166 protein-coding genes, 7 tRNA genes and 1 pseudogene are annotated in these 165169 nt (G+C 66.4%); 111 read left to right on the forward strand and 63 right to left on the reverse strand.

The features are described from left to right. The 3 genes from TX76_RS17015 to TX76_RS06900 all read right to left on the reverse strand — a co-directional run. Window positions 1–430 (reverse strand): AAA family ATPase (locus tag TX76_RS17015; RefSeq protein WP_154019028.1); only part of this gene is annotated, 430 nt, incomplete at its 3' end. Further along, entirely contained in the window at window positions 414–1028 is a 615-nt protein-coding gene (locus tag TX76_RS17545; protein ID WP_154019029.1) for an AAA family ATPase, read from the reverse strand. The genes TX76_RS17545 and TX76_RS17015, both read right to left, overlap by 17 nt. A 23-nt stretch (window positions 1029–1051) precedes the next feature. After that, a tRNA-Gly gene (locus TX76_RS06900) sits at window positions 1052–1122 on the reverse strand. 190 nt (window positions 1123–1312) lie between these two features. Between TX76_RS06900 and TX76_RS06905 the strand changes: the two genes are divergently transcribed. The 30 genes from TX76_RS06905 (at window position 1313) to TX76_RS07050 (ending at window position 23509) form a co-directional block, all read left to right on the forward strand. Further along, the gene (locus TX76_RS06905; protein WP_049900859.1) at window positions 1313–2155 is read left to right on the forward strand and encodes a putative RNA uridine N3 methyltransferase; all 843 of its coding nucleotides are present in this window, start codon (window positions 1313–1315) and stop codon (window positions 2153–2155) included. Between the two features lie 16 nt (window positions 2156–2171). Then, a complete protein-coding gene (locus tag TX76_RS06910; RefSeq protein WP_049900862.1) occupies window positions 2172–3185 on the forward strand; it encodes a 50S ribosomal protein L3 in 1014 nt (337 codons plus the stop codon). Beyond that, entirely contained in the window at window positions 3186–3926 is a 741-nt protein-coding gene (rpl4p, locus tag TX76_RS06915) for a 50S ribosomal protein L4 (RefSeq protein ID WP_049900867.1), read from the forward strand. Further along, window positions 3923–4174, forward strand: coding sequence for a 50S ribosomal protein L23 (locus tag TX76_RS06920; protein WP_049900870.1), 252 nt, complete (start codon window positions 3923–3925; stop codon window positions 4172–4174). The genes rpl4p and TX76_RS06920 overlap by 4 nt, the downstream gene beginning before the upstream one ends. Before the next feature lie 2 nt (window positions 4175–4176). Continuing rightward, window positions 4177–4890, forward strand: coding sequence for a 50S ribosomal protein L2 (locus TX76_RS06925; RefSeq protein ID WP_049900874.1), 714 nt, complete (start codon window positions 4177–4179; stop codon window positions 4888–4890). 3 nt (window positions 4891–4893) lie between these two features. Further along, on the forward strand, window positions 4894–5316 hold the full coding sequence (locus tag TX76_RS06930) for a 30S ribosomal protein S19 (RefSeq protein ID WP_005045615.1): 423 nt from the start codon (window positions 4894–4896) through the stop codon (window positions 5314–5316). Window positions 5317–5339: 23 nt separating this feature from the next. Beyond that, on the forward strand, window positions 5340–5816 hold the full coding sequence (locus TX76_RS06935) for a 50S ribosomal protein L22 (RefSeq protein ID WP_049900879.1): 477 nt from the start codon (window positions 5340–5342) through the stop codon (window positions 5814–5816). Next, the gene (locus TX76_RS06940) at window positions 5816–6940 is read left to right on the forward strand and encodes a 30S ribosomal protein S3 (RefSeq protein ID WP_049900883.1); all 1125 of its coding nucleotides are present in this window, start codon (window positions 5816–5818) and stop codon (window positions 6938–6940) included. The genes TX76_RS06935 and TX76_RS06940 overlap by 1 nt, the downstream gene beginning before the upstream one ends. Next, window positions 6940–7164, forward strand: a complete 225-nt coding sequence (gene rpmC / locus TX76_RS06945; RefSeq protein ID WP_049900886.1) for a 50S ribosomal protein L29 — start codon at window positions 6940–6942, stop codon at window positions 7162–7164. The genes TX76_RS06940 and rpmC overlap by 1 nt, the downstream gene beginning before the upstream one ends. Next, complete coding sequence (locus tag TX76_RS06950; protein ID WP_049900888.1) at window positions 7164–7526, forward strand: ribonuclease P protein component 1; 363 nt, start codon at window positions 7164–7166, stop codon at window positions 7524–7526. The genes rpmC and TX76_RS06950 overlap by 1 nt, the downstream gene beginning before the upstream one ends. After that, complete coding sequence (locus TX76_RS06955; protein ID WP_049900891.1) at window positions 7517–7945, forward strand: 30S ribosomal protein S17; 429 nt, start codon at window positions 7517–7519, stop codon at window positions 7943–7945. The genes TX76_RS06950 and TX76_RS06955 overlap by 10 nt, the downstream gene beginning before the upstream one ends. Beyond that, window positions 7945–8343 (forward strand): 50S ribosomal protein L14, encoded by a 399-nt coding sequence (locus TX76_RS06960; RefSeq protein ID WP_006078138.1) that lies wholly within the window; start codon window positions 7945–7947, stop codon window positions 8341–8343. The genes TX76_RS06955 and TX76_RS06960 overlap by 1 nt, the downstream gene beginning before the upstream one ends. A 14-nt stretch (window positions 8344–8357) precedes the next feature. Continuing rightward, on the forward strand, window positions 8358–8714 hold the full coding sequence (rplX, locus tag TX76_RS06965; RefSeq protein ID WP_049900895.1) for a 50S ribosomal protein L24: 357 nt from the start codon (window positions 8358–8360) through the stop codon (window positions 8712–8714). Next, window positions 8707–9504 (forward strand): 30S ribosomal protein S4e, encoded by a 798-nt coding sequence (locus TX76_RS06970; RefSeq protein WP_049900899.1) that lies wholly within the window; start codon window positions 8707–8709, stop codon window positions 9502–9504. Before rplX ends, TX76_RS06970 begins: the two co-directional genes overlap by 8 nt. Further along, window positions 9501–10019, forward strand: coding sequence for a 50S ribosomal protein L5 (locus TX76_RS06975; RefSeq protein WP_049900902.1), 519 nt, complete (start codon window positions 9501–9503; stop codon window positions 10017–10019). Before TX76_RS06970 ends, TX76_RS06975 begins: the two co-directional genes overlap by 4 nt. Further along, a complete protein-coding gene (locus TX76_RS06980) occupies window positions 10016–10189 on the forward strand; it encodes a 30S ribosomal protein S14 (protein ID WP_006078142.1) in 174 nt (57 codons plus the stop codon). Before TX76_RS06975 ends, TX76_RS06980 begins: the two co-directional genes overlap by 4 nt. Next, window positions 10186–10578, forward strand: coding sequence for a 30S ribosomal protein S8 (locus TX76_RS06985; protein WP_049900905.1), 393 nt, complete (start codon window positions 10186–10188; stop codon window positions 10576–10578). Before TX76_RS06980 ends, TX76_RS06985 begins: the two co-directional genes overlap by 4 nt. A gap of 2 nt (window positions 10579–10580) precedes the next feature. Further along, window positions 10581–11129 carry a 50S ribosomal protein L6 gene (locus TX76_RS06990; RefSeq protein WP_049900908.1) on the forward strand — a complete coding sequence of 183 codons (549 nt, stop codon included), beginning with the start codon at window positions 10581–10583 and terminating at the stop codon, window positions 11127–11129. Further along, window positions 11122–12084 carry a 50S ribosomal protein L32e gene (locus TX76_RS06995; RefSeq protein ID WP_049901232.1) on the forward strand — a complete coding sequence of 321 codons (963 nt, stop codon included), beginning with the start codon at window positions 11122–11124 and terminating at the stop codon, window positions 12082–12084. Before TX76_RS06990 ends, TX76_RS06995 begins: the two co-directional genes overlap by 8 nt. Then, window positions 12077–12538, forward strand: a complete 462-nt coding sequence (locus TX76_RS07000; RefSeq protein WP_049900912.1) for a 50S ribosomal protein L19e — start codon at window positions 12077–12079, stop codon at window positions 12536–12538. Before TX76_RS06995 ends, TX76_RS07000 begins: the two co-directional genes overlap by 8 nt. A gap of 2 nt (window positions 12539–12540) precedes the next feature. Beyond that, on the forward strand, window positions 12541–13122 hold the full coding sequence (locus TX76_RS07005) for a 50S ribosomal protein L18 (RefSeq protein WP_049900915.1): 582 nt from the start codon (window positions 12541–12543) through the stop codon (window positions 13120–13122). Further along, on the forward strand, window positions 13115–13750 hold the full coding sequence (locus tag TX76_RS07010; protein ID WP_049900918.1) for a 30S ribosomal protein S5: 636 nt from the start codon (window positions 13115–13117) through the stop codon (window positions 13748–13750). The genes TX76_RS07005 and TX76_RS07010 overlap by 8 nt, the downstream gene beginning before the upstream one ends. Further along, window positions 13750–14214, forward strand: a complete 465-nt coding sequence (gene rpmD, locus TX76_RS07015; protein WP_049900923.1) for a 50S ribosomal protein L30 — start codon at window positions 13750–13752, stop codon at window positions 14212–14214. The genes TX76_RS07010 and rpmD overlap by 1 nt, the downstream gene beginning before the upstream one ends. 25 nt (window positions 14215–14239) lie before the next feature. Further along, window positions 14240–14758 carry an uL15m family ribosomal protein gene (locus TX76_RS07020; protein ID WP_049900925.1) on the forward strand — a complete coding sequence of 173 codons (519 nt, stop codon included), beginning with the start codon at window positions 14240–14242 and terminating at the stop codon, window positions 14756–14758. Window positions 14759–14768: 10 nt separating this feature from the next. After that, complete coding sequence (secY, locus tag TX76_RS07025) at window positions 14769–16202, forward strand: preprotein translocase subunit SecY (RefSeq protein WP_049900928.1); 1434 nt, start codon at window positions 14769–14771, stop codon at window positions 16200–16202. A 349-nt stretch (window positions 16203–16551) separates the two neighbouring features. Then, the gene (locus tag TX76_RS07030) at window positions 16552–18303 is read left to right on the forward strand and encodes an alkaline phosphatase D family protein (protein ID WP_049900931.1); all 1752 of its coding nucleotides are present in this window, start codon (window positions 16552–16554) and stop codon (window positions 18301–18303) included. 135 nt (window positions 18304–18438) lie between these two features. After that, window positions 18439–19773 (forward strand): Trk system potassium transporter TrkA, encoded by a 1335-nt coding sequence (gene trkA, locus TX76_RS07035; protein ID WP_049900935.1) that lies wholly within the window; start codon window positions 18439–18441, stop codon window positions 19771–19773. Beyond that, window positions 19773–21260 carry a TrkH family potassium uptake protein gene (locus tag TX76_RS07040; RefSeq protein WP_049900937.1) on the forward strand — a complete coding sequence of 496 codons (1488 nt, stop codon included), beginning with the start codon at window positions 19773–19775 and terminating at the stop codon, window positions 21258–21260. Before trkA ends, TX76_RS07040 begins: the two co-directional genes overlap by 1 nt. 67 nt (window positions 21261–21327) lie before the next feature. Further along, window positions 21328–22884, forward strand: coding sequence for a TrkH family potassium uptake protein (locus tag TX76_RS07045; RefSeq protein ID WP_195156020.1), 1557 nt, complete (start codon window positions 21328–21330; stop codon window positions 22882–22884). A 349-nt stretch (window positions 22885–23233) separates the two neighbouring features. Continuing rightward, window positions 23234–23509, forward strand: a complete 276-nt coding sequence (locus TX76_RS07050; RefSeq protein WP_049900940.1) for a ubiquitin-like small modifier protein 1 — start codon at window positions 23234–23236, stop codon at window positions 23507–23509. 15 nt (window positions 23510–23524) lie between these two features. Here the strand turns inward: TX76_RS07050 and TX76_RS07055 are convergent, their stop codons facing one another. Then, on the reverse strand, window positions 23525–24250 hold the full coding sequence (locus tag TX76_RS07055; RefSeq protein WP_049900943.1) for a nucleoside phosphorylase: 726 nt from the start codon (window positions 24248–24250) through the stop codon (window positions 23525–23527). 35 nt (window positions 24251–24285) lie between these two features. Continuing rightward, window positions 24286–24657, reverse strand: coding sequence for a helix-turn-helix domain-containing protein (locus TX76_RS07060; RefSeq protein WP_049900945.1), 372 nt, complete (start codon window positions 24655–24657; stop codon window positions 24286–24288). Window positions 24658–24815: 158 nt separating this feature from the next. Here TX76_RS07060 and TX76_RS07065 point away from each other — a divergent pair, with 158 nt between their 5' ends. Beyond that, window positions 24816–25985 carry an enolase C-terminal domain-like protein gene (locus TX76_RS07065; protein ID WP_049900948.1) on the forward strand — a complete coding sequence of 390 codons (1170 nt, stop codon included), beginning with the start codon at window positions 24816–24818 and terminating at the stop codon, window positions 25983–25985. Window positions 25986–26043: 58 nt separating this feature from the next. Here the strand turns inward: TX76_RS07065 and TX76_RS07070 are convergent, their stop codons facing one another. Next, entirely contained in the window at window positions 26044–27051 is a 1008-nt protein-coding gene (locus TX76_RS07070) for a hypothetical protein (protein ID WP_049900951.1), read from the reverse strand. Window positions 27052–27156: 105 nt separating this feature from the next. Here TX76_RS07070 and TX76_RS07075 point away from each other — a divergent pair, with 105 nt between their 5' ends. The 5 genes from TX76_RS07075 to TX76_RS07095 all read left to right on the forward strand — a co-directional run bounded on the left by TX76_RS07075 (window position 27157) and on the right by TX76_RS07095 (window position 31826). Then, window positions 27157–27660 carry a CBS domain-containing protein gene (locus TX76_RS07075; protein WP_049900953.1) on the forward strand — a complete coding sequence of 168 codons (504 nt, stop codon included), beginning with the start codon at window positions 27157–27159 and terminating at the stop codon, window positions 27658–27660. Between the two features lie 86 nt (window positions 27661–27746). Next, window positions 27747–28616 (forward strand): MBL fold metallo-hydrolase, encoded by an 870-nt coding sequence (locus tag TX76_RS07080; RefSeq protein ID WP_049900956.1) that lies wholly within the window; start codon window positions 27747–27749, stop codon window positions 28614–28616. A gap of 85 nt (window positions 28617–28701) precedes the next feature. Next, window positions 28702–29496, forward strand: coding sequence for an SDR family NAD(P)-dependent oxidoreductase (locus TX76_RS07085; protein WP_049900959.1), 795 nt, complete (start codon window positions 28702–28704; stop codon window positions 29494–29496). A 78-nt stretch (window positions 29497–29574) separates the two neighbouring features. Further along, on the forward strand, window positions 29575–30672 hold the full coding sequence (locus tag TX76_RS07090; RefSeq protein ID WP_049900962.1) for an aminopeptidase: 1098 nt from the start codon (window positions 29575–29577) through the stop codon (window positions 30670–30672). A 167-nt stretch (window positions 30673–30839) separates the two neighbouring features. Continuing rightward, complete coding sequence (locus TX76_RS07095) at window positions 30840–31826, forward strand: pre-peptidase (protein WP_324185977.1); 987 nt, start codon at window positions 30840–30842, stop codon at window positions 31824–31826. Between the two features lie 9 nt (window positions 31827–31835). On the opposite strand, the gene TX76_RS07100 is transcribed toward TX76_RS07095, so the two are convergent. Both TX76_RS07100 and uppS read right to left on the reverse strand, forming a co-directional pair. Next, window positions 31836–32213, reverse strand: a complete 378-nt coding sequence (locus tag TX76_RS07100; RefSeq protein ID WP_049900966.1) for a hypothetical protein — start codon at window positions 32211–32213, stop codon at window positions 31836–31838. Between the two features lie 101 nt (window positions 32214–32314). Further along, window positions 32315–33235 carry a polyprenyl diphosphate synthase gene (gene uppS / locus TX76_RS07105; protein ID WP_049900969.1) on the reverse strand — a complete coding sequence of 307 codons (921 nt, stop codon included), beginning with the start codon at window positions 33233–33235 and terminating at the stop codon, window positions 32315–32317. 129 nt (window positions 33236–33364) lie between these two features. On the opposite strand from uppS, the gene TX76_RS07110 reads away from it, so the two are divergent. The 7 genes from TX76_RS07110 to TX76_RS07140 all read left to right on the forward strand — a co-directional run bounded on the left by TX76_RS07110 (window position 33365) and on the right by TX76_RS07140 (window position 39288). After that, window positions 33365–33559, forward strand: a complete 195-nt coding sequence (locus TX76_RS07110) for a cold-shock protein (protein ID WP_049900972.1) — start codon at window positions 33365–33367, stop codon at window positions 33557–33559. A 2-nt stretch (window positions 33560–33561) separates the two neighbouring features. Beyond that, window positions 33562–33756 carry a cold-shock protein gene (locus TX76_RS07115; RefSeq protein WP_006078120.1) on the forward strand — a complete coding sequence of 65 codons (195 nt, stop codon included), beginning with the start codon at window positions 33562–33564 and terminating at the stop codon, window positions 33754–33756. A 106-nt stretch (window positions 33757–33862) separates the two neighbouring features. After that, window positions 33863–34267, forward strand: a complete 405-nt coding sequence (locus TX76_RS07120; protein ID WP_049900976.1) for a DUF5778 family protein — start codon at window positions 33863–33865, stop codon at window positions 34265–34267. A gap of 71 nt (window positions 34268–34338) precedes the next feature. After that, window positions 34339–35424, forward strand: a complete 1086-nt coding sequence (gene ahbB / locus TX76_RS07125; RefSeq protein ID WP_049900979.1) for a siroheme decarboxylase subunit beta — start codon at window positions 34339–34341, stop codon at window positions 35422–35424. 316 nt (window positions 35425–35740) lie between these two features. Continuing rightward, window positions 35741–36445 carry a precorrin-2 dehydrogenase/sirohydrochlorin ferrochelatase family protein gene (locus tag TX76_RS07130; RefSeq protein ID WP_049900982.1) on the forward strand — a complete coding sequence of 235 codons (705 nt, stop codon included), beginning with the start codon at window positions 35741–35743 and terminating at the stop codon, window positions 36443–36445. Next, window positions 36442–37782: a glutamyl-tRNA reductase gene (hemA, locus tag TX76_RS07135; protein ID WP_049900985.1), complete on the forward strand. Its 1341-nt coding sequence runs from the start codon at window positions 36442–36444 to the stop codon at window positions 37780–37782. Before TX76_RS07130 ends, hemA begins: the two co-directional genes overlap by 4 nt. Before the next feature lie 129 nt (window positions 37783–37911). Then, window positions 37912–39288, forward strand: coding sequence for an NAD-dependent succinate-semialdehyde dehydrogenase (locus tag TX76_RS07140; RefSeq protein WP_049900988.1), 1377 nt, complete (start codon window positions 37912–37914; stop codon window positions 39286–39288). Window positions 39289–39347: 59 nt separating this feature from the next. Here TX76_RS07140 and TX76_RS07145 read toward each other — a convergent pair whose 3' ends face one another. From TX76_RS07145 to TX76_RS07170, 6 genes and pseudogenes are all read right to left on the reverse strand, one after another. Further along, window positions 39348–39542, reverse strand: coding sequence for a hypothetical protein (locus TX76_RS07145; RefSeq protein WP_049900991.1), 195 nt, complete (start codon window positions 39540–39542; stop codon window positions 39348–39350). A 340-nt stretch (window positions 39543–39882) separates the two neighbouring features. After that, a pseudogene (locus tag TX76_RS07150) lies at window positions 39883–40134 on the reverse strand (phosphosulfolactate synthase); the annotation flags it as partial. A 160-nt stretch (window positions 40135–40294) separates the two neighbouring features. Beyond that, entirely contained in the window at window positions 40295–41731 is a 1437-nt protein-coding gene (locus tag TX76_RS07155) for a dihydrolipoamide acetyltransferase family protein (protein ID WP_049900996.1), read from the reverse strand. Between the two features lie 90 nt (window positions 41732–41821). Further along, window positions 41822–42895 carry an alpha-ketoacid dehydrogenase subunit beta gene (locus TX76_RS07160; protein WP_079890772.1) on the reverse strand — a complete coding sequence of 358 codons (1074 nt, stop codon included), beginning with the start codon at window positions 42893–42895 and terminating at the stop codon, window positions 41822–41824. Continuing rightward, window positions 42885–44024, reverse strand: a complete 1140-nt coding sequence (locus tag TX76_RS07165; RefSeq protein ID WP_049901240.1) for a thiamine pyrophosphate-dependent dehydrogenase E1 component subunit alpha — start codon at window positions 44022–44024, stop codon at window positions 42885–42887. Before TX76_RS07165 ends, TX76_RS07160 begins: the two co-directional genes overlap by 11 nt. Before the next feature lie 168 nt (window positions 44025–44192). Beyond that, window positions 44193–45545, reverse strand: coding sequence for an MmgE/PrpD family protein (locus tag TX76_RS07170; protein ID WP_049900999.1), 1353 nt, complete (start codon window positions 45543–45545; stop codon window positions 44193–44195). Between the two features lie 148 nt (window positions 45546–45693). Here TX76_RS07170 and TX76_RS07175 point away from each other — a divergent pair, with 148 nt between their 5' ends. Both TX76_RS07175 and TX76_RS18495 read left to right on the forward strand, forming a co-directional pair. Next, on the forward strand, window positions 45694–46053 hold the full coding sequence (locus TX76_RS07175) for a hypothetical protein (RefSeq protein WP_049901002.1): 360 nt from the start codon (window positions 45694–45696) through the stop codon (window positions 46051–46053). A 140-nt stretch (window positions 46054–46193) separates the two neighbouring features. Then, window positions 46194–46316 carry a hypothetical protein gene (locus TX76_RS18495; protein WP_267462362.1) on the forward strand — a complete coding sequence of 41 codons (123 nt, stop codon included), beginning with the start codon at window positions 46194–46196 and terminating at the stop codon, window positions 46314–46316. A 46-nt stretch (window positions 46317–46362) separates the two neighbouring features. Here TX76_RS18495 and TX76_RS07180 read toward each other — a convergent pair whose 3' ends face one another. From TX76_RS07180 to TX76_RS07195, 4 genes are all read right to left on the reverse strand, one after another. Further along, window positions 46363–47985 carry a hypothetical protein gene (locus TX76_RS07180; RefSeq protein WP_049901005.1) on the reverse strand — a complete coding sequence of 541 codons (1623 nt, stop codon included), beginning with the start codon at window positions 47983–47985 and terminating at the stop codon, window positions 46363–46365. A 27-nt stretch (window positions 47986–48012) separates the two neighbouring features. Beyond that, entirely contained in the window at window positions 48013–48684 is a 672-nt protein-coding gene (locus TX76_RS07185) for a hypothetical protein (RefSeq protein ID WP_049901009.1), read from the reverse strand. A 60-nt stretch (window positions 48685–48744) separates the two neighbouring features. Continuing rightward, window positions 48745–49071 (reverse strand): hypothetical protein, encoded by a 327-nt coding sequence (locus TX76_RS07190; protein WP_049901012.1) that lies wholly within the window; start codon window positions 49069–49071, stop codon window positions 48745–48747. A 261-nt stretch (window positions 49072–49332) separates the two neighbouring features. Next, window positions 49333–49626, reverse strand: a complete 294-nt coding sequence (locus TX76_RS07195) for a hypothetical protein (protein WP_049901015.1) — start codon at window positions 49624–49626, stop codon at window positions 49333–49335. A 110-nt stretch (window positions 49627–49736) separates the two neighbouring features. Here TX76_RS07195 and TX76_RS07200 point away from each other — a divergent pair, with 110 nt between their 5' ends. Together TX76_RS07200 and TX76_RS07205 are read left to right on the forward strand one after the other, a co-directional pair. Beyond that, window positions 49737–50384 carry a MogA/MoaB family molybdenum cofactor biosynthesis protein gene (locus TX76_RS07200; RefSeq protein WP_049901018.1) on the forward strand — a complete coding sequence of 216 codons (648 nt, stop codon included), beginning with the start codon at window positions 49737–49739 and terminating at the stop codon, window positions 50382–50384. A 103-nt stretch (window positions 50385–50487) separates the two neighbouring features. Beyond that, the gene (locus tag TX76_RS07205) at window positions 50488–51468 is read left to right on the forward strand and encodes a Gfo/Idh/MocA family protein (RefSeq protein ID WP_049901021.1); all 981 of its coding nucleotides are present in this window, start codon (window positions 50488–50490) and stop codon (window positions 51466–51468) included. Window positions 51469–51560: 92 nt separating this feature from the next. Here the strand turns inward: TX76_RS07205 and TX76_RS07210 are convergent, their stop codons facing one another. Continuing rightward, complete coding sequence (locus TX76_RS07210) at window positions 51561–52184, reverse strand: hypothetical protein (RefSeq protein WP_049901024.1); 624 nt, start codon at window positions 52182–52184, stop codon at window positions 51561–51563. A gap of 170 nt (window positions 52185–52354) precedes the next feature. Between TX76_RS07210 and TX76_RS07215 the strand changes: the two genes are divergently transcribed. Both TX76_RS07215 and TX76_RS07220 read left to right on the forward strand, forming a co-directional pair. Beyond that, entirely contained in the window at window positions 52355–53530 is a 1176-nt protein-coding gene (locus TX76_RS07215) for an inorganic phosphate transporter (RefSeq protein ID WP_049901025.1), read from the forward strand. Window positions 53531–53672: 142 nt separating this feature from the next. Further along, window positions 53673–55763, forward strand: coding sequence for an alpha/beta hydrolase family protein (locus TX76_RS07220; protein WP_049901027.1), 2091 nt, complete (start codon window positions 53673–53675; stop codon window positions 55761–55763). Window positions 55764–55933: 170 nt separating this feature from the next. Here TX76_RS07220 and TX76_RS07225 read toward each other — a convergent pair whose 3' ends face one another. From TX76_RS07225 to TX76_RS07235, 3 genes are all read right to left on the reverse strand, one after another. After that, complete coding sequence (locus tag TX76_RS07225) at window positions 55934–56278, reverse strand: hypothetical protein (protein ID WP_049901031.1); 345 nt, start codon at window positions 56276–56278, stop codon at window positions 55934–55936. Between the two features lie 192 nt (window positions 56279–56470). Further along, window positions 56471–58390 carry a S8 family serine peptidase gene (locus TX76_RS17020; protein WP_154019030.1) on the reverse strand — a complete coding sequence of 640 codons (1920 nt, stop codon included), beginning with the start codon at window positions 58388–58390 and terminating at the stop codon, window positions 56471–56473. 268 nt (window positions 58391–58658) lie between these two features. After that, window positions 58659–61187: a S8 family serine peptidase gene (locus tag TX76_RS07235; protein ID WP_049901033.1), complete on the reverse strand. Its 2529-nt coding sequence runs from the start codon at window positions 61185–61187 to the stop codon at window positions 58659–58661. Between the two features lie 294 nt (window positions 61188–61481). Between TX76_RS07235 and TX76_RS07240 the strand changes: the two genes are divergently transcribed. The 3 genes from TX76_RS07240 (at window position 61482) to kynU (ending at window position 66338) form a co-directional block, all read left to right on the forward strand. Next, on the forward strand, window positions 61482–63923 hold the full coding sequence (locus TX76_RS07240; RefSeq protein ID WP_049901036.1) for a bacterio-opsin activator domain-containing protein: 2442 nt from the start codon (window positions 61482–61484) through the stop codon (window positions 63921–63923). A gap of 126 nt (window positions 63924–64049) precedes the next feature. Further along, the gene (locus TX76_RS07245) at window positions 64050–64949 is read left to right on the forward strand and encodes an alpha/beta hydrolase (RefSeq protein WP_049901038.1); all 900 of its coding nucleotides are present in this window, start codon (window positions 64050–64052) and stop codon (window positions 64947–64949) included. A 90-nt stretch (window positions 64950–65039) separates the two neighbouring features. Beyond that, window positions 65040–66338 carry a kynureninase gene (kynU, locus tag TX76_RS07250; protein ID WP_049901041.1) on the forward strand — a complete coding sequence of 433 codons (1299 nt, stop codon included), beginning with the start codon at window positions 65040–65042 and terminating at the stop codon, window positions 66336–66338. Here kynU and TX76_RS07255 read toward each other — a convergent pair whose 3' ends face one another. Beyond that, window positions 66339–66653, reverse strand: a complete 315-nt coding sequence (locus tag TX76_RS07255; protein WP_049901043.1) for a cupin domain-containing protein — start codon at window positions 66651–66653, stop codon at window positions 66339–66341. 123 nt (window positions 66654–66776) lie between these two features. On the opposite strand from TX76_RS07255, the gene TX76_RS07260 reads away from it, so the two are divergent. Then, the gene (locus tag TX76_RS07260; RefSeq protein WP_049901045.1) at window positions 66777–67595 is read left to right on the forward strand and encodes an aldo/keto reductase; all 819 of its coding nucleotides are present in this window, start codon (window positions 66777–66779) and stop codon (window positions 67593–67595) included. A gap of 36 nt (window positions 67596–67631) precedes the next feature. On the opposite strand, the gene TX76_RS07265 is transcribed toward TX76_RS07260, so the two are convergent. Further along, complete coding sequence (locus tag TX76_RS07265; RefSeq protein WP_049901047.1) at window positions 67632–68393, reverse strand: creatininase family protein; 762 nt, start codon at window positions 68391–68393, stop codon at window positions 67632–67634. A 141-nt stretch (window positions 68394–68534) separates the two neighbouring features. Between TX76_RS07265 and TX76_RS07270 the strand changes: the two genes are divergently transcribed. Next, window positions 68535–69206 carry an MBL fold metallo-hydrolase gene (locus TX76_RS07270; protein ID WP_049901050.1) on the forward strand — a complete coding sequence of 224 codons (672 nt, stop codon included), beginning with the start codon at window positions 68535–68537 and terminating at the stop codon, window positions 69204–69206. Window positions 69207–69242: 36 nt separating this feature from the next. Continuing rightward, on the forward strand, window positions 69243–69581 hold the full coding sequence (locus tag TX76_RS07275; RefSeq protein ID WP_049901053.1) for a hypothetical protein: 339 nt from the start codon (window positions 69243–69245) through the stop codon (window positions 69579–69581). Here the strand turns inward: TX76_RS07275 and TX76_RS07280 are convergent. The 4 genes from TX76_RS07280 to TX76_RS07295 are packed head-to-tail and all read right to left on the reverse strand — an operon-like array spanning window position 69578 to window position 73026. Then, the gene (locus tag TX76_RS07280) at window positions 69578–69916 is read right to left on the reverse strand and encodes a DUF7126 family protein (protein ID WP_049901056.1); all 339 of its coding nucleotides are present in this window, start codon (window positions 69914–69916) and stop codon (window positions 69578–69580) included. The genes TX76_RS07275 and TX76_RS07280 overlap by 4 nt on opposite strands. Next, the gene (locus TX76_RS07285) at window positions 69913–70437 is read right to left on the reverse strand and encodes an NUDIX hydrolase (protein ID WP_049901058.1); all 525 of its coding nucleotides are present in this window, start codon (window positions 70435–70437) and stop codon (window positions 69913–69915) included. Before TX76_RS07285 ends, TX76_RS07280 begins: the two co-directional genes overlap by 4 nt. A 31-nt stretch (window positions 70438–70468) precedes the next feature. After that, a complete protein-coding gene (gene guaA, locus TX76_RS07290; RefSeq protein WP_049901061.1) occupies window positions 70469–71386 on the reverse strand; it encodes a glutamine-hydrolyzing GMP synthase in 918 nt (305 codons plus the stop codon). Then, the gene (locus tag TX76_RS07295) at window positions 71386–73026 is read right to left on the reverse strand and encodes a CTP synthase (RefSeq protein WP_049901065.1); all 1641 of its coding nucleotides are present in this window, start codon (window positions 73024–73026) and stop codon (window positions 71386–71388) included. Before TX76_RS07295 ends, guaA begins: the two co-directional genes overlap by 1 nt. A gap of 148 nt (window positions 73027–73174) precedes the next feature. Between TX76_RS07295 and TX76_RS07300 the strand changes: the two genes are divergently transcribed. Then, window positions 73175–73693 (forward strand): winged helix-turn-helix domain-containing protein, encoded by a 519-nt coding sequence (locus tag TX76_RS07300; RefSeq protein ID WP_049901068.1) that lies wholly within the window; start codon window positions 73175–73177, stop codon window positions 73691–73693. Continuing rightward, on the forward strand, window positions 73690–74157 hold the full coding sequence (locus TX76_RS07305; RefSeq protein ID WP_049901072.1) for a hypothetical protein: 468 nt from the start codon (window positions 73690–73692) through the stop codon (window positions 74155–74157). Before TX76_RS07300 ends, TX76_RS07305 begins: the two co-directional genes overlap by 4 nt. Before the next feature lie 57 nt (window positions 74158–74214). On the opposite strand, the gene TX76_RS07310 is transcribed toward TX76_RS07305, so the two are convergent. Beyond that, a complete protein-coding gene (locus TX76_RS07310) occupies window positions 74215–74826 on the reverse strand; it encodes an alpha/beta hydrolase (protein WP_049901075.1) in 612 nt (203 codons plus the stop codon). Between the two features lie 54 nt (window positions 74827–74880). On the opposite strand from TX76_RS07310, the gene TX76_RS07315 reads away from it, so the two are divergent. Together TX76_RS07315 and TX76_RS07320 are read left to right on the forward strand one after the other, a co-directional pair. Beyond that, a complete protein-coding gene (locus TX76_RS07315; protein ID WP_049901079.1) occupies window positions 74881–75735 on the forward strand; it encodes a PspA/IM30 family protein in 855 nt (284 codons plus the stop codon). A gap of 84 nt (window positions 75736–75819) precedes the next feature. Next, complete coding sequence (locus TX76_RS07320; protein WP_049901082.1) at window positions 75820–76866, forward strand: hypothetical protein; 1047 nt, start codon at window positions 75820–75822, stop codon at window positions 76864–76866. A gap of 26 nt (window positions 76867–76892) precedes the next feature. On the opposite strand, the gene TX76_RS07325 is transcribed toward TX76_RS07320, so the two are convergent. Further along, entirely contained in the window at window positions 76893–77408 is a 516-nt protein-coding gene (locus TX76_RS07325; RefSeq protein ID WP_049901085.1) for a deoxyuridine 5'-triphosphate nucleotidohydrolase, read from the reverse strand. A gap of 165 nt (window positions 77409–77573) precedes the next feature. Between TX76_RS07325 and TX76_RS07330 the strand changes: the two genes are divergently transcribed. Further along, on the forward strand, window positions 77574–79547 hold the full coding sequence (locus TX76_RS07330) for an aconitate hydratase (RefSeq protein ID WP_049901088.1): 1974 nt from the start codon (window positions 77574–77576) through the stop codon (window positions 79545–79547). Window positions 79548–79841: 294 nt separating this feature from the next. Here the strand turns inward: TX76_RS07330 and TX76_RS07335 are convergent, their stop codons facing one another. Together TX76_RS07335 and TX76_RS07340 are read right to left on the reverse strand one after the other, a co-directional pair. Further along, window positions 79842–80135 carry a hypothetical protein gene (locus tag TX76_RS07335; RefSeq protein WP_049901091.1) on the reverse strand — a complete coding sequence of 98 codons (294 nt, stop codon included), beginning with the start codon at window positions 80133–80135 and terminating at the stop codon, window positions 79842–79844. Window positions 80136–80191: 56 nt separating this feature from the next. Continuing rightward, the gene (locus TX76_RS07340; RefSeq protein ID WP_049901095.1) at window positions 80192–80782 is read right to left on the reverse strand and encodes a DUF6663 family protein; all 591 of its coding nucleotides are present in this window, start codon (window positions 80780–80782) and stop codon (window positions 80192–80194) included. A gap of 74 nt (window positions 80783–80856) precedes the next feature. On the opposite strand from TX76_RS07340, the gene TX76_RS07345 reads away from it, so the two are divergent. Further along, window positions 80857–81786 (forward strand): cobalamin-binding protein, encoded by a 930-nt coding sequence (locus tag TX76_RS07345; protein ID WP_049901097.1) that lies wholly within the window; start codon window positions 80857–80859, stop codon window positions 81784–81786. Window positions 81787–81807: 21 nt separating this feature from the next. Here TX76_RS07345 and ubaA read toward each other — a convergent pair whose 3' ends face one another. Further along, window positions 81808–82623, reverse strand: a complete 816-nt coding sequence (gene ubaA / locus TX76_RS07350; RefSeq protein WP_049901099.1) for an SAMP-activating enzyme E1 — start codon at window positions 82621–82623, stop codon at window positions 81808–81810. A 141-nt stretch (window positions 82624–82764) separates the two neighbouring features. Here ubaA and TX76_RS07355 point away from each other — a divergent pair, with 141 nt between their 5' ends. Then, window positions 82765–83607, forward strand: a complete 843-nt coding sequence (locus TX76_RS07355; RefSeq protein ID WP_049901101.1) for a DUF7282 domain-containing protein — start codon at window positions 82765–82767, stop codon at window positions 83605–83607. A 206-nt stretch (window positions 83608–83813) separates the two neighbouring features. Here the strand turns inward: TX76_RS07355 and TX76_RS07360 are convergent. Together TX76_RS07360 and TX76_RS07365 are read right to left on the reverse strand one after the other, a co-directional pair. Further along, a tRNA-Ile gene (locus TX76_RS07360) sits at window positions 83814–83950 on the reverse strand. 240 nt (window positions 83951–84190) lie between these two features. Continuing rightward, a tRNA-Asn gene (locus tag TX76_RS07365) sits at window positions 84191–84263 on the reverse strand. 84 nt (window positions 84264–84347) lie between these two features. Here TX76_RS07365 and cca point away from each other — a divergent pair. Beyond that, the gene (gene cca / locus TX76_RS07370; RefSeq protein WP_049901103.1) at window positions 84348–85712 is read left to right on the forward strand and encodes a CCA tRNA nucleotidyltransferase; all 1365 of its coding nucleotides are present in this window, start codon (window positions 84348–84350) and stop codon (window positions 85710–85712) included. A 66-nt stretch (window positions 85713–85778) separates the two neighbouring features. Here the strand turns inward: cca and TX76_RS07375 are convergent, their stop codons facing one another. The 5 genes from TX76_RS07375 to TX76_RS07395 form a co-directional block, all read right to left on the reverse strand. Next, the gene (locus TX76_RS07375) at window positions 85779–86216 is read right to left on the reverse strand and encodes a winged helix-turn-helix transcriptional regulator (protein WP_049901105.1); all 438 of its coding nucleotides are present in this window, start codon (window positions 86214–86216) and stop codon (window positions 85779–85781) included. A 239-nt stretch (window positions 86217–86455) separates the two neighbouring features. Next, window positions 86456–87466 carry a histone deacetylase family protein gene (locus TX76_RS07380; RefSeq protein ID WP_049901107.1) on the reverse strand — a complete coding sequence of 337 codons (1011 nt, stop codon included), beginning with the start codon at window positions 87464–87466 and terminating at the stop codon, window positions 86456–86458. Further along, window positions 87463–87906, reverse strand: coding sequence for a histone-like protein (locus tag TX76_RS07385; RefSeq protein ID WP_049901109.1), 444 nt, complete (start codon window positions 87904–87906; stop codon window positions 87463–87465). Before TX76_RS07385 ends, TX76_RS07380 begins: the two co-directional genes overlap by 4 nt. A 45-nt stretch (window positions 87907–87951) precedes the next feature. Next, a complete protein-coding gene (locus tag TX76_RS07390; RefSeq protein WP_049901111.1) occupies window positions 87952–89415 on the reverse strand; it encodes a single-stranded DNA binding protein in 1464 nt (487 codons plus the stop codon). 149 nt (window positions 89416–89564) lie between these two features. Continuing rightward, complete coding sequence (locus TX76_RS07395) at window positions 89565–90254, reverse strand: hypothetical protein (RefSeq protein ID WP_049901113.1); 690 nt, start codon at window positions 90252–90254, stop codon at window positions 89565–89567. A gap of 92 nt (window positions 90255–90346) precedes the next feature. Between TX76_RS07395 and TX76_RS07400 the strand changes: the two genes are divergently transcribed. Next, a tRNA-Arg gene (locus TX76_RS07400) sits at window positions 90347–90419 on the forward strand. A gap of 96 nt (window positions 90420–90515) precedes the next feature. Here the strand turns inward: TX76_RS07400 and TX76_RS07405 are convergent. Then, the gene (locus TX76_RS07405; protein ID WP_049901116.1) at window positions 90516–91127 is read right to left on the reverse strand and encodes a YegP family protein; all 612 of its coding nucleotides are present in this window, start codon (window positions 91125–91127) and stop codon (window positions 90516–90518) included. A 97-nt stretch (window positions 91128–91224) separates the two neighbouring features. On the opposite strand from TX76_RS07405, the gene TX76_RS07410 reads away from it, so the two are divergent. Continuing rightward, the gene (locus tag TX76_RS07410) at window positions 91225–91845 is read left to right on the forward strand and encodes a VOC family protein (RefSeq protein ID WP_049901118.1); all 621 of its coding nucleotides are present in this window, start codon (window positions 91225–91227) and stop codon (window positions 91843–91845) included. Between the two features lie 45 nt (window positions 91846–91890). Here the strand turns inward: TX76_RS07410 and TX76_RS07415 are convergent, their stop codons facing one another. Next, entirely contained in the window at window positions 91891–92337 is a 447-nt protein-coding gene (locus tag TX76_RS07415; RefSeq protein WP_049901119.1) for a MaoC family dehydratase, read from the reverse strand. A 194-nt stretch (window positions 92338–92531) separates the two neighbouring features. On the opposite strand from TX76_RS07415, the gene TX76_RS07420 reads away from it, so the two are divergent. Then, window positions 92532–92990 (forward strand): DUF4112 domain-containing protein, encoded by a 459-nt coding sequence (locus TX76_RS07420; RefSeq protein WP_079890773.1) that lies wholly within the window; start codon window positions 92532–92534, stop codon window positions 92988–92990. Between the two features lie 65 nt (window positions 92991–93055). Further along, entirely contained in the window at window positions 93056–93673 is a 618-nt protein-coding gene (locus TX76_RS07425; protein ID WP_049901121.1) for a DUF309 domain-containing protein, read from the forward strand. Between the two features lie 45 nt (window positions 93674–93718). Here the strand turns inward: TX76_RS07425 and TX76_RS07430 are convergent, their stop codons facing one another. The 3 genes from TX76_RS07430 to TX76_RS07440 all read right to left on the reverse strand — a co-directional run bounded on the left by TX76_RS07430 (window position 93719) and on the right by TX76_RS07440 (window position 95661). Beyond that, a complete protein-coding gene (locus TX76_RS07430; protein ID WP_049901123.1) occupies window positions 93719–94087 on the reverse strand; it encodes a hypothetical protein in 369 nt (122 codons plus the stop codon). A 143-nt stretch (window positions 94088–94230) separates the two neighbouring features. Beyond that, the gene (azf, locus tag TX76_RS07435) at window positions 94231–94986 is read right to left on the reverse strand and encodes an NAD-dependent glucose-6-phosphate dehydrogenase Azf (protein ID WP_049901125.1); all 756 of its coding nucleotides are present in this window, start codon (window positions 94984–94986) and stop codon (window positions 94231–94233) included. 66 nt (window positions 94987–95052) lie between these two features. Continuing rightward, a complete protein-coding gene (locus TX76_RS07440; protein ID WP_049901245.1) occupies window positions 95053–95661 on the reverse strand; it encodes a translation initiation factor IF-2 subunit beta in 609 nt (202 codons plus the stop codon). 277 nt (window positions 95662–95938) lie between these two features. Between TX76_RS07440 and TX76_RS07445 the strand changes: the two genes are divergently transcribed. Further along, window positions 95939–96310, forward strand: coding sequence for a dihydroneopterin aldolase family protein (locus tag TX76_RS07445; protein ID WP_049901127.1), 372 nt, complete (start codon window positions 95939–95941; stop codon window positions 96308–96310). A 9-nt stretch (window positions 96311–96319) separates the two neighbouring features. Here the strand turns inward: TX76_RS07445 and TX76_RS07450 are convergent, their stop codons facing one another. Next, a complete protein-coding gene (locus tag TX76_RS07450) occupies window positions 96320–96625 on the reverse strand; it encodes a MazG nucleotide pyrophosphohydrolase domain-containing protein (protein ID WP_049901247.1) in 306 nt (101 codons plus the stop codon). Window positions 96626–96789: 164 nt separating this feature from the next. Between TX76_RS07450 and TX76_RS07455 the strand changes: the two genes are divergently transcribed. Beyond that, window positions 96790–97272 (forward strand): DUF5790 family protein, encoded by a 483-nt coding sequence (locus tag TX76_RS07455; RefSeq protein ID WP_049901249.1) that lies wholly within the window; start codon window positions 96790–96792, stop codon window positions 97270–97272. On the opposite strand, the gene TX76_RS07460 is transcribed toward TX76_RS07455, so the two are convergent. Next, window positions 97273–98019: a creatininase family protein gene (locus TX76_RS07460; RefSeq protein WP_049901129.1), complete on the reverse strand. Its 747-nt coding sequence runs from the start codon at window positions 98017–98019 to the stop codon at window positions 97273–97275. A gap of 74 nt (window positions 98020–98093) precedes the next feature. Between TX76_RS07460 and TX76_RS07465 the strand changes: the two genes are divergently transcribed. Then, the gene (locus TX76_RS07465) at window positions 98094–98420 is read left to right on the forward strand and encodes a DUF5789 family protein (protein ID WP_049901131.1); all 327 of its coding nucleotides are present in this window, start codon (window positions 98094–98096) and stop codon (window positions 98418–98420) included. Here the strand turns inward: TX76_RS07465 and TX76_RS07470 are convergent. Both TX76_RS07470 and TX76_RS07475 read right to left on the reverse strand, forming a co-directional pair. Continuing rightward, window positions 98417–100354: an ABC transporter ATP-binding protein gene (locus tag TX76_RS07470; protein ID WP_049901133.1), complete on the reverse strand. Its 1938-nt coding sequence runs from the start codon at window positions 100352–100354 to the stop codon at window positions 98417–98419. The genes TX76_RS07465 and TX76_RS07470 overlap by 4 nt on opposite strands. Window positions 100355–100465: 111 nt before the next feature. Then, window positions 100466–100981, reverse strand: coding sequence for a DUF192 domain-containing protein (locus TX76_RS07475; protein WP_049901135.1), 516 nt, complete (start codon window positions 100979–100981; stop codon window positions 100466–100468). 80 nt (window positions 100982–101061) lie between these two features. On the opposite strand from TX76_RS07475, the gene TX76_RS07480 reads away from it, so the two are divergent. The 9 genes from TX76_RS07480 (at window position 101062) to TX76_RS17025 (ending at window position 111525) form a co-directional block, all read left to right on the forward strand. Continuing rightward, window positions 101062–101135 (forward strand) — tRNA-Val (locus TX76_RS07480). A 463-nt stretch (window positions 101136–101598) separates the two neighbouring features. Beyond that, window positions 101599–101672, forward strand: a tRNA-Phe gene (locus TX76_RS07485). A gap of 1049 nt (window positions 101673–102721) precedes the next feature. Next, window positions 102722–103675, forward strand: coding sequence for an AAA family ATPase (locus TX76_RS07490; RefSeq protein WP_049901138.1), 954 nt, complete (start codon window positions 102722–102724; stop codon window positions 103673–103675). A 32-nt stretch (window positions 103676–103707) separates the two neighbouring features. Next, on the forward strand, window positions 103708–104700 hold the full coding sequence (locus tag TX76_RS07495; protein WP_049901141.1) for a DUF4129 domain-containing protein: 993 nt from the start codon (window positions 103708–103710) through the stop codon (window positions 104698–104700). Beyond that, window positions 104697–106709, forward strand: a complete 2013-nt coding sequence (locus TX76_RS07500) for a DUF58 domain-containing protein (RefSeq protein ID WP_049901143.1) — start codon at window positions 104697–104699, stop codon at window positions 106707–106709. Before TX76_RS07495 ends, TX76_RS07500 begins: the two co-directional genes overlap by 4 nt. Next, window positions 106706–107212, forward strand: coding sequence for a DUF7519 family protein (locus tag TX76_RS07505; protein ID WP_154019031.1), 507 nt, complete (start codon window positions 106706–106708; stop codon window positions 107210–107212). The genes TX76_RS07500 and TX76_RS07505 overlap by 4 nt, the downstream gene beginning before the upstream one ends. 300 nt (window positions 107213–107512) lie before the next feature. Beyond that, a complete protein-coding gene (locus TX76_RS07510) occupies window positions 107513–108613 on the forward strand; it encodes a Gfo/Idh/MocA family protein (RefSeq protein WP_049901147.1) in 1101 nt (366 codons plus the stop codon). A 483-nt stretch (window positions 108614–109096) separates the two neighbouring features. After that, on the forward strand, window positions 109097–111109 hold the full coding sequence (locus TX76_RS07515) for an ABC transporter ATP-binding protein (protein ID WP_049901149.1): 2013 nt from the start codon (window positions 109097–109099) through the stop codon (window positions 111107–111109). Between the two features lie 143 nt (window positions 111110–111252). After that, window positions 111253–111525 (forward strand): MarR family transcriptional regulator, encoded by a 273-nt coding sequence (locus TX76_RS17025; protein WP_079890774.1) that lies wholly within the window; start codon window positions 111253–111255, stop codon window positions 111523–111525. Here the strand turns inward: TX76_RS17025 and TX76_RS18055 are convergent. The 3 genes from TX76_RS18055 to TX76_RS07530 all read right to left on the reverse strand — a co-directional run bounded on the left by TX76_RS18055 (window position 111427) and on the right by TX76_RS07530 (window position 115248). Further along, window positions 111427–111699, reverse strand: a complete 273-nt coding sequence (locus tag TX76_RS18055; protein ID WP_049901151.1) for a hypothetical protein — start codon at window positions 111697–111699, stop codon at window positions 111427–111429. The genes TX76_RS17025 and TX76_RS18055 overlap by 99 nt on opposite strands. A 941-nt stretch (window positions 111700–112640) precedes the next feature. Beyond that, window positions 112641–113675, reverse strand: coding sequence for a hypothetical protein (locus TX76_RS07525; RefSeq protein ID WP_049901153.1), 1035 nt, complete (start codon window positions 113673–113675; stop codon window positions 112641–112643). A gap of 631 nt (window positions 113676–114306) precedes the next feature. After that, window positions 114307–115248, reverse strand: a complete 942-nt coding sequence (locus tag TX76_RS07530) for a phytanoyl-CoA dioxygenase family protein (protein ID WP_195156021.1) — start codon at window positions 115246–115248, stop codon at window positions 114307–114309. Between the two features lie 175 nt (window positions 115249–115423). Here TX76_RS07530 and TX76_RS07535 point away from each other — a divergent pair, with 175 nt between their 5' ends. After that, entirely contained in the window at window positions 115424–116896 is a 1473-nt protein-coding gene (locus TX76_RS07535) for a sulfatase family protein (protein ID WP_049901157.1), read from the forward strand. 454 nt (window positions 116897–117350) lie between these two features. Here TX76_RS07535 and TX76_RS07540 read toward each other — a convergent pair whose 3' ends face one another. Further along, window positions 117351–117572 (reverse strand): hypothetical protein, encoded by a 222-nt coding sequence (locus TX76_RS07540; RefSeq protein WP_049901160.1) that lies wholly within the window; start codon window positions 117570–117572, stop codon window positions 117351–117353. Window positions 117573–117624: 52 nt separating this feature from the next. On the opposite strand from TX76_RS07540, the gene TX76_RS07545 reads away from it, so the two are divergent. Beyond that, a complete protein-coding gene (locus TX76_RS07545; protein ID WP_049901161.1) occupies window positions 117625–119253 on the forward strand; it encodes a sulfatase-like hydrolase/transferase in 1629 nt (542 codons plus the stop codon). A gap of 720 nt (window positions 119254–119973) precedes the next feature. Here TX76_RS07545 and TX76_RS18300 read toward each other — a convergent pair. Beyond that, window positions 119974–120618 (reverse strand): hypothetical protein, encoded by a 645-nt coding sequence (locus tag TX76_RS18300; RefSeq protein ID WP_079890779.1) that lies wholly within the window; start codon window positions 120616–120618, stop codon window positions 119974–119976. Window positions 120619–120724: 106 nt separating this feature from the next. On the opposite strand from TX76_RS18300, the gene TX76_RS18305 reads away from it, so the two are divergent. Then, a complete protein-coding gene (locus TX76_RS18305) occupies window positions 120725–121102 on the forward strand; it encodes a hypothetical protein (RefSeq protein WP_154019032.1) in 378 nt (125 codons plus the stop codon). Window positions 121103–121281: 179 nt separating this feature from the next. Here the strand turns inward: TX76_RS18305 and TX76_RS07555 are convergent, their stop codons facing one another. Continuing rightward, entirely contained in the window at window positions 121282–122082 is an 801-nt protein-coding gene (locus TX76_RS07555; protein WP_049901166.1) for an alpha/beta fold hydrolase, read from the reverse strand. A gap of 214 nt (window positions 122083–122296) precedes the next feature. Here TX76_RS07555 and TX76_RS07560 point away from each other — a divergent pair, with 214 nt between their 5' ends. The 5 genes from TX76_RS07560 (at window position 122297) to TX76_RS07580 (ending at window position 128235) form a co-directional block, all read left to right on the forward strand. Then, window positions 122297–122989, forward strand: coding sequence for a hypothetical protein (locus TX76_RS07560; protein ID WP_049901168.1), 693 nt, complete (start codon window positions 122297–122299; stop codon window positions 122987–122989). Between the two features lie 195 nt (window positions 122990–123184). Then, entirely contained in the window at window positions 123185–123931 is a 747-nt protein-coding gene (locus TX76_RS07565) for a hypothetical protein (RefSeq protein WP_049901169.1), read from the forward strand. Window positions 123932–124061: 130 nt separating this feature from the next. Continuing rightward, window positions 124062–125336 (forward strand): thiamine ABC transporter substrate-binding protein, encoded by a 1275-nt coding sequence (locus TX76_RS07570; protein ID WP_049901171.1) that lies wholly within the window; start codon window positions 124062–124064, stop codon window positions 125334–125336. Further along, on the forward strand, window positions 125309–127129 hold the full coding sequence (locus TX76_RS07575; protein WP_049901173.1) for an ABC transporter permease: 1821 nt from the start codon (window positions 125309–125311) through the stop codon (window positions 127127–127129). Before TX76_RS07570 ends, TX76_RS07575 begins: the two co-directional genes overlap by 28 nt. After that, a complete protein-coding gene (locus tag TX76_RS07580; protein WP_079890775.1) occupies window positions 127117–128235 on the forward strand; it encodes an ABC transporter ATP-binding protein in 1119 nt (372 codons plus the stop codon). The genes TX76_RS07575 and TX76_RS07580 overlap by 13 nt, the downstream gene beginning before the upstream one ends. 65 nt (window positions 128236–128300) lie before the next feature. Here TX76_RS07580 and TX76_RS07585 read toward each other — a convergent pair whose 3' ends face one another. The 3 genes from TX76_RS07585 to TX76_RS07595 form a co-directional block, all read right to left on the reverse strand. Then, window positions 128301–129674, reverse strand: a complete 1374-nt coding sequence (locus tag TX76_RS07585) for an MATE family efflux transporter (RefSeq protein ID WP_079890776.1) — start codon at window positions 129672–129674, stop codon at window positions 128301–128303. 291 nt (window positions 129675–129965) lie between these two features. After that, a complete protein-coding gene (locus TX76_RS07590) occupies window positions 129966–130328 on the reverse strand; it encodes a hypothetical protein (RefSeq protein ID WP_049901176.1) in 363 nt (120 codons plus the stop codon). Window positions 130329–130400: 72 nt separating this feature from the next. Further along, on the reverse strand, window positions 130401–130805 hold the full coding sequence (locus tag TX76_RS07595; RefSeq protein ID WP_049901178.1) for a CBS domain-containing protein: 405 nt from the start codon (window positions 130803–130805) through the stop codon (window positions 130401–130403). Between the two features lie 147 nt (window positions 130806–130952). On the opposite strand from TX76_RS07595, the gene TX76_RS07600 reads away from it, so the two are divergent. Continuing rightward, window positions 130953–131204, forward strand: coding sequence for an AbrB/MazE/SpoVT family DNA-binding domain-containing protein (locus tag TX76_RS07600; RefSeq protein WP_079890777.1), 252 nt, complete (start codon window positions 130953–130955; stop codon window positions 131202–131204). After that, window positions 131194–131559: a type II toxin-antitoxin system VapC family toxin gene (locus TX76_RS07605; protein WP_049901179.1), complete on the forward strand. Its 366-nt coding sequence runs from the start codon at window positions 131194–131196 to the stop codon at window positions 131557–131559. Before TX76_RS07600 ends, TX76_RS07605 begins: the two co-directional genes overlap by 11 nt. Before the next feature lie 353 nt (window positions 131560–131912). Here the strand turns inward: TX76_RS07605 and TX76_RS07610 are convergent, their stop codons facing one another. Then, window positions 131913–132926 carry a glutathione S-transferase family protein gene (locus tag TX76_RS07610; protein ID WP_049901181.1) on the reverse strand — a complete coding sequence of 338 codons (1014 nt, stop codon included), beginning with the start codon at window positions 132924–132926 and terminating at the stop codon, window positions 131913–131915. A gap of 108 nt (window positions 132927–133034) precedes the next feature. Between TX76_RS07610 and TX76_RS07615 the strand changes: the two genes are divergently transcribed. Continuing rightward, on the forward strand, window positions 133035–133565 hold the full coding sequence (locus TX76_RS07615; RefSeq protein ID WP_049901183.1) for a 50S ribosomal protein L16: 531 nt from the start codon (window positions 133035–133037) through the stop codon (window positions 133563–133565). A gap of 59 nt (window positions 133566–133624) precedes the next feature. Continuing rightward, the gene (locus TX76_RS07620; protein ID WP_049901185.1) at window positions 133625–134488 is read left to right on the forward strand and encodes an ATP-grasp domain-containing protein; all 864 of its coding nucleotides are present in this window, start codon (window positions 133625–133627) and stop codon (window positions 134486–134488) included. A 261-nt stretch (window positions 134489–134749) separates the two neighbouring features. Here TX76_RS07620 and TX76_RS07625 read toward each other — a convergent pair whose 3' ends face one another. Both TX76_RS07625 and TX76_RS07630 read right to left on the reverse strand, forming a co-directional pair. Then, a complete protein-coding gene (locus TX76_RS07625) occupies window positions 134750–135130 on the reverse strand; it encodes an Hsp20/alpha crystallin family protein (protein ID WP_049901187.1) in 381 nt (126 codons plus the stop codon). A 38-nt stretch (window positions 135131–135168) separates the two neighbouring features. After that, complete coding sequence (locus tag TX76_RS07630; RefSeq protein WP_049901190.1) at window positions 135169–136182, reverse strand: type II glyceraldehyde-3-phosphate dehydrogenase; 1014 nt, start codon at window positions 136180–136182, stop codon at window positions 135169–135171. Between the two features lie 80 nt (window positions 136183–136262). Here TX76_RS07630 and TX76_RS07635 point away from each other — a divergent pair, with 80 nt between their 5' ends. The 11 genes from TX76_RS07635 (at window position 136263) to TX76_RS07690 (ending at window position 151424) form a co-directional block, all read left to right on the forward strand. Next, window positions 136263–137240 (forward strand): aminopeptidase, encoded by a 978-nt coding sequence (locus TX76_RS07635; protein ID WP_049901192.1) that lies wholly within the window; start codon window positions 136263–136265, stop codon window positions 137238–137240. A gap of 158 nt (window positions 137241–137398) precedes the next feature. Beyond that, window positions 137399–138283 (forward strand): halocarboxylic acid dehydrogenase DehI family protein, encoded by an 885-nt coding sequence (locus TX76_RS07640; RefSeq protein ID WP_049901194.1) that lies wholly within the window; start codon window positions 137399–137401, stop codon window positions 138281–138283. A 96-nt stretch (window positions 138284–138379) separates the two neighbouring features. Beyond that, a complete protein-coding gene (locus tag TX76_RS07645) occupies window positions 138380–138850 on the forward strand; it encodes a cupin domain-containing protein (RefSeq protein WP_049901196.1) in 471 nt (156 codons plus the stop codon). A 91-nt stretch (window positions 138851–138941) separates the two neighbouring features. Beyond that, complete coding sequence (locus TX76_RS07650) at window positions 138942–139589, forward strand: HVO_0476 family zinc finger protein (protein WP_049901197.1); 648 nt, start codon at window positions 138942–138944, stop codon at window positions 139587–139589. A gap of 1 nt (window position 139590) precedes the next feature. Next, complete coding sequence (locus tag TX76_RS07655) at window positions 139591–140289, forward strand: protein-L-isoaspartate(D-aspartate) O-methyltransferase (RefSeq protein ID WP_049901199.1); 699 nt, start codon at window positions 139591–139593, stop codon at window positions 140287–140289. 49 nt (window positions 140290–140338) lie between these two features. Beyond that, a complete protein-coding gene (locus TX76_RS07660) occupies window positions 140339–141508 on the forward strand; it encodes a beta propeller repeat protein (RefSeq protein ID WP_049901201.1) in 1170 nt (389 codons plus the stop codon). Further along, the gene (locus TX76_RS07665; RefSeq protein ID WP_049901203.1) at window positions 141505–142380 is read left to right on the forward strand and encodes a methionyl-tRNA formyltransferase-like protein; all 876 of its coding nucleotides are present in this window, start codon (window positions 141505–141507) and stop codon (window positions 142378–142380) included. Before TX76_RS07660 ends, TX76_RS07665 begins: the two co-directional genes overlap by 4 nt. Window positions 142381–142516: 136 nt before the next feature. Then, complete coding sequence (locus TX76_RS07670) at window positions 142517–143251, forward strand: protein-L-isoaspartate O-methyltransferase family protein (RefSeq protein WP_049901204.1); 735 nt, start codon at window positions 142517–142519, stop codon at window positions 143249–143251. Window positions 143252–143348: 97 nt separating this feature from the next. Then, window positions 143349–145124, forward strand: coding sequence for an asparagine synthase-related protein (locus TX76_RS07675; RefSeq protein WP_049901206.1), 1776 nt, complete (start codon window positions 143349–143351; stop codon window positions 145122–145124). Window positions 145125–145636: 512 nt separating this feature from the next. After that, window positions 145637–148795: a right-handed parallel beta-helix repeat-containing protein gene (locus TX76_RS07685; RefSeq protein WP_195156022.1), complete on the forward strand. Its 3159-nt coding sequence runs from the start codon at window positions 145637–145639 to the stop codon at window positions 148793–148795. Window positions 148796–149246: 451 nt separating this feature from the next. Continuing rightward, window positions 149247–151424, forward strand: coding sequence for a hypothetical protein (locus TX76_RS07690; RefSeq protein WP_049901209.1), 2178 nt, complete (start codon window positions 149247–149249; stop codon window positions 151422–151424). A gap of 251 nt (window positions 151425–151675) precedes the next feature. Here TX76_RS07690 and TX76_RS07695 read toward each other — a convergent pair. Beyond that, window positions 151676–151748: transfer RNA gene (locus TX76_RS07695), tRNA-Asp, on the reverse strand. A 250-nt stretch (window positions 151749–151998) separates the two neighbouring features. On the opposite strand from TX76_RS07695, the gene TX76_RS07700 reads away from it, so the two are divergent. The 8 genes from TX76_RS07700 (at window position 151999) to TX76_RS07735 (ending at window position 161621) form a co-directional block, all read left to right on the forward strand. Then, window positions 151999–152229 carry a DNA-directed RNA polymerase subunit H gene (locus TX76_RS07700; RefSeq protein ID WP_049901211.1) on the forward strand — a complete coding sequence of 77 codons (231 nt, stop codon included), beginning with the start codon at window positions 151999–152001 and terminating at the stop codon, window positions 152227–152229. Beyond that, window positions 152226–153785 carry a DNA-directed RNA polymerase subunit B'' gene (locus tag TX76_RS07705; protein ID WP_049901212.1) on the forward strand — a complete coding sequence of 520 codons (1560 nt, stop codon included), beginning with the start codon at window positions 152226–152228 and terminating at the stop codon, window positions 153783–153785. The genes TX76_RS07700 and TX76_RS07705 overlap by 4 nt, the downstream gene beginning before the upstream one ends. Window position 153786: 1 nt before the next feature. Beyond that, window positions 153787–155613 carry a DNA-directed RNA polymerase subunit B gene (gene rpoB / locus TX76_RS07710; RefSeq protein WP_049901216.1) on the forward strand — a complete coding sequence of 609 codons (1827 nt, stop codon included), beginning with the start codon at window positions 153787–153789 and terminating at the stop codon, window positions 155611–155613. Window positions 155614–155638: 25 nt separating this feature from the next. Beyond that, window positions 155639–158611 carry a DNA-directed RNA polymerase subunit A' gene (locus tag TX76_RS07715; RefSeq protein WP_049901218.1) on the forward strand — a complete coding sequence of 991 codons (2973 nt, stop codon included), beginning with the start codon at window positions 155639–155641 and terminating at the stop codon, window positions 158609–158611. Then, window positions 158604–159800, forward strand: a complete 1197-nt coding sequence (gene rpoA2 / locus TX76_RS07720; protein ID WP_049901221.1) for a DNA-directed RNA polymerase subunit A'' — start codon at window positions 158604–158606, stop codon at window positions 159798–159800. The genes TX76_RS07715 and rpoA2 overlap by 8 nt, the downstream gene beginning before the upstream one ends. A 1-nt stretch (window position 159801) precedes the next feature. Then, window positions 159802–160227: a NusA-like transcription termination signal-binding factor gene (locus TX76_RS07725; RefSeq protein WP_049901223.1), complete on the forward strand. Its 426-nt coding sequence runs from the start codon at window positions 159802–159804 to the stop codon at window positions 160225–160227. A gap of 345 nt (window positions 160228–160572) precedes the next feature. Next, the gene (locus tag TX76_RS07730; RefSeq protein WP_005045278.1) at window positions 160573–161001 is read left to right on the forward strand and encodes a 30S ribosomal protein S12; all 429 of its coding nucleotides are present in this window, start codon (window positions 160573–160575) and stop codon (window positions 160999–161001) included. Next, window positions 161001–161621 carry a 30S ribosomal protein S7 gene (locus TX76_RS07735; protein WP_049901226.1) on the forward strand — a complete coding sequence of 207 codons (621 nt, stop codon included), beginning with the start codon at window positions 161001–161003 and terminating at the stop codon, window positions 161619–161621. The genes TX76_RS07730 and TX76_RS07735 overlap by 1 nt, the downstream gene beginning before the upstream one ends. Before the next feature lie 88 nt (window positions 161622–161709). On the opposite strand, the gene TX76_RS07740 is transcribed toward TX76_RS07735, so the two are convergent. Then, a complete protein-coding gene (locus TX76_RS07740) occupies window positions 161710–162459 on the reverse strand; it encodes a DUF5781 family protein (protein WP_049901228.1) in 750 nt (249 codons plus the stop codon). Between the two features lie 462 nt (window positions 162460–162921). Between TX76_RS07740 and TX76_RS07745 the strand changes: the two genes are divergently transcribed. Further along, window positions 162922–165105: an elongation factor EF-2 gene (locus TX76_RS07745; protein ID WP_049901230.1), complete on the forward strand. Its 2184-nt coding sequence runs from the start codon at window positions 162922–162924 to the stop codon at window positions 165103–165105. Window positions 165106–165169 lie beyond the last annotated feature (64 nt).

Consider the following 165169-nt stretch of genomic DNA (forward strand, 5'->3'; position numbering starts at 1 on the left):
TACGCTCTATGCGAACGATATCTCCTACTTCGCTCTGGTTTACGAATACATCCGAATGAGTTGACACAAGAAGCTGAGGACCGTCATCCCTACTCATTTGTTGAATTGTATCGAAGACTCTCTGTTCAGCTTCAGGATGTAAGTGGAGTTCTGGCTCTTCAACCAGTAGCAGATCTGTATTTTCCGATGCCAAGAATACCTGGGTGAGAAGAACCAGTATTTCCTTCGACCCCGACGATATCTCTTTAGAATTGAATTTCTTTTCAAAAGAACCCTCTTCAACCATTATTGTGAATTCGTTGTTGCTGTCCCCTTCTAAGTGATATTCAACGGTCAGATCAGTGACTCCATCCATAATCTCGACGTACTTCTCAGATATTTTGTTGAAGAGTTCTCGATTAGTGTTGTCAATACTATGGAGAACTTGCACCAGATTTCGGCCGTCTCTCTAGGGATACGTTGTATGGCACTTCCATTATATTCTCTGGCCTTCTAAACGGACCAACAAACTTCCAATTTTCAAATGAATCTTCTATTATGTCGCTGTATGTTCCCTTCAACGTGTTTCCGCTGAAGCTGCTCGAACTATGTTTACTGACTTCACCTAATTCGACACGATCACCGTGATAGTTCACGAAGTATTGTATTGTTGGTCTTTTCCCGTGTTCGATGATCATATCAATTTGCAGTTCAGACAGCCAGTCGTTGGCAGCAAAATTTCTGGAGGTAATACGCGGTTCACTATCGATTTTCTCCATTAGCTGGGAGTGTTCGCTGTCCGAGAGCTCGAATCGCAAACTGATTTGGATTGTATCGTTATCTCTTTTGCCAGTCACAGCACTTCTAAACCAGCTTGATTTTACTTCTTGCCCACGAGACATATAGAGTCGCTGAAAGTCTATAATTGAATCGACTACACCGGACTTCCCGGAATTGTTTTTTCCTATTAGAATGGTTGAGTCTGAGGCAACAAATTCACCCTGTTCTATGCTTTTATAGCCATCAACCTCCCAATGAATAAGTTTCATCTTCGACCCGTGATCAGCAGAAGTGCGCTGGCCGAGATTTGAACTCGGGTTGTGACCATGGCAAGGTCACGTGATACCACTACACTACCAGCGCCCTGCACTCCTTCGTACCCCGGTGAGAGATAAAAGCGTTCCGAACCCGCCCGGCTGTGGCAGTACCCACCGTCGTGGTCGCTCGAATCGCCTGTGAACGCCACACACGCACCGAGCGAAGCGCTACGTTTTTGTAACCCACTACGGTAGAAGCGCTACAGTCTAGTGGCACGGCGCGAAAGCGTCACGGCATGACAGTCAGCCTGCTCGTGCCGTCGTCCCTTTGCCGGGAGGCCGCCGACAAGCGCGAGGCGACCCACAAGGTCGGTCTCGTTGCCCGTGCGGCCACCGTCTTCCGGGTCGACCGCGTTACGATCTTCCCGGATTCCGACGGCGACCGGCGATGGGGCGGCGGGTTCGTTTCCACGGTACTGCGGTACGCCGCGACCGCCCCGTACCTCCGAAAGGAGGCGTGGGGCACGCGGGACGAACTGGAGCAGGTGGGCGTCCTGCCGCCGCTTCGCGCCGTCTCACGGACCGGCTCCGAATCCCAAGGTTCGGGGTCGTCAAGACAGGGAATCGTGACCGAGGTCGGCCCTGATGGACGCGTTCGGGTCAATTGCGGACTGCAACACCCGATCTCGCTGGTCGATCCCACCGACGTGGGACTCGACGAGGGAGAGCGTGTGACCGTCAGGATCTCTTCGCGAGAGCCGGTTCGCGCGCGGATCGTCGACGAGCCCGCACCCGGGTTCGCCGTCGAGCGTGCGGACCTCTCGGCAGCGCTCGGCCGTGAGGACGCCGGGCTCCGGATCGCCACGTCGCGCCACGGTGAGGCGCTCACGACGGAGCGACTCGGGGTGCTGGCCGGACGGGTCGAAGACGGCATGACCGTCGCCTTCGGCGCGCCCGAGCGAGGGCTGCCGGCGATGCTCGGCATCGACGAGGCGTCGGTGGCGAGTGCGGACGAGACCGGGTCGGACCCTGCGGGGTTCGATCGCTGGCTCGACACGGTTCCGAACCAGGGCAGCGAGGTCGTGCGCACCGAAGAAGCGGTGTTCGCCACCCTCGCCTGTCTCACCCTACCGCGATAGCAGGAGGAGAACACATATGGTACAACCAAGCAGACCACGCAAGGGCTCGTTGGGATACGGCCCGCGACAACGCGCGAGTAGCGAAGTCCCGCGCTTCGGCTCGTGGCCCGACGCTGACGGCCAGCCCGGGCTTCAGGGCTTTGCTGGCTACAAAGCCGGCATGAGCCACGTCGTGATGATCGACGACGCGGCGAACTCGCCGCGCGAAGGCATGGAACAGACAGTACCCGTGACGGTGGTCGAGACGCCGCCGATGCGGGCGGTCGCGCTCCGGGCGTACGAGGACACGCCCTACGGGCTCCGACCGTTGACCGAGACGTGGACCGACGAGCCCCACGCCGATCTGGAGCGGGCGCTCGACGTTCCCGAGAGCGGGGGCGACCCCGACGACTTCCGGGCAGCCATCAGTGAGGCCGAGATCGGCGACGTCCGCGCGATCACCCACACGGTTCCGGGCGAGATGGCGAACGTCCCGAAGAAACGCCCCGACGTGATGGAGACCCGGATCGGCGGCGGGAGCGTCGACGATCGGGTCGAGTTCGGACTCGAACTCGTCTCCGGCGGCGGTGAACACAATCTCACCGAGGTGTTCCGCCCCGGCGAGTACATGGACGCCGCCGGCGTCACCAAGGGCAAGGGCACCCAGGGCCCCGTCAAGCGCTGGGGCGTCCAGAAACGGAAGGGCAAACACTTCCGCCAGGGCTACCGCCGACGGATCGGCAACCTCGGCCCGTGGAACCCTTCGAGGGTTCGCTCGACTGTCCCCCAGCAGGGCCAGACGGGCTACCACCAGCGCACCGAGCTCAACAAACGCCTCGTCGACGCCGGCGACGGCGACGAGCCCTCCGTTGACGGCGGGTTCGTCAACTACGGCGAGATCGACGGGCCGTACGCGCTCGTGAAAGGATCGCTCCCCGGTCCGGACCAGCGGCTTCTCCGGTTCCGGCCGGCAATCAGACCAGGCGACCAGCCGCGCCTCGATCCCGAGGTCCGGTACGTCTCGACGGCATCGAACCAGGGGCAAGGATAAATGAACGCAACAGTCTACGACACCGACGGCGGCGAGGCGGGCGAGGTCGACCTCCCCACGATATTCGAGACGCCGTACCGGCCCGACCTGATCGGCGATGCGGTGCGCGCCGCGCAGGCGAACCGCACCCAGGCGACCGGTGCCGACGACTACGCCGGGATGCGGACGCCCGCCGAGTCACAGGGCAGCGGTCGCGGCATGGCCCACGTTCCCCGATCGAACGGCCAGGGCCGCCGCGTCCCCCAGACCGTGGGCGGCCGGAAGGCTCACCCGCCGAAAGAGGAGAAGGACAGCTCGAAACAGATCAACACGAAGGAACGAAAGCTCGCCACCCGGAGCGCGATCGCGGCGACCGCCGACGCCGAACAGGTGGCCGACCGTGGCCACGACTTCGACGATCTCGAGCTCCCGCTCGTGGTGAGCGACGAGTTCGAAGAGCTCGTGAAGACCCAGGAGGTCGTCTCGCTGCTCGAAGCGCTCGGCGTCCACGACGACATCGAGCGCGCCGAGGACAAGCGGATCCGCGCGGGACGCGGGACGACGCGTGGCCGGAAGTACAAGCGGCCGTCGTCGATCCTGTTCGTCACGAGCGACGAACCCTCGCGCGCGGCGCGAAACCTCGCGGGAGCGGACGTCGCCACCGCACGAGAGGTCAACACCGAGGACCTCGCGCCGGGCGCACAGGGCGGTCGGCTGACGATCTGGACCGAGAGCGCCATCGAGGAGGTGGCCGATCGATGAGTTCGATCCGCTACCCCCACGTCACCGAGAAGGCGATGAACGAGATGGACTACCGGAACAAGCTCCAGTTCATGGTCTCGATCGACGCGACGAAACCCGAGATCGCCGAGGAGATCGAGGAGCGCTTCGACGTCTCGATCGTCGACGTCACCACGCAGGTGACGCCGAACGGCGAGAAGAAAGCCACCGTCAAACTCAGCGAGGACGACGACGCGGACGAAGTCGCCTCGCGCATCGGGGTGTTCTGAACATGGGACGACGAATTCAAGGACAGCGCCGGGGTCGGGGCGGCCCGACGTTCCGCGCGCCATCCCACCGATACAAGGCCGACCTGTCGCACCGATCGACCGAAGAGGGCGACCTGATTGCCGGCACGGTCGTCGACATCGAGCACGACCCCGCCCGGAGCGCACCCGTGGCGGCGATCGAGTTCGACGACGGCGACCAGCGCCTCGTGCTCGCGCCGGAAGGCATCGGCGTGGGCGAGGAGATCCAGGTCGGCGTCTCGGCCGAGATCAAGCCGGGCAACACGCTCCCGCTCGCCGAGATCCCCGAAGGGGTCCCGGTGTGTAACGTCGAGAGCCAGCCTGGCGACGGCGGGAAGTTCGCCCGCGCGTCGGGCGTGAACGCCCAGCTCATCACCCACGACCGCCGCGCGGCGGTCGTCGAACTGCCGAGCGACGAGGTGAAGCGCCTCGATCCGCAGTGTCGCGCCACGATCGGCGTGGTCGCGGGCGGCGGCCGTACCGAAAAGCCGTTCGTGAAGGCAGGCAACAAGCATCACAAGATGCGCGCACGCGGGACGAAGTACCCACGGGTGCGCGGCGTCGCGATGAACGCCATCGACCACCCGTTCGGCGGTGGCGGTCGCCAGCACCCCGGGAAACCGAAAAGCGTCTCGCGTGACGCGCCGCCCGGCCGGAAGGTCGGCGACATCGCCAGCAAGCGGACCGGGAGGAAGTGACTCATGAGTTCGGACTACAGAACCGGTCGCGAGGGCGAGTTCACCTACCGCGGCCACACGGTCGAGGAGCTACAGGAGATGGACCGAGAGGCGGTCGCGGAGCTGCTACCCGCACGCCTGCGCCGCACCATCGAGCGCGGCCTCTCGGTCGAACAGGAACAGCTGATCGAGGAGGCCGCCGAAAGCGGCACCGAGGAGACCGCGAACGATCCGATCAGGACGCACCTGCGCGACATGCCGGTGCTGCCCGCGTTCGTCAACAAGACGTTCGCGGTTCACAACGGCCAGGAGTTCGAGCGGGTCCGCGTCGAGCCAGAGATGCTCGGCCATTACCTGGGCGAGTTCCAGCTCACCCGGACCTCGGTCGAGCACGGCCAGGCGGGGATCGGCGCGACACGCTCCTCGAAGTTCGTGCCGCTCAAATGATGGAGGATTAGAGTACTACCGCAATGGGAATCAGTTACAGCGTGGACGCGGACCCCGAGCGAACGGCGAAAGCCATGCTCCGGGAGCGCCACATGAGCCACAAGCACAGCAAGGAGATCGCCCGAGAGCTGAAGGGCCAGACCGTCGCCGACGCACGCGAGTACCTCGAGAGCGTGATCGCGGGCGACCGGTCGGTTCCCTTCCGCTCACACAACTCGGGCGTCGGGCATCGCAGCGACATCGACGGCTGGGACGCCGGTCGCTACCCCGAGAAGGCCTCGAAGGCCTTCCTCGACCTGCTCGAAAACGTCGGCGCGAACGCCGAACACCAGGGGTTCGAGCCCGATCCGATGACGATCAAACACGTCGCCGCCCACAAGATCGGCGAAGTGCAGGGCCGCAAGCCCCGGGCGATGGGCCGCGCGAGCGCGTGGAACACGCCCGAGGTCGACGTCGAGCTGATCGTCGAAGAACCCGACGAGGAGGAGGGTGAGAACTGATGGGCTCCGAACAGACGTTCATCGAGGACGGGATGCAGCGGACCCAGATCGACGAGTTCTTCGGCGACGAGCTGGAGCGCGCCGGCTACGGTGGGATGGACCTCGCCAAGACCCCGATGGGGACCCAGATCGTGCTCCGCGCCGAGAAACCCGGCATGGTGATCGGGAAGGGTGGGAAGAACATCCGGAAGATCACGACCCAGCTCGAAGAGCGCTTCGACCTCGACGATCCCCAGATCGACGTTCAGGAGGTCGACGAACCCGACCTCAACGCCCAGATCGTCGCGGACCGGCTGGGCAACGCCCTCGAACGTGGCTGGTACTTCCGGAAGGCGGGCCACACCACGATCGACCGGATCATGGACGCGGGCGCGCGCGGTGCGGAGATCACCCTCAACGGGAAGGTGACGGGTGCACGCTCGCGCAACGAGAAGTTCAACCGGGGCTACATCAAGCACAACGGCGAGCCCGCCCAGAGCATCGTCGACCGCGGCGACGGCGTCGCGGTGATGAAGCTCGGGACGATCGGCGTCACCGTCAGAATCATCCCGCCGGACGCGGAGCTGCCCGACGACTTCCGCATCCAGGAGGACGTCGACACCAGCGTGCTCGAACCCGAAGAGGTCGAGGGCGACGACGTCGAGGAACTCCTCAGTGGCGAGGGCGAGGCCGACGAGCCGGTCGCCGGTCCCGACGAGTCCGAGAGCGACGAGGACTTCGAGGTGACGGAGACACCCCCCGAAGGTGACGCGGACGCCACCGAGGCCGGGGCCGAGGAGATCATCGAGGAGGAGATCGAAGGGGAGCAGGGTGCGGCCGAGACTTCGCCGGACGAGCCCGCCGAGGCGGGCGAGGACATCGACGAGGAGCTCTCCGAGGAGACCGACGCCGCGGCCGAGGCGATCCTCGATGAGATGGACGACGCCGAGGCCGGTGCGGACCTCACCGTCATCGACGGCGTGGGCGACGCGAAGGCCGACGCGCTGATCGAGTCGGGCTTCGAGTCGGTCGCGGACGTGCGCGCGGCCAGCGAGGACGATCTCGCCGAGGCCGAAGGCGTCGGCCCGGCGTTCGCCGAACGCATCAAGGAGGGCGCAGAGGAGTTCGACGGAGGTGACGCCTGATGGCGATCCTCCACGCTGCGGAGATGCGCGACATGACGCCTGCCGAGCGCGAGGCCGAACTCGAGGAGCTCGAAACCGAGCTGCTCAACACCCGGGCTGTGCAGGCCGCCGGTGGTGCACCCGAAAACCCCGGCCGGATCGGTGAACTCCGACGCACGATCGCGCGACTCAAAACGATCAGAAACGAAGAGGGCGACCTCGACGGGGATGAGGGGACCGCCTGATGGCGCTCACTCCCGCAACGCTCGCGCGACATGAACTCTGCGGCCTGCACGCGCGGGTCGCGACGGCCGACAACCCGGCTCTCGACGGTATCGAGGGGCGGGTCGTACGGGAAACGGAGAACACGCTGTCGGTCGAGACGGATTCGACGGACGACAGTGGGACCACACCGGCCGCAAAGCAGGTGCCGAAGGCGGGCGCGACGTTCGAGTTCGCACTCGGCGGCGAGTCGGTCGCCCCGACGGACATCACCCCGGCCGACCCCGAAGCAGCCGAGACCGTCCACGTGACGGTCGAGGGCGAGCGGCTGGTCGCGACACCGGCCCGCCGCACCGAACGGAGCAGTGATTCGACATGGCGCTAGGATTGAACGTCGACGAACCCGAGACGACCTGCGATGACCCGAACTGTCCGTTCCACGGCACGGTCTCCGTGCGCGGCGGAACGGTCGACGGGATGGTCGCCTCGACGGAGATGCACAGATCGGTGATCGTCGAACGCGAGTACGACGTCACAGTACCGAAGTACGACCGGAAGATGAAACGGCGCTCGCGCACCCCCGCGCACGCGCCCGACTGTCTCGATCTCTCGGTCGGCGACGCGGTCCGGATCGCCGAGACCCGGCCGCTCTCGAAGACCAAGGCCCACGTCGTGGTCGGCACGCTCGACACGACCCGGGACCTCGGCGCGAGCAGCCTCTCGGGGCCCTCCGATCCCGAATCGGAAGTCGCCCTCGACGAGATCGAGAGCACGTCGGCCGAGGAGTCGGGAGGTGACGCCTGATGGAGGCGCTCGCCGCCGACGTCACGCAGGGTCTCGAAAAGGGATCGCTCGTGACGTGTGCCGACAACACGGGCGCGCGCGAGCTGAAGGTCATCAGCGTGTCGGGCTACTCCGGCACGAAGAACCGCCACCCGAAGGCGGGTCTCGGCGACAAGGTGTCGGTCTCGGTGACCAAGGGCACCCCCGAGATGCGCCGCCAGGTGCTCGAAGCCGTGATCGTCCGCCAGCGCAAGCCGATCCGACGACCCGACGGCACCCGCGTGAAGTTCGAGGACAACGCCGCCGTGGTCGTCGACGAGAACGAGGACCCCCGCGGAACCGAACTCCGCGGGCCCGTCGCACGCGAAGTCGCCGAGCGCTTCGGCTCGATCGCGAGCGCGGCCACGATGATCGTTTAGGAGTACGAACACAGATGAGCAAACAACCACACAAACAACGGACACGAACGGAGCGCGCACCGCTCCACGAGAAGCATCGCCAGGTCCGTGCGACGCTCGCTGAGGATCTCCGCGAGGACTATGGGAAACGGAACGCCCGGGTCAACGAGGGCGACACCGTCGAGGTCCTCCGCGGCGACTTCGCCGGCGAGGAGGAAGACGTCGTGCGCGTCGACCTGAAGGACGCGACCGTCCACGTCGAGGACGTCACGACCGAGACCGCCGACGGCGAGGAGGTCGCCCGACCGCTCGACGCGAGCAACCTTCGGATCACCGACCTCGATCTCGAGGACGACCGGCGCGAGGAGCGCCTGGAGGCCGACGATGAGTAAGCACCAGAAGCGCCTCTCGGTGCCGAACTCGTGGCCCGTCGAGCGCAAGACCGAGACGTTCACCGTGAAGGCGGGCGCGGGCCCGCACGGCGAGAGCGGCGTCCCGCTGCTCGTCGTGTTGCGCGACGTGCTCGGCTACGTCGACTCCCGGAAGGAGGCGCGCTACGCGCTGAACCAGGGCTCGGTGCTCGTGAACGGCGACGCGCTCGACGACGAGGAGCGCCCGATCGGGATGTTCGACATCCTGGAGTTCGACGAGCGGAACGAACACTACCGGGTGTTCCCCGACGAGGGCGGTCGGCTCGCGCTGACGCCGATCGACGCCGCGGACGCGGACTCGAAGCTCGGCAAGATCGAGGGCAAACAGCAGGTCCCCGGTGGTGCAACGCAGCTCGCGCTCCACGACGGCCGCACCCTCGAAATCGACGACGCGAGCGAGTACGCCGGCAGTGACTCGATCGTGGTCGACGAGGACGACGAAATCCTCGCACACTTCCCCTACGAGGAGGGCGCGCTGGTGACCGCAGTCGAGGGTCGCCACGCCGGCGAGGTCGGCGAGATCGACGACATCCAGGTCACGCCGGGCAGCTCGTCGAACAACGTCACCGTCACCCAAGCGAACGGCGACGGGTTCGAGACGGTCGCAGAGTACGTGGTCGTTATCGACGAGAACTTCGTCGACGACGAGGCCACGGACGACGCCGGCGAGACCGCGGACGACGCGGACACGGCGGCGGACGACGAGGCCGAAGCGGACGACGACGCTGACGACGGAGGTGACGACGAATGAGCGAAGCCGCGGAGTTCCACGCGATGCGCGAGCCCGTGGTCGAGAAGGTCGTCGTCCACATGGGCGTCGGCGAGGGTGGTCGCGAGCTCGCGAACGCCGAGGAGATCCTCGAGGCCGTCACCGGCCAGGAGAGCGTGCGGACGCGCGCCCGGGCGACCGAGCCCGAGTTCGACATCCGCGAGGGCGACCCGATCGGCGCGAAGGTCACCCTTCGCGGCGAGACCGCCGAGTCGTTCCTCGACACCGCGCTCGACCTCGCGGACGTCTCACGCACCCAGTTCGACCAGACCGGCAACGTGAGCTTCGGGATCGCCGAACACACCGAGTTCCCCGACCAGGAGTACGACCCGAACGTCGGGATCTACGGCCTCGACGTCACGGTCAACCTCAACCGACCCGGCGCACGGGTGAAACGACGGAACAAGGCCACGCGCCAGCTGCCGAGCCGTCACCGGCTCGACGTCGAGGACGCAATCGCGTTCCTCGAGAACGAATTCGACGTGGAGGTACAATGAGCGAGAGCGAAACCGACACCGGCGAACACGCGACGAAGCGAACAGGTCAGTTGGAGGACTGCCAGCGCTGCGGGCGCAAGCAGGGCCTCGTCGGGAAGTACGACATCTGGCTCTGCCGACAGTGCTTCCGCGAGATCGCCCGCGGCATGGGATTCAGGAAGTACAAATGACGAACAACGATCCGCTTGCAGACGCTTTGTCGGGGCTCGACAACGCCGGCCGCGTCGGCAAGCTCAATCTGACCGTACAGCCCGCCTCGAACACGATCGGCTCGGTGCTGGAAGTCATCTACGACCGGGGCTACATCGACGGCTTCGAGTTCGTGGAGGACGGCCGGGCCGGCGAGTTCGAGGTCGAACTCAGCGGCGCGATCAACCGCTGTGGCGTCGTCAAACCCCGCTACTCCGCGGGGGCCGACGAGTTCGAGAAGTGGGAGAAGCGGTTCCTCCCGGCTCGGGACTACGGCACGCTGATCGTGACGACGAGCCACGGCGTGATGAGCCACTACGAGGCCAGAGAGCAGGGTCTCGGTGGCGAGGTGCTCGCGTACGTCTACTGACAATGACAGAACAACGACTCCAGATCCCGGACGACGTAACCGTCGAAGTCGATCGCTTCGACGTCACGGTCTCCGGTCCAGAAGGCAACGTCACGCGACGGCTGTGGTTCCCGAACGTCTCCATCAGTGTCGAGGATAGCGAGGTCGTGATCGCGAGCGACGCCGACGACGCGAAGACGACCGCGACGACGACCACGTTCCGGAGCCACATCGCGAACGCCATCCACGGCGTGCGCGAGGGGTGGACCTACGAGATGGAAGTGTTCTACTCGCACTTCCCGATGCAGGTCCGCGCCGAGGACGGCGACGTCGTGATCCAGAACTTCCTCGGCGAGAAAGCGCCGCGCCGGACGCCGGTCCACGGCGACACCGAGGTCGAGATCGACGACGAACGAGTCACGCTCTCCGGGCCGAACAAGGAGGACGTGGGCCAGACTGCCGCGGACATCGAACAGCTCACCCGCGTCAGCGGCAAGGACACGCGAGTGTTCCAGGACGGTGTGTACATCACCGAGAAACCCCAGAAGGCGGAGGTGAGTGCCGATGGCTGACGAGGGGTTCGAGTACCCGGCCGACGACCTCACGGCGATCGACGGGATCGGCGAGGAGAAGGCCGACGACCTTCAGGAAGCGGGCTACGAGACGGTCGACGACCTGCGCGACGCCGATCAGGACGACCTCGCGGAGGTCGAAGGAGTCGGCAACGCGCTCGCCGCGCGGATCAAGGCCGACGTCGACGAACTCGACGTCGACGACGAGGCTGCGGAAGCCGACGACGAAACCGATGGTGAGGACGAAGCCGACGACGGGACCGACGAGGTTCCGGACGACCTCACCGACGTCAGCGGCGTCGGCGACGCGAAGGCCGACACGCTGCGCGAGGCTGGCTTCGAGTCCGTCGAGGACCTTCGCCGGGCCGAGCAGTCGGAACTCGCGGAGATCGAGGGGATCGGCAACGCGCTCGCCGCGCGGATCAAGGCCGACGTCGGCGGGCTCGAAGTCGCCGAGGAGACCGAGACCGAGGTCGAAGACGAGACCGAACCCGAGGAGGACGTCGAGACGGAGCTCCGTCCACGCGGTCTCGCCGACAAGACGCCCGAGCTCGACGAGGAGGAGAACCGACTGCTCGCGGGGCGTCGGCGCGACTCGGGACCGGCGTTCGACCGGCAGAACCACCACATGAAGAAGCGAGTCTCGACCTCGTGGCGACGACCCACCGGAACGCTCTCGAAGCAGCGCCGGGGCGTCAAGGGCAAGGGCGCGACCGTCGAGGCGGGCTATCGGACCGCGAAGCCGGTTCGAGGCCGCCATCCGAGCGGGTTCGAGGAGGTCCGTGTGGAGAACACGGACGATCTGGAGGGCGTCGACGGCGACACCGAAGCGGTGCGGATCGGGTCGTCGGTCGGCGGCCGGAAGCGCGAACGCATCGAGGAGCAAGCGGAGGACGACGGGATCAGAGTACTGAACCCGACCTACGTCGAAGTCGAGGTGAACGGAGATGACTGATCTGACCGCACAGCGACGCCTGGCCGCGGACGTCCTCGACGTCGGGAAGAACCGTGTCTGGTTCGACCCCGACGCCCAGGGCGAGATCGCGGAGGCGATCACCCGCGAGGACATCCGCGAGCAGATCGCCAACGGAACAATCGAATCGAAGGACGCGAAGTCGAACTCCCGAGGCCGCGCGCGCGAACGCGAGGCGAAACGCGCCGCCGGCCACCGCAGCGGCCCCGGCACGCGGAAGGGGACCGCCGGAGCCCGCGAGGACCGCAAGGACGCGTGGGTCTCGCGGATCCGCGCCCAGCGCCGCCGGCTGAAGGAGCTGCGCGCCGACGGGACGCTCGATCGAACCCAGTACCGCGCGCTCTACGACAAGGCGGGCGGCGGCGAGTTCGACAGCGTCGACAGGCTAGAGACGTTCGCCACGAACGAGTACGACGTCGATATCGAGGAGGAATAAGTATGGCAACAGGACCACGATACAACGTTCCGATGCGCCGCCGGCGCGAGGTCCGGACGGATTACCATCAGCGGTTGCGCCTGTTGAAATCAGGCAAACCCCGACTGGTTGCTCGCAAGAGCAACCGCCACGTCAGGGCGCAGCTGGTGACTCCCGGCCCCGACGGCGACGAAACGCACGCGAGCGCGAGCTCCGGCGACCTCGCCGAGTACGGCTGGGAGGCTCCCACCGGGAACCTTCCCAGTGCCTATCTCACGGGGTTGCTCGCGGGGCTGCGCGCGCGAGACACCGATGTCGACGAGGCAGTGCTCGACATCGGCCTCAACACCGCGACGCCCGGCAACAAGGTGTTCGCGATCCAGGAGGGCGCGATCGATGCTGGACTCCGCGTTCCGCACAACGAATCGGTGTTCGCGGACTGGTCGCGCACCAGCGGCGAGCACGTCGCGGAGTACGCCGAGAACCGGGACGAACAGCTGTACTCCGGCGAGTTCGACGCGACCGAGCTGCCGGCACACTTCGAGGAGGTACGTCAGGACATCATGGACGCATTCGACCACGAGCTTGGAGGCACCGATGAGTAGACGCGGCTGGGAGCCGCGCACGCGGCTCGGCAAGCAGGTCGCAGAAGAGGAGATCACCACGATGGAGGAGGCGCTGAACTCGGGCCTCCCGCTGAAGGAGCCCGAGATCACCGACCAGCTCCTCCCCGGGCTCGAGGACGACGTCCTCGACATCAACATGGTTCAGCGGATGACCGACTCCGGGCGGCGAGTCAAGTTCCGGTGTGTGGTCGCGATCGGCAATCGTGATGGGTACGTCGGCTACGCCGAAGGCCGCGACGACCAGGTGGGCTCGGCGATTCAGAAGGCGATCGGGATCGCGAAGCTCAACGTCGTCAACGTCTCGCGGGGCTGTGGCTCGTGGGAGTGTGGCTGCGGCCGCCCCCACACCGTTGCGCTCCGCACCAGCGGGAAGGCGGGCAGCGTCGAGGTCGAGCTCCGGCCCGCACCGCGCGGGCTCGGGCTCGCGGGCGGGGAGACCGTCCGCTCGGTGCTCGAACTCGCCGGGATCGAGGACATCTGGACGCGTTCGTCGGGGACGACCCGGACGACGGTGAACTTCGCGAAGGCGACGTTCAACGCGCTCCGGGCGACCGGCGAGGCCAGAGTCCCCAAAGAAACCCGCCGCAAGCGGGAGGTGATCGAGTGATGCAAGCGCTCGTCCAGCTCCGCGGCGAGGTCAACATGAGCCAGGAAGTTCGTGATACGCTCTCGATGCTCAACGTCCACAGCACCAACCACTGTGCGCTGGTGCCCGAGACCGACACGTATCGGGGGATGATCACGAAGGTCAACGACTACGTGGCCTACGGCGAGCCGAGCCAGGCGGTGCTCGAACGCACTCTCAGCACGCGGGCCGAGCCTGCAGAGGGAACAGGCGAAATCGACGACGAGTGGGTCGGCGAGAACACCGACTACGACGACCTCGCGGGGCTCGCGGCGGCGCTGCTCGACGAGGAGACCACGCTGCGGGAGGCGGGGCTCGCCCCCGCGCTTCGGCTCCACCCGCCGCGCGGCGGCCACGACGGCGTCAAACACCCGACGCCGGAGGGCGGCGAGCTCGGCAAGCACGACACCGACGGCATCGATGCGCTGCTGACGGCGATGCGGTAATCACGCGGTTCACACGATCACGACAATGACAAGCAAGAAACGACGCCAGCGCGGGTCGCGCACCCACGGCGGCGGCTCCCACAAGAACCGACGCGGGGCCGGCCACCGGGGCGGGCGCGGACGTGCGGGGCGTGACGATCACGAGTTCCACAACTACGGACCGCTCGGCAAACACGGGTTCGACCGCCCGGAGAAGGTCAAGGAGGAGATCCACACGATCGACGTGCGCGAACTCGACGAGGACGCGGCGCTGTACGCCGCCGAGGACCTCGCCGAGGACACCGACGACGGCTACCGACTCGACGCGCGTGACGTCGTCGAGGACGGGCACGAGGCCGACGTCGTGAAGGTGCTCGGCGGCGGCCAGGTCCGCCAGGCGCTGTCGGTGACCGCCGACGCGTTTTCGGATAGCGCCCGCGACCTGCTCGACGAGGCGGGTGGCGAGGCCGTTCTGAGCGATCGCGGGGAGGAACGGCTCGCCGACGCGGAGGACGACACCGACGACGAGGACTCGGACGAAGAAGCTACAAGCGCGGAGTCCTGAGGTCGCGCAAATGGGTTGGAAGGAGACCGCCGAACCGGTGCTGACGCGGATGCCCTCCGTCCGGCGACCGGAGGGCCACGTGCCCTTCAGACGCAAGCTCGGGTGGACGGCGGGCGTGCTCGTCCTGTACTTTTTCCTGACGAACGTCACGCTCTACGGGCTGCCGTCCGCGCAGGCCGGCAGCGATCTGTTCGGTCAGTTCCGAACGATCCTCGCGGGGGCCACGGGATCGATCCTCCAGCTCGGGATCGGCCCGATCGTGACCGCGAGCATCGTGCTCCAGCTGCTCGGCGGGGCCAACCTCCTCGGACTCGACACCTCCGACCCGCGTGATCAGATCCTCTATCAGGGGCTCCAGAAGTTCCTCGTGATCGTGATGATCTGCATCACGGGGCTGCCGATGGTGTTCGCGGGCAACTTCCTTCCGGCGAGCGAACAGCTCGCCGCATCGCTCGGGATCGGCGTCTTCGGGGTGAAGTGGCTCATGTTCGCCCAGATCTTCGTCGGCGGGGTGTTGATCCTGTTCATGGACGAGGTCATCTCGAAGTGGGGCGTCGGCTCGGGGATCGGGCTGTTCATCGTCGCCGGCGTGAGTCAGAGCCTCGTCGGCGGGTTCATCGGTGCGGAGGGGTTCTTCGCGAGCTGGTTCGGCATCCTGACCGGCGCGATCGAGGTCTCGCCGCTGACCAGCGCGGGCCTCCAGACGCTGCTGCTCGGCGCGGGCGACCTCATTCCGCTGTTCACCACCGTCCTGATCTTCGTGGTGGTGGTGTATGCCGAAAGCGTCCGGGTCGAAATCCCGCTCAGCCACGCGCGGGTCAAGGGCGCACGCGGTCGGTTCCCGGTGAAGCTGATCTACGCCAGCGTCCTCCCGATGATCCTCGTGCGCGCGGTCCAGGCCAACATCCAGTTTCTCGGACGGATCCTCAACTCCCAGTTCGGGCTGCCAGCGTGGGCGGGCGTCTACGGCTCCAACGGCCAGCCAGTCTCCGGGTTGTTCTACTACTTCGCGCCGATCTACACGCCGCAGGACTGGATCGGGGTGAGCCAGGCGACGTGGCAGGTCGCGCTCCGGATCGGGGTCGACCTCACGTTCATGGTGATCGGCGGCGCGATCTTCGCGATCTTCTGGGTCGAGACTGCCGACATGGGCCCCGAGGCCACCGCGAAACAGATCCAGGACTCCGGGATGCAGATCCCCGGCTTCCGGCAGAACCCCGGCGTGATCGAGAAGGTGCTCGAACGGTACATCCCCCAGGTCACGGTGATCGGCGGGGCGCTGGTGGGGCTGCTCGCGGTCGGCGCGAACATGCTCGGGACCATCGGCGCGGTCGGTGGGACGGGCCTCCTGCTGACGGTCTCGATCACCTACAAGCTCTACGAGGAGATCGCGGAGGAGCAGCTCATGGAGATGCACCCCATGATGCGTCAGATGTTCGGTTGAACGTTTTGCTGCGGGGGGTCGCGCTCCCTGCGGTCGCGCTCGACCCCTTGCAAAAACGTTCACCGGAGCGGCGTAGCCGCACCGAGCCCTCGTTCGCTTCGTCTTCGCACGGCTTCGCCGCGCGAACGGCCCGTGGGACCTTCGGTCCCACGCTGCTCACGAGGACATCAAAAACACCCGCTCACTCGCTCCCTACGGTCGCTCGTTCTCACGGTAGCATTGCTGGCGCTCTCCGCACTACTCCGCACCGCTCCGCACCGAACAGCCACGCTCGACTCGAACTCCCGACTCCGTAGCCTCGGGCGAGCCAACCGCAACGCCGATGCGCCTCGGTTTCGACTGTCGGGCTATGGCGAACGACGCGAGTATCGGCGGGCGCGACGAACTCCGGAGCGGAGCGGACGACCACTCGGCGCTGCTGTCGACGCTCGACTCACACGACCTCGCGACCGCGGTGGCTCCCTCCGCAGCGAGCGATGCGTCGGTCTTCGATTTCGATCCCCGGGCCGACCCGGCCGAGACCTTCCCCCAGTCGGTCGCGAGCGGCGGGCCGACGCCGACGGGCGTCATCCTCTGGACGCGCATCGCGCCCGACGCCTTCGACGCTACCGAACCCCTCGCAGTCGAGGTCGCCGACGACGCAGGGTTCGAGAACGTCGTGTACAGCGGTGTCACCGACGATGCTCGCTGGATCCGCGCGCACGACCACACGGTGAACGTCGATCTCGACGACAATCTCGCCCCGAACGAGACGTACCACTACCGGTTCGTCCACGACGGGGTGGCGTCGAAGACCGGCCAGTGCCGGACGCTTCCCCGGCCGGACGACTCGCCCGACTCGCTCCGCCTCGGCGTGCTCGCGTGCCAGAACTACCAGAACGGCTACTACCCCGCCTTCCACCACGTCGCCGAGGAGGACGTCGATTTCCTGGTTCACGTCGGCGACGCCATCTACGAATCCGACGCCGGCCACTTCAGCGGCCCCAACGTCGACGAGTACGACCGCGAGAAGTCGTTCCCGAGCGGCCACGACCGCGTCCACGGTCTGGAGGACTATCGCTACCTCTATCGAAAGTATCGCTCGGACGAGTTCTATCAGGAGGCGCTCGAATCCCATACCCTGATCGCCAGCTGGGACGATCACGAGTTCGTCAACGACCTCCACTGGGACGACCGGCGGGACGCGCCATCGGGCGACCACCCACGGGCCGACGACCCCGAGTTCATGACCGACCTCGTCGCCGACGCGATGCACGCGTGGTGGGAGTACATGCCCGCGCGCGTGGAGTACGACCCGAACGGCGACTCGCTCCAGGAGCGTTTTCGACTGTGGCGCGACTTCGCGTTCGGGGACCTCGTGACGCTCGTGATGACCGACGAGCGCCTGTTTCGCGACCCCCCACGGGAAGCGATTCCGACGCCCGACAACGTGGGCCCACAGTACGAGCCGCCCGGCCGAACGATGCTCGGCGAGGAACAGCGCGAGTGGCTCATCGACACGGTCACCGGATCGACGTCGACGTGGACGGTCTGGGCCGACGAAGTGCTGACGGTGCCGCTTCGCCTGGGCTCCGGGCCATTGTCGATCTACCCGGTCCAGGGCGGGTGGGACGGCTACACGCGCGAACGCCAGCGCATCACGGAGTCGATCGGTGCGGCCGACGTCGACAACTACGTCACGCTCACCGGCGACATGCACTGTTACGTGGCGGCGTACCAGCAGACCTCCTACCCGGGGCGAGTCTCGGGCGGTGAGGGCGTCGCGCCGGGCGACCGGATCGGCGTGGAGTTCATGACGCCCGCGGTGACCTCGCTCAACATCGCCGAGGCGCTCCGCCTCACGCGGGGCTGGCGCGGCAAACTCACCGAACCGCTGCTGACGTGGCTGGTCACGACGATGAACCCCCACATCGACTTTTTCGACAGCCACAACTGGGGCTACTCGGTGGTCGAGTTCACGCGCGAGGACTGTACGTACGTGGGCTACGCGGTCGACAAGACGGTGAACTCGCCGGACGCCGACCGCTCCGTCGTCGCCGCCTATCGGGTGCCCGAGGGGGACGTGGAGCTCGAAGACGTGACCGACGAGTACCGCGAGTAGGTCCCGAGAGCGACCCTCGCCCCATCACGAACCACGAAAGCGACGCCGGCCGAGACCGCGACCACCGAGCGGCGGGGAATGGAAATTCACTTACCCGCCCCGGCGAAGGACGGGTATGGTTCGAGGGCGGTACGCGTGCGGGTAGTGATCGTGGGGGCGGGCCAGGTGGGCTCCTCGATCGCCGCGAGCCTCGATGCGGATCACGAGGTCGTGGTGGTCGACAACGACGCCGAGCGGGTCGAGAGCCTCACCTACTCGCTCGACGTGCTCACGATCGAGGGCGACGGCGCGTCGCTCGCGACGCTCCGGGAGGCCGAGATCGGGGAAGCGGACCTCCTGATCGCGAGCACCGACGACGACGAGACCAACATCGTGGCGTGTGCCACCGCGAAAACCGCGAGCGATGCGTTCACCGTCGCCCGGGTGAAGCGAACGAACTACCTCGAAACGTGGCAGGAGGCCGGCGGCGCGTTCGGCGTCGACTTCATGGTCTGTACCAACCTGCTGGCGGCCGAGACGATGGTCCGGGTCATCGGCCTGCCGGCCGCCCGGGACGTCGACGTGTTCGCCGAGGGCCGCGTGATGATGGCGGAGTTCTGCGTCCCCGAGGGGAGCCCCGTGGCGGGCCGGACGGTGGCCGAGGCCGACCACTTTCCCGAACTCACCTTCGCGGCGATGCTGCGGGACGGCGACGTCGTCATTCCGAAGGGCGAGACGACGATCGAGGTCGGCGACGAGCTGATCGTGATCGGGAGCCCCGAGAACACGCGCACGTTCGCGAGCGACCTCGCGCCTGGCCGGGACGAGGACGGCAAGGACGTCGTGATCGTCGGCGGGAGCGAGATCGCGGTCGAGGCCGCACGGCTGCTCGAAGACCGCGGGCTCCATCCGCGCCTCGTCGAGCGCGACCCCGACCGCGCCCGCGAGCTCGCGGAGCTGCTCGCCGGGACCACGGTGATGGCGAGCGACGCGACCGACCAGGAGTTCCTGCAGCGCGAACATATCGGCGACGCCGACGTGGTGATCGCGGCGCTCGGCAGCGACGAGAAGAACCTACTCGCCAGCCTGCTCGCCACCCGGATCGGGGTGCCCCGAACGGTCGCGCTGGTGGAGACCGCCGAGTACACCGATCTCTTCGAGGCGGTGGGTGTCGGCGCGGCGATCAACCCGCGCGAGGCGACCGCCGAGGAGATCATTCGACTCACCCGCGACGGCGAGACCGAGAACGTCGCGATCGTCGATCACGACCGTGCGGAGGTGCTCGAGATCGAGATCGGCGACGACAGCGTGCTCGCCGGCCGCCCGATCCGCGAGTCCGCCGCCGATCTCCCGGCGAGAGTGACCATCGGGGCGATCACGCGGAACGGCGAGTTCGTCACGCCGCGAGGCGATACCGTGGTGAAGGTCGGTGATCACGTCGTCGTGTTCGCCGAGATCGACGCCATCGACGCCGTCGCCAGCCAGGTCTGATGGCCGTCCGGGTCGATCTCCGGACGACTGCGAGCCTCCTCGGTACTGTAATCAAGGGACTCGCGTGGCCGCTCTCCGTCCTCGTGTTGGTCGCGCTCGGCTACGGCGAATCGCCGGTTCCGTTCGCCGTCCCGCTCGTTCCCGCTCTCGTTCTCGGCGAGGGACTGGAGCGGCTCGAACGCGGTGATACGGGCCCGCGGGAGGCGTTCTTGCTGGTGGCGCTCGCGTGGCTCTCGGTCGCGCTCGTCGGATCCCTTCCGTTCGTTCTCGCCGGTACGGGCGTTTTCGCCCGACCCACGAACGCGCTGTTCGAATCCATGAGCGGGATCACCACCACGGGAGCGACCGTCATCCAGTCGTTCGACGTCCACTCGCGTTCGATCCTGCTGTGGCGGAGCGTCCTCCAGTGGCTCGGCGGGCTCGGAATCCTCGTGCTCGCGGTCGGGCTGCTCTCGCGGCTCTCGGTCAGCGGCGCGCAGCTGATGGAGACCGAGACCCAAACGAGAAACGTCACGAAGCTCACCCCCCGCATCGCCGGCACTGCACGCCTGCTCGGCGGGCTGTACGTCGGACTGACGGCGTTGCTGGTTCTCGTGTTGCTCGCGCTCCGAATTGTAGGGATGGCCCCGAACATGGGCCCCTACAACGCGGTCGCCCACGCGCTCACCACCGTCTCGACCGCCGGCTTCTCGCCCGAGGCCGCGAGTCTCGGGGCGTTCTCCCCGGCCGTCCAGTGGGTCGTGATCCTCTTCATGATCGTCGGTGCGACCAACTTCGTGCTGCTGTACTACCTCGCGCGCGGCGACCCCTCGCGGCTCCGCGAGAGCGAGGAGTTCCGCTTCTACCTCACGATCCTCGCCGGCGCGACGACCCTCATCGTGGCGGCGCTGGCGTTCGAGGAGGGGGTGTCGGGGCTCGACACCGTTCGCCACGCCACCTTTCAGGCCGTCTCGATCTTCACGACGACGGGCTACGCGACCGTCGATTTCGATACCTGGCCGCCGCTCGCGCGCCACGTCCTCCTCGTCGGGATGTTCGTCGGCGGGATGGCGGGCAGCACCACCTGCTCGATCAAGACCCTCCGGTGGCTCGTCGTCGCCAAGGCGTTCCGCCGCGACCTGTTCACCGCGATCCACCCGGAGGCCATCCGCCCGATCCGCCTCTCCGGCCGGCCGATCGACGAGGGGACCATTCGGGATGTCTACACCTACACCCTGGTGAGCGTCGTGATCTTCGGGTTCCTGACGGTGTTCGTGATCGTGGACGCCGCGCGGGTCGGCCTCGCGCTCGGCGAGTTCGAGGCGATGGGGGCGGCGGCCTCGACGTTTCTCAACATCGGGCCGGCGTTCGGGCTCGCCGGCCCCTACGGGAGCTACGCGGCGTTTCCCGTCTCGACGAAGCTCGTCATGATCGTCCTGATGTGGATCGGTCGCATCGAGATCGTTCCCGTCCTCGTCCTCTTCACGGCCGCCTTCTGGCGGTCGTAGGCAGCGTGTGGATCGAGAGCGATAGATTGATCCGATCGACAGTCGCCGGATCGAACGTGCTTTCGGGGTGGGATCGGTGAGGTGGTCACACGTCGACTGGCGGGCGAGCGTCGGCCTCGTCGGCCGAGTGGTGAAATACCTCTCCGCCGTGTTGCTGGTTCCGTTCGGGGTGGCGCTGTACTACGGCGAGGACGTTCCGACCTTTGCCGCCGCGTTCGTCGTCACCGTCGCCGTCGGGGTCGGTCTCGAACGCATCGACCCGGATCCCGACCTCGGCGCGCGTGAGGGGTTCCTGATGGTCGCGCTCACGTGGCTCCTGGTCGCGATCGTCGGCACCTTCCCCTATCTCATCGCTGGCTTCGTGGGGACCGAGTCGACGCTCGCCCAGCCCACGAACGCGCTGTTCGAGTCGATGAGTGGCTTCACGACCACGGGCGCGACGGTGATGGGCGACATCTCGCTCGATCGACACTCCCACGCCATCATGCTCTGGCGACAGCTCACCCAGTGGCTCGGCGGAATGGGGATCGTCGTGCTCGCGGTCGCGATCCTTCCCGAACTCTCGGTCGGTGGCGCGCAGTTGATGGACGCCGAAGCGCCGGGCCCCGGCATCCAGAAGCTCACGCCACGCATCGCCGAGACCGCGCGCGTCCTCTGGCTCGCGTATCTCGGGTTCACCCTGCTGGAGATGGGCCTCCTCTACGGCCTCCACCTCGGTGGGCTCGCCCCGAACATGGACCTGTTCAACGCCGTCTCGCATCCCCTCACGACGATGCCGACGGGCGGATTCTCGCCGGAAGCCCGCTCGATCGAAGCGTTCTCCGCTGCCGTGCAGTGGGTCGTCATCCCGTTCATGATCGCCGCCGGGACCAACTTCGCACTGATCTGGCACGTGCTGACTGGCGAGCCCGAGCGCCTGGTTCGGGACACCGAGTTCCGATCGTACGCCGGCGTCATCGGCGTGCTGGTGGCCGTGGTCGCGGGGCTGCTGTTCACCGGCATCGGGATCAGCGCGAACCCGTCGGCCGTCCCGCCGATCATCGGCGCACTCGAGGATTCGGTGCGTCACGCGGCGTTTCAGGTCGTTTCGATCGTCACGACGACCGGCTACGCCAGCATGGACTTCAACACGTGGGGCGCGCCCGCCAAGTACCTCCTCCTGTTCGCGATGTTCGTCGGCGGCTCGGCGGGCTCGACCGGCGGCGCGATCAAGATCGTCCGGTGGGTCGTGATCCTCAAATCCCTCCGTCGCGAGCTCTTTACCACTGTGCACCCGACGGCGGTCTCGCCCGTACGCCTCGGTGGTCGGGTCGTCGACGAGCACGCGATCCGAGGCATCTACGCGTTCACGCTGCTGTACTTCGTCTTCTTTTTCGTCGCCACGGTGCTGGTGGTCACCGACGCCTGGCGAGTCGGCTACGAGGTGACCCCGTTCGAGTCGATGAGCGCGGTCGCCGCGACCCTCGGCAACGTCGGGCCCGGGTTCGGCGTCGTCGGCCCGATGAACAGCTATCTCGGATTTCCCCGGACCTCGAAACTCCTCATGGTGTTTCTGATGTGGATCGGCCGGCTCGAGATCCTGCCCGTGCTGGTGCTGCTCACCCCGGCCTACTGGCGCACCTAACCCACTTTTTTACTTCGTCGGGTGGCCTCCCTGCGGTCGGCCACCACTCCTCGCAAAAACCTGGACTAAAAACACCCGCTCACTCCCTCACTTCGTTCGGTCGCTCGCGGTAGAGTTGCTAGCTCTCCCACACCGCACAGCACCGCCCGAGCCCTCACTCCCTCCGGTCGCTCACGGGTCGTTCCTCCCCGTTCACACGTTCGGCGGTGCTCACTCCGTTCGCACCGCCCGACGCTCGCCCTCGATCCACCAGGACTGCACCGCCATCCACACCGCCGTCGCAACCGCGGCCGCACCGCCACCGCCTGGCCGTCGAACCCTCTTTGTGGCCGGCGTTCGTAGGCGCGATATGCACTGGAAACTCTTCGCCACGCTCGCCGAGACCGCCGGCGAGCGCGAGGTCGACGTCGAAGTCGAACCGGATGCGAACCTCGACGACGCGCTCGCGGCGCTGCTCGATCGCCACCCCGCCCTCGAAGACGAGATCATCGAGAACGGCGAGATCCGCGATCACATCCGGCTGCTCAGAAACGGCGAGGACCCCTTCGTCGCCGGCGACGGCCTCGACACCGACCTCGACGACGACGACGAACTCGCAGCGTTCCCGCCAGTTAGTGGTGGTTGAACCGGAAAGCTCGCCTCAGAGATCGGTGGCCGCGTCGAGCGCGATCGCGATCGCGCGTTCGACGTTGTCCTTCGCCTTTGCGGGCAGCTCCTCGCCCTCGGTCTCGCCCTTCTGGGTGCCAGCGACGAGGTTGCCGTCGACGGTACAGAGCGCGCCCGCCCGCAGCCCCTTCCGGCGCGCGAGCGTGAAGATCGCGGCGGCCTCCATCTCGACCGAGAGCACGCCGGCGCGCTCCCACGCCGCGACGTACTCGTCGGTCTCGGCGTAGAAGGCGTCGTCGGAGGCGATCGGCCCGACGTGGACGGGTTCGGAACGCGTCTCGGCCGCGTCGACCAACCCCGAGAGCACGTCGTAGTCCGGGACTGCCGGCACGGTGTCGCGCTCGTAGCGTGCGGTCGTTCCCTCGTCCTTCGCCGCGCCCGTCGCGACCACCACGTCGCCCACCTCGATGTCGGCCTGGAGCGCCCCCGTCGTCCCCACTCGGATGAGGCTCTCGACGCCGACGTTCGCGAGCTCCTCGACCGCGATCGCGGCCGAGGGACACCCGATTCCCGTCGAACAGATCGTGACCGGCGATCCCTCGTAGGTGGCGTTCACGATCTTGTACTCGCGGTTCTCGGCGACGACCTCGCTCTCCTCGCAGTGACCCGCGATCCGATCGACCCGCCCCGGATCGCCAGGCAGGAGCGCAACGTCGTGAAGTTCACCCGACTCGACCAGCAGGTGTGGCTGTTTGGCCATGCCGGGATCTCGGCGGCCGGGGGAGAAAAAACGGTCTATCCGTACCGTTCGAGCAGTTCGCGCTCCTCGGCGATCAACTCGCCGACGCCGTGGGTCATGATCGCCTCGCCGAGCGCCGTCGCGACGTAGTACGAGTACAGCCCGTCAGCACCGCGATCCCTGCGCCTCCGGTTCGCCACCAGGCCCACGGATTCGAGCTTGTCGAGATGGTAGTGGAGCCGATTCGAGGGAACATCGAGCGCTTCGGCGATCGCTTTCGCACTCGACTCGCCCTCGGCGAGGAGTTCGGCAAGCACTCGGTAGCGCGTCTCCTCGCCGACCGCGCGCTGCATGGCGAGATACTCCGGCAGCGAGAGCACGCTGTTCTCGGGCAAATCGGGGGCATCGTAGCGTTGTGCTCCGGGCATGGCTTCGACGAGTGCTGTGGTTCAAATCCTACCCCGGATTTGAACCCATTCGGATAATCTAATCATACGAAAGCACTTAGCCCCTTGTGAGTCAGGAACGTGGAATCGAACACAAGTAGTGCCGTCCGCTTTTGACCCATCCCCTCGAACGGGCGGGCATGGCGCTCGAAATCACTCGGATCGAAACCACGGAGTTCGCCTATCCCCTGGAGGACGTCGGCTCGGACGAGGGCTTCAACCTCGCCTACGAACCGGGCACGACCACCGAGCGGCGGCTGTTCGCGATCGAGATCCACACCGACGGCGACCCAGTCGGAAAATTCGTCGGCGGCAACTCGCCCGCGTTCGCCCAGATTCACGAGGTCGCCGACTACCTCGTCGGAAAGGACCCACTCCGCCGGGAGCGCCACTGGAGCGAGATGAAACGCGCGCTCCGGAAGTACGACCGGATGGGCATTGGACCTGTGGACATCGCGCTCTGGGACCTCGCGGGCAACCACTACGACGCGTCGATCAGCGAACTCCTCGGACGCTATCGCGATCGTCTCCCCGCCTATGCCTCGACGTACCACGCCGACGACAACGGCGGGCTCGACTCGCCCGAGGCGTACGCCGAGTTCGCGATCGAGTGCGCCGAGATGGGCTATGGGGGATTCAAGATCCACGGCTGGGGCGGCAACGACGAGAACCGCGATGTCGACCGCGAAGTCGCCACCGTCCGCGCGGTCGGCGAGGGGGCTCCCGACGAGATGGACCTGATGATCGATCCCGCCTGCGAGTACGAGACCTTCGCCGACGCGCTGGAGGTCGGCCGCGCGTGCGACGAACAGGACTTTTTCTGGTACGAGGACCCGTTCCGCGACGGCGGGATCTCCCAGCAGGCCCACAAGCGCCTCCGCCAGCGGATCGACACCCCTCTCCTCCAGACCGAGCACGTCCGGGGGCTCGAACCCCACGTCGACTTCATCGCCAGCGAGGCCACCGACTCCCTTCGAGCCGACCCCGAGTACGACGCGGGGATCACGGGTGCGATGAAGCTCGCTCACGCCGCCGAGGGGTTCGGGGCCGACGTCGAGATTCACTCGCCGGGCCCGGCCCAGCGCCACTGCATGGCCGCGATCCGGAACTCGAACTACTACGAGATGGCGCTGGTTCACCCCGACTGCGACAACACCGCGCCGCCGATCTATCAGGAGGGGTACGACGACCAGCTCGACACCATCGACGACGACGGGACCGTGCCCGTTCCCGACGGACCGGGGCTCGGCGTCGACTACGACTGGGAATACATCGAGGCCCAGAAAACCGGCGGCCGGCTCTACGAGTAGGCCCGCTCGGGCCGTCCATCGATAGGTGGTGCGGCGAACGCCAGCCACGCCGCGGACGTCACTTCGAGTCGGAGTCGAGCGCCGTCTCGGGCCGCGAGTCGCGGCGGCGGGCCACGAGCGCGGCGACGCCGAACACCACCACGAGGAGGAGTCCAAGGGCGAAGACCAGCGCACTCACGCTCAGTCCGTCCAGAATCCCCGAGTCACCCGTGGCGGCCGTCGTCCCGTTCGCGGCGGGAGTGGTCGTCCCCTCTCCCGCCGTGATCGTGCCCGGCGATCCCGCCGCCCCCGACGTGGCCGTGGTGGTCGCCGCCGGCGTCGAAGCCTGCGTCGTCGACTGAGCCGTCGTCGATGTAGCTGTCGACGTCTCCGTTGGCGTCGTGGTCGTCGTCGGTGTTGGCGTCGGAGTGGGGGTCGGTGTCGGAGTAGGGGTCGGTGTCGCGGTCGTCGTGGTCGTCGTCTCCGTTGGCGTCGTGGTCGTCGTCGGAGTGGGAGTCGGTGTCGGAGTAGGGGTCGATGTTGGCGTCGTGGTCGGCGTCGGAGTGGGTGTCGGTGTCGCAGTCGCCGTAGTCGTTGCCGTCGGTGTGGGCGTTGGCGCCGGCGTCGTCGGGAATTCGCTGGGGTCGATCTGCTCGCCGTTGACGAACACGTCGGCGGGACCGCCGTCGAGACGGAGCGACGTGATCTCCCCGGCGAACGTGAAGCTGTCCTGGCCGCCCTCCGCGGCCGAGCCGCTGGCTGTGGTGCCGGAGGCTTCATCGGGGATCTCCGCGTCCTCGGTGTCAGCTTCGCTCCCGGTCTCGATCTGTCCACTCACCGTGATGGTGTAGTTCACTCGCTCGCCGCTGGTGCTCTGTATCGTGATCGTGTTCGGGAGTGACTCCTGAACGGCGAGCGCCGCGGAGCGATCGGGCTGGTCCACGGCGGTGGACTCGTCCACAACGTTCGATTCGGTGACTGGACCCGTGATCGCCTGGTCGCCCGTCGAAACCGCGAGAACCGGTGCGGTCGCCACTGTGAGGACGCAGACCGCGATCACGATCGTCGACGCGACGGACGAACCCATCGTCTGCCTCGACGTAGCGACGAACGGCTAAATAACCCTGCGATCGTGGCTCGGGACCTGTTGCAAACCGGAACAGTTAGCACTGCACATCCCGTGGTTCCATGCATGGGTCTCCGTGCTCGTGACATCATGACGACCGACGTGAAAACGGTCCGACCGGACGAGGACGTGAGCGACGTGCTCACTAGACTCGCCCGCGCGTCGTTCAACGGGTTCCCGGTCGTCGACGACGAGGAGCACGTCGTCGGCATCGTCACCCAGGGCGATCTCGTCGACCTCTTCCAGCCGAGCGACCGCACGCTCTGGATCCCGATCGGGTTTCCACCGTTCATCAGCGCGATCGACTACGCGTTCGACGTCTCGTGGAACGAACTCGATGTCGGGATCGATCTCGCCAGAAACGCCAGCAAGCCCATCAGCAGCGTGATGACCGACGACGTCGTGACCGTGACTCCCGACGACGACCTCGATCGGCTCCTCGCACTCCTCGCCGACGACGAGCGCGACATCAACCGCCTCCCCGTGATCGAGGACGAACGTCTCGTCGGCATCATCGCCCGGGAGGACCTCCTGCGAACGCTCCGGGACGAACGCGAACTCGCGTCCTGAGCCGTTCGATCCGCGCTCGCGTCCGACCGCTCTGTGACTGACCTCGACACATAGTATATCCCCCCGGGGAGCGAACCCGACGGCGTATGGTACACTCGACGTGGGGTGATTGGTTCGTGCGCGACGAGATCGAAGCCGCCGAGCCGGACGGCCTCTCGGTGTGGTTTCTGGGCTGCAATGGCTACGTCCTCCGCACCGCCGAAACCACCGTCTACCTCGATCCGTACTTCGGCGACGGCTCGCCACCCCGGACGATCCGCATGATCCCGGTCCCGATCGATCCCGCCGACGCGACGCTGTGTGATGCCGTCCTGGTCACCCACGAGCACATCGATCACATCCACCCGCCGTCCTACGGTCCGCTCGTCGAGGACTGTGGGGCCGACATCCACGCTCCGAGCGCGTCCTACGAGAATCCCGACTACGACGGCGATCTGCGCGCGCCCGACGACCAGCGCCACACCGTCGAACCGGGTGACGCGTTCGACGTCGGCGATCTCACGATCCACGTCCGGGGGGCGAACGACCCCGACGCCATCGAACCCGTGAGCTACGTCGTCGAACACGACTCCGGTACGTTCTTCGCGGCGGGCGACTCCCGGCCGGCCGACGCCTTCACCGAAATCGCCGACGAGTTCGACATCGATCTCGGCGTGCTCGCGTTCGGCTCGATCGGCAACATCGTCCACACCGAGGACGATCCAACAGAGGCCCGTCCGACCGAGTGGTACAACGACGGCGATCAGGTCGCGACGGCCACCAATCAGCTCGAACTCGACAGGCTTGCACCTGTGCACTGGGACATGTGGCACGGCGTCGGGGCCGATCCGAAGGCGATCACCGACCACGTCGCCTCCTATGAGTATCCCAAGGTGGTCGAGACCGTCCGGATCGGCGACCGGCTCGACGTCGGCGAACCAGGCGTCGTCCAGCTCAAGGCCGCTCGGGATCACTGACCGCCGACGGCTCGATCAGCGGTCGACGGCCGGCTTTCGATCGACGGCGGATCTATTAAGCCGGTGGCGGCCGACCGCCCCGAGCATGGGCATCGCGAGCTTCGACTTCAGCGACGAGACCGTGATCGTCACCGGGGGCAGCGCCGGCATCGGCCGTGCGATCGCGCTCGGGTTCGGCGAGGCGGGCGCGACGGTCGTGAACGCCGACGTGCGCGAAGACCCCAAGATGGAGGGCGAGGACACCCCGACCCACGAGCGGATCGAGGAGATGGGCAGCACAGGCGAATACGTCGAGACCGACGTCGCCGAGGTCGATGCGTTAGAGACGCTGATCGAGGCCGCCCGCGAGTTCGGCGGCGTCGACGTGATGGTGAACAACGCCGCCGTCCAGCACTCGGAGCGCTTCCTCGACGTCGGTCAGGAAGACCTCGATACACTCCTTCACACCAACGTCCGGGGGTACTTCTTCGGCACCCAGCTCGCCGCACGGGACATGATCGATCGCGGCGACTCGGGGTCGATCGTCAACACCGCCTCGATCTCCTCGGAGGTCGCCCAGCACGACCAGGTCCAGTACGACGCCACCAAGGGGGCGATCAAGATGGTCACCAAGGGAACGGCGCTCGAACTCGCCACACACGACATCCGGGTGAACGCGATCGCGCCCGGCCAGATCGCCACCGAGTTCACCGAGGGCTGGTCGGAGGAGGCCCAGGACGCCGCTGGCGACGAGGAGGGGGAGTTCATCAAGCCCATCCCGCTCGGCCGCGCCGGCCACCCCGAGGACAACGCCGGCGCGGCGCTGTTCCTCGCGAGCGACGCGGCGTCGTACATCACCGGCGACATGGTGTTCGTCGACGGCGGCTGGACCGCGATCTGAGCCGCCTGGCGTCACTCGATCGGGGCCGAACGCCACTACAACCGCGGGGATTTTGCCACCGCCACGCGACACGTCGGCATGGACGACCGAGTTCACGACCACGCCGACGTGCTGGTCGACTGGAGCGCGCGGATCGAGTCCGGCGACGACGTCGTGATGAGCGTCTCGGAGGGAGCGCACGACCTCGCGGTCGCGGTCGCCGCAAAGCTGGGCGAGCGCGGCGCGAACCTCGTGAGCACCTACGGCTCCGCGGAGCTGAATCGTGCGTACCTCCGGGCTCACGACGGCGAGTTCGACGATGACCCTGGCCACGAACTCGCGCTGTTCGAGGAGAGCGACGCCGTGCTCTCACTCGGTGGCGGGCGGAACACGGCAGCACAGGCCGACGTGCCGGGCGAGGTGCGCGGTGCGTACTCGAAGGCCCACGAGGACACGCGCGAGGCGTACATGGATACCGACTGGGTCTCGACCGTGCATCCCACTCGATCGCTCGCCCAGCAGGCCGGGATGAGCCACGAGGCGTATCAGGAGTTCGTCTACGACGCCGTGCTCCGGGACTGGGAGGCGCTCGCCGAGGAGATGAGCGAGATGAAAGAAATCCTCGACGCGGGCAGCGAGGTCCACCTCCGGGGTGGGGACACCGACCTCACGATGTCGATCGAGGAGCGGACTGCGGTGAACTCCACGGCGTCGGTCGCCGACGACAGCCACAACCTCCCGAGCGGCGAAGTGTTTACCGCGCCCCACGCCACCGACGGCGAAGTCGTGTTCGACGTCCCGATGACCCTCCGGGGGACGCGTGTCGAAGACGTGTGGCTCGCGTTCGACGACGGCGAGGCGGTCGACTACGACGCGGCACGCAATCCCGAGGTCGTTGGCGAGCTCCTCGACACCGACGAGGGCGCGCGCCGGCTCGGCGAACTCGGAATCGGGATGAACCGCGGGATCGACCGCCCCACCGACAGCATCCTGTTCGACGAAAAGATGGCCGAAACCGTGCATCTCGCGCTCGGCCGCGCCTACGACGCCTGTCTGCCCGACGACGAGGCCGGCAACGATAGCGCGATCCACGCCGACCTGATCACCGACGTGAGTGACGACTCGTCGCTCGCGGTCGACGGCGAGATCATTCAACGGGACGGAACGTTCCGGTGGGAAGACGGGTTCGAGGGGTGACCGTCGCCAGGCAACTGTGACTACTGTCCGAGCTCCCTCGGTTCCACTGGAGAGGTTGTTGAGGCATCCGAGAGTAGAGCCGAGTGTATCTCGGATCGATCACGAATCACGAGCGGATTTCGTCCCCTACCGCTGCTGTACTCGGAACTCTACACAAAGCTTATTACTTGACAATCACACAAAACTTATTACAAAACTCCAGAGTTTTCCCACTGGAGATGAAGTCTACCGATTCCCTCCACGACGCGGAGAGTTCACGGACAAACGAGCAGGGGCCATCACGGGCCGTCGATGTCACCCGTCGTCGCTTCCTTGCAGCGGGGGCAGCTGGGGTGGCAGGCCTCGGCGCGCTCGGAAACGCGGCGGCAGCTCCCAACGAGCACACGCTCGTTATCGAGGGATTCAGCCCCACTACCACGTACTCGTTCACTGTCGGGGGCAACCTCCAGAAGAGTACGGCTGGCGGTGCGAGTATCAATCGAAGCGATCACATCATCGGCCGGAGCGCCCATGGGGCCGTCAGCAACGGAACGGACGCCTACACGTTCACCGGCGATCTCCATTCGTTCGATTTCGACGGCTCCGGTGAGATCAACGTCACTCTGGACGGCGAGCCGGCGCACGTCGGGCGTCGATCGGATCACACGCTTCTCATCGAGGGGTTCGGCCCGAACACCCCATACTCGTTCGCGGTCAGCGAGGTTGCTATCCAGAGTGACGCCTACGGTGCCAGTATCAACGATAGTGACCGGACTTCGGCGTACGGTGTCTCCGGTGCGGTTCAAGCCGGAACGGACGCGTACACGTACGTTGGGGACCTGGAGTCGTTCGACTTCGCTCGCTCGGGCGAGCTTCGGGTCACCATCGACGGGAAGCCTGCCCACGTCGGCCAGCGTCCCGACCAGTTGCTCCGTATCGGGGCCAGCGGGGAGTACACCCCATACGAGTTCTCGGTGAGTGGCTCGATCCGACGTGGTCGGCAGCTCGACGGTCAGCAGGACGACATCGACGGAAACTCGGCGTCCGGTGCCGTCAGTGGTACTGGAATCGATGCGTACGCTTACGATGGGCAGCTGACAGCACTCTCCTATCCGGACGATACTTCCCCCGAGGTACGCACCAATTATGAACTAGTTGATAAAGATAGCGTCTGAACAGCACCCTCAGCTGTTCGGCAAACCGACGGATCGCCACACCGCACCGTCGTCGTCCGCCAGCTGCCCCCACGGCTGCGACGGATCGCCGTTCGTACACCGGGCGTCGCGGTCGTCCGTGTCCTCGTTGACGACCTCGACGACGCCCTCGCCCCGTTGGACGATCAAACGCTGGTTCGCGTTGCGGACCGAAACGAGATACCGATCCGGACCGATCCGGTCGACGTCGTTGATGTGGAGCCAGTCGGTCGTCGTCGGATCCGGCGGCGCGTCGTAGAGCCCGCTGGCGTTCCACTGCCACGTCACCGTCCCGTTCGGCGCGACCGTGAGAAGCCGCTCGTACTCCATGTCGGTCAGCAGGAACTCCCCGCCCGGCAGCGGGTTCACGTCGTGGACTTCGCTGTTGAGCGCGTTGCGGATCGGGAAGATCCACCGGCGGACGACGTGCGGCGTGGGGGTCGGATCGACCGGGACGAACGTCGACCGGATCAGTCGGCGGCCGCCGACTCGCCCTCGCGCTCGACGCGTTCGAGTTCGCGGCGCGGGAGGTACTCCCGGAACCGATCGACGATGGCGCGCGCCTCGTCGAGCTCCGCCCCGCCGACCGCTCGCACCAGGGCGAGCGCGCGCCTGGCGCGCGTGCGCCGCCACGACTCGGTGCGGGACTCGTAGGTCCGGATCGCGCGCAGGAAGTCCTTCTTCGCGAACGCCGGCCAGTAGGGTGTACAGAAGAACACCGCGGCCTCGTTGCCGTTCGCGTGCCACGGCAGGAAGTTCGAGGTGCGCTCGTCCCCACCGGTACGGATGATGAGGTCGACGTCGCGCGCGGGTCCCTCGTAGAGCCGGCGGTCGATTTCGCCGGCGTCGATGTCGCCCGGCGCGAGGTCGCCCCGCTCGACCGCGCGGGCGGTGTCGCGGGCCGCTCCCAACAGCTCGGCACGGCCCCCGTAGGCGAGCGCGATGTTGAGTCGGAGCCGGTCGTACCCCCTTGTCCTGTTCTCGGCGTACTCGATGGCGTCGCGGAGGTGATCGGGCAGCCGGTCGGTCTCGCCGATCGCGCGGATCGAGACCTCGCGGTCGTGGACGCGCTCGGCGTCGGCGAACTCCCGGAGTTTCTCGTCGAGCAGGTCGAAGAGGTGGGCGTTCTCCTCGGGCGGGCGGTCGAAGTTCTCGGTCGAAAAGGCGTAGAGGGTGAGCTCCTCGACGCCGACGTCGGCACACCAGTCGAGCACCCGTTCGGTGGTCTTCGCGCCCGCACGGTGGCCGTCGGCGGCTTCCTTCCCGTGTTCGTTTGCGTACCGTCGGTTGCCGTCCTGGATCACGGCGACGTGGCTGGGCGCGCCGCCGACCTCGCGTTCGAGCAGACGCTCGTACGTCCGATCGAGCAACCGGCGCGCGCTGGAGGGCATTGTCCCCCGCACTCGCGCCGGTGAAATGAATCTTGTGTCACGGCGCGGCCGGCGTCGACGGGGCGAACGTCGCGCTCGGATCGGGATTCCCGCAGGTTTTTATGCCCCCGGTGCGTCGGAACGAGTGCAATGGCGACAGGTACGGTCGATTTCTTCAACGACACGGGCGGTTACGGCTTCATCGACACCGAGGACTCCGAGGAGGACGTCTTCTTCCACATGGAAGATATCGGCGGCCCCGACCTCGAAGAGGGCCAGGAGGTCGAGTTCGACATCGTGCAGGCGGACAAGGGTCCGCGAGCGGATAACCTCGAACGGCTGTAATCATGGCGAACGGCACAGTAGACTTCTTCAACGACACGGGCGGGTACGGTTTCATCGACAGCGACGACTCCGAGGAAGACGTGTTCTTCCACATGGAGGACGTCGGCGGCCCCGACCTCGAAGAGGGCCAGGAGGTCGAGTTCGACATCGTGCAGGCGGACAAGGGTCCGCGCGCCGAGAACCTCGAACGGCTGTAACGGCGACCTTCGAACACAATATTTGCTCCCGGCGAGCGATAGCTCCGTGCAGCCGTTCGCCGGCAGTATCGACAGTATCTATACGTCCCGCCCGCGAGCCACCCACATGAGCGAATCCATCGACGAGGATCTCCGTCGGCGGGCGGCGGCGCTGCTCGAACCGGGCGAGATCGAGCTGAACGGCGTCGTGGTCCACACCGAGTTTTCGAGCGTCGAGGAGAGCCTGCTCCACCAGGCCACGATCGAGATCGGCGAGACCATCGCGCGCCACGCTGACGCGGCCGATGCTCGCGACACCTACGTTCACTCGGGCACCGACGACCCCGAGTTCGGGCTGAACCAACACCAGGGGCTCACGATCGAGGGCGACGCGTTCGTCTGGGAGTGCCAGCAGCTCCTCCGGGAGGGGACCTACGACGTGGTGTTTTACTACGAGGCAAACTGCGACCACGCGGCGATCCTCGACGATCTCCGCGACGAGGGGTACACGGTGACTGGTGTCGAAGGGTAACGCTGGCGAATCCTCGGTATCGAAGACCGGCCGAGCGGGGTGTTTATCCCCGATGCGCACCGATAACGATCATGAACGAGGCGGACGTCGCCGTCGATCTCGACCGCCACGATCGCGCGATCCTCAACGCCTTCCAGGGCGGGTTCCCGGTCGTCGAACGGCCGTTCGAGCCCGCGGCCGCGGCCCTCCGCGAGCGGGGGGTCGACATTTCGGCCGACGAACTGCTCGACCGGGTACGGCGACTCGACGAGGAGGGTACCCTCTCACGGTTCGGCGCGCTGATCGACGCCGAGGCGATCGGCGGCACGGCGACCCTCGTGGCGATGCACGCGCCCGAAGAGCGGTTCGAGGAGGTCGCCGAGCAGGTCAACGCCCACCGCGAGGTCGCGCACAACTACGAGCGCGAGCATCCCCACCTCAACATGTGGTTCGTGGTCTCGGTGGCCGACTCGGAGCGGGTCGAGGAGGTGCTCGCCGAGATCGAGGCCGAAACCGGCGAGGAGACGTACAACCTCCCGAAACAGCGCGAGTTCCGGGTCGAGGCGAAGTTCCTGCTCGACGGGCCGATTTCGTCGGGGGATCTCGACCTGTCGGATCTCGGTCCCGACGTCGAGCCCGCGACCGACGACCGACTCACGCCCGCCGAGCGCGATCTCGTCGTCGAACTCCAGGGTGGGCTGCCGATCACCGAAACGCCCTATCGCGACGTCGCCGACGCGATCGGCGCGGACGTCGCGTGGGTGATCGAGACGATCACCCGCTTCGAGCGCGGCGGGAAGATCAGGCGCGTGGGCGTCGTCCCGAACCACTACGCGCTCGGCTACACCGAGAACGGGATGACCGTCTGGAACGTGCCCGACGACCTCGTGAGCGAGGTCGGCCCGGCGATCGCCGACCTCGATTTCGTGACGCACTGCTACGAGCGCCCGCGTCACGAGGGCGTCTGGCCGTACAACTTCTTCGCGATGACTCACGGTCGCTCCGAGGCCGAGAGCGAACGGCGGGTCGAGCAGGTCAGAGGGCGTATGGGAGAGTTCTTCGACGTTGCCGACGAGGACTGGGACACGCTGTTCTCGACGCGCATCCTGAAGAAGACGGGCATCCGGCTGGACGAACGTGCCGCAGCGAACACTGACGGCGATATCGACGAATCATGAACACCCGCCGGGGCGACGGCGGAAGCCCTCACGGGCTACGCTTCCGGGACTCGCTGTCGTTCGAGAGAGCGAAGCTCTCTCGTGATGACGAAAGACACGGAGCGTCTTTCGAACCACGCTCCTCACCTCGCTCGTTGCACTCGCTCGGTTGCGGTGCTTACTTCGTCATTAGAACTCTCCGATTTCTAATTGGCTCGAAAATCTCCCCGCGATTTTCGAACGTCCGGGTTCGCGTAGCCCGCTCGCCCTTCCAGTCCACCAGGCACCGCAACCGCGAACCGCACCGCCGACCGCACGGCACGCCGGAGGTGGCGGCGTGATACCTTTGCTCCACGACCTTTCGGGAGCAACGGTCCTGGTGTTCGGCGGCGGGCGAGTGGGCGCGCGCAAGGCCAGGCGGTTCGCCCGCGAGGCACGAGTCGTGGTGGTGAGTCCGGCGTTCGGCGACCACGAGTTCGGCGGTGCGGAGCGGGTTCGAGCCGCCCCCGACCCCGAAGCGGTTCCAGGCTGGTTCGACCGGACCGATCCGGCGCTCGCGGTCGCGGCGACCGACGACGGTGCGGTGAACGATGCCGTCGCGCGCGCGGCGCGCGAGCGCGGTGTCCTCCTGAACCGCGCCGACCGAAGCACGGACGACGATCCCGCCGAATCGGCCGCCGATTCGGATAGTGATGGAAACGACGGCGAGGGGTACGCACGAGAGGTCGTGGTGCCGGCGACGGTGCGGGACGACCCGGTGACGCTGGCGGTCGCCACCGGCGGGCGGAGCCCGGCGCTCAGTCGCCACCTCCGCGAGCGCTTCGAAGAGGAGTTCGCAGGCGCGGGCGCGATGGCGGAGCTCTCCGGGCGGCTCCGCACCGAACTCCGCGAACGCGGGATCGCCCCGTCGGAGCGCCGGGCGGCGATCCGGGCGGTCGTCCGATCGGAGCGGGTTTGGAAGGTTTTAGGTGAATCAAGCCCCTCCGCACGGACAGAGGCGGAATCAGTGATCAGTGACGTGCTCTCGGCGGGTGACTCATGACGGCGGCCACCGGCGTCATCTCGGGCGTGAGCGTCTCGCACCGCCGCGCGGGCGTCGAGACCATCGAAGCGGTCGGGATCCGCGACGAGCGCGCGGCCGTCGCAGCGCTGCTCGACCACGACGCGGTGCGCGAGGCGTTCGCCATCGAGACGTGTCACCGCGTGGAGGCGTACGTCGTGACCGACGATCCCGAGTCCGGGCGAGCGGTCGTCGATTCGGTCGTCGAGGACCTCCCCGAAGAAACCGTCGTCGAACTGGGCCACGAGGAGAGCCTCCGCCACCTCATGCGGGTGGCGTGCGGGCTCGAATCGGTCGTGCTCGGCGAGGACCAGATCATCGGCCAGGTCCGCGACGCCTACGCGAACGCGCGGGCGGCGGGCGGGATCGGCCCGCTGTTCGAGACGGGGATCGAGAAGGCGCTCCACGTCGGCGAGCGCGCCCGGACTGAGACCGGGATCGACGAGGGCGTGGTCTCGCTCGGGAGCGCTGCCGTCGAACTCGCCGCGGACGAGGCCGATCTCGGTGACGCGACCGCGCTCGTGGTCGGCACCGGTGAGATGGGCACGCTCGCCGCCACCGCACTCGCCGAGCCGGTCGACGAGCTGTTCGTGGCGAACCGGAGCCTGGCGAGCGCGGAGCACGTCGCAGGATCGGTCGACGCCGACGCGACTCCGATCGCGCTCGACGATCTCCCGGAGGCAGTCGCCGAAGCCGACGTCGTGGTTTCGGCGACCGCCAGCCCCGAGCCGGTGTTCGAGGAGCGGACGTTCGAGGAGGCCGGCGAGACGTTCGTGATCGACCTCGCCCAGCCGCGCGACGTGCCGCCCGCCGCGGTCGACCGTTCGGCCGTCACGGTGCGGGATCTCGACGCGCTCGAATCGGTCACCGACGAGACGCACGCGCGCCGTCGGGAGGCCGCAGCGCAGGTCGAGGCGATGATCGACGAGGAGTTCGACCGGCTGCTCGCCCGGTACAAGCGCCAGCGCGCCGACGAGGCGATCGGCGCGATGTACGCGGGCGCGGAACGGATGAAGGAACGCGAGCTCGCACGCGCGGTCTCGAAGCTCGAAGCCGACGGGCTGACCGACGACCAGCGCGCGATCGTCGAGTCGTTCGCGGACGCACTCGTGAACCAGCTGCTCGCCGCCCCCACGCGGAGCCTGCGCGACGCCGCCGAGGCCGACGACTGGTCGACGATCAACACCGCACTCGGGCTGTTCGATCCCTCGTTCGACGGCGACGCGCCGACGCCCCGCGACGCGTCGACGGACGAGGAAGCGGCGACCGCGATGGCGCACTCGCTCGTTTCGGCCGTCGACGACCAGCTGGACGACTGAGAGCCCGTCGTCGCGCCCTCCTGCTGCTTCTCTCGACTTTCCGGACCGCCTCGGACGCAGTCGAACCGTGACTCGGGTGGCCACACCGCAGGCCGAAACTACAACTATCCCACCAGCCCAACACGCCGCATGGACCGTGTGAACCCGGCCACCGGCGAAGCGCTCGAACCCGTCGAGGAACACACAGACGAGGACGTCGACGAGGCGCTCGAACGCGCGAGCACGGCGTTCGCCTCGTGGCGCGACCGCTCGATGATCGAGCGCCGCGAGCTCCTCGCCGACGCCGCGGACGTCCTCCGCGAGAACAAACGCGAGTACGCCGAGGTCATGACCCGGGAGATGGGCAAACCCATCTCGGGGGCGGTCTCGGAGGTCGAGAAGTGTGCGTGGGTGTGTGAGTACTACGCCGAGACCGCCGGCGAGCAGCTCGCCGACGAGGCGCTCCCCAGCGCGTCCGAGGCGTCCGCGTTCGTCTCCTACGAGCCGCTCGGCCCGATCCTCGCGGTGATGCCGTGGAACTACCCGTTCTGGCAGGTGTTCCGGTTCGCCGCGCCCCACCTCACCGCGGGCAACGTCGGCCTGCTGAAACACGCCTCGAACGTCCCCGAGTGTGCGATGGCGATCGCGGACGTCTTCGAGCGCGCGGGCTATCCCGAGGACGTCTTCCAATCCCTGTTGATCGGCTCGGATCAGGTCGAGGCGGTGCTCGAAGACGATCGACTCAGGGCCGCGACGCTAACTGGGAGCGAACCCGCGGGCCGTGCGGTCGCCGAGACCGCCGGTCGCGAGCTCAAGAAAACAGTGCTGGAACTCGGCGGGAGCGACCCGTTCGTGGTGCTCGACGACGCCGACCTCGACGCCGCCGCCGCGACCGGCGCGGGCGCGCGCACCCTGAACTCCGGGCAGTCGTGCATCGCCGCGAAACGGTTCATCGTCCACGAGGACGTCTACGACGAGTTCCTCGACAAGTTCACCGACGAGATGGAGGGTTTGGAGATCGGCGATCCCACCGACGAGGCCACCGACGTCGGCCCGCAGGCCCGCGAGGACCTGATGAACGACCTCCACGATCAGGTCGAGCGCACGCTCGACGAGGGCGCGAGCCTCGAACTCGGCGGCGAACCGATGGATCGGGAGGGGTACTACTACCCGCCGACCGTCCTCACGGACGTTCCCCAGGATGCGGCGGCGGCCTGCGAGGAGACGTTCGGCCCCGCCGCGGCGGTGTTTCGGGTGAGCGACGCCGAGGAGGCGATCGAACTCGCGAACGACGTCGACTTCGGGCTCGGTGCCTCGGTCTGGACCGAGGACTTGGAACGCGGCGAACGGGTCGCACGCAACTTCGAGGCGGGCTGTTGTTTCGTCAACGAGCTCGTGAAATCCGACCCCCGGGTGCCGTTCGGTGGGATCAAGAACTCGGGGTACGGCCGCGAACTCGCCGGCCACGGCATCCGGGAGTTCGTCAACAAGAAGACGATCTGGGTCCAGTCCGCCGAGGGCGAGTAGACCGACGTTACAACAACAGCTGCGAGTGGGTTCCGGAAACGTCGAAATTGATGAGTGACTTAGCCTTCTGCTCCGAGGGTGGCAGTGTCCAAGGCGTATTTCACGAGGACTACCAGTAGAAGACCGGCACTGAGGAGGACACCGTCGACCGGAGCGTAATCGAACGGATAGACGGTGAGGGCAAGGAAGACGACGAATCCCACGAAGCCAATCCAGCCGGAAAGAACGGCCGTCCGCCTCACTGTCCACTCCATATCCGAGGAATAGCTCTTACGCTGAAAAATCCACTGTCACTGTTCAACGTTCGCTTCCGGGGTCTCACACGAGAGCGACTGCAGGGCCTACCACGCGAGCGGACGAGACCACTACCCCTGGTGCATCTGAGAACCGCAGGCCACACCCTCCCCAGCCGATTCCTTCGCTCGGGCTACAGCCCTCGCTCAGTCATCCCTCGCACGAGTCGCGCGCCTACGGCGCGCTCACGGGTCGCTCCGCTCCCCGTTCGCATTCGAGGTGCTCTCTACGTTCGCACCTCGCACCGCTCCCGCGCGCCAACCGCTCCGCTGTAATCGAAACGGCGTCAGTCGGTGCAGTTCACTCCCGGCTGTACGTGGTGGTGCGGCCCCAGCTGGTCGTCTTGCCCCAGAGGCCCGAGCGCATGCATTCGAGTTCGACGATCTGGGAGTTGTCGACGAACAGGTTGACGTTCGGGCCGAAGTTCTTGATGTACCACTCGAACATCTCGGGACCGGGGGCCTCGAACACGCAGTTTTCCATCCCGAGCTCGTTCGCGATGGTGTAGACCACGTCGGTCCGCCACTCGTGGACCTCCTCGGCGATCCCCTTCTCGCGCGGCTTGTCCGGGCGGTCGTTGACGTGCAGGAAGTCGAACGCCCGGTCGAACGGTCTCTCGGACATACCCGTTCTGGTAGAATCGACAATCATTTAGCAGTTGGTGGCGAGCGCACCACGGTCGGCCTGCGGCCGGAACCCCCGGTGCGACGGCTCAGAGCCGCGAGAGCAGGATGTCGGGGTCCTCGATCCCCTCGATGACGTGCTCGGTGAACTCGTTGGCCGTCACGCCGTCGACGAGCCGGTGGTCGTACGACAGCGAGAGCGTAACCCGGTTTCTGACCTCGAGGTTGCCGTCGCGCGCCACCGGTTTCTCGCGGATGTGGCCGATCCCGAGGATCGCCGCCTCGGGGTGGTTGATGACCGGCGTTCCGCCGGTCCGGTGCTCGCCGTGGAGCGCGAGGTTCGTGACGGTGAACGTTCCGCCCTGAAGGTCGGCGACGTCGATCTCGCGCTCGCGGGCCTGCTCGGCCAGGTCGTTCAGCTCCTCGGCCACCTCGACCACCGACTTCGCGTCCACGTCGTCGATGACGGGCACGAGCAGGCCGTCGTCGGTATGGGTGGCGAAGCCGACGTTGTAGTAGTTCTTCTCCACGATCTCGTCGGTCGTGTCGTCGATGCTCGCATTGACGAGCGGGAACTCCTTGAGCGCCGGCACGACTGCCTTGAGGAAGAGCGGCGTGTACGTGATGTGGGTGTCGTGTTTCTCGTCGAGACGTTCTTTGAGTTCGACCAGCGCCTCGGCGTCGGCCTCGAACTCGGAGGTCAGATGGGGAATGACGGTCTTCGAGCGCGTCATGTTCTCCGCGATCTGCGCACGCAGTCCCGAGAGGTCACGGCGCTCCGACCGCGACTCGTCCTCGTCGACCGCGGTCGGCTCGATCTCGACGCTCGGATGCAACGCCCCCACCTCGGCCGCCTCCGCCGCCTCACCTTCTTCCGTGTACTCCTCAATGTCCTCGCGCAGCACCCGTCCGTCGGGACCGGATCCGTCGACGTCGCCCAGATCGACGCCCTGCTCGCGGGCGTACCGTCGAGTGCTCGGTGCGGCGAAAACACGTCCCTCCTCGGTTTCGGGCTCTTCGGTCTCGGCTTCCGCTGGCTCGGCTTCCGCTGGCTCGGCTTCCGCTTCTTCCGCCCCTTCCTCCCCGACCTCCGTGACGGCTTGTTCCGCTTCTTCTTCGCCTTCCGCTTCTCCACCTTCCGCTTCTCCTTCGGCTTCCTCTTCCTCCTCGGCTTCTCCTTCCGAGGCCTCTTCTCCACCCTCTTCGTCCTCTCCTTCTGTCGTCTCTTCGGTCTGTTCGTCCGCTTTTTCCGCTGCACTCTCTGCTGCCTCTTCCTCGTCTCCCTCTTCGTCCGTGTCGAAGACCACGATTACTGTACCGACATCTACCACGTCGCCCTCGTCGGCAGTGATCTTCTGGATCGTGCCCGAGACTGGCGAGGGAATCTCCGTGACGGCCTTGTCGGTCTCGACCTCGCCGAGCACGTCATCCTCTGCGACTTCGTCGCCCTCGGCGACCGACCACTCCACGATCTCGGCCTCAGTGAGTCCCTCGCCGGGGTCCGGCAGTTCGAACTCGAAGGTCATGTCTCATCCCCTCCCTGAGCCACGTCAGCGCAACCAACGCCAGCGCAAACACTCACGGCACGATGCGACGCCGCTCGTCGTGTGGGTTGCTCAGAACGCATAGTCCATCACCGCCTCGATCGCAAACCGAGCACGCTCCTCGTCGGGCAGGTAGTCGTCCTCGATGTCGTGGTCCGGGAAGTGAACGTCGAACCCGGTCGCACGTTTCACTGGGGCTTTCAGTCGATCGAGCGCGTACTCGTTCACCAGCGCCGATACCTCCGCACCAAGTCCGAGAGTGCGTCGCGCCTCGTGGAGCACGACGCAGCGCCCGGTCTTTTTCACCGAATCGAGCACTGCCTCGGCGTCGAGCGGCGAAAGCGACCGGAGGTCGACGATCTCCACGTCGGCGTCGACATCCTCGGCGGCCGCGACCGCATGGCGCACCATCGCGCCCCACGTCACCACGGTCACGTCCTCGCCCTCGCGGACCAGTCGGGCCTCGTCGAGCGGCAGCGTGTACTCCTCGGTTGGGACGGGCTGTTCGACCCCGCGGTAGATCTTCTTCGGTTCCATGAACGCCACCGGGTCCTGACTCCGGATCGCGCTCGCCAGCAGCCCCTTGGTCTGGTAGGGCGTGCTCGGGCAGACCACCCGGACGCCGGGGGTGTGGATCTGATAGGTCTCGGTCGACTCCTGATGGTATTCGAGCGCCTTGACCCCGCCGCCGTAGGGCAGCCGAATGGTGATCGGCATCTCGATGTCGCCGCCGCTGCGTTCGTACATCTTCACGACGGCGTACATGAACTGGCCGAACGCCGGATAGAAGAATCCCATAAACTCGATCTCGGCCACGGGGCGCTCACCGCGCATCGCCATCCCCGCCGCTGTTCCCAAAATTCCGTTTTCCGAAAGCGGCGTGTCGATCAGGCGCTCGTCGCCGAACTCCTCTAGGAGTCCCTCGGTCGCGCGATAGACCCCCCCGAGCGGTCCGATATCGTAGCCCATCACACGGACCGACTCCTCGCGGGCCATCTCCTGGTGGAGGGTGTCGTTCACCGCCGTGACGAGATCGATTTCTTCGGTGTCGGCTTCTTCGGGGTCGTGGTGGGCCAGCTCCTCGCTCGGGTATGTCCCAGTACTGTTCCCGCTGTCCTCATCGCCTTCGCTACTGTTACTGCTCATCGAACCCCTCCCCGGTGAAGTCGGTGAACGGATTCTTCCCATCGAGTTCGCGGGCGAGTTCAGCGCGCTGGTGCTGACTGGCCCAGCTTTCCCCGTGGAGGTTGTGATCGAACATCTGCCCGGGTTCGGAATCGGGGATGTCCCGTGCCGCGTCGACGGCCGCCGAAACCTGCTCATCGACCTCGTCTTCGAGGTCTCCTTTCGTTTCGTCGTCGAGCACGCCCTCGTCGCGGAGGTAGGTCTCGAAGCGCTCGACCGGATCGCGCTCTTCCCACATCTCGCGTTGTTCCTCGTCGTCGCGGTAGACGTCGGGATTGTCGGAGGTGTTGTGCTCTGCCATCCGGTAGGTCACGCACTCGATGAACGTCGGTCCGTCGCCCGATCGCGCGCGTTCGACCGCCTCGCTGGCCGTCTCGTACACGGCGAACACGTCGTTGCCGTCGACGCGCTCGTGGGGTACTCCGTAGGCTTCGGCCTTCTGGGCGAACGTCTCAGCACCGGTCTGGCGCTGGGACGGCTCGGAGATCGCCCACTGGTTGTTCTGACACACGATGACCGCGGGCGGCTCGAACACGCCGGCAAAATTCATCCCGTCGTGGAACGAGCCTTCACTGGTCGAGCCGTCGCCCGTGAACACCATCGTGACGGTGTCGCGGTCGGTGAATTTGTCGGCCATCGCCGATCCCACGCCGTTGGTGACGTTCACGCCGATCGGGGTGTAATCCGGCGCGAAGTTCACGTCCGGGTCGGCGTCGGCATCGAGGTGTTCGGCGACCGTCTCGGGGGCAAAGCCCATCGTGCCCGCGATGATCTCCGCCATCGGGTAGTCCCAGTGGAGGAGTGCGGAGTTCTGCCGATAGGTGTAGAACACCCAGTCGTCGGGCGCGAGCGCGGCGGCGGCCCCGAGCGGTGTGGCCTCCTCACCCCGCGAGCGCGCGACGAGGCTAGCCTCGCCGCTGCGCTGCATGTTCAACATCTTGTCTTCCAACTGTCGGGTGGCGATAAACGTCCGATACAGCCCCAACAGCTCCCCGTCGTCGAGGTCCGGCGGGTCGCCGTCGAGCGATCCGTCCGAGTCGAGTACCCCATAGCGGTCCTCCGGTGGCTGCTGTTCGGTCCATTCTACCATGGTCGTCCCCGAACCGCTCCGCGGTCGTCCGTTGCGGGAGACCGTGCCTCCGAGGAACACTGTATCACAGGACACGAACTCGCGGAACCAACAAAAACGCCATCCCGGCCAATTCAAGCCGCTGATACATCGAGCCGGACGGTGTCCTGCGGTCGACGGCGGTCTCGGTCAGTCGAGCAGCGCGACGAGGTCGGCGACGTCGTGGGTTTCGAGGTTTCTGACGACGTTGACGACCTCCTCTCGGTGGTCCTCGTCGTAGCGTTCTTCGGTCATCGTGTCGAACTTCGCTTCGACCTGCTCCCACGTCATCGGGTCGGTGGGGTGGCCGCTGAACGCGTCCTTTTCGACGTGGCGGGTCGCATCGTTCGTGAGTTCGATGTCGACGACCGCGGGCATCTCGCCGTTCTCGAAGCGCTCGGTGAGCGCCTCGCTCTCCTCGACCTCCACCGTTCGAAGGAGCTCCTGAACGTCCTCGCGCTGAATGCGCTCGGGGTCGTAGGCGTCGTTCGTGAGCTCGCGGTCGATCAGCGCCGCCGCAAGCATGTACGGCAGCGAGTGGTCGGCTTGAGCTTTCGTCTCGACTTCGTATCTCGACCCCTCGCCCCCGCCGATGATGAGCTTCGCGCCGTGGAACGTATCGAGGTGGATCGCGTTCACCTGGTCGGGATCGATGTCGGCCCGTTCGGCGAGTTCGATCACGCCCTCGACTGCGGACTGGGCGTAGGTCTCGGCGACGTAGCGCTTGGTCATCGTATCGAACACGCGCTCGCAGCCGGGATCGAGATCGACCGAGAAATCGCCCGCAATGATCTGTTTCCATCCCTTCTGGCCCTCGAAGAGGTTCGTCGGCCCGTCCATCCCGTTGTCGGCGAGTAGCGCGGAATGGACCGCGTTCCGGGCGGCGTTCGCGCTCGCAACACCTTTCCACTCGTTGATTCCCCCTGTGCGAGTGACCCGGAGCGCGTTGTGAGCGGTTCCCGCAATGCCGACCGCGTTCCGCAGCGCCTCGTGGTCGAGGCCGAGCACCTTTCCCGCGCCGGCGGCCGCCGAGATGACCGTGTGGGTCACGTGGTCGTAGCCGCGATCCCGGACTGGCGCGTTCCACGCGAGCTCGCCCTGGATCTCGTAGCTCACGCCGATCGCTTCCACGAGCTCCGCGCCGGTGGCGTCGACGTGCTCGCCGCACGCGACCAGGCTCGCGATGTTGTCGCTCGGATGGGGGGTCTCGCCGGGCGCGAGAAACGAGTCCATGAAATCCAGATACCGCGTCAGCGTGGTGTTGTACATCGCCGCTCCGGTCGGGCTGGCGCGCGTCCCCGACCCCCACAGCCGCGCGGCGTCGCCCGCGGCGGTCGTCGCGACCGTCTCGCGGACGGCCTCGACCGGCTCCGCACCCAGCGCGCCCACCGCGATCCCGACCGAGTCGAGCACGCGCTTTTTCAACTCCTCGACCGTGTCGTCGTCGAGGTCCTCGAACGCGACCGTTTCGGTGAACGACGCGAGCTCCTCGGTCGTGGTCATGGATCACATACTCTCGACGTCGGCAAAAGCCTTCCCGCCAGCTATCGATTTCCCGTCGACGACTGCTGAAGCCGCGCCGTCGGGACAGTGCGCTGCACCGCACTACCGCGACGGCTTATCCCGACTGGCGGCCAACCACGGCCGAACCATGAGTGAGAGCGTGGAGCCCGCGGCGAGCGCGACGGGATCGCCGGTGCGGATCACCGAGCGCGACAGCCAGAAGGTCGAGCTGGTGTTCGGCCACGACGACTCGGGGGAGCTGCTCGCCACCGCCGAGGGGACGAGCCTCCCGATCCCCGCAACCGGCGAGCCGATCCGGTTCGGCGAGATCGCGCCCAACGGGACGGACGGTCAGCGCGCGAGCTTCGGCGAGGAGACCTACGTCCCGGTGAGTCGGGAGTATCACTACTTCGACGTCGACATCGCGGACGTCCCCGAGCGCGAGGAGTCGGCGTGTCTCGTGACCGTCGTCGTCCGCGTGCTGCCGGAGGCCGCCGCCGAGGGGTGAGCCACCCGCCAGCGAGCGGTCACTGCCGGGAAAGTCTCGCCCGCGCAGCCTCCCGGGAGGGCGTCACCCCTCGTTTCAGTCGCACACACTCCGGTGACATCACCGGCAGCTATTTATCTATGCGGTGGTGATACCTTGCAATGGCAAGTGAAGGGGAAACCATCGGGCAGGACGAGATCGTACGGGACTGTGAGGAATGTGGGAACGGTATGCTGGATGTCTATCTGGAAAACGGGCTGTGTTCGGACTGTCGGACGGACTGACGTCGATCTTCTCGCGACGATTCTCCCCTGACCGTCCCATCTCCGTTCACACGCGGCCGTGTTCGACGTCGTACTTCCTGAGTCCCTCACTCCGCGGGGCCTCTGGTTTGTTGACCCGACAGCCGAGCATGTCGACGTCCGGCCGCTTCGCCTCGACCGGCGGATGAGCGCCGCTGCCGGTGAACGTGACGTTTTCGAGCCGGACCCACTCGTCGCCCGGCGGGCAGTTCCCGCGCACCCCGCTGCCGATGGGGTCGACGACGACGTTCGGTACGCCCTGGGTGGTGTTGCGGATCCGGCAGTCACGCACCGTGAGCCCGCCAGCGCTGCCGTTGACGCAGATCACCCCTTCCGAGCGCGTCTCGCTGGTGTAGACGAACTCGGTGTTTTCGACGAGCCCGCCCGACGCGCCGTTCTTCTGGTTTTCCCACCACAGCCCGCGGACGTTCTGGGGCTCGCCGGTGTCCGATTCCCGGAAGAACTCGGGGTCGCGATCCACGACGATCGTCGCGTCCCTGAGCGACGAACCGGCCCCCGACAGCCGCATGTTGGTGTTCGAGTTGTTCTTGAACAGTCCGCCCTCGACCTTCACCGCCGCCGCCTTGCTCGCGTACAGCGTGTGCGAGCCCTTGTTCTCGATGTGGCACTTCTTCACGTGTATCGTCCCGCGTGACGGCTCGCCGATGAACACCGGGATCGTGTTCTGTGGGTAGTCCGCGACGGTCGACTCCCCGACGTTGACGTAGTCGACCACGTGCCCCACGCCGTCGGGATCCGTGACGCTCGGCGCGAGGCAGTACCCGTTCTCTTCGGCCTGGGGGTTCTCGATGCTGTTTGGAGTGTAGCCGAGATGGCGGACGTGGCGGATCTCCAGTTCGTCCTTGCAGACGGCCGCGACGCAGGTTCCCGTCTCGTGATCGTCGCGCTGGGCGAACGAGCAGTTTTCGAGGAGGAATCCGCGGCCGCCGTTGAACGCGATCGCCTTCGTCCAGTCGCCCTTCGGCGTGTAGAACCGAACGTCGCGCGGATCGCCGCCGAGACCGCGCAGTCCCCAGCTGTCGGTGTCCACGACGCTCTGTTGGCACTCGATCAGGTACTCGCCGGGCGGGAACTCGACGAGCACGCCGCCCTCGCCGGTCGGCAGCGCGTCGTCGATGGGCTCGTTGGCCGCGGGGTCCATCTCGAGGTCGTCGACCGCGTGGACGACGCGCCCGAACTCGATGCCGTGGCGCTTCGCCGATCCGCCGCTGCTCGGCTGCTTCGTCGACGAACCACTGCTACTGCTGTCACTGCTGCCGTCGCCACCGTCGCCGTCTCCGCTGTTGCTGTTACCGCTTCCGCCGCCCCCACCGTTGCCGCCCGACCACGGCTGCGTCTCGCCGAACGCGGCCGGCGAGCGCCACTGCTGGTCGTTGATCTTGATCCTGACCCGTTCCGGGTACTTGAATGCCATGCCGAGGCGTTTGCCGTGGTAGCGGTACGCGTCGCGGCCACCGTACACCGTGCCGTCGGCGCGGTAGCCGTTCGCCGTCTGCGTGATCGCGTCGCTCTCGTCCGTAGTCGCGCCGTGACTGGTCGTCTGTTCCGGCTTCGTGTCGCCGTCGAACGCCACCCAGTAAGGGTTGGCGTCGCCGTTGCCGTCGTCGTGAATCGTGATCGTGTGTGCCATCGGTGAATCGAGTTGCGCTCTCGTCGTTCAGTCGTCCTGCGGGACCGTCGCGTTCTCCGCAACGCGAATCCCGCGGGCTTCCGCGATACGGACGCCGTGGCCGACGGTGATCGTGACGTCGCGGCCCTCCGCGACCCGGATCTCGGGGGCCGTCGGCGCACTCGATCCGTCGACCGCGACCGAGCGGCCTGGCGCGGCCGGACTCCCATCGCACTCCTTCTCGTCGCTTCGCCGTTCGGACCCGTCGCTCTCGCGTGCCGTCCCCTTCGTCGCTGTCGTCGAGGACTCCGTCGTTGCCGGTGTGTCCTCCGAGGCCGGATCGGTCGAGCTCCCGCCGCCGACGGATTCGTCCGTCGCCGGTACGGGCGCGTCGTCGGCCGCTCTGGCTTGCTGTGTGGCCCTGACCTGTCGTGTGGTTCGTGGCGCAGCGCCGCCGTCGCTCGACTCGGCCGTTGCGGTCGGTGCTCCGTCGTCGGGATCGGTCGTCTCGATCCGTGGAACCGCGACGCCGCCCCGCGTCGCCCGGTCGCGCTCCGATCGGTCGGCCGTCGCGGCTCCGGTCTCGGCCTCCGTGTTGGGTCGCGGTGAGCCATCGTCACTGCTCCGACCGTCGCCGTCCGCTTCGTCACTGCCCTCGTCGTCCGTTCCTCGATGCTCCGCCGTGGTCCCCTCGCCGAGGAGTTTTTCGGTGAATTCCATCGTGTGTGGTTCGTCGTGTTCGGTCGTCGATCGTCTCGCTGTTCCAGCCGGGGCTGGTCGCTATCTCCCGCCGCCACCGCTGCGATTGCTCCCCCAGCTCTCGAACGCCATCTCGCCGAACGCCCAGACGCCGGCGGCCCCGACGAGACTCACGTAGACCACTCGCATCTCGACCGGGATCGCCCCCAGGTCGATGATACCCCGTCCGGCGATCGCCAACAACCCGATGAACGAGAGGGTGAGGACGATCGCGAGGACGTCGTTCGTCAGCCAGAACCGCGCCCTCGTGGACGTCGTGTCCTCCGTCGTGCCTTCGACATCGACGATCGTTTTCTCGCCCGTCTCGCCGCCAGTGTTCGATGGCTGCCCGCGTTGATTGGATGACATTGGTTGTGCTCCGGTGTTCGCGTCGAACGGCGCTGCGATCGCTCCGCGATGCGTCGCTGTTGTGTTCTCCCCGTCGTCAGTTCGCCCGGTGGCTGAAAGCAGCCGTCGAGACGACCGACTGTCGGCTCGGGAGTCATCCGCGTCCGCGACGCGTCGTCCGGGGCGTACGTCTCGGAGTTGTCGCACACGAACAAAACCTCGTCGTCGGTCTACAGATCAGTACTGTTCGGACCGATCGTTCCTACGCGTACCGATCGCTCCCTACGTCCGTGCAGCCGCCCACACCGCCGTCAGTCCGAGCGCGAGCGCGGGAAGCAGCGGAAGGACGAGAAAAGTATCGCGCCACGTCAGTCCGAGCGCGCTCAGCGTACCGCCGGCGTACGGTATCGCGAGGATCAGTCCGGGCGCGATCAGGAAGGCGACGACGATCACGCCAACGAGGATCCAACCGCGCCAGTCGAACGAGCGATTCTCGCCGCGTGCAGCGGCCTCGTCGTACTCGCTCCGTGGACTCTCCTCGAACGCCTCCGGGTCGTGGACGTACTCGTCGGTCATCCCGACACCCCACGACCCACCGATCGGCGTTCGGAACCGCGCATACCCGAACCACGACCGGTGTGGGCAAAAACCCGGCGGGTTTTGGTCGCGCGGGTGTAGTTCCGACCATGCGACACACCGACGGCGGCGACCCCGACGACGCACACGGCGACGATCACGAGCACGGTCACGCCGATCACGGGGGCGACCACGCTGCCCACGACCACGCAGACCCCGTCCACGCCCACGCTCACGATTTCGGTCCGATCGGGGTCGGGATCGTGACGGTCTCGACCAGCCGAACCCTGGAGGACGATCCCGCAGGCGACGCGATCGCGGCCGCGATCGAGGACACCGAGCACGAGGTCGCGACCCGCGAACTCGTCGACGACGACCACGACGGCATCCAGGGCAGCGTCGACGCCCTCGTCGGGCGCGAGGACGTCGACTGCGTCGTCACCACCGGCGGGACGGGCGTCACACCCGACGACGTGACCATCGAAGCCATCAGATCGCTGTTCGGGAAGGAGCTTCCCGGGTTCGGCGAACTGTTCCGCGCGCTCTCGCGTGAGGAGATCGGGACGCGAGTCGTCGCCACCCGCGCGACCGCGGGGATCGTCGACCGGAGTTCGAGCGGCGGCGGGACCGAGGACGCCGGCAACGGCGTGCCGGTGTTCTGCCTGCCCGGCAGCGAGGACGCCGCCCGCCTCGGCGTCGACGTCGTGATCGAGGAAGCGCCCCATCTCGCCGGGCTCGCGGCGCGCGACGAGGAGTAGTCCGCACCGCCCCGGCGTTCCCCGTCCGCACGCCAACTCCCGGTGGGTCGGATTCCGACCGCGCGGCGGATGGCTTTTCTCGCTGGCGCGTTCGAGTAGTGCCATGCGATTCGGCATTCTCGGCACGGCGAACATCGGACGAACCGCAGTGCTCCCGGCCATCGAGGCGACGGATCACGAAGTGCTCGCGGTCGCCTCCCGCGACGAGGGGCGCGCCCGAGCCTTCGCCGACGAGTGTGACGTTCCCCGGGCGCACGGCTCCTACGAGGCGTTGCTCACGGACGACGATGTCGAGGCGGTGTACAACCCGCTGCCGAACGCCCACCACGCCGAGTGGACGAAGCGCGCGGCCGACGCGGGCTGTCACGTCCTCTGTGAGAAACCGCTGACCGTCGACGCGGCCGAGGCGCGCGACCTCGGCGCGTACTGCGACGAGCGCGGCGTCACCCTGATGGAGGCGTTCATGTATCGCTATCACCCGCGGACCGAGCGCGCAGTCGCGGTGGTGCGCGAGCAACTCGACGACGTCCGGTTCGTGAAGTCGTCCTTCCAGTTCCCGCTCGGCCGCGACGCCGAGGACATCCGGCTCGATCCCGACTTCGCCGGTGGAAGCCTGATGGACGTCGGGTGTTACGCCGTCACCGCCGCACGGCTGTTCCTCGGTGAACCGGATCGCGCGTACGCGAGCGCGACCGACAGCCGGGACTGTGGCGTCGACACCCAGCTCACGGGACTGCTCGAATATTCCGACGGCGCGACCGCCGAGGTGTCGTGTAGCTTCGACACCCAGGATACCCAGTTCTACCGGGTCGAGGCCGGAAACGGGTGGCTCGAAGCCGACCCGGCGTTCGTCCCGCGCGAGGGCGACCGGGCCACGCTCCGGTATTCGGTCGACGGCCGCGAGGTCACCGAGACGTTCTCGGACGTCGATCAGTACCGTCGCCAGGTCGAACACTTCGTCGACGCTATCCACGACGACCGCCGACCACGGACCGACGCCCGCGAGGCCGAGCGCACGATGGCGGTCATCGACGCGCTCGCCGAGAGTGCGGATCGGGGAACGCCGATCGACGTGGGCGAGTGACGCCGGGGCGGTACGCCGGTCGGTAGCCAGGAGCACCGTGATCGGTCGCAACACCGTCCGCCGCCAAGTAGGCGGCCGAACGCGAGGCCGACTCAGTTCGTGTCGCTACCCTCGTCCCGGCTCTCCTCCTCCTCACGCTGGCGCTGGCGCTGCTCCTCGGTCAGTTCGTCGATCTTCCCCTCGACCTCGTCCTCCCGGGGTCGTCGATCGACGCGCTCGTTGACCTCCTCCACTCGCTTCGTGACCTCGCCGACCTCCTCGGAGACCGTCTCCTCGACGCGCTCGTCGACCTCTTCGGCGACCGTCTTCTCCACCCGCTCGTCGACTTCCTCGGAGACCGTCTTCTCGACCCGTTCGTCCACTTCCTCGGAGACCGTCTCCTCGACGCGCTCGTCGACCTCCTCGGTGAGCACTTCCTCGACCTCGTCCTCCCGGGGTCGCCGATCGACGCGCTCGTTGACCTCCTCGACGCGCTGCATGACCTCGTCGACCTCCTCCGAGACCGTCTCCTCCACCCGTTCGTCGACCTCCTCGGTCATCCACCGGGGATCGAACCGGGCCATCTTCCAGCCGACGTGGATGGCGTAGGAGACGAGCACGCCCAGGCCGAACGCGACACCGACCGCGGTGCCGACGGTGAGGATCAGGGCGACCGAGACGAAGATCAGTACGCCGTAGGTGAAGTCGACGATGGAGTCGACGCGATTCGGATTCATTGTCTACTGTATGGATAGGTGTCGGGGATAGTTATACCGTCGATCGTACATCGTCACACGAAGTTCCAGGACAGCGACGGTGAACCCCCTCGATTGCAACCACGAAGAACTGTCTCCGAAGGCCGGCGGCCAGACGGGTCGTTTAAGCCGCCCTGAGCGCTTCTTTCGGTATGGTCGAACCGCTCCTTGTCGTGGGTCTCGTCGTCGCGCTCTTCGTCGGCTACAACATCGGCGGTGCGAACACCGGGCCGGCCTTTGGCCCGGCGGTCGGCGCGGGGGTGCTCTCGAAGGTCGCCGCGGCGGGGTTGATGTCGGTCTTCTTCTTCGTCGGCGCGTGGACCGTCGGCCGGCGGGTCGTCGACACGCTCGGCCAGGACCTCCTCACGGATCCGGGCGTGTTCACGATCGAAACGAGCATCGTCGTCCTGTTCTTCATCGGCGGCGCGCTGTTCGTCGGCAACTACTCGGGGGCCCCCGCCTCGACGTCGATGACCGCCGTGGGCGCGATCGCGGGTCTCGGCGTCGCGACGGGCGAGCTCGACTGGGCCGTGATGGGCGAGATCGCGATCTGGTGGATCGTCGCCCCGCTCGTGGGGTTCTGGACCTCGATGGTGGTCGGTCGGTACTTCTACCCCCGGATCAACCGCTGGATCGCGATCACGAGCACCGAGGGCGCGCTGCTCGAACTCGATCGCACCGGGACGATTCCGACGCCACGACTGGGCGCGAACACCACCACGCGGGAACTGGCCGGCGCGGTGGTCGTCGTCGCCATCGCGTGCGTGATGGCGTTCTCGGCGGGAACCTCGAACATGGCGAACGCGATCGCGCCGCTGTATGGAGCCGGCGTCTCGCTGAACCCGCTGATGATCCTCGGCGGCATCGCGGTCACCGTCGGTGCGTTCACGATCGCCAGGCGCACGCTCGACACCCTCGGCAGCGACATCACCACCCTGCCGCTGACCGCGGCCATCGTGGTCGCGGTGATCTCCTCGGGCATCGTGATCGGCCTTTCGGCGATCGGCATCCCCGCCTCCTTCGTCATCATCGCGACGATGTCGATCGTCGGCCTCGGCTGGGGACGGGCGACCCGCACCGTCACCGTCGCCGAGGGCGTTCGCGGCGAGGAGACGCCACCGCTCTCGATGGACGCGCTGGCCGCCGACGAACCGGGTGAAGAGCCACCCGAGATCGGCGAGGAGGAACCCGAGGCCGTGGCCGAAGCGGGCGAGCTGTTCGACCCCGGCACGACCGGCCGGGTGATCGTGATGCAGAACGTCGTGCCGGTGCTCTCGACGATCGGCGCGTACGCCGCCTTCCGGGTGGCGTTCGCGTTCTGGTGGTAGCGTCGCGGATCGCGTGACGGTGGCCCCATCCATGGTGTGGGAATCTCGGCGAGGACGGCGACGTCCCGTGCTCCTGTGCGCCCCGTCGAGCCGACTGCCGCGGGGCATAGCCTGATAACCGAGGGCGTTCGTGCATGCGCTCATGGCAAGCGATACCGACCCGCTCCCGAGCGAGGCGTTCTACGAGTACACTGCGATCCTCGACATCGCGACGTCGCCCGACGGGGAACGGGTGGCGTTCGTCGCCACCGAATCCGATGGAGACGAGGACGAGCGCCGACGATCGGTGTTCGTCGCCCCCACCGACGGCAACGAGGAGCCCTACCGACTGACCCGCGCCTCCGACGCGGGCAGCCCCAAATGGAGTCCCGACGGTGCGAAACTCGCGATCACCGCCGCCCGCGAGCAGGACACCGAACTCGCGGTCGAACCGCCCGAGGACACAGCGGACGAAGACGAGAACGGTGACGAGGGTGCGGACGGAGAGAGCGGCAACGGCAGCGGGGACGACGGACCGAAGAACCAGGTCTGGGTGTTCGACCTCGTCCGCGGCGGCGACGCGCGCCAGGTCACCGACCGATCCGAGGGTGTCACCGGGTTCGACTGGGGGCCCGACGGCGACCGGATCGTGGTCGCGGCTCCCGACCCGACCGACGAGGAAGAGGAGTATCAGGAGCAGGTCGACGACGACGGCCCGATCGAGATCGAGCGCCTCCAGCACAAGGTGAACGGGGCGGGCTGGACCGACACCGTGACCACCTACCTGTTCGTCGTCGACGTCGAGAGTCGAGAGGAGACTAGACTCGACCGTGCCAACGACGGCGAGATGGGAAGTCGACGACCGCTCGCACCTGCGTGGAGTCCGGATGGCGACCGGATCGCCTTTACCGCCTACCTCGGCGACGATCCAGACGACACGATGGCGCTCAATCTCTACACGATCCGGCCCGACGGCACCGGTCGCGAGCGTCTCACCGACGCCGAGCGCCGGCTTCAGGCCCCGACGTGGAGTCCCGACGGCGAGCGGATCGCCTTCGTCGGCGGCGACCCGACCAACTGGTACATTCCTGCGGAAGTGTTCGTCATCGATCCCGACACCGGTGAGGACCACAGCGTGTCGAGTTCGCTGGATCGCACTGTCGCCTGGGGCGGTGGTCCGGAGTGGATCGACGACGGGACGCTCGTCGCCCTGATCGCCGACGAGGGCAACTCCTCACCGGTGCGACTCGATGCCGACACGGACGATCCCGCATGGCTCGCGCCGTGGCAGGGCGACGACCGGGCGATCCGTGCGCTTGACCCGAGCGACGACGGCGAGCGCGCCGCCGTGGTGGTCAGCGATCCCTCGGCCGCCGACGTGTACGGGCTCGACATCGACGAGTTCGACGCGACGAACGATCCCCTCGACCGCGTCACGACGGCGAACGAGGGGCTGCTCGACGAGGATCAGGTCCCGGGCTTCGAGCGGGTGACGTGGGAGAACAGCGAGGGAATCGAAATCGAGGGATTGGCGTACCTCCCGCCGGATTTCGATCCCGAGGACCCCGACGCCCGCCCGGTCGTCGCGTCGGTCCACGGCGGGCCGATGTCCTACGACGCGCCGGCCTTTGGCTTCGATACCCCGTACTGGACCAGCCGAGGATACGTCGTGCTGCGGCCGAACTACCGGGGATCGACCTCCTACGGTCGGGAGTTCAGCGAGCGATTACGGGGAACGCGGGGCGAGAAGGAGGTCGACGACGTGGTTTCGGGAGTGGACCATCTCGTCGAGCGCGGGTGGGTCGACGACGATCGCGCGTTCGTCACCGGCTTCTCGTACGGCGGGATCACCACCGCCGCGACCGTGACGTCGACCGATCGGTTCGCGGCGGCCGCCGCCGAACACGGCATCTACGACTTCTACTCCGTGTTCGGGACCGACGACAACCACAACTGGCACGAGGACGAGTTCGGGCTGCCGTGGGAGAACCCCGAGACCTACCGCGAGCTCTCCTCGCTCACCGACGTCGGCGACGTCGACACGCCGCTTTTGGTGACTGCGGGCGAGCGCGACTGGCGGTGCCCACCCACGCAGGCCGAACAGCTCCACGTCAGCGTCAAGAAACAGGGCGTCGAGTCGAAGCTCGTGATCTACCAGGACGAACACCACAACATCGGCGATCCCGACCGCGCGATCCACCGCATCGAGGAGCTCACCGCCTGGTTCGACGACCACGATCCCGCGACCGAGTGATCGCCAGCCACCGCCCTCGTCACTGATCGACACCGACGGAAGCGTCGTTTCGGCACGCTCCGGAGCGGATCGTGCGCCGGCAGTCGAGGGTCACGACCGTTCTCGTGAGCGGATCGCTCCACCAGCATACCGCTACATCGGCGGATCAGTGGCTTTTCGAGCGGGTTCTGCTACGCTTTCTGATAGCGCTCGATGTGGAAGGCCACCTTTTCGCCCTGAACCGTCAGCTCGAAGATCGGCCCGTCCGATGCGTCCTCGGGGACGACCAGCTCGACGAGCTCACGCTTGCGCAGTTCGTTCAGGGTGCGGTGGGCCTGGCCGGTGCTGACCGACGTGCCCTCACCGACTTCCTGTGGAGCCATCGGCCCCTCCACCAATCGGAACAGCACCGCCGAACGCGCCGATCGCGTCGACGATGCGGTGCTCACCGACGATTCCGCACTCGACGATCCCTGAACGAAAGCGGCGTCCTCCGCTATCCGCTCCTCTTCGGCCTCAATGGGCTCCTCGGGCATACCCCCGATTGCGAACCACAGGACACTAAGTCTATCGCCCGATCGTAGTGGGTCGAACCGGTGATCCACTCGAACCCGGCTCTCCGCCGCTGCTCACATCGAACTCACTCGTGGAACTCGTACGACTTCGGACGTGAACTACCCGCCGTTCGCAAACGAACGTTGAGTCGAACGGCCATCGCGGCGACTGGCCTACGACGTATCGACGCCACCGACGGTGTTCGTCTCGGTGTCCGTGACGTCGACGAACACGGTGCTGCCGTCCGCCGCCTGAACCTGGCCGGGACCGAACTCGTCGTTCCCCGTGGAGCCCGGTGCCTCGGCGAAGTACGTCCGGGTCTCGCCCGCGCTCGCCGGTGCGTCGAACTCGACGAACCGCTCGCCGTCCTCGGTGTAGGTGGTCGCGCTGTCCCCGGCGACGATCTCCCAGCCGAACGGGATGGTGTCGCGGACGACGACGTCGGTGGCCGTCTCGGTCACGGTGATGTCGACCTGATTGGTCTGGCCTGCGGTGAACACCGAACCGTCGTCGGCGCGCGTCCCGTTCGGTGTGAACACGAACTCGGGAGCCGTTCCTTCGGTCGCGATTGCCACCTCGTCGAAGCCCGCGAGATCCCCCGCCTCGGCGCGCTCGACTGCGGCCGCGGCGTCGATGAACCCTGCCCCGATGTTGTACGGGTTGTGGTCCGTCCGGGCGTCGCGGGCGGTGGCTTCGAGGGTGTTGAGCACGTCGATCGGGTCCGGGAACTCGCCGTGGTTCTGCTTGTAGGCGTCGTTGATCAGCGCCGTGACGCCCGCCGTCACGGGACACGACATCGAGGTGCCCGAGATGGCCGCGTAGTAGGGCCGCGCGAGGCTCTCGTTGTCACCGTTGTCGGTACCTTGGAGGGGATCGTTCGGGGCCATCGTGCTCACCACGCTCGCGCCGTTCGCGCCGACGCCGTTCCGGTAGATTCCGAAGGGTCTGGACCCGCCGTCGTTCTCGTAGTGATCGCGGGCGTTCGCGAGCGCTTCCTGCCGGTCGTAGTTCGTGACACCGTCGTAGCTGGGTTTGCGCCCGCGCGAGGAGAAGCCCGTGACCTTGACCTCGTCGTCGGTCGCCGCGACGCCGACCACCCACGGGGCCTTCGCGTACTTCGAGAGGGTGTTCGTTCCCGGCCCCGAGTTGCCGGCCGAAAACAGCGACAGGATGCCCGCCTCGAAGGCGGTGTACGTGGCGACGTTCATCGCGCTGTCTGGGTTGAAGTCCTGGCCGTTCCCGCTGGTGGGGCCGTAGGAGTTCGAGACGAGCTGTACGTCGGTTTTCCCCGCGCGCTGCTGATCGATCAGGTGATCGAACGCGCCGATCGAGTTCACGACCGCGAGGGTGAGTCCGGTCGAGTACACCGTCAGATCGGCGTCGGGAGCCATCCCCTTGTACTCGCCGTTGCTCGCGGAGCCATCGCCCGCTACCGAACCTGAGGTGTGGGTCCCATGCCCGTTGTCGTCGGTATCGGCGGGACCGACGTCGACCCACATCGTCTCGCGGTCGAGCGGGTTGGTGTACTTGTAGTTGTGCCGGAGCGTGCCGTGGTCGGGGTGGTCGCCGTCGATCCCGGAGTCGATCACGACTGCGTGGGTGCTCTCGCCCGTGTAGAACTGCTCCTGTTGCACCTCTTTCGCCCCCGTCCGCTCGCGGGCGTCGTCGTTGTGGAACTCGAGTTCGGCGTTCGGCTGGACGTGCCGAACCGACGACCAGCCCGCGACCGTCTCGATCTGACTCCCGGTCAGCATCGTGTAGCCGATCGGAAGCACCGAGAACGCGTGGTAGTCCCTCGTGCGATCGTGCTCGAAGGTCAGATCGGCGAGCCGGTCGACGTCGTCGTTCGAGTCGAACACGACGAGCGCTTCCTGAAGACCGCCCGCCGTGTCGAGCGCGTCGTCGATGGTGGGTATCTCGGCTGCGACGGTGCCGGTGGCCCCGAACCCGACCAGCGCGGTTGCGCCAGCGGCACCGGCGGCCTTCATCACCGAGCGCCGCGAGAGACCGTGCTGTCCGCCAGCGTCCGCGTCGGCGTCCTCGGTCGCCCGATCGTCCGTCGTTCGCTCGTCGGCCGCTCGTGGCTGGTTCATTACATTCCATTTTGACTGGCGTTGGCATCATAAGCGGGGAGCCTACTCGGTTAGGCGACGAACGGTGTTCAGGAAGAAATGCCGTTGCTGTGTCGTTTCGAGGCTATTTTCGGGAACGCGCGAGGATAGTCTTCCCCTGAACGAGCTGGGGTGAAGCGATCGAGAACGGGACCACCGAGGCCATCGCAGATCGACCATCTGAATGGCGTCGACTACCGCTCGACGATCGAACCGCTTGAACCGGCGAAACTGAGCCGAGTCGACCGGCTCAGAGGTTCGTGTTCAGGCCGGCGACGGTGTTCGTCTCCGCGGTGCCGTTCGCGGCGATCCAGCGCCCGAAGATCTCGACCTCGGCGGGGCCGAACTGGTACCGCCCGGAGTCCTCGATGACGTTCCCGCTGTTTGGTGCTTCGACGAGGTAGGTGTACTCGTTGTCCGTATCGGCCTCCGCGTCCTCGGCGAAGTACACGTACTGGACGCCTTCGGCCTGCTCGACGCGCTCGACGTCGTCGGAGAACTCGGTCTTGACCGTCCACTCGCTTGGCACCGCATCCCGAACGGATCCGGGCCGCGAGGGGTCGATCGTGAGGTCGATCTCGTTCGTCTGGTCCGCGGTGAACACCGAGCCGTCGTCCGATCGGGTACCGGAGACGAACAGATCGTCGGCCCCGTCGATGGTGAGGTCGAAGTGCGCCTGGACATCGTCGCCGTTCACCGCCCCCGGAACGTTCACGAGCTTCGCGACGACGTAGTAGATCTTCTGGTCCGCATCGCGGGGGATCGAAACGGAGGCGGTGGCGTCGCCCTGCAGCCCCATGTCACGCGCGACGATGTTGGGTTCGCCGTGCTGGGCGGGTTCCTCGGCGTCGTAGACGAACAGGTCGAGGTGGGGCGGCTGGCCGTTGGCCTGGCCCTTGTTGCCGCCGGAGTAGTGATCGAAGCTCACCTCGGCGGTCAGCGTACCGGGACCGGCCGGCACGCAGCCCGCGACGGCCCGCGAGTCCTCGGGGAGGTTCAGGCCGACGACCTCCTCCGAGGTTCCCCGGAGGTGGGTCGTGACGGCGTCGATGGCCGCGTCGAGGTTCACTCTCCCGTAGCCCTCGTAGGGGTCGCGGCCGCCGAAGTCGTAGCTCGGTGTCTTCACGCGGTGGTACGGTGCGGCGGTGAACACCGTCTCGCTCGCGGTGGCCAGCAGCGCCGTCTTCAGCCGGAGCACGTCGTCGATGTCGGTGTCGGCGGGTTCGGGCAGGGTGAGTGCGTCCGGTGCGTCGAACTCCATCGCGTTGGCGACGAGGCCGGCGATACCGGTCGTGAAGGGTGCCGCCATCGAGGTACCCGCCTTCCCGGTGTACTCCCGAATCGGTGGCTGTTCGTCCTCGGGTTCGTTCGGCAACCCACGGAGCACCGAGTTGACCACGTCGGAGAGATACCCGCCAGGCGCGGTCACGTCCGGCTTCATGTAGGTGTCGTCCGGTTCCGGCGAGAGGAGGTTCGCGTCCTCGTCGATGCCGCCGATCCCGCCCGACGAGTACGCCGAGATCCCGTCGAGCGGGCCGGTGGCGACCACCGATACGGCCTCGTCGGCGACCGCTGGCGCGCCGTTGCCGTTCGCGGGCGTCGCGGAGTTGCCCGCCGCCGCGACGGTCAGGATGCCGCCCTGGGCGATGTCCTTGATGCTCGCGGGGATGTTCCCGAGCGTTCCCCCGAACGCGCCGAGCGGCAGACCGCCGACGTACCCCCACGACATGTTGACCGCCCGCATGTTGAAGATGCGGGCGAACTCCTCCGCGTTCTCGCCGAGGTCCTCGGTCGGCCCGGAGAGTCCCTGGAGGCCGACGAGCCCCTGATCGGGTGCGACGCCCGTGTGGAGTCCGGCGTCCCCACCGTCGGTGCGGTCGCCGACCGTCTCGTCCGGATCGCGGAACGCGCCGACTGCGATCCGGTCGACTACGCCCGAGGAGGTCGCCTGTCCGCCGGCCGGTTTGGCGCGTACGAGGTACGTCCCGTCCCGCTCGGCGGGAGCCTCGACGACGACGTTGTCCTGTGTGCTCGCATCCGAGTCGATCGCGGTCGAATCGAGCGTCTCGCCGTCGGGACCTTCGACTTCGAGTTCGAGGCCGGTCCCGTAGGCGCTCCCGAACACGCCCGTGCCCGCGGCCGCGTTGACCTCGTACTCGGCGAACTCGCCCGCCGCGAGTACCTGCTGTGAGTCGTCCTCCCGGAAGGTGTCGGGATCGAAGGCGCTCGCACGACTCGATCCGCCCATGATGCCCGCGACGTGCGAGCCGTGGCCGTCGTTGTCGCGCGGCACGTCGTACTGTGAGTCGGGATCGTACCAGCCGACGGTCTTCGGCGTCGCGGCAGTGACGTTCGACGGATCGACGTCCGCGAACACCTCGCTCTCGTCGACGGTGACGTCGTTTTCTTCGGGGCGTGTGAGTTTCACCTCGTCACCGTCGACGACCGCCGTGATGCCGTTCCACGGCCCCTCGTCGGGATGACGCGAGTCGAGCCCCGAGTCCGTGAGCGAGATGGTCCGGTCGGGTCGACCACGAAATCCTCGGTCCCACGCCTTGCTCGCCTCGCGGGCGCGCCAGTTCCGGAAGTCGCCGTTCACGCCGGTTGCGGCGGCTGCGCTCCCGGACGCCCCGACGCCGAGCAGTCCCGCACCCGCGACCGTGCCGGTCGTCTTCAGCAGCGTCCGCCGTGTGAGGTCGAGGTTGCCCGCTTCCGACTCGTCGGACGATTCGTCGGTGGTCTCCCGCGCGTCGTTCGCGTCGCGAGGGTCGTGTGCCATACCCCCACCGACGGATGTCTCGAGGAAAAGCGACGGACCTAACCGAATAGGGATCGGGACGAACCGCTCGTCGGCGGCTTCCTGTTCGTCGGTTACTCCATGGGACCACGCACAGAATAGCTTGATTTATTATCAGGAATGGAAACGCTCATACTGACGGCCGATCGGTAGCAAACCAGTGACAGCCGGTACGAAGTCCACCCTGTCGAACGGGCGGCCGACCGGCGTCGAGTCCCTCGACGGACGAGACGGAACTGCACTCGACAGCCCTTCCGTTCGCGGCGGTGAACCGTCATGAGGGTAGAGCCGACGGACGAACCGAGCCTCGCACCGTCCGAACCGCCGCAGGCACTCGTGGTTGCCGACGCGACGGCCCCGCTCGACGAGTTCACGGCCGCACTCGAACGCGAGCACGAGGTGCGGACGACCGTGACCGAGGCGCAGGAGACGTCCGATCACCTCGACGGGATCGACTGCGTTGTCGTCGGCCCCCACCCCGCCGAGGACGCACTCGACGCAGTCGAACGGATCCGAGCGGCCAGGCCGGACGTCCCGATCGTTCTCCTCTACCCGGCCGCAACCACTGCCGCGAACGCGATCCGCGCGGGAGCCGACCACTGCATCCGGTACGACGAGCAGGCGGTGGGCGAAGAGGCCGCCCACGTCGGTGTCATCCTCGACGAGGAACGTCGGCGTCGGCAGGCCGACGCCACTGCAACAGGGACGACGGACGGGACCGCGTTCGTCCGGAGCGCGGTCGACGCGCTCGACGACGTCTTCTTCGTGTTCGATCCCGACGGCGAGTTCGTCGAGTGGAACGCGACGCTCGCCGACGTGACGGGCTACACCGACGCGGAGATCGCGACGATGGCACCGACCGATTTCGTGGCTGACGCCGACACCGAAGCGGTCGCCGGAGCGATCGATCGAACCGTCGCGGAGGGGCGCGCGACGGTGGAGGCCGAGCTCGTCACGAAGTCGGGCGAGCACGTCCCCTACGAGTTCACGGGCGCGCTGGTCGAGGACGACGCCGGCGACGTTCTCGGGATCTGTGGCATCGGCCGGAACGTCACCGAACGACGCCAGCGGGAACAGGAACTCGAACGGTACGAAACCATCGTTGAGACCGCGCCTGTCGGGGTGTTCGTGCTCGACGAGACGGCAACGATCCTCGGGGCCAACGCCACCGCGTGGTCGATGGTGGGCCACACCGGCGAGGAGCTGGTGGGCGAACCGTTTCTCACACTGGTCGAGGCGGGCGTGGTCGACGAGGCGGTCGTCGAGGAGTACCTCGACGCGATCCGCGAGCTGCTGTCCTCGGAAACCGAAAAGGAAACTGCCACCATGGAGGCCGAGATCACGCCACCCGACGGCGAGCAACGCACCTATCTGGTGCACGTCTCGTTGCTTCCCTTCGAGGCGGAGTTCCGGGGCACCGTCGGCGTGTTTCAGGACATCACCGACAGGAAGAACCACGAGCACGCGCTCGAATACCAGGCCGAGCGCCTCGAGACGACCAACCGGATCAACGAGATCATCCGCGACGTGAACCAGGCGCTGGTGCGCGCCTCGACGCGCGAGGAGATCGAGCAGGCGGTCTGTTCGAACCTCGCCGGTGAGGACGCCTACCGCTTCGCGTGGATCGGCGAGCGCCGCGTCGCCGAGGCGGGCGTCGAACCGCGAGAGTGGGCCGGTGTCGAGGATGGCTATCTCGACGACCGTCCCGACCCCGACGAGGGGCGCGAGGACCACGTGACCGCCGCCACCGCGATCGGGGCGGGCGAGATGCAGGTCGCCCAGTCGATCGCCGACGATCCGGCGTTCGCGCCGTGGCGCGAGGCCGCGCTCGAACGCGGCTACGAGTCGGCGGCCGCGATCCCACTGGTCTATGGGGGGACGGCCTACGGCGTACTGTGTGTCTACTCGCCCCGTCCGAACGCGTTCGACGAGACCGAACGCGAGGTACTGGCCGAACTCGGTGAGACCATCGCGTACGCCTTCAGCGCGGTCGAGCGCCGGCGCGCGCTCGTTTCGGACACCGTGGTCGAACTCGAGTTCGCCCTGCAGGACCGCTCGATCTTCACGATCGACCTCACCGCCCGGACGAACTGTGAGGTCACGCTCGACGGCATCGTCGAGCGTTCCGACGGGTCGCTCGTGGAGTTCGTCACCGTCACCGGGACCGATCCCGACACCGTGCTCGATCTCGCGGACGAGCGCGAGGACATCGAGGCCACCCTGGTGAGCGAACACGACGGCGAGGACGGCACCGAGGCGGTCTTCCGGCTCGTCTCCGACGGCTCGTCGAGCACGGTGTCGCTCGCCGAACAGGGCGGCGTCATCCGGGAGGGTGTCGCCGCCGAGGGCGAGGGTCGACTCGTGTTCGAACTCCCCCAGGACGCCGACGTCCGTGCGATCGTCGCGGCGATCACCGAGCAGTATCCCGACACCGAGCTGGTGGCCCAGCGCGAGCGCGAGCGCACGGGAACGCGCGGTGCGGAGTTCCGGGCGGCGCTCGACGACGCGCTCACCGATCGCCAGACGGAGGTGCTCGAAACCGCCTATCTCTCGGGGTTCTTCGAGTGGCCACGCCCCATCGACGGCGAGGAGATCGCCGACTCGCTCGGCATCGCCGGACCGACCTTCCACGAGCACGTCCGCACCGGTGAGGCGAAGCTGCTCGAATCGTACTTCGAGAGCGAGGTCGCCGGCGAGGGCGAGCGACGCGTCGAGTGAGCCCGACGGGCACGCCAGGCGGAGCCGGAACAGTGATACTCGACGGGACGGAACGAACCGAGACAACGAACAGTGTCCCGACAGCGATCCGCCACCGACCGACCGCGTTCGACGCTCCACCCGGAGATGGCGGCCGCCATTGCGGCGATCCGCCGCAAGGAAGGGCTGCCAGCGTGGCACGAGATGACGGTCGAGCGGGCGCGACGCCTGGAGGACAGGGTGTTCACCGCCGACGCCCCCGCCGTCGATCGCGTCGACGACCGCTCGATCCCCGGTCCCGCAGACGACATCCCCGTCCGTCTCTACCGGCCCGCGGTCTCCTCACCCGCGCCGGTCCTCGTCTTCTATCACGGTGGCGGGTGGGTGCTGGGGACGCTCGACTCGGCGGGATCGATCTGCCGTCGCCTCGCTCGCCGCACCGGTCATATCGTGGTTTCGGTCGACTACCGTCTCGCCCCCGAACACCCGTTCCCGGCCGCGGTCGCGGACGCCGAGAGCGCGCTCTCGTGGGTGGCCGCGAACGCGGGGGCGTTCGGCGGCGATCCCGACCGCCTCGGCGTCGCCGGCTCCAGCGCGGGCGGGAACCTCGCGGCGGTCGTCGCGCGCCACGCACAGGAGACCGATATCGAGCTCGACCACCAGGTCCTGCTCTACCCGATCACCGATCACGCCGCCGATGCCGACCCCTGTGACGACTGGTCGGGGCTCCTCACCCGGACGGACATGGACTGGTTCTGGGAGCAGTACCTCCCGACGCCAGACGACGGCGCGGACCCCGACGCCTCGCCGCTCCGCGCCGACGAACTCGCCGGCCTGCCGCCCGCGACCGTCGTCACCTGTGGGTTCGACCCGCTCGGCAAGGAGGGCGTCGCCTACGCCGACCGTCTCCACGACGCCGGTGTCGCCGTCGACCACGCTCACTACCCCAGGATGGCCCACGGCTTCCTCAGCCTCGCGGGCTCGATCGACGCCGCCGATCACGCGCTCGACGACGTGGCGGCCGCCGTGGGCGATCGACTCGGGTGAGTGCGTCCGTTGGCCGATGGAAGCGAGTGCGCTGTGGGGACGGATCGAACGTCGATAGTCCGTTGTACCTTCGACGGGTACCGTGGGTACATGGACGAGGGGTTCGAACCAGACAGGACGTACGCCGAGCGACGCGACCGCGACGATCCGCTTTCGTGGTGTCGGGAGCGTTTCGCGGTCCCCGACGGGATCTATCTCGATGGGAACTCGCTGGGACCGCTGTCGGCCGACGCCGAGCGGGCGCTCGACGACGCCGTCGACGAGTGGCGGGAGCTGGGAATCGGTGGCTGGACCGACGCCGACCCGCCGTGGTTTCGCTACGGCGAGCGCCTCGGCGACCGGCTCGCGCCGCTCGTCGGCGCACGCGAGTCCGAGGTGGTGGTCGCAAATTCGACCACCGTCAACATCCACACCCTGATCGGCACGTTCCTCGACGGGCTCGACGACGGGGCGAAGATCCTCGTGAACGAACTCGATTTCCCGACGGACCACTACGCGATCCGGGCGCAGTTCCGCCAACGGGGGATCGACCCCGACGAGGGGCTCGTGGTCGTCGAAAGCGACGACGGCCGGACGATCGACGAGGAGCGCGTCGTCCGGGCGATGGACGACGAGAACATCGAGATCCTGTTCATGCCATCGGTGCTCTATCGCAGCGGCCAGCTCCTCGACGTCGAGTATCTCACGAGAGCGGCCCACGAGCGGGACGTGCTCGCCGGGTTCGATCTCGCGCACTCGATCGGCGTCGTGCCGCACGCCCTCTCGAACCACGATGTCGACTTCGCGGTCTGGTGCTCGTACAAGTACCTCAACGCCGGGCCGGGCGCGATCGCAGGGCTCTACGTCAACCAGAAACATTTCGGTGCGACGCCCGCCCTGGCCGGCTGGTGGGGCCACGAGAAGGCGACCCAGTTCGAGATGAATTCGATGTTCACGCCGGCAGCCGACGCCGGCGCGTACCAGATCGGCACCGTCCCAGTACTCGCCGCCGCGCCGCTCGACGGCGCGCTCGACCTCATCGAGGAGGTCGGGATCGACGCGATCCGCGAGAAGTCGCTCGCCCTGACGTCGTATCTCGTCGACCTCGTGGACGAACGTCTCGGCGACGGGACTGACGGGGCGGACGACTGTTCGGTCGGAACGCCCCGCGATCCCGAACGGCGGGGCGGCCACGTCGCGATCGAACACCCCGATGCCGAGCGGATCGCGCAGGCGCTGACCGAGAGTGGCGTGGTGGTCGACTTCCGGCCGCCGAACGTCGTGAGAATGTGTCCGTCGCCACTGTACACCGGTTACGCCGAGGTCTGGGACGCGATCGAGCGCTGGCGAGGGATCGTCGATTCGGGAGCGTACGAGCGGTTCGATACGGATCGCTCGGGCGTCACCTGATCACGACGGCAGCGGACAGAGGCTCGCGGTCAGCACCGCCCGTTCGTCGGTCTCGTTGCGCGCGCCGTGGACCGCGCCACGCTCGTTGGGGACGACACCAGGCGCGCTCACCCGCTCCTCCTCGTCGTCCCGCGTCACCACGACCGTTCCCTCGACGACGTGGAAGACGTTGGTCGCGTCGGCGTGATCGTGGGGGTCGACGCGCCCGCCGGGACCGAGCGCGAACGCCTTCACCAGCACGTCGTCGGTCACCACGAGTTCGGCGGTCAGGACCTCGCCGTCGTCGGGCGCGAGGTCGGGATACTGATCGAGCACACCCCGACGACGAGAGCGAGCGACGTAGCCGTTTCGGGTGACGAGACGGCCGGCGCTCGCCCCGTACGGCCGGCGGAGGCCACGAGACGGGAGCGTTTTACGCCCGCCCCTCCCCGTCACGGTATGGAACACGTCACTATCCAGGGTGTCTCGGTCCCGGCCATCGGGCTCGGTACGTGGCGGATGACCGGCCCGACCTGCCGGCGCGCCGTGTCGACCGCGCTCGATTGCGGCTATCGCCGGGTCGACACCGCCCAGGCGTACGGCAACGAGCGCGAGGTCGGCGCGGCGATCGACGTCGCCGACGTGGATCGCGAGGACGTCTTCCTCACCACCAAGCTCGATGCCGGCAATCGCGATCGCGATTCGGTCCTCGACTCCACCCGCGAGAGTCTCGACAAGCTCCGAACCGAGTACGTGGACCTCCTCCTGATCCACCAGCCGAACCCGGTCGCCGACCTCTCGGAAACCCTCGACGCGATGGACGAGCTCGTCGACGAGGGTAGCGTCGAGCACATCGGCGTCTCGAACTTCGGCGTCGAGCGGCTCCACACCGCACGTCAGCACGCCGACGCCCCGATCCTCGCCGATCAGGTTCAGTACCATCCGTTCTGGGATCAGACCACGCTGCTCGACTACTGCCAGATCAACGATATCATGCTGACGGCGTACAGCCCACTGGCCCACGGCGGTGCGGTCGACGACGACGTGCTCCGTGACGTCGGCGCGCGCTACGGCAAGACCCCCGCTCAGGTTGCGCTCCGATGGCTGGTCCAGCAGGAGAACGTCTCGACCATCCCCAAATCCACCAGCCCCGAACATCTCGAAGCCAACCTCCAGGTGTTCGACTTCGAACTCACCGACGCGGAGATGGACGCAATCGCGCGGCCGTCGCTCTCGCGCACCGCGTCGAGCTTCCTCCGCCAGCGCCTCCCGTTCTGAGACGATCGGTCCCGACGGACGCCACCGCCGCAGTTCTCATCGGGCGGCGTCGCGTTCGGTCTCGATCCGCTCGGCGTACGGGGTTGCGATGCGTTCGAGGATCGCCTCACCCGCTTCGGCCGTCCCCTCCCGCGGATCGCCGAGCACACCGTTCTCGCTGATCGCGTCGAACCCCTCGCTGAGCAGTCGTGACGCCGAAACCTCGCCCTCGTGGCCGACCGTGAGCTCGTCCGTCCGGACGAGCCCCTCGTTCACCGCGAGCACGATCGCGGTTTCGGCGGCTCCGGCGTGGATCACCGGCTCCTCGTACTCGACGCCGGCCTCGGCGAGTCCCTCGTTCATCAGCCGCATGTTCTCGTCGAGATCCGCGATGGCGATCACGCTCGCGTCGATCTCCCTGGCGATCTCGGGCGCGACGGTGTTGACGGGCGCGAAGTTGCCGCCGTGAGTCGGTATCAAGACGACGTGCTCGAACCCGTGCTCGTCGAGCGACTCGCAGTACGACCTGATCAGGCTCATCAGCGTCTCGGATGGGATCGTGATCGTGCCGGGAAACGCCATGTGATGGCCCGAACAGCCTGGCCGGATCGTGGGTGCGGCGAGCGCGTCGCCGAGGCGGTCGGCGATCCGACGGGCGAGTTCGTCGCCTGCGAGCGTGTCCATGATCACCGGGAGGTGGGGACCGTGCTGTTCGACCGACCCGACGGCCACGACCGCCGTCGTGGTGCCGTCGTCGAGCGCCGCCTTGATCTCGGGCCACGTGTGCTCCGCTAGCCGGACTGACGTGCGAGAAGACATCGGCAACTTCCACCGTCACAGGCGGGGGTATTAAACGTTCGTCCGTCGACACTGATCTGCCCGTTCGTGCCGACTGCGGTGGCGCGCTTCGGTTTCCGACGCAAGCGCCGGAGGTTTGGCCTCGTGGATCGAACCCCCGGCATGGCGACACGACTCGGCGACGGCATCTGGTGGTTCGGTCTCCGCGGCGTGAACGCGTATCTGGTCGAGGACGACGTCCTCACGCTGGTCGACGCCGGCACACCGCTCGACGCGGGAGCCATCGCGGCCGGCATCGAGGAGACCGGTCACGCCGTCAGGGACGTCGAGCGCGTCCTCCTGACTCACTACGACATGGATCACGTCGGGACGCTTTCCCGGCTCGACGACCTCGATGCAGTCGTGCGGACGGGGGCGGCCGACGCCGCGATGCTCACCGGCGAGACCAACCCACCGTGGCGCAACCACAAGGGGGCGCTCCAGCGCGCCACGGGACCGTTCCTCGGCTGTGACCTCCCGGTCGCGGCGATCGACGACGGCGACTCCGTCGGGACGTTCACGGCGTATCACACGCCCGGTCACACCCCCGGCCACACCGCGTTCGTGAGCGAGGAGCGCTCCGCGGGCTTTCTCGGCGATCTCGTCTTCGAGAGCGACGGTTCGCTCGATTCCTCGCCGTGGCTCGTGAGCTACGACACCGACGAAGCCCGCGAGAGCGTCCGATCGCTCGCCGAGCGCGCGCCAGCGTTCGACGCCCTCGGGATGGGTCACGGCGTGCCGTTCGTCCGCGACGGCGACCAGCGCCTCGCGGACCTCGCGCGCCAACTCCGGTAGGAGGGATTTTACGCGGCGGCGTCGAACCCGCTCCCGATGAGTGCCAGCGACGACGACCTCCCCGGCGACTGGACGGGAGTCGACGACACCGACGAGAAAGCCGGCCAGTACGATCCACAGCGTCCGCTCCACTACGAGCACACGGACGGAATCGAACTCGTCGTCCAGCCCACGTCGCCGAACGTCGCCGACGCCGACGAGGCGGACTGGCGCGTCCGCGCCATCAGCGAGGGCGGCGACGAAACCGAGAGTCTGCGTGATGGGGTCGAGGGCCGCGACGACGCGATCGGCGTCGCCCGCGAGTTCATGACGGCGTACGAAGAGCGCTGCGTCGAGGGCGACGAATCGCCAACGGATCTCGCAGCGTCGTTCTAACCAGCGAGTTCCTCGGCGACGGTATCGGCGTCCAGCAGCCCGGGATCGACGAGCAGATCCGCCTGCCCTTTCGCGAACTCGGGCAGCGATTCACGCGCGTAGACGATCACTCGGAGATCGGCAGCGAGATCAAGCGCGACCGGGATCGAGGTCGCGTGACCGACGTCGGTCAGCACGAACAGGTCCGCCTCACCGATTCCGCCGTCCTCCAGCGCCGGCCGGTTCGCCGTGCCGTCGATCCGGGCTACCGATACGCCGTGCGCTTCGAGCGCGTCGCCAAGTCCCTCGGGATCGGGTCCGGTGAGGACTGCTACTTTGTCGTTCGTGTCACTCATTGGTTCATCTCCACGATTGCTCGTCGCATTCTGTCTTCCCCGCCGGGTCGCAGCTCCCGTACGGTTTGTTTTTCGAGTCGCCGGAATCGTGCCTTTTTCGCATCCGATCCTGCGTCTGGTTCGCCAGTCGTGTCTGCTCGCGACACGGCGTAGCCGACTGCACCGACGTAGACATCGTCTTCCGGCCATTCGTGTTGCCACGTATCGAAAGGTACGAGATCATCCGGCGATACCTCGATGTCTGTCTCCTCACGAAGTTCCCGCACCGCAGCCGCCGCCAACGGCTCGTCGTACTCGACGGCACCGCCGGGAAGGGCCCATGACCCTTCGTGCGGCGGTAGCTTCCGCTGGACGAGGAGCACGTCCTGTCCATCCACAACCGCGACGTTTGCGGCCGATCCGGGCTGTCGAAAGACGATCCGGTCGCAGTCCGCACAGTGCTGTCGTTCCCGTCCTTCGAACCGTTTCGATCCCAGTGAACTACCACACATGGGACAGAACTCGGCGGGAAACTTCGTCATTGGTGGCGAGTGCAACGGACTATCCCCGTCATCACTCGTACTCGATGGTCGCGGGCGGTTTGTGGGTGACGTCGTAGACCACGCGGGCGACGTTCTCCTGCGAGCCGGTGATCCGGCTCTGGAGGCGCTGGAGAGTTTCCCAGTCGATCTCCAGAGCACGGGCGGTCATCCCGTCGCGCGACTCGACCGCCCGAACTGAGACAACCCAGCCGTGAACCCGGTTGTCCCCTTTTACTCCTGTTGCCTTGCCGATCACTGCAGCGAGCGCCTGCCACGGGTCGTACTCCTCCAGCTCCTCCTCGACCGCGTGGGTCGCCTCGCGGGCGACTTCGAGCTTCTCCTCGGTGACTTCGCCGAGGACTCTGACGGCGAGTCCGGGGCCGGGGAACGGCATCCGCTCGGCCACCAGCTCGTCGAGGCCGAGCGCACGCGCGACCTCGCGGACCTCGTCCTTGTAGAGCTCCCGAACGGGCTCGACGATCCCCTCGAAGTCCACGACATCGGGCAGGCCGCCGACGTTGTGATGGGACTTGATGTTCCCCTCCGACTCGATCCGGTCGGGGTAGATCGTTCCCTGAACGAGGTAGTCGGCCTCGGCATCGCGGGCCTCGCGCTCGAACTCCCGAATGAACCCCTCGCCGACGATGTGGCGTTTCTCCTCGGGGTCCGTGACACCGGAAAGCGCGTCGAGGAACCGCTCGTGGGCGTCGACGATTCGGAGACTGTCCATGTACGAGAACGTCTCCGCCACCTGCTCGGTCTCGCCCTTTCGCATCAGGCCAGTGTCGACGTAAACCGGTGTAAGGCGGTCGCCGAGCGCCTCGTAGGCCAGCGCGGCCGCCACCGACGAGTCCACACCACCGGAGAGCGCGATCACCGCGTTCGCGTCGCCGACCTCGTTCTCGATTTCGTCGACGGCCTCCTCGATGAACGGTTCGGTGTCGACCATCAGGCCTCGACCTCGTCGATCGCGTGGCGGTCACGCTCGTCGAGTGCAGCGTCGAGCAGTCCCACGAACGGTGGGCTCGCCCGGCCGGGCCGCGACCGGAACTCGGGGTGGAACTGGGTGCCGAAGAAGAACGGATGGTCGGCGAGTTCGAGGATCTCCATCCGGTTGTTCGCCCGGCCCGAAAAGTGGAGTCCTGCCTCCTCCAGGCGGTCGATGTACTCGGGATTGACCTCGTAACGGTGGCGGTGGCGCTCGGTGCACGACTCGCCGTAGAGGTCGGCCGCGAGCGTTCCGGGTTCGATCACGGTCTCGTGTGCGCCCAGCCGCATCGTCCCGCCGAGGTCCTCGATGTCGTACTGCTCGGGCAGGAGACCGATCACGGGATGGGAAGTCTCCTCTTCGATCTCCGTCGAGTGCGCGCCGTCGAGATGCAGGACGTTTCGGGCGTACTCCACGACCGCCATCTGGAAACCGAGGCACAGCCCCAAGAACGGGACATCGTTCTCGCGGGCGTAACGTGCGGCGGCGATCTTCTCGGGGGTGCCTCGGGTGCCGAACCCGCCGGGGACGACCACGGCGTCGGCCTCACGCAGGCGGCGCTCGTGGGTGTTCGCCATCTCCTCGGCGTCGACCCAGAGCACCTCGACTTCGACGCCGTGTTCGAGCCCGGCGTGTTTCAGCGCCTCGTGGATCGAGAGGTACGCGTCCTCCAGGGCGTACTTCCCGACGAGCGCGATCGTCACGGTACCGGACTGCTCGCGGGTCACGAGGTCGCGCCACTGACTCGTGCGATCGTCGGCGGGCAGCGCACGCCCCGCGATCCCCAACTCGTCCATCACGTACTCGTCGAGGCCCTCGGACTCGACCATCAGCGGCACGTGGTAGATGTCCTCGACGTCTGGGTTCGAGAACACCGCGTCCTCGGGCACGTCACAGAACAGCGCGATCTTCTCCTTGGTCTCGGGGTCGAGCTCGTCCTCGCAGCGGCCCACCACGATATCGGGCTGCAAACCAATGGAACGGAGCTCCTTCACGCTGTGCTGGGTGGGTTTGGTCTTCTGCTCGCCGTTTTTCGAGTACGGAACCAAAGTGACGTGGGCGAGCAGGACGTCTTCATCGTCTTCCTCGTGGCTGAACTGCCGGATCGCCTCGTAGTACGGTCCGCCCTCGATGTCGCCGACCGTGCCACCGACCTCGATCAGACAGACGTCGTGGCCCGCGGCGGCCTCTCGGACGCGACGCTTGATGTCGTCGGTGATGTGTGGGATGATCTGGACCGTCTTCCCGAGGTAGTCGCCGCTTCGCTCCTTCTCGATGACGTTCTTGTAGAGCTTTCCCGTGGTTATGTTCTGATCGAACGTCATGTCGGCGTCGAGGAAGCGCTCGTAGTTGCCCAGATCGAGATCGACCTCGCCGCCGTCCTTCAGGACGTAGACCTCGCCGTGCTGGTAGGGGTTCATCGTCCCGGCGTCGACGTTGAGATAGGGGTCGATCTTGACGGCGGTGACGTCGAAACCGGCGTTCGCGAGCAGCCGGCCGGTGCTGGCGGCCGTGATGCCCTTTCCGAGGCCACTCATCACACCTCCGGTGACGAAAACGAACTTCGGTCCCGTGTCGGGACTTGGGGGGTCTGTCGGCATATCAACGGTGCGCCAGCGGGGGACAAAATCGTTTCGGACCCCTGGATGACGATCTTGGGAAAGCGCGAAGAACAGCACGAGGTGCGAAAGTCAGAACAGAATATTTTCCTTGGAAAATTACTTGCATCTCGGCGTCGTAGAATGAACGATGACCGAGCAGGAGGGATGGAACGACGTCAACGAGCACGTCCGCGAGCAGTGGACCGACGAGACGACGCCGTTCGAGCGGGTGTACGAAGTCGTCGAGACCACTCGTGAGGGCGCGTCGGCGGCGACCATCGCCGAGCGCGCGCTCGTGAGCGAACCCACCGCCAGACGTCACTGCAACGCGCTCGTGAACACCGGCTTTGTGGCCACCGAGCAGGACGGCCGGACGACACTCTACAGGCGCGACGAGGATCAGGTGCTGCTGAGTCGGATCCACGACCTCCGCGAGCGGGCCGACCGCGAGGAGTTGCTCGACGGGATCGAACGGATGAAAACGACGATCCGCGGGTACGAGGACACTCACGACGCGATCTCTCCGGAGGAACTCGCGCGACATCTCTCGGGTGCGGATAGCGAGGGCTGGGCGGACGTCACGTCGTGGAAGACCACTCGCCGGAACCTCGCCGTCGCACAGGCGGCGCTCGCCTACGACGAGGCCAGCGAACAGCTCACCGCATGATGGATGCGGACCGGACTGGCGAGTTCGGTCCGATCTCCCTCCCCGCGCTCCGGCGGATCCGCAATCTCTGGATGGATCTCGAACCCCTGGTGTCCGATACCGGCTACGACGACCCGATCGATCCCGCCGAACTCTCCATCGAACTCGCCGATGGTCTCGACGACGCCGACACCGCCAGGTTCGACGTCCAATGGAGTGAGTTGGACAACTACTCGTTTCACTACGTCGATGGCGCTGGCGTGAACTGGCGGTTCGACCGCCATCCCAACACCCACTCTCCCGAAGCGCATTTTCATCCGCCGCTGGGCTCATCGCCCGCGGACACATCGACCGCTGCCGCCGAACCCTCCTGCATCCGCGTCGAGGAGGTGTCTCTCGTGACTCGTGCAGTCATCGTAATGTGGCGTGCGGCCTACGAGAGCGACGACCGCGGACGGCTCAACAGCGTATCGAATCCACCGTGATCGTTGCGGATAGTCTATGTCTGCGGGATTGCCGACGAGTCATCGAGACTTTCAGCGTCACCACTCCTCGTCGAAGAACCCGACGACCGCCGCAGCCACCTTCTCGGCCTGCCCGACGAAGAAGTGATCCGCCGACAGTGCCGTCACCGCCAGATCGAGTTCGCGGGCGCGCTCGACCACCGGCCTCCAGTCCGCGGTCGTGTCGCGCTCGGCATAGAGCACCTGTACCGGACAGTCGATCCCGTCGAGGGCGGCCACCGCGTCCGTACCCTCGTGGCCACGGTCGGGCGCGAGCGCGCTCACCGCTCGGAGTCCCTCCAGATCGGGGGCCGCACACAGCGCCATCGTCGCGCCGAAGCTGAACCCGAACAGGCCGACCGAATCGGCGTGCTCGTGTGCCCATTGGACGGCGTTTTTCAGGTCGGACTGCTCGCCTCGGCCCTCGTCCCAGTTCCCATAATCGAACCGGAGGCACGCGACGCCACGCTTCCGGAGTGCGTCGCTCACGGCCACGAGCCGCCGGTCGGAGCGCGTTCCGCCGTCCTGGGGATGGGGCGGACACGCGACGACGACTCGTTCGAGCTCCGGGTCCGTGCTCTCGTCCGGCGCGCCGTCCGGGCGATCGAGCGTTCCACGCACGTCCCGACCGCCGGGCACCACGACGTCCATCGTCCGGGGTTCGTGTAGGAGGTGTTTTAAGATGACGGGACTCCAACGGGCGGCATGGGAATCCTCTCGCGCGCGTCGTACGTCATCCGGTCGCGGCTGAACGCGGTCCTCGATAGCGCCGAGGACCCGGGCGAGCAGCTCGATTACTCCTACGAACAGCTCCGCGACCAGCTCCAGGACGTGAAGGGCGGGATCGCGGACCTCACCACCCAGAAGAAACGCCTCGAGATCCAGAAGCGCCGGCTGGAGGAGAACGTCGAGAAACACAACGAGCAGGCCCGCGAAGCCGTCCGTCAGGATCGCGACGACCTCGCACGCCAGGCCCTCGAAAAGAAAAAGCAGAAGATGACCCAGATCGAGGACCTCGAGGGTCAGATCGCCGAACTCCAGAACACTCAGGACCAGCTCGTCGAGAAGAAAAACACCCTCCAGGGCCGGATCGACGAGTTCCGCACGAAAAAGGAGACGATGAAGGCACGCTACGAGGCCGCCGAAGCGAGCACGAGAGTGTCCGAAGCGATGACGGGCGCTGGCGACGAGATGGAGGACGTGGGTCGGTCGATCGAGCGCGCGAACGAGCGGACCGAGGACATGGAGGCCCGTGCCGCGGCGATGGACGAGCTCGAGGAGTCGGGGGCGTTCGAGGACGCGCTCTCCGACAAGGACAGCATCGACCGCGAGCTCGAATCGCTCAGCACCGACAGCGAGGTCGACGCCGAACTGGAGACTCTCCAGGCCGAGATGGGGGCGGACGGTGGCTCCGAAACGGCGAGCGAGTCGACGAGCGAGGATGTCGAGTCGGCGACCACCGAGGTCGACGCCGGTGGAACCGACGGCGGCAGCGACGAACCGGCCGATCCCGCGGTCGAGGCCGAACTCGAAGAGCTCCAGAACGACGAGGACGGGTAGCGAAGCGCGCTCCCCGACCCCGGCCGATCCCGATCGTCGCGCCGCAACCACAACCTTTTGCCCGGCAGCGGTAGGAGAGGTGGTATGGCCGAGTCGGACGCCGACCAGCCGAGCGACACGATGCGCGAGCGGGTCGGCGAGAGTCGGACGAAGCTCTGGCTGTTGCTCGACGCCGACCGCCGCGTGATCGCGGCCATCCCCCTCTGTCTCGTGTTCGTCTCGCTCGTCGTGCTCGGCGTACTCGACCCCGCTCCGCTCTCGCGAGCGATCGTCACGGGCGACCCGTTCGAGACCGTCTTCCAGGGGTTTCTGACCGCCATCATCACCGGTGTGACGCTCGTGGTCACCATCAACCAGCTCGTGCTCTCCCAGGAACTCGGTGCGGTCGACGACCAGCGCGAGCGGATGTCCGGTGCGATGGAGTTCCGTGAGGACGTCGAGACCGCGATCGAGGCTCCGATCAGCCCCCCCGAACCGTCGAGCTTCCTCCGGGCGATCGTCGACGTGACACAGACGCGCGCGAACGCCCTCGAAGAGGCCGTCTCGGAGAGCCGGGACGAGCAGTTCATCGAACGCACCGAGGACTACGTCGACAGCCTCACCGTGAACGCCGAGACGGTCGGCAACCAGCTCGAAGACGCCCAGTTCGGCACGTTCGACCTCCTCTTCGCCGCGCTCGATTACAACTACTCGTGGAAGATCTACGAGGCACGCCGCCTCCGCAACGAGCACGAGGACTCGGTGACCGACGAAACCGACGACGCCTTCGAGGGACTCATCGAGGTGCTCAAGTTCTTCGGCCCGGCGCGCGAGCACTTCAAGACGCTGTACTTCGAGTGGGAACTCATCAACCTCTCGCGCGCGATGCTCTACTCCGCTGTTCCGGCACTGATCGTCATCCTCGGGGGGATCCTCTACGCCGACAACCCGGGGTCGATTCCCGGTGTCACGTTCGGGATCGAGAACCTCGTCTGGGTCGCGAGCGCCGCGTCGACGATCGCGCTGGTCCCGTTCATGCTGCTGCTCTCCTTTATCCTCCGGATCGCCACGGTCGCGAAGCGGACCCTCTCGATCGGGCCGTTCATCCTACGCGAATCCGCCCGGACCGAGGACATCGCGTGGGACGAGTAACGCTCCGTCCGACGGTCTGACGTCGATCAGTCGACGTTCTCGCCCTGGTAGCTTCCGTCGTATCGGCCGTCGTGGTCAGCCTCGGCGAGCACGAGCTGGGCGATGCGCGCGCTGCGCTCGATCTCGACGTCGTGGTGTACCTGGAGAAGCCCCTCGCCACGTCCCTCGTACCCCGCGTCCCAGACAGCGGTGTTGAGCATACACGAGTTGCGCATGAGCGACGAGCGCGGGTGGATGAATCCGATATGGCCGTCGGGGATCCGGACGGTTTCGGCGTACCGGACGACGTACCCGCCCGGTGGGAGATAGTAGGGATCGGTCGCGTTATCGGTCCCGAAATCGGTGTCGTCGGCTCCCGATCCCTCGGTGACGTGTTCGCGGCGTCGGTGACGGTCGCCGATCTCCTTGCCGTCGACCCCGATGTGGCCCGGCTCGTGCTGGGAGAACACCGCTTCGAGCGTGAGATCGACGCCGTTCGGCTGGATCTGTTCGGCCGTGACCGGCGTGACGTGCTCGGCGACGAACTGCCCGCTCTCGAACATACGCCCGTTTTTTCAAGGGGGAGCAAAGAGCTATCGGAGCGATACCGTCGTCGCCACGACCACGACTGGCGCTGTCACTCCGTATGGCAATACTTGCGGTGTGTGGCGGTCTTTCGTGCGAAACGCACGGGATTTATACCGGTGGCCGGCGGAGTGTTCGGTGCTATGGGACAAACGCTGACCGAGAAGATCCTCGATGACCACCTCGTCGAGGGCGAACTCGAAACCGGCGAGGAGATCGGGATCGACATCGACCAGGTGCTCACCCAGGACACGACCGGGACGCTGGTCTGGCTCCAGTTCGAGGCGCTCGGCCTCGACGAGGTCCAGACCGAACTCGCGGCCCAGTACTGCGACCACCAGACCTACCAGTTCGACTTCAAGAACTCCGACGACCACCGCTTCCTCCGGTCGGCGGCCGGCACGTTCGGCGCACACTTCTCCCGACCGGGCAACGGCATCTGCCATCAGGTTCACAAAGAACGGTTCGCCGCACCGGGCAAGACGATGCTCGGCAGCGACAGTCACACCCCGACGCCTGGCGGGATGGGCGAGCTCGCGATCGGCTCCGGCGGTCTCGACGTGGCCGTCGCGATGGGCGGCGGCCAGTACTACATCGAGATGCCCGAGGTCGTGAACGTCCGGCTCGAAGGCGACCTTCCCGACTGGGCCACCGCGAAGGACGTCATTCTCCACCTGCTCGGCGAGCTCTCGGTCAAGGGTGGCGTCGGCAAGGTGCTCGAATACACCGGGCCTGGCGTCGAGAACCTCTCGGTGCCCGAACGGACCACCATCACCAACATGGGAACCGAGCTCGGGGCCACGACCTCGATCTTCCCGACCGACGACCACACCCAGGAGTTCCTCGACCGGCTCGGCCGTGGCGACGAGCACGTCGAGATCGGACCGGACGAGGATGCGGAGTACGACGACGTGATCGAGGTCGATCTCGGTGATCTCGAACCGCTCATCGCCACGCCGTCGATGCCCGACAACGTCGTTCCCGTGCGCGAGGTCGCCGGCGAGGACGTCGAGCAGGTCATCATCGGCTCGTGCACCAACGGGGCCTACGAGGACATCCTCCCCGGCGCGAAGATGCTCGAAGGCCGCGAGGTCGACAAGCGCACCGAGATGATCGTCGCGCCCGGCTCGAAGCAGGCCTCCGAACTGCTCGCGCGCGAGGGCTGGACCGCCGAAATGATGGCCGCCGGCGTCAACTTCTCCGAGGCGACCTGTGGCGCGTGCATCGGCATCGGTCACGTGCCCGCCTCCGACTCGGTCTCGCTCCGAACGTTCAACCGCAACTTCGAGGGCCGGTCGGGTATCGAGGACGACTCGGTCTACCTCTGCTCGCCGGAGGTCGCCACCGCCTCCGCGATCGCCGGCGAAATCGTCGATCCGCGCGACCTCGCGGACGACCTCGGCGACCTCGAGGATCCCGGCTTCGAGATGGCCGACACCTACGACGGCTCGACCGCCGACCTCATCGCACCGGACGAGGCCGTCGACGACGGGCTCGTGAAGGGGCCGAACATCGGCGACGTCCCGCTGAAGGACCCGCTCGACGCCCACCTCGAAGGATCGGCGCTGCTCAAGATGGACGACAACATCACGACCGACCACATCATCCCGGCGACCCAGGACATCCTGATGTACCGGTCGAACATTCCCAAGCTCTCGGAGTTCACGCTCTCGCGGGTCGACGACGACTTCGCCCAGCGCGCGCTCGACGCCGACGGCGGGTTCCTCGTCGCGGGCGAGAACTACGGCCAGGGGAGTTCGCGCGAGCACGCGGCGCTCTGTCCGATGTATCTCGGCGTCGAGGGCGTCCTCGCCCAGAGCTTCGCCCGGATCCACAAGGCGAACCTGTTCAACTTCGGACTCCTGCCCCTCACGATCGACGAGGACACCTACGAGCAGATCGACGAGGGCGACGACATCGAGATCGTCGACGACGTCGAGGAGGCCGTCCGGAGCGGTCAGGACGAGTTCACGATCCGCGTGAACGACGACTGGGAGGCGATCGGCCAGCTCGACGCCTCCGCCCGTGAGCGTGAGATCCTCGCCGACGGCGGCAAGCTCCCGCACACGAAGGCCCAGCAGGACGATAGCTCGGGTGCGGCTCCCGCGGACGACTAACGACTTTTTTACTTCGTCGGGTGGCCTCCCTGCGGTCGGCCACCTCTCCTCGCAAAAACCTCGACTAAAAACACCCGCTCACTCGCGCCTTCGGCGCTCGTTCACGGTACAACTGCTGGCGCTCTCCGCAGCCGCACAGCACCGCCGAAGCCCTCGCTGCTCCCTCCGGTCGCACCTCGCCCTTCATCCGCCAGGAGAGCAAGCTCTCCTGAGCCACTGCGGTCGCGGAGCGACCGCAGGACGCCAGGCCAGCACCGCCTGGCGACCGCAACCGGCCCGACGGCACCGCCGCCGCTACTCGTCGGCCCGGTCGCTGTAGGCGGCGTACCGGAGGAGATTCAGACTCCATTCCTCGGGGAGTTCGGCGACGAGTTCGTTGACGCCGGTCTGCTCGTACTCCTCGTCGAGTACGGCGGCGACGTGATCGGCCGCCTTCCCGTAGGCGACGCTTTTCCCCTCGGCCTCGCCCGTCTCGCGGTCGGTCAGTTCGTCCTGGTTCTCGATGGCGTCGAGCTTCTGCACCCCGCTGAGAACGCGCAGCCGCAGCCGGATGTTCTCCAGATCCTCGCGGTCTGCCTCGTCGAGCATGTGGCGGGGTTGTGCGCTCCGAGGGATAAACGAACCGTCGTGGTCGGCAGCGCCGGTCAGGCGACGTACGTATCGCGGATCGTCCCCGCGAGCAGCCCGTCGCGATCGAGCGCGAGCGCGACCAGCACGAACGGGTGCTCCGCCGGCCGGATGACGAACACTCCGTAGGGTGGCTCCGCACCCTCTCCCAGTCGGTCGATCAACGGCTCCAGAGGGGTAACTCCATCACGAAACTCGCCATAGAGATCGCGCTGGCCCGCCTGCTCCGCGAAGGTGTAAACCACCCCATTGGTCTCGCCGTCGGTGTCCTGGGTCACCCGCGAGTTCATCGCCGCTCCCTCGCGTCGCGCCTCGTTCCACGTCTCGCGCGCGACCTCGAAGACGTCGGTCGCGCCGTCGACGAACTCGACCGTGGTCCGGCTGTCGATCGAAAGCTCCGCGAACCGCGGCGCGTCGTCGTCCCACGACAGCGTCGCGTCGATCCGGTTGCCCGCCGCTACTTCCGCCACCCGATCGGCGAGCTCTCCCTCGTAGCCTGCGGTCGTGACGTAAGTCGGGTCCTGGCTCTCGACGTCGAGCAGGAGGAGTTCGTCGGGCCTGCGCGTACTCGAAAGCACGCGGTAGGTCCCGGACGTCGTCGGTTGCATACCCGCCTTCGCCCCGCCGCGGATAAATCCCTGTCCACCTGAACGGCTTTGGGGCTGCCGCCCGTAGCAAGTGCATGCGCATCGTCACGCTGCTGCCCTCGGCGACCGAGATCGTCTACGCGCTGGGGCTCGAACCCGTCGGGACCTCCCACGAGTGTGACTACCCGCCCGAAGCGGCCGAAAAGCCCGCGGTCAACCGCTCACGAGTCGACGTCGAGGCGTCGAGCGCCGAGATCGACAGCCAGGTTCTCGAAGCCGAGGACGGTGACGGGGTGTACGACATCGATCTCGACACGCTCGACCGGCTCGATCCCGATCTCGTGGTCTCACAGGGGATCTGTGACGTCTGCGCGGTGGACTCGGTGCTGGTCCGGGAGGCGGTCGACGAACTCGACCTCGACTGCGAAGTACTGACGACCGATCCCCACAGTCTGGGCGACGTCTTTGCGGACATCCAGCGGATCGGCGACGTCACGGGTACTCAGAAACGGGCCGACGAACTCGTCACCGACCTCGAAGCGCGCGTCGATGCCGTCGCGGCCACCGCCGAGGAGGCCGACGAACGCCCGCGCGTGGCAGTCCTCGACTGGACCGATCCCGTGATGACCGCCGGCCACTGGGTGCCTGAAATGGTTGACCTCGCCGGTGGATCGTTCGGTCTCGCGGAACCGGGCGACGCCTCCCGACCCCGCGAGTGGGACGCGATCCGCGAGGACGACCCCGAGGTGCTCGTGGTCGCGCCCTGCGGGTTCGACCTCGATCAGACCGCCGAAAACCTCGCGGACCTGACCGAGCGCGAGGGTTGGGACGATCTCACCGCGGTGCGCGAGGGCCGTGCCTACGCACTCGACGGCCACCAGTTCATGAACCGGCCCGGGCCCCGGCTCGTCGACTCGCTCGAACACCTCGCGGCGCTCGTTCATCCCGAACTGTTCGACGCACCACCGGACGAGGCCGCCCGCCCGCTCCGGACGCTCCGCAGCGAACCCACGGCCGAACCCTGACGTCGGGCCACCGAGTCCGACTCAGGTCGACGCGATCGCACAGGAGTCGGTGTACTCGACTTCACCGACCGACTCGATCCCTCCCTCGCCACACACCGGACAGTCGGGGTTCGGTGCGATCGGCACTTCCTCGAAGTTCATGTCCATCGCGTCGTAGACCAGCAGCCGGCCGTCGAGGGTTTCTCCCACCCCGATCAGGTGCTTCGCGGTCTCGGTCGCCTGGATCGAGCCCACCACCCCGGGAAGCGCGCCGAGCACGCCGACAGTCGCACAGTCCGGGACCGTGCCCTCGGGCGGTGCTTCGGGGAACAGACACCGATAGCACGGCGATCCCTCGGTGAAGGTCGTGACTTGCCCCTCGAAGCGATAGATCGCGCCGTGAGAGAAGGGAACGCCGGCGAGCGTACAGGCGTCGTTCACGAGATACCTGGTCCGAAAGTTGTCCGATCCGTCGACCACGAAGTCGTAGTCGGCGACGAGCTCGGTGATATTGCCGGAGCTGACGCGCAGGTCGTGAGTCACGACATCGACGTCGGGGTTCAGCCGGGTGACGAAGTCGGCGGCGCTGTCGACTTTCTTCCGGCCGACGTCGCTGTCGGCGTGGACGATCTGGCGCTGGAGGTTCGATCGCTCCACGGTATCGTCGTCGGCGATCCCGAGTTCGCCGACGCCCGCAGCGGCGAGATACTGGATCGCGGGCGAGCCGAGCCCGCCCGCACCGACCACGAGCACGCGCGCATCGAGTAGTTCGGCCTGGCCTGTCGGACCGATCTCGTCCATGATGACGTGTCTGGAGTACCGATCGAGCTGGGTCGGATCGAGACCGGGACCGCTCATGGAGGGTGGTTGGTGGCGAGCGGAATAAGCCCGCGGGTGGGCCGGTTCCAAAACGAGTGAGATCCGCGAGGGAGGACGTGGCTATCGGTTCGGCGGCCCGATCTCTACTTTTATGTGGGACGACTCTGTACGGTGGCTCGTATGCGAACGCGCACACTCACCGTTGCCCTCCTCTCGGCGTTGCTGATCGCGAGCGCCGGGACGGCGGGTGCGCTCACGATCGGCCCCCTTCAGCCCCAGGAATCGCCGACGAACACGACGACCAGTAGCGGCTCGCCGGTCCAGGGCGGTCCGAGCGTCACGTTCGACGACCAGGCCTCGAGCGGCCAGACGGTCCTCGTCGCGTCGGCGACCGTGCCCGAGCAGAGCTTCGTCGCCGTCTACGACAGCAGCCGGTCGGGCAACGAAACCGACCAGATCATCGGCGCGTCGTACCTGCTCCAACCGGGCACGTCGGACAACATCCGGATCCAGCTCGACGAGCCGCTCACCGAATCGAAGTCGCTGACCGCGGTCGTCCACACCGACAGCAACGGCAACGGCGAGTTCGACTACGTCTCCTCGGACGGCGGGGAGGACGCGCCGCTCACCCCCGAGGGCGACCGTCGGATCGTCGACATCGCCCAGATCTCCGTCGAGAACGCCGGCGGCGCGAACGAGTCGACCGCGACGGACACGACCGTGGCGACCACCGACGGAGCGACGAACGCCACGACCGCCGGCGAGATGACGACCGGTGAAACGACCGCTGACGAGACGACCGCCGCGGAACCGACGGCCGAAGCGACGGCCGCTGAAGAGACGACTGCCGAGGAGACAGCCGCCGACGAAACGTCCGCTGCGACCGAGGCGACGAGCGCCGGCGAAACGAACGGCTCCGGCGACTCGGGCAACAGCGGTGCGTTCGGTCCCGGCTTCGGTCCCGTCGTCGCGGTCGTGGCGCTGCTCGCGGCCGCGCTGCTCGTCGCCAGGCGGCGCGAATAGCTCCACGAATCGATCCCGTCTCTTTCGTTACGATCCGAACGAGCGCTGTCCGTGAACTCGAAACTGTTCGCCGAGCGCTTGTCGCAGAACTGATGGGCCCTGTCGGATTCGAACCACGGTCGTTTCGTTCACTCCGCTCACTCCACTCCCTGCTTCGAATCCTCGGGTGACGTCTCACACGCGCCGCTGTCGCGGCGCGGTTCGACTGGGCCCTGTCGGATTCGAACCAACGACCACTCGGTGTCCCATGCTATCCGACGAGTCGCATCGGAGCGGAGCTGTGTCCGATCCGATTTCGGATACCAGTATGAGCCGAGCGCTCTTACCACTGAGCTAAGGGCCCGTGTGAGCCGAACGTTTCGCCTTCCGACTCTTGAACGTATCGGGTTCGATGATTCGGCTTCGCCTTCCGAAAGGACGCCGGCATCAGAAACCAGAGACTTCTGATTGGCCGTGAAACCCGCAGGATTTCACGCCGTCGTCAGATTCCGGCGGGATCTGACGGGCCGTGAATTTTCGAAGAAAATTCACGCCGTCGTGAAAACTCGATGAGTTTTCACGGGCCGTCAGACCGAAGGTCTGACGCCGCCGCCAGGGCTCGAACCTGGGACAACCTGGGTAACAACCAGGTGCTCTACCAACTGAGCTACGGCGGCTCTGCTCAATCCTAACGCGAGTTCGTTCATAGCCGTTTCGCTTTCGACCGACACGTTTTCGCCCGGCGGCGGGATAGCCTCGGTATGACCGACGACGCCCTCGATACGGTTCTCGCACGGGTCAGAGAGCGCGTCACTCCCGACGCCGAGAAACGCGCCCGTCTCGACGAGGCCGTCGCTCGGCTCACCGACGCCACCGAGCGCGCGGTCGCGGACCGCCCAGTCGACGCCGACGTGGTCCACGTCGGCTCCACCGCTCGCGGCACGTGGCTGCCCGGCGACCGCGACATCGACCTGTTCGTCCGGTTCCCGTCCGAGCTTCCCCGAGAGGACCTCGAACGCCACGGCCTCGCGGTCGGGCACGAAGTACTCCCCGACGGCCGCGAGGAGTACGCCGAACATCCCTACGTCACCGGCCATTTCGACGGGTTCGCGGTCGATCTCGTCCCCTGCTTTCGGGTCGAGCGCGCGGCAGACGTCCGGTCGGCGGTCGATCGCACGCCCTTCCACACCAAGTATCTCGATTCCCGACTCGGTTCGGCGCTCGCCGCCGACGTCAGACTCGCGAAGGCGTTCCTCGCGGCGATCGGCGTCTACGGCAGCGACCTCCGCACCCGCGGGTTCTCGGGCTACCTCGTTGAACTCCTCACGCTCGAACACGGCGGGTTCCGCTCGCTGATCGAGACGGCCGCCGACTGGCACCCGCCGGTGCGGTTCGATCCGGAAGGGCACGGCGACGCTGGCGGTGAGAGCTTCGACGACCCGCTCGTGGTGGTCGATCCCACCGATCCGGGACGCAACGTCGCGGCGGTGCTCTCGACAACCAATCTCGCGAGGTTCCAGCACTACGCCCGTGATCTCCTCGCCGATCCGCGCGAGTCGGCGTTCGTTCCCGATTCGCCCGCAGCGATCGCCGCCAACGAGATGCGGACCGAGATCGACCGCCGCAGCACGGTCCCGGTCGCCGTGCGGTTCGACGCGCCGGATCTCGTCGCCGACCAGCTCTACCCCCAGCTCGAACGCTCCCGACGGGGAGTGGTCGACGCCCTCGACCGTCGCGGGTTCGACCCCCTCCGCTCGGCCGCGTTCGCCGACGATTCTGCTGTGTTGTTCGTCGAACTCGGGGTCGCCGAACGACCGGCGATCGAGCGCCACGAGGGGCCCCCGGTGAGCGCGCGCGAGCACGCGACCGCTTTCCACGAAAAGTACGCCGATACGGACTGCTACGGCCCATTCATCGAGGAGGGACGGTACGTCGTCGAGCGCGAACGAACGTTCCCCAGCCCCCGCGCGTTCCTCGAAAGCGACGCGCTGTTCGACGTGGCGCTCGGCGCGGACGTCGAACGCGCGCTCGCGGCCGACTACACGGTGCTCGTGGGCGACGAGACGGCCGCCCTCGCCGACGAGTTCGGGGCCGAGCTGTCGCGGTACTTCGCGCCGAAGCCCTGAAAGCGCCGCTGCGTGACGATTCGTCGACAGAATACTTCATCGCAACGGTTCTCCCGGCCCGAAGCGTCAACAACACTCCTCGGTGGCTGCTGCCGTTCGCTCGGCATCCACGGTGGCCACCTCACAGTCCTCCGCACAGCCACACTCGACGAGATCGACTTCCGCCTCTAGCTCCCGAAGCACCCCGACGAACTGCCTTCCGGCGGGGGTGAGTTCGTACCGCGTCGACGGCGGCGACGTCGCCTCGACGCGACGCTCGACGAGACCGTGACAGCGGAGTTCCGTCAGACGTTCCGAGAGCGTCTTCGCCGTCGGCCCGTCGAGTTCACGGCGCATCTCGTTGAATCCTCGTGGCCCTTCGAAGAGCAGACGGAGGACGTGCATGGCCCACTTCCCACGCAGCGCCCGGTGGAGACCGTGCCACACGGCCTGCCATTCCGCCGATTCCTCGACAGCGTGCTCCGGTGGTTGGGTGGCAGCACGCTCCGACGATTTCCCGTTCATGCGCCTCCTCGGTGCTGCCGACACCTGAACCCCCGCATCCGGTTTCCGTTCGGAAACGCCATTTATATCGAAAAATTAACTCGTTTATGCCGTCGAAGCTCGTTCGTCCGAACGCGATGGCAGAGAACCACTGTTGTGACGTCGACGCCGAATCGCTCGCCGATCTGTTCGAAACCACAGTCGAGATTCCCGTCGGAATCGTTCTTGCCGGCGGTTGCTGTTGCTGCCGATGCTGTTGATCACGTGCCGAGACCGTGAGCGGTTCGGACCTCGTCGATGACCGAGCGCGCGCGATCGTCGACCGATCCGTCGGGTTCGACGGGATCGTACCCACCGAACACCTCGTTCACCGTCGTGATGCTCTCCGAGAGGGTTTCGAGGCCGTAGCCGCCTTCGAGCACGAACCCGTAGCCCGCGTCCGATCGCGCTGCGAGATCGCGCAATCGGGCGGCGAGCACGCCGTACCCCTCGGTCGAGACGCTCATCCGCGAGATCGGATCGTGCTCGTGAGCGTCGAAGCCCGCGCTCACGAGGAGGAGATCGGGATCGAACGAATCGAGCAGCGGCGCGAACACCTCGTCCACCGCGGCGACGTACGCCGGATCGCCCGCGCCGGAGGGGAAGGCGAGGTTCGCGGTCGTCCCTGCGCCGTCGCCTGTTCCGATCTCGCCCGCCTCGCCGGTGCCCGGATAGAGCCCGCGCTCGTGGATCGAGGCGTAGAACACGTCGCCGCGGTCTTCGAAGATGTCCTGGGTGCCGTTGCCGTGGTGGACATCCCAGTCGACGATGGCGACCCGCTCCGCGCGGCCGTCGTCGATCATCGCTTCGGCCGCGATGGCGGCGTTGTTGAGGAAACAGAAGCCCATCGCGTCGTCGGCGACCGCGTGGTGGCCCGGTGGTCGCCCGAGGGCGAAGGGGGTCTCGCGCCCGCTCGCCCCGTCGAGGGCGGCTTCGGCGGCCCACACCGCCTGACCCGCACTCCGGAGTGCGGCATCCCATGTCGCCTCGACCGCGACGGTGTCGGGATCCCACTGGCCGCCGCCCGACGCGCAGAACTCCCGGAACTCGCGGACGTAGTCGGGGTCGTGGGCCGCCCGCGCCGCCGTCTCGTCGATCGGGTCGGCCTCGACGTACTCGACGCCGTGGCGTTTCGCGAGCGCCCGCCGGATGGCGCGGAGCCGATCGGGGCTCTCGGGGTGGCGCGCGCCGGGATCGTGATCGAGACACTCGGCGGAGTAGCCGAATCTCATTCGTCGGGGTAGTACGGCGCGAGTTCGAAGTACGTCTCGACGTCGGCGACCGTGATCGTGCGCCGGCCGGCGTGGCGCGCGAGCACCGCCGCGGCCGCCGCGACCCGGCCGGCGTAGCGTTCGAGCCGGCCGGCGAGCGCGACCCGGGCGTCGCGCGCGACCCGGTAGCGATCGTCGATGTCGAGGCGAGCGATGCGGTCGACCGGCGCGACCGGGAGTTCGAGGTCGTCGGACCCGGCGGCGTCGGCGTCGAAGTCCTCCACCTGGAGGGTTTTCCGGTCGTCGTCGGTCGCACGTCGGGCGGCGTCGGCCGCGAGACGCGCGCCGCGCTCCTGGATGCGTTCGGCGAGCTCCTCGGTGGCCTCGCTGCTCACCCGCAGCGAGCCGGCGTGCCGACGGATCACGGCATCGACCGGCGCGAACGGGAGCTCGACGCTCATAGCGCATACGCGGACTGTTCCGGTCTTAAGGGTTTCCGTGACGTGTCAGAACACCTCGTCCGCGTCGAGCGTCCCCTCCGCCATCCGTCCGCGGGCGGTGAGCTCCTCGCCGAGGTGCGTGGTCGAAGACGTCTCGACGCGCATCGTCTCGCTGCCGTTGTCGAGCACCACCGGATCGCTCGCCTGCACGACCGTTCCGGTGAACTCGATCGGGCCGCCGTCGCCGCCCTCGGCTCCGCTTTCCGCCGTTGAGCCGGCCTCTTCTCCGTGATCGGTGCCGTCCCCCGACTCGCCATCCCTCGGACCGTCCTCCTTGCTCTCGTCATCCCCGCCACCGCCGGCGAACGCGCCGAGACCGGTCTCGTCGTCTTCGCCGGTCTCGTCGCCCTCGGCCGCCGAGGGTACGTCGCCGGTGTCGAACGTCGTCACGCTCGTCTGCCAGCCCGCCGAGGCTTCGAGATCGTCCTGCCAGCCGTCCTGAATCTCGACGTCCGCGAACTGGACCTCGTCGCCCGGTCCCAGATCGCGGTCGGCCTTCTCGCCCCACAGCGCCACCCGGATATCGCCGGTCTCGTCCTGGATTCGGACGTTTCTGACCTGACCCTCCGAGCCGTCGTCGCGGTCGAAGGTGCGTTTGGGATCGGTCGACCTGATGACGCCGCCGATGTCCACCGTCGTATCGATCTCCAGATCGTCGATCGGGGTGGTTTCGGGCGTGTACTCGACAGTCGTGTCGACCTCCGTGAGTCCCCCGCGATCGCCGACGTGGAGTTCGAGGTCGCCGTTGCGCTCGCGGACGTAGCCGTCGGTGAGTTCGATCGTCGTGCCGGCGGCGAACTCCTCGACCCGTTCGGCCTGGTCGTCCCAGAGCGTCACCCGCGTCCGGCCCGTCTCGTCGCCGAGCGTGAGGTTCGCCACCCGTCCCTCCGAGCCGTCGTCGCGGTCGAAGGTTCTGATGGTGTCGGTGTCGAGCACTAACCCTGTGAGATCGACGTCGGACTGACCGAGCGAGAGCCCCGCGATGGTGTCGGCGGCGTCGAGATCGACGTCGACCTCGACGTCGGCCGGTTCGACCCGATCCGCGCTGACCTCGATCCCGTTGTACCCCTCGCGCGGTCGGCCCGCAACCCTGAGCACCGCGCCGGTTTCGAGCTCCTCGGCCGCGCCCGCTGCCCGTTCGTCCCAGAACGCGACCCTGATCCGTCCCGTCTCGTCGGCGACCTCGACGTTGATGACCTGGCCGTCCTCGTCCTCGCCGTCGCGCTCGAAGGTGCGGAGCTCGCCGACGCTCGTGACCTTCGCGACGAACTTCGCCTCCTCCATCCCCGGTTCGACGTCCGCGACACCCTCGACCTCGCCGTCGGCGACCTCGTGGGCGATCAACATCGCGGCGGTCTCCTCGTCGGCGAGCCCCCCCATCTCCTCGACCTTCTCCTCGACGGCCGCCCGGAACTCCCCCTCGGGTACGTCGGCGTCGAGGTCCGCGTAGATCTCTGCTATCGCACCCATGTTCTACGCCAGTCCATGAGCGATGCGCGCTTAAGCGTTGTCGTCACGGAGTACCCCGTCGCTGTCGTGCGATCTCTGTCCCGAGCGCACGCTTCGCTCTCGGTGGCGTTGTCCGCGCTTTCACGGATACACTTCGGGTGGACTGCGGCTCATCCACCGGGCTCGGCGGTAGCGACCGTCTTCTCGTCGCCAGCGCCGCGGTGGATCACCGTCACCGACGCCGGCTGGCTCTCGACGGTGACGGTCGCACGATAGCTGATCCCGACGAGCGCCTGCGTACACATCGTGCCGGCGTCCGCGGCGCGCTCGGTGGCGACCACGATCCGGACCTCGCCAGCGTCGGTGCGGACCGAGTCGAGGGTAGCCGTCTGACATCCGTTCTCGCCGGTGATCGTCCCGGTCACGACGATCCGCGACCCGTCGTTTTCGATGGCGACGCTCGCCTCGTTGCCCACTTCGCCCCCCGTCTCGCGCACCGTGAACGACCGATCCGCCGCCGAGCCGTTCGTCGCCGTCTCGTTCGTCGTTCCGTTCATCGTTGTTCCGTTGGTCGTCGGCCCATCCGTGGTCGTTCTGCCCGGCGTCTCGGTGCGGGCTTCGGTCGTGGTTCCTGTGGCCTCGCTTTCGGTCGTCGTGGCCGTCGGTTCGGCGGTCGTCGTCCCCGTTTCGGTAGTGGTGGTTGTCTCAACCCTGTCCGTGACGTCTGTCTCGGTCGATCCAGCCGTCGTGGCGGCTCCGTCGGTGGATTCGGCTGTCGAGCCGTTGTCGCTTCCACCGTCGCCGAGACAGCCGGTACCCACGATGGCGGCAGTCGCCACGAGGACCTCACGACGGTTCATGTTGGCACGTCACCGGGCGAAAACATGGGTCTTGTGGCGGCCCGCGCGGCAACCGTAACGGGTTTAACCCGAACTGGTGTAGAGGGGAGTGAGTCCTGGTTGGGTAGTGGACTATCCTACTGGCCTGCGGAGCCGGTGACCGGAGTTCAAATCTCCGCCAGGACGCTCCCTTCGGTCGCGCCCTGGCGTGCCCTGCGCTCACTGCGTTCGCGCAGGACTCCGCCAGGAATTCTTCCGCATCGAAAACCGGTGAGCGGCTGTTCAGCTTTCGACGTCAGCGCCGAGCGCGTTCGCTTTGAGCGCGGTGATGGACTCCTCGGCGTCCTCGCGCGAGTCGTAGCCCGTCGAGCTGACCGCGAGCGTCTCGTCGTCGTGGGTCAGTCGCCAGCGCCAGTTCCCGCCGTCGTCCTCGTAGAGGTCGAACGTCGCCGACGACCCCGACAGCGCGATCTCGATGGTCGTGTCGCGTGGACCGGGGATTTCGACCGTTCGCGGCGTTTCGGCCGCCCCGTCGTCCCCGGTCCCGAGCGACGATCCCGACCGTCGCTCACGGAGGTCGCCGATGCGCTCGCGGAGCTGCCGGCCGTACCTGGTGGCGGTGCCGACGCCGCGTTCGAGCCCGCGCTCGACGTCGCCAGATTCGACGAACGGCGACCCGCGATCGAGCACGTTCTCGCCGTTGCGCGAGAGCGCGATCTCGTAGCCCCGCCAGACGAATCCCTCGTCGGCATCGTTCATTCCGTCGATCCCGTCGTGGCCGTACTCGAAGGCGACCAGGGCCTTTTCGAGCGTCCCGCCGTCGGCGCTGTACGCAACCCGGAGGGTGGCGTTCGGCCGAACGGTCAGCGTGTAGTCGTGATCGTGCTCGCTCATGGAATCACCGTTGATCGCCCGTTCTCATAAATGTCCATCCGGCGATCGCAAACGCCCACGGACAGATTCATTCACGTCGGCATCCGAGTTCGACCCGATGAACGACGATGCACCCCCGGTCACCGCGGACCGGCCCGACAGTCCGTTTCACACCACCGGCACCGATCACGTCACCGTCTGGGGCAGCAACGAGGCCGACACGCTCGCCTTCTACCGCGACCTCCTCGGCATGAGCCTCGTGCTGCGCCAGCCGAACCTCGACGATCCCTCCCAGACCCACCTCTTTTTCGACACCGGCGACGGCCGCATCGTGACGTTCTTCGTGAGCGACGACCGCGATTCGAACCCCCAGCCCCAACGCAGCGGCGTCGGTGGGGTCCACCACCTCTCCTTCGGCGTCGATCCCGAACGCTTCGGCGAGGTGATGGCGGCACTCGACGACGACGGCCGTGGCTACAACGTCTTCGACCGCGGTATCTTCCACTCGCTGTACACCCGCGACAACAACGGTCTCGTGATCGAACTCGCCACCGACAAGTACGCAATCCCCGACGATCGCCGGGGCGAGGTGCTCGCGACCGCCCAGCGCATCCGGGAAGAGGAGGGTGCCGACTACGCCGAGGAAGAACACCTCGCGGCCGCGCTCGAAGAACTGGGACTGCCGGCTGAACCGCACGACCTCCCGGATGCAGCGAGCGGCGTCGGTGGAGTCGAGTAGGGGCAGTCGGCCGTCTCGGCTGACGGTCGCTTCACCGAACGCCGCTCACTCGGAGTCGCGCCGCTCGTACAGCACGAGCCCGATCATCGACATGACTTCGTCGCCGTCCTGGTTGTGGGTCGTCGTCTTGCTACGAACCAGTCCGAGACGATCGCTCCACGACTCGGTGTCGAGCACCTCGGTCCGAACCGAGAGCGTGTCGTCCGGTCGCACCGGGTTCGGCCACCGGAGTTCGTCGATCCCGACCGCACCCGTCGCACCGGAGTCCTCGAAGACGTTCGTGACGAGCAGTTCCATCGTCATCGCCGCGGTGTGCCAGCCGCTCGCGATCAACCCACCGAACATGGACTCTCCGGCGGCCCCCTCGTCCGTGTGGAACGGCTGTGGGTCGTAGCGCCCGGCGAACTCGACGATCTCCTCGCGGGTCACGTCGCGGCTGCCGAACTCGCGGGTCTCGCCCACAGTGACGTCCTCGAAGTGTTCGCGCGCCATGCCTCGGACTGGCGGCCAGCGGTCAAAGCGTTTCCCCACGGCCGCCGCGTTCACCCCGACGTTCTCTGCGTTCTGCTCGACTCGACGCGTCGAATCGAGCGAAGCTGCTCCCGACGGTGCTCCGGTCGTCGGTGCGGTGGTTGCCCGCTCTCGCCGGCAGCATACCTATCCGTGCGCGGGTCGGTGATACGCATATGTCTGTAGACGACTCGTCCACCGACGTACTCGGCACGCTCCAGGACTGGTTCGAGGAGGCAGCAGCCAGAGAGGACGACCCCGACCTCGACGCCCTCTCGGCCCGCGAGCGCGGGGCGCTGAAACGCTCCCGAGCGATGGCTACACTCCTCGACGACGCGATCCCGATCCCCGTGATCGGCTACCGCGTCGGGATCGATCCGGTCCTGAGCATCGTCCCGATCTCGGGTGATCTCGCTGGCGCGGCGCTCTCGATGCACATTGTCGCCGAGGCCGCACGCCTTGGGGTACCGCCGAAGACTCTCGCTCTGATGATCGGAGACGTCGCCGTTGACACGGTCACCGGGTCGGTCCCGGTCGCTGGAACGCTTTTCGATGCGGTCTGGAAGCCCAACAGGCGCAACGTCGCACGGCTCGAATCCTACCTCGAAAACCGTACCGACGTGCCCACCGAGTGAGCGGTCGACCACCGTAGCGTCGATATACCCGGAACGCGTTTCGGCCCGCCCGCCGAACGACAGGTATGAACGACCACCTCCGGGCCGGCATCGCGATCTACACCGCCGGTCGCTTCCACGCCGCCCACGACGCGTGGGAGGATCGCTGGCTCGCGCTCGATGCGGGCGACGACGAGCGCTTTCTCCACGGGCTGATCCAGTTCACCGCGGCGGTCCACCACGCGACCGGCCGCAACTGGGCGGGCGCGTGCGGCCTCGCCGAGAGCGCCCGCGAGTATCTCGCCGACCTCCCCGAGGACTACCGCGGCGTGAACGTCGGCGAGGTCCGGGCGTCTCTCGCGACCCTCCACGCCGATCCAGAGTCGATCGAACGCGCGCCGCCGCTCCTGTTGACCTACGAGGGCCAGCAACTCGATCTCGACGACCTCGACTTCGCGGCGAGTGCGGTCGCTGCGGAGGTTCTCGCCGAGGCGGGCGAAGGCGACCACGCGACCGTCGAGCGCGCCGTCGAGTACGCCCGTGAGGACTTCGCTGCCGGCAACGAGACCAGCCCGTTCGTGACGCTCGTGATCGACTTCGTTCGCGATCCCGACAACCGAGGGATCGTCCACCAGCGCCTCACCGAGCACACCGAACGCCGAGCCGCCCGCGACCGCGACGTTGACGGGCTGTTCGAGCCGTAACACTCGGTTGAGTCGTTCTCAGTGGCCATCACCGGCAGTAGCGTCTCAGAGAACGAACAGCACGGATCCAAGGGTCGCCACAGTCAACAGGACGATAACCACGAACACACCAACCAGACCGAGCGTACCGACACTTCGATTGCCTTGGTCGAACGGACCGACGATCCGCTTCCGAATCTTCGCATACGACAGTAGTACGATCAGACCGTACGCTGCGATCGCCCACCCCCGAGGTGTTTCGGGGAGATCCCGTCTCACACTATCGTCGGTAGCCAGCTCCTGCTCGAACATCGGATGAAGGTCTCCTAAGACCGGTCCGATGACCCAGAGACCGGTGATAACGATAAACAGGAAGACGATCGACAGCTCGATCAGTACAAGCGGTTGTTGCTTTGCGTCTTCTAATCTGCTCACGAAAACGAGTCAGAACAGCACTACATAGGCTTTGCGGGGAACGGAGAACCGATTCGCCTTATCGAGGTTCGCGCTTAGCTAGACAGGTCGAAGCCTGATATTCGTTTCCGATTTGCGAACTGTCGAAAGACGTTCTCGTGGCTTTAGAACTCGACCGAGTTGTCCTGTGGATCGTAGCCGAGCACTTCGCGGGCGCGCTCGATGGAGTAGTATTTCCGGTCGTTGTCGGAGATGCCGTAGACGATCTCGTACTCGTAGTCGGCTTCGAGACACCGCTCGAAGAGGTGGGCACAGTCCCGATAGGAGAGCCACATCGCCTGGCCGCGCTCGTAGTTCACCGGTGGGTGATCTTCGGTCAAGTTCCCGACGCGAACGCAGACCGCGCTCATCCCCGTCTCGTCGTGGTAGTACCGACACAGCGTCTCGCCGGCGACTTTGCCAACACCGTAGAGGTTGCTCGGCCGCGGCAGTTCGGTGCCGTCGAGCCGGAACTCGTCGTCCTCGCGATACAGTTCGGGCACGCGCTCGTCGGTCTCGTACGCGCCGACCGCGTGGTTCGAGGAGGCGAAGACGAACTTCTCGACGCCGGCGTCGGCGGCCGCCGCGACCACAGTTCGAGTCCCGTCGATGTTGTTCGCGAGCACGCTGTCCCACGGCGCTTCCGGTCGAGGGTCGCCAGCGAGGTGGATGACTCGATCCACGCCCGCCATCGCCTCGCGCACGGCCTCCGCGTCGGTGACGTCCGCGACGACGTACTCGTGGTCGGGCTCGCCGGTCGGCGGTTCGCGGTCGAGCAGCCGCCAGTCGTACTCCTCACCGAGCCGGCGCAGGATCGCCTCGCCGACGCGCCCCGACGCGCCGGTGAGCAACACTTTCGAACCCCGTGACCTCCCCGCCATTCGGCCGGGAGTCGGGAACCCGTCGGTAAGTAACGTGCGGTTCGCTGCCGTGTGGCGAATCCGGAGTCAGGCCAGCCGGGCGAACGCGAGCGTCCCGCTGATGTTCTCGATGTAGGCGTCGACCACGTCGCCCTCCTGTGCACCGGGGACGAAGATGGTGTACTTCCCTTTCTCCGCGACGCCGTCGCCCTTCCGGCCCGTTCCCGTGATCTTGACCTCGTAGGTCCGGCCCTCCTCGACGTCTGGCTGCTGGCGGGACTGCTGGGAGCCGGTGTTCTTCGCGACCGGGCGGAAGGCTCCACACGCCTCACACCGGAGCATCCGGGTCCGCCCCTCCATTTCGAGCCTGGTGTCCGGAAGGCCACACTCCGAGCAGGTCACGAACTCCTCGATGTAGTCGTCGATGGCCGCGTCGAAGTCGCCGTCGGAAAAGGAGCCGTTGTATCGCGCGCGGTCGCCGCCGAACTGGCCGTTGGTCCCGAGCTCGCGCTGGATCACCCGGTGGAGGTGTTCGGGCTCGCGCGAGAGCGCGTCGGCGACCCGGCCGAGGTTCACGAGCCGCGTGAACGCGCCGTCCTTCTGGGCCTCCGCGTCGGGCACGTCGAGGCGCGAATCGCCGGTGTCGAGGTCGGGGACCGAGTCCATCGCCCGGTCGAGACTGGCTTCGTAATCCATGACCGACATGAGGGACTCGCTCCGTATATGGATTCCGTGAGAGAACGCGACAGGGACGTTCGCCGCCGTTTGACACCGAAGGTAGTGGGCGGTGGCGCGCGGGAGCACGCCGGAGGCGTGCGACTCGTGCGAGGGATGACTGAGCGAACGACCAACGGGAGTGAGCGAAGGAATCGGCTGGGGAGGCGTGTGGCCTGCGGTTCTCGTTTGCATCGTGACTCGACTTCGACTGTTCGACTGACAGCGTATTTGTTCGCTCCCCACGGACCGTAGCTCGATGACTACAGATTCCGAGATGGACACAGCTTCACCGACTGACGCCGAAACCGCCTGCTTCGAGGCGGGGATCAAGTTCGGCGCGCTGTACCACCAGTTCGCCGGCACCCCGGTCAGCCCGGCCAGCGCAGCGAGTCTGGAGCGCGCGATCGAGGACGCGATCGAGAACCAGCCCCACTGCGAGTCGGTCTCGGTCGCGATCCTTACCGACGAACTCGACGCCGCTATCGATCACGGCTACACCGAACTCACGGGCCGGTTCATGGAAGTCGAACTTGTCGTAGAGTTCGAGAAAAACCGAGTCACGGCACGAATGGCGATGGAAGAGGGGTATCCTCGAATGCGGATCGCATCCGTCGAGGCGCTGGACTAACCCGCCGAGTCAGCCGTCGGACGAGGCGCTTCCCGTCTCGTCGAGTCGCTCCTCGTACTTCGCGAGCGATTCGTCGAGTGCGTCGCCGGCGTCGACGTCGAGCGATTCGGCGACCGCGAGCAACGAGAAGAGTGCGTCGCCGATCTCGTCGGTCTCGATGTCGAGATCGTTCGTCTCCGTTCCCCACTCGGTCGATTTGGTCGCGTCGGCGGCGATCTCGCCGACTTCGGCGGACAGATCGAGGATCCGGAACGCCGGCTCGCCCTGAAGATCGTACTCCGCGATGAACGCCGCGACGCGCTGTTGTTCGTCCATCCGTGTCGGTCGATCGCGGGTGAAAGGTAAGCGTTGCGACGATCGACGGTCGACGATCGATTCCGAAACCACGACGAAAACCGATCTGAGACCGACGACACGGCCCGTTTTCACTTCCGCTTTCGGGCGCGGGTTTAAACCCCGTGCGGGCGAACCGCACGGTCATGAACCAGTCGACGATCGAGGACGACCTGTTCGACGAGGCCGCGGCGGACATCCGCACCGACGTCGAAGAACACCTCGCGGCGGCGCGCGAGGCGCTGCCCGCATCCGAGGCGATCTGGTCGGTCGAGGCCGACAACACGCTCGGCGTGCTCAACTCGTTGGAGCAGGCGCTCGACACCGGCGACGCCGCCGACCGCCTCCGCGACGCCAAGAAGTGGTACGCGATGGGCGAGCGCGCCGACGCCTTCGACGACGCCGACGACCTCGCCGAGCAGATCGAGGAACTCGAAGCCGTACTGGAGGACGTCGAGGCTGCCCACGACCACGCGGACGAGCTGTCGAGTACGGTCCCCGAACTTCGAGGGGCGCTCGACGAGGCCAGCGAGGCTGCAAACGGCGCGGACGACACGGACGAGAGCGACGACGCGGACGACGCCGACGCGACCGACGGCTCGGGCGAGGCCGAAGAAGCCGCCGAGTGATCACTTCCGCTTCGGTCGGCTCACGTCACGGTCCTCGATGGCGTCCAGCAGCGCCACGAGCGCCGCCGTCGCAGCCTCTAAGAGTTCCTCGCCGCGTTCCGCGCTGCCGTCGCTGGGGTCGCCGACCGCGCCGCTGTCGGTGAACTCCGCCGCGTCGAACGCGAGGTTCGTCCCTGAAACCCACTCGCCCCACGTCTCGCTCGCTCCCGCCCGCGCCGCCTCGATGCGATCTTCGCGGACGAGATCGGGATGGATGGCGCGGAGGAGCGCGGTCTCGATCGGGCCGCCGTGGCCCATCTCGGACAGGCTCGCAGCGGCCTCGAACCACGTGAACGGGACGGCGTAGGCCGCATCGTGACGGGTGATCGTCCCACAGACTTCTCGAAGCGCATCGACGTTGCCGCCGTGGCCGTTGACGAGCACGACCCGATCCCAGCCGTGGCTGGCGAGGCTCGCGACGACCTCGCGGACGTACTCCCGGAGGGTGTCGGGCGCGACCCAGAGCGTGCCGGCGAACTGGCGGTGCTCCTCGGCGATCCCCACCGGGATGGTGGGTGCGACGACCACTTCGCTGTCGTGGACGTCCTCGTAGCGCTCCGCGCCCGCCGCCGCGACCGCACGCGCGGTGAGACGATCGGTGCCGAGCGGCGCGTGCGGACCGTGCTGTTCGGTGCTGCCGACGGGAAGCACTGCGAGATCGGTCTCGACCGCGTCGGCATCGGTCCACGTGGCCTCGGTGAGCTGCATACCGGGGTGAACGCCGCCGGAGGCTTAAGCAGGCACAACTCCTTTGCCGTCGCTGTGCGTCGATCCGCTGCACCATGACCGACGAAGACGACACCAGAGAGCAGGGCGTCGAGTTCGGGGACGTCGAGGACGAACTCGAATCGATGGACTACCCCATCGACCACGAGACGGTGATCGAACGCCACGGTGACGCGGAGATCGGTCTGCCCGACGGGAGCGCCTCCCTCGGGGAGGTCCTCGAACCGCTTCAGGACGAAGAGCAGAACTATCAGGACGCGGACGAACTCAAGACGATGGTCAAGAACATGGTCGGCGACGACGCCGTCGGCCGCGAGGGCTACTCAGATCGCGGTCCCTCGACGGAGCCCGACGACAACGGCGACGACGCGGAGTCGCTCTAGTCGTCGCCGGCTTCCGCCTCGGTCCGTGCCTGGCGACGGCTCGCGCGCTCGATGAACTCCTGTGGGAGCTCGTCGATCTCGCCGGCCTGGACCGCCCAGAGGTTGGCGTACAGCCCATCGGCTTCGATGAGGTCGTCGTGGGTGCCGCGTTCGCGCACCTGCCCCTCTTCGAGAACCACGATCTGGTCGGCGTCCTTGATGCTCGACAGCCGGTGAGCGATCGCAAAGGTGGTACGATCCGTGGTCAGCCGGTCGAGACTCCGCTGGATCAGCATCTCGGTCTCGGTGTCGACGTCGCTCGTCGCCTCGTCGAGCACCAGGATCTCGGGATCCTTGAGGATCGCGCGTGCGATGGTGATGCGCTGGCGCTGGCCCCCCGAGAGTTTCACACCGCGCTCGCCGGCCATCGTGTCGTAGCCGTCGGGGAGATTTTGAATGAACTCGTGGGCCTCGGCGGCCTTCGCGGCCTCGACGATCTCCTCGTCGGTCGCGTCGAAGGTGCCGTACGCGATGTTCTCCTTCACCGTGCCGTAGAACAGGTAGGAGTTCTGACTGACGTAGCCGATCGACTTCCGGAGGCTCGACAGCGTGACGCTGTCGATGTCCTGGTCGTCGATCCGGATCTCGCCCTCGTCGACATCGTACATCCGGAGTAGCAGCTTCAGGACAGTGGATTTGCCCGCACCCGTGGGGCCGACGAGCGCCACCGTGTCACCACCGGGAACGTCGAAATCGATGTCCTCGACCGTGGGGTTCCCATCGCCGCGCTCGCTCTCGTAGCCGAAGGTGACGTCGTCGTACTCGACGTGGCCCTCGGTGACGGTGAGATCCTCGGCGTCCGGGTCCTGTTCGAGCCGGCTCGGCTCGTCCATCAGCCCGAAGATGCGCTCGGCGGAGGCGCGGGCGCGCTGGTACATGTTGATTATCTGTCCGAACTGCGCCATCGGCCAGATGAACCGTTGCGTATAGAGGATGAACGTGGTGAACGTCCCGACGGTGAGTTGCTGCGTGAACGGCCCGAACGGACCGTTGAGCACCCAGAATCCGCCGATGAGGAACGTGGCGACGAAGCCGATTCCCGAGATCACCTGGAGCGTAGGGAAGAACTTGATTCGGATGTTGATCGCCCCCCACTGGGCGTCGTAGTACGACTTGGAGACGTCGTCGACGCGGTCGGACTCGTACCCCTCGGTGTTGGTCGATTTGATGACCTGGATCCCCCCGAGATTGTTCTCCAGTCGGGAGTTCATCTCGCCGACCGTCGAGCGGACCTCGGCGTACTTCGGCTGGATGATCTTCACGAACCAGTAGGTGAAGCCCGCAACGAGGGGCACGGGGATCAACGCGATCAGCGCGAGCTGCCAGTTCTCGATCAGCATGATGGCCGCGATCCCGACCACCATCGCGCCCAGCCGGAACAGGGAGTTCAGCCCGCCGTTCAGGAACTGCTCTAGCCTGTTGACGTCGTTCGACAGCACCGACATCATCTCTCCCGTTTGCTTGTCGGCGAAGAAGTCCATGTTCAGCCGCTGCATCTTGTCGTAGGTGTCCGTGCGAATCTGATGCTGGATGTTCTGGGAGAACGCGTTCCACCCCCAGTTGCGGCCGTAGTGAAAGGCCGCACCACCGAAGAAGGAGACACAGATCAGGCCCACGACGAACCAGAACTGCCCCATCTCGGTCGTTGGGATCCATGCCGACGGCACGAACCGTAGGTCGAACGGGCTCTCGTTCCGGAAGATCGAGTCGATCGCGATCCCGAGCAGTAGCGGGGGCAGGAGATCGAGCATCCGCGCGACGAGGCTCGTCAGCGTTCCGACGCCAAAGGAGAAGGCGTTCTCGCGGCCGTACACCCCGAACAACCGTCGCATCGCGTTCTCCGTTCCCTCCCGTTGATCTTCGAAGGGATCGTCGTCCTCAGTAGAAATACCCATTACTATACTGCAAACCGATACGTCCCTAAAAGGGTTCGTAACCATGCGAAACCACCGCATGGAGACGAGACGTGATTCCGGTCGTCGTCGCCCGGAATCGCGATCGTATCGTCATTCCGATCGATCGATATCGACCTGATGGCCGACGTGGATTCCGTGACGCTCCATCCACCCACGGGGCACTTCGAGGACGTACTGCCCCCGGCCGGTGCGCTGGATCGATTCGCCGTCCTCTCCCGGACCCGGTGCGGGCGCGCTCTCGATCGCGTTGATCCGGCCGTCGGCCCCGACGAACACGATGTCGAGCGGGAAGTCCATCTTCCGCATCACGTAAGTGTGCTCGGAAGCCTCGTCGTAGGTGAACAGCATCCCGGAGCCGTTCGCGAGCGACGTGGTGTTCGAGAGGCCGGTGTATTTCTTCTGGTAGGTGTCGGCGATCCGGGCGTCGACGGTGCCGAGGGTTCGACTGCAGTTGTTGGTGATCGTGACCTCTGCACGCTCGTAGTCGTCGGGTGCGCCCACGAGCGCCGCCGGCGGCGGAACGATTCCGGCAGCGACCGCCGTGGTGAACACCAGCGCGAGCACCGCGACCACGCCGACGACGTTGAGCACGCGCTGGAGCGTCATACTCCGACTACGGGCCGGGGACGGCCTAAGCGTTCCGGCAGAGAGAAAGGGTTATTCCGCCCGCACCGGTTGACTGACTGGGGCTCGTGGTCTAGGTGGTTATGACGCGGCCTTTACAAGGCCGAGATCGGTGGTTCGAATCCGCCCGAGCCCATACCGGACCGCGGCTCACGTCCGTTCGCCGCGTGTCCGTCTCACACGAGGGCGGTTCGAATCCGTCCGAATCCACTCGGATTCCGATACGTTCGCCGTCTCGGTCGAGTCAGCTCAGCAGCGCGACGATCAGGATGCCGGCGGTGAACACGAGCGCGGCGATCGTCCCGAGCACCAGAAGGGCGTGACCGGTCGACATACCTACCTCTAATGGCGAGCGGTCAAAGGCTCCCGCCATCCGGCCAGACACGACGGACGGCAAAGCTCTTTCAGCTCTGCCACCCTCTCGAAGAGCGATGATCTCCGGATCGACGTGCCCCGAGTGTGGCGGTCACGTGACGACCGAGGACGGCTTGGGGTACGTCTGTGAGGACTGCGGGACCGAGTTCGACGTGGCGGATCTGTTCGTCCACTGACCGCGATTCCGAAACCCTTTTTCAGTCGGTCGGCGTCGATCCGAACGGGCCGCCTTAGCTCAGACTGGGAGAGCACTCGACTGAAGATCGAGCTGTCCCCCGTTCAAATCGGGGAGGCGGCATTTTCCTGCGACCGACGGGAGCAGTGAAAACGCTCCCGACCCGACTTGAGCACGCCAGTCGCAGCCCCGGAATGGCGAACGAAGTGAGCCACACGCCCGGAACGTCTGGCATCTGTTCAAATCGGGGAGGCGGCACTCTACTTCCGGTTCGTCTGCCCGTCGTATAACTCCAGGGAGCCATCGGCGGTCCAAGACGCGTGGGCGGTTCGCACTCGACGGCCGGGTCGCCCGGCTGCCGAGGTGTCCTGCGATGCTGTTCGACAGCGGGAGCGCCGGCGGACAGCCACGACTCCTCGGACCACCGGCGAGAGCAACGGCAGCGATGCCGAGACCGATACGGAGTCCGTGACTGACCCGAAAAATCGCAGCAGCCAGCCGGCGGCTGCGGTTCCGATCCGAAGGTCGAGGCGCTCTCGACACGCCTCGATGCGGTTCAGGTACTCGCCATCGTGCGACCGTTTCCAGCAAAACTCCTTGGATATGAGGCTCTTACGGGTGTCACTGTTCGAACGAAATACTGATACTACGACGTAGACGGTCCGGAAGAAGTTCATACTCACCTTCATAGTCCATCTTCCCCCACAAAAATTCAATAAATCGGTCGGCCGGCGGAGGACAAAAATACAGTTTTTTCTATGGTCTTCTCAGTGCCGGTCTGCTATATGAGTGTGATCCTGCCGAACGCGCCTGTTGTTGGCTGGGTTCGAGGCACGGACTCGGCGATCGGCGCTCTCGTCGACACCCACGAAAACCCGATCGAAATCGAGCGTGTCGGGCGCGACCGATCGGTGCTGACTGCGAGTGGAACTGTTCCGTGCTGACGTTGAGAGCCCGACTCCACGATGCGGTTACCGGGATCGGGCAGCGTTCGATCAGCACCCTGTCCCTGAGTCCCAACCGGTCGCTTGCCAAGGGTTGATGTGTTGTCTCGTTCTGTGGAGCCGATTCCCACGTATCGGGTGGCTGGCCCTCTCGTGGGCTGGTGGTAGACCCATAGTTCGACATACCGTACCAGGGGAGTTAAATAGGGTCCCGTTGGTGTCATCCGTATGGCTGTCGCAGACGCGAGCGAGCGCTGTCAGCGGGTCGTGGAGACGATGTCGGACGCGATCGTCGCCGACGAGGTGTTCTTCGAGGACCTCCTCGTGGGATTGCTCGCCGGGGGACACGTCCTCATCGAGGACGTTCCCGGGACGGGCAAAACGTTGACCGCTCGCTCGATGGCAACCGTCCTCGGTCTCTCGTTCAGTCGAGTCCAGCTGACTCCCGACCTCCTGCCGGCCGACGTCACCGGTACGCAGGTGTTCGACCAGCGCGAACGCGCCTTCGAGTTCCGCGAGGGTCCCCTCTTCGCGAACGTCGTCCTCGCCGACGAGCTCAACCGGGCGCCACCCAAGACGCAGGCGGCGCTGCTGGAAGCGATGGAGGAGGGGCAGGTGACGGTCGAGGGCGAGACACACCCGCTCGCGACCCCCTTCTTCGTCGTGGCGACCCAGAACCCGGTCGAACAGAGCGGCACCTTCGAACTCCCGGAGGCACAGAAGGACCGGTTCCTGCTCAAGACGAGCCTGGGCTACCCGGAGCGGGACGGCGAGCGATCGTTGCTCGAGCGGCGTCTCGACCGGGACGCAGCCGCGCCCTCCGTCGACCGCTTCCTCGACCCGGACGCGGTGCGCGAACTCCGGGACGTGACCGAGACGGTCTCCGTCGATCCCGATATCGTCGATTTCATGCTGGATATCGCTCGCGGTACGCGCTCCGATCGCCGCGTGCGAACCGGCGTCTCGCCACGAGGAACTCAGCGCCTCCTCGAGGCGACACGAGCGCGAGCTGTCCTCGAAGGCCGGGAGTACGTCGTGCCCGACGACGTCACGCGAGTGGCCGGGCCAGTGATGGCCCACCGGCTCGTCCTCACTCCAGAGGCAGAGGTCCGGGAGGTCGACAAGGACGAGGTCCTCCACGACGTCGTCGACGGAGTGCCCGTTCCGACGGTAGAGGCCTGACATGATCCCCCGACGAGCCGTTCGATACCACGATGGCTGACCGATCTCCACTCACCGATAGACGCCACCGCAACGCCGCACTCGCCGCGCTGGCGGTCCTCGCCGTCGTCCTCGTCGCGGCAGCAGTCGCGCCGGTCTTCTCCAGTCGGACCGGTGGTGATGGCTCACCGCAGATCGAACGATCGAACGGGAACAGTACCGGTGGCGTCCCCGGCAGCAACGGACAGCTTCCGACGACCGCGATAGTGGTCGGATTCCTCGCTCTTGGCGGTATCGTGGTCGTCATCCAGTTCGCCGACGACCCGTGGAACGCGCTCAAGAGGGTCGTCGGACTGGGAGCCGTGACCGTTCTCCTGCTTTTGCTCGCCGAGCGGTTCACCGATCTGCGTCCGCCGTCCCGGGGAACGAACCGGAGTGTCGGTCAGCCGACGGTGCAGGCCACGACGACTCCCGTCGGGAACACCGGGTTCGAGGGTGGTGGCGGAACGGCCTTCTCGTGGCCAGTCGAAACGATCGTACTCGGCGCGGCCGCTGCTGCAGTTGCGGGAGCAGTTGCGCTGTTCCTCTGGCGCTCCGACGCTGTCCGGTCCCGTCTCGGCGTGGCCGCGGACGACACGGACGAGTCCGATCTCGGGTCCGTCGCGCGCGTCGCGGGTGATGCCGCCGACCGCGTCGAATCGGCATCGACGTCCCGGGCGGCCGACAACGCCATCTATCGCGCCTGGACCGAACTGGTCGATCTGCTCGACGCACCGGGACCGCAGTCCGGAACACCGCGTCAGTTCGAGTCCGCGGCGATCGAGCGCGGTATGGACCCCGAGGACGTTCACGTACTCACCGAGGCGTTCGAGGCAGTCAGGTACGGTGATGCATCGACCTCTCCGCCCCGCCGCGAGCGCGTCACCGCGGCGCTCAGACGCCTCCAGCGGGCACACGGTGAGACCCCCTCCGATGGGGCAGGTGGCAGTCTCACCGCGACGAGTGCCGAAACCGAACGCAGTGACGACACGGGGGAGACACGATGAGGGGGCGCACTCGACGCGTCGCGGTCGTGGTCGGGGTCGCAGCACTCGCAGCGGGGATCACGGCAGTGATCTCCGGTGGAGGCAGTGCGACGGCTCCGTTGCGGGCGCTGCTCTCTGTTGCTGGCGGTCTGGTCGGTATCTGGATGACGGTCGTCAGCTACCGGAACTGGCTGTCGGGAAGCGGCGTAGACGCGCCGCAGGTCGAGCGAGCACGTGACCACCCGGCCCCGGGTGACGAGTTCGACCGGAGTCTGGCGCAGTTCGACGGTCGGGGACAGGGCGTTCTCCCCGATCGGTCGGCGATCCACGACCGTCTCCGAACGCTCGCCGTGCAAGTTCGCATGCGCCGCGGGCAATCCCACGAGGAGGCGAGGGAGACGGTAGAGGCTGGCGAGTGGCCGGACGACCCGGCCGTCGCCGCATTCCTCCGGAACCCGGACGTGAAGCTTCCGCGCTCACAGTGGGATCGCGCCCGGGAGCTGCTAGGGGACCGAACGGGGCCCTCGGACTTCCAGACGCTGGTCAGACGGACTGTCGATACGCTCGCGGCGGAGTGTGACGTGCCGACCGTCGCTGCCGACCCCGCCGACAGTTCTCTCGTCGAACATCCCGCCGAGGAAGCCGTCGTCCGCTCGGACGCTGGCGAGCAGCACGGCCGGCAAGAGGGACCGACCGACCCCGTTACGGAGGATTCTGTCGACGGGGGCCGCGATATCGTGACCAATCGATGGCAGGTGGCCGTGCCCGTCGGCCTCGCGTTCGTCGGGTTCGGGCTCGTGTTCCGATCGGCCGCAGTCGTGCTCGCTGGGGCGGTTCTCGTCGGGTTTATCGCCTACGCGAAAGCCGACACCCCGCCCGACTCTGCGCTCGTCGTCGAACGAACGATCCAGCGTGACGGGTCCGATCCCGGCGACCGATCTGCCCCGGGTGACTGCGTCGACGTGACCATCACGGTACGCAACGAAGGGGACAGCATCGTCCCCGACCTCCGGATCGTCGACGGCGTGCCGGCGAATCTCGCAGTGGACGACGGATCACCGCGCCGTGCAACGGCGCTCCGCCCTGGGGAATCGATCTCGTTCACTTACTCCCTCGGGGCCCGGCGGGGCGTTCACGAATTCGAGCCGGCGTGGACCGTGGTTCGCGGCTACGCGGGCCGGACCGCGCGTGTTCGTCGCCTCCCCGAGACCGACGAGAGCGACCGATCGCTGACGTGTGTCCCGGCACTCGACGCGTTCCCGGTCGCGGTCCCGCTCTACGAGCGAACCAGTCAGTATCTCGGTCGCCTGCCCGCCGGCAGCGGGGAAGGGGTGGCCTTTCACTCGACGCGGGAGTACCAGCCGGGCGACGCCAGCACACGGATCGACTGGAAGCATCTCGCCGGATCGCCCGACGACGACCTCACGACGATCCGCTTCCGCGAGGAGAACGCCGCGACCGTCGCCCTCGTCGTCGTGACCGATCCGACTGCGTACCTATCCGAGGGTGTGGACGGCACGAGTGTGTTCGAGCGCTCGATCGAAGCGACCGGACGGCTGTTCGTCTCGTTGCTCGACAGCGGGGACCACGTCGGTCTCGCCAGCGTCGGCTCGACACCGCTCTGGATCGATCCGGACATCGGCCCGGATCACCGCCGACGCGTCGAGAAGCTGCTCGCCACCCACTCCGCGTTTCCACCGACTCCACCGGAGACCGATAGCTACACTTCGGGCTGGGTCCGTGAGTTCCATCGTCGGTTCCCCAACGAGACTCAGGTCGTGTTGCTGTCCCCGCTCTGTGACCGGACGTACCGCCACGTCATCCGCCGGCTCCGAGGGTACGACCACCCCGTCACGGTCGTCAGTCCCGACCCGACAGCCGACGGGACCGTGGGCCAGCGTCTCGTGCATCTGGAACGTCGGATCCGCATCGAATCGCTCCGGGAGACCGGCGTTCGCGTCGTCGACTGGCGTCCCGACGACGACCTCGCGGTGGCGCTCGGTCGCGCGGCCACGAGGTGGTCGAAGTGAACGGGTCCGACGGCCGTCACACACATCGGCCCGGAAGGGTGTTCGCCACGGCGGCACTGCTGTTCGGGGCGATTACAGCGGCCGTCGTGGGCCCGACGTCGCCGGTGGCGCTGGGTGCGGTCCTCCTCGGCGTGCTCGGTCTGGCGATCGGACTCACCCGATTCGACCGTCGCGTCGCCGCAGTGGGTGCGGTCGCCCTCTTCGGCGGGGTGCTGGCTGCCGGCGCCGCCGGTAGTGGGGTCGAACGCCTCCTCCCGGCGACAGGTACTGCGCTGCTCGCGTGGGAGTTCGGTGCCGATGTCTTCGACGCGCGCAGCGAACTTCACGGCGGCACGAGCGACAGAGTCGAGACACTCCGAGTGGCGGTCGGGGCCGCTGTCGGAGCAGTCGTGGTGAGTGTCGTGTATGCCTGCTATCGCTTCCTCGCGCTCGACGCCTCGCCGCTCGGCGTCGTACTCCTGTTCGTCGCCGTCGTGATGCTCACACTGGCTCTCCGCGAGTGATTCCCTCCCTGAACGGGACGATCTGTCGAACATCACGTTCTCAAGGCCGGTGAGCTCGACCTGTCGTGACCGTCGCTGTTCGATGTAGCACTCGGCTGGCTCCCGACAGGTACACTCCGGCGGTGCTCGGAGCCGACCCGTTCGCCACCGAGTGTCCCGAGAGATCGATCGCGTCGGCTCGAACGCTTCGGCACGCGTCGTGGCTGTGTGGGCCACCGGCGAACCCGATGGCCGACTGGCCACTCGGATCGGTGTGCAGAGGATCAGTATGTTCATGATCCCCCTTCGAGATGGTCCCGTATGGAGAGCGTCAACGTCGGTCTTCTCGGTTGTGGCACGATCAGCGACGAGTACCTCACCTCCGGTGACACGTTCGACGCGTTCGACGTGAGCGCCTGTGCGGACATCGATATCGACCGTGCAAGGACGAAAGCCGACGAGTACGACGTCACCGCACACGACGTACAGGGCCTACTCGCCGATCCGGACGTCGAACTCGTCGTCAACTTGACTCCACCCAGGATCCACGCGGAAACGTGCCAGCGGATACTCGACGCGGGCAAGCACGTCTACGTCGAGAAACCGATGGCTACGATGGCCGAGGAGGTGGAAGACGTACTCCGGACTGCCGAGGCCGAAGGGCTGCTGGTCGGATCGGCACCGGATACGTTCCTCGGAGCGGGGTTGCAAACCTGCCGGTCGCTCATCGACGATGGCCGTATCGGTGAGCCCATCGGAGCGACGGCTGTCTGGACATCGCCCGGCCACGAGAGCTGGCATCCAGATCCCGACTTCTTCTACCAGCACGGTGGCGGCCCTCTCCTCGATATCGGCCCGTACTACGTGACGGCCCTCGTTTTCCTCCTCGGCCCGGTGAGCCGGATCTCCGGATCCGTTGCTCGCGGCTTCGAGGAGCGTACGATCACGAGCGACCCTCGACGTGGCGAGCGTATCGATGTCGAGGTCCCGACTCACGAAGCCGGCGTCGTCGACTTCGAAAACGGTGCCGTCGCTAACCTCTTGACCAGCTTCGACGTGCAGGGTTCGACACTCCCAGCACCGGCGTTCGAGATCTACGGGACCGAGGGGACGCTGAGTCTTCCAGACCCGAACCACTTCGATGGACCGGTCAGTGTCCGGAAGCGGGGCAGTGACGAGTTCGAAACGGTCCCGCTCACTCACGGCTACACCGGGGGGCGAGGTGCCGGCGTGGCCGACTTGGCGTTCGCGCTTCGAACCGACTGGGACCAACGAACGAGCGGTGAACTCGCCCGCCACGTCTTCGATGTACTCTCAGGTATCCGGGAGTCCTCCGATCGGAGCCAACACGTCACCCTCGAACCAGACTGCGAGCGGCCGGCACCCCTTCCACGGACGTTTCCGGAAGGGGTAGTGAACTGATCGGCTCTCTGTCCCGGTCGATCCGGGACGGCAGCGAGATCCCTTCCGGGCCATCGGTCGAGGTTCCCGGGGTGCAGTAGATAGGTACCGACGCACCACTGCACTCCGACCGACGATCGACGAACGGTGAGCTCCGGGAGTCGGCTTTCCGTCCGTTTCGGCTATCGACGAACCAGTGAACGACGTCCCGGAGGAGACGTCGATACTCCTCGTGCCCGAGATACCCGTCGCCGTCGAAGACGGACGACCGTGGACTCTGGTGGTGCTCGTCGGTGAGCGTGCTGTCCGTGGGACGATCTCGTCGTCGCTATCACCGACCACGAACGCGGAGGCGATCCGGGAAGCAAGACCATCACGATGTGATAGCCGTTTATAAGGACTCTGAACCTCGAAAACCTCTGATCTGCGGTATAAGACCCTTCCGCTCCGGGAACCCGCGCTCCGGCGGTCGGCGGTTCAAGTCTCCTCCCACGTACCGCCGGTATGACCGATTCACGCGGAGAGCTACGGGACGTTCGCGACGCGGTCGACGGCCACCCGATGCGTCGGCTGTTCGAATACGTCACGCCGTACTGGAAGCGGTTGAGTGCCGGCATCGTCGCCTCGTTCGTGATGCGGATAGCACGGCTCGTGCCGGCGCTGGCGGTCGCGGCCGCGATCGATCGCGCCATCAGAGGGTCGGGCGAGGCGGGCATTCTCGCACGGATCGGGCTGGTGACCGCCGAATCGGTACCGGCGGGCGATCCGCAGGTCGCACTGCTCTATCGGCTCGCGCTCATCGCCGCGGTCGCGTGGGTGGTCCAAGCGATCACCCAGTTCGCCTCGCGGTATCTGTTCCAGTCGGCGGCACAGCTGATCCAGCACGACCTCCGCGACGACACGTACGCCCACATGCAGTCGCTCTCGATGGACTTCTTCGACGACCACGAGTCCGGGGCGCTGATGGCGGTGCTCAACAGCGACGTCAACAGGCTGGAGAACTTCTTCAACAACGAGATCCGTCAGATCATCCGGGCGATCGTGATGTTCGGGGTCGTGGGCGCGGTCATGCTCTACGAGGCCCCGAAACTCGCCCTGATCGCGCTCGCACCGATGCCGATCCTCGGTCTCTTCACCGGCCGGTTCATGCTCTGGATCGAGCCACGATACAAACGCATTCGAGAGCTCGTCTCGGGGCTGAACACGCGGCTCGCGAACAATCTTGGGGGGGTGGACGTCATCAAGTCCTTCGATCGGTACGGGATCGAGCGCGAGCGCGTCGCCGGCTTCTCCGAAGCGTATCGCGACCGGAAGATCGAGGTCATCCGGATCCGGAAGGCGTTCTTCTCCTCACAGCGCCTCCTGATCGGGCTGTCGTTCGTCGCGGTACTGGTCCTCGGTGGCCGGGCCATCGTCGACACCCCCGCGTTCGGCGTCGCAGAGGGCATCACCGTCGGTTCGTTCACGTTGTTTTTCCTCTTTCTCCGGCGACTCGACGGCCCGCTCCAGCGGATCGGCAAGACCGCGAACAAGTGGCAGAAGGCCAAAGCAAGCGCCGAGCGCATCTTCGGCATTCTGGGTCACGAGCCCACGATCTCCTCACCGACGGACCCGGTCGTCCCGGAGCGTCTCGACGGTACAGTGGCGTTCGAGGACGTCACGTTCAGCTACGAGACGGGCGACTCGATCCTCCGGGGCGTGAACCTCGACATCGAAGCGGGCGAGACGGTCGGCCTCGCCGGCACCAGTGGTTCGGGAAAGTCGACCCTACTCAAACTCCTCACGCGGTTCTACGACGTCGATAGTGGAGCGGTGCGGATCGACGGCGTCGACGTCCGCGAGTACGACGCTCAGGCGCTCAGGAACCGAATCGGCGTCGTCGAACAGGACCCCTACATGTTCTCCGGAACCGTGCGGGAGAACATCGCGTACGGCGACCGCGAGGCGTTCCGATCGATCGTCGCGGCAAGGACGGACGCCGATTCTACAGCCCCCGATGCCGTGGGCGGCGGCACGGGTGCCGACAGCGGGGTCGGGTCCATCGATACGAGCGAAGCGATCGACTTCGGTTCGGATCTCGAACGGCGGGTCCGCGAGGTCGCGCGGGCCGCGGGGGCCGACGGGTTCATCCGCGACTTACCGAATGGATACGACACGCTGGTCGGCGAGCGCGGCGTCAAGCTCTCGGGCGGCCAACGCCAACGGCTTTCGATCGCGCGTGCGATCCTCAACGATCCCGACGTCATCGTCCTCGACGAGGCGACGAGCGACGTCGACACCGAGACCGAACAGCTGATTCAGGAGAACTTGGACCGGCTGTGCGCCGACCGGACCGCCTTCGTGATCGCCCACCGACTCTCGACCATCCGCGACGCCGACCGGATCGTGGTGATGGACGAGGGGCGCGTGATCGAGACCGGAACGCACGACGACCTCGTCCAGGCGGGCGGAGCGTACGCCGACCTGTGGGCCACTCAGGTCGATACCCGACCCGAACGGGTTTCCGCCGACGACTGATCGCCGCCGCGATTCCTCATTTCGAACCGGCGGATCACCGAACCGCCACACCGACGGTTTCGGTGGCATTGGTCGGGTGAACACCGGAAACGGCCGTCAGATACATATGGCATCGGGACGGAACGGCCGGTGGCCATCCACCAGTGTGCTGCCAACAACCGACACCGACTGCCGAACTCGGCGCGTGCATCGACGACCTCGGACCGAGCGCGAAACTGGTTTTCCGCGTGCTCGACTACGAAGGGCCGCTTACCCAGCGCGAACTCGCGGAGCTGACCCTGCTGTCACAGCGCACGGTCAGAAAGGCTCTCCGGCGGCTACTCTCTCGGGAGGTGATCGACGAACGCCTCTACGTTCCCGACGGCCGACAGCGACTGTACGAGATCCACGGCCGACGGAGAGATCGGGAAGAATAGCGCCGCTTCGTCCCGATATCCGTCGTCCACACGGGTGGCCGTTCGGTCCTCGATGTCGACGCGCTTGCCGGTCCGGGCCGACTCGTAGATGTCCTCGGTGACGATCGTCGTCTCCAGTGCGTCGCGGGAAGTCGCCGAGAGGTCGGCGTCATCGACGACCGCGTCGAGGAACACCCCGATCTCGTTGGAACCATCGTCATCGAACTCGATCGGGTGCTTCGCCTCCCCTCGACGGTCGAGAGGCTCCGCTGGTCCCGGACCGATCCCTCGACGAACGGGCCGCCTGTGCGGCTCGGTGTCCCCGATTTGGTTGTGTGAGTATATCTGAGACCTGTAACGGTAGTACTGATGTTACTGCTCTCGATCCGGGGGGTGCAGATCCGCCATTGCTGTAGGATCGCCCCTCAAAAGCTATGCAGGACCCGAACATTGTGGAACGATGCGAAGCATAGCCTTCGCGGTTTTAGGATGGCAGAACGGTCACCTGGCTCCTCTTCGCTGTCGAACCGGCCACCCTTTGATGGCTCAGGTGGCCCGATTGTGGGGGGTTGAACGTTTTTATCGACCATACCCCACATCCTCATCTTCCAGTTGGGTTCCACCCCTACGGGGGAAGCAGCTCCAATTTCCCCTCTAGCGAACCGAGCGAACAGTATCGAACGTCCAATCATTCTGCGGGTGAGCACAGTATCGAGCAGAACGATCGATCGACGGGGTGTCTACAACTCGTCGGCTGGTCTCTGGTATGGAGACACACCCGACGGAACACGACTCGAACCACGAGTGGCCGTTGCACTCCAACCAGCGGGCATCCTGTTCGTCCGTGTTCGTTACAAAGAGACCTGTCCCGTGGAAATCGAACTCACTCGACAAGCGGAGCCGAATACGATCGAATCGTTGACACCACGCTCTTCTGGTGTGGGACAGTGCTTCGATCGTTTGTGAGCGGCTGGAATCACCCACCCCAAATGATGACGTACCATCAATCGACGATATCTAACAAAGTGCTGTGACGGATCGTATGATCGACAGTGACCGTCGGTCGGAGGAACACGACAGCGGCAGCTCCGAACGGTTGAGGCGGACGGCTCGGTAGAGCAATATCCTAACTGTGTTCACTCGTCCTCTCGATCGGTTATCCCGTCCAAGTAGCCGAAGAAGGCTTTCTTACGAGCAGTGTTCGGTTCCCAGCGGACGGGGGGTGACTGGTAGCCGTGCCAGTAATCGTTCTCGCCGGGATCGAAATACCCCCACGATGAGCCGACGTCAATGGCAGCCTCGAGGTTCGACTCCGACCCGAAACGGAAGTGATCGTCTTCGTTGAACACAATCGGCATCGGTTCGTAGGACGGCAGGTCACGCGTTCTCTCCACCATATCCCGGATCCGGGCGGGATCATCAACACCGTTGCCGTGAGCGAGCACGAAATCAGAAGCGGCAACTACATCATCGGGAGGGACGGTGCCGCCACTAAAACTCGTCCCGACAGGATACCGATGTCCTCCACGTTCGATGTCGTGGACACGCTCGATCAGTTCGGATACTCGGTCGGGTTGGATAACGTCGTGGCTGTAGTTTATGTCGGCCTCATTGGCGATCTCTATCAGCACGTTCGTGTACTCCCTTCTGTGGAGCCACTCGATCGTACTGTCGACGGCGTTTTTGACGGCCGTCTCATCTGTGAGGACATCGTCCTGACCGAAGTAGAACAATCCAACAATCACCACCATTCCGAGATCGTCGGCCCTGTCGAGAACCCGTCTGACTCTATCCATCCAGTCGGGCTTCAACGAGCCGTCCGAACGATACGCGGAAACGGTCCACGGTTGCTCGTCGGAATACCCCTCCGGGCTCCCACATTGGAGGTTGATCGTGAAACCACGAAGCCCACAGTCGTAGTAGGTCGGCATCGCTGCAATGAATTCTGCGACGTTTCGCTCGGGGTTCCATTGGCTCGTATCCGGATACGCCCAACTGTCGACCGTCTTCGGATTCTCGTCGTCGAAACAGGCATGAACAAATCTCGCATTGAACAGCAATCCATCGATGGCCTTCCCATCGTGGGTTCGTCCTTCGTAGGTGGGTCGATCATTGATCGTGAAAGAATCGCCATCGATGCCGACCCGTGTCTCTCGTGCGTTTCCGAACATGGGAAACTTCACCGGTGCCTACATCAATATGTTTTCGGTACAGTACACTGTGACGCACTCTCCCCTGCATCGTTCAGTAGATCGACAGCTGCCGCGTCCCCAGCGATCGCTTTCTCAACGTTCGGGGAGAACTTGGTCCGGCTTCGACGGTCTCCCTCGTCTCTTCCATGGTTCAGTTGCATGGTTGCTGCTCGGAAGGGGCCGAAGTGGACGGTTGCAGACGTCTTGGAGGCCTTCGAGAACGCGTCGTGAACACGTACACACCGCGTCCCGACCACCTGACTTCGGTCGAATACTGGTGGCCGTCTTCAACGTCCGAGAGGTTCGATGAGAACGCTCCACCGTGGATCGAATACAGACAGTACAACGTATCGTTGCGGCTTGTAACACTATGGAGCGAGTCTTTCTTACTGATCAACGGAATAGATCCTCCCAACGGATAGGGGGACTCACATGGGTGGACCGACGCGGGTCATCGCGAACTCCGTGAGTCCGTGATGCTCCGCGCTTACGCGAGTTCCGTCCATCACCGATCGAACCTCCCGAAACAGGTCGTCTTCCGTCGATCGGTCGCGTCGAGGTCGATATCGACCGGAAGTGCAGCGACGGTCCCGGAATTGCCGCACTACCGCTATTGCAGGTGTGTCCCTTTCGTGTCGATGTCCTGAATCGCCGGCCAGTGAGCGAACGGTTGTTCAAGATCCTGCTCCCAGTGGTCGTCGTAGTCCTCGTGGTGGAACCGTTTGAACAGTCCAACTCGGACGTTCGATCCCAGGTTCACGCCGGTGGTGTGCTGGAGCCGTCCATGCCAGAGGACGAGTGAACCCGCACCTCCAGCAACCTCGAACGGATCACCGACGTCGTATGGCGGTTCGTTCTGGTTCGACTGAGCGTCGACGAACCCCTCGACATCGTTCGATTCGAAGTGTTCGGCAGCAGACCAGTGTGAGCCTGGCCAAACCGTCAACCCGCCGCCGCGAGGCGGGACGCGGTCCACGTACACCGTCCCCGCAATCGTGAAACCTGGGGGTTCACTGAACCCGTCCCCGAACCCATCCACGTGACCGCTGATATCGGATGTCGAAGGCGAATTGGCGTCCTCCGGACGTCCCTCGTCGGGGAAATTGAGATTCAGCGATAGCCATCCGTCCAGATCGGACGGCTCGGGAGCGATCAGACTGTCACCGCCGACGAGTTCATCCGCATAGGAGAACATCTGTTCCCAGATCGGATAGAACGGTTCCCGATCGGTAACGCTTGGGTCCTTTCCCCCTAGGTTCCGGTACTCGGCCTCCAGTAGGTCGTCTCTGCTCTCCGGGTCTTCCGGTATCGAATCCCAGACGACGTCGCGTATCTGTCCGAGAGCCTCGTCGTCTATCGCGTCCGGGATCACGAGGAACCCGTTGTGCTTGAACTCGCGCCGTTCACCCTCGGTAAACTCGACGGCCCCTCGACTGTTTTCAACCATCGCCGAGAGGTCAAACGAGAACATGTAAATAGCTTTCTGTGGTGGGGGATGGGACTCGGAGTGACGGTATCGCCTTTTGCCTCTGCTTATCGATTCCTCACCCACTGCCCGAACCGCTCGATCTTCCCTTCCAGAACCTTCTTCGGCTGTTTCCCGTCCTCTTTGCGACGGACGTTCTCCTCAAGGTCTCATGCCTTTTTTCCCATTCATCCTGCGAGGGGCGCTCTCAGAGGGGCAGATGGTTTGAAGTACCCGCCACGAGATCGTCCATCGCATACCGATGCCCGATGACCGCCCGAACGTCGTTCTCATAAACACGGATCAACAGCGGTTCGATACCATCAACGCGCTTGGCGCGGACCACATGGAGACACCACATCTCGACAGACTGGTCGAGGAAGGGGTGTCGTTCACGAACTGCCACGTCACCGCGCCGTCGTGTGCGCCGTCGCGGGCGAGCCTCTTCACGGGCTATTACCCGCACACGACCGGCGTTTACACGAACGGCGACGAGTGGCGCCACTCGTGGATCGAGGACCTCTCCGAAAGCGGGTACTACTGTCTCAACGTCGGCAAGATGCACGCGGCGCCTTACGACGCGCCGATGGGATTCGACGAGCGTCACATCGTCGAGAACAAGGATCGATACCTCGCACCGGTTCCCGGGGACGAACCGCCGCTGCCCGGGGAGAAGTTCTACTGGGACGAACTCGACAGAGCGATGGCCACCCGTGGAGCCGTCAGGCCGGGTCGGGAGTTCTATCGCCAGCTCGATGACTATGAGGAGCGTCTCGGAGCCTTCGAGTGGGAGGCACCGGACGATCTCCATCCCGACATGTTCGTCGGCGACCGCACGACGTGGTGGCTCGATACGATGCCCAAGCTCGAACGACCCCTGTTTCTCGAAGTAGGGTTCCCCGGCCCGCACCCGCCCTTCGACCCCATCGAGCGGTGGGCCGAGGAGTACCTCGATCGGGACCTCCCGGATCCGGTACTCTCCGCGGCGGACCTCGAAGGCCAGCCGACCCCGATGATCCGCCTCCGCGAACACAACGAACGGATCGATCACGACTCTGTCGTCCATCGGGTTGAGGCATCGCCCGATCAGCGCCACCGTCAGCGTGCCTATTACTACGCGAACGTATCGATGATCGACGAGAAAGTCGGGGAGATCATCGACGCCTTGGAACGGAACGGGTACGACGACACCGTCGTTGTGTTCACCTCCGATCACGGCGAGGCGCTCGGCGACCATGGTCACAGTCAGAAGTGGACGATGTACGACATCATCACCCGCGTGCCGACTATCGTATGGTCACCGGACCGGTTCGACGGCGGTCGCCGCGTGGATGAGTTGTGTCAGCTGTTCGATCTCGGACCGACAGTCCTCGAATACGCGGGCGTCGACGTTCCGGACTCGATGGAGGCGCGCTCGCTACGACCGGCGCTCGAAGAGGACCCGGAAGACGAGTGGATCGGACGTGAGTGCGTCTTCGCCGAACACGCCCGGGACGGTATCCTTCAAGCGACCGAGTTCATGACGATGGTCCGCACCGAGGACTGGAAGCTCGTCCATTTCCTCGACCACGACGAGGGAATGTTATTTGACTTGTCCGAAGATCCTGATGAAACGGACAATCTCTGGAACGATCCAGCGGCCCAGGAGAAACGGCAGGAGCTCGAAAACACCCTGCTCAGGTGGCGCATCGAGAGCGGCCACCGGACTGCCGACTGGGCAGCGGATTTTCGCTGAGCTCGCGGTGAACGGGACTGACCCGAAGCCATAAACGACCCACGACGCAAATCCGGCCCATGCTAGATGGCCCCTGGATAGAGCGAAGCTACGAGGAACCGTATCTCACGTTTCGGTGTGATTGTGGCTGGGAGGGGAACGATGTCGACGTCACAGGGTGGGAGGTCCAACGGGAGAACGACCGCGCTGTTCGGCGCTGTCCGGCATGTGGCACTTGCGTGCCCCAGTGGGGATCGCTCCGGTCTCTGGAGGGCACCGCACAGGTCGCACACGGAGCTCTACGAGATGCTCTCGTTGCTGCCGGCGTTGTCGACGAGTGAAACGATATGGGTCGTTCGCTCGGTAGTGTCTGATTGGTCTCGTTGGAGCCAGCGAACGAAGGCTTGGAGCCAGTTTCGACGGTTTCGAGGAAAGCGTGGCTGAAGTGGTTCCGAGAACGAGGTGGCTCGGCATTTCAGCCCGCCGAAGACGCGCTCAACGCCGTTCCGGTTTCCACGTTGTCCGGGATGAAATCGGTGTCCGGCTCGGAAGGGCGCAGTTCGGTGGTTCGAGCGCCACCGGCCAGAAACACGGCAGATTCGAGGGAGTGTGAGCCGTTCAGTTCGTCCTGACCTTCGAACGTGGGCTGCTCATCGGCGAACATCGCTTCGACGACCTGTACGCCTTCCTCGAGCATCGCTGCCTCACAAAGATTCATGTGTCGGTGGCTGGATCGTTCGATAGATCACATGTCCTCACTGCGAAACGGAACGCCACCGAACATCCTCTGGCTCAGTATGGAGGACACGACAGCGGACCGACTGGGCTGTTACGGCGACGACCTCTCGCGAACGCCGAACATCGACGAACGGCTGGCGGGCGAGGGGCGACGCTATCGAAACGCGTTCTGTCCGTCACCCGTCTGCTCACCGAGCCGGTCAGCGACGATTACTGGCATGTATCCCACCGCTGTCGGATGCCACCAGCATCGGCCCGATCGCGAGCGGCCCGGTCTACCGCCGAGCCACCGAGTCGTGACGCCCCACTACGTTCGGTCGTTCACCGAACTGCTCCGCGCGGCGGGGTACTACTGTGCGAAGCGTGGCAAGAACGACTTCCAGTTCGGACACCCGTTCACCGTCTGGAACGACTACGGCCGCGACGAGACGGATGTCGTCTGGCGCGACCGCGATGGGGACCAGCCGTTCTTCGCCTCCTACCAGAACGGCATCTCCCACGAAAGCGGGATGTACCCGCCGGACACCGAGTCTGACCGATCCCTCGAGACAGATCCCGGCACCGTCACGGTCCCTCCCTACCTTCCCGACACGGATCCCACGCGACGAGCGCTCGCCCGTCACTACGACAACCTCGCCGCGTCCGACGATTGGATCGGTGGCCTGCTGGACGAACTCGCGGCCGACAGTCTCGTTGAGAATACGGTCGTCGTCCTCTGGTCCGATCACGGAGAAGGGCTGCCCCGGTGTAAGTCCTGGCTGTACGACCGTGGACTCAACGTCCCGCTGATCGTCCGGTGGCCCGGCGAGATCGAGGCTGGCACCGAGACAACGGAACTCGTCTCGCTGGTCGACCTCGCGCGGACGATGCTCGAGTTGGCGAACGCCGAGGTGCCAACGTTCCTCCAGGGCCAGCAGTTCCTCGGTGAGGACCGCGACGACCCTCGAGAGTACGTCTTTGCCTCGCGCGACAGACAGGACGAAAGCTACGCGATGCAGCGGGCAGTGCGCGACCAGCGATACAAGTACATCCGCAACTACTACCCGGCCAGGCCCAACCCCTGGTTCCAGTATCGCAACAACCACCCCGCCATGCGGGAGATAAAACGCCTGGAGCGGGAGGGCGAACTGAACGGCCCAATGGCATGGTTCGCCGAACCCAGGCCGGCGGAGGAGCTCTACGATCTCGACGTCGACCCTCACGAGACCGAAAACCTCGTCGCAGATCCTGCCTATCGAGAGACGCTCGATCGGTTGCGTGGAGCGCTCGATGACTGGCGAGAACGCACCGGCGATATGGGCGAGACCGCCGAGGATCGACTCGTCGAGGAGTGGTGGCCCGATGGGAACCAACCCGAGACGGCACGACCGACGTTCGTCCCGAACGTCTCCGGCCGGCCGGGCCGGGACGACGCACCGGACGGCGGCGAGTTCGAGGGTCCGATGACAGTCCGGATCGACTGTGGCACCCAGGGTGCCTCGGTGGCATACACGACCCAGCGCGGTGAGGATCCAGACTGGAAACTGTACACCGAGCCGATTCGCATCGAGCGTGGTGAACTCACGCTCCGCACAAAGGCAGTACGGTACGGTTATTCGGAGAGTGATGAGCGGATCGCGACCTTTTCGGTCTCCGACTGAACCACAGAGGCCGGACCGCACAGCACGTCAGTCTTGCAACACTGGTGTCAGTCGGATCGTCAACCCAACGGGATCGACGGGTACGAACGAGAGCTGTCGATAACTATGAGTGTGATGCTGACGTTGGCGGAACAGCGAACCGGCGTCGGTCGGCCCTCGTCCCGTTTCGCGCTCGGCGGTCAGTGTTGGTTTCTGCTTGGAATATCTCTCTACCAACACTTTCCACTTGGTCCGTGACTGATGGTGCGATCCAAATGGGAAATCAGTACTAACGGAAAGAAATGATGTCCAATTCATACGATATAGATCTACCCGAATATTCAATATTCGTAGCTACAATCAATTCTTTAGAGATTTTTTAGCCCAAATTAACTATTAGTATCTTCGATACCCTTGTCAAGAAAACATGGCGGAAAAGAGGATCATATTAAAGTTCCCGAAAACTTGTTTGGCACGGTTCGGTCCCTGCGGTGAGGGGACCGTTCGAAGTATCTGATACTATCCAGACTGTGCGTACCAGGAGCGAAGTGGATCGTCGACTACTACTCCGGTGCTACCAAGGCCGGGCGTTCACGAGGCCTGGAAGACCGTCCCGACGGTGTCCCTGATGCACGTCGGCTTCGAAGTTTGGGGGCGGCATCCACCGACTGGTTCGAGACGCCGATCGCGATCCTGCTGTGCAGTTCGGACACCGTTCGTCGACACGGTGCGGTCACGAGATCACGTCGCTTCCGAGCCCTCTCGCTCTACCGTTTCGTTCGGCCCGACGGTCGTCCACAGCTCGTCATCGACGTAAACCCGCAACCTCGCGCTTCCGTCGTTGTCGATGGAGACCACGTCGCCGGTCGTTCGGTACGTGTCGACACCACCGTCGCCGACGTATCCGTATATCTTCCGCCAACTGATCGGGGAGTTGCGGTCGGGCCGATCGGCTTCGGCCGGAACGTCGGCCTCGTCGCCGAGCGTTATCCGCTCGGTCGCGCCGAGGAAGTACGTGGCGTCGCCGTCGCCGACCGCTTCCACCCGGATCACCTTCTGCGACGCGTTGGGTGGCGGCAGGTCCGGCGGTCCCAGCGGCCCGTAGCGTCCGGCGTTCTCACCGGGCTCGACGGTGTCGTACAGCTCCCCGTTGAGATAGACCTCCAGCGTCGCGTTGCCGTCGTTGACGATGACGCCGAGACCGACGTCGGTCACGTAGTCGTCCACCCCGCCCTCACCCACGTAGCCCTGGATGTAGGTGGTGGTCTGGCTGATGACCCTGTCCGCGTGGTCGGCTTCGTCCGGCCGATCGGCTTCCTCACCGAGATCGATACTGCCGGGGACGTACACGCGATAGTACGACGCCCCGCCATCGACTGCCCGCACGACGACGTGATTTTCGTCCTCCTGCAACCCCTCCGGCCGCGACGGTATCGGCGAGTCGGAGTCGGCTGCCGTGGTCGTCGCAGTCGGTGTGGCGGTCGCGGTCGGTGTGGCGGTCGCGGTCGGTGTGGCGGTTGCCGTCGGGGTCGGGGTTCCGGTCTCGGTCGGTGTTGGGGTTGGTGTCCTCGTCTCGGTGGGTGTTCGTGTCGCGCTCACCGTCTCGGTCGGTGTTGTCGTCGCCGTCGTGGTGCTGGACGGTGTCCCCGTCGCGGTGGTCGACCGCTCCGTCGTGGCCGCACTCGTCGATGTCGCTGTGGTCGTGGCGGTGCGAGCATCCGCAGTCGTGGTCACCGCGTCCGTTGCCGTCTCTTCGCCTGGGGCACTCGTGTTCGTCGCGTCCCCGCCGAGATCGGCGAGGGAAGCACAGCCAGCCGAAGCGACTGCGAACACGAGCAAAACACTGACCACCGAACGCTTCATCATGTGATTGCTTCCACCAGATCCAAGCCACGTAACTGTCTTGTGGTGTTGCGGGGCCGTCTCCGGCGTCCGGAGCGCGTTGCCGGACGACGTTTCGACGATCGCGAACGCCGATCGGGAAGCAACGCACACGCCACCGACGGTCGGGGCCAGCACCCGGTCCAGACCGGAGGGGAACTGCCGAGCTCAGAGCCGCCGGAGAAACGCCCGGAGCTCCGCCCGGGCGGCGTCGTGCTCGTCGTGGAACACGTAGTGGCCGGCGTCCGGAACGTGAACGAGCCGGCCGTCCGCGAGCGAGTCGGCGGCCGCGAGGTCACTGACTCGGCGCTCGGTGCCGGCGTCGGACCGCAGCACGAGCGTCGGGCACGTGATGTCGTCGAACACCTCCCGCAGCGGCTCCGGGTAGCCCTCGCGTCCGATCTCGGCGATGTTCGGACTGCACTCGGTGGCCGCGGCGGCGAGCCGTCGCGCCCAGTCGGGATCGAACTCGTCGTACTCGGTTTCGATCAACTCCTCGATCGAGCGGTTCTCGATGTCGCGAAGTTGGTCGTGAACGATCGCCGCCCGTTCGTCCGGGTTCGTCTCCGTTTCGGTGTCGTGCATCCCGGCGGGGTCTTCGAGCACCAGGCCACGCGGGAGGCCTGGATGCTCCGCGGCGGTCCACGCGACGGTTGCCGCACCCATCGAGTGTCCCAGCAAAATCGGATCGACGAGGTCGAGCGCCCCGACGAGACCGACGAGATCGGCGACGCGATTTCGGATATCGTAGCCGGTCTCGGGGGCTGCGGACCGGCCGTGACCGCGGGCGTCGTAGGTCACCACGTCGTACTCGGCGGCGAGATCCTCTGCGAGCGGCAGCCAGCACCGCCCGTTGCCGTAGAAGCCGTGGGCCATGACCAGCGGTGGGCCGTCGCCGGTGCGGTAGTACCGCAGGTCGATTCCGTTCGAACGAACGGCGTCCGTCGTCCATCCCGCAGGGAGATCCATGCGATCACTTCTCGAAAGGGACGAAAAGCGTACCGGACGACGGTGTCCGTCGAGCCTCGATTCGCCACGTCGGTGATCCGCGGGGCCGACCGACCGATCTCGGTTGACCACCGTTCCGGTTCGAAGCCAGGCAGCAGTACCCACCTTCACCGACGAGCAGCCCAAACCTCAGCCCGTCGAAATCTACTTGCCGTCGCCCCGACCTCTCGGAAGGGTGTGGCTCGACGAGTTCCGCTATCGAACGGCGTGGAACGCAGAGGCCAACGAACGCCGCTACGACGCGCCGGCCGACCCGTGGGCGCTCGTCCACGTGGATCCGAGCGAGGTGGAACGGCTCAACGTCGTCTCGCTGCTGTGGGGGCTCGGCCGCGTGCGCGACGGCGACTGGGATCGGCCGGCGAACTGCCGGCGGATCGACGACACCCCAATCCACGAGGGACTGACTCAGCGATTCGGCGACGAACGTGACTGGGAGGAGACGGCCTACTACGAACACGCCGTCGGGCGGATCGAGGACAATGGCGATCACAAGGGCGTCGAGAGCGAAGCAGAGCTCGTTGAGGAGTACCTTCCGGCCCTCGACGAGCTGTACGCGGATCTGTGTGACGAGGGCTACCGACCGAACCGTGGGGTGGTGTACGACGGTCCCGAGGATGCGGACTACATCCACGATCTGGAGCCGATGGTCCTCGTCGGCCGCGATGGCGAGATCATCTGGACCGAGGGGTTCCACCGGCTCGTGCTCGCCGACCTCGCGGGGATTCCCACGATCCCGGTGTACGTCCTCCGGCGGCACGACGCCTGGCAACGGGTCCGCGACGCGCTCGCCCGGACGACACCCGACGAACGGCCGTCGGAGCTGGCCACACACGCGGATCACCCGGACGTTAGCGAGCTCGTCCCGTAACCCGATGTAGCCCTCCACAGCCGTGACTCGGTCGACGGGAGCCGGCTCGACGGGTGAGCTACGTGGCGCGGTCGCGCTGGGTTCCTTTAAGTGCTTCCCGCGACAAGGTGTAGATACGAGCGAGGTGCGTCGGTTCGTGACGGTTTTCTACACCAACCCATCATTCAACTGTCGGCGGCTGCTACGCCGTCGCCAATGACCGACGACGATGCTTCGGAACCCGTCCTGTCGACGGCGGCGGACGGTGGATCGGCTGCGGCACAGACGGCCGTGCGGCTGAGCCGGCGGCCGGGCGACAGTTCGGTCGCGCGGGCCGACCTCCAGCGCGACGAAACCGTGCGCCGGTGGGGCCTGGTCACGCCGAGCGCGACCCGGATCGGCCGGGCCGACAGTCCCGAGAACGACCTCTCGGAGAACGTTCGTCGACTCCACGACGAGCGCCACCCGGCGATGGAGGGGTACAGCGCGCGTGCGCACCGCCTCGAAAAGCTCCGGCTGACCCACGCGCTGTGTGGCGACCTCGCGCTCACGCCGTGGCAGCGCGACCGCGCCATCGGGATCATGGTCGACCTCGATCTCACCGCGTTCGGAAGCCAGCGCGCCATCCCGAAGGTCGCGCTCGTCGTGATCCGCCACGTGGTCGATCGCGAGCGCGAGCGCCACCTCGGCCTCCACGACGACGAGTGGATCGCCGAACAATCACCCGAGCGGCTCGCCGATCTCTACGACCAGTTCCGCTCGATCACCGACGAGGACCGCTTCGACGCACTCTGTGAGCAACACGGCCTCGACGTGACGAACCTCAACCGGCTGCGCCGAACCCTGACCGAGCAACTCGACGACCAGGACCTCCACGATGCGGTGTACGGCCGCAACCCCTACCGCGACCCGAGCCTCCCGAGCCTCGGCTCCCGCGCCGTAACGGCCGGCTCCGGGGGGTAGCGTTCGCGTCGGCACGCCCATCGAACCGATTCCGGGCCGCGTGCTCGACTCCGCCCCCGATCCTGTTCTTCGAACGACGTTCCGACTCCCGACCGACAGCGTAATTGCCACTCAGTGGAATCACCGAGTAATGGACCGACGAAGATTCCTCCAACGAGCGGGTGCTGGCGTGGCCGGACTGACGGTGCTCGCCGGCTGTACCGGTGGTAACGACGACGGCGCGAGCAATGCTTCCGGCTCGCAGACCACGGACGAGAGTGCGGGATCGAATGGAGCGACCGACACGACCGGGACGGACGGGACGACCGGCACGAGCGGGATGAATGCGACGCACGAGACGACTGGCACGAGCGGGATGAATGCGACGCACGAGACGACTGGCACGAGCGAGGCCAACGGCACGAACGGAACCGGGACGACGACCGGCAGCGCCTCGTCGAGCGACACGCTGACCGTCGCGACGTACTCCTCCTTTACTGGTGAGGACACCGCGGGCAACTGGCTCAAGTCCGCCTTCGAGGACGAGTATTCCGGCACGACCGTGGAGTTCGTCACCCCCGAAAACGGTGTCAATCAGTACATCCAGCGGGCGAAGCAGGGTGCGCCGATCGACGCCGACGTGTACGTCGGGCTGAACACGAGCGATCTCGTTCGCGTCAGTCGCGAACTCGACGAATCGCTGTTCCCGACGATCGCGGACAGCCTCGACCGCGCCGACACGGTGAAGGACGAACTGAACGTCGACCCCGACGGGCGCGCGATCCCGTACGATACGGGCTACATCAGCCTCGTCTACAACGAGGACGAGGTCGAGGAGCCCCAGACCTTCGAGTCGCTCCTCGAATCGCGCTACGAGGGCGATCTCATCACCCAGAACGCCCAGCAGTCCGATCCCGGGCGGGCCTTTCTGCTCTGGTCGATCATCACTCAGGGCGAGGACGGCTACCTCGACTACTGGGAGAAACTCCTCGACAACGGCGTCAAGGTGCTCTCTGACTGGGAGCCGGCCTACCAGGCGTATATGGACGGCGAGGCCCCGATGGTGGTCTCGTACTCCACGGATCAGGTGTTCTATCACGGGCCGGACGTGAACATGGCGAAACACCAGATCGGGTTCCTCAACGACCAGGGGTACGCGAACCCCGAGACGATGGCGCTGTTCGCCGACAGCGAGAATTCGGCCCTCGGCCGGCAGTTCATGAACTTCGTGCTGACCGAACGTGCCCAGTCGAAGATCGCGGTCAAGAACGTCCAGTTCCCGGCCGTCGAGGGCGTCACGCCCGGTGAGTCGTTCGCGAAGTACGCGAAGGAGCCACCCGAACCGGTGACCTTCTCGTACGACGAACTCGCGGGCTCGGTCGGGACGTGGGTCGAGGAGTGGGCGAGGCTGGTCGCGGGCGCGTGACGACGCCGCGGCGGTGGGCGGGTCGGCTCGCGCTGCCCCTCGGCTTCGCGCTGACGCTCGCCGTACTGGTCGCGATCTTCTACTATCCAGTCGGCAGCGTCCTCGTCGAGGCCGTGATGCGCAGCGGTCGGCTGACGGTCGCCCCGCTGCTCGACGTGCTCGCCGACCCGTTCTATACGGGGGTCGCCCACCACCTGTTCGCCGATCCGACGAGCGTGCCGGCCGGCGTGCTCGCGTGGATTCGGGCCGGGTTTCCGTCCGTGACGTTCGGACTCTTCGGGTTCACGGCCTACCAGGCGCTGCTCTCGACGACCGCGAGCGTCGTCGTCGGGCTGCCGGGGGCCTATCTGCTCGCGCGCTACGAGTTCCGTGGCCGGCGCGCGCTCCGCTCGCTCACCATCCTGCCGTTCGTGCTGCCGTCGATCATGGTCGCGGTCGGCTTTCTGGCGATGTTCGGCCAAACGGGGGTGCTCAACGACGTTCTCGGGGCGCTCGGGCTCGGCGAGGTGAACCTGCTGTTCACGCTCGAAATCATCGTGCTCGCGCACGCCTTCTACAACGCGCCGCTCGTGACCCGGCTCGTGACCGCCGCGTGGGAGACCGTCGATGCCCGCCGGGTCGAGACCGCACGGGCGCTCGGCGCGTCGCCCCTTCGGGCGTTTCAGGACGTCGTCGCGCCACAGCTCCTGCCCGCCCTCCTGACCGCGGCGCTGCTCACGTTCGTCTTTACTTTTCTGTCCTTTCCGATCGTGCTCGCGCTCGGCGGGCTCCGGCTCGCCACCGTCGAGGTCTGGCTCTACGCTCGGGTTCAGGACCTCGCGCTCGCCGAGGCCGCCACCCTCGGCACGATCGAGACCGCACTCTCGCTCGGGCTGACCTACCTCTACCTCCGCTACGAGGCGCGCCAGACGAGCGCGCGCGGCGGCGGAGCCGCCCGTCCACGACAGGCGTTCGTCCAAGGCTGGCGGACGCTCCGCGATCCCGTTCGGGTAGGGCTCGGACTCTATGGACTCGCCGTTCTGATCCTCTTCGTCGGCCCGCTGGCGAGCCTGGTGCTCGAAAGCGTGACCGGCCCCAACGGGGAGTTCACGACGGCGTACTACGAGTTCCTCGTCCGCCAGCAGGCCGCGACGACGGCCGGGACCGTCAAACCACTCCCCGCGATCACGAACTCGCTCGCCTTTGGGCTCGGCACGCTCGTCCTCGCGGTGCCGATGGGGATCGTGGTCTCGGTGGTGGCGGTGCGGGGCGGGGCCGGCTCGCGGCTCGCCGAAACGATCATGACCGCCCCGCTCGCGGTCAGCGGCGTCGTCGTCGGGCTCGGGCTGCTCCAGACCCTGGTCTTCGGCACCGAGATACTCGGCCGCCGGATCGTCGTGAGCGGTGCGGTCGCGGTCGTGATCGCCCACGCCGTCGCGGCCTACCCGTTCGTGACTCGTAACGTCACACCCGCACTCGGCGGCCTCGACACCCAACTCCTCGACGCCGCCCGGTCGCTCGGCGCGACCCGATTTCGAGTGCTGCTCGACATCGAGTTGCCCCTCGTCGCGGCGGCCGTGCTTGCCGGCAGCGCGTTCGCGTTCGCCATTTCGATCGGCGAGTTCGATACCACAGTGTTACTCGCGGAGGGCGTCAGTAGTTATACCATGCCGGTCGCACTCGAACGCTACATCGGCAACCGATCGCTCGGGCCGAGTCTCGGGCCGGCGACAGCGATGGCCACAGTGTTATTGGCCGTGACGGCCGCGAGCTTCCTCGTGATCGAACGCCTCGGCGGGCGGTGGGAGTCGTGACTCGATCCGAATCCGATGTCGAGGCGACCGACGACAGGGCGGACCCAGGCGTCGCGCTCGATGGCGTCAGCGTGACTTTCGGCGGCGTGACCGCGCTCCGAGACGCCTCGATCGCGGTCGGAGACGGCGAGTTCTTCACCCTCGTCGGGCCGTCGGGCTGCGGGAAAACCACGACCCTCCGTACCATTGCGGGGTTCGAGACACCCGCCTCGGGGAGCGTCCAAATCGGCGGCCAGCGAGTCGACGACGTTCCTCCCGAGGAGCGCGACGTCGGGATCGTCTTCCAGAACTACGCGCTCTTTCCCCACATGAGCGTGCGTGAGAACGTCGCGTACGGGCTCCGCTTTCGCGACCCGCCAGGCGACGCCACCACTGATGAACGGGTCGATGAACTCCTCTCGCTGGTCGACATGGCGGGGATGGGCGATCGCGACCCGGAAGCACTCTCTGGAGGACAGGCCCAGCGGATCGCGCTCGCGCGGGCGATCGCCCCCGGTCCCGAACTCCTCCTGCTCGACGAACCGCTCTCGGCGCTCGACGCACGCCTCCGCGAGCGCCTCCGGGTGACCGTCCGCGACATTCAGCAGGATCTCGGGATCACGACGGTGTACGTCACTCACGACCAGGCCGAGGCGCTCGCGATCAGCGATCGGGTCGCGGTCGTCAACGACGGCCGGATCGAGCAGGTCGACACGCCCGAACGGCTGTATCGTGAGCCCGCCTCGCGGTTCGTCGCGGAGTTCGTCGGCGACAACAACCTCTTCGACGGCGAGGTGTCCGCGACCCAACCGCCGCGCGCTCGCGTGGACGATCACGAGGTGCGACTCCCCAAAACTGCGGATGTGATGACTGGAGAATCGGTGACGCTCTGTGTTCGTCCCGAGGCGATCCGTCTCAGCGGAGGAGAGCGAAGCGAGTCCTCCGGAAGCGAGACGACGCTGACCGCGACCGTCGAGAACGGCGAGTTCCTCGGCGACGCCTACCGGCTCCACTGCACGTGGAACGATCGTCCACTACTCGTGAAAACCGACGCCAGGCGGCCGCCGGACGAAACGATCGAGTTGGGGTTCGACGCAGCCGACGTTCACCTGCTGTCCGGCGAGTGAGGATCCGATGCTCTGGTTGCTCTCGCGGCACGTTTCGTCGCGCCGTCGAAGTCACGGTGGAAGCGTCAGGCCGGGGCGTCGGGTCGATGCTGCCGGCTGACCTGCTTCCACTTGTCGGTGGCGAAGCGGTAGTAGTTGAGCACCGCCGGGACCGTCGTCTCGGCGAGGAAGGCGAGGTACAGCCCGTAGAGGCCGAGCGAGGTCGTCGCGCCGAGGTAGGCGAGCGGGATGGCGACGCCGAAGATCCCGAGCGCCTGGCTGTAGAACGGCCAGCCGGTGTCGCCGCTCGCGTCGAGCGGGCCGGCGGCGGCTCCCGAAACGCCCTGGAGGACGATCGCGACACAGGCCGCCGACACCAGCGACACCGCGACCGAGATCACGGTTTCGGAACCGCCGCCCGCGAAGGCCGCGACGATCGGTTCGGCGAGCACGAAGACGATCGCGGCCGAGACGAGGTAGACCGCGACCGCGAAGCGGACGATCTCCCGACCGTAGGCTTCCGCGGTCTCCTCGTGACCGTTGCCGAGTTCCTGGCCGACGAGGCTGGAGGAGGCGAGGCCGAAGCCCCAGCCGGGCGTGTTCATCAGCCCCCAGATCCGGCGCGCGATCACGTACGCCGCCACGACCCCCGGCCCGAACAGCGCGACGATCGCGAGCATCGGGAACTCCGCGACCGTCCAGACGAGGTTCCGGCCGATCACGGGGGCCCCGATGTCGACGAGCTCGCGGATGTCGGCGAGGTAGCTGCCTCGCGGGTCGATCTGGACCGGGAGCTCGCCGAGACCGGGGAGGCGACCCGTGACGAGCCCCACCGCGAAGATCCCGGTCACGAGCGCGTTCGAGAGCACGGTGCCGAGCGCCGCGCCGGCGACCCCGAGATCGAGGCCGAAGATCAGGACGGCGTTGATGACGGCGTTCGCGACCGCGCCGCCGGAGCGGAGGACCATCGGTATCTGGGCGTCGTTGACGCCGATGAATATCCGACTGCCGACGAGGTTGAGCGCCGCAAAGGGGATCCCGAACGCCACGATTTGGAGGTAGGTCGCGCCGAGCGCGACCGCCTCGGCGTCGTTGCTCAGGAGAGCGACGAGATCCGGTGCAAAGAGCCAGAAGACCGCGACGAGCGGCAGCGTGAGCGCGACCACGACGGCGGTGCTCGATCGCACGGCCTGGTCGACCGCGCCGAGGCGCTTGGCTCCGTAGCGCTGGGAGACCAGCGCGATCGTTCCGGCGGCGATCCCGCCGCCGGCCGCGAACGCGAGCCCCCAGAAGGGACTCGCGAAGCCCACGCCGGCGATGCCGACCGAGCCGACCGCGACGCCGACCATCGCGATGTCGACCGCGTTCTTCGACATCCGGGCGATACCCGTGAGAATGCGCGGCCACGCGAGATCGGTCGTCCGGCGTGCCCGCTCGGATTCGATGAGATCGGCACGCACGAGGGCGAGTCCGATATACAGTACGACGACTCTGATAGGATTTGAAAGGCGGACCACTACGAACGGAGACCCTACTCGATGGGGGAATATATACCCTTCTTTCTGTCGTTGCGACTATCTATTTATCGTTACATAGGGCAGAATATTAGTGATTCGTGCTACCACGCCACACTGGTTTGTGCGGGTCGTTTAGACTCTGAATGGATCATGGCTTGCCGACCGGACGAACGCTCGGGGGCGGTGTCGAGACGAAGCCGGCATGGCGATGGTTCGCGGCGATCGCTGCCGTCGCTACTGGGACGTCGGTTCGATGGTGGTCGTCTCGTCGATCGAAGCGTGCTGGAGGGAAACACGATGACGGGTGTGACGTGCGTGGGTTTCGGCCCATCGCCGCGCGGGCCGTTCAGTCAGAAACGCCTCGTGGCCCGGACACCGACGACACTCCGCGAGCCACGGCGTGACGTCGTCGGGAAAGTGCCCCGTGTGCTGGCGGTGGTCGAGCGCGAACTGTTCGATCGCCCCGTTGCCCGCGTGGAGTTCGTCGAGTTCGTAGTCGAGGTTCCACTCGTGGTCGCACCGACTGCACGCGACCGTGGGCGTGTTGTCGACGCCGTTCTCCGCAACCGGATCGCTGTCGTCGGTTCGGTCGGGCATACGCGATCGTGTGCGGCCACTTGCTTTGCTCCTCCGGATCGAGTCCCGTCTCCGAGGGGTGGTCCGACCGGGTTAGGAGGGACTCGGCGTCTGGACGTGCGAGATATACCCTGCAAGATCGCTCGTCGTGAGCATGCCGATGACGCCGTCGGGCTCGCTCACGACGGGGACGTGGTGGAACCCGTGTTCGATCATCGCGTCCGCGATGTCGCGGATCGAGTCCTGTGGCGTGGCCGTCACGACGTCCGTGCTCATGTATCGCTCCACCGTGGTCTCGGCCTTCGGGTGGCTCTCGGCGACGATCCCGACGTAATCGGTGGTGGTGACGATCCCCAGGAGCTGGTTGTCCCCGTCGACCACGAGGACCGAGCCGATCTCGTTGTCGAGCATCGTCTCCGCCACCTCCTCGACGAGCGTGTCCGGACTGACTGTGTACAGGTCAGTCGTCATGAGCTGGCCCGCGAAAATATCGTCCATGATCGTTACCGACACGGCTGACTCATAAGCGTTCACCCGAAGGCCCCATCGCGATCGACCCGCGTTGTCGTCGGAGTCCAGTTTCTGACCAGCTCTCCGGCGAGACGGCGGGGAAACTATTATATTGTGCCCATCCTCACTCTTGAGATGGGAATGGATGAACTGGCGACCGACGAGCGCGGGCGCATCACGATCCCGAAGGAACTCCGCGAACGGTTCGGCGAGCGCTATCGTCTGGTCGAACTCCGAGATGGGATCAAACTCCTCCCGCAACCCGAGGACCCAGTGAGAACCCTCCGCGAGGCGGCGAGCGAGGAGTTCAAGCAGGCGTCGATGGACGAACTCCGCGACGCCGGGCTCGACGAGGCCCACGACCAGACGGACGAGCATGTACGCTGACGTCGACTTCTGGGTCGCCCTCCTGAAGGACGACGACTGGTTGGCCGAGCGCGCCGAACGATACCTCGAAACCCACCGCGGTGAACTCGAAGTCTCGCTCGTGACGTTCGTCGAACTGTTCCTCATCGAGGAGCGATACGGCTTCGACCGCGACCAAGCCGTCCTCGCCATCCTCGAACTGGCCGAGACGAACGCCGACGTGGACGTTGTGTTCCAGGCATCGGAGTACATCGACGAGGGGCTGAACACGTTCGACGCGTTCCACGCGGCGCTCGCGGGTGACGCGATCCTATCGAGCGACCAAGCGTTCGATGACATCGGTATCGAACGGCTTGCACTCGAAACTGAGGAATAGTGCCAGAAAGAAGTCCGAGAGCGGACTTCTATCGAATGTCGCTCAGAGGTGGCGACTTAGCTTGTCGATCACGTCGAGCAGTAGTTTCACCCGTCTGAGGTACCTCCAGACGGGGGATTCATCGTTCGGGTCTCGTGGGGAATGTCATTAGCTATTCCCCAATTCAGTTTCGGTGGCATGGGCATCTCTGGTTGGATTCCCGGCACACGCGAAACCTGTAGGCATGGGGGTTGTACAGTATTTGTACAACCCCGTTGCCATCAGATACGCGAACTTCAACCCCACAAGGGTTCGTCTGAAACTGAGACCCGTACCTGTTCAGGGAGCCTACAGTTTTGAAACGGCTGTCATTTTCAGTCCGCTTTGTTTGATCCAACGGCGGGAGGCAAATTGGCTGGTGGCCCACCGGCTAACCGCTCGCGGTCGTGTTCCGCGCCGAAGTCGTGGTTCGGTCCGACCGCGACGATCCGTTTCGGGTTCAGGTCCGTGTGGGTCTCGTAGTAGTGCTCGGTGATGTGGTCCATGTTCACCGTTGCGGCCACGCCGGGCAGCTGGTAGAGCTCCTTCAGGTAGTTCCAGAGGTTTGGATACTCCGCGATCTTCCTGACGTTGCATTTGAAGTGGGTATGATACACGTCGTCGAACCGGATCAGCGTGGTGAACATGCAGACGTCGGCCTCGGTGAGCGAATCGCCACAGAGATAGCGCTGGTCGTCGAGCACGGCCTCCCAGTGATCGAGCGCGTCGAACAGTTCGGACACGGCGTTCTCGTAGGCGTCCTGGGTGCCGGCGAAGCCCGCGCGATAGACCCCGTTGTTGATCGGCTCGTAGATCGCGTCGATGGTTTCGTCGATCTCGTCGCGCTTGCCTTCCGGGTAGAGCGTCGCGTCGTTCGCGAACTCCTCGAAGGCGGTGTCGAGCATCCGCACGATCTCCTCGGATTCGTTGTTGACGATCGTTCCTTCCTGTGTATCCCAGAGCACGGGCACCGTCACGCGGCCGGTAACCTCGGGATCGGCTGCGACGTACGCCTCCCGGAGGTAGTCGAACCCGTTCACGGTGTCGGGGGTCGCGCCCTCGCGCTCGGGGGTGAACTGCCAGCCGTCCTCGTCCCGGTAGGGGTCGACCACGTCGACCGAGATCACGTCTTCGAGCCCGCGCAGCGCACGCGTCACGAGCGTCCGGTGGGCCCACGGGCAGGCCAGCGAGACGTAGAGGTGATAGCGTCCCGCCTCTGCCGGGAACTCGGCGTCGGGATCCGCCTCGATCCAGTTCCGGAAGCTCGTCTCCTGTCTATCGAACTCGCCGTCGTCGTCCGTGGATTCGTAGGCGTCCGTCACCCACTCGCCGTCGATGAGCTGGTTCACGATGGAAGAAGGCGCTCCGTGCTCAAAGCCCCGTCGCCGACGTGTGCGGGCAGCACACGCTGGCTTCGAAGGCTTTATTCGCCCCCTCGGCCTCGGGTCGGCAAGACCATGGCCGAGAAACCTGCCTCGATGTATCGGGAGATCTCGAAGCCCCCCTACACCCGCAAGGAGTACATCACCGGGATCCCCGGCTCGAAGATCGCACAGCACAAGATGGGCGACATCCGGGCCGATCCGGAGGACTACCCCGTCCAGATCAGCCTCTCGGTCGAGGAGGAGCTCCAGCTCCGCCACGGCGCGCTGGAGTCCTCGCGGCTGTCGGCCAACCGCCACCTGCTGAAGAACCTCGGGGAGGGCAACTACAAGATGATCCTCCGGAAGTTCCCCCACCACGTTCTCCGGGAGAACAAGCAGGCGACGGGCGCGGGCGCGGACCGTGTTTCCGACGGGATGCGCCAGGCGTTCGGCAAGCCCGTCGGCACCGCCGCGCGGGTCGACGCGGGCGAGCGCATCTTCACGATCTGGTGTGACGTCGACCAGGCTGACGTCGCGAAGGAAGCGCTCCGGCGCGCGTACAACAAGATCGGCTCGCCGTGTGACGTCACCGTCGAGCGCGGCGAGGAACTCCTCGTCGCCTGAGCACTCCCCGAATCGTCCGCTTTTCGAACGCTTTTCGTTCCGGCCGCCGTCGATCCGCCATGCTGAGCCTCGCGGTCGCCACACGAGAGGAGACCTTCGAGCGGATGGGCGATCCGCTGGCCGATCGCGGGATCGACGCCCGACACGTCCAGTGCGAAGAGCGAACGACGCACCTTACCGATCCGCCCACCGAGTTCGACGGGTTCGACGTGGGGTTCGTCCATCCCTCGCGGATCATGGAGGGCGGGGTCGCCGACGCGCTGCTCGACGTGCCGTGGGTCAACGATCGCGAGGCCATCCTCACGTCCCGGAACAAGGCCGACGTCATCGCGCGGCTGGCTCGCGCCGGCCTCCCGGTCCCCGACACGGTGCTGGTCTCGAACCCCGTCGACGACGCCGAACTGGAGGCCGTCTTCGAGCGGTTCGATCCGCCGGTGGTGGTGAAACCGAACTCCACGACGCGCGGGACCGGGGTCGTGAAGGTCGGCGATCTCGATTCCTTTCTCGGAGTCGCGGACTACCTCGCGCTGGTGCATGACTACCAGGCGACCGGCGATCGGTCCTTCCTCGTCCAAGAGTACGTCCCGGACGCGAAGGACTACCGCGCGATGTGCATCGACGGCGAGTACGTCGGCGCGGTCGAGCGGCGGCTGCCCGACCCTGCACGCTCCGTGGGCCGCTGGAAGCACAACGTCCATCGTGGGGCCGAGGCCGAGGGCGTTGATCTCGCCGACGATCTCCGTGATCTCGCCGAGCGCACCGCCGAGAAGTTGGGGATTCCGTGGCTCGGGGTCGATCTGCTCGTGACCGACGATCGGGCGGTAGTTTCCGAAACCAACGCCCGGCCGACGATCGACGACGAGACGAAGTACGAACCCGACTTTTACGACGATCTCGCAGCGCTCATTGAGGGCCAGGTGTGACTGGCGGTGCGGCTGCGGCGGAGCGGTGCGGGCCTGGCGGATGAAGGGCGAGGCGCGCGAGCGAAGCGAGCAGCGACCGTAGGGAGCGCGCGCCGAGGGCTTCGGCGGTGCTGTGCGGTTGCGGAGAGCATCAGCAGTTGTACCGCGAACGAGGCCGAAGGCCGAGTGAGCGGGTGTTTTTAGCGTAGATTTTTGCGAGGAGTGGTGCCCGCAGCGCGGCGAAGCCGCGCGAGGACACCCGACGAAGTAAAAAGGTACGGCTTACAGATCGATGTCCGCGGAGGCGTCGGTCCGCTCGAAGACGACTTCGAGGATCCCGTTGTTGTAGGTCGCGTTCGCGGAGCGTTCGTCGACGCGAACCGGAAGCTGGACGCGCTCGGTGGTCTCGCGGCGGTCGCTGGCGGCGTCGATCGTGAGCCGCTGGCCGTCGCAGGTGAGATCGATGGCGTCTTTATCGACTCCGGGGAGATCCGCGACGACGCGCACGCGATCCTCGTCCTCGTAGACGCTGACGTGGGGATCGCTGCCGACGGTGTCGGTCTGGATGTTGACGTCGCCGCCGACCATGTCGTTCATCATCCGTTCGATCTCGTCGAAGATGTCCCCGAAGGGATCGCGATCGTCGCGGTCGTCCGGGCGCATAGATGGCTAGAGGACTGGACGGGACAAAAGGGTTCGCGTCAGAAACCCATGCCGAGCGCGTCGTCGGTGGTGGCGACACTCTCTGCGGCGTCGGCGGTGCCCGCCACCGCGCGGATCGCGTCGACGTTCTCGGGCACGACGTCGGATTCCTGGTGGATGGCCTGGAACAGGTAGAGATCGTCGTCCTCGACGGTGATCGACTCGCCCCAGATGCAGTTCTCCCAGAGGTCGCCCCGCGGTCGGTCGGCGTCGAGCGCGAACTCCTTCAGCGCGCCAGCGCCGTCGATGTCCAGGCGCTCCGGGATCACGAACAGCCGGGACTCGTCGTGGAGGAGGTCACGGACTTCGTCGGCGCTCGCGTCGGATTCGAGCGTGACGTTGATCGAGTGGGTGTGCATCAGCGTCGCCGGGACTTTCAGCCCCAAGGTATCGATCGCGAGGTCGGGGAAGATCGTCTTGACGTCGGGACCGTGGTGGGAGGGCAGGGTTCGCGGGTTCGGCAGGATGTCGTTGATCGGGCCGCGTCCGCTCTGGGCGGGATCGCCACCGCGTCGGACGAGCGTCGCGCGCACCTTCTCGATGCCGTACTCCGCTTCGAGCGGTGCGACCAGCCGCGAGAGACCCGTGGTGTTACACGAGACCACGCGGACGTGATCGGCTCCGGCGGCGTCGGCGTAGTTCGCGCGGGCGTTGAAGCTCGTATCCACGAGATCCGCATCCTCGCCGCCCTGGTAGAGCGCGGGCGTGTCGTGTTCTTCGTAGAGTGACTTGTTCTCCGCACCGATCCCCGACGGCGTGGCGTCGACCATCACGTCCGCCGCCTCGACCAACTCCTCGACCATCCCGGCGAGATCGATCCCCGCCTCCGCGAACTGATCGGCGCGCTCCTCGATCGCGGCGTAGAGCGGATAGCCCTTCGCGACCGCGCGCTCGGCCTCGAAGTTCGGGCGGGTTTTCGCCACTCCTTCGACATCCATGTCCGGCTGGGCACGGACCGCGTCCGCGACGCGCTTGCCGATGGTGCCGTAGCCGTTGACCCCGACGGTGAGCATACTGGTCCTGCTCGGGCGAGGCGAATAATCGTTTCGAGGTGGGCCGAAAGCCTAACGCGGCGCGGTCCCGTGTGTCGGGCATGAGTCGGGGATCAGGAGGGGGAGAGGGCGAGGCATCGCTCGAAACGGCGGCCGAGACCGCCGTCAACCAGTGTCTCGCACTCAGACCGAACGAGTCGTGTGCGGTGGTCACCGACGACGAGCGCCGCGCGATCGGGGAGGCGCTGTACGACGCCGCGAGCGATCTGACCGCGGACAGCGTGCTCGCGTGTTACCCGCCGGGCGAACAGCACGGCACCGAACCGCCCGCGCCCGTCGCCGCCGCGATGCGGGGGGCCGACGTCGTGCTCTGCCCGACGACGAAGAGCTTGAGTCACACGCGGGCGCGCTCGCGAGCAAACGAGGTCGGCGCGCGGGTCGCCACTCTCCCGGGAATCACCGAGGACGTCTTTCGGACGGGGCTCGACACCGACTACCGCGAGATCGAGCGGTGCTGCGAGGAGATCCACGAGGTGGTCGCCGACGCGACCGAGATCCGGGTGACCTCGCCGGCGGGCACCGACATCACCTTCGAGCCAGGCGACCGACCGTGGCTCACCGACACCGGGATCGTCCACGAGCCGGGCGCGATGTCGAACCTGCCCGCGGGCGAGGTGTTCGTCAGCCCCGAATCCGCCGACGGAACGTACGTCGTCGACGGCACGATGATGCCCCACGGCCTGCTCGATCGCGACCTCGAATTCGCGGTCGAGGACGGCTCCATCACCGATATCTCCGACGACGAGATCCGCGATCAGATCGAGAGCGCGGCCGAGGAGGTGGGCGACGACGCCTACAACCTCGCTGAACTCGGCATCGGGACCAATCTCGCCGTCACGGAGCTCGTGGGGTCGGTCTTGCTCGACGAGAAGGCCGCTGGGACTGTGCATATCGCGATCGGCGACGACCACGGCATCGGCGGCGACGTCGAAGCGCCGCTCCATCTCGACGGGATCCTCCGCGAGCCGACCGTGTATGCGGATGGGGAGGTCATAGACCTCCCGTCAGTCGAACGGTAGCACCGTGAGACGGCGCGGAAGTGGAACTTCCGCGATAGTGCGAGCGGCGAAGCCGCGAGCAGGGGAGGTCTCGACCCGGGACGTGAGCCCGTACGCCGCTTCCACGGGCGATCGCGCCCGAGCGAACGCTTTTCGCCAGTCGGATCGAAACCGTCGCCGTGGACACCAGCAGACAGCTCTACGACGTCGAGGCGACGGGCCGTCAGCGCGGCGTCTACGACGACATCAAGCGGACCTTCCGTGCGCCGATCGTCAACTGGATCTTCCGAACGACGATGGCGAACGCTCCGCACTTCCTCCGGTACGCCTGGGGACAGCTGAAGCCGCTGTTCGATACCCGGGCGTTCGCTCGGTATTCGGTCGCGTACCGTGATGCGGTCCTCACGGAACTCGAAGACGCGACCGGGATCCCGACCTACCGGCGCTCGACGGTCGACGTCGCCCCGGCGGAGTACGACGCGCTTCGGGGGCAGCTGGCCACCTTCGACGTCGTCGCGCCGCGGCTCGTGTTCCTCTTCGAGACGATGGATCGCGCGCTCCACGACGGAGCCGTCGGCACCGACCCGGGAGCGACGCGCGCAGCGACGGCTCCGTTCCCCGCGTGGCTGGACGCCGATCGCGGTCGTCCCCCGACGATGATCGCCGCGGGCGCGGTTCCCGACGATCTCGACGAAACCGTCTCGTCGATCCAGTCGTTTCACGGTCTCGGCGACGATCTACCGAGCATCTACCGCTGTCTCGCCCAGTGGCCCACGGTTCTCGACGCCGCGTGGGCCGACCTCGGACCGTTCTTCGAGTCCGACGGGTTCGATCGAGCCCGCGAAACCACGGCGGAGCTGACGGCGACGCTCGTCGAGTCGACACCCTACACGCCCCGCCTCGCGCCCGAAGACCTGCGAAGCGCGGGGTTCGACGATGACACGATCGAGGAGATGCAGACGCTGTTTCGCGAGTTCAACACCGGGGCCGTCGAGAGCGTCCTACCGACGCTGCCGGTCTACGCGGCGACGGTCGACGCGGAGGGAGTTCGCAACCCGCTCTGAGCCGGGGACCGTCGGGCAGACACGGTTTGTGGAAACGGCGGGCCCGCCTGACGGGACGTGACACCGTTTTGTACCCGTCCCCCCCACGTTCCCCCGATGGAGAAAGTCAGTATCGACGATGTCGACCCCGTCATCCAGCCCGCGGCGATCATGCGGCCGCTGACCGAGGCGCTCGGGACGACCGACGTCGCGATCAACTACTACGAGCTCGAACCGGGCGACAGCTTCGCCTACGGCTACCACGTCCACGAGATTCAGGAGGAGGTGTTCTGCGTGCTCTCCGGAACGGCGACGTTCGAAACCGAAACCGGGTCGGTTCCGGTCGCAGCGGGCGAGGTCGTCCGGTTTCCGCCCGGGGAGTACCAGCGCGGTGTCAACGAAGGTGACGAGCGGGTCACCGCGCTCGCACTCGGGGCTCCCCTCGAGTACGGCGAACAGACCATGCTCCGCGAGTGTGCGACCTGTGGCGAGCGGACCTCACACCGGATCACGTCGGCGGCGGACGGAGATGCTCGCGTCACCCTCTGTGATCTGTGTGGAACCGAAACCGGCCGATGGACGCTGTGAGTGCCGCTCGACCCCGACCGCCGCCGAACCGGGCCCGACGACCGGCCCGCCACACCGGACGCTTTTACACATCCACGGAGTAGCGGTAGACATGAGCGAAGCTACAGAGCGCGTCGCGGTCGCCTGTCCGTCGTGTTCGCCCGCAGAGCCGGTCGTCCACGAAGTGCTGAAACCGGGCGGCCAGACCACCGTTCGCTGCACCGAGTGCGGCCACACCCACAAGACGAAGATCGAGGAACCCGACACCGTCGAGTGCGACGTGATCGTCTCCCAGGACGGCGAATCGTTTTCCACGGCGACCGACGTCCCAGCGGGCGAGTCGCTCACCGCGGGCGAGGAGTTCGTCCTCGACACGCCCGAGGCCCTTCTCACAGTCAGAATCACCAGCCTCGAAGTCGGCGACGACCAGCGCTCCGAGAGCGCCGTCGCCGAGGACGTCGACACCATCTGGACCCGCGTCGTCGGGAACGTCGGCGTCGACGTCACGCTCAACCCCTCGGATGGGGACGACGAGACCCGGAGCATCGAACTCAGAGTGCCGGGCGATTACGAGTTCACGGTCGGCGAGCGCGAGGACCTCGCCGACGAGGCCTTCACCGTGAAGGGGATCCACCTCCGGGCGGACGCGACGGGCTACGGGTTCGACCGACTCGACCACGACGAGGACATGGCGTTCGCGAAGGACGTCGACCGGCTCTACGCCGACGACGAGTCCTCGGGCGCGTGGTCGGTCTGGTGAGATGAGCGACTCCACGGCACGGCGCGAACAGCTCGTCGATCGCCTCCAAGAACAGGGACGGATCGAGCGCGAGACGACCCGCGAGGCACTCCGTCGCGTGCCGCGCCACGAGTTCGTGCCCGCCGCCCGACGAGGCGACGCCTACGCCGACCGGCCGCTCCCGATCGGCGAGGACCAGACCATCAGCGCGCCGCACATGGTCGCGATGATGACCGACCTGCTCGAACTCGACCATGGGGACCGTGTGCTCGAAATCGGCACCGGGTGTGGGTATCACGCCGCCGTCACCGCCGCGGTCGTCGGGGCCGTCGACGGGACCGGCGACGGTGACGATCCCAACCGCGCGACGACCGGCGACACCGACGGCGAGCGCGGCGCGGTCTACAGCGTCGAGTTCCACGACTCGCTCGCCGCGGCCGCCCGCGAACGTCTCGACAGGTTGGGATACGACGTCGCGGTGCGGGCCGGCGACGGCCACGAGGGCTGGCCGGATGGCGCGCCCTACGACGCCGCCTACCTCACCTGTGCTGCGGCCGAACTCCCCGAGAAGGTGATCGAACAGGTGGGGCCCGGCGGCCGGATCGTCGCCCCCATCGGCCGGGGGCGACAGACGCTCGTGCGCGCGACCCGGCGGCCCGACGGCGGTCTCGATCGCGAGCGCCACGGCGGCGTGCGGTTCGTCCCGATGCGATCGGCGTGACCCCTCTCGGGGCCGTGAGGTATAACCCGACGACTGGCGTTCGTCCGGCATGAAGATCGGTGGGATCCACGACGGCACGCTCTACTGCACCCGGGGTCTCGACGTCGGTGTCTGGGACGAACGCAGCGGGTTCCGTCGCCGGGGAACGCTCCCGAACCCCGCGGCGGGGTTCGAGCGGCTCTCGTTCGACGTTCGAAACCGTCGGCTGCCGAAGCGGCTGCTCGAACCCGTCACCGGAACGTACACTACCACGAACCTGTGGCCGCTCGACGACGAGCGCCTGGTCGCCACGGTCTCGCGGTGGCTGTTCGTTTCGGCCGACGGTGGCCGCTCGTGGGAGCTCGTCCGCGAACTCCCCGAATCCTCGGGAATGATGGGCGTGCTGCCGACCTCCCTCTGTGAACACGACGACCGACTCTATCTCGCCGAGTACCCGCTCGGCGACGAACCCGCGCGGGTGCTGGTGAGCGACGATCACGGGGAGACGTGGGGCGATTTCGTCGAGCACTCGGACGTCCGGCACTTCCACGGCCTGTTCTCCGATCCGTACGCCGGCCGGCTCTGGGGGACCACCGGCGACACCGACGCCGAGAGCGCGATCGGCGTGTTCGAAGATGGCGGATTCGAGCCCGTGGGTCGCGGGAGTCAGCGCTGGCGCGCGGTCCAGCTCGCCTTCACCTCCGACGCGATCTACTGGGGCGAGGACTGCTCGTACACCGACGGGGTCGAGATCTGCCGGCTCCCGCGCGACCGGCTCGACGACGAAACGCCCGAACCCGACGTCGTCGGGACGACCGACGGCCCGATCTACTACGCCGAGACGCTGTCGACCGCCGACACCGACTGGCTCGTGATTTCGACAACCGCGACGCCCGAGGTCGACAGCACCGCGCCGGGCGTGACCCAGAAAGCCCACCACGAGCGACCGGCGCGGGTGCTCGCCGCCCCGGCCGACTCGGGCTACGAGACCTGGTACGAGCTCTACGCCGTCGACCGGAAGCCCGCCGTCGGCGGGTACGTCGATCCGGTCCCCGAGTCGAACGGCTATCTCTTTATGACGACCGACCCCGAGATGGGTCTCGTGATCAACCCCTACAACACCTCGCGGGCGAGCGGCGACGTCGTCACCGTCCCTCCCGAGACGTTCGCGGAGCGGGCGTTCGCCCCCTACGTCGGTCCCGAACCGAACACGAGCACGCAGCAGTCCTCCCGCGCATGAGAGTCGGTGTCCTCGCGAACCCCATGCTGACGCGGTTCGAGGAGCGCGCGCTCGACCGCGTCGCCGGGCTCGACGGCGTGACGATCGAGCGCGTCACCGTCGATGCCTCGGTTCGCGACGAGTCGTCGTCGCTCGCGGCCGGGGCCGACGTGGTGAACCAGGGCAAGACCGTCTCGCTCACGGACCTCGAACTGTTCGTCGACGTCGTCCGCGAGAGCGGACTGAAGGCGTTCATCTACGCCGACGAGAAGCTCGGCTGGCTCCTGTTCGACGAGACCAGCCAGATGGAGTGGCTTCGCTCACGGCCGGTCGAGGAGGTCGACTGCCTCGCCGACGCCACGATCGTGGACTGCGAGCCGGTCCCGGCGGGCGGGGCGTGGAACACCCTGCCCGACGACGAGACCGACGAGATCGCCCGGACCTGCGACGTCGTGATCCGGTTCGGGTTTGGACTCCTCAAGGGCCCGATCCTCGAAGCCCCGAAACACGGTGTCCTGAGCGCCCATACGACCGACATCCGGGAGTATCGCGGGATGGGACCGAAGGTGTCGTACCTGAACGACGACCCGACGGTGAGCGTCACGCTCCAGCAGCTCTCCGAGACCATCGACGGCGGGCGCATCGTCGAGATCCTCTCACGGGAGCTCCCCCCGAACCCCACCCTCGACGACGTCTGGGACGCGGTCTACGGCATCCAGACCGAGCTGTTCGCTGCCGGGATCGCGAACCTCCGGGACGACTCGTTCGAGCCGTGGCAGCCCGACGAACTCGGGCCGTACTACCCCCACAGCCTCCAGCAGCGAAACCCACGGTTCGTCTCGCGGCTCCTCGCGAGGAACAACTGGCGACGCCTCCGGAAGCGACTTCCGTAGGTTGACACCTCCTCGACGACCGAAGACCGCCGTCGACGGAGTGGCGGTCGATCCACACCTCGCCGTTGGTCCGGCCGTGATCCGACCCTGACGACGCTGCCGCGCAGTTCAAGACGGTCGGGGGCGGATTTCGGATATGGACGCCGCGACGCTCCGCGACGACATGGTCGCGGGCCTCGAACACGAGAGCAAGGCGGTGATCGACAGCGAGCGGGTGAGCGCCGCGATGCGGGCGGTCCCCCGCCACGAGTTCGTGGACGAGGCGGCCGCGTACGCCGATCGCTCGCTCGATCACGCGGGCACGCGCGTGCTCGCGCCGAGCACCGCCGCACGGCTCCTCGAAGCGCTCGCCCCCGAGCCGGACGATCGGGTGCTGGTGGTCGGTGCGGGCGTCGGCTACACCGCCGCAGTCTGTGCCGAGATCGCGGGCGAATCGAACGTCAACGCGGTCGACATCGCGCGCCGGCTCGTGCTCGACGCCCGCCGAAACCTCGACCGAGCCAACTACGGCGGCGTCTTCGTCGACCGGCGCGACGGCGCACACGGCCTCGCGACGTACGCCCCGTTCGATCGGATCCTCGTCGAGGCGAGCGCGGTCCGCCCGCCGCCCGCGCTCGTCGATCAGCTCGCCGCCGACGGGCGGCTCGTCCTCCCGCTCGGCGCGCACGATCAGGCGCTCGCCGCGGTCGAGGACGGCCGGGTCATCGAACGGTTCGGACCGACGTCGTTCGCCCCGCTGCTCGTCGCGGGCGAACAGACGGACGCCGTCGAGCGAAATCGGACCTACCGGGAGGACCGCGAGCGCGCCGAACGCGTCGCGCAGCGCCGCCACGGCTGGGAGCACGACTGGATCGACTGGGAGGGGGGATAGTGCCGGTTCGCGCTCCCACCTGCCTGGTGCGAGCTGCCGTCCTCCGTCCCGTGCGCCATCGGTATCGTTATACACCGCGGCGTCGCGCCTGCGTACCGTGACCGGGATATTCGGCGGCTCCGTTACCGAAACGGCGCTCCAGGACCTCGGGGAGGCACTCCACGACGAGCCGTGGTACGGGCACGAGCGCCTCGGGACCGACGGCCACAGGCTCGGCCTGCGCCACCACGGCGACCGCGATCCGGGGGGCCACCTGACGTACGAGGCGGGTGCGCGCGCCGCCGTCGTCCACGGCGCGATCACGAACCGTGAGGCGCTCGGACTGACCACGGACGAGCTGTTCGAATCGTTCCTCGATTCGCCGACGGAACTCCTCTCGCGGCTCGACGGGCCGTTCGTGATCGCCGGTGTCGACGCCGACGCGGACCGGGTCGTCGTCGCGACCGACCGGCTCGGCGCGCGGCCGTGTTACTACCACGCCGACGAGGGGCTCGCGTTCACCTCCAGCCTCGGGGCGCTGCTCACGCGGGTCGACGACCCGACGCTCGACGAGGGGGCGGTCGCCGACATGCTGCTGATGGGCTACGTCTGGGGCGAGAAGACGCTCGTCGAGGAGGTCACGGCCCTCCCGCCGGCGACGGTGCTCGACTATTCCGAGGGAACCCTCTCGACCGAACGCTACTGGTCGCCCTCGTTCGACGCGCTCCCCGACGACGGCTACCTCCCCGGACTCGTCGAGCAGTACCGATCGATCATCGACGACGCTGCGGGAACGATGGACGGCTCGGTGGGACTGTGGCTCTCGGGCGGACTCGACAGCCGGACGATGGCCGCCGAACTCGACCGCCACGCCAGTGGGTTCGACGACCTCGCGGCGTACACCTACGACGCCAACCCGCGGGGTGGCGGCAACCCGGAGCTCGCCGGCGAGGTCGCCGCCCACCTCGACGTCGATCTCGACACCGTGGAGCTGACCCCCGATCTGTTCCTCGACCGGCTCGGCGAGGCGGTCGACCTCACCGACGGGATGCTCCGGTGGTCCTCGTTCATCAACCTCCTGTCGACCTATTCGCTCCCCGACGATCACGCCGACGTCCTCCTCGAAGGCGCGGGCCAGGGTGAGCTGATGGGTCACCACCTGCGCCGGTATCACTTCACGGGGACCGACTCCCCGATCGAGTCGATGTACTGGAGCGAGGCGATGGTCGATCGCGACACCGTCGCGACGCTGCTCGCCACCGACGCCGAGCCGCTCCAGTCGTTCGTCGACACGGCCGAAGCCAGCGACGCCTCACACAAGGGGACCATCCTCGACGCCCACTTCGCCAACTACTACTCCCGGATGACGTTCGCGAGCAACGCGATCCCGCGGAGTCAGGCCGGGACACGCGTCCCGTTCGCCGACCGCGAGTTCCTCGAGTACGTCGCACGGCTCCCGCTGAAACACCGGATGCGGACGGTCCCGCTCACGCGGGGCACGATCCCCTACGGCGTCACCCGGACCAAACTCGCCCTGACGCGCGCGCTCGATTCCGACCTCGCGGCCATCCGCTACGAGCGCACCGGCGTCGCGCCGAAGCGACCGTTTCCCGTGCACGTCGCCGGCTTCCTCACCACGACCGCGGCGGCACGCCTCGGCCGACGGACCACCTACGGCGGTCGGAGCGTCCCCGACATGTGGTATCGCAACCAGCCCGCAGTCCGGGAGTTCTTCGACGACCTGCTCGACAGCGCGTGCGAGCGATCGGTGTTCGACGGCGAGGCGATCCGACGGCTCCGGCGCGAACACCTCGCGGACGAGGCGAACCACATGATCACGTCGCTCGCGGCGATCACGACGCTCGAACTCTGGCTCCAGCGAAACGTCGACTGAGGCCGTCGTTCCGACGAACGTGGCACCGTGATCCCTCGATCGCATCCGTGGAATCCCGTGCCGAACGGCCCGCAAACGTTGATCACAACCAACAGATAACTTTATGTGTCACCCCTCTATTGAATCGGAGCGAAGATGAATGGAGGAAAGCGTGTACGGCGATCCGGCGGCAACTGACCCGGCAGCGGAACGCGGCGCAGGCCGGCCTGCGATGGGGCACACGGCGGTCGCACGCCCGGTCGTGAGATCGGTATCGACGGTCACGGCGGCGCACACGGCCGCGATCGTCGGGGGGAGGGGGACGGACACGCTCCGTGCCTCGCGATCCGTCGAGCGGTCCGGGGGGACGCGTACGGGTTCGACGAGCGACGCACGAGTACTGCTCGCTCCGGGACGAAGCGACGACTGAACGCGGTTCGAAGCCAACCTCGGTCCGGGATCGCTGGGTGCTCCGAGCGACGACGCGCGTCGTGGAGCGCCGACGACCCGGATCGTCACGAACAACACCAGTGATGCCACGCAACGACGACGACGAACGCGGACGGAACAGCACCGACACGGTCGAACGGAACAGCACCGACGCAACTCGACGGAACGACGGAGGTCGCAGCGGCCTCTCGATCGGCCGGCGATCGTACCTGATGGCCGCGGGAGCCACCGTCGGATCGATCGGCCTGGCCTCGGGAAGGGCAGCGGCAGCGTCGTTCGAGCGTTGGGGGATCAGGTTCAAGCGGACGGTGGACATGGTGGCGGACGCGGGGTGTGACCCGACGGGCGAGGAGCCGTGTGACGCGAAGATCCGGGCGGCCGCCGACGACTACACCCTGCTGAAGTTCCCGCCCGGCGAGTACCAGATCACCAGCAAGACGGTGGTGCTCGGCAAGACGAACCTCGGCTTCCTGGGGGAGGGGGATGCGCGATTCAGGGTGCCGACGAACTTCAACGAGAAGGCGCTGGTGGTCGACGACGGGACGGGGCTGCTGTTCGAGGGGATCGACATCGACCAGCGAGCGGACGGGGCGACGCCCGCCCTCCATCTGGGGGCGGACGACGACCTCCGGGTGCACGACGTGGAGCTGCTGGGCCAGGGCATTCACCCGAAATCGATCCCGAAGGGTGAGCCGGGGTACTCGCCGGGGCCGGGAGCCGAGAACGGCAACCCCCACGCGCTGGATTTCTTCTATCCGATCGTGCGCTCGGCGGACGGCACCGGGTTGGTGACGGATGTGGTAGCGAACAACCACGGGCTGATGGGGACGTACAACGCGGGCAACGGCCGGAGCGGGATCTGGGTCGGCATCTCGACCGAGGGAACGATCACGTTCCGGAACTGCCGAATCGAGGAGTTCGGCTCGAACGGGACGTACACCAGCCGAACGAACGGGGTGGTGCAGTTCGAGGACGGCGTTCACCGCAACAACGACAACAACCAGCTCCGGATCGGGAGTCCAGGCAGCTACGCAAAGGGGATGATCCTCGACGTGGACGCCGAATCGAGCGGTTCGCCGAACCCGTACGGGGCGCTGAACTACCGTGGGGTGCGGATCGAGATGGGGCGGATGAACGACCGGACGGACGTGACGGTCAGGGACTGTGATATCGCGATCCGGTCGACGCCACACTCCGGCGGCGGGGTGGTGGCCGAATCGACCGCGAGCGAGTTCCGGGTGGAGAACACGCGGATCGGGATCGAGGCCGACGGCGTCCGCGGGATCCTCGCGAAGGAGCCCGACGGCGGTGGGGCGTACCCCGCGCCGGCGGAACCGCACACTGCGACCATCCGGAACACGAGCGTGACCGGAAGCGCGAACGGGAACGCGGCGATCGAACTCCGCGAACGATCGGGGTCGGTCGTCGCGAACTGCTGCATCGAAGCCGACGGCGGTGATCGCGACGGCGTCGCGTTCGTCCGTTCGAACGGCTGTGTCGTCCGGAACTCCACCATCGACACCGACGACCAACCCGTCGTCGAACGAAACGCGGAGGTCGACGTCTCCCGCGTCTCCGCCGGCGGAAGCTGTCCGGTACCGAGCGTTCCCGAATCACCGGAGCCGTCGAACCCAGGGGACTCGCCCGATTTCTCGGACGGTGCTCCCGACGACACGTTCACGATCGAAGCGGCACCCGGGACCGAGTACGAGTTCGGGGTCACCGACGAGCTGAAAAAGACCGCGGCCGCGAACGCGACGGTCGATCCGAACGACACCATCGAGGGGACGACCGCGTCGGGCCAAGTCGGCGAGGGCGGCCGGGACAGCTACGCGTTCGCGGGCGAGATCACGCGGCTGGTGCTCGACGGTGGCGCGAACCTCTACTACAACGGTGAATCCGTCGATCCGGCGAAGTACCTCGCGAACACGGTGACGATCGAGAGCGAGAGTCACGCCGAATACGAGATCGAGACGAGCGACGGGATCGCGAAGAGCGCGGCGATGGGTGCGGCCGACCCGAACGACACCGTCGAGGGAACGACCGCATCCGGCCAGGTCGGCGAGGGAGGTCGGGACAGCTTCGCGTACCCCGGCGAGATCGCGAATCTCGCTATCGACGGCGACGCCACCGTCTACCGCAACGGTGACGAAGTCGAACCGGACGAGTTCGGACTCGTCGACACGTTCACGATCGAAGCAGCACCCGAAACCGAGTACGAACTCGCGGCGAGCGAGTCGTTGGAGAAGACCACGCGCGCGAACGCGACGATCGACCCGAACGACGAGATCGAGGGGACGACCGCCTCTGGGCAGGTGGGCGAGGGCGGCCGGGACAGCTACGCGATCACGGGTGAGATCACGCGGCTGGTGCTCGACGGCGGCGCGAACCTCTACTACAACGGCGAATCCGTCGATCCGGCGAAGTACCTCGCGAACACGGTGACGATCGAGAGCGACTCACGGGTGGAGTACACGATCGAGACGAGCGACGGGATCGCGAAGAGCGCGGCGATGGGGGCGGCGGACCCGAACGATACGGTCAGCGGGAGGTCGGTGAGCGGCCAGGTCGGGGCGGGCGGCCGGGACAGTTTCGCGTATCCGGGCGAGATCACGAACCTCACCACCGACGGCAACGCCACCGTCTACCGCAACGGCGAGCGGATCGATCCCGACGAACTCGGGAGCACGGACACGTTCACGATCGAAGCGGCACCCGAAACCGAGTACGAGTTCGGGGTGGACGGCGAGCTGAAAAAGACCGCGGCCGCGAACGCGACGGTCGATCCGAACGACACCATCGAGGGGACGACCGCCTCTGGGCAGGTGGGCGAGGGCGGCCGGGACAGCTACGCGTTCGCGGGCGAGATCACGCGGCTGGTGCTCGATGGTGGCGCGAACCTCTACTACAACGGCGAGTCCGTCGATCCAGCGAAGTACCTCGCGAACACGGTGACGATCGAGAGCGAGAGTCACGCCGAATACGAGATCGAGACGAGCGACGGGATCGCGAAGAGCGCGGCGATGGGGGCGGCGGACCCGAACGACACCGTCGAGGAGACGACCGCATCCGGCCAGGTCGGCGAGGGAGGTCGGGACAGCTTCGCGTATCCGGGCGAGATCACGAGTCTCGCTATCGACGGCGACGCCACCGTCTACCGCAACGGCGAGGTCCTCGCGGACCCGGGTGGCACGTTCTCGAAGCAGACCGACCTGCCCGTCTTCGGCCGACTCTCGGGGTAGTCGAGGGTTCCGGCGCCGAACCCGTCGGCGACAGTTCCCGTCGATCGGCCCGATCCGTTGAGGGCCCAGAGAAGTTCCACGTCGCCGCCTCGAAGAGCGACGACGATCGAACTCCGATCGACCGCAGCGAGCGTCCGACCTGGTGCACCGAGCGGGTATCTCACCGGCTGACCGCTCCCGATTACTCCGGGCGGAGTCCCACAGGAATCGCCACGACCCGGATCGTCGAGCGGTTCACGAGCGAGAAGACCGAGCGACCGATCTCGCGAACGGAGTGCCGTGGAAACACTTCACACTCGCGCGCCACGGTTCGACCGAACGATAATTTCGGGCTTACTGAGACATATTTATAGCGTCTCGAACGTGAACAGCCAGCAACTTCCGACCAATGGATAGTAAACGTAGGTAACTAGCCAGAAGGGGTATTTTACGAATGCCTAATGAACAGGTGATGCCGCGCAACGGAGCACGAGGTAGTAGCGATAGCACAGCCGAAAGTACTCGAACCAACCGCCGTACGTACCTGAAGGCCGCCGGAGCGACCGTCGCGTCGGTGCCGCTGCTCGCTGGGGAGGGGGCAGCGGCGACGTCGCGTCACGGGATCAGCTTCGACAACGTGGTCGACATGGTCGACGACGCCGGCTGCGACCCGAACGGCAATCAGGCGTGTGACGGCAAGCTGCAGTCGGCCGCTGGCAGCAACACGCTGCTCAAGTTCCCGTCGGGGACCTACAAGTTCACCGGCCGGAACGTCCTGAACGGCAACAGCAACTTCGGTATCGTCGGGGAGGGCGACGTCACGTTCACCGTCCCCGAGGACTTCAACGAGCAGCTGTTGACCATCAACTTCGGCACCGGTCTCCTCGTCGAGAACATCACGATCGATCAGAGCGGGGCGACGCCGAACCTCCAGTTCGCGCCGAACGACAACCTCGAGGTCCACGACGTCACGATGACCGGGCGGGGGATCGACTCCGCCACGGGCAACAACGCACAGAACGCGCTCAACCCGATGGTCCGGTCGTCGGGCGGTGAGGGGATCCTCCAGAACGTCGTTCTTCACAACGAGGGTCGGATGGGGGCGTACTCGCGAACCGGCGTCTGGATCGGCCAGACGAACAAGGGGACGATCACCCTCCGGAACTGCAACGTCGAGGGCTTTTCGGGCAACGGCGTCTACGGCAGCCGGACCCCGGGTGTCGTCCAGGTCGAGGGCGGAACCTACAAGAACAACGACCTCTCGCAGATCCGGATCGGCAGCTCCGGCAGCTACGTCGACGGCGCGACGGCCGAAACCGACCTCTCGGACAGCCGCTCGCCGAACCCCGGCGAGATGCTGAACGGGTCGGGGATCCGTCTCGAAAGCGATCGTGGCGGCTCGGGTGCGGAGATCCGCAACTGCGACGTCCGCGTCGGTCCCAACGTCAACGCCGACGGTGGGATCCAGATCTTCGGGAACTACGGGAACTTCACCATCGAGAACACCCGCGTCGAGTACAACCCCCAGGGGTACTCGATCCGCGCGAAGTCCCCCAACGGGTCGGGCGACGTGGGCGGCACGTTCCGGAACGTGAGCGTCACCGGTGACGCCTCCGGCTGGGTCGGCGTGCTGATCGAGGATCGGCCGAACACCACGGTCGAGAACTGCTGCATCCAGCAGACCGGCGGCGGTCGCACCGGCCTCGCGCTGCACAACTGTGACGGCAGCCGGGTGGCGGATACGACGATCAACGCGAGCGCACAGGCGCTCCGTGTCCGCAACGGCAACGTGAACGCCAGCAACATTCGGGAGAGCGGCACCTGTCCCGCGCCGAACCTCGGCTCGTCGAGCTACTCCGGTGGGTCGTCCGATTCCGACGACTCCTCGTCGGACGGCGGCTCGTCGTCGGACGATTCCTCGGCCGGTTCTTCGAGCGGCAGTTCCGACGACTCCTCGTCGGACAGCTCCTCGGATGATTCGTCCTCGGACGGTTCTTCGAGCGACAGTTCCAACGACTCCTCGTCGGACAGCTCCTCGGATGATTCGTCCTCGGGCGGTTCTTCGAGCGACAGTTCCGACGACTCCTCGTCGGACGGCGGCTCGTCGTCGGACGATTCCTCGGACGAATCGTCGCGTCAGGACACCGATGCCGAAAAGAACCTGCCGGAGGGAGCCGACCTCGTGATCGCGGACACCAACACCGCCGGCGATCGCATCCCCTACGAGATCGCGACGAGCGGTGGTCTCGACAAGACCGACGCTGCCGGCGCGACCAAGGACGACAACGACGACCTCTCGGGCTCCTCGGCCTCGGGTGGCGTCAACCAGTGGCGCGACAGCTACGAGTACGAGGGCGAGATCGTCGAACTCGAGGTCGACGACCGTGCGATCCTCAAGCTCGACGCGAGCGCACAGACGATCAAGGTGATCGGCAAGGAGAGCACCGGCCCGACGGACTACTCGCTCGAAGTCACCGGCCAGCTCGAACACGCCGACAGCTCCGGTGACCCGATCGCGGACGACGGTCACTCGGTCGAGGGTGGCGTCGGCAGCGCCCAGGACGTCTACAGCTACACCGGTCGGCTGCTCGAAGCCTCGGTCGAGGACTCGGTCTCGATCACCACCGAACCCGAGTCGTTCGACGGCTGAACACCCCTCCCTCGCTGCGCCCGTCGGTCAGGCTCTCCAGCAGTCGTTTCACGCTCGGCGCTTCGGTTCGATCCCGTCGTCGGCGCTCGCCGTTGTCGAGAAGATACCACGAACAAGGCTTTCGCCGCCGGTTCACTCTCCCCGAGACGCCCGGTGACGAACTGATTTTCGCCGTCCGATTCGCCTGATACCGTTTCTCGACGTCCCCTTCGCTCGCTCGTCACTCCTCGCTCGTGCCGTGTTCGAAAAAGCGCCCGAGGCGGGATTTGAACCCGCGTCACGACCGTGACAGGGTCGTATGATGGGCCACTACACCACCCGGGCGAGCGACATCAGCGACTTACCCGGATACGCCCTTAAGGGTTTCCAAACCGATCCGCCGCCCGCAGGACCCCGAAACGCTATGTCCCCCGCGGTCGTCGGTGTCGGTACGATCGAGTCAACGATTGCCGAACGGCCGGGCCTGCCCCACGGTTCGTAGCCCACGCTGGCGGCGTTGACAACGCTTAAGTCGCCCCACGGCGTAGACCCTGTAGTATCTCGTGACAGCCACTTCTCCCCCGGTCAGACACACATGGTGGACGTAGGTCAGCACACGCTCGTTCCCGAGCACACCATCGTCGAGGACGACGCCGAGATCGACGAGGTGCTCGCCGAGTACGACGTCAGGCGCACCGACCTCCCGAAGATCAAACGCACCGACCCGGCACTCCCCGACGACGCCGCCGCGGGCGACGTGATCCGGATCGTGCGGGACTCCCGAACGACGGACCAGGCGGTCGTATACCGACTCGTGGTAGAATGAACAGGCAAGACAGGCGTTCGATCTCGCGGGAGTACTTCTCCCGCGAGCGGCTCGCAGAGCATCATTTCCGGTCGTTCAACGCGTTCCTCGGCCGCGGAATGCAGCAAGTGGTCGACGAGAAGGAGACCATCGACACCGACATCGGCGACAAGGAGGGCGAGGAGCCGGTGTACGTCGAACTGGGCGACGTACGGGTCGTGACACCCCGGGTGCGAGAAGCCGACGGCAGCGAGGAACGGCTCTACCCCCAGGAGGCCAGGCTCCGGAACATCACCTACGCTGCCCCCGTCTTCATGGAGATGGCGGTCGTCGTGGGTGGCGAGGAGGAAGAAGAGCGCGTCGTCGACACCGCCGAGACCCAGATCGGGCGGCTCCCGATCATGGTCGGCTCCGACGAGTGCAACATCGCCGATGCGACCGACGAGGAGCTGATCGAACTCGGCGAGGACCCCGCCGATCCGGGTGGGTACTTCATCGTGAACGGCTCCGAGCGCGTCCTGATGACCAGCGAGGACCTCGCGCCGAACAAGATCCTCGCGGAGTACGACTCGAAGTACGGCGACGAGATCCAGGTCGCCAAGACGTTCAGCCAGCGCCGCGGCTACCGCGCGCTGGTGCTGTGCGAGCGCAACCGGGAGGGCCTGCTCGAAGTCTCGTTCCCGAGCGTCTCGGGCAGCATCAACTTCGTGACGCTCATCCGAGCGCTCGGGCTCGAATCCGACGAGGAGATCGTTCACCGCGTCTCCGACGACCCCGAGATCGTGAAGTTCATGCTCGAGAACTTGGAGGCCGCCGAGGTCCAGACCGAGGAGGCCGCGATCGAGGATCTCGGCGAACGTGTTGCGTCGGGCCAGGGCAAGAACTACCAGTTGAAGCGCGCGAACTACGTCATCGATCGGTATCTCCTGCCGCACCTCCACGAGGAGGGCGTTCCCGACGAGGAGACCCGGATCAACAAGGCGTTTTACCTCTGCCGGATGGCGGAGGCGTGCTTCGAACTCGCGCTCGGACGGCGCGAATCCGACGACAAGGATCACTACGCGAACAAGCGCCTCAAAGTGTCGGGCGACCTGATGACCGACCTGTTCCGCACGGCGCTCAACAAGCTCGCGCGCGACGTGAAGTACCAGTTGGAACGCGCGAACATGCGCAACCGACAGCTCTCGGTCAACACCGTGGTTCGGTCGGACGTGCTGACCGAGCGGCTCGAACACCCCATCGCCACCGGCAACTGGGTCGGTGGTCGTTCGGGTGTGAGCCAGCTCGTCGATCGGACCGACTACATGGGCGTTCTCAGTCACCTCCGGCGGCTCCGGAGCCCGCTGAGTCGGAGCCAGCCCCACTTCGAGGCGCGGGACCTCCACGCCACCCAGTGGGGGCGGATCTGTCCCTCCGAGACGCCGGAGGGGCCGAACTGTGGCCTCGTGAAGAACTTCGCGCAGGCGATGGAGCTGTCCCAGGACGTCGAGGACGAACAGGGACTCAAACGAGAGCTGGCGTCGATGGGTGTCGAGGGGATCCCCGGCATCGAGGGCGTCACCCCGAGCGCTGATTGAGATGAGTCAGGCACGCGACGCGAAAGTCTACGTGAACGGTAGCCTGGTCGGCACGCACGACCAGCCCGAACAGCTCGCCCATCAGGTCCGCGAGGCACGCCGCCGTGGGGACGTGGCCGAGACGGTGAACGTCTCGGTCAAGGGCCGGACCAACGAGGTCATCATCAACGCCGACGCCGGCCGGGCGCGACGGCCGCTGATCGTGGTCGAGGAGGGCGAGCCCCTCATCACCGAGGGCGAGGTCGAGGCGGTCACCGACGGCGAGACCGAGTTCGAGGATCTCGTCGACCAGGGCTACATCGAGTTCATCGACGCCGAGGAGGAGGAGGACATCCTCGTGGGCGTCGACGAAGGCGACCTCACCGAGGATCACACCCACCTCGAGATCGATCCCCAACTGATCTTCGGGATCGGTGCGGGGATGATCCCCTATCCCGAGCACAACGCCTCACCCCGGATCACGATGGGTGCGGGGATGATCAAGCAGTCACTCGGGCTGCCGAGCGCGAACTACCGCATCCGACCCGACACCCGCCAGCATCTGCTCCACTATCCCCAACTGTCGATGGTCAAGACCCAGACCACCGAGCAGATCGGGTACGACGACCGGCCCGCGGCCCAGAACTTCGTGGTCGCAGTCATGTCCTACGAGGGGTTCAACATCGAGGACGCGCTGGTGCTGAACGAGGGGTCGGTCGATCGGGCGCTCGCGCGCTCGCACTTCTTCCGGACGTACGAGGGTGAGGAGCGACGGTATCCGGGCGGTCAGGAGGATCGCTTCGAGATGCCCGACGACGACGTGCGCGGTGCGCGGGGCGAGGAGGCGTACACCCACCTCGACGAAGATGGATTGGTGAACCCCGAGACCACGGTCGACGAGAGCGCGGTGCTGCTCGGGAAGACCAGCCCCCCGAGATTCCTCGAAGAGCCGGACGACATGGGCGGGCTTAGTCCGCAGAAGCGCCGCGAGACGTCGGTGACGATGCGCTCGGGCGAGTCGGGCGTCGTCGACACGGTGACGCTGATGCAGGGCGAGGACGGCTCGAAACTCTCGAAGGTCTCGGTTCGCGATCAACGGATCCCCGAACTCGGCGACAAGTTCGCGAGTCGGCACGGCCAGAAGGGCGTCGTCGGCCACATCGCGCCCCAGGAGGACATGCCGTTCACCGAGGAGGGCGTCGTGCCCGACCTCATCATCAACCCGCACGCGCTGCCGTCGCGGATGACCGTCGGCCACGTGTTGGAGATGCTCGGCGGCAAGGTCGGCTCCCTGGAGGGCCGGCGGGTCGACGGCACGGCCTTCACCGGCGAGGACGAGGAGGAACTCCGCGGCTCGCTCGAAGAACACGGGTTCGACTCCAGCGGGAAGGAGATCATGTACTCCGGCGTGACGGGCGAGAAGATCGACGCCGAGATCTTCGTCGGGACCATTTTCTATCAGAAGCTCTACCACATGGTCTCGAACAAGATCCACGCCCGTTCTCGGGGACCGGTCCAGGTGCTCACGCGCCAGCCGACCGAGGGGCGCGCCCGCGAGGGTGGCCTCCGGGTCGGCGAGATGGAACGGGACGTGCTGATCGGGCACGGTGCGGCGATGGCGCTGAAGGAGCGCCTGCTCGACGAATCCGACCGGGAGTTCGTCTACGTCTGCGGGGAGTGTGGGATGAGTGCGGTCGAGAACGTCGAGCAGCGTCGGGTGTACTGCCCGAACTGCGGGGAGGAGACCGAGATCCACGAGATCGAGATGAGCTACGCGTTCAAACTCCTGCTCGACGAGATGAAGGCGCTGGGGATCGCCCCGCGGCTCGAACTCGAGGACGCGGTCTGATCTACTCTATCAACACCACCAACACATGAGCACCAACGCAACACCCAAGGAGATCGGTGCGATCGACTTCGGGCTGATGAACCCGGAGGAGTACCGCGAGATGAGCGCGACGAAGATCATCACCGCCGACACCTACGACGACGACGGCTACCCCATCGACATGGGGCTGATGGACCCACGTCTGGGAGTGATCGACCCCGGCCTCGAATGCAAGACCTGCGGCCAGCACTCGGGGTCGTGTAACGGCCACTTCGGCCACATCGAGCTCGCCGCGCCCGTGATCCACGTCGGGTTCACGAAGCTGATGCGGCGGCTGCTCCGGGGCACCTGCCGGGAGTGCTCGCGGCTCCTGCTCGACGAACAGGAGCGCAACGAGTTCGCGAACCGGCTCCAGCGGGCACGCGAACTCGACAACGACGTGAACGACGTGACGAAGGCCGCGATCCGGCAGGCACGAAAGAAGGATCGGTGTGCGTACTGCGGCGAGGAGCAGTACGACATCCAGCACGAGAAGCCGACGACGTACTACGAGGTCCAGGACGTGCTCGCGGCGGAGTACCCCGAGCTGATCGCCGAAGCGATGCAGCCCGACGAGGAGTCGGGCGATCCCGGGAGTTCGCCCCAGCAGCTCGCCGACGAGACCGACATCGACCTCTCGCGGATCAACGAGATTCTGGGTGGGGAGTTCCGGCCGCGCGAGGCCGACCGCGAGGCGATCGAGCGCGCGCTCGACGTCGATCTCACCGAGGAGGACATGAACAAGCTGATGCCGAGCGACATCCGGGACTGGTTCGAGGCGATCCCGGACGAAGACGTCGAAGTGCTCGGGATCGATCCCGAGCGCTCGCGCCCGGAGTGGATGGTGCTCACCGTCTTGCCCGTGCCGCCGGTCACCGCCAGGCCGTCGATCACGCTCGACAACGGCCAGCGGAGCGAGGACGACCTGACACACAAGCTGGTCGACATCATCCGGATCAACCAGCGGTTCATGGAGAACCGTGAGGCCGGCGCGCCACAGCTCATCATCGAGGACCTCTGGGAGCTGCTCCAGTACCACGTCACGACGTTCATGGACAACGAGATCTCGGGCACGCCGCCCGCCCGTCACCGCTCGGGCCGGCCGCTCAAGACCCTCTCCCAGCGACTGAAGGGCAAAGACGGCCGGTTCCGCGGCAGCCTCTCGGGCAAGCGTGTGAACTTCTCGGCTCGTACTGTGATCTCGCCGGACCCGACCCTCAGCCTCAACGAGGTCGGCGTCCCCGAGCGGGTCGCCTCGGAGATGACCCAGACGATGAACGTCAACGAGCGCAACATCGAGGAGGCGCGCCAGTACGTTCGCAACGGCGCGGAGACCCACCCCGGCGCGAACCGGGTCATCCGCCCCGACGGCAAGGTGATGAAGATCCTCGACCAGGCGAAAGAGGAGCTCGCAGAGCGGATCGAGCCCGGCTGGCAGGTTCAACGGCACCTCTCGGACGGCGACATCGTGATCTTCAACCGCCAGCCATCGCTCCACCGGATGAGCATCATGGCCCACGAGGTCGTGGTGATGCCGTACAAGACGTTCCGGCTCAACACGGTGGTCTGTCCGCCGTACAACGCCGACTTCGACGGCGACGAGATGAACATGCACGCCCTCCAGAACGAGGAGGCGCGTGCGGAGGCCCGCGTGCTGATGCGTGTCCAGGAGCAGATCCTCTCGCCGCGGTTCGGCGAGAACATCATCGGCGCGATTCAGGACCACGTCTCGGGGACGTACCTCCTCACTAACGCCGACGGCGAGCCCGGCGAAGTCGAGGGGGACGACGGAGTCCCACGGTTCAACGAGACCCAGGCGCTCGACCTGCTCCGGGCGACCGCGGTCGACGGGCTGCCCGAACACGATGGCACGGCGGACGACCGGCCGTACTGGACCGGCCGGACGATCTTCTCCGAACTCCTGCCCGGCGCACTCGACCTCGAGTTCGGCTCGTCGGCGGGCGACACGGTCGTGATCGAGAACGGCCAGCTGATTCAGGGCACCGTCGACGAGGACGCGGTCGGCGCGTTCGGCGGCGAGATCGTCGACGCCATCGTGAAGAAACACGGCGAGACGCGCGCCCGCGTGTTCATCAACGAGGTCGCGTCGCTCGCGATGCGCGCGATCATGCACTTCGGCTTCAGTCTGGGGATCGACGACGAGTCGATCCCGGAGGCCGCCGAGACCCAGATCGACGAGAGCATCGCGAACGCCTACGAGCGGATCGACGAACTCATCACCACCTACGAGGACGACGAGCTCGAATCGCTGCCCGGTCGAACGGTCGACGAGACCCTCGAGATGAAGATCATGCAGACGCTCGGGAAGGCCCGCGACTCCGCCGGCGACATCGCGGAGGACCACTTCGCGGAGGACAACCCCGCGGTCATCATGGCCGAGTCGGGCGCGCGTGGCTCGATGCTCAACCTCACTCAGATGGCGGCTTGCGTCGGTCAGCAGGCGGTCCGTGGCGAGCGGATCAATCGCGGGTACGAGGACCGCACGCTGAGTCACTACAAACCCGACGACCTCTCGGCGGAGGCCCACGGGTTCGTCGAGCACTCCTATCGCGGCGGGCTCACGCCCCGGGAGTTCTTCTTCCACGCGATGGGTGGCCGCGAGGGCCTCGTGGATACCGCAGTGCGAACCTCGAAGTCGGGCTACCTCCAGCGCCGCCTGATCAACGCGCTGTCGGAGCTCGAAACCCAGTACGACGGCACCGTCCGGGACACGAACGACAACATCGTCCAGTTCGAGTTCGGCGAGGACGGCACCAGTCCGGTGGAGGTCTCTTCGAGCGCCGACCACGAGATCGACGTCGAGTCGATCGCGGACGACGTCCTCGCGGCGGAGTTCGAGGACGAGGGCGAGGCGTTCATCGCCGAGCCGACGACCAACCTCTCGGAGGCCGCCGACGATCGGATGGTCGACGATCGCAACGACTCGCCGATCGAGGTGCCACAGGTGAACGATGACTGAGATCACGAGCCGGATCGAGACGACGGTCGAGGGGACCGACCTCCCGAAACGACTCAAGGACGAGGTGTACGAAGCGATCGAGGCCCGCGAGGTGACGGCCGAGGAGGCCGACGAGATCGCGGGTGCGGTCGAGGAGCAGTACCTCGACAGTCGGGTCGACCCGCTCGATCCTGTGGGTACTGTCTCGGCCCAGTCGATCGGGGAGCCAGGCACCCAGATGACGATGAACACGTTCCACTACGCGGGCGTGGCGGAGATCGACGTCACCCAGGGGTTGCCGCGGCTGATCGAGCTCGTCGACGCGCGGAAGACGCCCGACACGCCGACGATGCACGTCTTCCTCGACGAGGAGCACGCCGCCGACCGCGAGCGCGCCCACGAGGTCGTCTGGCGGATCGAGGCGACCCGCATTCTGGCGCTCGGGGACGTCTCGACCAACGTCGCCGACATGCTCGTTCAGGTCGATCTGAACGAGCAGACCTTAGAGGAGCGGATGATCACGCCGGAGGAGGTCGCGGAGATCATCGAGGACAGTCTCGGCGTGGAGGTCATCCAGTCGGGGACCACCGTCGAGTTCGGCCCCGACCAGCCGAGCTATCGCGACCTGCTCCAGCTCGTCGAGGAGCTGCGCGAGATCGTGTTCAAGGGGATCGACGAGGTCTCGCGGGTCGTGATCCGAAAGGAGGAGACCGATCGGGGCGAGGAGTTCGTGCTCTACACCGAGGGGTCGGCGTTCGGCGACGTGCTCGAGATCGAGGGCGTCGACGCCTCCCGCAGCACCTGCAACAACATCCACGAGATCCACCGGAACCTCGGGGTCGAGGCCGCACGCGAGACCATCATCGAGGAGACGATGAACACGCTCGAAGAGCAGGGGCTCGGCGACGTCAACATCCGCCACCTCATGCTGGTCGCGGACATCATGACCGCCGAGGGCACGATCGAGTCGATCGGCCGCCACGGCATCTCGGGCTCGAAGGACTCGGTGCTCGCCCGTGCCGCCTTCGAGGTCACGGTCAACCATCTGCTCGACGCGGCGGTCCACGGCGAGATCGACGACCTCAACGGCGTGACCGAGAACGTCATCGTCGGCAAGCCGATCAAGCTCGGCACCGGCGACGTCAACCTCCGGATGGGCGGCACGAGCGGGGCGGCCGGCGGCGCGGACGACGAGACTCGCGCGGACTGAGATGCGCGTGACGCTCTCGGACGCGGCGCGCCGACACATCGCGCTGTTCGAGGACGTCACGGGCGCGCCCGCCGTCGACTGTCTGTTCGACGACGCGAACGACCGGGTCTGCTTTCTGGTGGCCGCCGGCGAGATGGCCGACGCGATCGGTCCCGACGGCCGAACGGTCGAAAAGGTCGAGGAGCGCCTCGATCGGTCCGTCACCCTCGTCGAGAACGCCGATACACCCGAGGCGTTCGTCGCCAACGCGCTCGCGCCCGCCGCGGTCTACAACGTCACGATCAGCGAGAACCGGGATACCGTGGCCTATGCGGAGGTCGACCGGGCCGACCGGGGCGCGGCGATCGGCACGGACGGCCGGCGGATCGAGACCGCGCGGCGGCTGGCGAAGCGCCACTTCGATATCGACGACATCGAACTCGCGTAGCGTTCTCGTGGAGAGAGACCGAAAGCGGTGAACAGTTTGGAGGATGGGAGAGGAGAGAACGAGAGCAGAACCGCGACTGCCGGTGCAAATGAGAGACCGCCACCGCTCCGCAAACCACACCGCCCCGCAACGGCCACACGCCTCCCCAGCCGATTCCTTCGTTCCGCTCGCTGCGCTCGCGTCGCTCAGTCATCCCTCGCACGAGCGGGCGCGCTCCTGCACCGCAGCGCGCCCGCCGCGCGCCAACCAAACCCAAAATCCACACCGACAAGCGCGCCGCGTCGACACGGCCATTCGAACCCCGAAAAGGGAGGCTTAAGTGTGCCCGTCGGATAATCGACCCATATGGCCAACGGCAAGTACGCGGCGCGGAAACTCAAGAAGGACCGCCAGAGCCACCGGTGGTCCGACTCGGAGTACGCCCGGCGGGAGCGCGGGCTGCGCGAGCAGTCGGACCCGCTCGAAGGCGCTCCGCAAGGACGTGGCATCGTGCTCGAAAAGGTCGGCATCGAGGCCAAGCAGCCGAACTCCGCGATCCGAAAGTGTGTCCGGGTTCAGCTCATCAAAAACGGCAAGCAGGTCTCGGCGTTCTGTCCCGGCGATGGCGCAATTTCGTTCATCGACGAGCACGACGAGGTCACGATCGCGGGCATCGGCGGCGCGAAGGGCCGCGCGATGGGCGACATCTCGGGCGTGAACTACAAAGTCGAGAAGGTCAACGGCGTGAGCCTGATCGAACTCGTCCGCGGGAACGCGGAGAAGCCGGTGCGATAATGTCCGCCGAAGAGGACGCCCCCGAGCCGGAGAAACCCGCCGGGACCGACGAGGAGAGCGAAACCGACGCACAGCTGTTCGAACGCTGGGCAGTCACGGGCTTCGAGTACAACGACCCCTCGACCAAGCGCTACATCACGGTCACCCCCGTGGAGCACACGATGGGTCGCCACGCCGGCAAGCAGTTCCAGAAGAGCGAGGTCTCGATCGTCGAGCGACTCATCAACCGGCTGATGCAGACCGACTCGAACACCGGCAAGAAACAGCAGGCCACCCGGATCGTCCGGCAGGCGTTCGAGGAGGTCCACGACCGGACCGACGAGAACCCGATTCAAGTACTGGTTACCGCGGTCGAGAACGCCGCCCCGCGCGAGGAGACCGTCCGCCTGAAGTACGGCGGGATCTCGGTTCCTCAAGCTGTGGACGTCGCCCCCCAGCGCCGGGTCGACCAGGCGCTCAAGTTCCTCGCCGAGGGCGCGTACAACGCGTCGTTCAAGTCGCCGACCGACGCCCACGAGGCGCTCGCCGACCAGCTCACCGGCGCGGCGAACTACGACGTCCAGACGTACGCGATCAACCAGAAAGAGGAGAACGAGCGCGTCGCGGCCGCCGCTCGCTGATTCGGTCGAATCGGTTTTCGGTTCGATCGTCGGGTTTCCGTCCTCCCTGTTTTCGGCCGCCGAGCAGTCGTGACGAGCAGCGGCGGCCTCAGTCGGCGGCGTAGTCGGTCCGAGTCGCGTACTCGCGGGTCGCCTCGACCAGCGCCCGTCGGTACTCGCCCTCATCGGGATCGGCCCCGAGGTCCCGAAATCGGCGCTTGAACGCCGCGAGCTCGATCCCGGCGGCGTCGTTCGCGGCGGCGTGGGCGAGATCGTACAGCCGGTGATCGTCGTCGATGCAGTCGTGGCGTTCTAAGAGTGCGAGCGCGAACGCCGCGTTGACCGCGGTGATCTCGGGGTCGGCTGCTGGCGTCAGCCTGGTCCACGACGGCGGATCGACGGGCCGATCGGCGAGCGCGGCCGCGAGGCTCGATTCGAGGAACGCCACCAGGCGATCGGCGGGAGCCACAGTAAGGGTAATGTCGTCGGCGTAGATGTCCTTCATGTGGTTCGCGATCTGATAGCAGTGTGAGAGCGTCCGCTGTTCGACCGAGTGGCCCGCCAAGGCGAGGTAGAGCGCCTCCCGCGTCGACTGGACGTGTGAGGGGTGGTCGGTCTCGTGGCGACGCATGTGGGAGTACTCGTGGAGCGCGAGCGGGCGCGCCATCGCGGAGTTCGCCGCCTGGCGGGAGATGTTCAGGACGTGATGGTCGTCGTAGTGGGCGGTCCACGTCCGCGAGTCGGGGTTGTCGCGAACGTGGATGTCGACCGGGAGGGCGAGATCGTGTTCGGTCGTGAAGAGGTCGCGCGCGCCGAGGAACGGTTCGGTCGGGCCGGCTGACTGCACGCGGACATCCATGTGTACTCATCACAGGCCGGTGCGGGTATGACTCTTGTGCCGGCGAGCATGGTAGTGGTAACTTAGCGATTCCGCGGAGACGGAGGACGTAACCGGCTTGAAAGCCCCGGCGCTCTCGACTCCCGCGGCTCGCTGCGGTCCTCGGCCTGCGGCCTGCGGCCTGCGGTCCTTACTTCGCCGGGGTTCGTCGAGAGCGTCGCCCCTTTCAGTCCCGCCCGTGGCGGTTGCTTGGCCAGTCGTTGCCTAAGTTAACGGTGCCGCGAGCATCACAGCCACGCGCTCCAGTGGCAGTACCGGTGTGTCACTTCCTCATCTTTCGAACTCCGCGCTCACTCGCTTCGCTCGTTCACGCGAAACACCGTCGTTCCACTCGCGTTGCTCGTTCCACGACGAGCTTCCGCCTCGCTGTCGCTCGGCGGAAACAGCACCCTTTTGACCCTGCTTCCGGTACGAATCGACATAATGGGCCGACGCAAGAAGATCGTACAGGAGTGCGAGCGGCTGATGGACAACCCGGAGAACATCCGGAACATCGCGATCGCCGCGCACATCGATCACGGCAAGACGACGCTGACGGACAACCTGCTCGCCGGCGCGGGCATGATCTCCGAGGACCTCGCGGGCGAGCAGCTCGCGATGGACACCGAGGAGGACGAGCAGGAACGCGGGATCACCATCGACGCGGCGAACGTCTCGATGACCCACGAGTACCAGGACACCAACCACCTCGTGAACCTCATCGACACGCCGGGCCACGTCGACTTCGGCGGCGACGTCACCCGGGCGATGCGTGCGGTCGACGGCGCGCTGGTGGTCGTCGACGCGGTCGAGGGCACGATGCCCCAGACCGAGACCGTGCTGCGCCAGGCGCTGCGCGAGAACGTCAAGCCGGCCCTCTTCATCAACAAGGTCGATCGCCTGATCAACGAGCTCCAGGAGGGCCCCGAGGAGATGCAAGAACGCCTCCAGGCCGTGATCGGCGACGTCAACGAGTTGATCCGGGGGATGGACGAGGAGCGCTACGAGGACGGCTGGAAGGTCTCGGTCCAGGACGGCACCGTGGCCTTCGGCTCGGCGCTCTACAACTGGGCGACCAGCCTGCCCCAGATGCAGGCCACCGGGATCGACTTCGGCGACATCATCGACTACAACCGCAACGACGAGATCGACGAGCTCCGCAAGCACTCGCCGCTCTCGAACGTCGTGCTCGACATGGTGGCCGAACACTTCCCGAACCCCGTGAAGGCCCAGCCAGAACGGGTTCCCACCGTGTGGCGTGGCGACGACACGACCGATCTCGCCGAGGGGATGCGCCTCGTCGACGACGAAGGCGAGGTCGTGTTCATGGTGACCGATATCGGGATGGACCCCCACGCCGGCGAGATCGCCTCCGGGAGGCTGTTTTCGGGTACTCTGGAACGCGGCCAGGACCTCTACGTCTCCGGGACGGCCGGCACGAACCGCATCCAGTCGGTCGGGATCTTCATGGGCGGCGAGCGCGAGGAGGTCGAGCGCGTTCCCGCCGGGAACATCGCCGCCGTCACCGGACTCCGTGACGCGATCGCGGGCTCGACGGTATCGAGCGTGGAGATGACGCCGTTCGAGTCGATCGAGCACATCTCCGAGCCCGTCATCACGAAATCCGTCGAGGCTCAGAGCATGGACGACCTCCCGAAGCTGATCGAGACGCTCCAGCAGGTCTCGAAGGAGGATCCCACCATCCGGATCGAGATCAACGAGGACACCGGCGAGCACCTCATCTCGGGCCAGGGCGAGCTCCACCTCGAAGTCATCACCCAGCGCATCGAGCGCAACCAGGGCATCCCGGTCACCACCGGTGAGCCGATCGTGGTCTTCCGCGAGGCCGTCCAGCAGCCCTCCGACATGGTCGAGGGTCAGTCGCCGAACCGTCACAACCGCTTTTACCTCACCGTCGAACCCCTCCCGCAGGACGTGGTCGAGGTCATCCAGCGCGGCGAGGCGTCGATGGACATGCCCGAGCAGGAACGCCGCGAGGCGCTCCAAGAGGCGGGGATGGACAAGGACACCTCCCAAGACGTCGAGACCATCCACGGCACGAACGTCCTGATCGACGACACGAAGGGGATCCAGCACCTGAACGAGACGATGGAGCTCGTCGTCGAGGGCTGGGAGGAGGCGCTCGACGACGGTCCCCTCGCTGCGGAGCCAGTCCAGGGAACCCTCATCCGGCTCGACGACGCCCGGCTCCACGAGGACGCCATCCACCGTGGGCCCGCCCAGGTCATCCCCGCCGTCCGCCAGGCGGTCCACCGCGCGCTGATCGACGGTCGGATCTCGATGCTCGAACCCATCCAGAACGTCCGGATCGACGTCCCAAGCGAGCACATGGGTCCCGCCTCGGGCGAGATCCAGGGTCGCCGTGGCCAGGTCGACGACATGTACCAGGAGGGTGACCTCATGGTGGTCGAGGGCGTCGCGCCGGTCGAGGAGATGATCGGCTTTGCGAGCGACATCCGTTCGGCGACCGAGGGCCGCGCCTCGTGGAACACCGAGAACGCCGGCTTCCAGGTGATGGCCGACAACCTCCAGCCCGAGACGATCAAGCAGATCCGCGAGCGCAAGGGGATGAAGCTCGAACTCCCCGCTGGTGTGGACTACTTTTAGACACCCACTTTTTTTACTTCGTCGGGTGCGCTCGCTTCGCTCGCCCACCACTCTCTGCTCCGGG

Origin of the sequence: Halococcus agarilyticus (assembly GCF_000334895.1) — an archaeon.
Lineage (GTDB): Archaea > Halobacteriota > Halobacteria > Halobacteriales > Halococcaceae > Halococcus > Halococcus agarilyticus.

Coding starts and splice junctions, on each gene's coding strand:
- TX76_RS07535 (WP_049901157.1), top strand. CDS start 115,424: ATGCCCGATGACCGCCCGAACGTCGTTCTCATAAACACGGATCAACAG.
- TX76_RS07570 (WP_049901171.1), top strand. CDS start 124,062: ATGGACCGACGAAGATTCCTCCAACGAGCGGGTGCTGGCGTGGCCGGA.
- TX76_RS07450 (WP_049901247.1), bottom strand. CDS start 96,625: ATGGACGAACAACAGCGCGTCGCGGCGTTCATCGCGGAGTACGATCTT.
- TX76_RS07120 (WP_049900976.1), top strand. CDS start 33,863: ATGAGCGAATCCATCGACGAGGATCTCCGTCGGCGGGCGGCGGCGCTG.
- TX76_RS07525 (WP_049901153.1), bottom strand. CDS start 113,675: ATGTTCGGAAACGCACGAGAGACACGGGTCGGCATCGATGGCGATTCT.
- TX76_RS07055 (WP_049900943.1), bottom strand. CDS start 24,250: ATGGCCAAACAGCCACACCTGCTGGTCGAGTCGGGTGAACTTCACGAC.
- TX76_RS07545 (WP_049901161.1), top strand. CDS start 117,625: ATGTCCTCACTGCGAAACGGAACGCCACCGAACATCCTCTGGCTCAGT.
- TX76_RS07555 (WP_049901166.1), bottom strand. CDS start 122,082: ATGGATCTCCCTGCGGGATGGACGACGGACGCCGTTCGTTCGAACGGA.
- TX76_RS07660 (WP_049901201.1), top strand. CDS start 140,339: ATGAAGATCGGTGGGATCCACGACGGCACGCTCTACTGCACCCGGGGT.
- TX76_RS07500 (WP_049901143.1), top strand. CDS start 104,697: ATGAGGGGGCGCACTCGACGCGTCGCGGTCGTGGTCGGGGTCGCAGCA.
- TX76_RS07085 (WP_049900959.1), top strand. CDS start 28,702: ATGGGCATCGCGAGCTTCGACTTCAGCGACGAGACCGTGATCGTCACC.
- TX76_RS07705 (WP_049901212.1), top strand. CDS start 152,226: ATGAACAGGCAAGACAGGCGTTCGATCTCGCGGGAGTACTTCTCCCGC.
- TX76_RS07225 (WP_049901031.1), bottom strand. CDS start 56,278: ATGCCCGAGGAGCCCATTGAGGCCGAAGAGGAGCGGATAGCGGAGGAC.
- TX76_RS07275 (WP_049901053.1), top strand. CDS start 69,243: ATGAGTGCCAGCGACGACGACCTCCCCGGCGACTGGACGGGAGTCGAC.
- TX76_RS06910 (WP_049900862.1), top strand. CDS start 2,172: ATGGTACAACCAAGCAGACCACGCAAGGGCTCGTTGGGATACGGCCCG.
- TX76_RS07300 (WP_049901068.1), top strand. CDS start 73,175: ATGACCGAGCAGGAGGGATGGAACGACGTCAACGAGCACGTCCGCGAG.
- TX76_RS07020 (WP_049900925.1), top strand. CDS start 14,240: ATGACAAGCAAGAAACGACGCCAGCGCGGGTCGCGCACCCACGGCGGC.
- TX76_RS06950 (WP_049900888.1), top strand. CDS start 7,164: ATGGCGCTCACTCCCGCAACGCTCGCGCGACATGAACTCTGCGGCCTG.
- TX76_RS07470 (WP_049901133.1), bottom strand. CDS start 100,354: ATGGGTATTTCTACTGAGGACGACGATCCCTTCGAAGATCAACGGGAG.
- TX76_RS07540 (WP_049901160.1), bottom strand. CDS start 117,572: ATGCTCGAGGAAGGCGTACAGGTCGTCGAAGCGATGTTCGCCGATGAG.
- TX76_RS06905 (WP_049900859.1), top strand. CDS start 1,313: ATGACAGTCAGCCTGCTCGTGCCGTCGTCCCTTTGCCGGGAGGCCGCC.
- TX76_RS07070 (WP_049900951.1), bottom strand. CDS start 27,051: ATGGGTTCGTCCGTCGCGTCGACGATCGTGATCGCGGTCTGCGTCCTC.
- TX76_RS06935 (WP_049900879.1), top strand. CDS start 5,340: ATGGGAATCAGTTACAGCGTGGACGCGGACCCCGAGCGAACGGCGAAA.
- TX76_RS07515 (WP_049901149.1), top strand. CDS start 109,097: ATGACCGATTCACGCGGAGAGCTACGGGACGTTCGCGACGCGGTCGAC.
- TX76_RS07465 (WP_049901131.1), top strand. CDS start 98,094: ATGACCGACGAAGACGACACCAGAGAGCAGGGCGTCGAGTTCGGGGAC.
- TX76_RS07165 (WP_049901240.1), bottom strand. CDS start 44,024: ATGGTAGAATGGACCGAACAGCAGCCACCGGAGGACCGCTATGGGGTA.
- TX76_RS07005 (WP_049900915.1), top strand. CDS start 12,541: ATGGCAACAGGACCACGATACAACGTTCCGATGCGCCGCCGGCGCGAG.
- TX76_RS07240 (WP_049901036.1), top strand. CDS start 61,482: ATGAGGGTAGAGCCGACGGACGAACCGAGCCTCGCACCGTCCGAACCG.
- TX76_RS07510 (WP_049901147.1), top strand. CDS start 107,513: ATGGAGAGCGTCAACGTCGGTCTTCTCGGTTGTGGCACGATCAGCGAC.
- TX76_RS07700 (WP_049901211.1), top strand. CDS start 151,999: ATGGTGGACGTAGGTCAGCACACGCTCGTTCCCGAGCACACCATCGTC.
- TX76_RS07645 (WP_049901196.1), top strand. CDS start 138,380: ATGGAGAAAGTCAGTATCGACGATGTCGACCCCGTCATCCAGCCCGCG.
- cca (WP_049901103.1), top strand. CDS start 84,348: ATGACCGACGACGCCCTCGATACGGTTCTCGCACGGGTCAGAGAGCGC.
- TX76_RS07615 (WP_049901183.1), top strand. CDS start 133,035: ATGGCCGAGAAACCTGCCTCGATGTATCGGGAGATCTCGAAGCCCCCC.
- TX76_RS07090 (WP_049900962.1), top strand. CDS start 29,575: ATGGACGACCGAGTTCACGACCACGCCGACGTGCTGGTCGACTGGAGC.
- TX76_RS07630 (WP_049901190.1), bottom strand. CDS start 136,182: ATGCTCACCGTCGGGGTCAACGGCTACGGCACCATCGGCAAGCGCGTC.
- TX76_RS07460 (WP_049901129.1), bottom strand. CDS start 98,019: ATGCAGCTCACCGAGGCCACGTGGACCGATGCCGACGCGGTCGAGACC.
- TX76_RS07325 (WP_049901085.1), bottom strand. CDS start 77,408: ATGTTCGAGAGCGGGCAGTTCGTCGCCGAGCACGTCACGCCGGTCACG.
- TX76_RS07410 (WP_049901118.1), top strand. CDS start 91,225: ATGAACGACGATGCACCCCCGGTCACCGCGGACCGGCCCGACAGTCCG.
- TX76_RS07475 (WP_049901135.1), bottom strand. CDS start 100,981: ATGACGCTCCAGCGCGTGCTCAACGTCGTCGGCGTGGTCGCGGTGCTC.
- TX76_RS07390 (WP_049901111.1), bottom strand. CDS start 89,415: ATGGGTGCGATAGCAGAGATCTACGCGGACCTCGACGCCGACGTACCC.
- rpoB (WP_049901216.1), top strand. CDS start 153,787: ATGAGTCAGGCACGCGACGCGAAAGTCTACGTGAACGGTAGCCTGGTC.
- TX76_RS07375 (WP_049901105.1), bottom strand. CDS start 86,216: ATGAACGGGAAATCGTCGGAGCGTGCTGCCACCCAACCACCGGAGCAC.
- TX76_RS07735 (WP_049901226.1), top strand. CDS start 161,001: ATGTCCGCCGAAGAGGACGCCCCCGAGCCGGAGAAACCCGCCGGGACC.
- rpl4p (WP_049900867.1), top strand. CDS start 3,186: ATGAACGCAACAGTCTACGACACCGACGGCGGCGAGGCGGGCGAGGTC.
- TX76_RS07235 (WP_049901033.1), bottom strand. CDS start 61,187: ATGGCACACGACCCTCGCGACGCGAACGACGCGCGGGAGACCACCGAC.
- TX76_RS07260 (WP_049901045.1), top strand. CDS start 66,777: ATGGAACACGTCACTATCCAGGGTGTCTCGGTCCCGGCCATCGGGCTC.
- TX76_RS06985 (WP_049900905.1), top strand. CDS start 10,186: ATGACGAACAACGATCCGCTTGCAGACGCTTTGTCGGGGCTCGACAAC.
- TX76_RS07320 (WP_049901082.1), top strand. CDS start 75,820: ATGGCCGAGTCGGACGCCGACCAGCCGAGCGACACGATGCGCGAGCGG.
- TX76_RS07690 (WP_049901209.1), top strand. CDS start 149,247: ATGCCGCGCAACGGAGCACGAGGTAGTAGCGATAGCACAGCCGAAAGT.
- TX76_RS07655 (WP_049901199.1), top strand. CDS start 139,591: ATGAGCGACTCCACGGCACGGCGCGAACAGCTCGTCGATCGCCTCCAA.
- TX76_RS17020 (WP_154019030.1), bottom strand. CDS start 58,390: ATGAACCAGCCACGAGCGGCCGACGAGCGAACGACGGACGATCGGGCG.
- TX76_RS07115 (WP_006078120.1), top strand. CDS start 33,562: ATGGCGAACGGCACAGTAGACTTCTTCAACGACACGGGCGGGTACGGT.
- TX76_RS07665 (WP_049901203.1), top strand. CDS start 141,505: ATGAGAGTCGGTGTCCTCGCGAACCCCATGCTGACGCGGTTCGAGGAG.
- TX76_RS07280 (WP_049901056.1), bottom strand. CDS start 69,916: ATGAGTGACACGAACGACAAAGTAGCAGTCCTCACCGGACCCGATCCC.
- TX76_RS06960 (WP_006078138.1), top strand. CDS start 7,945: ATGGAGGCGCTCGCCGCCGACGTCACGCAGGGTCTCGAAAAGGGATCG.
- uppS (WP_049900969.1), bottom strand. CDS start 33,235: ATGCCCTCCAGCGCGCGCCGGTTGCTCGATCGGACGTACGAGCGTCTG.
- TX76_RS07285 (WP_049901058.1), bottom strand. CDS start 70,437: ATGACGAAGTTTCCCGCCGAGTTCTGTCCCATGTGTGGTAGTTCACTG.
- TX76_RS07140 (WP_049900988.1), top strand. CDS start 37,912: ATGGACCGTGTGAACCCGGCCACCGGCGAAGCGCTCGAACCCGTCGAG.
- TX76_RS07200 (WP_049901018.1), top strand. CDS start 49,737: ATGCGACACACCGACGGCGGCGACCCCGACGACGCACACGGCGACGAT.
- TX76_RS07490 (WP_049901138.1), top strand. CDS start 102,722: ATGGCTGTCGCAGACGCGAGCGAGCGCTGTCAGCGGGTCGTGGAGACG.
- TX76_RS07315 (WP_049901079.1), top strand. CDS start 74,881: ATGGGAATCCTCTCGCGCGCGTCGTACGTCATCCGGTCGCGGCTGAAC.
- TX76_RS07215 (WP_049901025.1), top strand. CDS start 52,355: ATGGTCGAACCGCTCCTTGTCGTGGGTCTCGTCGTCGCGCTCTTCGTC.
- TX76_RS07440 (WP_049901245.1), bottom strand. CDS start 95,661: ATGGATTACGAAGCCAGTCTCGACCGGGCGATGGACTCGGTCCCCGAC.
- TX76_RS07635 (WP_049901192.1), top strand. CDS start 136,263: ATGAGTCGGGGATCAGGAGGGGGAGAGGGCGAGGCATCGCTCGAAACG.
- TX76_RS07395 (WP_049901113.1), bottom strand. CDS start 90,254: ATGAACCGTCGTGAGGTCCTCGTGGCGACTGCCGCCATCGTGGGTACC.
- TX76_RS07590 (WP_049901176.1), bottom strand. CDS start 130,328: ATGCCCGACCGAACCGACGACAGCGATCCGGTTGCGGAGAACGGCGTC.
- TX76_RS18495 (WP_267462362.1), top strand. CDS start 46,194: ATGGCAAGTGAAGGGGAAACCATCGGGCAGGACGAGATCGTACGGGAC.
- TX76_RS07620 (WP_049901185.1), top strand. CDS start 133,625: ATGCTGAGCCTCGCGGTCGCCACACGAGAGGAGACCTTCGAGCGGATG.
- TX76_RS06980 (WP_006078142.1), top strand. CDS start 10,016: ATGAGCGAGAGCGAAACCGACACCGGCGAACACGCGACGAAGCGAACA.
- TX76_RS07650 (WP_049901197.1), top strand. CDS start 138,942: ATGAGCGAAGCTACAGAGCGCGTCGCGGTCGCCTGTCCGTCGTGTTCG.
- TX76_RS07190 (WP_049901012.1), bottom strand. CDS start 49,071: ATGTCATCCAATCAACGCGGGCAGCCATCGAACACTGGCGGCGAGACG.
- TX76_RS07415 (WP_049901119.1), bottom strand. CDS start 92,337: ATGGCGCGCGAACACTTCGAGGACGTCACTGTGGGCGAGACCCGCGAG.
- TX76_RS07625 (WP_049901187.1), bottom strand. CDS start 135,130: ATGCGCCCGGACGACCGCGACGATCGCGATCCCTTCGGGGACATCTTC.
- TX76_RS06930 (WP_005045615.1), top strand. CDS start 4,894: ATGAGTTCGGACTACAGAACCGGTCGCGAGGGCGAGTTCACCTACCGC.
- TX76_RS07030 (WP_049900931.1), top strand. CDS start 16,552: ATGGCGAACGACGCGAGTATCGGCGGGCGCGACGAACTCCGGAGCGGA.
- TX76_RS07170 (WP_049900999.1), bottom strand. CDS start 45,545: ATGACCACGACCGAGGAGCTCGCGTCGTTCACCGAAACGGTCGCGTTC.
- rpmC (WP_049900886.1), top strand. CDS start 6,940: ATGGCGATCCTCCACGCTGCGGAGATGCGCGACATGACGCCTGCCGAG.
- TX76_RS07075 (WP_049900953.1), top strand. CDS start 27,157: ATGGGTCTCCGTGCTCGTGACATCATGACGACCGACGTGAAAACGGTC.
- TX76_RS06995 (WP_049901232.1), top strand. CDS start 11,122: ATGGCTGACGAGGGGTTCGAGTACCCGGCCGACGACCTCACGGCGATC.
- TX76_RS07600 (WP_079890777.1), top strand. CDS start 130,953: ATGGGAATGGATGAACTGGCGACCGACGAGCGCGGGCGCATCACGATC.
- TX76_RS06920 (WP_049900870.1), top strand. CDS start 3,923: ATGAGTTCGATCCGCTACCCCCACGTCACCGAGAAGGCGATGAACGAG.
- TX76_RS06955 (WP_049900891.1), top strand. CDS start 7,517: ATGGCGCTAGGATTGAACGTCGACGAACCCGAGACGACCTGCGATGAC.
- guaA (WP_049901061.1), bottom strand. CDS start 71,386: ATGGTCGACACCGAACCGTTCATCGAGGAGGCCGTCGACGAAATCGAG.
- TX76_RS07155 (WP_049900996.1), bottom strand. CDS start 41,731: ATGACCTTCGAGTTCGAACTGCCGGACCCCGGCGAGGGACTCACTGAG.
- TX76_RS07305 (WP_049901072.1), top strand. CDS start 73,690: ATGATGGATGCGGACCGGACTGGCGAGTTCGGTCCGATCTCCCTCCCC.
- TX76_RS07050 (WP_049900940.1), top strand. CDS start 23,234: ATGCACTGGAAACTCTTCGCCACGCTCGCCGAGACCGCCGGCGAGCGC.
- rplX (WP_049900895.1), top strand. CDS start 8,358: ATGAGCAAACAACCACACAAACAACGGACACGAACGGAGCGCGCACCG.
- TX76_RS07565 (WP_049901169.1), top strand. CDS start 123,185: ATGACCGACGACGATGCTTCGGAACCCGTCCTGTCGACGGCGGCGGAC.
- TX76_RS06975 (WP_049900902.1), top strand. CDS start 9,501: ATGAGCGAAGCCGCGGAGTTCCACGCGATGCGCGAGCCCGTGGTCGAG.
- TX76_RS07385 (WP_049901109.1), bottom strand. CDS start 87,906: ATGAGCGTCGAGCTCCCGTTCGCGCCGGTCGATGCCGTGATCCGTCGG.
- TX76_RS17545 (WP_154019029.1), bottom strand. CDS start 1,028: ATGAAACTTATTCATTGGGAGGTTGATGGCTATAAAAGCATAGAACAG.
- azf (WP_049901125.1), bottom strand. CDS start 94,986: ATGGCGGGGAGGTCACGGGGTTCGAAAGTGTTGCTCACCGGCGCGTCG.
- TX76_RS07380 (WP_049901107.1), bottom strand. CDS start 87,466: ATGAGATTCGGCTACTCCGCCGAGTGTCTCGATCACGATCCCGGCGCG.
- TX76_RS07060 (WP_049900945.1), bottom strand. CDS start 24,657: ATGCCCGGAGCACAACGCTACGATGCCCCCGATTTGCCCGAGAACAGC.
- TX76_RS07425 (WP_049901121.1), top strand. CDS start 93,056: ATGAACGACCACCTCCGGGCCGGCATCGCGATCTACACCGCCGGTCGC.
- TX76_RS07670 (WP_049901204.1), top strand. CDS start 142,517: ATGGACGCCGCGACGCTCCGCGACGACATGGTCGCGGGCCTCGAACAC.
- TX76_RS07185 (WP_049901009.1), bottom strand. CDS start 48,684: ATGGAATTCACCGAAAAACTCCTCGGCGAGGGGACCACGGCGGAGCAT.
- TX76_RS07265 (WP_049901047.1), bottom strand. CDS start 68,393: ATGTCTTCTCGCACGTCAGTCCGGCTAGCGGAGCACACGTGGCCCGAG.
- TX76_RS07725 (WP_049901223.1), top strand. CDS start 159,802: ATGCGCGTGACGCTCTCGGACGCGGCGCGCCGACACATCGCGCTGTTC.
- TX76_RS06925 (WP_049900874.1), top strand. CDS start 4,177: ATGGGACGACGAATTCAAGGACAGCGCCGGGGTCGGGGCGGCCCGACG.
- secY (WP_049900928.1), top strand. CDS start 14,769: ATGGGTTGGAAGGAGACCGCCGAACCGGTGCTGACGCGGATGCCCTCC.
- TX76_RS07330 (WP_049901088.1), top strand. CDS start 77,574: ATGGGACAAACGCTGACCGAGAAGATCCTCGATGACCACCTCGTCGAG.
- TX76_RS07345 (WP_049901097.1), top strand. CDS start 80,857: ATGCGCATCGTCACGCTGCTGCCCTCGGCGACCGAGATCGTCTACGCG.
- TX76_RS07715 (WP_049901218.1), top strand. CDS start 155,639: ATGAGCACCAACGCAACACCCAAGGAGATCGGTGCGATCGACTTCGGG.
- TX76_RS06940 (WP_049900883.1), top strand. CDS start 5,816: ATGGGCTCCGAACAGACGTTCATCGAGGACGGGATGCAGCGGACCCAG.
- TX76_RS07110 (WP_049900972.1), top strand. CDS start 33,365: ATGGCGACAGGTACGGTCGATTTCTTCAACGACACGGGCGGTTACGGC.
- TX76_RS07220 (WP_049901027.1), top strand. CDS start 53,673: ATGGCAAGCGATACCGACCCGCTCCCGAGCGAGGCGTTCTACGAGTAC.
- TX76_RS07405 (WP_049901116.1), bottom strand. CDS start 91,127: ATGAGCGAGCACGATCACGACTACACGCTGACCGTTCGGCCGAACGCC.
- TX76_RS07180 (WP_049901005.1), bottom strand. CDS start 47,985: ATGGCACACACGATCACGATTCACGACGACGGCAACGGCGACGCCAAC.
- TX76_RS07010 (WP_049900918.1), top strand. CDS start 13,115: ATGAGTAGACGCGGCTGGGAGCCGCGCACGCGGCTCGGCAAGCAGGTC.
- TX76_RS07685 (WP_195156022.1), top strand. CDS start 145,637: ATGCCACGCAACGACGACGACGAACGCGGACGGAACAGCACCGACACG.
- TX76_RS07745 (WP_049901230.1), top strand. CDS start 162,922: ATGGGCCGACGCAAGAAGATCGTACAGGAGTGCGAGCGGCTGATGGAC.
- TX76_RS07340 (WP_049901095.1), bottom strand. CDS start 80,782: ATGCAACCGACGACGTCCGGGACCTACCGCGTGCTTTCGAGTACGCGC.
- TX76_RS07730 (WP_005045278.1), top strand. CDS start 160,573: ATGGCCAACGGCAAGTACGCGGCGCGGAAACTCAAGAAGGACCGCCAG.
- TX76_RS07335 (WP_049901091.1), bottom strand. CDS start 80,135: ATGCTCGACGAGGCAGACCGCGAGGATCTGGAGAACATCCGGCTGCGG.
- TX76_RS07495 (WP_049901141.1), top strand. CDS start 103,708: ATGGCTGACCGATCTCCACTCACCGATAGACGCCACCGCAACGCCGCA.
- rpoA2 (WP_049901221.1), top strand. CDS start 158,604: ATGACTGAGATCACGAGCCGGATCGAGACGACGGTCGAGGGGACCGAC.
- hemA (WP_049900985.1), top strand. CDS start 36,442: ATGACGGCGGCCACCGGCGTCATCTCGGGCGTGAGCGTCTCGCACCGC.
- ubaA (WP_049901099.1), bottom strand. CDS start 82,623: ATGAGCGGTCCCGGTCTCGATCCGACCCAGCTCGATCGGTACTCCAGA.
- TX76_RS07080 (WP_049900956.1), top strand. CDS start 27,747: ATGGTACACTCGACGTGGGGTGATTGGTTCGTGCGCGACGAGATCGAA.
- TX76_RS07740 (WP_049901228.1), bottom strand. CDS start 162,459: ATGGATGTCCGCGTGCAGTCAGCCGGCCCGACCGAACCGTTCCTCGGC.
- TX76_RS07065 (WP_049900948.1), top strand. CDS start 24,816: ATGGCGCTCGAAATCACTCGGATCGAAACCACGGAGTTCGCCTATCCC.
- TX76_RS07355 (WP_049901101.1), top strand. CDS start 82,765: ATGCGAACGCGCACACTCACCGTTGCCCTCCTCTCGGCGTTGCTGATC.
- kynU (WP_049901041.1), top strand. CDS start 65,040: ATGGACGAGGGGTTCGAACCAGACAGGACGTACGCCGAGCGACGCGAC.
- TX76_RS06990 (WP_049900908.1), top strand. CDS start 10,581: ATGACAGAACAACGACTCCAGATCCCGGACGACGTAACCGTCGAAGTC.
- TX76_RS07270 (WP_049901050.1), top strand. CDS start 68,535: ATGGCGACACGACTCGGCGACGGCATCTGGTGGTTCGGTCTCCGCGGC.
- TX76_RS07605 (WP_049901179.1), top strand. CDS start 131,194: ATGTACGCTGACGTCGACTTCTGGGTCGCCCTCCTGAAGGACGACGAC.
- TX76_RS07420 (WP_079890773.1), top strand. CDS start 92,532: ATGTCTGTAGACGACTCGTCCACCGACGTACTCGGCACGCTCCAGGAC.
- TX76_RS07210 (WP_049901024.1), bottom strand. CDS start 52,184: ATGAATCCGAATCGCGTCGACTCCATCGTCGACTTCACCTACGGCGTA.
- TX76_RS07160 (WP_079890772.1), bottom strand. CDS start 42,895: ATGAGCAGTAACAGTAGCGAAGGCGATGAGGACAGCGGGAACAGTACT.
- TX76_RS07205 (WP_049901021.1), top strand. CDS start 50,488: ATGCGATTCGGCATTCTCGGCACGGCGAACATCGGACGAACCGCAGTG.
- ahbB (WP_049900979.1), top strand. CDS start 34,339: ATGAACGAGGCGGACGTCGCCGTCGATCTCGACCGCCACGATCGCGCG.
- TX76_RS07245 (WP_049901038.1), top strand. CDS start 64,050: ATGGCGGCCGCCATTGCGGCGATCCGCCGCAAGGAAGGGCTGCCAGCG.
- TX76_RS07295 (WP_049901065.1), bottom strand. CDS start 73,026: ATGCCGACAGACCCCCCAAGTCCCGACACGGGACCGAAGTTCGTTTTC.
- TX76_RS07000 (WP_049900912.1), top strand. CDS start 12,077: ATGACTGATCTGACCGCACAGCGACGCCTGGCCGCGGACGTCCTCGAC.
- TX76_RS07310 (WP_049901075.1), bottom strand. CDS start 74,826: ATGGACGTCGTGGTGCCCGGCGGTCGGGACGTGCGTGGAACGCTCGAT.
- TX76_RS07195 (WP_049901015.1), bottom strand. CDS start 49,626: ATGACCGACGAGTACGTCCACGACCCGGAGGCGTTCGAGGAGAGTCCA.
- TX76_RS07040 (WP_049900937.1), top strand. CDS start 19,773: ATGGCCGTCCGGGTCGATCTCCGGACGACTGCGAGCCTCCTCGGTACT.
- TX76_RS06970 (WP_049900899.1), top strand. CDS start 8,707: ATGAGTAAGCACCAGAAGCGCCTCTCGGTGCCGAACTCGTGGCCCGTC.
- rpmD (WP_049900923.1), top strand. CDS start 13,750: ATGCAAGCGCTCGTCCAGCTCCGCGGCGAGGTCAACATGAGCCAGGAA.
- TX76_RS07595 (WP_049901178.1), bottom strand. CDS start 130,805: ATGGACGATATTTTCGCGGGCCAGCTCATGACGACTGACCTGTACACA.
- TX76_RS07175 (WP_049901002.1), top strand. CDS start 45,694: ATGAGTGAGAGCGTGGAGCCCGCGGCGAGCGCGACGGGATCGCCGGTG.
- TX76_RS07145 (WP_049900991.1), bottom strand. CDS start 39,542: ATGGAGTGGACAGTGAGGCGGACGGCCGTTCTTTCCGGCTGGATTGGC.
- TX76_RS07445 (WP_049901127.1), top strand. CDS start 95,939: ATGACTACAGATTCCGAGATGGACACAGCTTCACCGACTGACGCCGAA.
- TX76_RS07455 (WP_049901249.1), top strand. CDS start 96,790: ATGAACCAGTCGACGATCGAGGACGACCTGTTCGACGAGGCCGCGGCG.